This window comes from Haloferax sp. Atlit-4N, assembly GCF_003383025.1.
Taxonomy (GTDB): Archaea; Halobacteriota; Halobacteria; order Halobacteriales; family Haloferacaceae; genus Haloferax; species Haloferax gibbonsii.
Window position 1 is genome coordinate 490583 of record NZ_PSYY01000002.1, and the last position, 226386, is coordinate 716968.

225 protein-coding genes, 3 tRNA genes and 1 pseudogene (2 of these 229 only partly in view) are annotated in these 226386 nt (G+C 67.7%); 105 read left to right on the forward strand and 124 right to left on the reverse strand.

Annotated features, from left to right (window positions below):
- The 3 genes in view from gcvH to gcvPB are tightly spaced (at most 1 nt apart) and all read left to right on the forward strand, a layout consistent with a single transcriptional unit that may run on beyond the window.
- On the forward strand, positions 1-140 hold the 3' portion of the coding sequence (gcvH, locus tag C5C07_RS11720; protein ID WP_004975279.1) for a glycine cleavage system protein GcvH. It extends 241 nt beyond the left edge of the window; 140 of the gene's 381 nt are visible here — the last part of the coding sequence; its start codon lies off the left edge, out of view; its stop codon occupies positions 138-140.
- A gap of 1 nt (position 141) precedes the next feature.
- On the forward strand, positions 142-1485 hold the full coding sequence (gcvPA, locus tag C5C07_RS11725) for an aminomethyl-transferring glycine dehydrogenase subunit GcvPA (RefSeq protein WP_049905084.1): 1344 nt from the start codon (positions 142-144) through the stop codon (positions 1483-1485).
- The gene (gcvPB, locus tag C5C07_RS11730) at positions 1485-2906 is read left to right on the forward strand and encodes an aminomethyl-transferring glycine dehydrogenase subunit GcvPB (protein WP_050459604.1); all 1422 of its coding nucleotides are present in this window, start codon (positions 1485-1487) and stop codon (positions 2904-2906) included. The genes gcvPA and gcvPB overlap by 1 nt, the downstream gene beginning before the upstream one ends.
- 22 nt (positions 2907-2928) lie before the next feature.
- On the opposite strand, the gene C5C07_RS21695 is transcribed toward gcvPB, so the two are convergent.
- Positions 2929-3105 (reverse strand): hypothetical protein, encoded by a 177-nt coding sequence (locus C5C07_RS21695; RefSeq protein ID WP_004969725.1) that lies wholly within the window; start codon positions 3103-3105, stop codon positions 2929-2931.
- A 223-nt stretch (positions 3106-3328) separates the two neighbouring features.
- On the opposite strand from C5C07_RS21695, the gene C5C07_RS11740 reads away from it, so the two are divergent.
- From C5C07_RS11740 to C5C07_RS11760, 5 genes are all read left to right on the forward strand, one after another.
- On the forward strand, positions 3329-4228 hold the full coding sequence (locus C5C07_RS11740) for a GAF domain-containing protein (RefSeq protein ID WP_115805118.1): 900 nt from the start codon (positions 3329-3331) through the stop codon (positions 4226-4228).
- The gene (locus tag C5C07_RS11745; RefSeq protein ID WP_004975293.1) at positions 4225-4878 is read left to right on the forward strand and encodes a hypothetical protein; all 654 of its coding nucleotides are present in this window, start codon (positions 4225-4227) and stop codon (positions 4876-4878) included. Before C5C07_RS11740 ends, C5C07_RS11745 begins: the two co-directional genes overlap by 4 nt.
- A gap of 89 nt (positions 4879-4967) precedes the next feature.
- Positions 4968-5309 carry a hypothetical protein gene (locus tag C5C07_RS11750; protein ID WP_004975295.1) on the forward strand — a complete coding sequence of 114 codons (342 nt, stop codon included), beginning with the start codon at positions 4968-4970 and terminating at the stop codon, positions 5307-5309.
- Between the two features lie 49 nt (positions 5310-5358).
- Entirely contained in the window at positions 5359-6102 is a 744-nt protein-coding gene (locus tag C5C07_RS11755) for an ABC transporter ATP-binding protein (RefSeq protein WP_199522733.1), read from the forward strand.
- 12 nt (positions 6103-6114) lie between these two features.
- Positions 6115-7710 (forward strand): hypothetical protein, encoded by a 1596-nt coding sequence (locus C5C07_RS11760; protein WP_233510342.1) that lies wholly within the window; start codon positions 6115-6117, stop codon positions 7708-7710.
- A gap of 51 nt (positions 7711-7761) precedes the next feature.
- On the opposite strand, the gene C5C07_RS11765 is transcribed toward C5C07_RS11760, so the two are convergent.
- From C5C07_RS11765 to C5C07_RS11775, 3 genes are read right to left on the reverse strand one after another with little or no spacing between them, the layout of a single operon-like run.
- Positions 7762-8760 (reverse strand): metal ABC transporter permease, encoded by a 999-nt coding sequence (locus C5C07_RS11765; RefSeq protein ID WP_199522734.1) that lies wholly within the window; start codon positions 8758-8760, stop codon positions 7762-7764.
- Complete coding sequence (locus tag C5C07_RS11770) at positions 8757-9599, reverse strand: metal ABC transporter ATP-binding protein (protein WP_115805460.1); 843 nt, start codon at positions 9597-9599, stop codon at positions 8757-8759. Before C5C07_RS11770 ends, C5C07_RS11765 begins: the two co-directional genes overlap by 4 nt.
- Positions 9596-10702, reverse strand: a complete 1107-nt coding sequence (locus C5C07_RS11775; protein WP_115805121.1) for a metal ABC transporter substrate-binding protein — start codon at positions 10700-10702, stop codon at positions 9596-9598. The genes C5C07_RS11770 and C5C07_RS11775 overlap by 4 nt, the downstream gene beginning before the upstream one ends.
- Positions 10703-10890: 188 nt before the next feature.
- Between C5C07_RS11775 and C5C07_RS11780 the strand changes: the two genes are divergently transcribed.
- From C5C07_RS11780 to C5C07_RS11795, 4 genes are all read left to right on the forward strand, one after another.
- Positions 10891-11130: a glutathione S-transferase N-terminal domain-containing protein gene (locus C5C07_RS11780; RefSeq protein ID WP_008095587.1), complete on the forward strand. Its 240-nt coding sequence runs from the start codon at positions 10891-10893 to the stop codon at positions 11128-11130.
- Positions 11127-11660: a cob(I)yrinic acid a,c-diamide adenosyltransferase gene (locus C5C07_RS11785; protein ID WP_115805122.1), complete on the forward strand. Its 534-nt coding sequence runs from the start codon at positions 11127-11129 to the stop codon at positions 11658-11660. The genes C5C07_RS11780 and C5C07_RS11785 overlap by 4 nt, the downstream gene beginning before the upstream one ends.
- Positions 11661-11920: 260 nt before the next feature.
- Positions 11921-12172: a hypothetical protein gene (locus C5C07_RS11790; RefSeq protein ID WP_004975312.1), complete on the forward strand. Its 252-nt coding sequence runs from the start codon at positions 11921-11923 to the stop codon at positions 12170-12172.
- 72 nt (positions 12173-12244) lie between these two features.
- Positions 12245-12319: transfer RNA gene (locus C5C07_RS11795), tRNA-Val, on the forward strand.
- A 218-nt stretch (positions 12320-12537) separates the two neighbouring features.
- Here C5C07_RS11795 and C5C07_RS11800 read toward each other — a convergent pair.
- The gene (locus tag C5C07_RS11800; protein ID WP_004975315.1) at positions 12538-12726 is read right to left on the reverse strand and encodes a hypothetical protein; all 189 of its coding nucleotides are present in this window, start codon (positions 12724-12726) and stop codon (positions 12538-12540) included.
- Complete coding sequence (locus C5C07_RS21700) at positions 12726-12875, reverse strand: hypothetical protein (RefSeq protein ID WP_172795796.1); 150 nt, start codon at positions 12873-12875, stop codon at positions 12726-12728. Before C5C07_RS21700 ends, C5C07_RS11800 begins: the two co-directional genes overlap by 1 nt.
- 500 nt (positions 12876-13375) lie before the next feature.
- Between C5C07_RS21700 and C5C07_RS21865 the strand changes: the two genes are divergently transcribed.
- Entirely contained in the window at positions 13376-15244 is a 1869-nt protein-coding gene (locus C5C07_RS21865; protein WP_233510343.1) for a hypothetical protein, read from the forward strand.
- A gap of 84 nt (positions 15245-15328) precedes the next feature.
- Here C5C07_RS21865 and C5C07_RS11815 read toward each other — a convergent pair whose 3' ends face one another.
- From C5C07_RS11815 to C5C07_RS11840, 6 genes are all read right to left on the reverse strand, one after another.
- The gene (locus tag C5C07_RS11815) at positions 15329-15700 is read right to left on the reverse strand and encodes a hypothetical protein (protein ID WP_004975320.1); all 372 of its coding nucleotides are present in this window, start codon (positions 15698-15700) and stop codon (positions 15329-15331) included.
- 80 nt (positions 15701-15780) lie between these two features.
- The gene (locus C5C07_RS11820; RefSeq protein ID WP_004975322.1) at positions 15781-16485 is read right to left on the reverse strand and encodes a haloacid dehalogenase type II; all 705 of its coding nucleotides are present in this window, start codon (positions 16483-16485) and stop codon (positions 15781-15783) included.
- A gap of 120 nt (positions 16486-16605) precedes the next feature.
- Entirely contained in the window at positions 16606-18396 is a 1791-nt protein-coding gene (locus C5C07_RS11825) for an Ig-like domain-containing protein (protein ID WP_004975324.1), read from the reverse strand.
- 3 nt (positions 18397-18399) lie between these two features.
- Complete coding sequence (locus C5C07_RS11830) at positions 18400-20571, reverse strand: hypothetical protein (RefSeq protein WP_115805123.1); 2172 nt, start codon at positions 20569-20571, stop codon at positions 18400-18402.
- A 4-nt stretch (positions 20572-20575) separates the two neighbouring features.
- Positions 20576-22708, reverse strand: a complete 2133-nt coding sequence (locus C5C07_RS11835) for a type II secretion system F family protein (RefSeq protein WP_115805124.1) — start codon at positions 22706-22708, stop codon at positions 20576-20578.
- Positions 22698-24893 (reverse strand): type II/IV secretion system ATPase subunit, encoded by a 2196-nt coding sequence (locus C5C07_RS11840; protein WP_004975338.1) that lies wholly within the window; start codon positions 24891-24893, stop codon positions 22698-22700. The genes C5C07_RS11835 and C5C07_RS11840 overlap by 11 nt, the downstream gene beginning before the upstream one ends.
- A 388-nt stretch (positions 24894-25281) precedes the next feature.
- On the opposite strand from C5C07_RS11840, the gene C5C07_RS11845 reads away from it, so the two are divergent.
- Positions 25282-26424: a CBS domain-containing protein gene (locus C5C07_RS11845; protein WP_004975340.1), complete on the forward strand. Its 1143-nt coding sequence runs from the start codon at positions 25282-25284 to the stop codon at positions 26422-26424.
- Between the two features lie 102 nt (positions 26425-26526).
- Here the strand turns inward: C5C07_RS11845 and radB are convergent, their stop codons facing one another.
- Positions 26527-27216: a DNA repair and recombination protein RadB gene (gene radB / locus C5C07_RS11850; protein ID WP_050459594.1), complete on the reverse strand. Its 690-nt coding sequence runs from the start codon at positions 27214-27216 to the stop codon at positions 26527-26529.
- A gap of 139 nt (positions 27217-27355) precedes the next feature.
- On the opposite strand from radB, the gene C5C07_RS11855 reads away from it, so the two are divergent.
- Both C5C07_RS11855 and C5C07_RS11860 read left to right on the forward strand, forming a co-directional pair.
- On the forward strand, positions 27356-28102 hold the full coding sequence (locus C5C07_RS11855) for a hypothetical protein (protein ID WP_115805125.1): 747 nt from the start codon (positions 27356-27358) through the stop codon (positions 28100-28102).
- 181 nt (positions 28103-28283) lie between these two features.
- A complete protein-coding gene (locus tag C5C07_RS11860; RefSeq protein ID WP_004975347.1) occupies positions 28284-28823 on the forward strand; it encodes a hypothetical protein in 540 nt (179 codons plus the stop codon).
- 66 nt (positions 28824-28889) lie between these two features.
- Here C5C07_RS11860 and larC read toward each other — a convergent pair whose 3' ends face one another.
- The gene (gene larC / locus C5C07_RS11865; RefSeq protein ID WP_115805126.1) at positions 28890-30425 is read right to left on the reverse strand and encodes a nickel pincer cofactor biosynthesis protein LarC; all 1536 of its coding nucleotides are present in this window, start codon (positions 30423-30425) and stop codon (positions 28890-28892) included.
- A gap of 193 nt (positions 30426-30618) precedes the next feature.
- Here larC and C5C07_RS11870 point away from each other — a divergent pair, with 193 nt between their 5' ends.
- Positions 30619-32850 (forward strand): CDC48 family AAA ATPase, encoded by a 2232-nt coding sequence (locus C5C07_RS11870; RefSeq protein ID WP_004975353.1) that lies wholly within the window; start codon positions 30619-30621, stop codon positions 32848-32850.
- A gap of 81 nt (positions 32851-32931) precedes the next feature.
- Here the strand turns inward: C5C07_RS11870 and phoU are convergent, their stop codons facing one another.
- The 5 genes from phoU to C5C07_RS11895 all read right to left on the reverse strand — a co-directional run bounded on the left by phoU (position 32932) and on the right by C5C07_RS11895 (position 38404).
- The gene (gene phoU, locus C5C07_RS11875; RefSeq protein WP_004975354.1) at positions 32932-33612 is read right to left on the reverse strand and encodes a phosphate signaling complex protein PhoU; all 681 of its coding nucleotides are present in this window, start codon (positions 33610-33612) and stop codon (positions 32932-32934) included.
- A gap of 198 nt (positions 33613-33810) precedes the next feature.
- Positions 33811-34659: a phosphate ABC transporter ATP-binding protein PstB gene (gene pstB / locus C5C07_RS11880; RefSeq protein WP_004975356.1), complete on the reverse strand. Its 849-nt coding sequence runs from the start codon at positions 34657-34659 to the stop codon at positions 33811-33813.
- A gap of 51 nt (positions 34660-34710) precedes the next feature.
- Positions 34711-36339: a phosphate ABC transporter permease PstA gene (gene pstA, locus C5C07_RS11885; RefSeq protein ID WP_004975359.1), complete on the reverse strand. Its 1629-nt coding sequence runs from the start codon at positions 36337-36339 to the stop codon at positions 34711-34713.
- Position 36340: 1 nt separating this feature from the next.
- On the reverse strand, positions 36341-37300 hold the full coding sequence (gene pstC / locus C5C07_RS11890) for a phosphate ABC transporter permease subunit PstC (RefSeq protein ID WP_004975360.1): 960 nt from the start codon (positions 37298-37300) through the stop codon (positions 36341-36343).
- Positions 37301-37363: 63 nt separating this feature from the next.
- Positions 37364-38404: a PstS family phosphate ABC transporter substrate-binding protein gene (locus C5C07_RS11895; RefSeq protein WP_004975361.1), complete on the reverse strand. Its 1041-nt coding sequence runs from the start codon at positions 38402-38404 to the stop codon at positions 37364-37366.
- Between the two features lie 345 nt (positions 38405-38749).
- Between C5C07_RS11895 and C5C07_RS11900 the strand changes: the two genes are divergently transcribed.
- Complete coding sequence (locus tag C5C07_RS11900; protein ID WP_115805127.1) at positions 38750-39751, forward strand: phosphate uptake regulator PhoU; 1002 nt, start codon at positions 38750-38752, stop codon at positions 39749-39751.
- Positions 39752-39904: 153 nt separating this feature from the next.
- Here C5C07_RS11900 and C5C07_RS11905 read toward each other — a convergent pair whose 3' ends face one another.
- Complete coding sequence (locus C5C07_RS11905; RefSeq protein ID WP_004975364.1) at positions 39905-40282, reverse strand: 30S ribosomal protein S8e; 378 nt, start codon at positions 40280-40282, stop codon at positions 39905-39907.
- 129 nt (positions 40283-40411) lie between these two features.
- Here C5C07_RS11905 and C5C07_RS11910 point away from each other — a divergent pair, with 129 nt between their 5' ends.
- The gene (locus C5C07_RS11910) at positions 40412-40858 is read left to right on the forward strand and encodes a DUF2240 family protein (RefSeq protein ID WP_004975365.1); all 447 of its coding nucleotides are present in this window, start codon (positions 40412-40414) and stop codon (positions 40856-40858) included.
- A gap of 71 nt (positions 40859-40929) precedes the next feature.
- A complete protein-coding gene (locus C5C07_RS11915) occupies positions 40930-41325 on the forward strand; it encodes a hypothetical protein (RefSeq protein ID WP_004975366.1) in 396 nt (131 codons plus the stop codon).
- 23 nt (positions 41326-41348) lie between these two features.
- Here C5C07_RS11915 and C5C07_RS11920 read toward each other — a convergent pair whose 3' ends face one another.
- The gene (locus tag C5C07_RS11920; protein ID WP_004975368.1) at positions 41349-42008 is read right to left on the reverse strand and encodes an HAD family hydrolase; all 660 of its coding nucleotides are present in this window, start codon (positions 42006-42008) and stop codon (positions 41349-41351) included.
- A 150-nt stretch (positions 42009-42158) separates the two neighbouring features.
- Here C5C07_RS11920 and C5C07_RS11925 point away from each other — a divergent pair, with 150 nt between their 5' ends.
- Positions 42159-43433 (forward strand): DNA double-strand break repair nuclease NurA, encoded by a 1275-nt coding sequence (locus C5C07_RS11925; protein WP_050459590.1) that lies wholly within the window; start codon positions 42159-42161, stop codon positions 43431-43433.
- Positions 43434-43475: 42 nt separating this feature from the next.
- Here the strand turns inward: C5C07_RS11925 and C5C07_RS11930 are convergent, their stop codons facing one another.
- On the reverse strand, positions 43476-43889 hold the full coding sequence (locus tag C5C07_RS11930; RefSeq protein ID WP_049905088.1) for a hypothetical protein: 414 nt from the start codon (positions 43887-43889) through the stop codon (positions 43476-43478).
- A 135-nt stretch (positions 43890-44024) separates the two neighbouring features.
- On the opposite strand from C5C07_RS11930, the gene C5C07_RS11935 reads away from it, so the two are divergent.
- Both C5C07_RS11935 and C5C07_RS11940 read left to right on the forward strand, forming a co-directional pair.
- Positions 44025-45986, forward strand: a complete 1962-nt coding sequence (locus tag C5C07_RS11935) for an ATP-binding protein (protein WP_004975374.1) — start codon at positions 44025-44027, stop codon at positions 45984-45986.
- A gap of 105 nt (positions 45987-46091) precedes the next feature.
- Positions 46092-46535, forward strand: a complete 444-nt coding sequence (locus C5C07_RS11940) for a universal stress protein (RefSeq protein WP_004975376.1) — start codon at positions 46092-46094, stop codon at positions 46533-46535.
- A 41-nt stretch (positions 46536-46576) separates the two neighbouring features.
- On the opposite strand, the gene C5C07_RS11945 is transcribed toward C5C07_RS11940, so the two are convergent.
- Positions 46577-48115, reverse strand: coding sequence for an aspartate aminotransferase family protein (locus tag C5C07_RS11945; protein ID WP_115805128.1), 1539 nt, complete (start codon positions 48113-48115; stop codon positions 46577-46579).
- A gap of 175 nt (positions 48116-48290) precedes the next feature.
- On the opposite strand from C5C07_RS11945, the gene C5C07_RS11950 reads away from it, so the two are divergent.
- Positions 48291-48962 (forward strand): nitroreductase family protein, encoded by a 672-nt coding sequence (locus C5C07_RS11950; RefSeq protein WP_004975377.1) that lies wholly within the window; start codon positions 48291-48293, stop codon positions 48960-48962.
- Between the two features lie 153 nt (positions 48963-49115).
- On the forward strand, positions 49116-49967 hold the full coding sequence (locus tag C5C07_RS11955) for a hypothetical protein (RefSeq protein ID WP_115805461.1): 852 nt from the start codon (positions 49116-49118) through the stop codon (positions 49965-49967).
- A gap of 95 nt (positions 49968-50062) precedes the next feature.
- Here the strand turns inward: C5C07_RS11955 and C5C07_RS11960 are convergent, their stop codons facing one another.
- Positions 50063-51184: a KaiC domain-containing protein gene (locus tag C5C07_RS11960; RefSeq protein WP_004975380.1), complete on the reverse strand. Its 1122-nt coding sequence runs from the start codon at positions 51182-51184 to the stop codon at positions 50063-50065.
- 174 nt (positions 51185-51358) lie between these two features.
- Here C5C07_RS11960 and C5C07_RS11965 point away from each other — a divergent pair, with 174 nt between their 5' ends.
- Positions 51359-52180: an NAD(+)/NADH kinase gene (locus C5C07_RS11965; protein ID WP_115805129.1), complete on the forward strand. Its 822-nt coding sequence runs from the start codon at positions 51359-51361 to the stop codon at positions 52178-52180.
- A gap of 18 nt (positions 52181-52198) precedes the next feature.
- Here the strand turns inward: C5C07_RS11965 and C5C07_RS11970 are convergent, their stop codons facing one another.
- Positions 52199-52951, reverse strand: a complete 753-nt coding sequence (locus tag C5C07_RS11970) for an SDR family oxidoreductase (RefSeq protein WP_115805130.1) — start codon at positions 52949-52951, stop codon at positions 52199-52201.
- Between the two features lie 146 nt (positions 52952-53097).
- Positions 53098-56346, reverse strand: coding sequence for a carbamoyl-phosphate synthase large subunit (gene carB / locus C5C07_RS11975; protein WP_115805131.1), 3249 nt, complete (start codon positions 56344-56346; stop codon positions 53098-53100).
- A gap of 144 nt (positions 56347-56490) precedes the next feature.
- Here carB and C5C07_RS11980 point away from each other — a divergent pair, with 144 nt between their 5' ends.
- On the forward strand, positions 56491-57513 hold the full coding sequence (locus tag C5C07_RS11980; protein ID WP_115805132.1) for a S66 peptidase family protein: 1023 nt from the start codon (positions 56491-56493) through the stop codon (positions 57511-57513).
- 23 nt (positions 57514-57536) lie between these two features.
- Here C5C07_RS11980 and C5C07_RS11985 read toward each other — a convergent pair whose 3' ends face one another.
- From C5C07_RS11985 to C5C07_RS11995, 3 genes are all read right to left on the reverse strand, one after another.
- Entirely contained in the window at positions 57537-58067 is a 531-nt protein-coding gene (locus C5C07_RS11985; protein WP_008095664.1) for a DUF5815 family protein, read from the reverse strand.
- A gap of 156 nt (positions 58068-58223) precedes the next feature.
- A complete protein-coding gene (locus C5C07_RS11990; protein WP_004975390.1) occupies positions 58224-58475 on the reverse strand; it encodes a hypothetical protein in 252 nt (83 codons plus the stop codon).
- Between the two features lie 163 nt (positions 58476-58638).
- On the reverse strand, positions 58639-58860 hold the full coding sequence (locus tag C5C07_RS11995) for a hypothetical protein (RefSeq protein ID WP_004975392.1): 222 nt from the start codon (positions 58858-58860) through the stop codon (positions 58639-58641).
- Positions 58861-59030: 170 nt separating this feature from the next.
- Between C5C07_RS11995 and eis the strand changes: the two genes are divergently transcribed.
- Together eis and C5C07_RS12005 are read left to right on the forward strand one after the other, a co-directional pair.
- Positions 59031-60254, forward strand: coding sequence for an enhanced intracellular survival protein Eis (gene eis / locus C5C07_RS12000; RefSeq protein WP_115805133.1), 1224 nt, complete (start codon positions 59031-59033; stop codon positions 60252-60254).
- A gap of 76 nt (positions 60255-60330) precedes the next feature.
- Positions 60331-61353, forward strand: a complete 1023-nt coding sequence (locus C5C07_RS12005) for a sodium:calcium antiporter (protein ID WP_004975397.1) — start codon at positions 60331-60333, stop codon at positions 61351-61353.
- Between the two features lie 42 nt (positions 61354-61395).
- Here the strand turns inward: C5C07_RS12005 and C5C07_RS12010 are convergent, their stop codons facing one another.
- The 5 genes from C5C07_RS12010 to C5C07_RS12025 all read right to left on the reverse strand — a co-directional run bounded on the left by C5C07_RS12010 (position 61396) and on the right by C5C07_RS12025 (position 64941).
- Complete coding sequence (locus tag C5C07_RS12010) at positions 61396-63078, reverse strand: DUF3604 domain-containing protein (protein ID WP_115805134.1); 1683 nt, start codon at positions 63076-63078, stop codon at positions 61396-61398.
- 184 nt (positions 63079-63262) lie between these two features.
- Positions 63263-63391 carry a hypothetical protein gene (locus tag C5C07_RS22115; protein ID WP_004042243.1) on the reverse strand — a complete coding sequence of 43 codons (129 nt, stop codon included), beginning with the start codon at positions 63389-63391 and terminating at the stop codon, positions 63263-63265.
- A 182-nt stretch (positions 63392-63573) separates the two neighbouring features.
- The gene (locus tag C5C07_RS12015) at positions 63574-63762 is read right to left on the reverse strand and encodes a hypothetical protein (protein WP_004975400.1); all 189 of its coding nucleotides are present in this window, start codon (positions 63760-63762) and stop codon (positions 63574-63576) included.
- 326 nt (positions 63763-64088) lie between these two features.
- Positions 64089-64162, reverse strand: a tRNA-Ile gene (locus C5C07_RS12020).
- Positions 64163-64365: 203 nt separating this feature from the next.
- A complete protein-coding gene (locus tag C5C07_RS12025; protein ID WP_004975403.1) occupies positions 64366-64941 on the reverse strand; it encodes an FxsA family protein in 576 nt (191 codons plus the stop codon).
- A 170-nt stretch (positions 64942-65111) separates the two neighbouring features.
- On the opposite strand from C5C07_RS12025, the gene C5C07_RS12030 reads away from it, so the two are divergent.
- Both C5C07_RS12030 and C5C07_RS12035 read left to right on the forward strand, forming a co-directional pair.
- Positions 65112-66770 carry a DUF255 domain-containing protein gene (locus C5C07_RS12030; RefSeq protein ID WP_004975404.1) on the forward strand — a complete coding sequence of 553 codons (1659 nt, stop codon included), beginning with the start codon at positions 65112-65114 and terminating at the stop codon, positions 66768-66770.
- Positions 66771-66844: 74 nt separating this feature from the next.
- Positions 66845-67648, forward strand: coding sequence for a TrmB family transcriptional regulator (locus C5C07_RS12035; RefSeq protein WP_115805135.1), 804 nt, complete (start codon positions 66845-66847; stop codon positions 67646-67648).
- A 51-nt stretch (positions 67649-67699) separates the two neighbouring features.
- Here the strand turns inward: C5C07_RS12035 and mptA are convergent, their stop codons facing one another.
- The 6 genes from mptA to C5C07_RS12060 form a co-directional block, all read right to left on the reverse strand.
- A complete protein-coding gene (gene mptA, locus C5C07_RS12040; protein WP_004975407.1) occupies positions 67700-68626 on the reverse strand; it encodes a GTP cyclohydrolase MptA in 927 nt (308 codons plus the stop codon).
- 81 nt (positions 68627-68707) lie between these two features.
- The gene (locus C5C07_RS12045; protein ID WP_004975410.1) at positions 68708-69103 is read right to left on the reverse strand and encodes a hypothetical protein; all 396 of its coding nucleotides are present in this window, start codon (positions 69101-69103) and stop codon (positions 68708-68710) included.
- A gap of 153 nt (positions 69104-69256) precedes the next feature.
- Positions 69257-69496, reverse strand: a complete 240-nt coding sequence (locus C5C07_RS21025) for a hypothetical protein (RefSeq protein WP_147302007.1) — start codon at positions 69494-69496, stop codon at positions 69257-69259.
- A gap of 198 nt (positions 69497-69694) precedes the next feature.
- Positions 69695-70936 carry an NAD(P)/FAD-dependent oxidoreductase gene (locus tag C5C07_RS12050; protein WP_004975414.1) on the reverse strand — a complete coding sequence of 414 codons (1242 nt, stop codon included), beginning with the start codon at positions 70934-70936 and terminating at the stop codon, positions 69695-69697.
- 107 nt (positions 70937-71043) lie between these two features.
- Positions 71044-71430 carry a hypothetical protein gene (locus C5C07_RS12055; protein WP_115805136.1) on the reverse strand — a complete coding sequence of 129 codons (387 nt, stop codon included), beginning with the start codon at positions 71428-71430 and terminating at the stop codon, positions 71044-71046.
- Positions 71431-71518: 88 nt separating this feature from the next.
- Positions 71519-72427 (reverse strand): winged helix-turn-helix domain-containing protein, encoded by a 909-nt coding sequence (locus C5C07_RS12060; RefSeq protein ID WP_050459580.1) that lies wholly within the window; start codon positions 72425-72427, stop codon positions 71519-71521.
- A 137-nt stretch (positions 72428-72564) separates the two neighbouring features.
- Between C5C07_RS12060 and C5C07_RS12065 the strand changes: the two genes are divergently transcribed.
- Positions 72565-73206, forward strand: a complete 642-nt coding sequence (locus C5C07_RS12065; protein WP_004975419.1) for a DUF6149 family protein — start codon at positions 72565-72567, stop codon at positions 73204-73206.
- Positions 73207-73233: 27 nt separating this feature from the next.
- Here C5C07_RS12065 and C5C07_RS12070 read toward each other — a convergent pair whose 3' ends face one another.
- The 3 genes from C5C07_RS12070 to C5C07_RS12080 form a co-directional block, all read right to left on the reverse strand.
- Complete coding sequence (locus tag C5C07_RS12070) at positions 73234-74718, reverse strand: MATE family efflux transporter (protein WP_115805137.1); 1485 nt, start codon at positions 74716-74718, stop codon at positions 73234-73236.
- On the reverse strand, positions 74715-75374 hold the full coding sequence (locus tag C5C07_RS12075; RefSeq protein WP_004975423.1) for a TetR/AcrR family transcriptional regulator: 660 nt from the start codon (positions 75372-75374) through the stop codon (positions 74715-74717). Before C5C07_RS12075 ends, C5C07_RS12070 begins: the two co-directional genes overlap by 4 nt.
- A gap of 159 nt (positions 75375-75533) precedes the next feature.
- A complete protein-coding gene (locus tag C5C07_RS12080; RefSeq protein WP_115805138.1) occupies positions 75534-76847 on the reverse strand; it encodes an NAD(P)/FAD-dependent oxidoreductase in 1314 nt (437 codons plus the stop codon).
- Between the two features lie 96 nt (positions 76848-76943).
- On the opposite strand from C5C07_RS12080, the gene C5C07_RS12085 reads away from it, so the two are divergent.
- The 3 genes from C5C07_RS12085 to C5C07_RS12095 all read left to right on the forward strand — a co-directional run bounded on the left by C5C07_RS12085 (position 76944) and on the right by C5C07_RS12095 (position 80262).
- Entirely contained in the window at positions 76944-78677 is a 1734-nt protein-coding gene (locus tag C5C07_RS12085; protein ID WP_115805139.1) for a histidine kinase N-terminal 7TM domain-containing protein, read from the forward strand.
- Between the two features lie 66 nt (positions 78678-78743).
- Positions 78744-79625 (forward strand): homoserine kinase, encoded by an 882-nt coding sequence (locus tag C5C07_RS12090; RefSeq protein WP_004975427.1) that lies wholly within the window; start codon positions 78744-78746, stop codon positions 79623-79625.
- Between the two features lie 133 nt (positions 79626-79758).
- Positions 79759-80262: a universal stress protein gene (locus C5C07_RS12095; RefSeq protein ID WP_004975429.1), complete on the forward strand. Its 504-nt coding sequence runs from the start codon at positions 79759-79761 to the stop codon at positions 80260-80262.
- A gap of 76 nt (positions 80263-80338) precedes the next feature.
- Here C5C07_RS12095 and pdxS read toward each other — a convergent pair whose 3' ends face one another.
- Entirely contained in the window at positions 80339-81247 is a 909-nt protein-coding gene (pdxS, locus tag C5C07_RS12100) for a pyridoxal 5'-phosphate synthase lyase subunit PdxS (RefSeq protein WP_050459577.1), read from the reverse strand.
- A 220-nt stretch (positions 81248-81467) separates the two neighbouring features.
- On the opposite strand from pdxS, the gene C5C07_RS21030 reads away from it, so the two are divergent.
- The 3 genes from C5C07_RS21030 to C5C07_RS12110 all read left to right on the forward strand — a co-directional run bounded on the left by C5C07_RS21030 (position 81468) and on the right by C5C07_RS12110 (position 83875).
- Positions 81468-81869, forward strand: a complete 402-nt coding sequence (locus C5C07_RS21030) for a hypothetical protein (RefSeq protein ID WP_147302008.1) — start codon at positions 81468-81470, stop codon at positions 81867-81869.
- A gap of 161 nt (positions 81870-82030) precedes the next feature.
- On the forward strand, positions 82031-82750 hold the full coding sequence (locus C5C07_RS12105; protein WP_004975433.1) for a DUF1405 domain-containing protein: 720 nt from the start codon (positions 82031-82033) through the stop codon (positions 82748-82750).
- Between the two features lie 69 nt (positions 82751-82819).
- Positions 82820-83875 carry a hypothetical protein gene (locus tag C5C07_RS12110; RefSeq protein ID WP_115805140.1) on the forward strand — a complete coding sequence of 352 codons (1056 nt, stop codon included), beginning with the start codon at positions 82820-82822 and terminating at the stop codon, positions 83873-83875.
- A gap of 53 nt (positions 83876-83928) precedes the next feature.
- On the opposite strand, the gene C5C07_RS12115 is transcribed toward C5C07_RS12110, so the two are convergent.
- From C5C07_RS12115 to C5C07_RS12160, 11 genes are all read right to left on the reverse strand, one after another.
- A complete protein-coding gene (locus tag C5C07_RS12115; protein ID WP_147299488.1) occupies positions 83929-84177 on the reverse strand; it encodes a DUF4242 domain-containing protein in 249 nt (82 codons plus the stop codon).
- Positions 84178-84397: 220 nt separating this feature from the next.
- Complete coding sequence (locus C5C07_RS12120) at positions 84398-85324, reverse strand: DUF6293 family protein (protein ID WP_004975440.1); 927 nt, start codon at positions 85322-85324, stop codon at positions 84398-84400.
- A 117-nt stretch (positions 85325-85441) separates the two neighbouring features.
- Entirely contained in the window at positions 85442-85906 is a 465-nt protein-coding gene (locus tag C5C07_RS21035) for a hypothetical protein (RefSeq protein WP_147302009.1), read from the reverse strand.
- 194 nt (positions 85907-86100) lie between these two features.
- Positions 86101-87225 carry a putative sulfate/molybdate transporter gene (locus C5C07_RS12125; protein ID WP_115805141.1) on the reverse strand — a complete coding sequence of 375 codons (1125 nt, stop codon included), beginning with the start codon at positions 87223-87225 and terminating at the stop codon, positions 86101-86103.
- A 117-nt stretch (positions 87226-87342) separates the two neighbouring features.
- The gene (locus C5C07_RS12130; protein WP_004975446.1) at positions 87343-87726 is read right to left on the reverse strand and encodes a hypothetical protein; all 384 of its coding nucleotides are present in this window, start codon (positions 87724-87726) and stop codon (positions 87343-87345) included.
- 75 nt (positions 87727-87801) lie between these two features.
- A complete protein-coding gene (locus tag C5C07_RS12135; protein ID WP_115805142.1) occupies positions 87802-88368 on the reverse strand; it encodes a cysteine hydrolase family protein in 567 nt (188 codons plus the stop codon).
- Positions 88369-88396: 28 nt separating this feature from the next.
- The gene (locus C5C07_RS12140) at positions 88397-89194 is read right to left on the reverse strand and encodes a YqcI/YcgG family protein (RefSeq protein ID WP_115805143.1); all 798 of its coding nucleotides are present in this window, start codon (positions 89192-89194) and stop codon (positions 88397-88399) included.
- Between the two features lie 116 nt (positions 89195-89310).
- Positions 89311-89811, reverse strand: coding sequence for a GNAT family N-acetyltransferase (locus C5C07_RS12145; protein WP_115805144.1), 501 nt, complete (start codon positions 89809-89811; stop codon positions 89311-89313).
- 108 nt (positions 89812-89919) lie between these two features.
- Entirely contained in the window at positions 89920-90204 is a 285-nt protein-coding gene (locus tag C5C07_RS12150) for an amphi-Trp domain-containing protein (protein ID WP_004975456.1), read from the reverse strand.
- Between the two features lie 76 nt (positions 90205-90280).
- A complete protein-coding gene (locus tag C5C07_RS12155; RefSeq protein ID WP_115805145.1) occupies positions 90281-91780 on the reverse strand; it encodes a sodium:solute symporter in 1500 nt (499 codons plus the stop codon).
- The gene (locus C5C07_RS12160; RefSeq protein ID WP_004975459.1) at positions 91780-91995 is read right to left on the reverse strand and encodes a DUF3311 domain-containing protein; all 216 of its coding nucleotides are present in this window, start codon (positions 91993-91995) and stop codon (positions 91780-91782) included. The genes C5C07_RS12155 and C5C07_RS12160 overlap by 1 nt, the downstream gene beginning before the upstream one ends.
- Before the next feature lie 212 nt (positions 91996-92207).
- Between C5C07_RS12160 and C5C07_RS12165 the strand changes: the two genes are divergently transcribed.
- Both C5C07_RS12165 and dnaG read left to right on the forward strand, forming a co-directional pair.
- On the forward strand, positions 92208-92957 hold the full coding sequence (locus C5C07_RS12165) for a sugar phosphate isomerase/epimerase (RefSeq protein ID WP_115805146.1): 750 nt from the start codon (positions 92208-92210) through the stop codon (positions 92955-92957).
- A gap of 213 nt (positions 92958-93170) precedes the next feature.
- Complete coding sequence (dnaG, locus tag C5C07_RS12170) at positions 93171-94574, forward strand: DNA primase DnaG (protein ID WP_115805147.1); 1404 nt, start codon at positions 93171-93173, stop codon at positions 94572-94574.
- Between the two features lie 51 nt (positions 94575-94625).
- Here the strand turns inward: dnaG and C5C07_RS12175 are convergent, their stop codons facing one another.
- Together C5C07_RS12175 and C5C07_RS12180 are read right to left on the reverse strand one after the other, a co-directional pair.
- On the reverse strand, positions 94626-95030 hold the full coding sequence (locus C5C07_RS12175; protein WP_115805148.1) for a GNAT family N-acetyltransferase: 405 nt from the start codon (positions 95028-95030) through the stop codon (positions 94626-94628).
- A 16-nt stretch (positions 95031-95046) separates the two neighbouring features.
- Positions 95047-96360, reverse strand: coding sequence for a DUF92 domain-containing protein (locus tag C5C07_RS12180; RefSeq protein WP_115805149.1), 1314 nt, complete (start codon positions 96358-96360; stop codon positions 95047-95049).
- A 149-nt stretch (positions 96361-96509) separates the two neighbouring features.
- Between C5C07_RS12180 and C5C07_RS12185 the strand changes: the two genes are divergently transcribed.
- Positions 96510-97118 carry an undecaprenyl diphosphate synthase family protein gene (locus tag C5C07_RS12185; RefSeq protein ID WP_004975468.1) on the forward strand — a complete coding sequence of 203 codons (609 nt, stop codon included), beginning with the start codon at positions 96510-96512 and terminating at the stop codon, positions 97116-97118.
- Between the two features lie 149 nt (positions 97119-97267).
- Here the strand turns inward: C5C07_RS12185 and C5C07_RS12190 are convergent, their stop codons facing one another.
- Both C5C07_RS12190 and C5C07_RS12195 read right to left on the reverse strand, forming a co-directional pair.
- Entirely contained in the window at positions 97268-97999 is a 732-nt protein-coding gene (locus C5C07_RS12190; RefSeq protein WP_233510345.1) for a hypothetical protein, read from the reverse strand.
- Positions 97996-98337, reverse strand: coding sequence for a hypothetical protein (locus C5C07_RS12195; protein WP_004975472.1), 342 nt, complete (start codon positions 98335-98337; stop codon positions 97996-97998). Before C5C07_RS12195 ends, C5C07_RS12190 begins: the two co-directional genes overlap by 4 nt.
- Positions 98338-98481: 144 nt before the next feature.
- On the opposite strand from C5C07_RS12195, the gene C5C07_RS12200 reads away from it, so the two are divergent.
- Both C5C07_RS12200 and C5C07_RS12205 read left to right on the forward strand, forming a co-directional pair.
- Positions 98482-98850: an Rz1 protein precursor-related protein gene (locus C5C07_RS12200; protein ID WP_115805151.1), complete on the forward strand. Its 369-nt coding sequence runs from the start codon at positions 98482-98484 to the stop codon at positions 98848-98850.
- A gap of 71 nt (positions 98851-98921) precedes the next feature.
- The gene (locus C5C07_RS12205) at positions 98922-100295 is read left to right on the forward strand and encodes a serpin family protein (RefSeq protein ID WP_115805152.1); all 1374 of its coding nucleotides are present in this window, start codon (positions 98922-98924) and stop codon (positions 100293-100295) included.
- A gap of 27 nt (positions 100296-100322) precedes the next feature.
- Here C5C07_RS12205 and uppS read toward each other — a convergent pair whose 3' ends face one another.
- Positions 100323-101252: a polyprenyl diphosphate synthase gene (uppS, locus tag C5C07_RS12210; RefSeq protein ID WP_115805153.1), complete on the reverse strand. Its 930-nt coding sequence runs from the start codon at positions 101250-101252 to the stop codon at positions 100323-100325.
- A 148-nt stretch (positions 101253-101400) separates the two neighbouring features.
- Here uppS and C5C07_RS12215 point away from each other — a divergent pair, with 148 nt between their 5' ends.
- From C5C07_RS12215 to C5C07_RS12250, 8 genes are all read left to right on the forward strand, one after another.
- Entirely contained in the window at positions 101401-101799 is a 399-nt protein-coding gene (locus C5C07_RS12215; RefSeq protein WP_004975483.1) for a DUF5778 family protein, read from the forward strand.
- Positions 101800-101963: 164 nt separating this feature from the next.
- Positions 101964-103025 (forward strand): Lrp/AsnC family transcriptional regulator, encoded by a 1062-nt coding sequence (locus tag C5C07_RS12220; protein ID WP_004975485.1) that lies wholly within the window; start codon positions 101964-101966, stop codon positions 103023-103025.
- 1 nt (position 103026) lies between these two features.
- Positions 103027-103674 carry a bifunctional precorrin-2 dehydrogenase/sirohydrochlorin ferrochelatase gene (locus C5C07_RS12225; protein ID WP_004975488.1) on the forward strand — a complete coding sequence of 216 codons (648 nt, stop codon included), beginning with the start codon at positions 103027-103029 and terminating at the stop codon, positions 103672-103674.
- A complete protein-coding gene (hemA, locus tag C5C07_RS12230) occupies positions 103671-105056 on the forward strand; it encodes a glutamyl-tRNA reductase (RefSeq protein WP_004975490.1) in 1386 nt (461 codons plus the stop codon). The genes C5C07_RS12225 and hemA overlap by 4 nt, the downstream gene beginning before the upstream one ends.
- 62 nt (positions 105057-105118) lie before the next feature.
- Entirely contained in the window at positions 105119-105646 is a 528-nt protein-coding gene (locus C5C07_RS12235) for an OB-fold nucleic acid binding domain-containing protein (RefSeq protein WP_233510347.1), read from the forward strand.
- A gap of 45 nt (positions 105647-105691) precedes the next feature.
- A complete protein-coding gene (locus tag C5C07_RS12240) occupies positions 105692-105967 on the forward strand; it encodes a 4a-hydroxytetrahydrobiopterin dehydratase (RefSeq protein WP_004042202.1) in 276 nt (91 codons plus the stop codon).
- Positions 105964-106359 (forward strand): LWR-salt protein, encoded by a 396-nt coding sequence (lwrS, locus tag C5C07_RS12245; RefSeq protein ID WP_050459557.1) that lies wholly within the window; start codon positions 105964-105966, stop codon positions 106357-106359. Before C5C07_RS12240 ends, lwrS begins: the two co-directional genes overlap by 4 nt.
- A 46-nt stretch (positions 106360-106405) precedes the next feature.
- The gene (locus C5C07_RS12250) at positions 106406-107074 is read left to right on the forward strand and encodes an HAD family hydrolase (protein WP_050459556.1); all 669 of its coding nucleotides are present in this window, start codon (positions 106406-106408) and stop codon (positions 107072-107074) included.
- An 87-nt stretch (positions 107075-107161) separates the two neighbouring features.
- On the opposite strand, the gene C5C07_RS12255 is transcribed toward C5C07_RS12250, so the two are convergent.
- The 3 genes from C5C07_RS12255 to glp all read right to left on the reverse strand — a co-directional run bounded on the left by C5C07_RS12255 (position 107162) and on the right by glp (position 111129).
- On the reverse strand, positions 107162-107908 hold the full coding sequence (locus C5C07_RS12255) for a response regulator (RefSeq protein ID WP_115805154.1): 747 nt from the start codon (positions 107906-107908) through the stop codon (positions 107162-107164).
- A gap of 111 nt (positions 107909-108019) precedes the next feature.
- Positions 108020-109912 carry a molybdopterin biosynthesis protein gene (locus tag C5C07_RS12260; RefSeq protein ID WP_115805155.1) on the reverse strand — a complete coding sequence of 631 codons (1893 nt, stop codon included), beginning with the start codon at positions 109910-109912 and terminating at the stop codon, positions 108020-108022.
- Positions 109909-111129: a gephyrin-like molybdotransferase Glp gene (glp, locus tag C5C07_RS12265; RefSeq protein WP_115805156.1), complete on the reverse strand. Its 1221-nt coding sequence runs from the start codon at positions 111127-111129 to the stop codon at positions 109909-109911. Before glp ends, C5C07_RS12260 begins: the two co-directional genes overlap by 4 nt.
- A 143-nt stretch (positions 111130-111272) precedes the next feature.
- Between glp and C5C07_RS12270 the strand changes: the two genes are divergently transcribed.
- The 11 genes from C5C07_RS12270 to C5C07_RS12320 all read left to right on the forward strand — a co-directional run bounded on the left by C5C07_RS12270 (position 111273) and on the right by C5C07_RS12320 (position 121784).
- Positions 111273-111641, forward strand: coding sequence for an Hsp20/alpha crystallin family protein (locus tag C5C07_RS12270; protein WP_004975518.1), 369 nt, complete (start codon positions 111273-111275; stop codon positions 111639-111641).
- 7 nt (positions 111642-111648) lie between these two features.
- Entirely contained in the window at positions 111649-113325 is a 1677-nt protein-coding gene (locus tag C5C07_RS12275) for an AarF/ABC1/UbiB kinase family protein (RefSeq protein ID WP_050459554.1), read from the forward strand.
- A gap of 57 nt (positions 113326-113382) precedes the next feature.
- Positions 113383-113811, forward strand: coding sequence for a DUF5518 domain-containing protein (locus tag C5C07_RS12280; protein ID WP_004975521.1), 429 nt, complete (start codon positions 113383-113385; stop codon positions 113809-113811).
- 95 nt (positions 113812-113906) lie between these two features.
- Positions 113907-114281: a translation initiation factor IF-5A gene (locus C5C07_RS12285; RefSeq protein WP_004062652.1), complete on the forward strand. Its 375-nt coding sequence runs from the start codon at positions 113907-113909 to the stop codon at positions 114279-114281.
- Positions 114282-114296: 15 nt separating this feature from the next.
- A complete protein-coding gene (speB, locus tag C5C07_RS12290) occupies positions 114297-115118 on the forward strand; it encodes an agmatinase (RefSeq protein WP_115805157.1) in 822 nt (273 codons plus the stop codon).
- Between the two features lie 55 nt (positions 115119-115173).
- Positions 115174-115935 carry a Nif3-like dinuclear metal center hexameric protein gene (locus C5C07_RS12295; RefSeq protein WP_115805158.1) on the forward strand — a complete coding sequence of 254 codons (762 nt, stop codon included), beginning with the start codon at positions 115174-115176 and terminating at the stop codon, positions 115933-115935.
- Between the two features lie 81 nt (positions 115936-116016).
- Entirely contained in the window at positions 116017-117042 is a 1026-nt protein-coding gene (locus C5C07_RS12300) for a deoxyhypusine synthase (RefSeq protein ID WP_115805159.1), read from the forward strand.
- Between the two features lie 109 nt (positions 117043-117151).
- On the forward strand, positions 117152-117841 hold the full coding sequence (locus C5C07_RS12305; RefSeq protein ID WP_004975532.1) for a helix-turn-helix domain-containing protein: 690 nt from the start codon (positions 117152-117154) through the stop codon (positions 117839-117841).
- Between the two features lie 102 nt (positions 117842-117943).
- Positions 117944-119344 (forward strand): APC family permease, encoded by a 1401-nt coding sequence (locus C5C07_RS12310; protein WP_050459549.1) that lies wholly within the window; start codon positions 117944-117946, stop codon positions 119342-119344.
- On the forward strand, positions 119337-120590 hold the full coding sequence (locus C5C07_RS12315; RefSeq protein WP_004975534.1) for a M20 family metallopeptidase: 1254 nt from the start codon (positions 119337-119339) through the stop codon (positions 120588-120590). The genes C5C07_RS12310 and C5C07_RS12315 overlap by 8 nt, the downstream gene beginning before the upstream one ends.
- 93 nt (positions 120591-120683) lie before the next feature.
- Complete coding sequence (locus tag C5C07_RS12320; protein WP_115805160.1) at positions 120684-121784, forward strand: hypothetical protein; 1101 nt, start codon at positions 120684-120686, stop codon at positions 121782-121784.
- Between the two features lie 191 nt (positions 121785-121975).
- Here the strand turns inward: C5C07_RS12320 and C5C07_RS12325 are convergent, their stop codons facing one another.
- Positions 121976-122674 carry a glycosyltransferase family 2 protein gene (locus tag C5C07_RS12325; protein WP_049905111.1) on the reverse strand — a complete coding sequence of 233 codons (699 nt, stop codon included), beginning with the start codon at positions 122672-122674 and terminating at the stop codon, positions 121976-121978.
- 119 nt (positions 122675-122793) lie between these two features.
- Between C5C07_RS12325 and hpt the strand changes: the two genes are divergently transcribed.
- The 3 genes from hpt to C5C07_RS12340 all read left to right on the forward strand — a co-directional run bounded on the left by hpt (position 122794) and on the right by C5C07_RS12340 (position 125813).
- Positions 122794-123339: a hypoxanthine/guanine phosphoribosyltransferase gene (gene hpt, locus C5C07_RS12330; protein WP_004975562.1), complete on the forward strand. Its 546-nt coding sequence runs from the start codon at positions 122794-122796 to the stop codon at positions 123337-123339.
- Positions 123340-123496: 157 nt separating this feature from the next.
- Positions 123497-124867 (forward strand): uracil-xanthine permease family protein, encoded by a 1371-nt coding sequence (locus C5C07_RS12335; protein ID WP_115805161.1) that lies wholly within the window; start codon positions 123497-123499, stop codon positions 124865-124867.
- A 130-nt stretch (positions 124868-124997) separates the two neighbouring features.
- On the forward strand, positions 124998-125813 hold the full coding sequence (locus C5C07_RS12340; protein ID WP_115805162.1) for a hypothetical protein: 816 nt from the start codon (positions 124998-125000) through the stop codon (positions 125811-125813).
- Here C5C07_RS12340 and C5C07_RS12345 read toward each other — a convergent pair.
- On the reverse strand, positions 125784-128138 hold the full coding sequence (locus C5C07_RS12345; protein ID WP_115805163.1) for a methyl-accepting chemotaxis protein: 2355 nt from the start codon (positions 128136-128138) through the stop codon (positions 125784-125786). The two genes, C5C07_RS12340 and C5C07_RS12345, sit on opposite strands and share 30 nt — an antisense overlap.
- 317 nt (positions 128139-128455) lie before the next feature.
- On the opposite strand from C5C07_RS12345, the gene C5C07_RS12350 reads away from it, so the two are divergent.
- The 3 genes from C5C07_RS12350 (at position 128456) to C5C07_RS12360 (ending at position 130530) form a co-directional block, all read left to right on the forward strand.
- Complete coding sequence (locus tag C5C07_RS12350; protein ID WP_050459518.1) at positions 128456-129298, forward strand: ion transporter; 843 nt, start codon at positions 128456-128458, stop codon at positions 129296-129298.
- Between the two features lie 195 nt (positions 129299-129493).
- On the forward strand, positions 129494-129718 hold the full coding sequence (locus C5C07_RS12355; protein WP_004975568.1) for a hypothetical protein: 225 nt from the start codon (positions 129494-129496) through the stop codon (positions 129716-129718).
- Between the two features lie 92 nt (positions 129719-129810).
- Complete coding sequence (locus C5C07_RS12360) at positions 129811-130530, forward strand: fumarylacetoacetate hydrolase family protein (protein WP_115805164.1); 720 nt, start codon at positions 129811-129813, stop codon at positions 130528-130530.
- A gap of 62 nt (positions 130531-130592) precedes the next feature.
- Here the strand turns inward: C5C07_RS12360 and C5C07_RS12365 are convergent, their stop codons facing one another.
- The gene (locus tag C5C07_RS12365; protein WP_004975571.1) at positions 130593-130811 is read right to left on the reverse strand and encodes a hypothetical protein; all 219 of its coding nucleotides are present in this window, start codon (positions 130809-130811) and stop codon (positions 130593-130595) included.
- Positions 130812-130950: 139 nt separating this feature from the next.
- Between C5C07_RS12365 and C5C07_RS12370 the strand changes: the two genes are divergently transcribed.
- Positions 130951-131559, forward strand: coding sequence for a translation initiation factor IF-2 subunit beta (locus C5C07_RS12370; protein WP_004975572.1), 609 nt, complete (start codon positions 130951-130953; stop codon positions 131557-131559).
- A gap of 141 nt (positions 131560-131700) precedes the next feature.
- Here the strand turns inward: C5C07_RS12370 and C5C07_RS12375 are convergent, their stop codons facing one another.
- Both C5C07_RS12375 and C5C07_RS12380 read right to left on the reverse strand, forming a co-directional pair.
- Positions 131701-131937, reverse strand: a complete 237-nt coding sequence (locus C5C07_RS12375) for a hypothetical protein (RefSeq protein WP_115805165.1) — start codon at positions 131935-131937, stop codon at positions 131701-131703.
- Between the two features lie 105 nt (positions 131938-132042).
- Positions 132043-133062, reverse strand: coding sequence for an NAD-dependent epimerase/dehydratase family protein (locus C5C07_RS12380; protein WP_115805166.1), 1020 nt, complete (start codon positions 133060-133062; stop codon positions 132043-132045).
- A gap of 83 nt (positions 133063-133145) precedes the next feature.
- Between C5C07_RS12380 and C5C07_RS12385 the strand changes: the two genes are divergently transcribed.
- Complete coding sequence (locus tag C5C07_RS12385) at positions 133146-133964, forward strand: helix-hairpin-helix domain-containing protein (protein ID WP_004975576.1); 819 nt, start codon at positions 133146-133148, stop codon at positions 133962-133964.
- A gap of 125 nt (positions 133965-134089) precedes the next feature.
- The gene (locus C5C07_RS12390; RefSeq protein WP_004975577.1) at positions 134090-134518 is read left to right on the forward strand and encodes a universal stress protein; all 429 of its coding nucleotides are present in this window, start codon (positions 134090-134092) and stop codon (positions 134516-134518) included.
- A gap of 150 nt (positions 134519-134668) precedes the next feature.
- Here the strand turns inward: C5C07_RS12390 and C5C07_RS12395 are convergent, their stop codons facing one another.
- The 6 genes from C5C07_RS12395 to C5C07_RS12420 form a co-directional block, all read right to left on the reverse strand.
- The gene (locus C5C07_RS12395; RefSeq protein WP_004975578.1) at positions 134669-134941 is read right to left on the reverse strand and encodes a hypothetical protein; all 273 of its coding nucleotides are present in this window, start codon (positions 134939-134941) and stop codon (positions 134669-134671) included.
- A gap of 332 nt (positions 134942-135273) precedes the next feature.
- Positions 135274-135675 (reverse strand): peptide-methionine (R)-S-oxide reductase MsrB, encoded by a 402-nt coding sequence (msrB, locus tag C5C07_RS12400; RefSeq protein ID WP_004975579.1) that lies wholly within the window; start codon positions 135673-135675, stop codon positions 135274-135276.
- 62 nt (positions 135676-135737) lie between these two features.
- Positions 135738-136154, reverse strand: a complete 417-nt coding sequence (locus tag C5C07_RS12405) for a hypothetical protein (RefSeq protein WP_004975580.1) — start codon at positions 136152-136154, stop codon at positions 135738-135740.
- A gap of 13 nt (positions 136155-136167) precedes the next feature.
- A complete protein-coding gene (locus C5C07_RS12410) occupies positions 136168-136872 on the reverse strand; it encodes an ATPase domain-containing protein (protein ID WP_115805167.1) in 705 nt (234 codons plus the stop codon).
- An 85-nt stretch (positions 136873-136957) separates the two neighbouring features.
- On the reverse strand, positions 136958-137734 hold the full coding sequence (locus C5C07_RS12415) for an aldo/keto reductase (RefSeq protein ID WP_115805168.1): 777 nt from the start codon (positions 137732-137734) through the stop codon (positions 136958-136960).
- A complete protein-coding gene (locus C5C07_RS12420; protein ID WP_050459512.1) occupies positions 137731-138462 on the reverse strand; it encodes an HAD family hydrolase in 732 nt (243 codons plus the stop codon). The genes C5C07_RS12415 and C5C07_RS12420 overlap by 4 nt, the downstream gene beginning before the upstream one ends.
- Positions 138463-138618: 156 nt before the next feature.
- On the opposite strand from C5C07_RS12420, the gene C5C07_RS12425 reads away from it, so the two are divergent.
- Positions 138619-139653 (forward strand): NAD(P)/FAD-dependent oxidoreductase, encoded by a 1035-nt coding sequence (locus C5C07_RS12425; RefSeq protein WP_115805169.1) that lies wholly within the window; start codon positions 138619-138621, stop codon positions 139651-139653.
- Positions 139654-139722: 69 nt separating this feature from the next.
- Here C5C07_RS12425 and C5C07_RS12430 read toward each other — a convergent pair whose 3' ends face one another.
- Entirely contained in the window at positions 139723-141468 is a 1746-nt protein-coding gene (locus tag C5C07_RS12430; RefSeq protein WP_115805170.1) for a Rieske (2Fe-2S) protein, read from the reverse strand.
- A 207-nt stretch (positions 141469-141675) separates the two neighbouring features.
- On the opposite strand from C5C07_RS12430, the gene C5C07_RS12435 reads away from it, so the two are divergent.
- The gene (locus tag C5C07_RS12435; protein ID WP_004975586.1) at positions 141676-142545 is read left to right on the forward strand and encodes a PHP domain-containing protein; all 870 of its coding nucleotides are present in this window, start codon (positions 141676-141678) and stop codon (positions 142543-142545) included.
- A gap of 55 nt (positions 142546-142600) precedes the next feature.
- Here C5C07_RS12435 and C5C07_RS12440 read toward each other — a convergent pair whose 3' ends face one another.
- Entirely contained in the window at positions 142601-143644 is a 1044-nt protein-coding gene (locus C5C07_RS12440; RefSeq protein ID WP_115805171.1) for an Lrp/AsnC family transcriptional regulator, read from the reverse strand.
- A gap of 108 nt (positions 143645-143752) precedes the next feature.
- Between C5C07_RS12440 and C5C07_RS12445 the strand changes: the two genes are divergently transcribed.
- Entirely contained in the window at positions 143753-144835 is a 1083-nt protein-coding gene (locus C5C07_RS12445; RefSeq protein WP_115805172.1) for an anthranilate phosphoribosyltransferase, read from the forward strand.
- A 34-nt stretch (positions 144836-144869) separates the two neighbouring features.
- On the opposite strand, the gene C5C07_RS12450 is transcribed toward C5C07_RS12445, so the two are convergent.
- The 4 genes from C5C07_RS12450 to C5C07_RS12465 all read right to left on the reverse strand — a co-directional run bounded on the left by C5C07_RS12450 (position 144870) and on the right by C5C07_RS12465 (position 147673).
- Entirely contained in the window at positions 144870-145226 is a 357-nt protein-coding gene (locus tag C5C07_RS12450) for a hypothetical protein (protein ID WP_115805173.1), read from the reverse strand.
- Positions 145227-145265: 39 nt separating this feature from the next.
- Complete coding sequence (locus tag C5C07_RS12455; protein WP_115805174.1) at positions 145266-146291, reverse strand: succinylglutamate desuccinylase/aspartoacylase family protein; 1026 nt, start codon at positions 146289-146291, stop codon at positions 145266-145268.
- 75 nt (positions 146292-146366) lie between these two features.
- Entirely contained in the window at positions 146367-146606 is a 240-nt protein-coding gene (locus C5C07_RS12460; protein ID WP_004975593.1) for a DUF2892 domain-containing protein, read from the reverse strand.
- A gap of 89 nt (positions 146607-146695) precedes the next feature.
- On the reverse strand, positions 146696-147673 hold the full coding sequence (locus tag C5C07_RS12465; RefSeq protein ID WP_004975594.1) for a bile acid:sodium symporter family protein: 978 nt from the start codon (positions 147671-147673) through the stop codon (positions 146696-146698).
- Positions 147674-147856: 183 nt separating this feature from the next.
- Here C5C07_RS12465 and C5C07_RS12470 point away from each other — a divergent pair, with 183 nt between their 5' ends.
- On the forward strand, positions 147857-148375 hold the full coding sequence (locus C5C07_RS12470) for a peptidylprolyl isomerase (protein WP_004975597.1): 519 nt from the start codon (positions 147857-147859) through the stop codon (positions 148373-148375).
- Positions 148376-148430: 55 nt separating this feature from the next.
- Here the strand turns inward: C5C07_RS12470 and C5C07_RS12475 are convergent, their stop codons facing one another.
- The gene (locus C5C07_RS12475; protein ID WP_115805175.1) at positions 148431-149786 is read right to left on the reverse strand and encodes a hypothetical protein; all 1356 of its coding nucleotides are present in this window, start codon (positions 149784-149786) and stop codon (positions 148431-148433) included.
- A gap of 116 nt (positions 149787-149902) precedes the next feature.
- On the opposite strand from C5C07_RS12475, the gene C5C07_RS12480 reads away from it, so the two are divergent.
- Positions 149903-150247 (forward strand): ferredoxin, encoded by a 345-nt coding sequence (locus C5C07_RS12480; protein ID WP_004975600.1) that lies wholly within the window; start codon positions 149903-149905, stop codon positions 150245-150247.
- Between the two features lie 41 nt (positions 150248-150288).
- Positions 150289-150373, forward strand: a tRNA-Leu gene (locus tag C5C07_RS12485).
- Between the two features lie 433 nt (positions 150374-150806).
- Here C5C07_RS12485 and C5C07_RS12490 read toward each other — a convergent pair.
- Entirely contained in the window at positions 150807-151247 is a 441-nt protein-coding gene (locus C5C07_RS12490) for an ester cyclase (protein WP_004975601.1), read from the reverse strand.
- Positions 151248-151437: 190 nt separating this feature from the next.
- On the opposite strand from C5C07_RS12490, the gene C5C07_RS12495 reads away from it, so the two are divergent.
- The 4 genes from C5C07_RS12495 to C5C07_RS12505 all read left to right on the forward strand — a co-directional run bounded on the left by C5C07_RS12495 (position 151438) and on the right by C5C07_RS12505 (position 155802).
- On the forward strand, positions 151438-152238 hold the full coding sequence (locus tag C5C07_RS12495; protein ID WP_115805176.1) for a tetratricopeptide repeat protein: 801 nt from the start codon (positions 151438-151440) through the stop codon (positions 152236-152238).
- Between the two features lie 52 nt (positions 152239-152290).
- A complete protein-coding gene (locus tag C5C07_RS21705; protein ID WP_004975603.1) occupies positions 152291-152467 on the forward strand; it encodes a hypothetical protein in 177 nt (58 codons plus the stop codon).
- Positions 152468-152582: 115 nt separating this feature from the next.
- A complete protein-coding gene (locus tag C5C07_RS12500; protein ID WP_115805177.1) occupies positions 152583-154976 on the forward strand; it encodes a methyl-accepting chemotaxis protein in 2394 nt (797 codons plus the stop codon).
- A 328-nt stretch (positions 154977-155304) separates the two neighbouring features.
- Positions 155305-155802 carry a DUF5813 family protein gene (locus C5C07_RS12505; RefSeq protein WP_004975605.1) on the forward strand — a complete coding sequence of 166 codons (498 nt, stop codon included), beginning with the start codon at positions 155305-155307 and terminating at the stop codon, positions 155800-155802.
- A 39-nt stretch (positions 155803-155841) separates the two neighbouring features.
- On the opposite strand, the gene C5C07_RS12510 is transcribed toward C5C07_RS12505, so the two are convergent.
- Both C5C07_RS12510 and C5C07_RS12515 read right to left on the reverse strand, forming a co-directional pair.
- Complete coding sequence (locus C5C07_RS12510; RefSeq protein WP_004975606.1) at positions 155842-156078, reverse strand: Lrp/AsnC ligand binding domain-containing protein; 237 nt, start codon at positions 156076-156078, stop codon at positions 155842-155844.
- A gap of 2 nt (positions 156079-156080) precedes the next feature.
- Positions 156081-156764: a TrkA family potassium uptake protein gene (locus C5C07_RS12515; protein WP_004975608.1), complete on the reverse strand. Its 684-nt coding sequence runs from the start codon at positions 156762-156764 to the stop codon at positions 156081-156083.
- 108 nt (positions 156765-156872) lie between these two features.
- Here C5C07_RS12515 and C5C07_RS12520 point away from each other — a divergent pair, with 108 nt between their 5' ends.
- Positions 156873-157106 (forward strand): Lrp/AsnC ligand binding domain-containing protein, encoded by a 234-nt coding sequence (locus C5C07_RS12520; RefSeq protein ID WP_004975609.1) that lies wholly within the window; start codon positions 156873-156875, stop codon positions 157104-157106.
- Between the two features lie 12 nt (positions 157107-157118).
- Here the strand turns inward: C5C07_RS12520 and C5C07_RS12525 are convergent, their stop codons facing one another.
- Entirely contained in the window at positions 157119-158165 is a 1047-nt protein-coding gene (locus C5C07_RS12525) for a thiamine pyrophosphate-dependent dehydrogenase E1 component subunit alpha (RefSeq protein ID WP_050459501.1), read from the reverse strand.
- Positions 158166-158304: 139 nt separating this feature from the next.
- Here C5C07_RS12525 and C5C07_RS12530 point away from each other — a divergent pair, with 139 nt between their 5' ends.
- Entirely contained in the window at positions 158305-158625 is a 321-nt protein-coding gene (locus tag C5C07_RS12530) for a hypothetical protein (RefSeq protein ID WP_004975623.1), read from the forward strand.
- 19 nt (positions 158626-158644) lie between these two features.
- Here C5C07_RS12530 and tmk read toward each other — a convergent pair whose 3' ends face one another.
- Positions 158645-159238, reverse strand: coding sequence for a dTMP kinase (gene tmk, locus C5C07_RS12535; protein ID WP_004975625.1), 594 nt, complete (start codon positions 159236-159238; stop codon positions 158645-158647).
- 95 nt (positions 159239-159333) lie between these two features.
- Here tmk and C5C07_RS12540 point away from each other — a divergent pair, with 95 nt between their 5' ends.
- The 6 genes from C5C07_RS12540 to cofG all read left to right on the forward strand — a co-directional run bounded on the left by C5C07_RS12540 (position 159334) and on the right by cofG (position 164914).
- Positions 159334-159579, forward strand: coding sequence for a hypothetical protein (locus C5C07_RS12540; protein WP_008095863.1), 246 nt, complete (start codon positions 159334-159336; stop codon positions 159577-159579).
- A 143-nt stretch (positions 159580-159722) separates the two neighbouring features.
- A complete protein-coding gene (locus C5C07_RS12545; RefSeq protein WP_004975627.1) occupies positions 159723-160628 on the forward strand; it encodes a complex I NDUFA9 subunit family protein in 906 nt (301 codons plus the stop codon).
- A 211-nt stretch (positions 160629-160839) separates the two neighbouring features.
- Positions 160840-162027: a tubulin/FtsZ family protein gene (locus C5C07_RS12550; protein WP_004975628.1), complete on the forward strand. Its 1188-nt coding sequence runs from the start codon at positions 160840-160842 to the stop codon at positions 162025-162027.
- Positions 161996-162790, forward strand: coding sequence for a hypothetical protein (locus tag C5C07_RS12555; RefSeq protein ID WP_004975630.1), 795 nt, complete (start codon positions 161996-161998; stop codon positions 162788-162790). Before C5C07_RS12550 ends, C5C07_RS12555 begins: the two co-directional genes overlap by 32 nt.
- Before the next feature lie 6 nt (positions 162791-162796).
- Positions 162797-163411, forward strand: a complete 615-nt coding sequence (gene cofC / locus C5C07_RS12560) for a 2-phospho-L-lactate guanylyltransferase (RefSeq protein ID WP_004975631.1) — start codon at positions 162797-162799, stop codon at positions 163409-163411.
- Positions 163412-163741: 330 nt separating this feature from the next.
- Positions 163742-164914: a 7,8-didemethyl-8-hydroxy-5-deazariboflavin synthase subunit CofG gene (gene cofG, locus C5C07_RS12565; protein WP_050459500.1), complete on the forward strand. Its 1173-nt coding sequence runs from the start codon at positions 163742-163744 to the stop codon at positions 164912-164914.
- A gap of 35 nt (positions 164915-164949) precedes the next feature.
- Here cofG and C5C07_RS12570 read toward each other — a convergent pair whose 3' ends face one another.
- From C5C07_RS12570 to cofH, 3 genes are all read right to left on the reverse strand, one after another.
- Positions 164950-165552, reverse strand: a complete 603-nt coding sequence (locus C5C07_RS12570) for a hypothetical protein (RefSeq protein ID WP_115805178.1) — start codon at positions 165550-165552, stop codon at positions 164950-164952.
- A gap of 135 nt (positions 165553-165687) precedes the next feature.
- Entirely contained in the window at positions 165688-166236 is a 549-nt protein-coding gene (locus tag C5C07_RS12575) for a hypothetical protein (RefSeq protein WP_049905117.1), read from the reverse strand.
- Between the two features lies 1 nt (position 166237).
- Complete coding sequence (gene cofH, locus C5C07_RS12580) at positions 166238-167608, reverse strand: 7,8-didemethyl-8-hydroxy-5-deazariboflavin synthase subunit CofH (protein ID WP_004975635.1); 1371 nt, start codon at positions 167606-167608, stop codon at positions 166238-166240.
- Positions 167609-167717: 109 nt separating this feature from the next.
- Here cofH and C5C07_RS12585 point away from each other — a divergent pair, with 109 nt between their 5' ends.
- Entirely contained in the window at positions 167718-168140 is a 423-nt protein-coding gene (locus C5C07_RS12585; protein WP_004975637.1) for a DUF5518 domain-containing protein, read from the forward strand.
- 27 nt (positions 168141-168167) lie between these two features.
- Here the strand turns inward: C5C07_RS12585 and C5C07_RS12590 are convergent, their stop codons facing one another.
- Positions 168168-170288, reverse strand: a complete 2121-nt coding sequence (locus C5C07_RS12590) for an ATP-binding protein (protein WP_115805179.1) — start codon at positions 170286-170288, stop codon at positions 168168-168170.
- Between the two features lie 107 nt (positions 170289-170395).
- On the opposite strand from C5C07_RS12590, the gene C5C07_RS12595 reads away from it, so the two are divergent.
- Positions 170396-170644, forward strand: coding sequence for a hypothetical protein (locus C5C07_RS12595; protein ID WP_004975641.1), 249 nt, complete (start codon positions 170396-170398; stop codon positions 170642-170644).
- Between the two features lie 22 nt (positions 170645-170666).
- On the opposite strand, the gene C5C07_RS12600 is transcribed toward C5C07_RS12595, so the two are convergent.
- Positions 170667-171434 (reverse strand): Sir2 family NAD-dependent protein deacetylase, encoded by a 768-nt coding sequence (locus C5C07_RS12600; RefSeq protein ID WP_050459498.1) that lies wholly within the window; start codon positions 171432-171434, stop codon positions 170667-170669.
- A gap of 138 nt (positions 171435-171572) precedes the next feature.
- Here C5C07_RS12600 and C5C07_RS12605 point away from each other — a divergent pair, with 138 nt between their 5' ends.
- Positions 171573-172592 (forward strand): phosphoribosylaminoimidazolesuccinocarboxamide synthase, encoded by a 1020-nt coding sequence (locus C5C07_RS12605; protein WP_115805180.1) that lies wholly within the window; start codon positions 171573-171575, stop codon positions 172590-172592.
- Between the two features lie 52 nt (positions 172593-172644).
- On the opposite strand, the gene C5C07_RS12610 is transcribed toward C5C07_RS12605, so the two are convergent.
- The 3 genes from C5C07_RS12610 to C5C07_RS12620 form a co-directional block, all read right to left on the reverse strand.
- Positions 172645-172863, reverse strand: a complete 219-nt coding sequence (locus C5C07_RS12610) for a hypothetical protein (RefSeq protein WP_004975649.1) — start codon at positions 172861-172863, stop codon at positions 172645-172647.
- A 65-nt stretch (positions 172864-172928) separates the two neighbouring features.
- A complete protein-coding gene (locus C5C07_RS12615) occupies positions 172929-173912 on the reverse strand; it encodes a formyltetrahydrofolate deformylase (protein WP_004975650.1) in 984 nt (327 codons plus the stop codon).
- A 144-nt stretch (positions 173913-174056) separates the two neighbouring features.
- Positions 174057-175478 (reverse strand): GntP family permease, encoded by a 1422-nt coding sequence (locus tag C5C07_RS12620; protein ID WP_004975653.1) that lies wholly within the window; start codon positions 175476-175478, stop codon positions 174057-174059.
- A 181-nt stretch (positions 175479-175659) separates the two neighbouring features.
- Here C5C07_RS12620 and C5C07_RS12625 point away from each other — a divergent pair, with 181 nt between their 5' ends.
- The 3 genes from C5C07_RS12625 to purQ all read left to right on the forward strand — a co-directional run bounded on the left by C5C07_RS12625 (position 175660) and on the right by purQ (position 177571).
- Positions 175660-176556 carry a helix-turn-helix domain-containing protein gene (locus C5C07_RS12625; protein WP_115805181.1) on the forward strand — a complete coding sequence of 299 codons (897 nt, stop codon included), beginning with the start codon at positions 175660-175662 and terminating at the stop codon, positions 176554-176556.
- Between the two features lie 87 nt (positions 176557-176643).
- Positions 176644-176895, forward strand: a complete 252-nt coding sequence (gene purS, locus C5C07_RS12630; RefSeq protein WP_004975657.1) for a phosphoribosylformylglycinamidine synthase subunit PurS — start codon at positions 176644-176646, stop codon at positions 176893-176895.
- 1 nt (position 176896) lies between these two features.
- Positions 176897-177571 carry a phosphoribosylformylglycinamidine synthase I gene (gene purQ / locus C5C07_RS12635; RefSeq protein ID WP_004975659.1) on the forward strand — a complete coding sequence of 225 codons (675 nt, stop codon included), beginning with the start codon at positions 176897-176899 and terminating at the stop codon, positions 177569-177571.
- 510 nt (positions 177572-178081) lie between these two features.
- On the opposite strand, the gene C5C07_RS12640 is transcribed toward purQ, so the two are convergent.
- Entirely contained in the window at positions 178082-179164 is a 1083-nt protein-coding gene (locus C5C07_RS12640) for an archaeosine biosynthesis radical SAM protein RaSEA (RefSeq protein ID WP_115805182.1), read from the reverse strand.
- Between the two features lie 75 nt (positions 179165-179239).
- Positions 179240-180088, reverse strand: coding sequence for a DICT sensory domain-containing protein (locus tag C5C07_RS12645; protein WP_115805183.1), 849 nt, complete (start codon positions 180086-180088; stop codon positions 179240-179242).
- Positions 180089-180218: 130 nt separating this feature from the next.
- Here C5C07_RS12645 and C5C07_RS12650 point away from each other — a divergent pair, with 130 nt between their 5' ends.
- Together C5C07_RS12650 and C5C07_RS12655 are read left to right on the forward strand one after the other, a co-directional pair.
- Positions 180219-181298 (forward strand): hypothetical protein, encoded by a 1080-nt coding sequence (locus C5C07_RS12650; protein WP_115805184.1) that lies wholly within the window; start codon positions 180219-180221, stop codon positions 181296-181298.
- A gap of 126 nt (positions 181299-181424) precedes the next feature.
- Complete coding sequence (locus tag C5C07_RS12655; protein ID WP_115805185.1) at positions 181425-183356, forward strand: aldehyde ferredoxin oxidoreductase family protein; 1932 nt, start codon at positions 181425-181427, stop codon at positions 183354-183356.
- A gap of 57 nt (positions 183357-183413) precedes the next feature.
- On the opposite strand, the gene C5C07_RS12660 is transcribed toward C5C07_RS12655, so the two are convergent.
- The 12 genes from C5C07_RS12660 to C5C07_RS12715 form a co-directional block, all read right to left on the reverse strand.
- Positions 183414-184040, reverse strand: a complete 627-nt coding sequence (locus C5C07_RS12660) for a hypothetical protein (RefSeq protein ID WP_115805186.1) — start codon at positions 184038-184040, stop codon at positions 183414-183416.
- Between the two features lie 51 nt (positions 184041-184091).
- A complete protein-coding gene (locus tag C5C07_RS12665) occupies positions 184092-184775 on the reverse strand; it encodes a hypothetical protein (protein ID WP_115805187.1) in 684 nt (227 codons plus the stop codon).
- Between the two features lie 76 nt (positions 184776-184851).
- On the reverse strand, positions 184852-185190 hold the full coding sequence (locus C5C07_RS12670) for an AzlD domain-containing protein (protein ID WP_004975674.1): 339 nt from the start codon (positions 185188-185190) through the stop codon (positions 184852-184854).
- Entirely contained in the window at positions 185191-185886 is a 696-nt protein-coding gene (locus C5C07_RS12675; RefSeq protein ID WP_004975676.1) for an AzlC family ABC transporter permease, read from the reverse strand.
- Between the two features lie 67 nt (positions 185887-185953).
- The gene (locus tag C5C07_RS12680) at positions 185954-186394 is read right to left on the reverse strand and encodes a hypothetical protein (protein WP_115805188.1); all 441 of its coding nucleotides are present in this window, start codon (positions 186392-186394) and stop codon (positions 185954-185956) included.
- Complete coding sequence (locus C5C07_RS12685) at positions 186391-186648, reverse strand: hypothetical protein (protein ID WP_004975681.1); 258 nt, start codon at positions 186646-186648, stop codon at positions 186391-186393. Before C5C07_RS12685 ends, C5C07_RS12680 begins: the two co-directional genes overlap by 4 nt.
- A 1-nt stretch (position 186649) precedes the next feature.
- Positions 186650-186928: a ubiquitin-like modifier protein SAMP3 gene (gene samp3 / locus C5C07_RS12690; RefSeq protein ID WP_004975684.1), complete on the reverse strand. Its 279-nt coding sequence runs from the start codon at positions 186926-186928 to the stop codon at positions 186650-186652.
- A 274-nt stretch (positions 186929-187202) separates the two neighbouring features.
- Complete coding sequence (locus tag C5C07_RS12695; RefSeq protein ID WP_342764845.1) at positions 187203-187559, reverse strand: HalOD1 output domain-containing protein; 357 nt, start codon at positions 187557-187559, stop codon at positions 187203-187205.
- 294 nt (positions 187560-187853) lie between these two features.
- A complete protein-coding gene (locus C5C07_RS12700; protein ID WP_115805189.1) occupies positions 187854-189812 on the reverse strand; it encodes an archaea-specific SMC-related protein in 1959 nt (652 codons plus the stop codon).
- Between the two features lie 34 nt (positions 189813-189846).
- On the reverse strand, positions 189847-190491 hold the full coding sequence (gene rdfA, locus C5C07_RS12705) for a rod-determining factor RdfA (RefSeq protein WP_050459485.1): 645 nt from the start codon (positions 190489-190491) through the stop codon (positions 189847-189849).
- Positions 190492-190677: 186 nt separating this feature from the next.
- Positions 190678-191685, reverse strand: coding sequence for a DUF1616 domain-containing protein (locus C5C07_RS12710; protein ID WP_115805190.1), 1008 nt, complete (start codon positions 191683-191685; stop codon positions 190678-190680).
- Positions 191686-191748: 63 nt separating this feature from the next.
- On the reverse strand, positions 191749-193929 hold the full coding sequence (locus tag C5C07_RS12715) for a DUF4129 domain-containing protein (protein WP_115805463.1): 2181 nt from the start codon (positions 193927-193929) through the stop codon (positions 191749-191751).
- Positions 193930-194187: 258 nt separating this feature from the next.
- Between C5C07_RS12715 and C5C07_RS12720 the strand changes: the two genes are divergently transcribed.
- Genes C5C07_RS12720 through C5C07_RS12730 form a run of 3 tightly spaced genes read left to right on the forward strand, consistent with a single transcriptional unit; the run spans position 194188 to position 197150 of the window.
- Positions 194188-195612, forward strand: coding sequence for a DUF58 domain-containing protein (locus C5C07_RS12720; protein WP_115805191.1), 1425 nt, complete (start codon positions 194188-194190; stop codon positions 195610-195612).
- 18 nt (positions 195613-195630) lie between these two features.
- Positions 195631-196131 carry a hypothetical protein gene (locus tag C5C07_RS12725; protein WP_004975696.1) on the forward strand — a complete coding sequence of 167 codons (501 nt, stop codon included), beginning with the start codon at positions 195631-195633 and terminating at the stop codon, positions 196129-196131.
- Entirely contained in the window at positions 196128-197150 is a 1023-nt protein-coding gene (locus C5C07_RS12730; protein ID WP_115805192.1) for a hypothetical protein, read from the forward strand. Before C5C07_RS12725 ends, C5C07_RS12730 begins: the two co-directional genes overlap by 4 nt.
- A gap of 10 nt (positions 197151-197160) precedes the next feature.
- On the opposite strand, the gene C5C07_RS12735 is transcribed toward C5C07_RS12730, so the two are convergent.
- From C5C07_RS12735 to C5C07_RS12750, 4 genes are all read right to left on the reverse strand, one after another.
- The gene (locus C5C07_RS12735; protein WP_049905119.1) at positions 197161-198150 is read right to left on the reverse strand and encodes a MoxR family ATPase; all 990 of its coding nucleotides are present in this window, start codon (positions 198148-198150) and stop codon (positions 197161-197163) included.
- Between the two features lie 114 nt (positions 198151-198264).
- Positions 198265-199170, reverse strand: a complete 906-nt coding sequence (locus tag C5C07_RS12740) for a DUF4350 domain-containing protein (protein WP_004975699.1) — start codon at positions 199168-199170, stop codon at positions 198265-198267.
- The gene (locus C5C07_RS12745; protein ID WP_004042058.1) at positions 199171-199446 is read right to left on the reverse strand and encodes a hypothetical protein; all 276 of its coding nucleotides are present in this window, start codon (positions 199444-199446) and stop codon (positions 199171-199173) included.
- 119 nt (positions 199447-199565) lie between these two features.
- Positions 199566-200414, reverse strand: coding sequence for a hypothetical protein (locus C5C07_RS12750; protein ID WP_115805193.1), 849 nt, complete (start codon positions 200412-200414; stop codon positions 199566-199568).
- A 242-nt stretch (positions 200415-200656) separates the two neighbouring features.
- On the opposite strand from C5C07_RS12750, the gene C5C07_RS12755 reads away from it, so the two are divergent.
- The gene (locus tag C5C07_RS12755) at positions 200657-202861 is read left to right on the forward strand and encodes a S8 family serine peptidase (RefSeq protein ID WP_115805194.1); all 2205 of its coding nucleotides are present in this window, start codon (positions 200657-200659) and stop codon (positions 202859-202861) included.
- A gap of 9 nt (positions 202862-202870) precedes the next feature.
- Here the strand turns inward: C5C07_RS12755 and C5C07_RS12760 are convergent, their stop codons facing one another.
- Positions 202871-203896 carry a DUF1616 domain-containing protein gene (locus C5C07_RS12760; protein WP_115805195.1) on the reverse strand — a complete coding sequence of 342 codons (1026 nt, stop codon included), beginning with the start codon at positions 203894-203896 and terminating at the stop codon, positions 202871-202873.
- Positions 203897-204002: 106 nt separating this feature from the next.
- Entirely contained in the window at positions 204003-204488 is a 486-nt protein-coding gene (locus C5C07_RS12765; RefSeq protein WP_231608278.1) for a hypothetical protein, read from the reverse strand.
- Positions 204489-205025: 537 nt separating this feature from the next.
- Between C5C07_RS12765 and C5C07_RS12770 the strand changes: the two genes are divergently transcribed.
- The 4 genes and pseudogenes from C5C07_RS12770 to C5C07_RS21870 form a co-directional block, all read left to right on the forward strand.
- Positions 205026-210275 (forward strand): CARDB domain-containing protein, encoded by a 5250-nt coding sequence (locus C5C07_RS12770; protein ID WP_233510351.1) that lies wholly within the window; start codon positions 205026-205028, stop codon positions 210273-210275.
- 86 nt (positions 210276-210361) lie between these two features.
- Positions 210362-211483 carry a dockerin type I domain-containing protein gene (locus C5C07_RS12775; protein WP_233510354.1) on the forward strand — a complete coding sequence of 374 codons (1122 nt, stop codon included), beginning with the start codon at positions 210362-210364 and terminating at the stop codon, positions 211481-211483.
- Positions 211484-211486: 3 nt separating this feature from the next.
- Positions 211487-212728 (forward strand): PGF-pre-PGF domain-containing protein, encoded by a 1242-nt coding sequence (locus C5C07_RS12780; protein WP_233510355.1) that lies wholly within the window; start codon positions 211487-211489, stop codon positions 212726-212728.
- Positions 212729-212936: 208 nt separating this feature from the next.
- Positions 212937-213073 (forward strand): annotated as a pseudogene (locus C5C07_RS21870) (transposase); the annotation flags it as partial.
- Between the two features lie 50 nt (positions 213074-213123).
- Here the strand turns inward: C5C07_RS21870 and C5C07_RS12790 are convergent.
- The 10 genes from C5C07_RS12790 to C5C07_RS12835 all read right to left on the reverse strand — a co-directional run.
- Entirely contained in the window at positions 213124-214278 is a 1155-nt protein-coding gene (locus tag C5C07_RS12790) for a hypothetical protein (RefSeq protein WP_115805199.1), read from the reverse strand.
- A gap of 55 nt (positions 214279-214333) precedes the next feature.
- A complete protein-coding gene (locus C5C07_RS12795) occupies positions 214334-217327 on the reverse strand; it encodes an FtsX-like permease family protein (protein ID WP_115805200.1) in 2994 nt (997 codons plus the stop codon).
- 15 nt (positions 217328-217342) lie between these two features.
- The gene (locus tag C5C07_RS12800) at positions 217343-218023 is read right to left on the reverse strand and encodes an ABC transporter ATP-binding protein (protein WP_004975722.1); all 681 of its coding nucleotides are present in this window, start codon (positions 218021-218023) and stop codon (positions 217343-217345) included.
- Between the two features lie 49 nt (positions 218024-218072).
- The gene (locus C5C07_RS12805) at positions 218073-219737 is read right to left on the reverse strand and encodes a hypothetical protein (protein ID WP_233510358.1); all 1665 of its coding nucleotides are present in this window, start codon (positions 219735-219737) and stop codon (positions 218073-218075) included.
- A complete protein-coding gene (locus C5C07_RS12810; RefSeq protein WP_115805202.1) occupies positions 219730-222702 on the reverse strand; it encodes an FtsX-like permease family protein in 2973 nt (990 codons plus the stop codon). Before C5C07_RS12810 ends, C5C07_RS12805 begins: the two co-directional genes overlap by 8 nt.
- A 179-nt stretch (positions 222703-222881) precedes the next feature.
- Positions 222882-223862, reverse strand: a complete 981-nt coding sequence (locus C5C07_RS12815) for a CARDB domain-containing protein (RefSeq protein ID WP_115805203.1) — start codon at positions 223860-223862, stop codon at positions 222882-222884.
- 317 nt (positions 223863-224179) lie between these two features.
- Positions 224180-224356: a hypothetical protein gene (locus tag C5C07_RS21875; RefSeq protein WP_231608273.1), complete on the reverse strand. Its 177-nt coding sequence runs from the start codon at positions 224354-224356 to the stop codon at positions 224180-224182.
- A gap of 372 nt (positions 224357-224728) precedes the next feature.
- Positions 224729-225532, reverse strand: a complete 804-nt coding sequence (locus tag C5C07_RS12825) for a DUF502 domain-containing protein (RefSeq protein WP_004975733.1) — start codon at positions 225530-225532, stop codon at positions 224729-224731.
- A 258-nt stretch (positions 225533-225790) separates the two neighbouring features.
- Positions 225791-225991, reverse strand: a complete 201-nt coding sequence (locus tag C5C07_RS12830; RefSeq protein WP_004975735.1) for a hypothetical protein — start codon at positions 225989-225991, stop codon at positions 225791-225793.
- A gap of 277 nt (positions 225992-226268) precedes the next feature.
- Positions 226269-226386 carry the final stretch of an acetyltransferase gene (locus tag C5C07_RS12835; protein WP_115805204.1) on the reverse strand. 488 nt of this gene lie beyond the right edge of the window, so 118 of the gene's 606 nt are visible here — the last part of the coding sequence; its start codon lies beyond the right edge, outside the window; the stop codon is at positions 226269-226271.

Here is a 226386-nt window from a genome sequence, read left to right on the forward strand (position 1 = left end):
ACGAGGAGCTGTTCGACGCCCCGGAACTCCTCAACGACGACCCCTACGGCGACGGCTGGATGCTCGAAGTCGAACCGGCCGACGCGAGCGAGTTCGACGACCTCCTCTCTCCCGAGGAGTACCGCGAGCAGACGGAGTGAGATGACGGCTGGAAACGGACGGCGGGTCGGAAGCCCGTACGCCCCACACACCGACGCCGACGAGGAAGCGATGCTGAACGCCGTCGGCGTCGACAGCGCGGAAGCCCTCTTCGACATCCCCGATGAGGTCCGCTTCGACGGCGAGTTCGGCGTCCCCGGCACCGACGAACAGGAACTCAGGAACGCCATGGCCGACCTGTTCTCGCGCAACGAGGAGCTGACGGAGTTCCTCGGCCGCGGCCACCACGCTCACTACGTGCCGGCGCTGGTCGACGACCTCTCGCGGCGCTCCGAGTTCCTCACCTCGTACACGCAGTACCAGCCCGAAATCGCGCAGGGCTTCCTGCAGGTGCTGTTCGAGTACCAGTCGATGCTGGTCGAACTGACCGGGCTCCCGGTCGCCAACTGCTCGATGTACGACGCCGCGACGGCGCTCGCCGAGGCCGCGCTCCTCGCGAACCGCCTCCGCCGCGGCGCGAGCGGCCACCGCGTGCTCGTCCCCGAACACCTCCACGAGGGCCGTCTCGGCGTCTTGGAGAACTACCTCGACGGCGCGGAGATGGAAATCGGCGAGTACCCGATGGACGACGGCGCGGTCGACGTCGAGGCCCTCGCGGACCTCGTCGACGACGAGACCGTGATGGTCTACGCCGAGACCCCGACGGTCCGCGGCGTCATCGAGGAGCGACTCGCCGACATCGGCGACCTCGCCCACGACAACGACGCGCTGTTCTGTCTCGGCAGCGACCTCGTGGCGCTCGCCCTGCTCGAAGAGCCCGCGAGCGTCGGTGCCGACGTGGTCGTCGGCGAGGCCGGCGCGCTCGGCCTCGGAACGTCCTACGGCATGGGCCTCGGTATCTTCGCCACCCGCGAGGAGTACCTCCGGCAGGTCCCCGGCCGGCTCGTCGGCGTCTCCGAGGACAGCGCGGATATGCGGGCGTTCACGCTGACGCTCCAGACCCGCGAACAGCACATCCGCAAGGAGCGTGCGACCTCGAACATCTGTACGAATCAGGCGTGGGTCGCGCTCCGCACCGCCATGCACATGGCGTGGCTCGGCCCCGACCGCCTCGTCGACCTCGCCGAGCGGGCCGTCACCGACGCCCGCGACCTCGCGGCCCGGTTGGACGAGCTTTCGGGCGTCAAGGCCCCGCTCTACGACCGCCACCACTTCCGCGAGTTCGTCGTCCGGACGGACCAGCCCGCGCCCGCCATCACGAACGACCTCGCGGGCCGCGGCTTCGCGGTCCACGCCCTCGACGACCACCGCCTGCAGGTCTGTATCACCGACGCGAACGCCGACGCCGCGGACGGACTGGTCGCGGCCTTCGAGGAGGTCATCTGATGAACTTCGACCAAGCCCGATTCAGCCGCGACGACGAGTACGAACCGCTCCTGTCCGAGAAGGACAGCACGACCGTCGAGGTCGATTCCGAGGGCGTCCTCCCCGACGACCTGACCCGCGACGAACTGACGCTGCCGGCGCTGTCTGAGCCGCAACTGGCGCGCCACTACACGCGCCTGTCGCAGATGAACTACAGCGTCGAACTCGGACCGTACCCGCTGGGGTCGTGTACGATGAAGTACAACCCCTCGTTCACGGAGGACGTGGCCGCGGACCCCAACGCCGGGGTGCACCCCGACCGCTCCGACCGGACGATTCAGGGGACGCTCGGCCTCCTGCACGGCCTGCAGGAGTACCTCGCTGACATCGGCGGCATGGACGCCGTGACGCTCCAGCCCCCGGCGGGCGCAGCGGGCGAGTTCACGGGCATCCTCGTCGCCAAGGCGTACCACGAGTCGCGCGACGACGACCGCTCGGAGATTATCATCCCCTCGTCGGCCCACGGGACGAACTTCGCGTCGGCCGCGATGGCCGGCTACGACGTGGTCGAACTCCCGTCCGACGACGACGGCCGCGTCGACATGGAGGCGCTCGACGCCGCCATCTCCGAGGAGACGGCCGCGCTCATGCTCACGAACCCCAACACGCTCGGGCTGTTCGAGCGCGACATCGTCGACATCGCCGAGATGGTCCACGACGCGGGCGGCCTGCTGTACTACGACGGCGCGAACCTCAACGCGCTGCTCGGCCGCGCCCGCCCCGGCGACATGGGCTTCGACATCATGCACTACAACGTCCACAAGACGTTCGCCACGCCCCACGGCGGCGGCGGCCCCGGTGCGGGCCCGGTCGGCGTGGTCGAAGAGCTCGCGGAGTTCCTCCCGAGTCCGATGGTCCGCGAGACGGCCGCCGGCTACGAGCAGTACGAACCCGAGTCGTCTATCGGCAAGGTCCACGGCTTCGCCGGCAACTGGCTCGTCCTCGTGAAGGCGTACGCCTACATCGCCCGCCTCGGCGACGCCGGCCTCGCGGACGCCAGCGCCAAGGCCGTCCTCAACGCGAACTACCTCGCCTCGCAGATAGACCTCGAAGTCCCCTACGGGCCGTTCCACCACGAGTTCGCGGCGACCTCGGGCGACCGCGACGCCGCCGACGTGGCGAAGCGCATGCTCGACTACGGCGTCCACCCGCCGACGACGAAGTGGCCCGAACTCGTCTCGCAGGCGATGCTCACGGAGCCGACGGAAGTCGAGGACAAGGCGTCGCTCGACGACCTCGCACACGCCTTCAACGCGGCGTACGCCGACTCCGACGAGGCGCTCGAAACCGCGCCCACGAAGACCAGCGCCCGCCGCATCGACCAGGTGTCCGCCGCGCGGAACCCGCGACTCTCGTGGCAGGCGCTCGGCGACGGCGAATAACGAAAAACCTCTTTTTCGCGGCTTACGCTTCCGCTTTCGCGTACGTCTCGATGTCGTCCGTGATGTGGATGTAGCCGTAGTCGCACTCCGTGCAGTGCCACTTCGTCTTCGTGCCGAGGTGAATCTCCATGCTGGCGGCGAGGTAGAACGTGTCGTTGCCGCAGGCCGGGCATTCGCGCTGGATTTCGAGGTCGCTCATGGGGTCGAATCCGTGGTAGTCGTTGTTGAAGATATTGGTTCGCGGGCGGGAGCGAACCACGATAAACCAATTACGACGATATGAAATCCGTCTCGGCGGCCGAATGCCCGCAATGGCGAGCGCCGGCTCCAGCCTCCGCTGAAACCGTCCCGCCGACGGTAACTATCTGATATGATAATTTGGTACACAGAGCTTTACCCGGTCAGTCGCAGGTCGAGTACAGATGAGTCGGACAATTCTGTGCGTCGATAACGCCGACCGAGTCTCCTCGGTCGCCGCCGCAATCGATGCCGAAGAGACGTTCGAGGCAGTCGAAGCGACGACCGTCGAAGCCGCCCGCACGGCGCTCGACGAGCGCGCTGTCGTCTGCGTCGTGACCGGATACGAACTCGACGACGGGAGCGGGCTCGAAATCGCCCGCGCAATCCGTGAAACCGCGCCGCAAACGCCCTGCGTGTTGTTCACCGACGTGTCGCCCGGAGCGATAGACACCGCCTCCTTCGAGGAGGTGCTCTTGGAGTACATCAACCGCGACCTGCCGGACGCGCGCGACCGACTGACGTACGTCGTCGACGACGTTATCAATCACAGCGCGCAGGTGGGCTTCCTCAAGCCCGACGACGAAGAAGAGCGCCTCGACGCGCTCGCGTCCTACGACATCGACGAACTGCCCATCCAAGAGAGCTTCGACAGACTCACCGACCTGATAGCGAGCCACTTCGGGACGGCCATCGCGTTCATCGGCCTCGTCGAGGCGGAGGTGGAGGACATCGTCGCGTGCCACGGCGGCGACTGGGACCGACTGACCCGCGAAGACACCATCTGTACCCACAGCATGCTCCAGGAGGACGTGATGGTCGTCGAAGACATCCGCGAGGACAAGCGGTTCAGCGAGAACCCCCATCTCTCGAACCTCGGCATCCGCTCGTACGCCGGCGCGAACATGACCACGCCGGACGGGCACGTCATCGGCCAAGTGTGTCTCATCGACGACGTCGTCCGGACCTACGACGCCGAGGAGCGCCGCGAACTCCAGCAGTTCGCCGAGACCGCGATGGAAGTTCTCGAACTGCGGCAGTCCGTTCTCGAATCCCGCGCCGCGCCGGCGGAGGTCGGCCAGTGAGCCTCTCGACCGCGGAGCCGTTCAGCGCCGGCGACATCGCGCCGGACGGAATCGACAGCGGGACGAGCATCCTCCTCGTCGGGGACGACTCGGACGCGCTCGAATCGGTGTTCTATCGACTGGTCGCCGCGGAAGAAGACGAGCGAAGCGTCGTCTTGGCGACCGACGACGGCGGGCGTTCGGTTCGCCGCGCGCTCGACCGACAAGTGCGGGGTGCCCGTTCGCGCTCGTCTGTTCTCGCCGCCACCGGAGCGACCGGCGAGGGCGTCGAACCGATAAGTGACCTCGCCGACCTCACGAAACTCGGGATGAGCTACTCGATGCTCCTCTCGGAGTCCCAACAGGAGACCGCCCGGTTCCGGTCGGGCATCTTCCTCTGTTCGTCCATCTGCGAGGCCGTCGACGACGTGCGCTCGGTCTACCGGCTGTTGAACTCGAACTTCCTGTCCGAACTCCGCCGCGGCGAGGGCATCGGCGTCTGCGCGCTCGATACGAGCAGCGACATCGGCGCGAGCGTCCAGAGCGTCGTCGCCGGGATGAAGACCTCGTTCGGCGTCTGCATCGAGGTCGAAGCGACCGGCCGACGGGAGGCGACGCTCACCGTCTCGGGACTCGCCGGCGTCGACGAGACGCTCACCGTCTCGATATAGGCGGCCGACGAGCGAGTGCGACGGGGTCCCTGTCGGCCTCGCGCACCTATCCGTGAAGTGTTATTTCCCTCCGGACACAAGCGACCGACGTGTCCATCACCGCTATCGAGCGACCCCGCGTACTGCTGTTTTCCCTCCTCGCCGTCGTCTTAGGCGGCCTGACCGTTCGGGCCACCGTCGGCGGCCACGACCCCGTGCAAGCGCTGCTCCTCGCCTCGCTGACGGGGTACGCGGTGACGGGGCTGTTGTTCCACCGGGTTCCGAACGTCGAGCGCCTCGCCGCGGTCCCGCTCGGCGTCATCGGCGTCGCCGCCTACGCGGTCGGCGCGCCGACGGACCTCCCGGTGCTGTTGGTTCTTCTCGGCGTCGGGGGAGCGGTCGACCTCCTGTGGGACCCGACCGGGAACGTCCAGGGGAGCCAGTCGGACTGAGCGCGGGCGAGGAGACAGGTTGAATATCGTGACACTCGGTGAACATGATGTGCCGCTAGCAATCGAGACCGAGTCGCTCCGGAAGGAGTACGGCGACACCGTCGCAGTCACAGGGCTGTCTCTCCGAGTGGAGTCGGGGAGCGTCTACGGATTCCTCGGTCCGAACGGTGCGGGGAAGACGACGACGATGCGCATGCTCACGACGCTGACGGCGCCGACGAGCGGTCGCGCGCGCGTCGCCGGGGCGTCCATCGAGGACAGGGCGTCGGTGACGAGTCGAATCGGGTTTCTGCCGGACGTTCCGCCGCTGTACGACGAACTCACCGCGCGCGAGCAGTTGCGGTACGCGGGCGGCATCCGCGACCTGCCCGCCGAGACGATTCGCGAACGGGTTTCGGCGCTTCTCGACCGATTCGAACTGTCCGACGACGCCGACCGCCGCCTCGGAGAGTACTCCCGCGGGATGCGAAAGCGCGTCGGACTCATTCAGATACTCTTGCACGACCCCGACGTCGTGTTTCTCGACGAGCCGACGTCCGGACTTGACCCGCGGTCGGCGCGGACGATGCGCCGCGTCATCGAAGACCTGGCCGACGACGAGACCACCGTGTTCCTCTCGTCGCACCTGCTCACCGTCGTCGAGGCGCTCGCGGACCGAGTCGGCGTCATTCAGGACGGACGGCTCGTCACCGAGGGACCGCTGGACGCGGTGAAACGCGAAGCGCAGCGCGACGGGGAGTCGGAAGGGCTCGAAGCCGCCTTCTTGGAGATGACCGAGGGCCGGAGCGAGTGACCGATGGAGACGATGGTTCGGCAGGTCGGACACGTCGTTCGCGTCCGCGCCCTCCGCGGGGTCCGACGAGCGCGCGACCGCCCGATGGTGTCTGTGCTCTATCTCGCCGCCGTCTCGTTCGCACTCCTCGCGGTCGTCGGCCGACTCCCGGTCTCCGGCTACGAGGCGGTCTGGAGCGACCCGGGTGCGTACGCCGCCGGCGTCGCCGTTGCGGATGGGAGAGGGGCCGGCGCGCTCGGCACCGCGCGCGGGCTGTCGGGACTGTTGGCAGTCGCGACCTGCTACGGTGTGCTCGTGAGAACGGCCCAACGAGAGGACGACGAACGGACTGACCACCGGCGCCTCGCGCTCTCCCCGACGGCGTTTTTCACCGCGGAGATTCTCGACCAGCTCGCGTTCGCCGGCCGGCTCGTCGGCGTCGTGGGCGTCGCCGGTGGCGTCGCGTTCGCCGCCGGAGCGGCGTCACCGAGGACGGCTGTGACCGCGCTCGTCGCCGTCACGGCGCTGGTCGCGACGGCCGTTGCGGTGACGTTCCCGGTCGCGCTGGGTGTCAGATTGGCGTTCCGTCACTATCCGCGAGTGCGACGGCACCGGCTCCTTTTCGGCGCGCTCTTGGTCTCGGTCGTGGGCTTCGCGTTCGTTCGAACTCGGTCGTCCTTCGCGCTCCTGAGCGGACTCCCGGTCGGTTGGTACGCCGACCTCGCGCTTGTCGGCGCGGGCGTCGGTGCCTCGGACGGGCGCGCCGTCGCCGCCCTCCTCGGAACGCCTGTCGCGTGGTGGCTCGGTGTCGCCACGGCCCGCCGGATAACTGACTACCAACGGGCGGACGCTGGAAAGGCAGGGGAAACACGGGGAGACCCGGCAATCGTAACCCGGCTTCGGGTCGCCGGCGGCCGGCTCGTCGCCCGTGTCGCCTCGCGGCCGACGGCCGCCGTCGCCCGCGTCGTGTGGCTCCGCCTGTGGCGCGAACCGCGCGCACTACTGTTCAGCGGAATCGTCGTCGGAGCCACCGCGGGGGTGGGACTCGTGGTCGTCGAGACGTTCCCGACCGCGCTTCCGGCCGTCGTCGCGACCTACGTCGCGGTCGCGACGGGCGCGGGAGTGACGCTCGACCCGCTCGGCACCGAAGGCGCCGCGCTCCCGCTCACGCTCACGGCACCCCACGGGCGCGAACGAGTCGTGACGGGCTACGCGCTGTCGGCGGCCGTTCCGGGGACCGCGCTGTCGGCGGCGGCCGGGCTCGGAACCGCGCTCGCGATTGGCGCTTCCCCGGCGGCCTGCGTCGGCGCGGCGCTCGTCGGCTCGATACTGGGTGCGATGGCGCCCGTCGTGTCGCTCGCGGCCGGTCTTCGGCTTTCGCCGACGGACGCGGCGACCGGCTCGCGGGGCGTCGGGCTCCCCCCGCTCGGCGCGCTCTCGGCGTTCTCCGCGGTCGTCGCGCTCATCGGGATGCCGGCTATCGCCGCGACCGCCGCCATCGAGAGCGGTTCGATGTCTCTCTCGACGGCCATGACGGTCGCCGTCGCCGCGACGGCGCTTCTCGGACTCGGCGCGGGCTGGTACGCGTTCCGGGACGCGGTCGGGCGACTCGACCGGTACGAACCATGAGCCGGCGCGAAACCGCCGAGCCGACGGACAAGGCGAAAAACGCGAGCGACGTTACAGGTCGGAGGACTCGATACTCCCCAGTTCGGGCGTCGCGTCCTCTCCGGCGCGCGCCTGCAACTTACCGACGGCGACGGAGACGACGTAGATGCCGACCGCGAAGAGGACGATGACGCCCCCTGCGGTGGCCTCGCCGTAGTAGGACGCGCCGATGCCGAGGAGCACGGCGAGTTCGGCGAGAACGACGGAGACCAGAAGCGACTCGGAGAAGCTTCGGGAGGCCTGCGCCGCGCCCGCGACGGGGACGACGAGCATGGCGGCGACGAGGATGACGCCCATAATCTGCATCGCGCCGACGACGACCAGCGCGGTCAGCATGACCATCACGCGGTTGTACCACGTCACCGAGATGCCCGAGACGGCGGCGGCCGTCTCGTCGAACGTCACGTAGAGCAGTTGGTTGCGCGTGAGCGCGACGGTGCCGACGATGACGGCGAACAGCACGAGCAGGATGGCGGCGTTCTCCGCCGAGACGGTCGAGAGGTTGCCGAAGAGGTACTGGTTGATGCCGACCGCGAGGCCGCCCGCGTTGAGGCTGATGAGGACCGTGCCCAGCGCGAACCCGGTCGACAGCACGATCGCCATCGACACGTCGTTGTAGGCGTCGGTCGCCTCGGAGATGAGTTCGATGAGGAGCGCCGCGATGACGGCGACGACGACGGCGGTCAGGTACGGCGAGACGCCGAGGCTGAACACGCCGTTGAGAAAGAGCCCGATGGCGACCCCGGCGAAGGCGGTGTGGGCGAGCGCGTCGCCGATGAGCGCGAGTTGGCGGTGGACGAGGAACGTCCCGATGAGCGGAGCCATCACGCCGATACAGAGGCCGACGAGGATGGCGCGGTGCATGAACGCGTAGTCGAGGAAGCTGAGGCCGGTCGCGTCGCCGACGGCGAAAAGCAGGTCGGACCACAGCGCGAGGACCCAGTAGAGTGGCGCGAGGACGGCGTCCAACGGCCCCGCCTGCAACGCGGCGAACAGTTCGACGGGTATCACGCGCGACCACCGCCCGAACCGCCCGCGAACGAGGCCGCCGTCCCGAACGCCCGCGCGAGCGCATCGCTCTCGACGAACTCGTCGGTCGGACCGTCGAAGTAGACCTCGCGGTTGAGACAGACGACGCGCCGGGCGTGGTCGGTGACCGCGCCGAGGTCGTGTTCGATGAGGAGAATCGTGATGCCCTCCTCGTTGAGCGCTTCGAGCAGGTCGTAGAAGGCGTCGACCGACTCGGCGTCGACGCCGACGGTCGGCTCGTCCAAGACGAGCAGGTCCGCCTCGCCGGCGAGCGCACGGGCGATGAAGGCGCGCTGGCGCTGGCCGCCCGAGAGCTTCGTCACCCGGCGGTTGGCGAAGTCCGTCATGCCGACTGTGGCGAGCGCCTCGTCGACGATGCGGTGGTCCTCGGCCGAGAGCCGGCCGAAGCCGACGTGGGGGAACCGACCCATCTTCACGACCTCGCGGACCGTGATAGGCATCTCCTTGGAGGCGCTCGCGTGCTGGGCGACGTAGCCGATGCGCGCGCCGTCGTCGAAGGCGTGCGAGGGCTCGCCGAACAGCCGCGCGGTCCCCGCGTCGGGCCGGAGCAGGCCGAGGATGAGCTTCATGAGCGTCGATTTCCCGGAGCCGTTCGGCCCGACGATGGCGACGTACTCGCCGGGGTCGATGCGGAGCGAGATGTCCTCCACGACGGGCGTCGCGGTGTACCCGAACTCGACGTCCGCGAGTTCGACGAGCGGGCCGGACGAGCCGCGGCCGTCGTCGGTGGCGTCGTCGGCGACGCCGGTGTCGGCGGACTCAGCGGTTTCCGCGGACTCGCCGTTCCGGAGGGCGCTCATTCGAAGTTCCTCCACGCGTCGGCCCAGCCGTCGGGGCCGACCTCTTCGGGCGACTTGTTGCCGAGGACGACCTCGAACGTGGGCATGTTGATGTTGTACGCGATTTCCTCGTATCCCCAGTCGTTTTCGACCCAGTCCTCGCGGACGCCCGCGTAGGGGGTGACGGGGAAGTACGCCTCGACGGGCGTCTCGGCGATGAGCTGTTTCGCGGGGCGGCGCGTCTCGAAGACGCCCGCGCCGATGTACTTGATGTCGTTTTCCTCGATGACGCGCTTCGCCTCGGTGATGTCCGAGGGCTTCACGTCGCCGCTGGCGGCGAGGTTGACGACGAGCGGGCGCATCTCGACGCCGTAGCGGACGCCGATGTACTGGAAGGCGTTGTGGGCCGCCAACTGGACGACCTTGCGCGACGCCCGGTCGAAGATGTCCTGGTAGTCCCGGTCGATGCGGTCGAGCACGTCGGCCTTGTACGCGTCGGCGTTGTCGCGGAAGGTCTCCTCGTGCTCGGGGGCGAGTTCGACCAGCCCCTCGGTGATGTTGTCGACGGCGGTCTTGGCGCGCCGCGGGTCGAGCCAGAAGTGGGGGTCTCTCCCGCGGCCCTCGCCGACGCCCTCCTCGTCGCGGTCGAGGCTCGCGGCGAGTTCCACGAGTTCGACGCCCTCGCGGACGTTGATGAGTTGGGTGTCCACGTCGTCGTCTTTCAGCGTCTGGATGGCGCGGTCGGCCCACGGTTGGAAGTCCTCGCCGACGTGGACGAACGCGTCGGCCTCGATGATGTCGCGCGTGACGCTCGCGTCCGGCTCCCAGCCGTGGCCGTGGAGGCCGGTCGGAATGAGGTTCTTGAGCGTCACCGGCGTGTCGGCCGCGACCTTGCGCGCGAAGTCGTAGAAACTGAAGAACGACGCGACGACGACGAATTCGTCTTCCGACTCGGACCCGCCAGAGGCGTCGTTGGAGCCGGTGTTCGAGCCATCGCTTCCGCTTCCCGCTCCGCCGCCACCGCCGAGACAGCCGGCGAGGCCGGCCGTCAGCAGACCGGAACCGGCCGCGACGACCGACCGCCGAGAGAGTTTGGGGTCGACCGAATCTGCGTTAGTGTTCATCACTATGTGAAATAGATACAAGCCACCATATAGATTTGTTGCTCTAAGGTTGGATTTTGACGTGTCTAAAACATGCGGGTGGAGAGCCGTAACGGCTCACGGGGCACCGACGGCACGACGACCGAGGCGTGGCGGTCGGGCCCATCGGCGTGCAAATCTCTTTGAGTCGGCGCGCCCAACGGCGGGGCATGGGAATCGAACTCTACGCGCTCGACGGCTGTCCGTACTGCGAGAAGGTCCACGACGCGCTGTCCGAGGCGAGCGTCGACTACGAGACGCAGTGGGTCGACGCGCTCCACTCGGACCGAAACGAGGTCAAGCGCGTGAGCGGCCAGCGCGGTGTCCCCGTTCTCGTTGACGGCGACCGCGGCGTGACGATGTCCGAGAGCGAGAACATCCTCCGGTACGTCGACCAGACGCTGGCATGAAGATATACACCGGCCGCGGCGACGAGGGGATGACCGACCTGCGGGACATGACCCGCGTGTCGAAGACGAGCCACCGCATCGAGGCCTACGGGACGGTCGACGAGGTGAACGCCCTCGTCGGGACCGTCCGCCCGACCGGCCACGACGACGTGGACGACGTGTTAGAGGCCGTGCAGAACCACCTCCACATCGTGCAGGCCGACCTCGCGAACCCCGACCCCGACGAGGACGACCCGCAGATAGCCGCCGACCACGTCGACGAACTCGAAGCGTGGATAGACGAGGCCGACAAGGAACTCGACCCGCTCACGTCGTTTATCCTCCCCGGCGGGAGCGAGACGGGAGCCAAACTTCACCACGCCCGCGCGGTGTCGCGGCGGGCCGAGCGCCGCGTCGTCTCGCTCGCGGCCGAAGAACCGGTCAACGAGGAAGTCGTCGCGTACCTCAACCGCCTCTCCGACGCGCTGTTCGTCTTCGCGCGACTGGTCAACAAGCGCGACGGCGTGCCCGAGGAGTCGCCGACGTACTGAGTCCGAGCGCCCGCTTCACCCGCCGGAGTCGGCGCGGTCGCTCACGAGGATAATGGGACCAGGACGGACGAATCGTGCCCACGGTATCGCCGTCCCGGAAAGGGGCCAGACGCTAACTGGAACCGACCACGAAGCGTGGCCTGCGTTCCCAGTTTTAGGTATGCCTAAGAATCACTAAAGTGTATCGCTCTTTCCCAGACAAATGACTCTCGGTAACACGTGACATAATCGTTTTCTCGTCGCCGTGGCTATCCAGAGGTATGAACCGACACTTCACCGACGCGCGGTACTACTTCCGACGGGGATTCGAGCACCTGTACGCCGGTCTGGACGAGGAGACGGCACCGCTCCGTCGCCGCCTCATGGCGGCGCTCGGGCGCGAGGTTGAGGACGAGGAGGAGTCCGAGCCGCAGACGCGACGGGAGCGCGTCGAGTACGGCGCGCGCCGGGCGGCGACGCGGAGTCGACGGGCCGCCGGGCGGGTTCGCCGTCGCGTGCAGCGACCCGAGTAGGCTCGTTTGTGCCCTCGAATCGGGGCACAACGTAAGTCTTAATTGGCGGCGCGGAAAATCGAAATCGTAGTCGGGTTGGTGGTCTAGCCAGGTTATGACGGCTCCTTCACACGGAGCAGGCCGGCGGTTCGAATCCGCCCCAACCCATTTTCTGATTCCTCGCAACGACGAGCGACAGCGAGGAGTCCGTGGAATCGAAAATTGTCACGGCGGATTCGAAGCAGGGAGCGAACGAAGTGAGCGACCGAGGTTCGAATCCGCTCCAATCCATACCACACAACAACGAGCGACAGCGAGGGGTCCGCGGTGCTAAATCGGACACTAGCAGTCAAACACCGAAAACAGAAACGCCGCCCGCCGAGCGCCTACGCGATGTCGTCGAGCGAGACGGCGCTTCCGCGGTCGACCGTTATCCACGAGGTCGTCAGTTCATCCGACTTCGGGGAAAAAACCGTCAGTTCGGTCGGGTTCTCCGGGTCGTCGTAGATGCATTCGAGGTCGAACACCGGCGCGTCAGCCAACTCGTCGGAACTGTGTGGTGCGGCCGTGCTCATCAGATGGATACGTCCGTCTTGCAACTCGCACACAGCGCGTCGGCGACCGCCTCCTTCGGGACGGACGTCCCGCATCGAGGGCACCGCGAACGGGTGCGCGAGTACTCCGTGTACGGTGCAATCCGCGAATTCTCGTTGGATTCGCTCATACACGACCAAATAGGACACGAGTACAAGAAGTTTTGGATATTACGAGTGTAATTACCCAAATTCGAACTCGTATGTAACGACAATTCTGATTGTATTGCCCACTCCTCAACGTCGAGAGGGAAATCGGTACCCGGGTGGGAAGTCGGGTGTGGCTACTCGAACGACACGCGGAACAGCCAGCGATTCGACACCGTTCCGTTTTCGAAACGCTCAGCCGACCCCGTCTCTCAAACTGTCAAGAACTTCGAATAAACGAGAAGCTACCACGTTAGCTTCGGCGACCGACTCGCTTTTCTGACAGTTAAATCGTAGCGTCTCGCGTGAAACATCGTGTTTCGCGAACTGTTGCAGAAAAACTAGTCAACAAGCCCCCAGTATCGAAATCAGAGACAGACTAACCGCCTATACCATCAGGTAAGTTGACAGCCGTCACGCGAAACTATTGAAACTATCTCGTCAGCTTTTGCCCGCGGCGTCGGTAGATTGTCATCGCAGACACATGAGCACACGAACACGTATCGCCGGCGTTCTCGTCGTCGTCGCCCTCGTCGCGGCGGCGGCGACGGGGACCGGTTTGGCGGCGTCCGACGGCGTACAGTCGGTCGCCCAGCCGAACGCGCCGGCGGTCGACACACGGCAGGCACAGGTACAGCAACAGACACAGACGCAGATGCAGGCGGAGTACTGCACGTATCCGAACAACGCGACCTACGACTCGTTCGCGGTGAGCAACCTCTCCGCGCCGTCCGGCGTCGAAGCCGGTGAGCCGGTGACGGTGTCGGCGGACATCACCAACCCGAACGACGTGCCGATGATTCAGTGCGTCGAGTTCCGGCTCGAGGGCGACGTGGTCGTCCGAACCGGCTGGGCGCTGAACCCGAACGAGACGGAGACCATCGCGTTCGAGGTCAACACGACGGGCCTCGAAGACGGGACGTACATCCACGGCATCGAGACGCGCGACTTCGGCGAACTGACGACGCTCACCGTGGGCGAACAACCTGAGCCCGAACCCGAGGAGCCGACCGCGTCGCTCCAGTTCGACGACCAGGAGTCCGACGGGAGTAGCGTGACCGTCGCGAGCGCGAACCTCTCTGACGGCGGCTACATCGCTATCCTCGACGAGAACGGCTCGGTCGTCGGTGCGACCGACTACCTCGAACCCGGCGAGCAGGAGAACGTCTCCGTGCCGCTCCTCGAATCGCTCAACGAGAGTGCCACGCTGACTGCACAGGCGCACCTCGATACCAACGACAACCAGACGCTCGACTTCCTCACGTCCAACGGGACTGAGGACGGCCCGTACACGGTCAACGGGACGCCCGTCACCGACGACGCTGAAGTGACCGTCGGCGAGGAGCCGACGACCGAAGAGCCGACCGCGTCGCTCCAGTTCGACGACCAGGAGTCCGACGGAAATAGCGTGACCGTCGCGAGCGCGAACCTCTCGGACGGCGGCTACATCGCCGTCATCGATGAGAACGGTTCGGTCATCGGCGCGACCGACTACCTCGAACCCGGCGAGCAGGAGAACGTCTCCGTGCCGCTCCTCGAACCGCTCAACGAGAGCGCGACCCTGACCGCGCAGGCGCACCTCGACACCAACGATAACCAGACGCTCGACTTCCTCACGTCCAACGGAACCGAAGACGGCCCGTACACGGTCAACGGGACGCCCGTCACCGACGACGCTGACGTGACCGTCGGCGAGGAGCCGACCACCGAAGAACCGACGACCGAAGAGCCAACGACTGAGGAACCGACCACCGAAGAGCCAACTACGGAAGAGCCAACGACTGAGGAACCGACCACCGACGAACCGACCGAAGAACCGACAGCGACCGTCGAGTTCGAAGACCAGAACTCCGACGGGGCCACCGTGACCGTCGCGAGCGCGACCCTCTCTGAGGGCGGCTTCGTCGTGATTCACAACGAGAGCGGCGACGTCGTCGGGATATCGAACTACATCGAAGAGAGCGACAGTAACATCCGAATCTTCCTCACCGAGTCGCTGAGCGAGAGCGCCACCCTGACCGCCATGGCGCATCTGGATACGAACAACAACCAACAGCTCGATTTCCTCTCGTCCGACGGCGCTGAGGACGGCCCGTACACGATGGACGGGTCGCCCATCACCGACGACGCGGAGATAACCGTCGGTGGCGAGCCGACGACTGAGGAACCAACGACCGAGGAGCCAACTACGGAAGAACCGACGACTGAAGAACCGACGACCGAGGAACCAACGACTGAAGAACCGACGACTGAGGAACCGATGACAGAGGAGCCAACGACTGAAGAACCGACCAACGAGACGGAGACTCCGCCGCCGACCGAGACGCCCATCGACAACGGAACGGAGAACTGAGACGACGACCGCCGGCCGACCCGGTCCCACCGCCGAGTCGGCTCGAACTATTTTTCACGACGACCGCCGACCGACCGGCCGCAGTCACCGACCGAGCGCCGCGAGCAGACCGTCGGGAACGGTGAGGAAGCCGAACCAGACCAACAGGACCACGAGCGCAGTGTAACCGATAGAGATGGCGAAGTCCTTGGCGAATCGTCGGGTCGTGTACGGATGCGATTCGGCGGACACCGCGTCGACAGCGCCCTTGTGGAGCAGGACGAAGCCGACCACGTTCGTCAGCCAGTAGCCGGCGACGACGCCCGGGAGAAACCAGCTTCTGGAGACGAGGCTCACCGCGACGCCGAACGCGTAGGCCAGCGGGAGGTTGACCACGAGGTCGTTCCACCACGAAAGCGGGGACAGAACGAACCCGATAGCCGCCAAGATTCCGCCTTTCACGCGCCGGCGTTCCATCCAACTAGATGAACGGCCAGCGACAATAGTATTGTGAGCATCCGGCGCGCAGTTCCCGCGAGCGGGTGCGAGCCGCGGGGTCAGTCCGCCGTCCCGCTTTCGTCGCCGACGAGCGTGTCGACGAGCGCCGTGAGGTCGGAGACAGAGAGGTCGGGCTCCGGTCCGAACGGTTCCCACGGCGAGTCCTTCCGGTCGACCCAGACGCCCTGCATCCCGGCGTGTTGGGCCCCCATCACGTCGAACCAGCCGGCGGTCGCGTGGGCGATTTCGTCGATTGGCGTCCCGGTGCGGGCGGCCGCGTGGCGGTAGAGTTCCGCGTCGGGTTTGAACACCCCGACCTCGTCGGCGCTGACGACCCCGTCGAGGAGGTCGCGGATGTCGGCGTGGTCGACCATCGAGTCGAGCATCTCCGGGTTCCCGTTCGAGACGACGTAGCAGTCGTAGCCGGCGTCGCGGAGGCGGCCGACCGCGTCGCGCACGTCGTCGAACACGTCGAGTTCGTGGTAGACCGAGAGAATCTCGTCGCGCTCGGTCGCCGAGACCGACGCGCCGTGGGCCTCCAGCGCGTACTGGAGCGCCGCGCGGTTGACCTCGTAGAAGGGCTCGTACTCGTCGATGTGGTTGCCGACGAAGGTGTATTCGAGCGACCGCGACCGCCAGAGCTTCGAGACGGGTTCGGGGTCGTCGACGCGCTCGGCGAGCGCCTTCTCGGCGGCGTCGACGTCCACGAGGGTGCTGTACGAGTCGAACGTGACCGTCGAGACGCGGTCCGGGTCGAACGACATGCGCGACCCTACGTCGACGCGGGTGTTAACGATGCGGCGGTCGTGCGAACCCGGCGGGAAAAAAGACCGAAGAATGGGGTTGGCGCTCCTGACGAGCGCGGCGGGAGGGAAGCGGCCTACTCAGTCGTCCTCCCAGAGGGTCACGAGGACGACCACGTCCTGCATGTCGAAGGCGTTGCTCCGCGTGTTCGTCGTGCCGAGTTCGAACAGGAAGATGGCCTGGTTGCTGTCGAGCGCCATCGTCTCCCCGTCGTCGCTGATGTAGGGGGCGACGAACTCGGCGGCGTCGTCCTGTCCGTTGTAGCCCTTTATCTCCGGGACCGGGTCGCCGTCGCGGAGGACCGCGACCTGTCGGTGGTCGACAGACGAGTCGGCCGTGACGTAGCCGTCGGCGGCGGCGACGATGGAGAGGGCGTCGCCGGCGTCGCCCGCCACGCTGAACGAGTGCGACACGCCGTCGTTCACGTTGTCCCAGTCGGCCGGGTTGTGCGACGCGCCGTCGACGACGAAGGTGACGGAGACGGGCACGTCGTACCACCCGTTCTTGATGGCGCTGCCGAGCAGTTCGAACTCGCCAGTGAAGTCGTCGGAGGGGACGACCTCGCCGTCGTCGATGGTGAAGTCATCCTCGGGCTCCGGCGTCGGGGTCGGCGTGGGTGTTGGCGTTGGTGACGGCGTCGGCGTTGGAGTTGGCGTCGGGGTCGGGGTCGGCGTCGAGGTGACGACGTTTCTGACCTCGTAGGTCTCGCCCATCCCGCGGACTTCCAGCGGGAAGGTGACGGTCGCGCCGGGGCCGGACGCCCCGTCGAGGGTGACGGTGACCGTGTCGTGTTCGATTTCGGTCACGCCGTCGGGCGCGGTGTACGTGAAGCTCGCGCGGCCCGACTCGTCGGTGACGGCGGTCGCCCCGTCGGTGGGGGCGACGGTGCCGCCGAGCGAGGTCGGCGATGCGACGGTCAGCGTCGCGCCCGCGGCGGGCGCGCCGTACCGGTCGAACGCGCGGACGACGAGCGTCTCGCGGCCGCCGGAGGGGACCGCGGCGTCCTCGCCTTCGACCGCGATGGCGTAGGCGGCGGGGTCGGGTTCGACGGCCTCGCCGACGCCGAGGCGAGCGACGCGGAAGTCGTAGCGGACGCCCGCGTCGAGTTCGATAGTGACGACCGCGTGGTCGCCGCTGGAGACGTAGGAGACGACCCGCGCGTGGGGCTCCTCGGCCATGAGGTCGACCCACGCGTCCTCGGAGAGGTAGGTCGGCACCGAGATGTGAACCGGGTCGGTGGCGCTGTAGACCGGCAGCGACTCGGTTCGGACGGAGACGGGCGCGAGCGCCACGGTGTCGCCCGCGGTCGTGTGGCCGTCGAGGTCGCCTTCGAAGAAGACGAGCGTGACGGTCGTGCCGCGGACGAGCGACTGGCGGTGGACGACGGGGGTGCCGTCGGTTTCGAGGTACGAGACGCCGCTTTCGAGCACCATCCGGGCCTCGTCGCGCTCGGCGTAGTCGGGTTCGTAGACGATGGCCCCGGTCGCGTAGGTGTGCGTCGAGCCGTTCCAGAAGACCCGCTCGGGGCCGACCGCGGAGACGCCCGTGACGGTCACGGCGTCCGCGCCGGCGACCCGGAACGTCCCGACGCTGTCGGGCGGTGAGACCACGAGGTAGCGCTCGGGGTACGACACGTCGGAGTCGACCGCGACGCGGCTGCCGGCGTCGACGCCGGAGGCGCGGAACACCTGCGAGTCGAGCGACGCGAGGTCGGTCGAGACGCTGGCGCTGTGGTCGGCTTCGTCGCCGGCGGTCCAGACGGGCGTGCCCGCGAGTTGGACCATGGCGATGACCGACACGACGAGGCCGAACGCGAAGACGAGCCCGAGGATTTCGGACACGCCGCGGGAGTCGAGAGAGAGGCGAGACACGGCTCAGACCTCCACGTCGGGCGCGTTCAGTTCGGGCGAGTCCTCGTCCTCGATGGCGGAGTCGGGCAGGTAGATGCGGGTCGCCGCGGTGATGACCACGTCGTCTTCGGCGGAGATGGCGGCCTCGCGGCCGCTGACCATGCCGCTGTCGGAGGTTATCTCCACGTCCGTCTTCGCCGAGGCGATGTTCGCGCCGACGACGAAGATGTTGCCCTCGGCGTCGACGAGGATGTCGCCGTCGCCAAGCATGACCACGCCGTTGAGGTTGACGCCGCCGCGGGCGGAGTCGATTTCGAGGTCGGCGTTGTCCTTGACGCCCGAGAGGCCGGCCCCGGCGAGGTCGACGCCGTCCGCGCCGTCGATGCGGACGTCGCCCTTGCCGCTGATGTCGGCGCTCCGGGCGCTGACGAAGCCGTTCGTCGAGGTGACCGAGAGGAGGTTGCGGTCCTGCGTGAGCGTCACCCCGGCGTTGTCGAGGTCGATGTCGCCGCCGGCCTCGATGGTGAGGTCGGCGTTGCTGCCCTGCGTGACCGACGCGCCGGAGAGGTCGATTTCGTCTCCCGCGGTCACGTCGATGTTCTTGCCCGAGACCGAGGTGACGCTCACGCCGACCGCGGCCAGAGAGCCGCTTCCGGCGTCGATGTCGATTCGGCTGTTCGAGCCGGTCGCGACGACGTCGACGTGGAGCGAGACCCCGTCGCCCGCGAGGGTGATGTCCTCGTCGGAGACGATGGTTCGGACGCTCGGCGGGACAACGAGCCGGTCGGAGCCGGCGTCGTAGACGATGTCGCCGCCCGTGCCGGTGTTGTTGACGCGGTAGTCCGCGCCGTCGAACTCGCCGTTGCCGTCCACGTCAGCGTAGACGAAGCCGGGGTCGCCGATGGCGGCCACGAGCCCGCGGAGCGGGTCGGTGACGCCGCCCTCGCGGAGCTGCACGTCGAAGGTCACGCGGTCGACGTTCGCGCCCGCGGAGTCCTCGACGACCACGTCGAACTCGTCGGAGACGACGCCGTCGACGCTGCTCGTCGCGGTGTAGACGAACGTCGCGCGGCCGTCGCCGTCGGTGACGGTCGAGATGGTGCCGGTGTCGCGCGCGACGATGCGCCCGCTCTCGGCGGTCAGGCCGGGGCTGGCCTTGACGACCGCGTTGGGGACGGGGTTGTTCTGCGCGTCGCGGACCTCGACGACGGCCCGGTGGGTCGCACCGGGCGGGACGACGGCGTTGTCGCCCGCGACGTCGACGATGTAGGCGGGTTCTTGGAGCGCGCCGGGGGTGTCGATGCCGACCCGCGAGAGCCGCAGGTCGTACGTCTTGCCGGGCGCGAGTTCGACCGTCAGGGTGTTGTAGTCGGCTCCGGTCGCGTAGGCGATAGAGCGGACGTTGGGTTCGTCGGCCAGCAGGTCGCGCCACGCGTCTTCGGAGAGCCGAGTGGGGACCGAGATGGTGATGGGCGTGCCCGCGTCGGTGACCGTGATGTAGTCGGTGCCGGCGCTCAGGGGGACGACGCTGAAGGTCGCCACCTCGCCCGTCGCGGTGTCGATGTCGCCTTCGAGGAAGACGAGAGACACCTTGGTCCCGTCGACGAGCGACTGGGTCGCGCCGACCTCGCCGCCGCCGTAGGCGGTGTACTGCGCGGTCCCCTCGTGGACGAGCGAGGGTTCGCTCTGGAGGTACCGGTAGTCGGGTCGGTAGACGAACTGCTGGGTGTCGAACGCGTGTTCGGAGCCGTCCCAGTAGGTGCCGGTCTCGCCGGTCGCGACCGCGCCGGAGATGCGGGCCGTCGCGGGGTCGGTCGTCCGGAGGCTGCCGGAGCCGGCGGCGGGCGAGACGAACAGCGCGCGGGTCGGGTAGTCGACGCCGGCGTCGAGGGTCGCGCGGGTCTGCCGGCCGTCGACGGCCTTGGCGACGCTCTCGTCGAACGCGGCGAAGTCGGTCTCGGCCGCGGTGAGGTGTTCGAATTCGGTCTGTTGGTTCCACGCGGGGACCGCCGAAACCTGCACCATCGCGACGAGCGAGACGACGAGCGCGAACGCGAGCATCGTGCCGAGGATGGCCGAGGCTCCGCGGCGGTCACCGCGGAGGTGCGAGCCGCGGCGGGCCTCGCCCGCGACGAACCCGCGCAGTACGTGCCTGAGGGGCGATTGCGTGTGTTGGTTGGGAGTGTTGTGAGTCATGGCCTTACACCAGTGCGAAGGCGACGAGCGCCAGCGCGGACAGTCCGAGGGCGTACTTCAGCCCGCTGAGGGCGCTGTTGTCTGCCAGTTTTCCGGCGAGGAGTCCGCTTCCGACCGCCTGAATCAGCGCGGAGTGGAAGAACACCACGTGGAAGTTCGCCAGCGGCACCGACGAGATGCCGATGGGGAGCGACTGTCCGTCCATCGACGCGGACGCCGACGGCCCGGTCATCTCGGCGAGGGGGCCGAGGTAGCTCGCACCGAGCATCAGGATGACGAACAGGTAGACGAAGTACCCGATGACGACGATGGCGATGTAGGAACCCATCGCGCGACGGCGGGACTTTTCGAGCTTGTACCGGTTGCGGGTGTCCTCCGCGGCGACGCTGAGGACGCGCGAGAGGTCGCCGCTGGTGCGGCCGCCGCTGGCGATGAGCCGGATGACCCGCGAGAGCTGCGGGACGTTGAGCCGGCTGGCGAACGCCATGAGCGCCGAGTGGGCGTCGTGGTTCCAGCGGATGTCGTTGCGGAGCGCGCGGAGTTCGTCCGCGAGCGCGCCGTTCGACCACCGGGAGACGAGCGCGAGCGCCTCGACCAGCGAGATACCCATCTGGTTGGCGCTCGACAGCAGGTTCAGCGTGTCGGGGAAGCGCCGTTCGAGCGTGCGCTCGCGGCGGGTCCGAAGCTCGTGGAAGACCGTCAGGGGGACCGCGACGATGGCGAACGGGAGGACGACGAACCAGACCGTCGTGTTGTACGGGTTCGCGAGCATGGCGTCGAGCGTCGGCGTCGCGAGGCCGAGCACGAAGACGCCGACGACCGACAGGAGCGCGAGGGGCACCGTGACGACGGCCGAGAGGTACGGCTGGCGGCGCATGATGTCGAGCGGGTCGCCGACGAGCGTCCGAAGCTCGTACACAGCGTTTTCCCGGCGGTAGTCGTCGAGTCGTTCGTCGACGAAGCCGCCGTCGGAGGCGACCTTGCCGCCGCCCCAGCGGGCCTCGCGGGCGCGCTGGACTTCGCGGCGCATCGCGCCGAGGAAGTTGGCCACGACCGTCCGAATCTCTTCGAGGACGGTCACGTCGTGTTTCGTCCGGACCGTGTCCTGCGTGTACGGCGAGGAGAGCACGTCCACGAGGAGCAGGAACAACGCCATCCCCAGCGGGAAGATGAGGTAGTTCAGGGCGTACAGCTGGACGAGCGTGTCGCCGCCGAGGAAGCTGATGACCATCAGGGTGACGATGAGCAGCAGCGGCGCGGCGACGAACGCGGCGACGAACACCTCGGAGAGCATCGACAGCGTCTCGATGAAGTCCTCCTGCTCGTCGCGGGCCTCTTCGAGGTACGTCGCGGACTCGCGGTCGAGGAAGGCGGTCACGTCGCCGCCGGAGTCGAGGACCGAAAGGAGGTCGTCGAGGAACTGCTCGAAGTTAATCGAGGGCGTCAGGTTCCGGGAGTTGCGGAGCGCCGTGAACAGGTCGTTGCCGAACAGGTCCATGTCGCGGGCGATCATCTCGAACTCGCGGGACACCTCGCCGTAGTCGGGCGCGTCGGCGACGGAGCGGATGACTTCGAGGAAGCTCATCCCGCCGTGGCTGAGCGCGTACATGTAGACGATGGCGTGCGGGAGCAGGATGTCGATGCTCCGGCCGCGCATCTCGGCGCGGCTCTTGGGGAGGTAGTACCGGGCGTAGTAGGTCCCGGCGGCCGCCAATCCGCCGACGAGGCCGACGAGGGCCGCGCCGAGGATGGGCACCTTGTAGGGGAGCAGGGGAACGACGTACTGCGCCGCGATGCCGAAGCTCACGGGGCTCGACGCGTTCGCCAGCACGCCCGCGCGGGCGAGGACGAAGGTGAGCGCGAGCCCGACGAGCGAGCCGAACACCGCGGTGACGAACGCCAGTTTGAGCGACTGCGTGAGGTACAGGTCGTAGGTCGTACCCACGCGGGTCTGGTTCAGCCAGCGCTGGAGGTCGCGGTGGCCCGCCGGGTTACGCTTGAAGTACGTGCGGACGTACCCGTAGCGCTGGCGGAGCCGCTTGACCTCCTCGGGCGACTCGTCGAAGTGTTCGCGCGGGAAGTACTGCTCGACCTCGTAGTCGGGCAGGGGAACCGAGGACGACGAGTCAGCGGGCATCGTCGGCCTCCCGGTCGTCGTCGTCGCTCACGGCTTCGTCCGCGTCCGAGGCGTCATCGGCCGGCGCGGGGCCAGCCTCCGCGATATCGTCGAACTCGGTGGCGTCGTCGCTGTCGACGACTTCGGAGTCGTCAGCGTCCGAGGCGTCGTCAGCGACGGCATCGGCATCGTCATCGCCGACGACTTCCCAGCCATCGGCGGCAGCGTCAGCGTCAGCGTCAGCGTCGCCGTCGCCGTCCGCGCCGTCGTCCAACTCGATGTCGAACAGGTCAGCGAGCAGGCGCTCGGTCTCGGGCGAGACCTCGATTTCGTCGTCGTCGAGGTCGTCCCCCGCGGCGTCGTCCTCGTCACCCTCGTCGACGGAGACCAGCGAGGTCTCGGCGTAGACGTGCGCGAGGAGGCCTTCGCGGTCGCGCTCGAAGCGGCGAATCATCGCGGAGACCGTCAGGTAGTCGTCGACGCCCGAGGCGGCGATGTACCGGAGCACGTCGGCGCGAACGTCGAGTTCGTACTGCAGGTCTGCCTTGGTCCAGCCGCGCTCGGCGGCGATTTCGTCGAGGACGACCGAGTCGCCGACGCGCTCGTGGGCGTCGTTCTCGGGGTTGCGCTTGAACACGTCGCGGAGTTCGACCTCGCCGTCGTCGTCGACGCCGGCGATTTCGGTGACGGCGATGTTCCGGCGGGTCCGGTCGCCGTCGAGGTGAATCTGCTTTTGCACCGAGATGATGTCGAGGTCCGAGAGCATCTGGGCGGGCACGCCGAGGGGCTCGTTGCGCATGCGGTGGACCACGCCCTCCGAGGAGTCGGCGTGGAACGTCGTGTACGCGGTGTGGCCCGTGGCGATGGAGTGGAAGAACGTCAGTGCGACGCGTTCTTCCGTGCGAATCTCACCGACCAGCAGGTACTCGGGGCGCTGTCGGAGCGCGGCCTGCAGGAGCGCGTACATCGACACCTCGCCGCGGCCGTCGGCCGTGAACGTGTCGCGGGTGACGGACTGAATCCAGTTGTCGTGCGGGAGGGTGATTTCGCGCGTGTCCTCGATGGAGACGACCTTCGCGTGGCCGGGGACGAAGAAGGACACCGCGTTCATCGAGGTGGTCTTCCCGGAGCCCGTGCCGCCCGCGAAGATGAGCGAGCGGTTGTTCTCGATGGCGAGCCAGAAGTACGCCATCTGCTCGACGCTGAAGGTGTTCCAGCGCACGAGGTCGACCGGCGACAGCGGCACGTCCGAGAACTTCCGGATGGTGAAGTTCGACCCGCGGGTGGCGACGTCGGAGCCGAGAGTCAACTGGACGCGGGAGCCGTCCGGGAGGCTCGCGTCGACGAGCGGGTCGGAGACGGTCACCTGCTTGCCCGCGCGTTGCGCGAGGCGGATGGTGAACGACGAGAGGTCGCCGTCGTCGAAGACGACGTTCGTCGGCACGTCCCGGTAGACGCTGTGGAAGACGTAGACCGGCACGTCGTCGCCGTCACAGGAGATGTCTTCGATACCCGGGTCCCGCATCACGGGGTCGATGCGGCCGAAGTGGATGAAGTCGCGGAGCAGGAAGTAAAACAGCTTCCAGAGCGACCCCTCTTCGACCGTCGCCGCGTGTTCGGTGATTATCTCGCGGGCCTCGTCGTCGAACACGTCCTCGCGGTCGCCGTCGGCGTCGAGGTCGCGGTACAGGAGGCTGTTGCGCAGAATCTTCGTCAGGTCGTCGCGCACGAAGTCCTCGAAGTCGTCGAGGCGCGGTTCGCTCACGTGGTACCGGTGTTCGCGCTTCTCGTGGTCGTACAGGATGGAGACGAACGCGAAGGGCTTGTTCACCCAGTAGTGTTCGACGGCCTCGACGCCCTCGAGGAACGAGAAGTCGAAGAATTGGTCTTCGATGAACGCCTCCGAGGGCGTCGGCGCGAACGCCGTCTCGTCGTCGATTTCGGCGAAGAACGCCTTCACCTCGCGGAGGACGGCCTCCCGGAGCGTTTCCGGGCGGTCTTCGTCCGCCGCTTCGTCGTCGGTGGGGTCTTCGACGGGGCCGTATTCGATGCGGTCCGACGCGGGGACCGGTAGTTCACTCGCGCGGGCGGCCATCGCCTCCGGACCGGTCGTGGGGACCAGTTCGGCGGTGCCGGCACCGTCTGCTCGGAACGATTCTTCGCCATCGAGGCGGTCAGTCTGGGAGTTCTTGTCAGGAGACGCCATTCTCTGGAAATACTGAACGGTAGGAACGGCTGTAAGTATGGAGCGACTAGATGAGCGAATTCGGCCGGTTAGGCCCGAACTACCGGCGTATTCCGGAATTCATCTGGTCCGTTCTCGACGGGGAATTGAGGTGGGGTGGTCCCCAACCCCGCCCGCGAGAGAGTAACAACTGAATTACAGTATTCGGCCGCGCGCACCGTTCACGGCCGACGCGTCGGCGAGAAACGACGATATTCAGCGTAAGAACAGTGTTACCAATAGGCACAGGCCGTCTGTCGTCGGAATTCCATCCTTCAGCCCCGTCGTGGCCTTGCGATTTCGGTCCTTCCTAGCGGGTGGAAACGGGACGAACCTTCAAGAGAAGCGGCGTTGTATGTAAGGATGTATTATGGATATTGCTGATATCGCCACTCCTGATTTCATCGAGGTCGACGTTGACGAGCGATTAGGCAAAGTCCGCTCCATCTTCGAGCGGGAAAACCCTAAGGGCATCATCGTCCAGGACGACGGCGAGTACGCGGGCGTCATCGGTGAGAAGCAGCTCATCAACTCGCACGTCGAAGACAACACCAAAGCGGCCGCGCTGACGAAGGCCGTCCCCAAGATAGACCGTCACGAGAACGTGCGCGAGGTCGCGCGCATGCTCGTCGAGGGCAACACGAAGGTCGCGCCGGTCTACGAGGGCGAAAAACAGTACGGCATCATCACGCAGGACGCCATCCTCGAGGCCGTCCTCGACAACCTCGACGCGCTGACCGTCGAGCAGATTTACACCGACGACGTGGTCACCATCGGCGAGCGCGACCACCTCGGACAGGCCATCAACCGCCTCCGCGAACACGGCGTCTCGCGGCTGCCGGTCGTCGACCGGGACGGCCGCCTCGCGGGCATCCTGACCACGTACGACCTCGTCGAGTTCATGGTGCGCGACGAGGGTCGGCAGGGGAAACAGGACCGCCGCGGCGACACCGACCGGATGCTCGACCTCCCGGTCTACGACCTGATGAGCAGCCCGGCGCGCACGGCGACGCCCGAAGAGAGCGTCCGCGACGCGGTCGCGCGCATGCTGGAACACGACATCGCCGGGCTCGTCGTCACGCCCGCCGACGACGACGGCGAGGTCCTCGGCGTGGTGACCAAGACCGACGTGCTCCGCGCGCTCACCTACACCGAAGAAGAGCAGATGGACGTGCAGGTCACGAACATCGGCCTCCTCGAGACGCTGAGCCGCGCCGACATCAACTCGGCCATCACCGAGGTCGCGGACAAGTACCAGCGGATGAGCGTGCTCCACGCCCACGTCCGCTTCCACGAGCACAAGGAGAAGCTCCGCGGCACGCCGCTCATCCAGTGCCAGATTCGGCTCCGCACGAGCCACGGCCAACTGGCCGGCAGCGGCGAGGGCTACGGCGCGGAACACGCGTTCCACGTCGCGCTCGACAAGCTCGAACGCAACGTGCTCGAAGTCAAGGGCTTCGAGGCCGACGAGCGCTACCGCGGTCAGCTCCTCCGGAAGCTGAACGAGCTGTAACGCCGACGCACCGGTCACACCGGTACGCCCGAAATCGAAACGCGAACGGAACACAGGAGCAGGATCGGGCCGGGTCGTCCGCCCGGTCGCGTCGACCTTTTTCTACACGTCAGTCGCCGAGAGCCCGCGGTCCGTTATCTTGAACGTCGCCGTCTCCCCGGCGGGTTTCGCGCGGTGCTTTTCGAGCGTCGCCCGGCGGTTGCCGCCGCGGAAGCGGTCGAGGCGGACGACGGTGCCGGTCCAGTGTTCGAGGGTGTGGCCGCCGAGCGCCCGCGTCCGGTCGGTGTCGGGGTCGGAGTACACCTGATTCGTCAGGACGACCGCGAGGTCGTGTTTGCGCGCGAGCGACAGCAGGTGGGTGACCTGCCGGGCGACCCGACGGAGCGCCTCGCCGCCGTCGCCCTCGGCGGTCCGCTCCAGCCGGTAGAAGCCGGTCGCGGAGTCGAGGACGATGAGGTCGGCGCTGGCGGCGAACTCCTCGGCGTCGCGGACGGCCTGTTCCTGGTCCTCGAAGTCGTACGCCTCGCTTATCATCAGCCGCGAGGTCACAGACTCCACGTCCTCGGGGGCGACCGCCTCCGCGAGCTGTTGGAAACGGTCGACCGACAGTCCCTCGGTGTCGATGTAGACGACGGTGCCGCCCGCCGCGGCGACCCGGACCGCCGCCGAGAGCGCGACGTTGGTCTTGCCGGCCGCGGAGGGGCCGTACACCTGCGTGACGGTGCCGCGTTCGAACCCGCCGTCGAGGAGGTCGTCGAGCGCCGTGCACCCGGTGGAGACTGACTCTGTCACGTCAGGTGGTGGGTGCCACCGGCCGAAAAAGACCCCGGTCGCCCGCCGCGGTACGAGCCGCCGCTTCGGCGCCAGTCCGCGACCGTCGAGGGCGACCCGCGCACGACGGTTTATTCGTCGCCGTCGCCAAGGGAGGGACGTGATAGTCGTCGCCACCGCGGACTTCGACCTCTACCACGAGGCCGTGTCCGAACTCCGGAGCCGAGGAGTCGCCTTTACCACCGTCGAGCCGGGCGACCCGCTTCCCGAGCGGGCGCGGGTCCTCCTTACCGGCCCGGACGACGACCTCGACGGCGTCGATACCGACGGCGACGTGACCCGCGTGACCGCGACCGGCGACGACGCGCGCCGCGCCGTCGACGAGGCGCTCGCGAGCCTCCGCGGCGGCGACGGACGGACCGTCGTCGGGGTGGACCCCGGAACCAGACCCGGCGTCGCCGTCCTCTCGGGCGAGACGGTCGTCGCCGCGTTCCACGTCCCGCTTTCGGACGCCGTCGAGGTCATCCGCCGCGAGACCGAGGACGCGGTCGACCCCGTGGTCCGCATCGGCGACGGCGCGCGCCTGCAGGGCGCGAAGCTCATCAACGACCTCGACGACGTCGCGGTCGAACTCGTCGACGAGACCGGAACGACGCCGTACCTCGGGACCGGCGCGCGCGGCATGGGCGACGTGCTCGCCGCGGTGAACATCGCCCGCCGGGACGGCGAGCGCATCGAATCCCGCGAGATAGAACCGACCGAGGGCGAACTCACGCGCATCAAGGCGCGCTCGCGCGAGGCGTCCGAGGACAACCGCACCATCGACGACGCGCTCGCGCGCCGCGTCGCCGGCGGGGAACTGAGCATCGACGAAGCGCTGGACGAACACCGCTCGCGCGAGGAGTGAGCGTCGCGGCGGCGGTTTCGACGCCGTTAACGGCCGCCTAACGGTGCTCTACGCGACCGGTCGAGTGGGCCGTGATTCGAGCGGTCGACGGGGAAAGAACGCTATTAACGTGACTCTCGGTTTATGAGACGCACCCTCCCCGATTCATACCTACGTTCTCCCGACGCGTATCTCGTGTCGCATGAGCACATCACGCACCCCCGAAGTCGGGCGACGGACGTACCTGAAGGCACTCGGCGTCGGCGCGCTCTCGCTCGGCGCGTTCGCCTCGCCCGCGGCGGCGCACCGCGGGGCGCTCCAGCGCGAACTCGCGTCGGTTCGGGCGGCCACGTCGAAGTACGCCGACGTTCGGAAGGCCATCGCGGACGGCTACGTCCTCGGCAGTCCGTTCGTGCCGGGCATGGGCTACCACTACGTGAACCACCACTACATCATCGAGAACTACGACGACGAGGTCGATATCACGAAGCCCGCCGCGCTCGTCTACGGGAAAAACGAGGGCAACGGCAAGGAGGAACTCGTGCTCGGCGCGGCCGAGTACCTGTTCGACGAAGTGCAAGAATACGAGGGGCCGTTCCCGGACCCGTTCCACGGCGACAGCGACGACGGCATGTGGGGCTTCGCCGGTGGCCACTGGGGCCTCCACGCGTGGGTCCACGTGAACAACCCCGCGGGGACGTTCGCGCCGTTCAACTCCCGGCCGCAGTTCAACGAGAAGTGACCTGACGGGTCGGCCGCGGCCGCTTTTTTCGGCGAATCGTCCCGGACGGTGAGCCTCGCGAATCGCTTATTCGCCGTCGTTAGACGCCACCGCGTCCACGGCGCGGCGCATGACCTCGCGGACGGGAAGTCCCGTCTCGGTCGCCACGGCGAGCGCGTCGTCGTACTCTGCGCTTCGGTCGTAGACGACGCCGTCGGCGTCGCTTCCGACCTTGACGCTCACCTCGTACTCGTCGCCGTCGACAGCGAGCGTCGCCGTCTCGAACTCGCGGCGGGCGGTCCAGCGGTGCCCCGCCCCGTGTTCGCGGACTCCGAGCGTGCCGGTCTCGACCGCGAGGCGATAGGCGACGCGCTCGGCGTCCTCGGGCTTGACGACGACCTTGACGAGGTGGCCGGGGCGGGACTTCTTCATCGTCGTCGGAATGATGGTCACGTCGCGCGCGCCGGCGTCCTTCAGGGTCTCCTGTAGCCCGCCGAGGACTTCGGGCGTCGCGTCGTCGAGGTTCGTCTCGAGGACGGAAATCTCGTCGCGGACGAGCCGGGAGCCGCCGTCGCCGACGACCGCGCGGAGGACGTTCGGCCGGTCCGGGAAGTCCCAGCCGCCGGCCCCGTAGCCGGACGACTCGACCGACATCGACGGGAGCGTCTCGACGCCCTCGGCGAGGTGCGCGAGGATGGCCGCGCCCGTGGGGGTGAGCAGTTCGGCCTCGACGGGGCCGCCGCGGACCGACCAGTCGGCCGCCGCGGTGATGTTGAGCACGGCGGGCGCGGGGACCGGGTAGGACCCGTGGCTCATCTCGGCCTCGCCGCCGCCGACGGCGACCGGGCCGGTGACGACGCGGTCGACGCCGAGGTCGTCGAGGAGGAGACAGACCCCGACCACGTCGGCGATGGCGTCGTCCGCGCCGACCTCGTGGAAGTGGGTCTCGTCGAGGTCCGTGCCGTGGACCTCGGCTTCTGCCTCGCCGAGCACGCGGAAGATGGCCGTCGCGTCCTCGACCACGCCCGCCGGGAGGCCCATCGACTCGACGAGTTCGACGACCTCGGGGTAGGTCCGGTGCGGGCCGTGACCTTCGGCGTGGGTGTGGCCGTCGTGGGAGTGCGAGTGACCGTGGTCGTGCGAATGCTCGTGGCCGTCGTGAGAGTGCGAGTGACCGTGGTCGTGCGAATGCTCGTGGTCGTCGTGGGAGTGCGAGTGACCGTGGTCGTGCGAGTGCTCGTGGCCGTCGTCGTGGTGGTGAGTGTGCTCCTCGTCGTGAGCGTGGTCGTGGTGGCGGTACTGATGTTGGTGGCTGTGCTCGTCTTCGCCGTCGCCGTCAGCGTCGTTGTCGGAGTCGCCCCCGTTGTCGCCGTCGGCGCGCAGGCGTCGGTGGTCGTCGCCGTGGCCCTCGCCGCGGGGGTCGCCGCCGTCGGTCTCCGCGAGGAGCACGTCCACCTTGGTCGCGAGGATGCCGTTTTTGTCGACCTCGTGGACGCGGTAGGTCACGTCGAGGGCGTCTTCGACGGGCGAGAGGACGGACGGGTCGGCACCGGCGGCGACGAGCGCGCCGAGGAGCATGTCGCCGCTGGCACCCATCCGGCCGTCGAACGCGAGGAGTCGCATGCGTGAACCGTCGTGTTCGAGAGTAAAAACGCCAGCCATCGACGCGCCGAGGCCTGTCCAGTCGGTAGGGATTAGTAGCCGCCCGCCCTACGGTGTGCTAGGCTGTAACCACGGGAGGACGGTGCCTCGGGCCGACCGGGGAAGGACTTATCCGATGGCCTCTCACAGGTATCAGCATCCCCGCGAGGTAATCATGAACGAAGTCCAACTCGAAGTGGCGAAAGCGTACCCGAACGACTCGGGGCGCGGTATCGCCCGTCTTGATCCGGACACCTTGCTCCATCTCAAGCTCTCGCCGGGAGACATCATCGAGATAGAGGGAGGAAAAACGACCGCCGCGAAGGTGTGGCGGGCAGACCGGCAGGACTGGAACACGGATACGGTCCGCATCGACGGGTTCACTCGGCAGAACGCCGACGTGGGCATCGGAGAGCGGGTCACCATCCGCAAGGCAGAGGCCACGAAGGCCGACAAACTCGTGTTGGCGCCGCCCGAAGAGGCGAGCGTCCAGTTCGGGTCCGACGCGGCCGGCATGGTCAAACGGCAGATTCTCAAGCGGCCCGTGGTCGAACGCGACATCGTCCCGGTGATGTCGAGTACGAACCACCCGTTCATGCGGTCGCCCGGACAGGCGATTCCGCTCATCGCCGTCGAGACGAAGCCCGACGGCGTCGTCCTCGTCACCGAGGACACCGACGTCGAACTCCGCGAGGAGCCCATCTCGGGCTTCGAGAAGGCCGGCGGCGGCATCACCTACGAAGACATCGGCGGGCTGACCAACGAGATTCAGCGCGTTCGCGAGATGGTCGAACTGCCGATGAAGCACCCCCAGATATTCAAGAAGCTGGGCATCGAGCCCCCGCAGGGGGTGTTGCTCCACGGCCCGCCGGGCACCGGGAAGACGCTTCTCGCCCGCGCGGTCGCCAACGAGACTTCGGCGAGTTTCTTCTCTATCGCAGGGCCGGAGATCATCTCGAAGTACTACGGCGAGTCAGAACAGCAGCTCCGCGAGATATTCGAGGACGCCAAAGAGGAGTCGCCGAGCATCATCTTCATCGACGAGCTCGACTCCATCGCGCCCAAGCGCGAGGACGTGACCGGCGAGGTCGAACGCCGGGTCGTCGCCCAGTTGCTGACGATGATGGACGGGCTCGAAGCCCGCGGACAGGTCATCGTCATCGCGGCGACGAACCGCGTCGACTCGGTCGACCCCGCGCTCCGCCGCCCCGGTCGCTTCGACCGCGAAATCGAAATCGGCGTGCCGGACGAGGAGGGCCGCAAGGAAATCCTCCAGATTCACACCCGCGGCATGCCGCTTTCGGACGACGTCGACCTCGACGACCTCGCCGACGACACCCACGGCTTCGTCGGTGCCGACATCGAGGCGCTGACGAAGGAAGCCGCGATGAAGGCGCTTCGGCGCTACCTCCCCGAAATCGACCTCGACAGGGAGGACATCCCGCCGAGCCTCATCGACCGCATGGTCGTCAAGAACGACGACTTCGGCGGCGCGCTCGGCGAGGTCGAGCCCTCGGCGATGCGCGAGGTGCTCGTCGAGATTCCGAAGGTGACGTGGGAGGACGTCGGCGGTCTCGAAGGGCCCAAACAGAAGGTCCAAGAGAGCGTCGAGTGGCCGCTGACGACGCCCGAGAAGTTCGAGCGGATGGGCATCGAGGCCCCGAAGGGCGTGCTCCTCTACGGGCCGCCCGGCACGGGGAAGACCCTGATAGCGAAGGCCGTCGCCAACGAGACGAACGCGAACTTCATCTCGGTGCGCGGTCCGCAGCTGCTCTCGAAGTGGGTCGGCGAGTCGGAGAAGGCGATTCGGCAGACGTTCCGCAAGGCGCGACAGGTCTCGCCGACCATCATCTTCTTCGACGAGCTGGACGCGCTCGCCCCCGCCCGCGGCAACGACATGGGCAACAACGTCTCCGAGCGCGTCGTCAACCAGCTCCTGACGGAGTTAGACGGCCTCGAAGACGCGGGTAACGTCATGGTCATCGCGGCGACGAACCGCCCGGACATGATCGACCCCGCGCTCATCCGCTCGGGTCGGTTCGACCGCCTCGTGCTCATCGGCCAGCCCGCAGAGGAGGGCCGCGAGCAGATTCTCGACATCCACACGCAGCGGAGCCCGCTCGCGCCCGACGTGAGCCTCCGCGAAATCGCGGAGATAACCGACGGCTACGTCGGCTCCGACCTCGAATCCATCTGCCGCGAGGCGGCCATCGAGGCGCTCCGCGAGGACTCCGACGCCGAGGAAATCGAGATGCGCCACTTCCGCAAGGCGATGGAGTCGGTCCGGCCGACCATCACCGAGGAACTGATGCGCTACTACGAGGACATCCAAGACCAGTTCAAGGGCGGTTCCCGCGAGGGCCTGTCGCCCGACACCCGCGACGGCGGCCGCATCGGCTTCCAGTAAGCCGGACGGTCGGCGGTCGCTTGTCTGGTTTTTCTTCTTATCTCCCGAAAAAGAAGCGACGCGTCGGTGTGTGGCGCGCGCTCAGAACAGCAGCGAGTCGTCGTTGTCTATCATGTAGAGCGTCCGCGCCGCCACGTTGACGGCGTGGTCGCCGATGCGTTCGAGGTCGCGCACCGTAAGCAGGAGGCGGCGCACGTCGACGAGGGCGGTCTCGGGTTCGAGGTCGCCGTCGCCCTCGAAGTCGTCGCCGCTCATGAGGTCGCGGACGATGCTCTGCGACGCGTTGTCACACATCGTGTCGAGGCTGTCGTCGCGCTCCGCCACGGACCGACAGAGGTCGGTGTCTTCGGTCTCGTAGGCGTCCATCGCCTGGTCGACCATGTCGAGCGCGGCGTCGCCGATGCGGCGGATGTCGACTTCGGTGTAGACGTCGTTTTCGGCGTCGATGGCGTACTGCGCGAGGTTGGTCGCGAGGTCGCCGATACGTTCGAGGTCGGTGATGATCTTGAACGACGCCGCGATGAATCGCAGGTCGCCCGCGACGGGCTGTTGGAGCGCGAGCAGGTCGATGCAGTCCTGCTCCAAGTCGAGGTAGATGCGGTTGATTTCGTGGTCGCCCTCGATGACCTCCTGGGCCTTCCGCTCGTCTTTGTCTTCGAGCGCGTCGAGGGCGTACCGAACTCGCTCCGAGACGAGTTCGCTGAGATACAACACGTCCTCTTCGAGCTGATTGAGGCGAGATTGGTACGTGTTTCTGGCCATACGTGACGTTCCGGCAGGCGAAGTGAAATTCCTTGTGATGGTTTCGGTGACTGAGCCGCCGATACGTCCCGAACGACCGTGTCCGATACGCCCCGAACGACCGTGTCCGATACGCGACGCCGAAACGCGGGCGTCGGGTCGGCGATGCGGACCGAGCGTGGCACAAAACGAGCCGCGAACCGCGCGAGCGAGAGCGGGTTATCCGAACTTGCCGGTGATGTAGTCTTCGACGCGCTGGCTCTCGGGGTTCTCGAAGATTTTCTGGGTGTCGTTGAACTCGACGAGTTCGCCGCCGGTGAGGAAGACGGCGGTCTTGTCGGAGATACGCGCCGCCTGTTGCATGTTGTGGGTGACGATGACGACGGTGTAGTCCTCGGCGAGTTCCTCGACGAGGTCTTCGATTTGCGAGGTCGCCACGGGGTCGAGCGCCGATGCGGGCTCGTCCATGAGCAGCACCTCGGGGTCGGTGGCGATGGCGCGGGCGATACAGAGGCGCTGTTGTTGGCCGCCGGAGAGGTCGAGACCGGACTCGTGGAGGCGGTCTTTCACCTCGTCCCAGAGGGCGGCGCGCTTGAGCGACTCCTCGACGACCTCGTCGTAGTCGGCGTCGATACCCTGAATCTTCAGGCCGTAGACGACGTTCTCGTAGATGCTCTTCGGGAACGGGTTCGGCTTCTGGAACACCATGCCGACGCGGCGGCGGAGCGCGACGGGGTCGACGTCGTCGTCGTAGACGTTCTTGCCGCGGAGCGTGAGTCCCCCCTCGACGCGGGCGACGTCGATGAGGTCGTTCATGCGGTTGATACAGCGGAGGAACGTGGACTTCCCGCAGCCGGAGGGACCGATCATGGCGGTCACGCTGTTTTCGGGGATGTCCATCGAGATGTCGGTGAGCGCGTGGTCGTCGCCGTACCAGACGTTGATGTTATCCGAGCTGATGACGGTCTCGGCGTCCCGCCCCACCGAACTCTCCGACGCAGAGAGCCCGTCGCTCACGTCGGTTTCGACGAGCATCTCGTCGTTCGTCGGGTCCTCTGTTCCGTTCATGGCTTGCTGTTCTCCCTCGGGTGCTTTGTCTCTTTGGCTCATTGGTGGTGTTCAGTTTTCACTTTCGAACTTGTTGCGCAGGACGATGGCGATGGAGTTCATGGCGAGGAGGACCGCCAGGAGGACGACGACGCCCGCCGGGACGGCCTTCGTGTAGAAGTCCTCGCTGGCGAACAGGCTGGACCACGCGTACACCTGCAGGGGCATGGCGCTCACCTTCGAAGTGAGCTCCGTCGGCAGGCTGAAAAGCACGTTCGGCGCGCCGATCATGATGAGCGGCGCGGTCTCGCCGATAGCCCGGCCGAGCGCGAGGATGGTCCCGGTCAGGATGCCGGGGAACGCCTCCGGGAGGACGACGTTCTTCACCGTCTGCCAGCGCGTCGCGCCCATGCCGTAGGACGCCTGCCGCATGTCGCTGGGAACCGCCCGAATCGCCTCGCGCGAGGAGATGATGACGATGGGCAGGATGAGGAGCGCGAGCGTCGCGCCGCCGATGAGGACCGTCCCCGTCGGCTGGCCGAGGTAGGTGACGAACACGCCGAGTCCGAGCAGGCCGTAGACGACCGAGGGGACGCCGGCGAGGTTCGAGATGTTCACGTCGATGAATCGGGTGAAGGCGTTGTCCGGGGCGTACTCCTCGAGGTACACCGCCGCGCCGACGCCGAGCGGGAACGAGAGGGCGGCGACCGTCGCCATCAGCAGGATGGAGCCGCCGATGGCCGGGTAGAGGCCGGCGTTCTCCGCGGTCCCGCTGTGGGCGCTCGTGAGGAACTGCCAGTCGACCCACGACTGCGGGCCGGCGAAGCCGAGCGCGTCGACCGCGACCGCGCCGACGAGCGACCCGCCGATGACGACCGCGGCCAACAGGAGGCCGATTCGCTCCTGTTCGCGGGTGACCGCCGCGCCGCCGGCGTAGGCCAGCGTCGGGACGAACGCGACCGACGTGACGACGGCGGCGGCGTTGGCGTCGACGCCGAGCGTCGGACCGACGACGGCCGCGAGACCGGTCAGGACGAGCGCGGACGCGCCCGCGGCGAGGCCCGCGGTGGTGTCCTCACGGATGCGGGCGACGTACTGACCGACGACGACCGCGGCCACGCCGCCAAGGACGAGCGTCAGAATCATCCAGTCGGCGGGGACCACGGGGAGTTGACGGACGATTTCGGGGATGCTGTGGAAGTACCCCGGCACGCCGACGAGCGAGAGAATAAACGCGGCACCGGTCGCGGCGACGCGGAGGGTAAAGGGAATCTGCTGTTCGTACTTGGTCAGGACGACCGTGAGCGCCGCCGGAACGAGGAGGCCGACGACGTACGACAGGCCGGTCAGCGGCGGGACGATGTCGACGAAGACGATGGCGACGCCGCCACTGAACAGCAGGAACACCCCGAGCATCCCGATGACCATCCCGCCGAGCTTGAGCGCCGGGACGTTCCGGCGGGCGAGATAGCCGCCGACGACCGCCGTGGGGACGACGAGCGTCAGGAAGAAGGTGAGATGCCAGCCGAGGTCGGCGGTGAGCGGGCGAATCGCGTCGTTGGCGACGTAGACGAGGAGGACGGCGAGCGTGACGATGCCGAACATCGTCGCGCCCAAAAGCAGGTACCGGAAGACGGTTCCGGCGGTCCGACTGACCTGTCCGAACCCGTCTGCGTAACTCGATTCGGTGTCGGTCGACATCTCAGTACGCCTCCCGGTAGCGTCGCGAGACGTAGTCGCTGATGACGTTCATGATGAGTGTGATGACGAAGAGCACGAGGCCGATGGCGAACAGGCTGCGGTAGGCCAGGCCACCGCCGGTGATGTCACCGGTGAGAAGCTGGACCATCGCGGCGGTCATGGGCAGCGCGCCTTCGAGGTACGACGCGGGGTTGAGCGGGTTGAGGAACTTCGCCTGCGCGCCCGCGGCGACGGTGACGGCCATCGTCTCGCCGATGGCGCGCGAGAGCGCGAGGATGAACGAAGAGAAGATACCGGAGAGCGCGGCGGGGACGACGATGCCGGTCGAGACGTCGAACTTCGTCGCGCCCATGCCGTAGCCCGCCTGTCGGAGTTCGTCGGGGACGGCGGACATCGCGTCCTCGCTGATGGAGGCGACCATTGGGATGATCATGATGCCGACGACGATGCTCGCAGAGAGCATGTTGAACGTCCCGATGCCGGGGAAGACGACTTCCAGCGCCGGCGTGATGTAGATGAGCGCGAAGAAGCCGTAGACGACGGTCGGGACGCCGGCGAGGATCTCCAGCGCGGGTTTGAGAATCGAGCGCGCCTGTGCGCTCGCGTACTCGCTGAGGTAGATGGCGGTGGCGACGCCGAGCGGGAGCGCGATGACGGCCGACCCGATGGTGACCATCAGGGTCGCCGACACGAGCGCCAGCACGCCGAACTCTTGGCTGTGTATCTGCCAGGTGGTTCCGGTGAGGAAGTCGACGATAGACGCCGTCTCTCCCGCTACTCCCATCAGCGGGGCTGTCAGCGTGAAGAACTTGGACGCCTCCGTGATGAGGAGCCCGACGATACTGAGGGTCGTCACGACGGACAACGCCGCGCACAGGAAGAAGAACGACCGCGTCAGTAGCTCACGCGGGGAATTCTCCGTGTTCCGCGTGAGGTCGGTTTCGAGGTCATCTGTGCTCATTGGTTGGATTGAATCGTGGTATATGAAAAAGCGCTTCGTTAGCTGATTCTGTCGGGGAAGCGGCTAGTTGGCTTCCTCGATGGCCGCGTTGAGCGTGTCGAGCATCTCCTGTTGCTCGTCGTCGCCGAGCGGGACGTAGCCGACCTCGTCGGCGACGATTTCGCGGCTGGTGGAGTTCTCCATCCAGTAGCGGGCGAACTCCGCGACGTGTTCCTCCGCGAGCGACTCGCGGGCGGGGTAGGTGAACAGCGGGCGGGAAAGCGGGTTGTACTCGCCGGACAGCGCCGTGTCGAGCGACGGCTCGACGAACTCGCCGGCGTCGTTCTCGATGGGGACGGCCTGCACGGCGTCGGTGCTCTCGCTGTAGTACGCGAAGCCCATGTAGCCGATGGCGTACTCGGAGCCCTGGACGCCCTGGATGATGGTGCGGTCCTGTTCGGTTGCCGAGTAGTCCTGGCGGTGCCCCGGCCCTTCCTCGCCGATGATGGCCTCGATGAAGTAGTCGTACGTGCCGGAGGCGTCGGTGGGGCCGTAGATCTGAATCTCCTCGTCGGGCCACTCGGAGTTGACGTCCGACCACGTCGTCGGAGTCGACTCGGCCGAGAAGATGGTCTGGAGTTGCTCGACGGTGAGGCCCTCGCCGATGAAGTCGTTGTCGTTGTTGACGATGACCGTCAGCGCGTCGGTGGCGACTTTGAGTTCGACGGGGGTCACGTCGTTGTCCTCACACTGCGTCTCTTCTTCGCCCTTGATGGGGCGCGAGGCGTTGTTGAAGTCGGTCTGACCCGTACAGAAGTAGTTCGCGAAGCCGCCACCGGAGCCGGTGGACTGGAGGTTGATATTGACCTCGGAGTGCTCGGTCTGGAAGCGCTCGCCCATCGCGGTCGCGAGCGGGAACACCGTCGAGGAGCCGGCGATGTCGATGGTTCCCGAGAGCTCGTTGCTCCCGTCGCCCGACGAGTCCCCACCCTCGGAGTCGCCGCCGGAGCCGCCCTCACCGTCGGTGTTGTTCTCCGTACACCCGGCGAGTCCAGCGAGACCGGCCGCGCCCGAGGCAATCAGGAACTTACGCCGCGAAAGACCACTGTCCGAGTTACGCGTCATCGATTTTGACGAGCCGATTTTGGCGTAAATACCCTGCTATGACAACTATATAGAGATATGTTCCGGTATATCCACAACGGTTGATAACGTGTGACAAGAACGGGGCGAAATCGGCGAAAGCAGCCGATTGTTCCATTCGCGACCGTCTCGTGCGCGAACTTTCGCCGACGTGTCAGAAAACGCGGGGGCACGGGCCGACGGGCGCGGCGCAAAACAACTACTGAGTGGGCAGTGTTTCGAGCCCGAATCGGCACGAATCACGTTCGGTAGCGCTCCTCACATAAAATACGACTTCGATATATAGAGATAGACAGTTTTATTGTGTATTGAGAACCACCCACGGACATGGTCGAAACCCGAAAGGTGCAGGTGACGGGCGGTTCCACCTACACCGTCTCGATTCCCAAAGATTGGGCGACGGACAACGGCGTCTCGGCGGGGAGCGAAGTCGAGTTCTACCCGGAGGGGGACTCGCTGTTCTTGACCCCTCGCTCGGAGGAAGAACGCACCGAGGGCACCCTCGACATCGCGACCCTCGAAGGGGACGAACTCACCCGCGCCGTCATGACGATGTACGTGAGCGGGTTCGACATCATCGCGCTGGAGAGTTCGCGCATCACGACCGACCAGCGCCGGACCATCCGCGAGGCGACCCAGAGCCTCGTCGGCCTCGAAGTGCTCGAAGAGACGCGCGACCGGGTCGTCATCCGCGACCTGCTCGACTCCTCCGAGCTCTCCATCCACAACGCGGTCACCCGAATGCGACTCATCTCGCTTTCGATGCTCGAAGACGCCATCGCGGCCATCGCCGAGCAGGACGACGACATGGCCCGCGACGTCATCCAGCGCGACGACGACGTCGACCGCCTCTGGATGGTCGTCTCCCGCATCTTCCGGGCGACGCTCCGGACCCCGAAGGCCGCAGAAGAACTCGGTCTGCCCCGCGAAATCTGCTTCGACTACCAGTCCGCCGCCCGGCAACTGGAGCGCATCGGCGACCACGCGACCAAAATCGCCCACCTCTCGTTGAACTTCGAGGAGCCCGTCGACGGCGAAATCGTCGAGGCGATTCAGGAGCTGTTCGAGGAGGCGAAGGCCGTCGTCAACGGCGGGATGGACGCGCTGTTCGCCGAGGAGAGCGACGAGGCGAGCCGCCTCGCCAACGAGTCCCGCGAAGCCGTCCAGGCCATCGATACGAGCGCCCGCGGCATCGACGAACTCCTCCGCGGCCTCGACCCGGCGCGCGCGCAACTGCTCGGCCTCATCGTCGACTCCGTCTCCCGGAGCGCCGACTACGGCGGCAACATCGCCGAGACGGCGCTTCAGAAGGCCGCGCCGACTCCCTGACCGGTCACGAGCGACCAGCCGCGACGCCGCTTTTGTCGCTCACTTCTTGTTCCGGATTCGACTTCGACCGAACCACGCCCGCGAGCGACGGCCGCGGGGCTCACGGGGTAAAACAGTCGAGCCGCGCCGAAACGACGACGCGGGGAGAGAGACTTACTCTTCGTCGACGACGACGGCGTTGACCTGCCCGTCCTGACCGGGGCGGGAGGTGACGCGGGCGCGGCCGGCGCTCGTGTCGATGATGGAGCCCTTCGTGATGATGTTCCGGCGGGCGTAGTTGACGTTCGACGGGTTGTCGATGACGCCTTCGATGTCTGCCTGCGTCACGTCGGAGCCGTCGGCGACCTGCGCGACGTTCGTCGAGAGGGCGCGGACCTTCTCGTTGTTACCGCGGGAGTCGATGATCTGGAACCGGGGCTCGCCGACCGTCGTGGCGGCGGGTTCGCGGCCCAGCTGGTAGCGCTTCTTGTTTCGGGACGGCTTGCGCCGACCGCCGGTCCGCTTCCGCTTGGAGCGTCCTTGGTCCTTCATACGGGGTAAAAACCTCGGTGACTACTTGAATCGCTCGAATCGGTGCTCGGCGGAGACGGGTGACACCACGTCTCTCGGGCGCGATGGCAACGCAAACCGTTTAGTTCGCCCGCGCCCGCCGTCGAACCGATGAGTCTCGACGTCACCGTCGCCGTCCCCTTCCGGCAACACGGCTCGACCCGCCTCGGCGAGGGCGAGTTCGTCGTCGCCCTGTCGCTCGACCGCGACTGGTTCTCCCCGGACCAGGCGAAGCGCCTCATCGACCTCGCCGCGGGCCGCGGCCTCGTCGAGCGCGACGACGGCGAGGTCGTCGCGACGTTCGACCCCGCCGAGGTACGGATACCCGAGGAGTTCGAACCCGACGCCTCCGTCCTCCGCGAGCAGTCGGCGTTCGAGCAGATTCTCGACGCCTGCGTCGCCGCCGGCATCGAAAAACAGGCCGCCGTCGCCGGCATCAACGAGCGACAGTCCCGCCTCGGCGTCACCGCCGAGGCCGCCGCGGTCCTCTTCGCACGCGCGAACGAGGTGAACGTGGACGACGCGGCCGAGAAAGCCAAGCGGTCGCTGGCCGAGTAGGCCGTTCGCACGCCGGCTCGCGCCCGCCAGCGAAGCGACACCCCGAAACCGTCCGGGCGCGAACGCCCGGCATGGTCGTCGATTCGCTCTCCGACGGGACACGCATCGCTCAACTGCTCGCCTCGGAGGTAACGGGCCACGAAGACGCCTTTTCCGTTCTCTCCGTCGTCGACGCCGACCCCGACGTGGAACCGACCGACGACGGCGCGCTCGCCTACGCGGTCGCCGCCGGCGACGAGCGCGTCGCCGAGGTGTACGTCCAGCCCGACCGCGCCCGCGTCGAGTTCCTCGCCCACCCCGACGTGACCGCCGAGGCCGCCTCCGAGGAGGGGCTTCGCGTCCGCCCGAAGGCGGTCCGACCGCCGCGGACGCTCGTGTTCGTCGAGGACGGCGCGCAGGTGAAGTGGACGCTCCCGGCGTTCCGCGCGCTGGTCGCGGCGCTCGAAGCCGAGGACCGAGACGAGTAAAACCCGCCCGCCGCGCGACCGACTCAGAGGTCCGCGACGAGTTCCGGAAGCGCCGTCGGCAGGTCGTCGTGGTGGATGTGCGCGACCGCCCGCGGGTCGGGGTCGTCACAGCCTTCGCCGAGCACCTGCACCGGGAGCAGCCCTGCGTCGTGCGCGCCGGCGATGTCGTGGTGGACGCTGTCGCCGACGTAGACGGTCTCTTCGGGCTCGGTCCCGAGCTCGTCGAGCAGGGCATCGAACGCCCGCCGGTCCGGCTTTCCGGCGGGGAGCGCGCCCGTCACGAGCGCCGTGTCGAAGTGGTCGCGCCAGCCGAGTTTATCGATTTTCGCCTCTTGGGCCACGACCGGCCCGTTGGTGAGGAGGCCGACGCGGTAGGTCGTCCGCAGGCCGGCGAGCATCGCCTCGACGCCCTCGACGGGGACGACCGCGTCGGTGATTCGTTCTCTGTACGCCGTTGCGACGTGCTCCGGGTCGACGGTGGAGTCGTGCTCGTCGAGGAGGGTCTCGAAGATGGGCGCGCGGGTCTCGCGCGTGAGGTTCTCCTGATGTGCCCGGAGATACGCCTCTCGGGTCAGCGGGGGCGCGCCCGCCGCCGCCGCCGCCTCCGAGAGAATCGTCTCGCGGTCCCGCGTCGGGACCGCGAGTGTGTAGTCGAGGTCGAACCCGACCGCGCTGACAGACATTCTCGGCGAAGCGTTGGCAACGGAGCGATATGAGCGTGCCGGGACCTGTCGAGGGGGCGACCCGTCGCGCGGCGGCTCGCCGCCGGCCAGTCCGAACGACCCCTCACCGGCGACGACAACCACTATACCCGTCGGCGACGACGCCGAGATATGACCCTCGACCCCGTCCACGTGGACGACATCGCGTCCATGGCGAGTTCCATCGCCGACTCGGTCGACGACGCCGACTACGACGACCTCGCGCGGACGGTCTGGGAATCGTGGCTCGACCCCCTCGAATCGCCCGACGGGGGACTTCCCATCGTCGAACCGCTCGGGGAACAGCGCCTCCACGCCGCCGCCATCGACGACGTGGCGCTCACCGAGTCGCCGTTTCCGACCGTCCACGGCCTCGACTCGGGGACCATCAACCCGACGACGTTCAAAAACGGGCTCGTCCTCGACGTGGCCCACGCCGCGATGGCCGCCGAGCCGTCGGACCTCGACCTCCACCGACACCGCTCTATCGTCATGGCGGCCCACACCCACGACCCGGTCCAGTTTTTCGACACCGACGAGTGGCTCCGGTCCGACGAGGGCTACGGCCGCCGGCGCGTCCTGAGCGTCCCGCGGGTCAACCGCTACGCCGAGGGCGTCGTCCACGCGCTCGCGCTCTACCTCGCCGAGAGCGCCCACGCGCTCGAACACGCCGACGCCGTCTCCGACCTGCTCATCCTCGACGGGCCGGTGTACCCGAAGGAACTCCTGAACTGGCGCGACCGCGACGCCGAGCTGAAGGACCTCGCGCGCGACGCGAAGCCGAAGGCGGTCGTCGAGAACTACATCCGACTCGTCGAGCGGTTCGTCGAGCGGGACGTGCCGCTCGCCGGCTTCGTGAAGAACCCCGGCGCGAAACACGTCGTCCGCACGGTCAGAAAACAGCTCGACGGGAACGACGCCGGCAGGCGACCGTGGGTCGACGACGCCGCCTTCTTCGTCAACCTGCTCGAACGCCGGGAGGGCCCCGACGGCGACGAGCGCCGCACCGAGGAGCTCACGTTCACGAGCTGGTTCGTCTCGCGCGGCGGGTCGGACCGACAACTGAGCGCCGAGGGCGAGGCGTTCGGCATCGAGCGGAAGCTCGACCCCGAGGCGTACACGGTGACGTTCTTCGTGCTGTACGACCCCCGAACCGACGTCTGCTACCGGGTCGAAGCGCCCTACGCGTTCACGAAGGACCCGGACCGCCGCGCCGACCTGATGCACCACGTCGTCCGCGACGTGGCCGCCACGCGCGGGCCGCCGCTGGCGGTCGAGAAGGCCGACGAACTCGCGCGGGTGAGCGTCGGCGAGAAGGCCGCGCTCAGACGAAAGCTCTCGGAGAAACTCGACTCGGACCAGATGAAGAGCTACGACAACATCCGCTGGGTCGACGCCGACGAGTGAGAGTGGCGCGCCCGAAGCGCGCGCCCCGGCGACCGACCGCCCTCAGAGCGACGCGTCGCCCTCGGGAGAGCCTTCGTCGGCGGAGCGGTCCGCCGCGTCCGGCTGTTCGTCCTCCGGGGTTCCCTCCTCTTCGGGCCGGACGACCTCCACTCGCACGTCGGCGGCGGAGACGCCGACCCGCGCGAACTGCGTCCTGACGTGTTCTTTCGCCGCCGACAGCGCCTGCTCGCGGGTGTCGAAGCCGCGGGGAAGCGGCGTGTCGAAGGCGACCCGAATCGTCCGGCCGTCGATTTCGGTCTCCGACCCGCCGCTTTCGACCTCGTAGAACTCGTCGCAGACCCAGACGTAGGGCGCGTCCTCGTCCGGCGCGCCGCGGTAGGTCGGCGCTTGCTCCCCCCGTTCGAATATCGTACCGGTGAGTGCCGTGCCGCCGCCGTGACCGCGGACCAATAACATAGCCGGGCTAGGTGCGCGACACGGAAAAGTCGTACGCGACGCCCCGAGAGCGCGTCATACGGGACCGTTCGACAGAGGAACCGCGCGCCGTCGCCGACGCGTGGCTTTTTACTCGCCGCCCGCAAGCGTTGGAACATGACCGATTTGGGGGACTTCAGCGACTTCGCCGGCGACGACCCCGACGACTCGTCCGACGCGGACCGAGACGGGCCGGCCGCTGACGCCGCCGGAAACGGGCGCTCGGAGCGTTCCGAGGCCGCCGCGGGAGCCGAAACTGCGGCCGCCGCGAGCGCCGCCGACGGCGATGGCGTCGAAACCGACTCCGGCGAGCGCGACGACGCCGGCTCGACTGACACGGGCGGCGTGACCGACGAGGCGGACGACCTGCAGTTCGACGACTACGACGCCGACCCCGTCGGCGACGAGCGTGGCGTCGGCGCGATTGCGGTCTCGCAGGGCCTGCGCGTGTCGGAGGACCCCGAGCGGACGGCGCTCCGGGCGTTCGTGACCGCGGGCAACCGCGAGCGCGTTCGCCTCGGAAAGTACCTCGTCGTCCCCTATCCCGACGACGAACTGCTGTTCTGTCGCATCGTCGGCTTGGAGTACGCCCAGGAGTTCCAGGCCGACGACGCGACCGAGATTCACGCCCGCCGGGCGATGCGCCGCCCCGCCGACGAGTTCGAGGAGCGCGATTTCAAGTTCATGGCGGAACTCGAACCCATCGCCGTCCTCTTTTCCGACCGCGGCGACCTCAAACGGCGGATGGTCGACCGCGTGCCGAAACCGCAGGCGACGGTCGGTGAGGCCACCGACGCGACGCAGATCAAGACCGGCCTGAAGATTCCCGAGGAGGGCGTCTTCCTCGGCCACCTCTCGGTCGGCGGCGAGAAGGTCCGAACCGCGGCCCGACCGCCGACCATCGACTACCGCCTGAACGACGACTACACCGACGGCGACCCGCTCGTGTTCCGCCACACGCTCGTCGCCGGCGGCACCGGGTCGGGGAAGACCCACGCCTCGAAGAACATCCTGCGGCAGTACCTCTCGGCGGAACGGAGCTACGAGATGGACGACGGCCGCGAGGTCCAGACCGCGGTCGTCCAGTTCGACCCGCAGGACGAGTACGCCCAGATGCACGACGACAACCCCGACATGGACGACGAGACGGCCCGGCGCTACGAGCGCGAGGGCGTCGCCCACGGCGGCCACGACGACACCGTCGCGCTCGTCCCCAAGATGGCCGGGTCGTCGTACCCCGGCGCGAACCACCGCGCCGAGCAGTTGGAGTTCACCATCCCCTTCTCGATGGCGCGGGACCTCCCGTGGCTCGTCGCCGGCAGCAGCCTCAACGACAACCAGTACCCGGCGCTCACCGAACTCCTGAACCGCTTCTTCCGGAACTACGGCGATTCGGGGACGTATCAGGAGTTCCTGACGTTCCTCGACGACCCGGCGCTGAAAGAGGAACTCCACGAGTCGGGCCGGGTCCACGAGGCGACCTTCGACGCGGTGAAGCGCCGAGTTCGCGGCGTGCCGAGCGGCGTCTTCGACCAAGATGCCCGGCCGATAACCGAACTCGACCACCAGCTCGTCCGGCCCGGCGGGCTGACGGTCGTGCCGACCTACCACCTCTCGTCGAGTCGGGCGAAGGAGCTGTTCGTCCTCGCGGTCTCGGCGCTGCTCATCGACGACAAGCTCTCGAACGACCCGTCGAGCGACCGCATCAAGGAGACGCCGGTCGTCCTCGGGATGGACGAGGCGCACAACTTCCTCACCGACGCCGACACCGTACAGGCGCGGAAGGTCATCCAGAAGTTCACCGAGGCGGCCAAGCAGGGCCGAAAGGAGCGACTCGGCCTGTTCCTCATCACGCAGGACCCGCAGGACATCGCCGACCCGGTGTTCAAGCAGGTGAACACGAAGGTCGTGCTCAACCTCGGCGACGAAGACGCCATCAAGAGCGTCAACATCCCGCCGAACCTCGAAGACAAAGTGCCGTACATGGAGAAAGGGCAGATGGTCGTCTACTCGCCCGACAACTCCGAGCCCGTCGAGCTGACGGGGCTTTCGACCTGCGTGACGCGACACGGCGACTGAGCACCCGGAACGCGCCGCGCCGCCCGTCGCAGGCGACCGGGTCGCGGCTGTCCCGGCCCGCGCCCGCCGGGCGGATTTTTAGCCCGCGACCGAGTAGGCCGCGACATGGCCGAACACGTGCTCGTTCCGACCGACGGGTCGCCGCAGTCAGTCGCCGCGGTCCGCTTCGCCGCCACGGAGTGGCCCGACGCGGAACTCACGCTTTTGAACGTCATCAACCCCGCCGACGCCGACTATCGAGAGCGGGCGCTCAGCGGCTCCGAAGAGTGGTTTCAAGCGGAGAAACGAAAGTCGAGAGAGACGTTCGCCGAGGTGAAAGCCGAGGTGGGGCTCGTCGACACCGACAGGTCGGTCACCGACCGCATCGAGGTCGGCAGCCCGCAGAAAGTCATCGTCGAGGTGCTGGACGGCGACGGTGACGACGACGCCGGCTACGACCACGTCGTGATGGGGAGCCACGGCCGAACCGGCGTCTCGCGCATCCTGCTCGGAAGCGTCGCCGAGGAGGTCCTCCGGCGGTCGCCGGTGCCGGTGACGATCGTCAGATAGGTTCGGAGGGATTCGAGAACGGAAGGCTCGTCGGAGACGGACTACCTCGCAATCCCGAAGGTCTCTCGGAGTGTCGCGTCCTCTCGTTCGCCGATATCGCGAAGCGTCTCGAACGTGCGGTCGATATCGTCGGTCGTGGTTCGGTGGCTACAGATGGACAATCGAAGGACCGTTCTGTCGTGTATCGACGTCGTCATGACGAACGCGACGTCGCTGAGTTGGATTTCGTCTGCGATTCGCTGATTGAGCGCGTCGAGGTACTCGTCGACTGCCTCGCGGACGTTTGCATCCGCCGCGGCGGCCGTCTGGAGGTCCGGCGGAGCGTACTGGAACGAGTACAGGTACAGGTTCGGTTCGTGGAGTGCCACGAAGTCGTCGGCGTCGCGGACGCGGGCGTCGAGGTGCGCCGTACACTGAACAGTCTGTGAGAGAAGCGTTCGGTATCCTTCGACACCGAGGTGTTTCACACTCATCCACACCTTCAGCGCCCGGAAGCCCCGCGACATCTGCGGGCCGAGTTCGTAGTAATCCAGTCCCTCGTAGGGCGTTCGCTCTGTTCCCTCCAGGTAGGAGGCGTGCATCGCGAACGACTGTTCCATCGCCGACGGGTCACGCACGAGGATACAGCCGCATTCGTAGGGGATGGACAGCCACTTGTGTGGGTCCAGCGTGACGGAGTCCGCGCGGTCCAATCCGGCGTACTGCGGGCGCTTCTCCGGGAGAATCGCACCGACAGCCCCGCACGCACCGTCGGCGTGGAACCAGATATCGCGCGCCGCACAGACCGTCGCAATCGCCTCGAGTGGGTCGATTGCTCCGACGTTAATCGACCCGACCTGCGCGACGACGCAGAACGGCACGTCGCCGTCGGCTTCGTCACGGTCGAGTCGCTCGACGAGGGCGTCGACATCCATCGTGAAATCGTCGTGACTCGGAACGAGTCGAACCGCGTCCGCGCCGAGGCCGAGGATTTCTGCGACTCGGTAGATAGACGAATGTCCTTCGTGGTCGGACATGTATATCGTGAACCGGCCCGGCCGGTCGTCCGCTTGGAGGCCGCGAGATTTCGTATCGTATCCCGCCGTCGAACGGAGGCCGGTGAGAATCCCCGTCAGATTCGCCATCGTTCCTCCGCTCGTGAACATCCCACCGCAGTCGGTGGGGTAGCCGATCATCTCGGCGACCCACTCGATAGTCCGCCGTTCGATTTCGGTCGCCGCCGGTGCCGGTTTCCATCCGCCGGCGTTCACGTTGACCGAGGCGGCGAGCGCGTCCGCGAGGACGCCCATCGTCGTCCCGGAGCCCATGACGTACCCGAAGTACCGCGGCGAGCCCACGTGCGTCGAGTTCGGGAGAATCCGCTCCGGCCACGCGTCCAGAATCTCGTGTGGAGGTTGTCCTGTTTCTGGCAGCGGTTCGTCGAACATCGACTCGACCACGGATTGCGGTTTGCCCGGAAAGACCGGCAGTTCGTCTACGTGTTCGAAGTACTCCGCGATGATGTCGACCGTCCGATAACCGAGGTCGCGAAACTCGTCGGGGTCGAAGTCGGATGGGTGGGCGTCTGCTGCGGCAGCCATGCTAGACAAACGCAGTCATACACGATAGCCGTATCTCGTTGTGTCGGTTCGCCGGTACCAGTAACACGGGTGTAACCTGGTGAAACCAGTGAAACGAGTACTGCGAGCACACCGGAATCGGCCGGTTCGACCGGATTGCAACGCCCTATTTCGGTGCCGCCCTTCGCGGGCATCAATGGAATTCACAGAGGTCGTAACGACTCGCCGCTCGGTTCACGACTACGCCGACGAGTCGCTCGACGACGAGACCCTCCGAACGATATTCGAGAACGCGGTGCAGGCACCGTCGAGCTACAACCTCCAGCCGTGGGAGTTCGTCGTGCTGCGCGAAGACGAGACACAGCAGGCGCTCCGCGAGGCGGCGTACGACCAAGAACACGTCACCGGTGCCGCCGCGTCGGTCATCGTGCTCGGTAACAAGGACCCCGAGGCCCACGCCGAGACCGTCACCGACGACATGCTGGAGAAGGGCTACCTGCCGAGCGAGGAGGTCCGCGAGGGCATCCTCGAAAACATCGCCGGCATGGCGGACCTCCCCGAACAGGAGCGCCGCGTCTGGACCGTCCGCTCGACGTCGCTGGTCGCCATGTCGCTCATGTACGCCGCGTGGGACGAGGGCGTGGCCTCCTGCCCCATCGGCGGATTCGACGCCGACGCCGTCCTCGACGCGTTCGACATCGACGGCGAGCGGTACGAGCCCGTGATGCTCCTGACGATGGGCATCCCCGCCGACGACGCCGACGAGTTGCAGGCGGAGCGCAAGTACCGCCGCCCCGTCGACGAGGTCGTCCACTTCGAGGAGTTCGCGCCGGAGCGAGAGGTCGCCGCGACGCCCGCCGACGACTGACTCGAACGCTCCACCACACCCCCGAAATCCCCCGATTTTCCCGCCGTTCACGCCCCGACGAGGCGTCCCTCACGAGCGCCGATTCTCGGTCCGTGAGGAACGACAACCTCGGCTATTTCGGTTCCCCTCGTACCTGTCTCTGGTGACTTGGTGATGAGAACCCGCATTCGACGCTGGCAGGTCGTCGCGACGAGTGGCGTCGGCGTCCTGTCGGTCGTCGCGTCCCTCCTCGGACTGTTCCGGCCCGGACACTATCTCGACGCCCCGGCGTTCCGCCCACAGCTGTTCGCACAGGACGTGACGATGCTCGTGGTCGGTGTCCCCGCCTTGGCAATCGGCCTCTGGTTTACCGTTCAGGGGTCGCACCGCGGCCGGTTCGTCTGGCTCGGTGCGCTCGCCTACATGACCTACATGTGGGCGTCGATAGGCCTGCAAGTCGCGTTCAACCAGTTCTTCCTCGGGTACGTCGCCCTGTTTTGTCTCTCGGTTTTCACTTTCGTCGGCGGCGTCGTAACGACGGACGCCGACGAGGTGGCCGAAACGCTCGCCGGGAGCCTCCCGAAACGACTCTACGCCGGGTTCTTGCTGTTCGTCGCAGCGGGACTGGCGTTCCTGTGGCTCTCCGAACTCGTCCCGGCGACCCTCACGGGGACGACGCCGCGTCTCGTCGAGGAGGTCGGCCCACAGGCCATGGCGTCTCACTTCATCGACCTCAGCATCGTCGTTCCCGCCCTCGGACTGTCCAGCCTCTGGCTCTGGCAGGGTCGTCCGTGGGGGTACGTCCTCGCCGGCGTCGGCGTCGTGTTCGGTGCGGTCCTCGCACCGACGCTCACGCTCGGGACGTTCCTCCTCGCCACCGGCGGTGCTGTCACCGTTTCGTTCGTCTCTCTCGCGTTCACCGTGGTTCCCGCGCTCGCCGCCGCGGCGCTCGCTGTCACGTACGTGACCGCGCTCCCCAGTAACTCGGGGAGCGAGGGCGTCGGAGAGGTCGGAGGAAGAGCCTGAATGCGTTCCCCGCGAACAGGCTCGCGGAAAGCCAGTTGGTGAGCGGGGACACGGCTCGAAACGAGGCTCGCTGGGCGACCTCAACGAGGTGGGTTCTAGAAAATATTCGCCTGCTGGTAGACGCTGATACCCTCGTTCGTGAGTTCGTAGGGCTTGGTCTCGCGGGAGTGGTTGGCGTCGCGTATCTTCTGAATTTCGATTGCGAGCCGCGTCTCGCGGAAGTCGTCGTTTCGGACGTACTGGAGAACGAACACGGCGTCAGAGAGGTACTCGACGATACCGTGTCTGGAGACGTAGGGGTTGGACTGGTCCGCCTCGGAGGTGAGCATCGTCGTCACGCCCGCGTCCTTCAGCGACCGCGTGAAGTTGAACACCTCGCTGCGGCGCTTCGAGGGGTGGTCGTACATCATCTCCAAAAGCGAGACGGAGTCGAGGACGAGCCGGTCGGCACCGAACTCCTCGACCAGCCGCGGGAGGTCGTTTCGGATGCTCGACAGGCTGTTCGCCATCTCCACGGGGTCGAGGTCCACGACGGCCAGTCGACCCTCGGACTCGTGTTTCGAAAAGTCCCACCCCTTCTCGTCGGCGGTGTCGAGGATGCGCTCGCGGCTCTCTTCGAGCGTGATGTAGACGCCGCTGTCGCCGTCTTCGAGCGCCTTCCGGAGGAACTGTAGGCCGAACGTCGTCTTGCCGGTCCCGGCGCTCCCGATTGTGACCATGAGCGACCGCTCCGGGACGCCGCCGAGAATCATGTCGTCGAGGCCCTCGATGCCGATGTCGATGCGGTCGATGTCGGAATCGAGCTCCTCGTCGTCGAACGACGGCGGCTCCGACTCCCCCGGACCGGGGCCGAATCCGAACTCGTCGCCGGACTGCTCGCCGCCGAGGCCGCCGCCCGCGTCGGGCATCGGCGCGTTCTCGAACGCCGTGGCGAAGTCGGTCGAAAACGGGTCGTCGTCACCGTCGAAGGGGGCGTCATCGCCGTCAAGTGGGTCGCCGTCCTCGAACGACAGAGGCTCTCCGACGCCGCCGGTCCCGTTCTCGGGGGTGTCTTCCGACGGCTCGTCCGCGGGGTTCGCGACCGCATCGCTCCCGGGAGACCCGTCGGTCTCGCCGTCGTCGCGCTGCTCGCTTTCGTCCGGGTCCGCGTCGTCTGCGTCGGTCTCGCCGTCGTCGCGCTCGCGGAGTGCCCGCTCGAACCAGTCGTCGTCACTCACGGGAGCCACCACCGAACGACAGCGCGGCCGGCGTCCGTGCCTGCCATCACCTCAAGGTAGGCAGGCGTCGTGATGAACGTTTCCCGTGCGCGGAGCTACCGCGCGGCGTCGAGCGGAGACGGGGGCGGGCGACGTGACGGTGGGCTTTTGCCCGGGGACGCCAAACCGCGGGGCATGAAGGTCGGCATCGTCGCACAGAAGGGCAACAGCCGGGCCGCGTACCTCGCCGCGGACGCGAGCGAGGCGCTCGCCGAGGCCGACGCCGAGGCGGTCGTCGACGCGGCGACCGCCGAGGAGTTGGGCGTCGAGGGCGTCCCCGTCGAGTCGCTCGACGACTGCGACCTCGTGGTGAGCATCGGCGGCGACGGAACGTTTCTCTACGCCGCCCGCGGTGCCGACGGCGTCCCCATCCTCGGCGTCAACCTCGGCGAGGTCGGCTTCCTGAACGCGGTCTCGCCCGACGACGCCATCGACGAGGTGTTGGCCGAGGTCGCCGCGTTCCGCGAGGGGAGCCAGTCGATTCGGGAGGTCCCCCGCATCGTCGCCAGCGGCGACGGCTGGGAGATGGACCCGTCGATGAACGAGGTCGTCGTCCACGGGCCGCGCCGGGGTCACGGCGGCGGCGCGGACTTGGAAGTCTGCGTGAACGGCTCCGTGTACTCCGGCGGCCACGCCGACGGCGTGCTCGTCACGACGCCCGCGGGGAGCTCCGCCTACAACCTCAGCGAGGGCGGCCCGCTCGTCCACCCCGGCGTCGAGGGACTCGTCGTCACCGAGATGGCCGCCGCCGAGGGGATGCCGCCGCTCGTCGTCCCGCTCGATGCGGCCGTGACCGTCAGCGTCACCGACGCGGCGTCGGCGGTCGTCGTCGGCGACGGGCGGACCCGGCGGACGGTGTCGCCGCCGACGGAGATACGTATCGAGCGGTCCGACTCGCCGGTTCGACTCGCCGGTCCGACCTCAGACTTCTTCGAAGCGCTCGGAAAACTCGACTGAGCGCGACGCCGCGGTCGGCTACTCCGCGAGTTCTCGTTCGCCCTCGTCGCCCGACGCCTCGGCGCGGGGGAGCGGCGTCCAGTCGATGTCAACCACGTTGTCCGGCCGGCCGCGGAGTCCGGGTCGGGAGACGACCTCGAACGTCCGGTTTTCGGTCTCGCGGGTGAAAAGCGAGTGCGCGAGGACGTTCGCCACGTCAGCGCGCGGGACGCTCCCGCAGACCGAGTCGCCGCCCTCGCCGACGACCACGTCGGCGGTCGCGGGGGCGTCGGTGAGTGCGCCGGGCCTGATAATCGTGTGGTCGAGCGGCGCGTCTCGAAGCCGCGTCTCGCTTCGTTCCTTCGCCGAGAGGACGCCCGACGCGGTGAGAATCGCGCGGAGCGACAGCGGGAGTCCGCCCTTCGAGTCGCCGACGCCGATAGAAGACATGAGAACGAACCGCTGCGCGCCGGAGGCGGTCGCGGCGTCCACGAGGTTCTCGACGCCCGCGCCGTCGACGAGGTCGCCGCGAATTGCGTCGAGTCCCGCCGAGACGCCGACCGCGGAGACGACGGCGTCGGCGTCGAGGACCGCCCGCCGGGCGTCGTCGGGGTCGAGGAGGTCGCCGACGACGACCTCGTCCGCACCGCGCGCTCGGAGGTCGGATTCGGCGTCGGCGTCGCGGGTCAGCGCCCTGACGACGAGAGGCGTGTCCGCCAACGCGTCGAGGACGTGTCGGCCCGTCCGACCCGTCGCACCGGCGAGGAGGACGCGACCGCGATTGCGTGCCATACCCGCGCATGGGTGCGGGGCTCAATAACCTTCGGGAACGCGTCAAAAGTCCGGGGCGGCGGCGGTCGCCGGCCGGGAGAACAGACGAGGCGAGTCGGTGAGAAATCGAGGAATCGAGTCGGGGGTTCGCGTGCGTTATCGGCTCGTTACTGACCCCAGTTGGCGACGACGCGCGGGCGCTCGCCGACCGGGAGCACGTCGATGTCCTCGTCGGCCGCGCCGCGCGCTTCGAGGGCCGCCTTCGCGGAGGCGTACGTCGAGAAGTAGCTGACCTCCTCTTCGACGCAGTCGATGAGCGTCTCGCGGTCGCGGGAGACGACGAAGTCGAAGTTGTCCTCGCGGAGCATCGTGAGGAAGTCGTCGACGTCCTCGGGCGTGAGCACCTCGTAGTACTCGCCGAAGGCGTCGAGCAGTTCCTGTCCGGCCTCGCTGTCGGCGTCGGGGAACTCGGGGTCCGCGAGGTCGACGTAGACGGTTCCGTCGGCCGGAATCGGGTCGTTAGCGGCCGACTGGGCCTTCTCGTAGGCCTTCCCGAACGAGGTCGCGGTTCCCATGACCTCGCCCGTGGACTTCATCTCCGGGCCGAGACGCGGGTCCGAACCCGGCAGGCGGTCGAACGGGAGGACGACCTCCTTGACCGACACCTGCTCGGGAATCTGCTCGCTCACGTCGAGGTCGGCAAGCGAGTTGCCGGCCATGACCTTCGCCGCGAGCTTGGCGATCGGGACGCCCGTCGCCTTCGAGACGAACGGGACGGTGCGCGAGGAACGCGGGTTGGCTTCGAGGACGTACACGTCGTTCGCACCCTCCTCGTTCTGCTTGACCGCGAGCTGGACGTTCATCAGGCCGACCGTGTCGAGGGCGCTGGCGATGTCCTCCGTGACCTCGCGGACGCGGGCCATCGTCTCGTCGTCGAGCGAGCGCGGCGGAATCATACAGGCGGAGTCGCCGGAGTGGACGCCGGCGGCCTCGACGTGTTCCATCACGCCGCCGATGAGGACGTTCTCGCCGTCGGAGACGGCGTCGACGTCGAGTTCGACGCCGTCGGCGAGGAACTCGTCGATGAGGATGGGCTTGTCGGGGGAGACGCGAACTGCCTCCTCGATGTACTCCTTGAGCTCCGCGTCGGAGTGGACGATTTCCATCGCGCGGCCGCCGAGGACGTACGACGGGCGGACCAACACGGGGTAACCGAGGTCGTTGGCGAGGTCGAGCGCCTCTTTTTCGCTGGTCGCGGAGCCGCCTTCGGGCTGGAGGATACCGAGGTCGTCCATCAGCCGGTTGAAGCGGTCGCGGTCCTCGGCGAGGTCCATCGCGTCGATGGTCGTGCCGAGAATCTCGCAGTCGACGCCGCGGCGGTCGAGTTCGGATTCGAGCGGGTGGCCGATGTTGACCGAGGTCTGCCCGCCGAACTGGAGCATGACGCCGTCGGCGTCGATGGCCTCGATGACGTCGGCGACCTCTTCTGCCGTGATGGGCTCGAAGAAGAGGCCGTCGGAGGTGTCGTAGTCCGTCGACACCGTCTCGGGGTTGTTGTTGACGACGTGCGCGTCGATGCCCATGTCGCGGAGCGCCTGCACCGCGTGGACCGAGCAGTAGTCGAACTCGACTCCCTGCCCGATGCGGATGGGACCGCCGCCGACGACGACGACGCTCTCCATGTCGCGGTCGACGCGGAGTTCGTTACCGGCCGAGTCGCCCTCGAAGGGGCCGCGGAAGAACTCCGGTTTGCGCGCGGAGTAGTAGTACGGCGTCTGCGCGGCGAACTCGCCGGCGCAGGTGTCTACCTGCTTGTAGGTGCGGCCGGGGACGTTCTGTTCGACCTCGCCGACGCTCGTGCCGGTCGCCGCGGCGATGCTGGCGTTGGTGTGGCCGGCGGAGGCGGCGGCGGCGAAGTCGCCCTCGGAGGCGGCCTCGACCGCCTCGACGACGCGGCCGAAGCGCTCGACGTACCACTCGTGGATGTCGGTCAGTTCGACCACGTCCTCCGTGGTGTAGCCGCGCTCGAACGCCTCGAAGATGGCGTACGGGCGGTCGGGGGTCGGCGTTTCGAGGTACTCGGCTTCGAGTTCCTCGTCGGACACCTCGTCCCAGTCGGCGGCGGGGTCGTACTCGGACGAGCGGAGCGCCTTCAGAAGCGACTCCTCGAAGGTGCGCCCGATGGACATCGCCTCGCCGGTGGACTTCATGGCCGTCGAGAGCTCGAAGTCCACGTCGGTGAACTTGTCCTTGGGCCACCGCGGGACCTTCGTGACCACGTAGTCGATTGCGGGCTCGAAGGCGGCGGTGGTCTCGCCGGTGATTTCGTTGGTAATCTCGTGGAGGCGCTTGCCGAGGGCGACCTTCGCCGTGACGCGGGCGATGGGGTAGCCGGTCGCCTTCGAGGCGAGCGCGGAGGAGCGCGAGACGCGCGGGTTCACCTCGACGACGCGGTACTCGCCGCCGGGGGTGCCGTCGTCGTGCCACGCGAACTGGATGTTACAGCCGCCCTGGATACCGAGTTCGCGGATGACGCCGAGCGCGGCGTCGCGCATCTCCTGGTGACCCTCGTCGGGGATGACCTGCGAGGGCGTGACGACCGTGGACTCGCCGGTGTGAATCCCCATCGGGTCGATGTTCTCCATGTTGCAGATGATGATACACGAGTCGTCGGCGTCGCGCATCACCTCGTATTCGAGTTCGACCCACCCGGAGATGGACTCCGTGATGAGCACCTCGCTGTTGCGCGAGAGGCGGAGGCCCTTGCGGACGCGGGAGACGAGTTCGTCCATCTCGTGGACGACGCCGGAGCCGGAGCCGCCGAGCGTGTAGGTCGTCCGCGAGATGACCGGCAGGCCGCCGACGGCGTCGACGGAGGCTTCCACGCGCTCTTCGAGGGCCTCCTCGGTGATGTTCTCGACCGCCTCGTCTTCCTCCAGCGAGATGGTCGTCGACTTCGGGACGGGCTGACCGATTTTCTCCATGCGCTGGCGGAAGAGGTCGCGGTCCTCCGTCGCGTAGATGGTGTCGAGCGGCGTGCCCATGATGTCCACGTCGAACTCCTCTAAGACGCCTTCCTCTGCGAGTTCGGCCGTGACGTTGAGTCCGGTCTGACCGCCCAGTCCGGCGATGACGCCGTCGGGGCGCTCGCGTTCGATAATCTCGGAGATGGCCTCGGTCGTGATGGGCTCGATGTAGACCTTGTCGGCCATCTCGGGGTCGGTCATGATGGTCGCGGGGTTCGAGTTGACGAGGACAACTCGCGCGCCTTCCTCTCGGAGCGCGCGGCAGGCCTGCGCGCCGGAGTAGTCGAATTCCGCCGCCTGTCCAATCTGGATTGGGCCGCTTCCGATGAGCAAAATCGTCCGGTCCTCTGTACCTTGCTGAGGTCCGGTCGAGGTGTCCTCGTCAGTCATCGTCGGAATCCAATCCGCACATCGTAATAAGTCCGGCGAAAAATTACGAGGTCCGAAACTCGATTGCGAATTTCGAAAATGTTGCCGAACGCCGCTGTCGCGGCCGGGGAAGGCTTTTGACGGGTATCCGAGTACCGGCTACGCATGCCCGCGGTATTCACGACGCCGCCGCCGCTCGACTCCGGGAGCCGGGTCGCGGTCGTCGCGCCGTCGCGCCCCATCGACGAATCGCACTTGGACCGCGCGTGCGCGCGTCTCCGCGACGTGTTCTCGCTCGACCCCGTCGTCTTCGAGTCCGCCCGCCGCGACTGGGAGTGGCTCCGGGACAACCCGGCGGCGCGCGCGGAGGACGTGATGGAGGCCTTCGAGGACCCGTCGATACGCGGCGTCATCGCCGTCACCGGCGGCGACGACCAGCTTCGAATCCTCCCGCACCTCGACCCGGCGCGGCTGACCGCGTCGCCGACGCGCTTCTTCGGCTTCAGCGACAACGACAACCTCCGGCTGTTCCTCTGGACCCACGGCGTCGTGAGCTACGGCGCGACGCTCCACCCGACGCTCACCGTGGACCCCGAAATCCACCCGTACGTCGAGCGGTACCTCCGCCGGGCGTTCTTCGAGCGCTCCATCGGCGTCGTCGAACCCGCCCCGGAGTGGACCGACGACTGGTTCGACTTCGACACCGAAGAACCGAGAGAGTGGCACGACAATCCGGGTCGGACGTGGCGTGGCGACGAACGCGTGACCGGGCGACTCTGGGGCGGCAGCTTCAGCATCTTGAAGTGGCACCTCCAGACCGACCGCTACCTCCCAGACCCCGAGGAACTCGACGGGGCGGTGCTCGCGCTCGAAACCTCGGAGGACGTGCCGCTCCCCCGGGAGGTCCGGTACACCCTGCGGTCGATGGGCGAACGCGGGCTGTTAGCGCGGTTCGACGGGCTCGTGGTGGGTCGCCCGCGGACGTACTCGCCCGGACTGGAGTGGGAGCCGCCGGCGGACTACGGCGCGCAGCTCCGCGCGGAGGTGCTGTCGGTCCTCGACGCGTACAACCCCGACGCGACGGCGGTGTTCGACGTGGAGTTCGGCCACGCCGACCCGACGGTTCCGCTTCCGCTCGGCGCGAAGGCGACCCTCGACCCGACGGTGGAGCGGCTTCGAATCGATTGAAAAGCGGGCGCTCGGCCCGCGCGCTACATGTACGGTTCGGGGTCGAGGTCGCGCTGGGCGCGGTACTGGTCGACGAACTCGCTCACGTCGAACTGGAGCATCTTCGACTCGAACTCCGAGACGACCTCGTCGTCGTCGGCGTGGCTGACGGCGTGTTCCATCAGTTCCACGACGAGTTCGACGATTATCTCGTGGAGTCTTCGAGAGTCGAAGTCGGTCACCCAGACGATGCCCGCGCCGAGTTCGCCGTCCTCGGAGACGTCCTCGGAGACGACGGCCTCGGGGAACTCCTCGAGGACGATGCCCATGAGGTGGGCCGTCCCGAACTCGGGCATGTCGTCGCTCGTGGTCTCGATGGTCTCCTGGAGGATTTCGACGAGGAACTCCGGGAGAAATCGGTCGGGCGGGTGGACGTCCATGACGACGGCGTGGCTGTCCCCGCACGGACAGTCGAACTCCCGTTTGCCCAAGTCGAGTTCCCGGACGCGCTTCGTCTCGCCGCAGGGGAGGTCCAAGACGGCCCCGCGGCCGCCGGGAACGCTCGGTTCAGACATACCCGTGGGTTGCGGTTCTCTCCGTTTAAACGTCGCGTTCTTCGGAATCGTCGCGAGAGAAAAACGAGACGCCGACCGTCGGTTGCGGTCGGTCAGTCCGTCGTACTGTCGCAAAAAGCGGCGGTGACCCGGGCCGAAACGCCCGGCGGCGTCCCCTCAGCGGCGGCCCGAGACGTAGACGATGGGGCCGACAATGAGGAGCGCAATCCCGAGGAACAGGTAGTGAGCCTTGCCCAGCGACACCGGGGTCAGAAGGAAGATGAGCCCGAACACCGTGGTGTTGATACCGAGGACGTGCCGGGACTTCAGCGGCAGCGTTCCAACCGTCGACAGGATGAACACGAGCAACAGCGCCTGCCCGATGTTGTAGTCGAGCAGGAAGGTGTCTACGAGCTGAAGGGGAAGCATTCTTGTTTTCTCGGTCGGTTCGAATCGACTATCAAAGTTCCGTTATTCTCGTTGGAAACCGGCGGTCGGTCCCCCCGATATTGGGGCGACCGGGCTGTCGGGGCGGTTCCCCCTGGGTCTGCACCGCTGTCGGCGCGGAGCGGCGTCCGGTGGTCGGCGCGCGCTACTGGGACGGGCCGGTGATGTCGAGCGGCCGAATCCACCCGTACCAGACGACGAAGACCATGCCCGCGTAGCCGAGGACGAACACGACCATTCCGAGGTCGGTGTAGCCAGCCTCGCCGAGGAAGCGGCGCGCCACGCCCGGGATGACGATGCCGAGCGTCACGACGGCCGCGAGGAGGAGGTTCCCCCGCGATACCAACGACTGCTTCGTCTCGCTCATGTGCAGGGCTCGGGACCGAGACGACGTGAATCGCACGGTTCGAAGAGCGGCCCGCGAAGGGCGTTCTCGTCGCGCCGTCGGCCTCCGCCGTCGGTCTCGTCGCGTCGTAATCGCCTGCCTGCGAGCCCGCGGCACCGAAAACATATACCGTCCCCCGACGCACCGCGGGTATGCACCTGCGTTCCCTCCCCGAGGAGCACCGCGAGACCTACCGCGAGTTCCTCAACTACGCCTTCCGCCCCGAGAACGGCCCCGATTGGTCGGACGAGCGACTGCCGGACCCGGAGAGCTACCGTCCGCGAGGGTTCTACGACGCCCCGCCCGACGCGCCCGTCGAGGACCTCGACGCGGCCGACCTGCGGACGGTGTGTGCCTTCTACGACTTCACGGCTCGCGTCCGCGGCGAGTGGCACCCGCTGCCCGGTATCTCGGCGGTCGCGTCGCCGCCGGAGGCGCGCCGACGGGGCCACGTCGGCGCGATGCTCGACGACCTCCTCGCGGAGTTCCGCGACACCGGCCGGTATCTCTCGGCGCTCTGGCCGTTCGAGTACGACTTCTACCGCCGGTTCGGCTGGGCGACGGCGAACAACTACGCGAAGACGACGGTGCCGCCCGACGAACTCGGGGCGGTCGCCGCAGACCCGGCCGGGGAGTTCGTCCGCCTCGACGCCGACGACTGGGCCCGGGTCAAGGACGTGTACGCGACCGCGGCGACGGAAGACCTCGCGGTGGACCGAAGCGAGGGCTGGATTCGCCACCGGCTGTTCCGCGGCTGGGACGGCGACCCGTTCGTCTACGGCTGGGAACGGGACGGCGACCTCCGCGGCTACGTCGTCTACGACGTGAGCGGCGACTGGGAGTCGCGGACGCTGTCCGTGAACGAACTCGTCGCCGTCGACGCCGAGGCTCGCGCACAGCTGTTTCGGTTCCTGCGGGACCACGACTCGCAGGTCGACGAGGTCGTTCTCTCGTCGGAACGCGAATCGACCCGGCTCATCGACGGCCTGACCGACCCGCGGGCGGCGACGGTCGAAATCAAGCCCGGGCCGATGGTCCGCATCGTGGACGTGTCGGCCGCCCTCGAAGCCGTCTCGTTCCCCGTCGACGCCGCCTGCGACCTCGTCCTCGCGGTCGCCGACGACCGCTGTGACTGGAACGATGGGTCGTTCAGGGTCGTCGTCGGTGACGGCGAGGCGCGCGTCGAACCGGACGGTGACGACGCCGACCCGGACGCGACCGTCGAAATCGGGGCGCTCTCGCAACTCCTCGTCGGCGCGCGCTCCGTCGAGTCGCTCGCCCGCACCGACCGCCTCTCGGTCGCCCGGGAGGAGGCGGCCGACGCCCTCGCGTCGGTGTTCTCCGCGCGGGACCCGTACCTGCGCGAGGGGTTCTGAGCGGACGGGTCGGGCCGAAATCGGCCGACGCGGCCAGTCGGGTCGGTTTTTTCCCACCGGCCGCCGAAGTGCGGGCGTGGCATCAGTTCCGGTTCTCGTCGCGTTCACGGCCGCCGGCGCGATTCTCGCGTGGAAGGGCGGCGACATGCTCGTGCAGGCCTCCGACCGCTTGGGCGCGTACTACGGGCTCCCCGCCATCGTGCAGGGAGCCATCATCGCCGCCGTGGGGTCGAGTTTTCCCGAGCTATCGAGCATCGTCATCGCCACGGTCCGGTACCAGTCGTTCGACATTGGCGTCGGCGCGGTCGTCGGGTCGGCCGTCTACAACATTCTCATCATCCCGTCCGTGTCGGCGATGGTCGGCGAGGGCGGACGGCTCGCCTCGAACCGCGACCTCGTCTACAAGGAGGCGCAGTTCTACCTGCTTTCTATCGCCGTCCTCGTGCTCACCTTCTCGCTCGCGGTCATCTACCGACCCGCCACCGACACCGCGAGCCTCGACGGGTTCGTGAGCCCCGCGCTCGCGCTCATCCCGCTGGCGCTGTACGGCCTGTACCTGTTCATGCAGTACCACGACACGCTGGAGCACCGCGCCGGACTCACCGCCGTCGTCAACGACGTGGACCCGAGACGCGAATGGGTGGCGCTGGTGGCGTCGCTCGCGGTCATCCTCGTCGGAGCCGAACTGCTCGTCCGCGCGGCGGTCGGCCTCGGCGACGCCTTCGGCACGTCGCCGTTCCTCTGGGGGCTGACGGTCGTCGCCGCCGGCACGAGCCTCCCCGACACGTTCGTCAGCGTCGCGGCCGCCCGGCAGGGCAACGCGCCGATGAGCCTCGCCAACGTCTTCGGGAGCAACGTGTTCGCGCTCCTCGTCGCCCTCCCGGTCGGCATCCTCGTCGCCGGGGGCGCGGTCATCGCCTTCGAGGAAGTCGTCCCGATGATGAGCTTCCTCACGGGCGCGTCGGTCGTCTTCTTCGCCGTCCTCCGGACCGAGATGGCGCTGACGCGTGCCGAGTCGTACCTCCTCCTCGGGACCTACGCGCTGTTCATCGCGTGGCTGGTCGCAGAAAGCCTCGGCGTGACGAGGTTCCTCGCCTGAGAGGTCGCCCGGCCGCGAGCGGGGTCGCCGCGGCCGCCTCGCTCAGTCCGGCGGTTCGACCCAGACCGGGCCCACCCACGCGGTCCCGGGGAACTCGCAGTCCCGCGGGACCTGGGTGACCCGGAGGTAGTACGCGTCGGCCGCCGAGCGCCGGTCGTCGTCCCAGACCGTCCCCTCGACCGGGTCGCCGTCGGTCCACGAGACAGACGTCGTGTACGCCGAAAGCGGCGCGTCGGGGTCCGAGGTAATCGCCTGCGACCGCCACGTCTCGCCGTTTTTGACGATTTCGACGCGTTCGAGCGGGGCGGTCCCCGCGACCTCGACGTCGACCTCGCGGGGTTCGTCGCGGGCGTCGAGGCGGAGCGAACTGTCGTTCTCGCCGGGTTCGACGCCGCCGACTGAGAGGGACGCGAGGATGCGGTGCGGCTGGGTCGTCCCGTAGACGCGGCGGCTCCGGAGGCTCTCGAACACCGCCTCGCGGGTGAGTTCGGGCGCTCGGAACGCCGAGAGACCGCCGGGATAGCTCCGCTCGTTCCAGACGCGCCAGATGCTCGACCAGCCGACGCCGTCTTCGACCCACTCGCGAACGGAGGGGAGGTGCGGGTCGGCGTGGATGAGCGAGTGGCCGGGGTGCGGGCCGTGGTAGTCCGCGCCCGCGACGAGGCCGACCCGGTGGCCCATCGACAGCGCGTCGCGGACGAAGTGACCCGGTTCGTCGGTCTCGCCGCGACCCATCGCCAGTGGAAACGGGTTCCCCTCGTCGCCCGGCAGTTCGCCGGACCCCCACTGCGAGTACACCTCGACGAGCGGCGCGAGCTCGTCGTCGTACTCGACAGCCGAGAAGTCGAAGGGGTACATGCGCTCCGTCGGGTGGTGCGGAATCGTCACGACCCGCGAGTCGCGGGTCGACTCGAACTCGCGGAGGCGGCTCCAGAGCTTCTCGTAGGTGTCCGTCGTCCCGCCGCGGGAGTCGAGAAGGACGGCGTCGTCGGCGTCCTCGAAGTAGACGTTGACGTGGCCGCCGCAGTTGGGTTGTTTCGTCCACTCGTAGCCGACGAGCGTCACGAACTCGTCGGGGTCGTAGAACCGGTCGGCGACGCGGCGCGACCGCTCGAAGTACCACCCGTGCATGAGGGCGCGCTGGAGCGACGGCGGGATGAAAAACCCCATCGTGTCGTGGTCGGTGTAGGCGACGACGTCGAGGGCCATCGCGTCGCGGCCGAACCGATACCCCTTCTGCAGGCTCCCCGTCCCGTCCGAGAGCCGCGAGTGCAGGTGGATATCGCCCCAGTAGACGCGCTCGTCGGGGGCGTCGGCGGAGACGGAAACGGGGTTCGAGACGTACCGCTCGTCGAACCCGGGGCGCGAGAAGGTCAGGTAGTGGACGCCGGGCGTCTCGAAGGAGACGGCGTCGGCGAGCCTGACGTACCCCTCGTCGTCGCCGGCGAGGGAGACGCGGTCCGGATACGTCGCAGCATCGTCGGTCGCAGACACCCGCAGGTCGCCGTCGTACGCGCCGTGAAGCCGTTCGTACTCGTCCCACACCTGTACCGTGAGGTCGAGGGACTCGCCGACCGCGACGGTCGACGGCAGGACCGCGTGGACGCGGTCGAGCGACCCGGTTCGACTGCGCAACAGGTCGCGGACTGACGGCCGCCGCTCGGCGAAGACGCGCATCGTCTCCGCGAACTTCCCGAGGGTTCCGGTGGGTTCGGCGTCGAACACGCGAGGGGCTACGGACGCGTCGCTAAAGAAGGACGAGGCCGACCGGGCGCGACGGCGAACCCGCTCGCGGGTACTGTCGCTCAGAAAACGGAAAACGGACTCGCCGCAAACAGGGCAAGTTGCGGCGAGCGGGGTTGATGATGACCGCACGCGCGGTCAGGGGTCGAGGGTGGTCCGAATCCTGTCAGTCGCCGGGCGTGTTACCGCGCTGGTAGCGTCCGACCATCTTCCACATCGCCGCGTCGAGGTCCTCGCCGTCGGCGGCGGACTCAATCTGGCGGTACAGGTGTTCGGAGACGTCGATGGTTGGCATCACCAACACGTATGGCGTGTACGGGTTTAATACTACTGGGATACAGAACTGAGTAAATTTGTTCGGATGGGTCGGCCGTCGAACCGCGAAATCGAGAGACGGCGAAGCCCCTCGAACGAACGAGACGGTGATAGTCGAGAGAAACTCGGATTCGAAGACCTGACGGAAGTTCGAGTAGTTTGCTACTGCCGCGCCTGGCGGAGCGACGCGCCGTCGAAGCGCTTCAACGCGAGTTCGCCCGCCTCCAGCGGGTCGACGGGCGTGTCGTGTTCGTCGTCCATGTGTTCCATCACGAGAACGCCGACGCCCTCGCGGGAGTCGGCCGTGGAGGTGTGGCCGCACCCGTACAGACAGGTGAGTTCGTATTCCATGTTATTCGGTACCACAATCTATTGCGTGATATAGCTTTCTCCGAATTCGTCCGTTCGTCCGGCTATGTGGTGATAGATGCGGACAAATCTGTGTGAATTGGTGCAGTTTTGTGAGATATAATCGAGTATTTGGGTCAGACATTAGTAGTTCTCTGTGTCGGGACAGTCGTGTTCGGTCGGGGCGGTCGAGTGTTCGCCGCTGATTCGTCCCGACGACACGAACGATAGACCGAGCGTTCTCTCGGTCGGTAGTATCCGCAGAAGTTGGGTGGCCGGGGAGTTTGAGCCCCTAACTCGCATCGGCAACAAATCGTTGCCAACGGGAGTGGGCCAACGCGGATTTGAACCGCGGGCCTCCCGGTTATCAGCCGAGCGCTCAACCTGACTGAGCTATTGGCCCAGGTAAGCGCATTCACTCGTTGTGCGCTGTTGATTTTAAGACTTTCTTTTCGGAGGCGCGTTGGTGCGTGTTAGTGAATGTCGGCGTCGTCGGCCGATTACGCCGCTTCAGACGCCGGGCGTGAAGTCGGATATCGGGCGGATTCGCGCGGCTACGCGCCGGAAAACCGAACAAGAGAGACGACGCGGGACCGGAGAGACGCGCTACTTGGAGTCGTTGCCGTCGCCGTCGAACCGGTAGGAGTCGGGGTCGGCGTCGTAGACGCCGTCACCGCCGCTACTGTTGCCGCTTCCGCCGGAGTTGCTCCCACCGCTCGGACCGGGCGACCCGCCGGGACCGCCGGGTCCGAAGTCGCCCTGCGGGAAGCCGGTGGTCCAGACGTTGCCGGTGACGAAGCCATCGGCGCGCTTGTCGAGGTAGGGCTTGACGACGAAGCGCTTGAGCACCTCGCGGATGGGGTACCGGGTCACCGGGATGGCGAGCAGGAAGCCGATGGTGTCGGTGACGAGCCCCGGCGTGAGGAGGAACGCGCCCGCGGCGATGAGGAGGCCGCCGTCCATGACCTCGTTCGTCGGGAGGTCGCCCCCGGCGAACTTCGACTGGAGGCTTCTGAGGGTGTGTCTCCCCTCGGCGCGGACGATGAGCATCCCGACGAGTCCGGTCAGGACGACGAGCGCGACGGTCGGCACGAGGTCGATGTACTGCGCGACGACCACGAGTAGCAACGCGTCGGAGAGGGGGATGAGGAGCAAGAGCGCCATCAGCGTGCGCGTTCGCATGGGCGACACTACCGGGTCGCGGCCCATAGCCCTTTTGTCCCGCCCGCGGCGCGCCGGTCTCCCGAACCCGTCCGCAGCGACCGTCGAGGATGTGCGCGACCCGCCGGCTGCGACCGGCCGTGCCACGAGGGCTCGAAGCGCTTACCCGCGTCCACCGCGGATGGGTGGACATGACCGACGAGACGCGCGTCGAATGGCGAGAGTGGGGCCCCGACGCGTTCGCCGAGGCGCGAGCGGCGGACAAGCCCGTCCTGCTTTCGCTGTCGGCGACGTGGTGCGAGGACTGTCACGAGATGGACGCCGAGACGTACGCCGAGCCGCGCATCGCCGCGAACCTCAACGACGGCTTCGTCCCGATTCGGGTGAACGTGGACCGCCAGCCGCGCATCCGCGAGCGGTACAACATGGGCGGCTTCCCCTCGACCGTCTTCCTCGCGCCCGACGGCCACCCCATCACGGGCGCGACGTTCATCGGCCCAGACGGCATGCGGCAGGTCGTCGACCGCGTGCGCGAGGTGTGGGAGAAGAAGGGCGCGGACGCCGGACGGCTCCCACGGGCGCTCAGAGGCGACCTCCCGCCCGCGGGCGAGGTCTCACCCCGAATCGAGTCGCACCTCGCCGGCCAGTTGGAAGTCGCCTTCGACGAGGCCCACGGCGGGTGGGGCGACGCCGCGAAGTTCCCGCTCCCGCGGACCGTCGAGTTCGCGCTGAAGCGCGACCGAAGCCGGGCGCTCCGGTCGCTCGACGCGATTCGCGACGGCCTGTTCGACCCCGTCGAAGGCGGCTTCTTCCGCTACGCCGACGACGCCGCGTGGTCGAAGCCGAACCGCGAGAAGACGCTCGAATCGAACGCCGCGCTCCTGCGGGCGTTCGCCAACGGCTACCGCTACACCGGCGAGGACGCCTACCTCGACCCGGCCGCGGGGACCGCCGAGTTCCTCGTCGACTCGCTGTGGACGGGAACCGGCTTCGCGGGGAGCATGGGCCCCGCCGCGGGGACGGACTACTACCTCCTCGGAAAGGAGGGCCGCGACAACGCGCCCGGCCCGCGGACCGACCTCACCGTCTACGCCGGCGGCAACGCCCTCGCCGCGGACGCGCTGTTGGTGCTTGCGGGCCTCACCGACGACGAGCGGGCCCGCGAGTACGGCTCCCGCGCGCTCGACCGAATCGCCGAAGACCTCGTCGACGACGGCGTCGTGACCCACTTCCGGTCCGGCGGCGACGCGGGCGAGAAGCTCCTACTCGAAGACCAGGCGCGCGTGGTCGCCGCGGCCTGCCGCGCCCGACAGGTGCTCGGCGACGAGTCGGTCGCGGGCGACCCGCTCCTCGCGTTCGCCGCCGATGCCGCCGACGCCGCCATCGACGAACTGTTCGACGAGGGCTCGTTCCTCGACGGTCCCGCGAGCGGCGAGGCGCTCCTGTCGTCGCCGCTGCGCCCGCTCGACGGGAACGTGGAGATGGCGAACGCGCTGCTCGACCTCGCGGCGCTCACGGGCGACGAGCGCTACCGCGAGGTGGCACAGGAGACCATCGGCTCGTTCGCGGGCGCGTGGGACCGCATCGGCGTGCAAATCGCCGCCTACGGGACCGCGGCGGCGCGTCTGCTCCGCGACCCGCTCGTCGTGGAACTCAACGACGGCGTCGGCTCCGACCTCCACCGGGCGGCGCTCCGCGTCGCGGACCACGAGGCGCTCGTCGTTCCCGAGGCCGACGCCGACGACCTCGCGGACGGAACCGCGCGCGTCAGCGCCGGCGAGACGACGGTGGAGGCAACCACTCCCGAGGAGTTGATGCAGGCGGTGTCCTCAGTCACGCCCGACGCCTGACCGCGACCGGCGGCAACCGAACGCGGGTGTAAACATCCGGTTTGTTTATCAGGGAGAAACGAGACGGACGGTGCATGACCAGTCTGCGAGACCTCGGGTTGTCCGAGTACGAGGCCCGAGCCTACCGCGCGCTCCTGCGGACGGGCGCGACGACGGCCAAGGAGTTATCGCGCGCCAGCGACGTCCCCATGGGCCGCGTCTACGACGTGCTGAACAGCCTCGAACAGTACCACCTCATCCGGAGTCAGGCGGCCAGCCGGCCGAAGAAGTACGTCGCCGTCGAGCCCGACACGGCGCTCGACCGCCTGCTCGAATCGAAGCGCCAGGAGCTGGCCGAGAAGGCCGAGCAGTACGAGAACGTCGTCGCCGAGCTGACCGACGAACTCGACGCCGCGGAGCCCGTCCACGACCAGTTCTGGACGGCCGCGGTCGGCGCGGACGAGACCATCGACCTGCTCGTCGAGCGACTCGCGGCGGCCGACGACTCGCTCGTGATGGTCGCCGGGACGCCCTCGCCGCAGTTCGACCTCGACGCCGTCGGCGACCTCGTCGTCGACGAACTGGAGGCCGCGCTCGACCGCGGCGTGGAGGTCTCGATGCTCATGTCGCCGGACCTCGTCGACAGCCTGCCCGAGAGCGTCGGCCAGAGCTACATGAACCGGCTGTCGACTGCGGAGAACTTCCACGTGCGAACTGCCGAGAACGTCACGGGCGTGTTCAATCTCATCGACGACGTGGAGGTCTGCATCGAGGTCCCGAACCCCCTCGACCCCGGACAGGCGTTCGCCATGATTGACCTGAAAGACCCCGAGTTCGCCGCCGACCTCCGGGAGACGTTCGACCCGCGCTGGGAGGAAGCGGCACCGCTCCCGCTGTAGGGATTCGGAGAGAGAAAACGGTAAACGGTCGTCTCCGGGTGTGGAGACCGTTCAGGCGTCGAGTTCGTCGCGGAGCTGTCCCAGCGTCACCTCGCGCTCGGCGTGCGCGTTGTGCTGGTGAATCGACTCGTCGTTCGACTGTTTCATGTGGACCACCGCGTCGTCGCCGAGGTGGTCGAGTGCGTCGATGGACATCTCGGCCATCGAGCGGACGCAGTCCTCGACGAACTTCGCGTTCGCGTGGGCGTGGTAGGTCATGTGGTCCTCGTCGGGGCGCTTGGCGAGGTTGTAGATGCGCGCCGACATCGAGTCGCGGGCGATGTCGATGAGGTCCATGAGGTCGACCTCGGGCGAGCCCTGCGTCTCGACGGTGAGCGTGGCGTGGCCGCGCTGGGAGTGGCCCGGCTGGGGGACCTTGTCGAGGAACTCCTCGATGGTGTCGTCGTCGACCGAGAGGTCCTGCAACACGTCGCGGGCGCGGGAGGCGGACATGCCCTGCGAGCAGGGACAGACGGTCATGCCGACCACTTCCGCGCCGATTTCCTCGCGGGTTCCCTCGTCGGTCGCGGTGGCGCTGGCGATGATCTGTGCGGTGCTCTGGGTGGAGAGTCCGCTGGCGGGGGTGTCCTCGCGGACGACGAGTTCGGCGGTCATGCTGACCTCGGCGGTCGTCGTGTACTCGTGCTTCGCGAGGAGGCGCTCGGCGGCGTCGCCGCACATGTCCTCGACGCGGTAGGCCGGCTCGGAGACGGCGGCTTCGAGGACCTCGTCGATGACCTGCATATTTCGGCTCATGTCGATGCCCTTGCGGCCGCCGGGGAGGTCGACGAAGACCTCGAACTCAGCCATCAAGACGAGGGGTCGCTTCCCGTCGCGGGCGATCTTGACGAGCTTCTCGACGCCTGTGACGCCGACCTGGCTCAGCCCGACGGTCACGTCCGGCTGGGAGGCCTGTACGTCAGGCAACTGGTGACTCATCGAAGGATAAAAAGTGCCGTTGCTGATTAGTGCTTTCGATAGGGGAACAGAATCGCGGGCGAACGCCCCGCTGTGCTCCGACTACGGCCAGTCGTCGCGCCCCTCGTCCTCGAAGGGGTCCGCGGGGGCGTCGTCGTCGCCGGCGAGCACCCACTCGGCGGCCTCGGCGGCGTCCTCGACGGGGAGGTACTCCCAGCCGGTCTCCTCGGCCACCGCGCGGTCCTCGTCGGACGTGCCGACGAAGACGTGCCGGTCGGTGTCGAACTGGCGCATCACGTTTTCGAGGCTCTCTTTGACGCCGCGCGGTCCGGAGAAGAAGTCCTGCCGGATGCGCTCTTTCCGGGTGAAGTTCGTCACGACGTACGTCGGCTTCTCGCTCACCACGCCGATGTACTTCGTCCACGTCCGGGCGTCCGAAAACGCCGCGTTCGGGTCGCCGAGCTGCTTGAGCGCGGAGAGTTCGAACGCGAGCGTCATCGTTCCTTGGCCGCCACCTGTTGCCATACCCGGCGATAGGCGGCGACGCGTGGAAAACGACTTCGGTCCCGGTCGTCCGCGAGCGGGAGGCCGTCGGCTCGGGGGCGACCGGGTCGGGCGGAGAACGCGAGCGACGGGACGGGCGCAGCGAGATTACTGAACGCGGACGTAGTCGGTGAACACCACGATGTCGCCCCGCGAGAGCCGCGAGGTGGTCGTGTCGATGTCGAGCCGGCCGGCGGGACTGGCGGTCGCGAGCGCGTGCTGGGTCCGCTCGCTCAACTCGTCGAAGTGGTGGACCCGAGCGCCCGGCGGCACGTCGGTAACGGGTACGACGGTCGGCGGCGCGGTGACTGCTGGGGAAGACGGCGACTGTCCGTCTTTTGATGACATGTGGTAACACACACCATGAATGGAGATAAATGTTTGGCCGGCGGGACGACTGGCGGGCGCGTAACGACGGGCGAAAGAGAGCCAAGAACGAGGGGTCGAACCGCGAACGCGGGCGAGCGCTCGGCGAGCCGAGGCCGGGCCGGGCGGCCGCGCGCAGACGCGGCTGGCCGGGTGAAAACAGCGGGAGCGGGTCCCGAGTTACTGTTCGGCCGCCGCGCCTTCGAGGTCGTCGAGCTGGAAGTCCTGCTTCACGAGGATTTCCTTCTGCCCGCTGACGTCGACCTGCTCGCGCATGAGCTTCTTGTACTTCGTCTGCGGCGAGAGGTCGCCGATGAGGACGCCGCCGACGATTTTGCCGTCCTTGATGGCGAGACGCCGCCACTCGGTGTCGGAGTACTTGGCCTCGACGTGGTCGTCGCCGAGCGTCGGGTGGCCGAACGAGAGGAACGGGAAGTCGAAGTGGGTGATGGAGTACGACGAGACCCAGCGGAACTCCTCGGAGCCGTAGTCGACCATGTTCTTGGCCGCGATGGTGCCCTGCTCTTTGGCGGAGCCCCACGCGCCGTTCTGGGCGCGGTCGCCGAGGATGAGGTCGTGGAACTCGGTGATGTCACCGGCCGCGAAGATGTCGTCGTGGTTCGTCCGCATGAACTCGTCCGTGTAGATGCCGTTGTCGTACTCGATGTCGGTGCCACCGAGAATCTCCGTGTTGAAGTTCAGGCCGATGGCGATGCCGACGAAGTCGGCGTCGTAGCGGTCGCCGTTGGGGTCGACGGCGGTCGTGACGCGGTCGTCGTCGTCGACCTCGAAGTGGTCGACGCCGGAGTCGAAGACGGGTTCGACGTTGCGCTCGCGGAGCGCCTCGTGGATGATCTCCGCGCCTTCCTCGGAGAGCGCGTAGCGCCACCACGCCTTGCCGCGCATGAGGTACTTGCCCTCGACCTCCTGGGCGGCCGTGATGGCCGCGAGGTCGATGCCGAGCAGGCCCGCGCCGATGACGACGGAGTTGTCCGCGCCCTCGATGTGCTCTTTGATGTCGCGGGCGTCCTGGAACGTCCAGAAGTGGTGGATGCCCTCGGCGTCGGAGTTCTCGACGGGGAGCTGGGTCGGCGTGCCGCCGATGGCCAGAAGCAGTTTGTCGTAGTCGTACTCGGTGCCGTCGTGGGCGGTGATGGTGTGACCCTCGGGGTCGATGTCCGTGACGAGCGTGTTGAGTTCGAGGTCCACGTCGCGGTCGTCGTACCACGACTCGTCGTGGATTGAGATGGGTGCCTCGGGCAGTTTGCCCTTGGCGAATTCCTTGATGAGAATGCGGTTGTACAGCGGTTCGCCCTCGTCCGTGATGATGGTGATGTCGGCGTCGGGTTCCTCTTCGCGGAGTGTCTCAGCCGCTGAGGCCCCGGCGATACCGTCGCCGACGATCACGTACGATTGGCTCATGACCCGACGTTTGTATTCGGGGTTAATGTGGATTGCTATCTCCCTCATGATTGTTTTGCAGCCGGAAATCGGGGCGAGATAAGGAGACGGGAGCCGAATCGCGGCTGTTACTGCGTCTCACCGAACCGCTCGGCGAAGCCGCCGTCGGCGGCGGCCGGGCACTCCGAGGGCGCCGACTCCGCGTCGTCGTCGCCGCGAGCGAACGCGGCGCGGGCAAAGCCGCGGACGCGACCGGGAACGCTACTGGTGGCGGCGATGCGGACGGCTCCGCGAACGCCGGCCACGCCGGCGGCGAAACCGAGCGGCCAGCCCAAGAACAGCGCCACGAGACCGAGACCGGGCGCGAGCGGGGCGACGAGCGTCGCGACCGCGGTGGCCGCGACGACGCCGAGGACCGCCGCGACCGCGACGAGCGCCGTCTCTGAGAGCGTTCTGAACCGGCTCGGGACCGTCTCTCGTACGTCGCCGCGACCGAAGTGGATATCGTCGAACATGGTCGTTCTCCTCGTTTGGAGAGACGACCGCCGACACCAAAAGGGTAATCTGAATTACATTTCTGTAAGCGGGCTTACCGTAGCGCGCTTATGCAATCTTCTCGACAGCTTCGACCGCGGAGTCGACGACCGAGAGTTCGTCGTCGAGGTCGACGACGAGCGCCTCGTCTCCGTGTTCGATGCGGACGCGGACACGCCACGGGTCCTCCGAGACGACGGTGAGCGCGTCGTCGCCGACGACCCACGGGAAGCGCCAGAAGGGAGTTCCGCACACGTCCTGTCCCCGCGAGGAGAGGAAGCCGAGGACGGTCGACTCGTCGAGCAGGACCAGCCCCACGGGCGAGACGGCCTCGTAGCCGCACTGGGCGCAGCGGTGGGTCACGACCACGTCGAGGTCGAACGGGTCGGCGTCGCGGGACAGCGAGGTGCTCGTCGTCCCGCCGCACTCGGGGCAGACGCCGTCGGCGGCGAGGCAGTGGAGGTGTCGCACGCGCTGGTCGAACGCGGACAGGAGCGCCTCCGTGGTGCGGCCTTCGAGGCCGCCGGGCGGGAACTCCTCGTGGGCGTGGGTCCGCGCGCAGTCGGCGCAGGAGATTGTGAGTTTCTCGTCGCCGTAATCGGCTTCGAGGGAGCCGCCGCAGGCGACACAGGAGCCGGGTGCCGAAAAGGCGGGGAGGACGGGGTCCTCGTTGAACGTCCCCGCGAGCACGGCGCGGACGACCTTCTCGCCGGCGTGGCGGAAGTCGTAGCCGTCGTCGGTCTTGCGGACGAACTGGCCGCGGAGCTTTCCGAGGTGGTAGTTGAATCGCGCGCTGTCGTCGACGCCGACCCGTCGGCGGAGTTCGGAGAAGGGAACGGGTCGGTCGGGTGACTCCCAGAGCGCTTCGAGGATGGTGAGTCGGGTCTCGTCGGCGACGATGCCGAACGCTTCGGCCGGCGAGATGCAGTCGTCGCACTCGAGGACCGAGTCCTCGCGGACGGATGCGGAGTCGCTCATACCCCTCACATGCGGGCGAACCGCATTAAATCACCTCGTAAAATTTCGTTCGGGAACTCGCGGGTCGCGTCGCCCGCGTGAATCAGGCGGGGTTGCGTCCGTCTCGTGCGGGACGCCCGCGAAGCGCCCCCGGAGACGTGGTCTTTACGTGTATCCGACCCGAAGCGGACGACGGAATGAAGATTCGCCAGAACATCCGCCACTTCGCGACGAAGAAGGCCCTCACCATGCCGGTCATCGGCGACATCGCCACCGAGAAGATGGTCGACCTCCACGTCCGTATCTTCGGCGAGCGCGCGGACTCCGACCGCAGAGCGGAGCGAGAGGCCCACATGGCGGCGTTCTTCGAGTGCACCTTCGACACCTATCTCGCGGCGCTCGACGCCGGCTTCCCCGAGGCCGAGGCCCGCGAGATAACCCACGTCCAGGCCAACTTCGACTTCTACAACCACGGCTGGACGGAGATGATGGAGATTCCGGTCGACGAAATCGAGGCCCACTACGAGCGGTACGAGGGGTTCTTCGAGCGCCACGGCATCGACATCGCGAACCCCCTCGGCGACTTCCGCACCATCGACATCCCGGACGCGCCCGCGACGCTCGACAAGCTCGACGACCCGGACCACCCCCACGCGGAGGGCGGCTTCGCCGACGACGTGTACGTCGAGGACGACTCGGGCGAGGTCGAAGCCGGCGGAGCCGACGAGCCCGAGGACGTGGACGTGTCGGCCGCGCCGGGGATGCAGGACGTCGACGGCACCGACGAGAAGACCGCGTAAGAGAAGTCGCACGAAGTCGGGCCGGTTCTAATCGTCGGACGGCACGCGGGGGCCGACGTCGACGACGCTGTTTTTCCACGTCCCGCGGGTGAACCACGCGAACGCGAGCAGCGCCACCCCGACGTTCGAGAAGGCGATGCCGTACCAGATGCCGGTCGGACCCATGGAGAAGAACTCCACGAGCACGAACGACGCCGGGATGCGCAGCACCCACAGCGAGATGAGCGAGAACACCATCGCCGTCCGGGTGGACCCGCTCCCGCGGAACCCGCCGTTGACGACGTTGAACGCCCCGAGGAACAGGAACGTCGGACCGATGATGCGCAGGTAGTCCACGCCGATGGCGATGACTTCCTCCTCGCCGGGGATGAACACCGCGACGATGGGTTCGGCGAACAGGTAGGCGGCCGCGGAGACGAACACCAGCGCGGTGACGATGATGCCGACGCCCCAGAACACCGCGCGCTCGGCGCGCTCGGCCTGGTCAGCGCCGAGGTTCTGGCCGACGACCGTCGAGGTCCCCTGCGCGAGGCCGATGGCCGGCAGGAAGACGAGCGAGTTGAGGCGGTTGCCGATACCGAACGCGGCGACCGCGGTCTCGGTGCTGGCCCCGCCGGCGTTGACGGCGGCGTAGGCGACGAGCGCCGTGAGGGCGGTCACGCCGAGCGCGCGGGTCGACTGCTCGATGCTCGACGGCGCGCCGATGCGGACGATGCGCTCGACCATCTCGCGCTCCGGAATCAGGTCGCGCGGCGAGAGGCTGATGCCGACCCGGCCCGAAAGCAGGAGCCAGAAGCCGACGAGCGCGCCGACGCCGCGGGAGAACACCGTGGCGATGGCCGCGCCCTGCACGCCGAAGCCGGTGAAGCCGGTCGCGGCGAACAGCGACTGTCCGAGGCCTTCGAGACCGACGAGGCCGAATATCGGGTTCGCGTTGAACCCGAGGATGAGAAACGGGTCGAGGAAGACGTTGATGACGACGCCGAGACCCATCAGGTACATCGGCGTCTTGGTGTCGCCCCACCCGCGGAGCAGCGCCTGGAAGATGAAGAAGCCGAACATGAACGCGACGCCGAGGAAGATGGTGCGCGTGTAGTCGACCGCCAACTGGTGGACCTCGGTGCCGGGCGTCGTCCCGATGAGCGGGAGCAGTATCGGCGTCAACAGATAGCCGATGAGCGCGAACCCGGCCGAAAGCAGGATGACGAACCCGAGGGTCTGCCCGGCGGCGTGGTCGACCTCGTCGTGGTTACCCGCGCCCTTGTTCTGGGCGACGAGGACCGTCCCGGCGACGGTGAACCCGCCGCCGAACGAAATCATGAGGAAGACGAGCGGCCACGAAAAGGACAGCGCCGAGACGGCCTCGGAGCCGACGCGGCCGACCCAGAAGGTGTCGGCGAGGTTGTACGCCACCTGCATGATCTGCGAGAAGACGAGCGGCAGCGACAGCACCAACATCGGCTTGACGAGGTCGCCGTCGACGAGGTTGACGTCCTTCGCCTTCGCGCTCATTCGTCGCCCTCCTCGCGCACGAGGTTCTCGACGACGAACTCGTCGAGCGCGGCGCGGACCTCGGTGGGCGCGTCGAAGGCGGACTGGCTCGCCGTCTCGGTTCCCGAGGGGTCGGTCACGGCGACGCGTTGGAGGCGCGCGCCGTCGAGCGCCGCGAAGAGGAGCGACGCGGTTCGGTCCGCGTCGACCTCGCGGAAGTGGCCTTCCTCGACGCCCTCGCGGATGATGTCGGCGAGGCGGCGGCGGATAATCGCCTCGTTCCGGGCGACCTGCTCGCGGTAGGCCTCGACGTACGGGGCCTGCGTCCGCAGTTCGTTGAGGGCGAGCCCGAAGCGGTCGTAGTCGCCGTCGTCGTCGCCGTCGGGGACCATCTTGTCGAGGAGGACCCGGAGGCGGGTCTCGGGGGCGTCGCCCTCGGTCGCGGCGACCCGCTCCTCGAACCGGTCGAACAGGTAGCCGAGGAACGCGACGAGCAGCTCCTGTTTCGTCCCGTAGTGGTAGTGGAGGAGGGACTTGCTCTTTCCGGCCTCGTCGGCGATTCGTTGCATCGTCAGGTCCGCGTAGCCGTGGGCGCACAGCGCCCGGTAGGTCGCGGCCATCAGTTCTTCGTGGACCTCGTCGGGGACCGACTGGTCCGGCGTTTCGTCTGCACTCACTAACTGACTAGTCAGTCAGCTACTTAAAAAGAAGTTGCGAACGAGAAACAAGTTGCCGGTAAGTGTGCGACGGCGCGCCACGAGAGAAATCGGCACGCTGTGGGACGGTCTCCCGCGAGAAGGTCGGAACAGTCCGAGAGCGTCGGCGTTACGGTCGCGCTACAGGCTGCGGTCGATGCGGTCGGCGACCTCGTAGCCGGCGACGATGCCACCGTTGAGCGACCGTTCGGGGTACTGCGCTTCCGACGCCATCCCCGCGTAGTAGACCCCCTCGGCCACGTCGTCACCGAGGTCGTACGGCACCACGAGGTCGAGGTAGCCCCGCTCGTACACCGGCCCCGCCCGCGGGTTGCGAGCGATGCGGAACTCCTCGACCGCCGACCGGTCGAAGTTGGGGAACATGTCCGCTATCTCGTCGAACCACGCGTCTTCGACCTCCTCGTCGCTCATCTGCCAGAGGTCCTCGTGCGGCCCCTGCACGTAGCTCGCGACGTACAAGAGGTGGTCGCCGCCGTAGCGTTCCTTCGGCACGAAGTTCGTGTGCTCGATGAGCGACCCGAACGGCGCGTCGTGGGCGATGTTGAGCCAGTAGGTGTCCATCAGCGACTCCGACATGGTCGCCAGCCCGCAGACCGCCCCCTGGAAGTCGATGTCGCAGGGGAACCCCGTGAGGTCTTCGAGCACGTTCGGCATCGTCGCCACGACGACCGACTCCACCTCGTGGGTCTCGGTCCCGTCGTCGGTGTCGACGGTCAGCGTCGAGACCGCCTCGCCGTCGGTGTCGAGTTCCGTCACGCGCGCGCCGGTCTCGATGTGCTCGCGGCCGACCGCCTCGACGAGCGCGTCGATGAAGGGCGCGAAGCCGCCGTCGAAGTAGCCGAGTTTCTCCCCGCGCAGCAGGTCGCGCTCGCCGCGGAAGCGCACGCGCCCGAGGAACCACGACGCCGACACGTCGTGCTTGCGCTCGCCGAACTTCCCGTCGAGGAGCGGGTCGACGAAGTTGTCGTAGACGCCGCGGGTGGTGTGCTCGACGACGAACTCCTCGATGGGCGTGTGTTCGTACTCGGCGAGTTCCTCGTAGGCGTCGAAGTCGGGGACGCCACCGCGGACGTCGACGCCGAGGGTGAGCATGCCGAGGCGGAACTTGTCGTAGAGGCTCATGTGGGGGTAGGCGGCGATTTGCCAGGCGGTGTCCAGCGGGTGGACGACGCCGTCGACGTAGTAGGCGTTCTTGCCGATTCGCCACTCCAAATCGTCTTCGAGGCCGAGTTCGGCGGCGAGTTCGACGATAGTTTCTTCGGACTTCGAGAGGTGGTGGTAGAACTTCTCGATGTCGTCGCCTTTCGTGTCGTAGGTTGCGGCGAGGCCGCCGAGAGAGTCGGCCGCCTCGAAGACTCGAACGTCGTGACCCCGGTTCTGGAGTCGGTACGCCGCGGCGAGGCCCGCGATGCCGCCGCCGACGATGCCTATCATGCCCCGACGTTCGGCGTCGGGTGGAAAGTCCTTTCTGATTGGCCGGTTCCGCCGCCGACGGTGGGAGTTTTAACCCCTGTCGACAGAAAGCGGGGCATGCACGGCGCTCCGTACTGGCAGGCGACGCCGTACACGATTCCAATCGGAGTCGGTGCGGTCCTCTTCGTCGTTCTCGCCGTCTACCTCTTTCGCCACCGGACGGCGCGCCGCCTCGTTCCCGGTTCGACCCTCGGCGCGCTCCTGTTGTTCGCGTCCGGGTTCTGGATGGGGGCGTACGCGCTCGAACTGGCCGTGACGGACTTCTCGACGAAGGTGCTCTTGAACCAACTCGGCTACTTCGGCATCGCGCCGCTCCCGCTCCTGTGGTTCGCCTACGTGATTCGCCACGCGGGCGTGAAACTGGAGTCGCGAGTCGCGTGGGCGGCGCTCGGGTCCGTGCCGGTCGCCGTCGTCGCGCTCGTGCTGACGAACCCGTGGCACGGTCTCATCTGGACCGACCTCTGGCTCAACGCCGACCACGGCTTCGTCATCCTCGTGAACGAACACGGGGCCGCGTTCGCCGGCTTCATCGTCTACGCCTACGTGCTCATCCTGCTCGGCTGTGGTGCGCTCGTCCAGACGAGCGTTCGGTCCGACGGCGTATACCGGAAACAGACGCTCGGCCTCCTCGGCGGCGGCCTGATCCCCGCGGCCGGTGGCCTGGTGTACGTCACCGGGTTGAGTCCGACCCCGGGACTCAACATCCCCGTGCTGGCCTTCTCGGTCGCCTCGGGGGCGGTCGCCTGGAGCGTCTTCCGACACCGGCTGTTCACGCTCGTCCCCGTCGCGTGGGAGTCGGCCGTCGAGTCGATGCACGACGCCGCGCTCGTCCTCGACGGCGACGGGCGCGTCATCGACGTCAACCCCGCGGGCGAGCAGTTCCTCTCGCTTCCCCTCTCGGACGCCTACGGACAGTCCGTCGTGCGCGTTCTCCCCGCGGAACTCGTCGACGCGCTCGACGGCGTTCCGAAGTCCGACGCGGAGGTGGAGACGACGGTCCCGACGGACGACGGCGAGCGCGCCCTCCTCGTGGAGACGACGCCGCTGGGCGACGAGGCGAACATGACGGGGACGCTCGTCCTCGTCCGCGACGTGACCGAACGGGTCGAACGCGAGCGACGGCTCGAACGCCAAAACGAGCGGCTCGACGAGTTCGCGTCGGTCGTCTCCCACGACCTGCGGAATCCGCTCACCGTCGCCCGCGGCTACCTCGAACTCGCGGCCGAGACCGGCGACGAGGAGTACTTCGAGCGAATCGAGGACGCCCACGACCGGATGGAGAACATCATCGAGGACCTGCTCACGCTGGCCCGGGAGGGCGAGACGCTCACCGACGTGACGCCGGTCGCGCTGCGAACGGTCGCACAGGAGGCGTGGGACGGCACGGTCGTCGGCGACGCGACCCTCGACGTTCGGGCCGACCGGACTATCGCCGCCGACCGAGGTCGGCTCCGACAGCTGTTCGAGAACCTGTTTCGGAACGCTGTCGAGCACGGGAGCGAAGACGACGACGCGCTCACCGTCGCCGTCGGCGCGCTCGACGGCGGCTTCTACGTCGAAGACGACGGGCCGGGCATTCCGGAGTCCGAGCGAGCGGACGTGTTCGAGCGGGGGTACACGACCCACGAGAACGGGACCGGATTCGGCCTGCCCATCGTCAAGACGATTGCGGACGCCCACGGTTGGTCCGTCAGCCTCGGCGAGTCGGACGCTGGCGGGGCGCGGTTCGAGTTCACCGGCGTCGAGACCGACCCCGAGCCCGCGAACGCGGAGCAGTCGACGAGCGACTGAGCGCGCGACGAGGAGTCGGTTGCGACGTTCGCCACATTTTTATCTGCGATAAGGCAACAGCGGGGCATGGTTACGGTCCGCGCACCCGCCACGAGCGCCAACCTCGGAAGTGGGTTCGATGTCTTCGGCGTGGCTCTCGACCGCCCCGCCGACATCGTTCACGTCGAACGGGCGGACCGGACGACAATCGAAGTGACCGGCGTCGGCAGCCAGTACATCCCGACCGACCCCGACCGGAACGTCGTCGGGGCGGTCGCGGAGGCACTCGACGCCCCCGCGCACATCCGCATCGACAAGGGCGTCCGCCCGTCGTCCGGACTCGGCTCGTCGGCGGCGAGCTCGGCCGCCGCCGCGGTCGCGCTGAACGAGCTGTACGACCGCGGGCTCTCCCGCGAGGAACTCGTCCCCGTCGCCGCCGAGGGCGAGGCGGTCGTCTCCGGCGAGGCCCACGCCGACAACGTCGCGCCCGCGCTCCTCGGCGGTTTCACCGTCGCGACCGACGAGGGCGTCACGACCGTCGACGCCGACATCCCGCTCGTCGCCTGCCTCCCCGAAATCGCCGTCTCGACCCGCGACGCCCGACGAGTCGTCCCGAGCGACGCCAGCATCGAGGACATGGTCCACACGGTCGGCCGGGCGGCGACCCTCGCGGTCGGGATGTGCCGCCGCGACCCCGACCTCGTCGGCGCGGGGATGCACGACCGCGTCGTCACGCCCGCGCGGGCTGAACTCATCAACGGGTACCACGCGGTCCGCGAGGCCGCCCTCGACGCGGGCGCGTCCGGCGTCACCGTCTCCGGTGCCGGTCCCTCGGTCCTCGGCGTCTGCCAAGCGGCCGACCGCACCCGCGTCGCCGGGGCGATGCTCGAAGCCTTCGACGAAGCGGACGTGGCCGCCCGCGCCTACAAGACGCGAGTCGGCCGCGGCGCTGAAGTATTCGAACTCTGAGTGGTACAGAGAGAACCACTCGCACGCTCGATTCTCGTATTTTCTCGCGTCTGAGCTACTGTAACGCGTTGACGCGGTCGTTGGTAACACGATTCCGAGAAGACTTTTCTCACTATCACGATATATTCGAATCATGGAACGAGCACTCGTCGTCGTCTCCCCCGAAGAACGGTCGCACCGAATCCTCCGCGAGGCCGGCGAACTGGCCGCCGGCAGCGGCGCGGAGCTCATCGTCCTCACGGTTCTCCCGGACGAGGAGTTCGAACGGACCCGCTCGGCGCTCGCCAGCGTCGGCTCCTCGGACGTCGTCTACGGCATCGACCAGGCCATCGAGTCGGCCACCCGTCGCGCCAAGCGCGTCGCCCGCGAGGCGTTCGAGGGACTGGACCTCGATTACCGCATCGTCGCCGACATCGGCCCCGAGGCCGACACCATCCTCGAAACGGCCCGCTGGGAGGGCTGCGACCACCTCTTTATCTCCGGTCGCCGCCGCTCGCCCGCCGGCAAGCTCATCTCCCGGGACCTGACGCAGTCGGTCATGCTCAACTTCGACGGCCCGGTCACCGTCCTCCTCGGCGAGGAGTCGTCGGACGACGCGAAGGGGAAGGGGAAGGGGAAGTCGGGACTCCTCGCCTGAAGCGGGCGGCGCGCCGAGTCGGAAGAAAAACCGAATCGAAAACCGAGACGGCCGGTCGGCGGCGAGCGTCGCCGCGTTAGACGCCGCGGTCCTGCAGCTTGTCCTCGTCGGCCATGCCGACGTTCGCCTCGCCTTTCATGCCCTTGCCGATGCCGGCGGCGATGTCGGCGAGCGTGTCGGGGTCGTCCCAGTTGTTGACGGCCTCGACGATGGCCTCGCCCATCTGTTCCGGGTCCTCCGCGCCGAAGATGCCGGAGCCCACGAAGATGCCGTCGCACTCGTGGTACATCATGAGCGCGGCGTCCGCGGGCGTGGCGATGCCGCCGGCCGCGAAGTTGACGACGGGCAGGCGACCCATCTCGGCCGTCTCGTGGACGAGTTCGGCGGGCGCTTCGTGCTCGCGGGCCCATTTCTCGCGCTCGTCGAAGTTGAGGCCGGTCAGCGACCGAATCTGGTGTTTGATGGTGCGCTGGTGCGTGACCGCCTGGTTCACGTCGCCCGTGCCGGCCTCGCCCTTGGTTCGAATCATCGCCGCGCCCTCGTTGATGCGGCGGAGCGCCTCGGGGAGGTTGCGCGCGCCGCAGACGAACGGCGAGGTGAACTCGCGCTTGTCGATGTGGTAGTCGTTGTCCGCCGGGGTGAGCACCTCGCTCTCGTCTATCATGTCGACGCCGATGGACTCGAGAATCTGCGCCTCGGTGTAGTGGCCGATGCGGGCCTTGCCCATCACCGGGATGGAGACGGCGTCGATGATCTCCGTGACCGTCTCGGGGTCGGCCATCCGGGAGACCCCGCCGCGCTTGCGGATGTCCGCCGGGACGGCTTCGAGCGCCATGACGGCGACCGCGCCGGCCTCCTCCGCGATTTTCGCTTGCTCTGCGTTTACGACGTCCATGATGACGCCGCCCTTCTGCATCTGGGCGAACCCGCGCTTGACGAGTTCGGTCCCGCGCCGAAGCTCCTCCAGGTCGGTCTCCTCTGGCATATCCGTCGCTTGCGACTGGGTTTACTTAAGCGGTCGCTTCCATCCGTCAACCGTTCGCATTCCGCACAGGTCGTGTTTCGCGCTCGGGTCGAGTTGTGGTGATTCTGTTGAACGGCTCGGTTTTTTGACAGATGTCGCGTGCAACACTCAGAGGGTGAGTTCAGCACTTCTTCACATACCCAGAAGACATATATCTTACACGGGCGGTCGTTGATTTGTAATGCGTAAGACACTTTTTACCACTGCTTTGCTACTTCTGGTGATTAGCAGTGGGTGTCTCGGCTCTCCACAGAATCAAGGAAGAGATAACACCGAAACCGAAGGCACTGACCCCGAGATGAATCCCCCGGTGAATAAATTGATTATCGAAGATGACTACTCTGGGAACTTCTCTGTTGTAATTTTTGATCCATCAGAGGGGGAAGTATTCAATGAGAGATACTCCGCGAACAATACCGAAGACATTGATTTGAGTGGGCATTTCCCGGCGAGGGAAACGAGGACAGTAGAGATATATATCAATAACTCCCGTGCTTGGAGAAAGTCCATCGCGTGGTATGAGGGTTATATGTTGGAAATAAATGAAGACGGAACTATTCGTGAAGGAAAAGTCGAAGTTTGAGGGACGTTGACCGACTCGCGCGCTGTATTCAGCACGCCCTCAGTAAACTATCAGCGGCTGAGGACTTCAACAGCGCCGCCAGCGTGATCTCCCAACCGCCGACACCGGCCGCAGTCACCGAGACCGGCATCACTTTTGCATCCCCCCGCTTCGGCGTGGGTATGGACGCGGCGACCCGACTGCGCCGACTGCTCGACGACGACGACCTCCCGGCGGGGACCGACCTCCCGCGGTGGCTCGCACCCCTGCCGGAGTGGCTGGAGAACTTCGGTCTCAACATCGCGTGGCTCGTGGTCGTCATCAACCTCGTCGGGACCGCCTTCGGCTTCTGGTACTACGGCTACCAGTTCAGCATCGAACCGGTCGTGATGTGGCCGCTCGTCCCCGACAGCCCCGTCGCCACGCTGTTCATCGCGCTGTCGCTCGCGCTCTGGAAACTCGGACGGTCCAACGAGTACGTCAACGCCCTCGCCTTCTTCGGCTGTCTCAAACTCGGGCTGTGGACGCCGTACGTCCTCCTCGTGTTCAAAAGCGACTTCTCGTACCTCCACTGGGCGATGTACAACTTCCTCTTTTGGAGCCACCTCGCCATGGTCGTCGAGGCCTTCCTCATCCAGCGGTACGCCGAGTTCCCGTCGCTCGCCGTCCTCGTCGCGGTCGGCTGGTACGGCCTCAACGACCTCGTGGACTACTTCGTTCCCATCGTGGGCACGCCCCACCACACGCTCATCCCGGCCGAGCCAATCGTCGACGGCGTCGTTCAGCACGTTTCGCCCGCCCACGAGTACGCCGCGGCGGGCGCGGTCCTCCTGACGGTCGCGGCGACGTTCCTCGCGCTCGCGACGCGGGTCGCGAAGCTCGAACGGGGCGGCATCGACTGACCGAGAACCGACGACGCGTCGGCCGACTCGGACGTAGCCTTTTGTCCCGCCGACCCTAACCGACGGGCCATGCGCCTCTTCGACCGCGTGGCCGACCTGCCGCTGACCGTCGAGTCCGTCTCCCGCGACCGCTTCGAGAGCGACACGTCGAGCGGCTTCCTCCGCAAGACGACGGTGTTCTCGCTCGCCGGCGACGGCGCGGTCGGCCGCGGCGAGGACGTGACCTACGACACGGAGGACCACGACGCCCTCGCGGACGCCCCCGAGGACGCCTTCGACCTCGCCGGCAGCTACGACTCGTTCGCCGACTTCTCCGCGGCGCTCGACGGGGTCGACCTGTTTCCGACGAAGGTGCCCGAGCGCGAGACGGCCGAACACTACCGGCGCTGGGCGCTCGAATCCGCCGGGCTCGACCTCGCGCTCCGACAGGCCGGCACGGACCTCGCGTCCGCCGTCGACCGCGAGCGCGCCCCGCTTCGGTTCGTCGTGAGCACCCGCCTCGGCGACCCGCCGTCGGCCGACCGCGTCGAGATGCTCCTCGACCGCGACCCCGACTGCGAGTTCAAACTCGACCCGACAACTGACTGGCACGATGAGCTTGTGTCGTCGCTCGCCGCCCACGACCGCGTCCGCATCCTCGACCTCAAGGGTCAGTACGAGGGGACCGACGTGGACCAAGCACCCGACCCGGAACTCTACGAGCGCATCCTGTCGGGCTTCCCCGACGCCGTCGTCGAGGACCCGGCGTTCACCGACGAGACGCGCCCGCTGTTCGACGGCCACGAGGACCGCGTCTCGTGGGACGCCCCGATTACCGGCGTCGACTCCGTCGAGAGCCTGCCGTTCGAGCCGTCGTGGCTGAATATCAAGCCCTCGCGGTTCGGCACGGTCGAGTCGCTGTTCGACACCATCGAGTACGCCGACGAACGCGGGATGTCGCTGTACGGCGGCGGCCAGTTCGAACTCGACGTGGGCCGGGACCACATCCAACTGCTCGCGTCGGTGTTCTACCCCGACGGTCCGAACGACGTGGCTCCCGGCGAGTACAACCTTCCCGAGCCGCCGGCGGGACTGCCGACGAGCCCGCTCGAACCGGGCGACGACCCGTCGGGGCTGGAGTTCTAAGAACCGAAACCCGGCCGCTCCAAAGAGACGCGTCGAGGGGTGCGCTGGCCGCGTTACTCGCCTTGCTGTACTTCGAATATCTCGTCGGCGACGAGGCCGTGGGCCTCTTCGTGGACTTTCGCCCCGGCCTCCTTGTTCGGTGCCTCGAAGAGACAGAAGACCGCGCCGTCCTTCTCGTCGACCCAGTAGTGCTTGTAGTTCACTCCGTACTTGCCCTGCGTCTCGAGGTCGGCGCGGTGGGCCTCCGCGACGTCTTTCGCACTTCCCTCTACGTTCCGGTGTACGTCCATGTATAGCGGCATGGTTGCTAGTTTATAGCACGCCAGCGCGGATAATCGTTCTTTATTATTTACCAGAACATCCTGATACAAGTGTCAGACGCCAGCTTAGTCGAGCATTCCCCGGCTCGAACCACACGAGATATACTCAGATAGTCGTCAGATTCTCGACATTGTGACGAACGCCGCATCCGTGCGGTCCGGGGTAAATCGGTTCTCTCCCGTAGCCCGCTTCACCGACGGCTCACTCGTCGCTGTCGGCGTGGGCGCGGACCCACAGCTGGCCGATTCGGGAGAGGCGCGTCCGGTAGGACTTCCCGCGTTCTTCCTGTTCGATGTAGCCCTTGCCGCCGGGGCCGAGGCGGTCGACGTTGTAGATGACCTTCGACCGGAAGGAGTCGGTGTACTCCTCGTTCATCTCGCGGGCGAGCGCCTCCGCGAGTTCGGAGACCGAGCCGAACTCGCCGTGCTCGCCGAGTTTGAACAGGATGACCTCCTCGAACGGTTTGACGTTGGAGAAGGAGGCCACCGGGAGTTCGACGATGTGGCGGCCGTCAATCTGCTTCGCGCCGATGGTCGTCCCGCGCTCGTCGAACTCCGACAGCAGGTCGGAGGTGGCGTCGAGGCGCTCGCGGATGCGGTCGGCGTCGATTTCGCCCGATTCGAGGAGGTCCGAAAGGAGCGCGCGCTCGGTCCGCAACTCCTCGGCGAGTTCGGTTTCGAGGTACTTCTCGGGGGCCGTGTAGTAGGTGTGGATGCGCTCGCGGTCGGCCTGTCGCTCGACCATGATGGAGTGGGCGGCGGTCGCGAACGCGAAGGAGACCGGCCGGGGCATCGCGCTCACGTTGACCCACACCTCGCCGGGTTCGTCGTCGTCGCCGCGGAGTTCGTCGTCGGCGTCGAGTTCGGCGTTGATGAGGTCGTACGCCTGCTCGAACGCCGCGTCGTAGTCGTACACGTCGTCGACGATGACGCGTTCGGTCTCCGCGCCGAGGAGGTTCTCGAAGTCCTTGCCGAGCTTGCCCGAGAGGTTCCGCGAGTACTCGACGTTCGCCTCGCTCCCGACGGCCCCTTCGAGGAGGATGACGCGGTCCACGTCCAACTGATCGCGGATGAGCGGCGCGATGAGTCGGTCGTAGTCGAAGCCGACGGGAACGATGTGCGTCTGCATACGCTATACTCCGTGGGGACGTTTATTAATCTCTTCAAGTAGTGTATTGTTCAATTGCATGTTATGCATGTGCATTCCGATCACCATCACAGGCTTCGTAACGGAGAGATGGTTGACCTATTCCTGGTTTTTCAAATGCTCCGCAACAGCAGGTGGTAAATCAGTTCTAAGCTCCGTTTCCCCAGCAGATTCGTCATCATCGGGTTGTTCTTTCCATTCGTGATATGAGAACGTAGCAAGTGATCCTATGCCGACAGCCCCACCAATCACTTGTACTGAAATACTAAGTGGCACAATGAATCCCGAAACGAACACGACACCACCAATCACCGCTAAGAAGACCTGTATGTACTGGGCAAGTGAAGTGAATAGTTTTCCGGGGTCAGGGTTTTGATTGACAACTGACCCGGCACCCGGTCCGGAAGTCATTCTTGTAGTTGTGAACTCTCGTTGCATGTGCTGATACTGATTCTTAAGTTCCTGATACTGTTCTTCCTTAGACTCATACTTAGTTCGCCAATAGGCAGCCTCATCACCCACCCAGTCAGGAACAGTTTCGTTTTCTCCGCCATCAGTAGCCATAGTGACATATATTCCATCTCAGAAAGATAGAGTTTCGGGAGAGTCGCCATAATGTCATATGAGGTCTATTTCACTTCTGGGTCTAACTGGAGGGTTATACAACATCACGAAGACTATCGATGTCGTTAGCTACAAGACGAATCTACGACTGACACAGGCGAAGTTCTCAAGAACCCAACCAACTGGCCCGACTGTCACTCCCCGTCCCACACCGCGTGGCCCCAGCGCTCCCACGCCAGCCACGCCACCACGCCGCCGACGAACGCGACGCCGAGATTCACCGCGACGCCGACGAGGCCGATAGCGACCACGAGGGGGTAGCCGTCCGCGCGGGTCAGGCTGGTCAGGCTCGTCCGCGCCAGTTGCAGGCCGATAATCGCCAGGATGACGCCGAGCATGGCGACCGGGTAGGCGGCGACCACGTCCACGGCGAACAGGGCGACGAGGACGTAGCCGACGCCGAGAATCACGTTCGCGCCGGCGGTCCGCGCGCCGAAGGCGTACTTGCCGGCGACGCCGCCGCTGCCGTGGCACATCGGAAAGCCGCCGAGGGGGACCGCGAGGAGGTTCATCGCGCCCATGCTGGTGGCGAGTTCGTCGGCGGAGACGTCGCGGTCGAAGTAGTCCGCGAGCAGGACCGACGTGGCGAGCGCGGCGTTGCCGACGGTCATCGCCAACTGGGCGACTGCGGCCTCCGCGACGGAGAACGAGAGGTTGTCGAGCGAGAGCAGTCGGGCGTCGCCGACCGACGGGACCGCGAGCGACAGGTGTCCAACGTCGGCGACGGCGACCGCGCCGCCGACCGCGAGGACGGCGAGGGCGCTCAGGTTCGAGCGCTTGGTGAGCAGGGCGACGGCGGCGACGGCGACCGCGAGGCCGGCGAGCGGGAGGTCGCCCGCGCCGAGTTCGAGGCCGGTCGAGAGGAGGACGAGCGCGACGCCGAACTGGACGCCGCGGACGACCGGCGCGCCGATGTAGCGGCTCACGCGGTCGAGCGAGCGCGTTCGGCCGATAGCGAGGAGGACGACGCCGAGGCCGAACCCGGCGAGGAGCGCCTCGCCGGTCGTGACCGTCTCGGCGAGGACGAGCGCCGCCAGCGCCTTCATCGGTTCGACCGACAGCGGGACCGCGTAGTACAGCCCCCAGACGACCTGAAACACGCCGAACCAGACGAGCACGACGGCCAGCGAGAGGTCCGTCAGGCGGGCGACGGCGACGACGATGGGGAGGACCGTAACCGAATCTCCCACCGCGCCGGTGAACTCGTGCCACGAGAAGTCCACCGCGAGTTCGTCGCCGTACGGGAACGAGACACCCATCGGATGGTGGTTCCGCCCCGACGGGGAAATGTATTTGCGTAATCGAGAGACGTGACAGTCGGCGACGAGAGAAACCGAAATCAATTACGCAGTCGCCCGGGGGCGCCGAAGCCGCCGTCACTCGAACGTCGAGAGGTCGAAGTGGACGCCGCCGCGGAGGTAATCGATGCCCATGAACAGCATCAGGGGGGCGAGCAGGAGCGCGGACAGCCCGCCGAAGTAGGGGTCGCCGCGGGCGTCGAGGACGGACGAGAGGCCGTTGGCGAGCACGGCCAACCCGAAGCAGACGTAGCCCGCGCCCGCGACGACGTGCCACCGGAGCGTCGTCGACCCGAGAGCGACCGATTCGCGGATGCCGGCGACGACCAACAGCACGCCGGCGGCGGTGAACAGCGCGAACCGGGCGAACGAAAGCGGGTGAGCGGGCGCGCCGAGAAGCACGAGGCCGACGGCGATGAGCAGGTCGAACACCCCGACGACGGCGAGGAATCGGCGGTCCATGTGCGCCCGTCTCGGCGGGGATATGAAAATCTGACTACAGCTTCGTGGACGGCCGGCGGCGAACGCGACGACCGCTCACTGCGTCGCCGACAGGTCGGCCGAGTCGACGACGGTTGCGAACTCCCGGTTCAGGTGCGCCAGCGCGGTGCGGTGCATCTCGTCGGCCGAGAAGCGCTCGCCGTCGTAACCCTCGCGGTCGAACGTCGCGGCCGCGTCCGCGGGGAGATACACGTCGAAGCCGAGGTTCTCGGCCATCCGCGCCGTCGTCGAGACGCAGTGGTCGGTCGTGAGGCCGCAGACGACGAGCGTCGAGTAGTCGCGCTCGCGGAGCCACGCTTCGAGGTCGGTGCCGATGAAGCCGCTGTTGACGCGCTTCGTGAACACCGGTTCGCCGTCGACGGGTTCGGCCTCGGGTTTCCACGCGAAGCCCTCGCCGTCGCGCCGGAGCGGCGAGTCGGGTTCGGTGGAGTCGTGGCGGACGTGGACGACCGGGCGGTCGGCCGCGCGCCACGCCGCGAGCAGGTCGGCGACGCGCGCTTCCATCTCGGGGTTGTTTCGGTCGCCCCACGCCGGGTCGTCGAAGCCGACCTGCATGTCGACGCAGACGAGGACGGCGTCGGCCGGGAGGTCGGCGGCGGTCATCGGCCGGCCCTCGAATTGGCGGCCGTCATCAGTCGTCCGCCGGGGCCATCGGCACCTTCGGGTGCTCGCGCGTGATGCGAATCGGGCACTCGTCGGGCGCTTGCGACTCGTCCGACGAGAACATGTACTGCGGCCACTCGCGGTCGCCCTCGACGCCCCAGTCGCCGAGGTCGGCGTGGGGGCAGACCCCGTCGTACTCCTCGATGCGGTTCTGGATGACCTCGCGGGCCTTCTGGCCGGGCTCGGTGTCGGCGGTGATGCCGTCGAACAGCGCGCGCGGCTGGAACGTGATTTCGAGGCCCCACGGGCAGTAGCGGCTGACACGCTCGTCGTAGAACGGCGCGCGGGTCGTCGGGAACATCGGTTCGCCGCCGAAGGAGAACTCCCACGTCGGGTCGTCGGGGTCGGTCGGGATGTCCGCCGGCCACGGCTCGGGGTCGTTGACGTGGAGGAACTGGAGGACGTGCCAGAGGTGTTCGTGGTAGTCGGCCTCGGTGAGGTCTTCCGCCGGCGGCTTGAAGAACGCGACGAGCGAGCACGCCTCGGAGTAGTCCGGGTACACGTCGAGGTATTCGAGGAGGGTGTCGCGGAGCGCCAACAGCGCGTCTTTGTCGGTCATCGAATCCACGAAGGTGTAGAGGGCGTCGCCGTTGCGCTCGGACTCGATGCCGAAGTAACACGGGAACGGCGCGCCGTCGCGGTCGCCGAGCATCGTCTCGCGGAACGTCTCGTAGTGCTGTCTCGCCCAGTCGGGGAGGTCGCCGTCGTCGAGGCGGCGGCGGAGCACGTCCTGCTCCATGAGCACTTGGTGGCCCGACTCGTTCATGCGCGTCAATTGGATTCAGCGGCTTTGAGGGTTCGGGTTCGGGGGGCGAACACGACCCTCGAAACGACGGGTGACGGCCCTCGTCGCCATCCGCGAAGCCGCCGTCGTCCCCGGCCTCAGAGCGGGCGGTCGAGTTTCAGGTACCGCGTCTCGTACCCCATCGACTCGTAACACGACCGGGCGGCGTCGTTGTCGGCGTGGACGCTCAGCGCGGCCCGCTCGCACCCGCGGTCGCGGCCCCACTCGTGGGCCCGTTCGAGGAGTTCCGTGCCGACGCCCTCGCCCCGCGCTTCGGGTGCGACGTAGAGCTCTTTCACCTTGGCGACCGACCCGCGGGCGAACACCGGCGGGGAGTCGGCGTCGGCGACCGTGACGTAGCCCCGGAGCGACCGCTCGGCGGAGTCCGATTCCGCGCCCGCGGCCGCGACGGCGACGAACATTCGGGTGTTCTCGGCTTCCACCTGCTCGGTCCGGTAGTCGAGCGCCTCGGCCCGCACGTCCGCGTCCTCGGCCAGCGCGTCGTGGTCGTCGATGTCACCCATCTCCTCGGCGAACGGGAGCCACAGGTCGTCAACCAGCGCGTCCACCTCGTCGGCCCGGAGCGGTCGAATCTGCATGAGTCACCGACGACTCGTGGGAATGTCAAAAGAGTAACTGTGTTGGGCGTTCGGGGCGATTCGTCGCGCCGGCCACGCTCGAATCGGGGCACGACCGGCGCGTCCGTCTCACTCGATTTCGAGGCCGCCGGCGTCGGCTCCGTCGTCCGCGCCCTCGTCCCACTCCAGTTCGAACTCGATGCTCAGTTCGTAGGGGCCGCCCGCGGGGCCCTCGCGCTCGGCTTTCACCTCGAACGTCGGCGACGCGGGCGGCTCCATCGTGACGGTCTGGTCGCCGGACTTCAGCGTAATCGGCTCGCCCGCGTCGAGCTTGTCGGCGACGGTTCGGAGATACGACGCGATTTCCGCTCGCGCCTGTCGGTTCTCGGATTTGAAGAGCACTTCTTCGGGCATGGACCGTAGGTTACACCCGCAGGGGGTTAAGCTTCGTTGCGGTGACGAAACCGACGGGAGAGACAGCGCCGACGGGTCAGTCGGCCCGGGGGCCGTCGGTGAAGCGGGACTGGTTCTCCTCGGGCGCGGCGGCGGTCATCGCGGAGACGCCGACGGTCAGGACCGCGGACAGCGCCATCCCCCAGAGGGCGTAGTCCCACGTGAGGTAGGTCGCGCCGAACAGCGTCATCGACCCGACCTCTATCGCGGGGACGAACACGTGGGCGAGGTAGAACGCCTGCGAGCCGAGGACGCCGGCGAACATGCCCGTTCGGGTCGTCCTCGCCCAGTAGAGCGCGACGATGACCGGCAGGGCCATCTGGGCGAACCCGCCGAAGGCGGTGTCGCCGACCGAGACGAGCGTGCCGGGCCGGAACAGGCTGGCGACGAAGGTGAGCGTGGCGAACAGGGCGACGCCGATGCGGGCGAGCCACGCCTCGCGGGCCTCGCTCGCGTCGGGGTTGACGAAGGGGCGGTAGAGGTCGCGGGTGAAGTACGACGACCCGGAGAGGAGCATCGAGTCGGACGACGACATCATCGCGGCCATCGCGCCGGCGATGACGAGCGCGGCGAACCACACCGGCGTGTACTCGTTGAGGAGCACGGGGAGGACGTTCGCGCCCTCGGGCACGGAGATGCCGAGGCCGGCGGCCCACGTGCCGAGGATGAACGCGGGCACGAACAGCAGAACGACGAGGACGGGCCACAGGGCGAACGAGCGCTTGAGGACGGCGCTCGACTTGGCGACGAAGAAGCGCTGGTTTATCTGCGGGAACATCGCCACGCCGAAGGCGATGGTGACGGCCGACGAGATGATGAACTGCGGCGAGTAGACGCCGCCGCCGAGCGAGAGGAACTCGGGGTTGTTCGTCGCGAGGGCGTTCGAGAGCGCCGTGGGGCCGCCGGCCGCGGTGGCGACCCAGCCGACCGCGAGCCAGACGACGCCGAGCATGAACAGCCCCTGGAGGGTGTCGGTCCACGCGACGCCGCGGAGCCCCGCGATGACGACGTAGGCGATCATGAACACCGTGATACCGGCCGCGCCGGCCCAGTACGGGACCATCCCGTTCGTCAGGCCGACGATGGCCTCGCCCGCGCCCATCTGCTGGAGCATCACGTACGGGAACAGCCAAAACAGGCTGATACCGGCGACGACGGCGCGCAGGCGGGTCGAGCCGAAGCGGTCGCCGAGCATCTCGCCGAGGGTGACGTAGCCGTGGGCGCGGCCGACGAGCCACTGCTTGTAGCCGACGACGTACCAGAGGATGGCGAACAGCACGCCGTCCATGACGCCCATCACGAGAATCCACTCGGGGCCGGCGCGGTAGGCGAGGTCGGGGCCGCCGAAGAACGTAAACGCCGACAGGAGCGTCGCGAACGTCGTAAACAGGAGGACGACGGTCCCGATGGAGCGACCGGCGAGGTAGTAGTCCTCGGCGTCGCGGCTGGTCAGGCGGTAGGCGAGTAAGCCGACCGCGAGCGCGACCACGAGGTACGCGCCCACGACGCCGAGTTGGATACCGAGCGCCGAGACCATCAGCGACCCTCCCCGACGATGCCGCGGTCCCACGCCGTCCGGGCGAACAGGTGGAAGACGACTGCGGTCAGCCCCATCCAGCCGATGTGCCACCAGAGCCACAGCGGCAGGCCGGCGAAGACCCTGCTGTCGCCCCAGAGGAACCACGGAACGGCGAACGTCACGAGGATTGCGAAGACGGCAACCCAGCGGTAGTCGATGCGCACTCGCGTCATTCGTAGGAACGATAATCGACAACGAGGCGTAAATCTTACTCTATCGACCTACGTTGCCCCTCATTGAAGAACTATTTTCTTCAACAGAGGCGGTCGAACGACGGGAACCACCCACGGACGCGAACGCGACAGAGGCGACGCGGAGGGCGGGGTCGTCCGCGGGCGAATCGGCCGCCGGAACAGTTTCCAGCGGCGCGTGCGACCGGAGACACATGGACTTCGGTATTCAGCTGTACTCGCTTCGCGAGCTCGACGAACCGACGTCGGCGCTCGTCCGACGCGCCGCGGACGCCGGCTTCGACGGCGTGGAGTTCGCGGGCGTCGACGACGCGGCGGCGGTCCGCGCGGCCCTCGACGAGACCGGACTGGGCGTCCCCGCGGCCCACGTCCCCATCGAGGACCTCGAAGCCGACCTCGACGCGGTCTGCGAGCGGTACGGCGCGCTCGGCGTCGAGACGCTCGTGGTTCCGTATCTCCCGCCGGAGGCGTTCGCCGACGCCGACGCGGTGGACGAGACCGCACACCGGCTGGACGACCTGACCGCGAAGTGCGACGAGCGGGGCGTCAGACTGCTCTACCACAACCACGACCACGAACTCGCCGCGGTCGAGGGCGAACCCGCGCTCGACCGATTGGCCGAGGAGTCCGGCGTCGGTTTCGAACTCGACCTCGCGTGGGTTCTCGCCGCCGGCTACGACCCCGTCGCGTACCTCGACCGCTACGCCGACCGGACCCCGGTCGTCCACCTGAAGGACGTCGTCCGCGACGCCGACGCGGAGCGCGGCGGCCGACCCGTCTCGCTCGGCGAGGGAGAACTCGACATCGACCGCTGTCTCGCGGCCGCGCGCGAGGGGTTCGTCGAGTGGGCCGTCGCCGAACACGACTTCCCCGAGGACCCGGCGGCGTTCTGCCGGGACGCGGGCGAGTTCGTCGGCGCGCACCGAACCGACGAGGAAGCGTGACAAATTACGTGGTCGGTCGAAACGGCGGGAGAGCGACGATTCGCCGGCGTTTCGCGGGACACGGTGTCCGAGTCGAACGGCCCGCGAGCGTTCGAATCGTCGGCCACGATAGATATTTCCCTCGGGCGCAACTTATATAATGACGTTCGTGGGTCCGGCCCATGACATCATCACAATCATCACATCACCACCCCCAACGGGGTGACTTCACCAATGGACGACACTGCAAAATATCTCATTCACGCTTCCATCTCCGCCGACGGGGTCGTCGAACGGAGCGACGTCGTCGGGGCCGTCTTCGGCCAGACCGAGGGCCTCCTCGGCGACGAACTCGACCTCCGCGACCTCCAACAGTCCTCCAAGGTCGGTCGGATAGACGTACAGATAGACTCGGAAAACGGCCACTCGTTCGGCCAGATGACCATCGCCAGCAGCCTCGACAAGGTCGAGACGGCCATCCTCGCGGCCTCGCTGGAGACGCTGACCCGCGTCGGTCCCTGTCAGGCCGTCATCGAGGTCACGAACATCGAGGACGTGCGCGAGGCCAAGCGACGGATGGTCGTCGAGCGCGCCAAGGAGCTCCTCTCGGAGTCGTTCGACGACACCGTGATGAGCTCGACCGAAATCCTCGAAGCGGTCAAAGAGAGCGTCCGCGTCGAGGACATCACCGAGTACAAGGGCCTCCCGGCCGGCCCCCGCGTCGCCGACTCGGACGCCATCATCGTCGTCGAGGGTCGCGCCGACGTGCTCACGCTCCTCCGCTACGGCATCAAAAACGCCGTCGCCGTCGAGGGGACGAACGTCCCCGACGCGGTCGCGGGACTGACCCAAGAGCGGACCGTCACGGCGTTCCTCGACGGCGACCGCGGCGGCGAACTCATCCTGCGCGAACTCTCGCAGGTCGGCGACGTGGACTACGTCGCATTCGCGCCCGACGGCCGGTCGGTCGAGGACCTCGACCGCGCGTCGGTCGTCCGGGCCCTCAGGAACAAGGTCCCGCTCTCGTCGCTTCCGGAGGACGGCGACGGTGACTTCCGGGCCGCCGTCGCCGCCGCCAACGGGACGGGAGACGTTCGGACGGACCCTCGCACGGAGTCGCCGACGACTGACGCGTCGTCGACTCCACCCGCGGACGGCCACGCGAACGGACCCGCCGACGCGGTCAGCGAGGCACCCGCCGAGGCCGGCACCGGCGGTACCGTCACGGTCGGAAAGCCCACCGAAACCGCGAGCACCGACGCCGACGCCGACGCAAACGGCGGAGTGCTCACCGAGTCCGAGGTCGAAGCCGTCGCCGAGGCGGTCGAATCGACCGACCAGCGGCCCTCGCTCGCCGACCACGTGCGCGAGGTCATCGCCGACGAGAGCGGCATGGCCCGGCTCCTGGACGACGACCTCGGCATCGACGACGAGGTCGCGGTCGAGAAGGTGTACGACGCCGTCGAGTACGCCGACCCCGCCCCGGCGCTCGTCGTCGTCGACGGCGAGGCGAGCCAGAAACTCGTCGACATCGCGGCCCAGCGCGGCGTCGGACACGTCGTGGCGCGCTCGGCCGGCGAGTACGTCAAAAAGCCCGTCAGCGTCCGCGTCAGAACCGCGGACCAGCTCCTCGACTGAGGACGGAACGCGGCCCGATACCGGCCGAGACGCCGGCCGAGACGCCGACGGTCAATCGAGGACGAGCCGTAGCCCGTCGTCGCCGTCGAACGCGTCCGGAACGCGGGCGTCCCGGCGGAATCCGAGCGCCTCGTAACAGGCACGCGCGCCGACGTTCTCCGGATGGACCAGCAACGTGAGCGGTGCGTCTGACGCCGGACGGGAGTCTTGGTACGCTTCGACGAGCGCGGTGGCGCGGCCCTCCCGGCGGTGGTCGGGGGAAACCGCGAGTTCGGTCAGATGCGCGCCGACGGCGAGGAGGTAGCCGACCGGCCGGTCGTCGGCGTCGACGGCGACGAGAAGCGTCCCGACGGCGGGCCACGCGTCCAAGAGGTCGGGCGAGGGGTGCGAGACGAGTCGTTGGAGCGATTCGACGGCCGGCACGTCGGTGTCGCGGGCGGGGCGAACGCCCGTCACGGCCGCGTCACCCCCGTCACAGCGGAATCCAGACGAGGACCGCGCCCAGCGCGCCGGCGAACGTGGCGAGGAAGTTGACCGCCTGGTTGCCGAGGCCGGCTCCCTCGACCGTCGCACCGAGCAGACTGTCGACCGTCATTCCGACGAGCCCGCCGGCGAGAACGGCGATGGCGGCCGTCTGCGCCGGCAGGGGAAGCACCAGCACGCTCACGCCGGCCACGAAGGCCGCGCCCAGCGCGCCGGCGACTTCGCCTTGCCACGTGACCGCGCCGTCGGTCCCGGCGGGAACGGGCTTGAGCGAGGTGATGAGCCGCGGCTGGTCGAACAGCCCGCCGATTTCGCTGGAGAGCGTGTCGCTCATCGCGGCGGCGGCCGACCCGGCGAACGCGAGGACGAGCAGGTCGGTGACGAACGGGTAGCCGAGCGTTTGCGCCGCGGCGTAGCCGACGACGGCGACGAGCGAGACGCCCGAGTTGCCGAGGACGTTGCCGGTGCCGCGAGCGCCGTCGTTGTCCTCGGCGACACCGCGTTCGGCCTTGCTGTCGTACCGGAACTTAGTGGCGAGCGCACCGACGCCGAAGAAGGAGACGAGCACGAGCGCCCAGCCGAAACCGCCGAAGACGACCGCGAAGAGGAGCAGGAGGACGCCGGTAATCATGCCGGCGACGGAGGCCGTCCCGAGGGCGTAGGCCGCGTAGCCGAGCGCGACCGTGAGGGCGAGCGCCACGCCGGTCTGCGTCGGCGACACCGGCCCCGCGAGCACCTCGACGCCCCAGAGGACGAGGCCGATAGAGAGCATGACGAGCGGGTCGTCGCGCTCGTAGAGGGCCGTCCGGAGCACCGCGCCGACGAGGCCGCCGACGGCCGCGAGGAGGGTGAACCGGGCGAGAAGCATCGCGTCACCCGTCAGCGACGCGATTGCCGCCTGTCCCGCGGTGCCGGCGAGGACCGCGGCCGCGACGAAGCCCGCCGCGCGAAGCGACTCGTCGGACGTTCTCGAATCCACCAGTCGCGCGCCGAGGTTGCCGTAGGCGAGTGTCAACACCGCGGCGGCGAACACCGAAAGCGGCATCGTGACGCGCGGGACCGTCGCCAAGAGGGCGAGGCCGGTCGCGGCCAGTGCGAACCCGGCGAGCCCGTTGAGCCGGCCGTCCTGCCGGTCGCCGGGCCGCGCGAACAGCTCGAAGAGGGGGCCGTCGTCGACGACGAAGGCCGCCAGGAGCGCGACTGCGGCGAAGGGCGCGAACGCGGCCGCGCCGAGACTCGGGGCCGCGAGGGCCAACGTCCCGACGACCGCGAATCCGCCCGCTCGCCGTACCGTGGAAGTCACACCATTCGGTATCCCCGACGCGCACTTAACCCTCCCGACATCACCGACGACCGCACCACCGCGAGTCCGCGGTCGATGCCAACCTCCCGGGGCGAGCGGACCGACGCCGAACCCGAAGGGTTAGGAGAATCGCCGCGAGAACGACTCCCGTGGGACTGTACGACTCCTACCTCGCCCTCCGATTCCGCCTCGACGACGCCGACGCCCCCGAGCACGTGGCGCTCGTCATCACCGAGCGCGACCTGCTGGAACAGGGCGCGTACGAGACGCTCGAAGCGTTCGTCGGCTGGGCGTTCGAGTTCGGAAGCGACCGCGTCACCATCTCCGTGAGCGTCCTCGACGAGGCGGTCGTCCCGACGCTCGCCCGCGAGCTCCGCGATCTCGACGTCCCCCAGCGAGTGGAGGTCCGCGAACCCGGCGACACCGAGCGCGCCGACGCCCCCGTGCAGGTCAGCATCGGCCTCGGCGGGAAACGAGAGTTCGCATCGGTGGTCCAGTCGCTGGCCGAGGAGGTCGACGAGGGCGCGCTCGACCCCGACGACATCGACGCCGCGGACATCGAACAGCGCCTCGTGTTCCCCGACGAGCCGGACTTCGTGGTCAAGACGGGGGCTGAACGCCTGTCGGACTTCATGATTTGGCAGTCCGTGTACGCGGAACTCTACTTCACCGACGTGAACTGGCGGGACTTCAGGAAGCGCGATTACCTGCGGGCGTTGCGGGACTATCAGGACCGTCAGCGGAGATTCGGCCGGTAGGGCGAATCCCGTGGCGGCGTTGCCGACACGGTGGTTTGGCCGATGAGCGTCAACGAATCGGCCAAACGCTGTCGTGCTCGAAGAGTGCGACAGAAGTTCGGCCGGTAGGGCGAATCCCGCCGGTCCGCTTTCTCGGAGAGCGAACGCCGTCAGTCCCACGACCGGCGCCCGGTAGTTCGTTCCCGAGAGATTCGCTGTGCGCCTCGAATCAACAGCGCGACGCCGAACCAGAACCCGAGCGTGTAGGCGACGACCGTGCCGACGTACAGCGTGAGTTCGGTCGTGAACCGGAGGTTGACGATTTCCGCGCCAGTGATGAGGAAGACGCCCCCGAACAGTATCGGCGTCGGGGACCGCTCTTTCGTGCTCCAGAACTTGGTCGACATGCCGATGACGGTCACGATGACCGTGACGACCGTCCAGTAGAGGCGAACCGACTCGCCAACGCCGAGTTCGATGGGACCCCATACGACCGTCGCGACGAGGGCCCACCCGGAAAGTACGACCAGGAAGAACGCGAGGAGTCCACCGAAGAGCTTCCGTCTGAACGACCCGCCAGACGGGGCTGAACGCCGCAGAACCAGGTCGACGAGCTTCTTGTATATACTAATCGCCGCCAGCCCCTCAAGGAAGCCCGTCAGCAGGACGACGACGACGGCAATCGGAGCGAAGACAGAGATCGAACGCGTTCCCCAAACCGTGACGCCGACACCGATACCTAACAGTATCACACCGAGGACGTCCTGTCCGGTTTCGACGCTCAACTCGTCGTCGGCGTCGACGAACGGGAGACCCCACGTCACGAACGTCGAACCGACAGCAAGCAGCGCTATCGACAGCCACTCGGGGACGTACTCGAAGAGGAACGATATCTGCATCATGTCTTCCCCAGATACCGGTCGGCGAACGCGACCGTGAAGAGGTAGAACGCGAGGCCCATGAACAAAAGCGGGAACGCCACCGTCGACTCCCGCAACGAGTAGCCGAACGCGAAGTCGCTCGTCACGTCGATTCGGTCGACGTACCAGACGAGGACGCCAGGATAGACCAGCGTAGTGAACATCCACAGGCCGAGAAAGTCGTCCACGTCGTCGCTCAGAATGAGAAACATTCCCGTATAGCTGAAGAAGGTTCCGAGCAGGACGAGTGGCGGGTACACATCGAGCGTCTTCGCGACCCCGTCGGGGAGTGAGGGTGCGGCGACGAGGAGCAAATCCATCGCTTGCCACCAAGAAGACTACCGATAGTAAAGTTTGATACCTCAACATGTTTTGATACCCGTGAGAACTGCCGCTCTCGCGGCGTTACTACGGTCCACAAGCGCAGTCGAGGAGCACGTTCCCGACTCTCAGTTGCCGAACAGATGCCCTCCAACTCACCCAACAGAACAGACCTCCTCCCGCCGCCACCGCCGGCCAGCGAGTGGCTCGAAGACGGGCACGTCCTCCTCGCGCTCTCGCTGTTACTCGTTCTCTGGCTCAATCAGCCCGCCCCGCCGGACTGGCCGTGGGCGCTCATCGGCGTCGCCGTCGTCCCGCCGTGGCTGTTCCTCGAATCGCGCTACGAGGGCTGGCGCTCGTGGGTTCCGACCGTCGCCTACGGCGGGGCAGTGCTGCTGTTAGGGCCTCGGTACGAAGCCGAGTTCGTCGCCGTCGTGCTCGGACAGAGCGCCGCGTTTCTGGGATGGTTCTGCTGGCGGACGTACCGGCGGCGGGTTCGCCCGGCGAGGTGACGCACCCCAGTCTCTCAAGCCGCCGTTTGTGCTTACAGAAGACATATTGTTAGACCGCTGAACGTTCCGACATGAACCGCCGCGAGATGCTGGCGTTGTCGGGGGCGCTCGCCGCCGCGACGATTGCCGGCTGTACGGGCGACGGTCAGTCGTCCGCGGAGACCGAGACCGCAAGCGAGACGACGGACACCGCGACCGCGACCGCGACGACAGACACGCCGACGGAGGGGCCGAGCGACGAACCGCCGACCGGTGAACCGAGCGTGGACGACGAGCGGCTCGCCGCGCTCGCGGCCGGCAACGCCGAGTTCGCCCTCGACCTGCACAGACAGGTCGCGTCCGAACAGGGCGGCAACCAGTTCCTCTCGCCGTACAGCATCTCCGTCGCGTTGGCGATGACCTACGCGGGCGCTCGCGGGGCGACCCGCGAACAGATGGAAGCGACGCTCCACTACACGCTCGGGGAGGACGTTCACCCGGCGTTCGCGGACCTACGGGCGGCGCTCGAAGAGCGGGAGACGACTCGGAACCCGGTCGACGGCGGCGAAGCCGACGCCTTCCGACTGGCCGTGGCGAACGCGCTGTGGGGCCGCGAGGGGTACGCGTTCTCGGCGGACTACCTCGACCGACTCGACTCGAACTACGGGGCAGGACTCCGACGGGCCGACTTCGCCGGCGACCCGGACGGCGAGCGGGAGCGAATCAACGAGTGGGTCGCCGACCGGACGGAGGGCCGAATCGAGAACCTGCTTCCGGCTGGCTCCGTCACGCCCGACACGGCGCTCGTCCTCACCAACGCTATCTACTTCATGGCGCAGTGGGCGCGCACGTTCGACCCCGAGGACACCGAAGACGGGAGGTTCACCGCGCTGGACGGGGGCGAATCGACCGTGCCGCTCATGCGGCAGGAACTCAAGGCGAACTACGCCGACCTCCCGAGCGCGCAGGCCGTCGAACTCCCGTACCTCGGTCAGGAGGTGTCGATGGTGCTACTGCTCCCGGACGAAGGCGAATTCGAGTCGTACGAGCGGAATCTGAACGCGAGTCGACTGTTCGGCGTCTTCGAGGAGATGCGAGAGCGAATCGGCGACGTCGTGCTCCCGCGGTTCGAGTTCGAGACCGAGGTCCAACTCTCCGAGGCGCTGTCGAATCTCGGGATGCCCGCCGCGTTCGGCTCGGATGCCGACTTCGGTAGAATGGCCGAGGGTGACGGGGCGACCCTCGCCATCGACGAGGTGTTCCACAAATCGTTCGTCTCCGTGGACGAGGAGGGGACGGAGGCCGCGGCGGCGACGGGCGTGGTCGTCGAAAGTTCGCTGCCGCCGAGCTGGGGCGAACTCCGGTTCGACCGGCCGTTCCTGTTCTGCATCCGCGACCGGCCGACGGACGCGATTCTGTTCTACGGTCGCGTCGTCGACGCCGGGGCTGCACAGGGCGACGACTAACTGTAAAAACAGCCCGAGCCGCCCGGCTCAGTCGGCCGTCTCGTCGGTCCGCTTCGCCAACTCGGCGGACACCTCGTCGGCCCCCGACGAGGGGAGTTGCTCGCGGAGGCGACCGGCGACGGTGCGGGCGTCCTCTAACTCCACTTCCGCGACGGCCCGGACGAGCGTGACGGCGCGCTCGGTCCGGGTACGCTGCCACGACTGCTCTCTGGACTCGTAGGTGCGGATGCCGCGCAGGAAGTCGACTTTCGAGAACTCCGGCCAGTAGGGCGCACAGAAGTAGACCGCGGCCTCGTTGCCGTTGGCGTGCCACGGCAGGAAGTTCGAGGTGCGCTCGTCGCCGCCGGGACGGATGATGAGGTCCACGTCGCGGACGGGCTTTCTGGACAGGCGGCGGTCGACCGCCGGCACGTCCACCTCGTCGGGCGAGAGGTCGCCGCGGGCGACCGCACGACAGACGTCGCGGGCGGCCCCGAGGAGTTCGGCTCGGCCGCCGTACGCGAGGGCGATGTTGAGCGTGAACCCGTCGTAGTCGGCGGTCCGAGTCTCCGCGTACTCGACGGCGTCGCGGACGCGACCGGGGAGCATCTCGACCTCGCCGATGGCGCGCACGGCGACCTCGCGCTCGTGGACGCGGTCGGCGTCGGCGAACTCGTAGAGCTTGTCCTCGATGAGGTCGAAGAGCGGCTGGCGCTCGTGTTCCGGGCGGTCGAAGTTCTCGGTCGAGAACGTGTAGAGCGTCAGTTCCTCGATGCCGAGTTCCTCGCACCACGTCAGCACGTCCTCGGTCGTCTGCGCGCCCGCTCTGTGGCCGTCGGGGGCGTCGTCGCCGTTCTTCCGGGCGTACCGGCGGTTGCCGTCCTGGATGATGGCGACGTGGGTCGGCCCGTCGTCTATCTCCCGGTCGAGCACCCGCTCGTAGGCGCGCCGAAAGCCGCGTTGGACCCACCCGAACATGTACCGTCGGTTGCATTCCGAGGCTATGTGTCTTGTGGGTTACACCGTCGCACGGTGTCCCGAGGTCGGGAGGTCGCCACAGAATGACGGGTCGTCACGACGGGCGACGAATCGCCATCCGTTTGTACCTCCCCGAGAAGACTCGGATATGAGCGAGACCATCGACGAGGACCTCTACCAGCGGACCCTCGCGCTGCTCGAACCCGGCGATATCGAACTCGTCGGGGCCATCGTCCACACCGACCTCACCAGCCGCGAGGACCTGGAGATGCAGGAGCTGACCGTCGAAATCAACGAGATAATCGCCGAGCACGCGGGGAAGGGCGACGCGTGGATTTACGCCGGCAACGACGACACCGACTTCTCGTCCAACCAGTTCCAGGGGCTCTCCGTCGAGGACGACGAGTTCGTCTGGGAGTGCCAACAGCTCGTCCGCGACGGGACGTTCGACCTCGTGTTCTACTACGAGGCCATCGCCGACCACGACGCCATCGTCGAGGGCCTCGAAGCGCTCGACGACGTCGACCGCGTCACGCCGGTCCCCTGAGCGCGGCGGCGACCCGACGACGAGACGCCTCTTTTACTTCGTGAGCGAGGGCGCTCGCTCCGCCCGCGTCGGCCGTTCACCGGCGGCTCGCCGGGCGTTCGCTTCGGTTCATCGCAGTGAGAACAAGCGAGGCGTTTATCCGCCTCGCATCCCGAGTGACGCGCATGATACAGGCGGACGCGGACCTCTCTCGTCTCGACCGCGCCATCGTCAACGCCTTCCAAGGCGGCTTCCCCGTCGTCGAACGTCCCTTCGAGCCCGCGGCGGCCGCGCTGCGCGAGCGCGGCGTGGACGTGACGGCGACCGACCTCTGCGAGCGGGTGCGGACGCTCGACGAGGAAGGCGTCCTCTCGCGGTTCGGCGCGCTCGTCAACGCCGAGGAAATCGGCGGCACGGCGACGCTCGTCGCCATGCACGCGCCGCCGGAGCGGTTCGACGAGGTGGCCGAGCAGGTGAACGCCCACCGCGAGGTCGCGCACAACTACGAGCGCGAGCACCCCCACCTCAACATGTGGTTCGTCGTCTCGGTCGCCGAGGCGTCGCGGGTGGACGAGGTGCTCGGCGACATCGAGGACGAGACGGGCCAAGCGACGTACAACATGCCCAAGCGCCACGAGTTCCACGTGGGCGCGAAGTTCCTCCTCGACGGCCCCGTCTCAGACGGCGACCTCGACCTCTCGCACCTCGGTCCCGACGTGGAGCCGACGGACGCGCGCACCCTGACGCCCGACGAGCGCGACCTCGTCATGGAGATTCAGGGCGGCCTGCCGATTACCGAGACGCCCTACGCCGACGTGGCCGAGGCCGTCGGGCAGGAGCCGTCGTGGGTGGTCGAGACGATCAAGCGGTTCAATCTCGAGGGGAAGGTCCGCCGCGTCGGCGTCATCCCGAACCACTACGCGCTCGGCTACTCGGAAAACGGGATGACCGTCTGGAACGTCCCCGACGACCTCGTGGCGGAGGTCGGCCCCGAAATCGCCTCGCTGGACTTCGTCACCCACTGTTACCGCCGGCCGCGACACGAGGGCGTCTGGCCGTACAACTTCTTCGCGATGACCCACGGCCGCTCCGAGGCGGAGAGCGAGGCCCGCATCGAACAGGTGCGCGAGGTCATGAGCGACTACTGGGACGTGGGCGACGACGACTGGGACACCCTGTTCTCGACGCGCATCCTGAAGAAGACGGGAATCAGGCTGGACGAACGAGCCGAGGCGAACACGGAGTGAGATGATTCCGCTTGTCCACGACCTCTCCGACGAGACGGTCGTCGTCTTCGGCGGGGGACCCGTCGGCGCGCGGAAGGCCCGTCGGTTCGCCCGCGAGGCGCGGACCGTCGTCGTCAGTCCCGAGTTCGCCGACCGCGACTTCGGCGACGCGGAGCGCGTTCGGGCGGCCCCCGCGCCCGACGAGGTCCCCGACTGGGTCGAGCGGTTCGCCCCGGCGCTCGTCGTCGCGGCGACCAACGACGACGCGGTGAACGACGCCGTCGTCGCGGCGGCCCGAGACGCCGGCGCACTGGTCAATCGAGCCGACCGGAGCGGCGAGCGCGACGCGGGGAGCGTGGTCGTCCCGGCGACCGTCGAGGACGGCGACGTGTCGGTCGCCATCACGACCGGCGGCGCGAGCCCCGCCCTCTCGAAGCACCTCCGAGAGCGCGTCGAAGCCGAGTTGGAGGGAGCGGGCGAGATGGCCGCGCTGACCGCGGAACTCCGCGCGGAACTCAAGGCGTCCGACCGGTCGCCGGCCGAGCGCCGTGATGCGATTCGAGCGGTCGTGCGAGACCCGTCGGTTTGGAAGGCTTTACGTACCGGCGATGCAAACCCCCGCCAAGAGGCAGCGCGCGTGATACGAGACACACAGCGAGGTGATTCATGAGAGATTCGGGCGTCATCTCCGGTGTGAGCGTCGCCCACGACCGGGCCAGCGTTCGCGAGATAGAAGCCGCTTCGAGCGACGACGTTCAGACGGTCGTCGAGCGACTCCTCGCCCGCGACGGCGTCTCAGAGGCCTTTTCGCTTCAGACGTGTAACCGCGCCGAGGCGTACGTCGTCACGGACGACGCGACCGACGGCCGCCGCGCGCTCGACGACTTCGCTCCCGACGTCCGAGACGGGAGCGTCCGCTACATGGACCACGAAGAGACCCTGCGCCACCTCATGCGGGTGGCGTCGGGGCTCGAATCCCTCGTCCTCGGCGAGGACCAGATTCTCGGACAGGTCAAAGCCGGTATCGAGGCCGCCCGCGAGCAGGACGCCATCGGCCCGATGCTGGAAGACGCGCTCATGAAGGCCGTCCACGTCGGCGAACGCGCCCGCGAGGAGACGGCCATCAACGAGGGTGCCGTCTCGCTCGGGAGCGCCGCCGTCAGGCTCGCCCGGGCCGAACTCGACGCCCCCATCGGCGAGGTCGACGCCCTCGTCGTCGGGGCCGGAGAGATGGGGACGCTCGCGACGAAGGCGCTCGCGTCGGTCGACGTGGGCGACCTCGTCGTCGCGAACCGGACGGTCGCGAACGCCCGCCACCTCGCCCGCGAGGTCCCGGGCGTCTCGAAGGCCGCCGGACTGGGCGACCTCCGCGGTCGCCTCCGCGACGCCGACCTCGTCATCACGGCCACGAGCAGCCCCGAGTACGTCGTCACGCCGGCGGAGCTGGCGGACGGCTCCGAGACGATGCTCATCGACATCGCCCAGCCGCGGGACGTCGACCCCGCCGCCGCCGACCTCGACGGCGTTCGCGTCCGCGACATCGACGATTTGGAGACGGTGACCGACCGGACCGCGGAGCGCCGCGAGCGCGCCGCCCGCGAGGTCGAGGCGATGATAGACGACGAGTTCGACCGCCTGCTCGCCGCCTACAAGCGGAAACGCGCCGACGAGGCCATCAGTTCGATGTACGAGGCCGCAGAGCACGTCAAGCGCCGCGAGGTGTCGACGGCGCTGTCGAAGCTCGAAGCGCAGGGCGACCTCACCGACGAGCAGCGCGAGACGGTCGAGTCGCTCGCGGACGCGCTCATCGGCCAAATCCTCGCCGCGCCGACCAAGAGCCTCCGCGACGCCGCCGGCGACGACGACTGGACGACCATCCAGACGGCCATGCGGCTGTTCGACCCCGGCTTCGACGACCTCGGAGGGTCAGACCCCTCCGAGCCGTCCGGGCCGTCCATCGAGTTCTCCGGCGAGCCGCCGGAGGACCTCGACCGCGAGGCGCTCGAAGGCGAGGTGCCCCGGCGCGTCCTCGAACAGCTCTCGGACGACTGACGGGCCGCCGACGCGGCCGACCGGCGAACTTTCTTATCCGAACGCGGAGCCACTCCGCGACGATGTCACCGCCCAGACCGTCAGCGACGGGCTTCGTACGCCGTTCCCGTACCGACGCCGCCACCCGAGAAGCCGCCGGCCGCGCGCCCACGGCGCTCGGCCACCGCCTCGTGAACCGCCTCCGAGCGCGAGCGCGTCGCCGCCTCGTCGATGCGACCCCGAAACGGCGGATTCGCGACCTCGACGGTGTCGCTCGGGCGACCGTCGTCGGGACAGTCGCGGGAATCGCGGGCGACGGGCTGGCCGTGGAGCGGTGGGTTGACCGCGAGAACACAGACGGCGACCAGCGAGGCGGGGGCGGGCGCACGGTCGTCGGCCGCGCGACGCGCCCGTTCGTCCTCCGGGACGCCACCGGCGAGATTCGGGTCCGCGTCCCGCCGGACGGACACGTGGTGTTCGGCGGCGACGGCGAGTGCGGCGTCGTCGCCCGCGGCGACGAGGTCGCGGTCACGGGGCGCGTCGCTCGCGACCGCGGCGGGCGGCGGCTCCTGACCGGGCCGCGGTTCGTCGTCCGCGCGGACGCGACCTGACAATCCGGCAGAATCCTTATCGGGATGCCACCCGACGGGTTCGGCATGGCAGAGCTGCTCTCGGACGACGAAATCGACGCACAGCTCGGGTCGGACTGGGAACGCGACGGCGACGAAATCGTCCGCGTCTACGAGTTCGACGACTACCTCGACGGCGTGGCGTTCGCCGCCAGCGTGGGCGAGGTCGCAGAAGAGGAGTTCCACCACCCCGAGATAACGATTCGGTACCAAGAGGTCGAAGTCCGCCTCACGAGCCACGAGGAGGGCGGCATCACCGACAAGGACCTCCGGCTCGCCGACCTGTTCGACGACGAGCTGTGAGCGACGAGGGGACCGCGACGCTCACCTACGTCTTCAGGGTCCGCTTCCGCCTCGATTCGGCCGGGGGCGTCGAGACCGACCCGCGGGAGTTCGAGACCACGGTCCGCGTCACGCCCCCGCCGCCCGGCGAGGAGGGCTGGCTGCTGTTCCGCGACGCGCTCTGGCGGGGAGCGGTGAACGACGAGCGCCACGCCCGCGACCTCGCGTCGTCGTGGCTCGACGTGCCCGTCGTCTCCTGCGAGTTCGCGGAACTCCGGGCCGACGAGGCGTCGCTGGACGCCTTCCGCGAGGCCGTCGCCGCGGACCTCGGCGCGTTCAACGCCGAGTCGGTCCGCGAGGTGCTCCACAAGTACTTCGGGAGCGCGATTCGCGTCGAATCCGACGATTCGTGACGCGGGGCAAGACATTTATCCACGCCTGACGTACTCTGTTGTCCGAATGGTCGCCGATGACTACGATTTCTGGCTGTTCGACCTCGATGGGACCCTCGTCGACGCCGAGTGGTCGTACACGCGTGACGTGTTCGACCGGGTCGGCGACCGACTGGGTCGTCAGTTCACGGACCGCGAAGCCGAGACCATCTGGCACGGTCTCGGCGGCGCGCGCGACCCGATGCTCCGCGAGTGGGGCATCGATCCCGCCGAGTTCTGGCCCGCGTTCCACCGCGAGGAAGACCCCGCAAAGCGAGCAGAAGTGACGTACCTCCACGACGACGCCGAGCGCCTCATCGAAGAGATTCACGCCGCCGGCCGACCGGTCGGCATCGTCACGCACTGCCAGCAGTTCCTGACCGACCCCGTGTTGGACCACCTCGACGTGCGCGACTGGTTCGACGCCGTCGTCTGCTGTACCGAGGAGACGGGGTGGAAACCCGACGCCGCGCCGGTGCGACGCGCTATCGGCGAACTGGGACTCGACGACCGAGTCCTGACCGACGGCGGCACCGCGGGCGTCCTCGCCGGCGACGGCGAAAGCGACATCGGGGCCGCGTGGAACGCCGGCTTGGACGGCATCCACGTCGAGCGACACGGACCCGAACACCGCGGGCGCTGCGTGCTCGGCGAGTACCGCGTCGAGAGCTTCGACGACCTCGTTCGGTCCGGCTGAACGGGCGGGTTCCGTCCGAAGCGGTGATTCGACGGTCGCGACAGTCCAGAGAGAAGAAAAGAGAAATCGACGCTCGGAGGAGTGCGCTCAGGACAGCGTCTGCTCGGGCGTCGGCCGGGCGAAGATGTCGCCGGTGCTCGTGACGGCGACCTGAATGTCATCGTAGGGGAACCGGACTTCGATGCCGGGGCGCTCTTCGGCCTCGACGACGGGCCGGAGCAGTTCTTCGAGCGCGTCGGTGTCGATGTACTCGTACAGCGGGGTCTCGATGGCCGAGAGCCCGCCGTAGGACTCGACGGCCTCGACGACGACGATGCCGAGTTCCTCGTCGCCGAGCCACTGCCCGACGAGTTCCCAGTTGTCGTCGAGGCTGAACGTGGCCTCGGCGGCCGCGTCAGCGTGTTCTTCGAGCGCCTGCGTGACCGCGGAGGCACCGACCGCGAGCGCGGAGTCGACGCTGTCGTCGTCGACGAGGCTCCGGACCCGCTGGAGGACCGTCGCGAGGTCGCCGGGGCCTGCTTTCTGGACGTACTCGGTGACGCCGGCGGTCGAGGCGACGTCGGCGACCTCGGGCCACGACTTCGCCGTGAACAGGAGGATGGGGATATCGGCGTGTTCTTGTCGAACGGCTTTGACGAGTGGCACCCCGTTCGGGAGCACGAGGGAGTCGCTCACGACGCAGTCGACCGACTCGGCCGAGATGACGCCGAGCGCCTCGGTCGCCGACTCGGCGGTCAGAAGAGAGACGGCGTCGAGTTGGCGGAACGCGGCTTCCGAGAGGGCGAGCATCTCGGGGTCGTCGTCGACGTGAAGGACCTTCAGAGGGCTGTTCATATACCAGTTGTACACGCTACGCGGATAAAAACGTTCTACTTATTTTATACTTCAGCGGGAGACGAATATCTAAACGGGTCACGGCCGCTTTCTAAAGGGTTACGGCGGCGCTTAGGTCCTCTCGAACCCTGCGAGGTCGGCAAGTAAATCGCCGCTCGCCGCGAGCACGCCGCGAAGCGAGGCGACGCCGGGTTTCTCGGTCCGGGCGGGGTTCGCGAGGACGGCGACCCGCTGTTTTCCGAGTGAGACGAAATCAAGCCCGAGCGAGTCGGCGGTCGCCCGAAGGCCGAGACCGGCGTCGGCGCGGCCGGCGGCGACCGCCCGCGCCGGACTCTCGAACGCTTTCGTCCCGCGGTCGAACCCCTCGATGGCCTCGACGAGTTCGTGTCTGGTCGTCCCGCGCTCGTCGGCGAGGGCGGCGACGGCGTTCCCGAGGTCGGTCCGCAGTCCGGAGTTCGAATCGCGGTTGACGAACCGGAGGTCGTCGTCTACGAGGTCCGCGAGTCCGGACACCCCGTCGGGGTTGCCGTCGGGGACGACGAGGCCCCACTCGCGCGTCCACGAGCCGAGTTCGACCGCGTCGATTTCCTCGACTGCGTCGCCCCGGTCGCCCGCGACGACGGCCACGTCGGCGATGTCGTTCCTGAGCCGTCGCAGGCCCTCGCGGGAGCCGAACGGGAGATACCGCGGCGACGACACGCGGTCGAGCAGGCGCGAGAGCGCGGGGTCGTCCTCGCCGACGCCGAGCAGTTCCGGCGCGCGGACGTCGGGCGAGAACAGGTGGACCGTCACCGACTCGCCCTCGGCGAGGTACTCCACGTCGGCGGCGACTTCGACGACGCCGTCGGCCTCGACGAGGCTCGTCGTCGCGCCCGAGCCCTTGTCGACGGGGTAGACGAGCGTCTCGCCGTCGCCGTCGGCGACCAGTCCGACCGGCATGAGCCGCGTCCGCCCCTCGGCGTACCGCTCGCGGGTGGCCATCGTCCCCTCGACCGTCGCGGTCCGGGGCTCCGGGAGGCCGGCGGCGTCGCGGATTGCCGGCGCGACGAACGTCCGGAAGATGGTGAGCGCGGAGACCGGGTAGCCGGGCAGGCCGACGTAGGCGCTTCCCTCGCCGAGCGTGCCGACGAGCATGGGTTTCCCGGGCTTGACGGAGACGCCGTGCAGCAGGAGTTCGCCGCGCTCTTCGACGACGCGGTAGATGACGTCGACCGCGCTCGCTGACGTGGACCCGGACGAGAGCACGAGGTCGCACTCGTCGGCCGCCCGTCGGAGCAGGCGCTCCAACTCCCCGTAGTCGTCGCCCGCGTGGGGGTAGAGCTTCGGCACGCCGCCGGCCTCTTCGACCCCCGCGGCGATGGTGTAGGAGTTCACGTCGTAGATTTCGCCCGCCTCCGGGTGGAGTTCGTCGCCCGGTCGGACGAGTTCGTCGCCGGTCGAGACGATGCCAACGGTGGGCTTCCCGCGGACCGGCACCTCGTCGACGCCGAGCGCCGACAGCAGGCCGATTTCGCGGGGGGTCAGGCGCGTTCCGAGGCCGAGGGCGCGAGCGCCGGCGGCGATGTCGGTCCCGGCGGGCATCACGCTGTCACCGGGTGCGACCGCCGAGTAGACGACGAGCGAGCCGTCTCGCTCGTCGGTTCGCTCCACGATGACGACGGCGTCCGCGCCCGGCGGCATCACCGCGCCGGTGGAGATTTCGACGGCGGTTCCGGGGTCGACCGCCACGTCCGGTTCGCTGCCGGCGTGGACCGCCCCGGCGAGGTCGAGTTCGACCGGGTCGGCCTCGTCCGCGCCGAAGGTGTCGCGGGCGCGGACCGCGTAGCCGTCCATGCTCGCGCGGTCGAAGCCGGGCACGTCGAGTTCGGCGTCGATTCGCTCGGCGAGGACGCGGCCGCGGGCGTCTTCGAGCGCCACCGTCTCGGCGTCGGGCGTCAGGTGGAGCGACGCGATGGCCTCGCGCGCTTCCTCCGGGGAGGCGAGGTCGCGGAACTGCTTTCTCATGCGGACCACTCCCAGCCCTCGACGGCGACCGTGTCGCCCTCGTCGTAGCCCTCAATCTCCTCGGGGACGACGACCCAGCCGTCCGCGAGCGCGACGCTGGAGAGGATGCCCGACCCGCTCGTCCGGGTCGGCTCGGCGGTCGGTTCGTCGCCCGACGTGTCGAGTCGGACGCGGGCGAACGTCCGCGTCCCGGGCGAACTCGGGATTTTTCTGGTGAGCGTCGCCTCCTGCGTTGGCAGGGGACGCTCGGGGAGCGACCCGACGCGCTTCAGCACCGGCCGGAGGAACTGGAAGGCGTTGACGACGCAGGCGACCGGGTAGCCGGGCAGCATGACGACCGGCGTGTCCTCGACGACGCCGAGCGCGACCGGGTGGCCGGGTTTGAGCGCGACGCCGTGGACCAGCACCTCGCCGATGTCGTCGACGACCTCGGGGATGAGGTCGCGCTCGCCGACCGACGACCCGCCGGTGGTGACGACCACGTCGTGGTCGAGGTCCGATTCGACGGCCTCGCGGAGCAGGTCGGCGTCGTCGACGACGATGTCCCGGTAGCTCGCCTCGCCGCCCCAGCGCTCGACCAGTCGGGAGACGGTCAGGCCGTTGGTCTCGATGACCTCGCCGGGACCGGGGTCGGCCTCGACGAGTTCCTCGCCGGTCGGGACGACCGCGACGCGGGGGCGTTCGAACACCGTCACCTCCTCGACGCCGACGGAGCGAAGCAGGCCGATGTCCGACGGGCGAAGCTCGTGGCCGGCCTCGAACAGCGGCGTTCCCTCGCGCACGTCCTCGCCGCGCTCGCCGACGTTCTCGCCCTCGGCGAGCGCGTCGAACACTTCGAGTTCGTCGCCGAGTCGTTCGGTGTGTTCGACCATCACGACGGCGTCGGCCCCGTCGGGTACGTCGCTGCCGGTGTGGACGCGGGCGGCCGTCCCCGGCTCGACCGGGCCGTCGACGATTCGGAGGACGTTCGGCGAGCGGCCACTCGCGCCGAAGGTGTCCGACGCGCGGACGGCGTAGCCGTCCATGGCGGCGCGGTCGTAGCCGGGCACGTCGGTGGGGGCGACCGCGTCTTCCGCGAGCGCCCGGCCGTCGGCCTCGGCGAGCGGTCGGCGCACGGTTCGGTCGTGCGGCGTCGCCGCCGCGAGGAGCGACTCGCGGGCGTCCGACAGCCGCGTTCGTTGCTTGAACCCGGCCGTGCGTCGGTCGTCGTGGTTCATACCGGCCCTTCGGTTCGGGGGGCAAAAAGCGTCGGCCTCGAACGCGTCGGCGGGCGATTCCCGAGCCGCACCGTTGCGTCTTCGCGCTCGCGCGCTCGCGCGAGACCGCCGGGTTTTTCGACCCCGACTCCCTATGAACGTTCATGTCAGCACTGCGCGACGCGCTGTCCGACCTCCCGGACGCGGTGTTCGCCGACCTGTTGGAGTCCGAGACGTCCTACCTCTTGGTCCTCGACCTCCCGGGCGTGACCGCCGAGACGGCGGAGCTCCGAGTCGAGAAGGGCAGATTGGTCGTCGAAGCGCGACGCGACAAACGGCTTCCAGCCGAGTTCGACTACGTCCGCGAGGAACGCCCGCTGTTCCTCGACGCCGAAGTCCCCCTTCCGCCTGACGCCGTGGCCGACGAGGCCGAGGCGTCGATGGAACGCGGGACGCTGGAAATCCGGCTCCCCAAGCGCGAGGCCGCCTCCGAGCGGACCATCCCCATTACCACCGGCGACGAAGACGCCTGACGAGGCGGTGGTCACGCTGGTCAACCTCCGCGCCTATTGGCGGTTCCTCGTCGTCCTGTACCAGTTCTTCCCGCTCATCGTCGCGTACACCCGTGACAAGCGGAAATACCTCCTGTTCGGCGGCGGTCGACGCGTCACGACCGAGATGCGTATCAAGCGCGCCGACGTCCTCTTGGAGTCGCTACTGACGCTCGGGCCGACGTTCATCAAGCTCGGCCAACTGCTGTCGACGCGCCCCGACATCCTCCCCCCGGAGTACATCGAGGTGCTCGGGAGCCTCCAGGACGACGTGCCGGCCGCGCCGTGGGACGAGTCGAAGGCCGTCCTCGAAGCGGAACTCGGCCCCGTCGAGGAGGCGTTCGACGCGTTCGACACCGAGCCGATAAGCGGCGCGAGCCTCGGGCAGGTGTACGTCGCCGAGTACGAAGGCGAAAAGGTCGCCGTCAAGGTCCGCCGGCCCGGCATCGAGGACCTCGTCGAGGCCGACCTCCGGGTGATTCGGTGGTCGATGCCGCTTCTCATGCGCTTTATCGGCGAGGGGCGAGCGTTCTCGCTGGAGAACCTCGCCGACGAGTTCGCCAAGACCATCCGCGAGGAGATGGACTACGACGAGGAGGCCGAGACGCTCGTCGAGATTCAGGAGAACTTCGCGGACGACGACACGCTCGTCATCCCCGAACCGATACCCGAGCGCTCCGACGACCGGGTGCTCACGATGGAGTACCTCCCCGGGACCAAGATAAACAACATCGAGGCGCTGGACGACCTCGGCGTCGACCGGACCGAACTGGCGACGAACCTCCAGCGAATCTACCTCCAGATGATCGTCGAGGACGGCGTCTTCCACGCCGACCCCCACCCGGGGAACCTCTCCGTGACCGACGACGGCCGCATCATCTTCTACGACTTCGGGATGCACGGCGAGGTCGACCCGTTCATCCAGGACAAGATCGTGGAGTTCTACATCGCCGTCGCCAACCAGGACGTCGACGGCATCCTCGACACGCTCATCGAGATGGGGACGCTCAGCCCGAACGTCGACCGGCAGGTGATGGGCGACGTGATGGAACTCGCCATCGCCGACGCCCGCGGCGACGACATCGAGCAGTACCGGGTCAACCAGATCCTCGAACAGGTCGAATCGACCATCTACGAGTTCCCGCTTCGGCTCCCGCGGAACCTCGCGCTCGTACTCCGGGTCGCCGGCGTCGTCGAGGGGGTCTGCGTCACGCTCGACCCCGAGTTCGACTTCATCTCGGTGGCGACCGACTACCTGACGGAGGAAGGCTACCGGGAAGAGAGCGTCCAGAAAATCATCGAGGGCGTCGGCCAGCAGGGCCAGAAGACCGCCCAGTCGCTGTTCCGCGTGCCGCCCAAGCTCGAACGCGTCCTCGACCGGGCCGACCGCGACAACCTGACGCTCAACGTCCGGCTGGAGGACAACCGCGGCATCCTCGACAAGCTGGCCAAGCGGCTCATCTACGGCATCTTCCTGTCGTTCGGCTTCGTCTCGACGGTCATCATCTACGCGCTGAACCCGGAGAACCTCGTCGCGGTCGGCGCGGCGGGCGCGCCGACGGGCGTCGTCGCCCTGCTCCTGTGGAAGTCGTTCCGCTCGCGGAAAGGGCTCCGGGCGACGCCGCAGTTCACCCGGCAGAACCTCAAAGAGCGCCGCAGAGAGTAATCAAAACTGAGAACCGGGCGCGTAATTTTATCGGCTCCCGCCGATACACTCTCGCTCATGACGGAGTGGCGACCGGTGTTCGTGGGGGTGTGTCTCGCCGCGTGCACCGAATCGCTCGTCTACGCGATGACGGGCCAGTTCACCCTCGTCGGTGGGGTCACGGGGAGCGCGCTCGCCGGCTACGTCGTCGGCACCGACCCCGCCGACGGCGGTTGGCACGGCCTCATGGCCGGCGTCGTCTGGGGCTGTCTGCTCATGCCGGTCTCCGTGCTTCTCACCTTCCTCGAACGGACGCCGATTCTCTTTCCGTTCCAGTACCTCATCCCGATGTTCGAGACGGCGGGCGAGCTGACGACCGCCATCATGCTGGCGCTCTCGCTCCCGAACGTCGCCTCCGGGGCGCTCGGGAGCCTCGCCAGACGCGACGCCGCAGGGACGTGGTTCGACCCCGAGATGGCCGAGGTCGACCCGGTCGAAGATGCCTGACCGATCGGGGTCTCCGCCCGCGATTTCCACGGCAAGGAGTCGCGTGCGAGGACGGTTCCAAACCGTTTATACCCTCCATCCGATAACGGAGAGACATGGCGAAAGAGCAGAAGCAGGTGCGCGAGCTCCAAGAAGGGAGCTACGTCATGATGGAAGAAAAGCCGTGCAAAATCAACGCCTACAGTACCGCAAAGCCCGGTAAGCACGGCAGCGCGAAGGCGCGCGTCGAAGCCCGCGGCGTCTTCGACAGCAAGAAGCGCTCGCTCTCCCAGCCTGTCGACGCGAAGGTGTGGGTCCCCATCATCGAGCGGAAGCAGGGTCAGGTCGTCTCCGTCACCGGCGAGGACGCCCAGATCATGGACCTCGAGACCTACCAGACGTTCACGATGCGCATCCCCGAGGAAGAAGACCTCAACCCCGAAGACGAGATCGAGTACCTCGAGTACGAAGGCCAGCGAAAAATCGTCTAAACGGGGGTCACAGAGATGTTCCCCGGAGCAATCGCAGACCGCGAGGTCGCCGACTACGTCCTTCTCGGCGCTCCGCTCGACATCTCCACGTCCTTCCAACCCGGAACCCGTTTCGGACCGAATCGAATCCGTCGGTTCGCCGAGTCGTTCGACGACTACGACCGGCGCACCGACCAGTTTTTCACTGACTTACGCGTCCACGACGCGGGCGACGTCCGCGCGTGGGACGACGCACCTGAGTACGTCGAATGGCTCGCCGGGAGCGTCCGCGACGCCGTCTGGGACGACGCCGTCCCAATCGTCCTCGGCGGCGAGCACACCGTCACCGCCGCCGGCGTCACCGGCGTCGAACCCGACGTGTTCGTCTGTCTCGACGCCCATCTCGACCTCCGGCGCGAGTACGACGGCAACGAGTGGAGCCACGCCACCGTCACCCGTCGCGTCCTCGACGAACTCGGCGTCGACGAGGCCGTGATTCTCGGCGCGCGAACCGGCTCGCCCGGCGAGTGGAAGCGCGCCGAGGCCGGCGACGTGACCGTGGTCGAACCCGAGGCAGTCCCCGACTGGGAGCCCGACTTCGACGACGACCAGTCGGTCTACCTGAGCGTCGACATCGACGCCGCCGACCCGGCGTTCGCACCCGGCACGGGCACCAAAGAGCCGTTCGGGCTCACCTCCCGGGAGATGCGAGACGCGGTGCGGGCGGTCGCGCCCCGCGCCGACGGCTTCGACGTGGTCGAGGTCAACGACCGCGACGACGGACAGGCCGCGTCGCTGGCGGCGAAGCTCCTCCGGGAGTTCGTCTTCTCGCACGCCGCCGAGCGGGCAGACGAGTAACCGACCCCGCGGCGAACCCCGTTCCTTACAAGTCCCCGAGTCACGACTCCCCGGTATGCAGCTCTCCGACATCGTCGCCCGACTCGACGAGACGCTCGCGACCGACGACTTCGCCGACGTGGACGCCAGCGCCAACGGCCTGCAGGTCGGCCCCGAGGAGAAATCGGTCGAGAAGGTCGCCTTCGCGGTCGACGCCGCGGAAGCGACCATCGACGCCGCGCTCGACGCCGACGCGGACCTCCTCGTCGTCCACCACGGCCTCGTCTGGGGCGGTCTCGACCGGGTGACCGGCCGCGACTTCGACCGCATCGAGCCGCTGATTCGCGGCGACCTCGCGCTCTACGTCTCGCACCTCCCGCTGGACGGCCACCAGGAAGTCGGCAACGCCGCCGGCGTCGCCGGCCACCTCGGCCTAACAGACACCGAGCCGTTCGGGTCGCTCGGACCGATTCACATCGGGCAAGCCGGGGAGCTCGCGTCGCCGAAGACGACCGACGAGGTCCGGGCGGCGCTCGACGAACTGGACGGGAGCGCGGGCACGACCGCCCTCGACTTCGGCCCCGACGAGCTTTCGTCGGTCGCTATCGTCACCGGCTCCGGCGTCGACTGGCTGGACGAGGCCATCGACCGCGGCGTCGACGCGCTCGTCACCGGCGAGGGCAAACAGAAGGTGTACCACGAGGCGCGCGAGGCCGGCATCTCGGTGTTCCTCGCGGGGCACTACGCGACCGAGACGTTCGGGGTTCGGAGCCTGCGGGACCTCGCCGACGAGTGGGGGCTGGAGACCGAGTACGTCAGCCACCCGACCGGGCTGTAGGCGCGACCGAGCGCCCGACACCCCATCGCACGGTCCCGTCGGACCGGGGCGTTCAAACGCTCGGCCGACGCACTCCCTCGCATGAGCGACCACGACGATGACGGCTACGAGATGCCGGACCGCGAGGAGTTCCAACACGACCCGCTGGGCCACGCCGAGGTCCGCGGGGGGATGACCGTCGGCGAGCTGGTCGAGCAGTACGGCCACGCGGGCATCGGCGCGGCCGACGTGCACGAGGCCGCCGACATCTACGCCGAGATGCTGGCCGACGACGACTGCACGGTGTTCATGTCGCTGGCCGGCGCGATGGTCCCGACCGGGATGCGAAAGGTCGTCTCCGACCTCATCCGCGACGGCTACGTGGACGCCCTCGTGACGACGGGCGCGAACCTCACCCACGACGCCATCGAGGCCGTCGGCGGAAAACACCATCATGGGTCTCAGAACCACGGCGAGAAGACCGAACGCGAACACGACGAGACGCTCCGCGACGAGGAGGTCGACCGCATCTACAACGTCTACCTCCCGCAGGAACACTTCGCGCTGTTCGAGTCGCACCTCCGAAGCGAGGTGTTCCCGGCGCTGGAGGAAGAGGGGGCCGTCAGCATCGCGGACCTCTGCCGCGAACTCGGCCGCGCCAACAGCGAGGTCAACGACCGCGAGGGAATCGAGGAAGACGCCGGCGTCGCCGCCGCGGCCTACGAGGCCGACGTGCCCATCTACTGCCCCGCGGTACAGGACTCCGTCCTCGGCCTGCAGGCGTGGATGTACTCGCAGACCTCGTCGTTCTCGCTGGACGCGCTGGCCGACATGACGCCGCTGACTGACCTCGCGTACGACGCCGACACGGCAGGCTGTCTCCTCGTCGGCGGCGGCGTCCCGAAGAACTTCACGCTCCAGACGATGCTCGTCACCCCCGGCGCGTACGACTACGGCGTCCAAATCACGATGGACCCGTCCGCGACCGGCGGTCTCTCGGGCGCGACGCTCGACGAGGCGCGCTCGTGGGGCAAACTGGAGAAGGACGCCCGCAACACGACGGTCCTCGGCGACGCGACTATCATGCTCCCGCTGCTCGTCGCCGCGGCGCGCGAGCGAATCGAGTAACGCCGCGAAGCCCGCTGACGGCCGCGGCAGTCCGCACCACCGGCCGTCGCGTCACATCGCGTCAGGTGGGATACTTTTTTGCCCGGCGAGCACCCTTCCATGCCAACGAATGGCACGAGAGGGTGCACAGGGCGTTCGCGTCTGCCTCGACATCTGGCACCCGGACTGCTGGACGCTACAGGTGACGAGGGAGACGAGCGGCGGCCTGCTCGGCCACGGCGTCCACGAGATAGACGGCCTCGCCAACGGGCGTTTCACCGCCTACGCCGACACGGCCGAGGAGGTCGACGAACTGCTCGCGGCCGTCCGCGCGTCCCCCCTGACCGAGTCGGTGTGGGAGACCGACGAGCACGACGGCGACGTCGGGGTCCCGGGGAGCGCGGCCCGCGGCATCGTCGTTCGCTACGACCTCAGGAACTCCATCAACGACGCCCTCGTCTCCCGGGGGTTCATCCCCGACGAGCCGGTTCGGATGCAGGGCGGCCGCGAGCGCTGGACCGTGCTCGTCCACGAGACGCGACAGACCGTCCACGAGCGGCTAGCGGAGATACGAGCGGAGCGAAACGCCGACATCGACGTGGAACTCATCACCGCCCCCGAAGACGGCGGCGGCATGTTCCGGACCGACGCGCTCTCCGAGCGCCAGCGCGAGGTGTACGAACTGGCCCGCCGCCGCGACTACTACACGTGGCCCCGCGAGGTGAGCGCCGCGTCGCTGGCGGCCGAGTTGGACATCTCGAAGGCGACGCTCCTCGAACACCTCCGGAAAGCCGAATCGAAACTGCTCGGCGACTACTGACCCCGTTCTTCGGGTTCTCGGGGACGAAATCCGGCGGGTCGGCGCTCACCCCACTCATGAGAGGGAGGGGTACTTTACCCGATAATCGAACCATGTGACAGTATGTCATCGGTAGACGTGAACGACGGGCGGAGCCTCTCGCGGGACATCGGACTGTTCGGCGCGGTGAGTACCGTGGTGGCGGGCACCCTCGGCGCGGGGCTGTTCGTCACCCTCGGCACGGCGAGTTCCACGACGGGGCCGAGCGTCATCCTCGTCGTCGTCCTCTCGGGGCTGCTCGCGATGAGTATCGCGCTCAACTACGGCTGGATGGCGACCATCTTCCCCGGCGCGGCGGGGTCGTACGCCTACGTCTCCCGGACGTTCGACAGCCGCCTCCCCGGGTTCGTGGTGACGTGGTCGAAGTGGCTCGGCTACATGGCCGCCGACGCGGTCCTCGCCATCGGCTTCGGGAGCTACTTACAGGTGTTTTACCCCTCAGTCGACCCGACGCTGGCCGGGTTCGGCCTGTTGACGGCTCTGTTTCTGGTCAACCTCGTCGGGTCAAAGAGCTACAGCGTCTCGCAGAACGCCATCTTCGGCTTCCTCGTCCTGTCGATACTCGTGCTCGTCGGCCCCGGCCTGCTGAACGTCGACGCCGCGAACTATCAGCCGTTTTTCACCGGCGGCTTCGACGGCTTCGTCGCCGCCGCGGTCCCGCTGTTCTACGCCTACATCGGCATCGCCGTCGCCGGGCAGATGGGCGCGGAGGTGAAGAATCCCTCGCGGAACCTCCCGTTGGCGATGGCCGGCGGGACGGCCATCCTCATCTTCCTGTACGTGCTGACCGCCGCCGTCATCTACGGCGTCGTCGGCGACTACACGGTCCTCGCGAACTCGGCGCGACCGCTGTCGACGGCCGCCGAAGTGTTCCTCGGCGACATCGGCACGGCCATCGTCGGCGTCGGCGGCCTGCTCGCGACGGCGTCGTCGGTCCACGCGGTCATGGCCGCGGGCATCAAGATGCCCTACTCGTGGGCGTGGGACGAGGTGTTCCCCAAGAAGTTCTCGGCGGTCTCCGACCGCTTCGGGACGCCCCACTGGTCGCTGTTGACGCTCTACGTCGTCGCCGCCGGCCTCACCTTCTGGAGTACGGGCCTCAGTCAGGCCATCGCCATCGCGACGTTCAGCTACCTCATCGCCTACGCCGCGGTGTCGATAACGGTGCTGTACGTGCTCTACAGCCGCACCGACCTCCGCTCGGAGGCGGGCTTTTCGCGCCCGTCGCTGCTCACGGTGACGGGACTCGTCGGGTCGCTCGGCGCGGTCGGGCTCCTGACCGAGGCGTACAAGGGTTCGCTGTCGATTTACGTCCCGTGGGTCGCCGTCGGCCTCGTCGTCTTCGGCGTCTACTGGTACCGCGGCCAACAGAAGGACCACGACGTCGAGGCCATCCTTGGGACGCTCCCCGGCGTGCCCTCCGACGAGTACAACCCCTCGGTTCGCGGAGTGAGCGATGACTGACGACGCGACACCGCGCGGTGACCGCTCGGACGACTCCGACTTCGGCCTCGACTCCGCCCCTCGCGTCGACCCCGACGAGACCATCGACCTCTTGCAAGCGCTCGTGCGGATTCCGAGTCCGTACTTCGAGGAGGCCGAGATAAGCGAGTTCGTCTACGACTGGTTGGACGCCCGCGGGCACGACCCCGAGTACCACCACGTGAGCGAACCGGACATCACGGAGTACGAGGGCGACAACGTCGTCGCCCGGCTGGCGGGCTCTGACCCGGACGCGCCGACGCTCCTGTTGAACGCCCACGTGGACACCGTGAAACTGGTCGAAGACTGGGACGAAGACCCGTGTTCGGGCCGCATCGAGGACGGGAAACTGTACGGACAGGGCGCGTGCGACATGAAAGGTGGCCTCGCGGCCGTCATGGTCGCCTTCGACGCGCTCGCCGACGCCGACCTCGCGGGGGACGTGCTCCTCACGGCCGTCGTGGACGAGGAGGGCCCCTACGGACTCGGCACCGACCGACTCATCCGAGACGGCGTCGTCGACGACTGCGACGCAGCCATCGTCACCGAACCCGGCCCGATTCTCGCACAGGAGGACATCGAGAACCCGGCGCTCCTGCTCGGCGCGCGCGGCCGCTACTTCTACGACATCGAAGTGCGCGGGCAGGCCGCACACGGGTCGAAACCGGACACCGGCGTCAACGCGGTCGTCGAGGCCGGCAGACTCGCGGCCGCGCTCGACGACCTCGACGTGGGCGACCACCCGAAACTCGGCTCGGGGTCGACCTGCCCGCTGAAAATCGAGGGCGGAAGCCAGACGCTTTCCGTCCCCGAGCGCGCTCGCCTCATGGTCGACCGTCACGTCGTCGTCGGCGAGACCCTCGAAGACGCCCGCGACGACGCCGAGCGCGCCGTCGAGGAACTCGGCTTGGAGAGCGAGGTCGACGTGGGATTCCGCGAAGCCCCCGACGAAGGCATCCGATACGGCCCCTACGTGACCGACGAGGACCACCCGCTCGTGGGCGCGCTCGCGGACTCGACCCGCGCCGTCGCCGACACCGACCCCGCCTACGGCTACTTCTCCAGCGTCGGCGACTTCAACTACCTCGGCGACCGCGCCGACCTCCCGACGGTCATCATCGGTCCCGACGGCGAGAACATCCACGCCGCCGGCGAGTTCGTCTTCACCGACGACGTGGTCCAAGTGGCCGACATCGTCGCCGACGCCGCCGTTCGGTACCTCGGCTGACGCGGCGTTCGTTCCCGCCCCCGAGGCCGCGCGTTCTCAGCTCCGAGAACCGGGCGCAAACACCTAACAGCCCCGCCCGGAACCTCGGACACAATGACAGCGCCCCCGCTCACGTCGGTCGTTTCGGCCCGCACCGACGTCGAACTCGCCGCCGTCTTCGAGCGCGTCTGGGAGGCGCGGGGCTACGAGACGCGCGTCCGGTTCCGCGGTCCGGACGTGCACGTCGAAGCCGCCGGGGAGACACCCGAGGGCGCGACGCGCGAACTCCGAATCTGGATTACGACCACCGGAACCGTCACCGCGGACAAGACGAGCGCGTTCGTCCGGCGGTGCGAGCGCGCCGGCATCGAACCCTACGTGGCGGCGGTCGGAGGCGGCCGCGTCGCCCCCGACGCCCACCGCCGAGGGCTCGTCGTTCTCGACGCGCCGGCGCTCGCCGTCGAAATCCGCGAGACCGGCGTCGAATCGTTCGTCCGCGACCTCGCCGCCCGAGAGGAACGGCCGGCGACGAACTGGCTGGGCGAGCGAATCGAAGGCCGCGGAGGCGATGGCGACGACGGCACAGAAGCCGAGCGCGACGAGTCCGAGAACGACGACGCCGGGCGAATCACCCGTCGCGAGGCGCTCAAAAGGGCAGGAGCCTACGTCGCCGGTGGCCTCGTCACGTATCTCGCCGTCGAGCAAGTCTCGGATTTCGTCCAGCGCTCGCCGAAGCTCCGCGCCGCGGTCGCCCGCCGCGCGGCGTGGGTCGACGACCGCCTCCCCGACGTGGCGCTCCCGACCGTCGAGTGGTCGATTCCGACGCCCCAACCGCTCTCGGAGGAATCGACCCTCCCGAACCGAACGGCTACGGTATCGACGCCGGCGAACGCGACGGCGATTCCGTACGCCGACCTCCGGCGGAACCCGGAGTCGTACGCGGGGACTGCCGTCACGTACACCGGCCGCGTCGAGGAGACGTTGGAGCGCGACGGGGTCCGACTGGCGCTCGTCGCCGTCGAGGACGACCGAGGGCGACCGAGCGGCGACGTGGTCGCTCGATGGCCCGCGGGGCGCTTCTTCGAGGACGACATCGGCTTTCGACTGCTCGCCGACGAGCGCGTCCGGCTCTGGGGCGTCGTCGCCGGCGAGGGCTCGATTTCGGGTGGCGTGCAGTACCCCCGTATCGACGTGTCGGTGCTGGAGAAGGCGTGAGCGGGTCGGTGGTCGGGTGAGACCGATGGTGATTACTCGGTTGCGGGGCGAGAGCGAGGTGGCCGATGACGACGGCACCGTTCCGAACCGAACTAGGCACTCGGTGATGCGGAGCCCTATGAGTGCCGAGGCCACTTCTCAGAAGGTCCGACGGTGGAGGAGACCGTCGAGTCCGAGCGGCTTGACCGGGGTTATTGTGAGTCGAAGTAGCGACCGCGAACTCGCCGGTCGCGGACGTAGTGGCTGACGTACGCGCGGGCATACGTCAGGAACAGTGACAGGTACCCCTCGTCGCGCTCGCGGCGGGCGGAGGTCGCGACCTCGGTCTCCGGGTCGTAGACGACCTCACCGCGGTCCTTCAGCCGCAAGGAGAGTTCGGTGTCCTCCATGAACGGGAGCGTCTCGTCGAAGCCGCCGTGGGTCTCGAACACGTCGCGGCGGTAACTGCAGTTGAACGTCGGCTGTTGGACGAACCCCACGGGCCACGAGACGCGGTACCAGTAGTCCGAGAGGAGTTTGAACAGGACGCGGTGCCGGAGGGAGTCCTCGAGGGGGCGCGCGGGGCCGCCGACGCCGACGACGTTCGGGTCGTCGTAGTGTCGGCGGTGCGCGCGGACCCACGCGGCGGGAACGACCGTGTCGGCGTCGGTAAAGAGGACGACTTCGCCGGAGGCGGCGTCGACGCCGAGGTTGCGCGCGGCACCGGGGCCGCGCCCGTCGTCGCGGACGACCATATCGCAGGCGGGGTGGTCACGAGCCACCTCGTCGGTGTGGTCCGAACCGGCGGCGACGACGACCACCTCTGCGGGCTGACCGTCGAGCGCCGAGAGACATCGCTGGAGGTTCGCGGGCTCTTCGTACGCGGGGACGACAACCGATAGTGTTGTCATTACTACACGAATCATAACAACCAATTGAAACTTTTGTGGGTCGAATCGCTCGCGGGGGGCGGGCACGAGGCGCTCCCGGAGAGCGAACCACTTTTGGGTCGATTCGTGAAACGGACCCCATGCAGCGACTCGAGGAGTCCCTACACGAAGCGCCCATCATCGACAAGGACGGCTACTCCTACCTCGTCCACCCCATCAGCAACGGCGTGCCGATGCTCGACCCCCAGCTCCTGCGCGAGGTCGTCGTCGGCATCACCCGTGCCGCCGACCTCGACGTGGACAAAATCGTCGCGCCCGAGGCGATGGGCATCCACATCGCCACCGCGCTGTCCCTCCAGACGGACATCCCGCTCGTCGTCATCCGCAAGCGCGAGTACGGCCTCGACGGCGAGGTCGCGCTCCACCAGACGACCGGTTACTCCGAGTCGGAGATGTTCATCAACGACATCGAAGACGGGGACCGCGTGCTCGTCGTGGACGACCTGCTTTCGACCGGCGGGACGCTCGCGGCCATCTGCGGCGCGCTCGACGACATCGGCGCGGACATCTCCGACATCGTCGTCGCCATCCGGAAGGTCGGCGAAACCGCCCTCGACGACACCGACTACGAGGCGACGAGCCTCATCGACATCAGCGTCGACGAGCACGGCGTCGAGATTCACTGAACGGGCAACGCTCACGGTCGGGCGCGCGGACGATGCCCGCTCTCCGCTCCCGTTCGAAAAGTATGCACGAACATGGCTAATATGGTGTGTCAGAATCCGTGAAATACGCTCGAACGCGAAACTATTATTGAACGGGGGTCGCTCGTGGCGAGTACAGATGGCAGACGACAGCGGTGAACTCGGCCTCGAATACGAAATCGACGACCGGCCGCCGTTGCTGGAGTCGATTCTCCTCGGGATACAGCACGTCTCGGTGATGATCGTCCCGGCGACCGCCGTGGCGTTCATCGTCGCGGGCGCGGTCGGCCTCGGCGTCGCCGACACGGCCTACGTGGTCCAGATGGTGCTCCTGTTTTCGGGGCTCGCGACCGTGGTACAGGCGTACGCCGTCGGGCCGGTCGGCTCGCGGCTCCCCATCGTGATGGGGACGAGCTTCACCTTCGTCGGCGCGGCGACGACTATCGGCGTCGACTACGGCCTGAGCGCGGTGTTCGGCGCGATTCTCGTCACCGGCTTCCTCGTCGAGGGGCTCATCGGCTGGCAGTTCGACCGCATCAAACCGTTCTTCCCGCCGCTGGTGACGGGGCTCGTCGTCGTCATCATCGGGCTCTACCTCGTCCCGGTCGGCATGGACTACGCCGCCGGCGGGGTCGGCGCCGCCGACTACGGCGCGGCGCACAACATCGGTCTCGCGGCGCTCGTCCTCGGCGTCGCTATCGCGCTCAACCTCTTTACCGACGGCATCACGCGACTCCTGAGCACGCTCGTCGGTATCGCCGTCGGTTACGCCGTCGCCGTCCCGCTCGGCGTGGTCGACTTCTCTCCCATCGCCGACGCGGCGTGGTTCGCGATTCCCCGCCCCGGCGCGTTCGGCGTCAGCTTCGAACCGGTCCCCATCGTCACCTTCGCGTTCCTGTTTCTCGTCTCCGCGATGGAGACCGTCGGCGACATGTCCGGCATCACCGCCGCCGAGGGCCGCAACCCGACCGACGAGGAGTTCCGCGGCGGCCTGTTCACCGACGGCTTCATGAGCTCTATCGCGTCGGTGTTCGGCGCGTTCCCGGTCACCTCGTTCTCGCAGAACGTCGGCATCGTCAACTTCACCGGCGTGATGAGCCGGTACGTCGTCGGCATCGCGGGCGTCGCCCTCGCCATTCTCGGGCTCAGCCCGAAGGTCGGCGCGGCGGTCGCGACCATCCCGAGCGCCGTCTTCGGCGGCGCGGTCCTGCTCATGGCCGGGATGGTCGCCGCCAGCGGCGTCCGTCTCGTCTTCCTCCACACGAACCTCAACCGGCGGAACATGGTCGTCGTCGCCGCCTCGCTCGGCCTCGGTCTGGGCGTCGCCACGCGGCCCGACGCGCTTTCGGGGCTCCCGCAGGCCGCCGCGACGTTCTTCAGCCAGCCCGTCATCGTGACCGCGCTGACGGCGCTCGTGCTCAACACGCTCGCGCCGGGCGACCAGAGCCCGCTTTTCGACGTGAGCGACGAGTCGGTCGCCGCGGACGGTCGCACGTCAACCGACGACTGATACGCATCGAACAGATAGTAACTGGTTCCGGTTTCAATAGGCGGTTTATATTTCATGTCTCACGACTGTCGGGAAACCGTCCGGATTACCAACGAATTCATTTCTTCTCGCCGCATTACATCTTCACGAGATGAGCGAGCAGCGGGTCACATTCAACGGGGATACGCGGGTACTGTACCGGCAGGCGGTTAGAACGCCCCTGCCGGACGAGGACGCCGAGCGGCTGTTCCACGAGAACATGATGAACATCGCTGACGCCCAAGAGCGGAAGGCGGACATGCTCGCCGACCCCGACATCCCCCTGCTCGAAGCCTACGAGACGCAACTCGAAGGCATTGCGAAGAGTTACAAGCGGCGCTGTCGCCACATCGCCGGCGACGACTACGAGGAGATAGCGATGGCGTACAACCGCGGGGAGCGAGACGACCGCGTCGGTGCGCTCACGGCCTACTACTTCGAGGGACTCTGGCGGATGCAACAGCGAATCACCGTCACCGACATGCTGTTTTTCCCCATCATCCTGCGGTATCCCGACTGCTTTACGGTCAACATCCGCTTCGCCAGCGGCCACACGACCACGGAGTCCGTCCTCTACGAGTCGCCGGAGCACTCCACCGAGGAGCTCGACGACGAGTACGCCGAGCGCTACTACAACGAGAGCCTCTACTCGCAGAAGGAGGCCGCCGAGTACATCAGAGACACCGCACAGATAATTCGCGAGGAGTTCCCCAGTCCCGACGAGTCCACGTTCGAAGAGCGACAGTACGGCGGCATCACTTCGGCCGGCGGCCGCAAGGGACCGGTGTTCTCGTCGATGCTCAAACGGGTCGAACCGGACCCGAACCGGTTTTCCGAGCCGGTCGACGAGCCGACGCTCGTCGAGGAGGGTGAGGAGGCGCGGCGAACCGAGCGTGAGCTACTCCCCGAGGGCGCTATCGTCCTCTGAGGCGGTCGCCGCCGAGTCGCCGCCGTCGACCCGCGCTTCCGTCGCGCTCGGGAGCGCCTCCGCGGCTGGGGCCGCCCCGTCGTCCGCAACGTCGAAGCAGTCGAGCGCGACCTGGAGGTCACCGGCGCGCTCGGCGAGTCTGTCCACCCGCTCCGCGACCGATGCGAGCGCCGCCGTCTGTTCTTCGGTCGCCGCCGCGGCCTCGCGTGCGCCGGCGCTGGTCCGGTCGCTGATGGCGGACACGTCTTCGACCATGGCGGCGACCTCGGTCGTCGCCTCGGCCTGCCGGTCGGTCGCGCGGCGAATCTCCCGAACTCCCTCCGAGGTGTCGGTCGCGTCGTCAACGATGGTGTCGATGGCCTCGACGGCCTCCTCGATGGTCTCGGAGCCCTCACCGACCCGCATCCGCGTCTGTCTGATGTCCGCGGCTGTCGCCTCGGCCTGCTCGCGCACGCGGTCGATTGAGGCGCCGATTCGCCCGGTCGCCTCCTGCGTCTCCTCGGCGAGTCCCTTCACCTCGTCGGCGACGACGGCGAAGCCGTCACCCGCCTCGCCCGCGTGAGCCGCCTCGATGGAGGCGTTGAGCGCGAGGATGTGTGTCTGCGAGGCGAGTCCGTCGATGAACGCGACCACGTCCTCGATGTCGGTGACGGCGGACGCCAGTTCCTCGACCTGCTCGACCGTGCGGTCGGTCGCCGTCTCGATAGCACGGAGCTCCAAAATCGCCTCGTCGGCCGCGTCGCGGCCGCGTTCGCCGCGGGAGACGGCGGCCTCGGCGTTGTCGGCGACCGACGCGGCCGAGGCGCTCACCTGCTGAATCGTCGCCGAGAAGTCGTTGACGCGCTCGGCCACGTCGTCGAGGTGTTCGTCCTGTCGGACCGCGTCGTCGAGGATGTCGGTCATCGACTCGGCGACCGCCTCGCCGGCGTCGTTCACCTCGGCGACGCCCGTGCTCGTCGCCGCGCTCGACTCCGCCACCGCCCGGCTGAAGGTCTGCGCGTCGGCGATGACCGCCCCGAGTTCGTCCATCGTCCGGTTGTACGCCCGCGCGATGTCGCCCATCGCGGCGCTCTCGGAGTCGGGGTCCATCCGGCAGGCGACGTCGCCGTCGGCACAGCGCTCCATGACTGCGCGGTACTCCTCCGCCTTCGCTTCGAGGTGGTCGTTGAGGGTCTCTGCCTCGTTCAGACTCGTTCGCAGGGACGCACGCATCTCGTCGAAGGAGTCGTACAGCGTTCCGAACTCGTCGATGCGGTCGGTTTCGAGGTCCACGTCGAGGTCGCCGTCCGACATCTCCTCGGCGCGTGCGGTCAGTTCGTCGAGCGTCCGCGTGGTTCGCCGGCCGACGACGACCGCCACGGCACCCAGCGAGCCGAGCGCGACGAGTATCGTCGCGAGGAGGCCGCCGCCGACGCGGTCGCGGACGCCGTAGGCGCTGGCGGCAGGGACCGCCGTCGAGAGCGTCCAGTCCACGCCGTCGAGTTCGGTGTACGCGACGACGTCCCCGCCGGAGGTTCGGAAGGTGGCCGCATCCCCGTTCGCAAGCAGGCCGTCGTCGGGGGGTGCAACACTCCCGTTTTCGGCCGTCGTGACGATGGTCGTCCCGTCTGCGCCGTAGAGCGTGCTCTCGCTTCCGGCCATCGTCTGCTCGGTCGCCGCGAGCCGGGCCGGGAGGCTGACGGTGACGAGGACGACCGACTCGGCGTTCTCCGGTGGCTTGCTCGCGAGGACGAACGACACCTCGTCGTCGACCGGCGACCGGAAGGTCGACGAGGAGACGTACACCCGCTCGGGCTCGGGGTTGACATTCCGTTCGAGGTCGTCCCACGGGAGGCCGACCGCGGCGGCCGACTCGCCCTCCAGCGAACTGGCGGTGCTCTCTTTGATTTCGCCGGTTGCGTAGTTGACGTAGTGGATGGCCGTCACGTCGGACTGACCGAGTTCGCCGCTCCGCTGAAAGAGATAGCTACTGGCCGCCTGCGAGTTGCCGAGTTGGAACTGCCACGTCGAAGACGTGGTGCGGGTCTGGAGACGCTTGCTGGCGAGCCACGATTCGAGCCCGTCGGACTGCAGGTCCGCGGTCGCCGTGAGCTGTTGTTCGACCTGCGCGTCGAGCGTGTCGTGGACCTGCGTGTAGGTGACCGCGCCGGCGCCCGCCATCACCACCATGGCGACGAGGACGGCGGCGAAGAACTTCCGGGCGTAGGTGCGGCGAATCGCCCGCGGGACCGCCGCCGAGACGGACGGCCGCGGGAATCGGTCGCCGAGTCTGTCCGATAGGCCGTCGGGAAGCGCGTCCCGAAGGCGTGACCAGCGTTCTCCCATCGAGCGGGAGTTTCGTTTCATCTGTGATAAATTCGCCTACTATATAGATATAATTGAGCAAATATCCACATGGATAGAACACCCAAATCGCCGTCTGAAGTCGAGCATAACCGGAGACGAGATACGAGAATAAACGCCCTATATCTGCTTTTTCCCGTTGTTGCTTCGATAGCACTAGCCCGATTCGAGCGATGGGTGAGAGACTCGTCCGGATGTCCTCGACGATATCGATTTTCAGAGTATATAGTTTCAAAATCGAAAATGAGCGGAGTATCCCGCGAGCAACGGTATAAGTATCTCACCGCCGAAGACGAGCCATGGACGGTCACGCGCGGGGGTCGCGTCGCGAGACGCCGCGAGACGTGGTCAGATTCTATCTTCTCGACCACCGGACCGCGGTCGGCAAGGCCATCGACATCGCGCTCCTCGCACTCAACCTGCTTTTCGTCGGGGTGTTCGTCGTAGAGACCTACCCGCTTTCGGCGTCGGTCCAGTCGACGCTCTGGTCCGTCGAGGCCGCCGTCTCTCTCGTGTTCCTCGCGGAGTACCTCCTCCGACTCTACGGCGCGCGGGACCGGACCGCCGAACTGTTCAACGTCTACTCGTTCGTCGACCTGCTGGCTATCTTGCCGACGCTGGCGGTGCTCGCGCTTCCCATCTCGTCGGTCGCCGCCAACATCGGCTTCCTGCGGGCGATTCGCGTGGTCCGCGTCCTCCGGTTCTACCGCTTCACGCGCGACGAGGAGTTCTTCTTCGGCACCGTCTCGGTCGGCACGCTCCGCGTGATGAAACTGCTGTTGACGGTGCTCACCATCTTCTTCGTCGCCGCGGGGATGTTCTACTCGTTCGAACACCGAGTGAACCCCGAAATCGGGACGTTCGGCGACGCGTTTTACTTCATCGTCGTCGCGCTCTCGACGGTTGGCTTCGGCGACATCGTCCCGGTGACCGAGGCGGGGCGGTGGGTGACGGTCGCCGCCATCCTCGCGGGCGTCATCCTCATCCCGTGGCAGGCGAGCAAAATCGTCAAGGAGTGGGGCCACCGCGACAAGGTCAACGTCACCTGCCAGAACTGCGGGCTGGCCTACCACGACGCCGACGCCTCCCACTGCAAGTCCTGCGGCCACGTCATCTATCAGGAGTACGACTCGCGGGAGTGAGTACGACTCGCGGGTGAACGAACGCGGCCGCGACGCGGTCACAACCGCGGGTCGAACCGCCGCCGCTGTTCGAACATGAATATTTATTACAGATTGGTCTGTACTGCCGGGTACAACAATGTCGGTCGTACGCGTACTTCGCTAACTCTTCTCGTCGCCGCACAGCCGTCCGACCGACCCGAACCATCCAAAATCGTGAGCACAAACGCCACCCCGACCTACGAACCGACCCTGCGAACAGACCGCGACCCGACCACCGAGGGCGAGACTCGCCCCAACGCCGACCGCACCGACCCCGCGTCGGGCGTCGCCCGGTGTCAGCGCCAGTTCGAATCGACGCGCACCGAGCGCATCCACAACCTCGTCGACCGCGAGAACCGGTCGATGCCCCGGATGAACCGGGAGTCCGCGTCCGACTGAGGTGCGTCGGCGGCGCATCCGTGGCCGTTCCCGTCTCCATTCACTTGCGGAGACACGTCGCTTGAAGTGAGTGGCCGACCGACGGGAGAGCGATGCGATTGGCACGGATTCGAACCGACGACGGAGTGGTGTCGGGTCGGTACGACGACGGCGTCGTAACGGCCGACGGCGAGGAGTACGAAGTCGGCGTCGACGCCGAGTTGCTCGCGCCCTGCGAGCCGACCGCGCTCTACTGCGTGGGTCGGAACTACGCGGCGACGGTCGACCAGATGGACTACGATATTCCCGACCAGCCGGACTGGTTCATCAAGCCGCCGGTGTCGGTGCTCGACCCCGGCGCGGACATCGAGTACCCCGACTGGACCGACGAACTGACCTACGCCGGCGAACTGGCGGCCGTCATCGACCGCGAGTGCTCGGACGTGGCCGAGGAAGACGTGTCCGACGTGGTCCGCGGCTACACGATTCTCAACGACCTCGACGCGCTCGACCAGCCCGGCCGGACCGCCCGGAAGGCCTTCGACGGCTCCGGGCCGCTCGGCCCGTGGATAGAGACCGACGTGGAGCCCGCGAACATCGACATGACGACCCACGTCGGCGGCGAACTCCGGCAGGAAGCGAACACCGAGCGGATGCTCTTTTCGCCCGCCGAGGTCGTCTCGTTCCTCTCGGAGCGCTACACCTTCCAGCCGGGCGACGTGATCTCGTTCGGCAGCCCGGCGAACCCCGGACTGGTCGAGCCCGGCGACGACGTGGAAATCTGGTACGAGGGCGTCGGAACGCTCACGAACAGCGTCGTCGACGGCGAGTAAGGAGGCGCGCGGCGAGACGACGAGGTGTGAGCGGACGACCGACGGTCGTCAGGTCGCTCGGCTCAGTTCAGCGCCTCGACCTCGTCCGTGAGGTCGCCCGGCTCGTCCACGGGACCGTTGACGAACAGGCCGTGCGCCATCACGACGGCCGCGAGGGCGCTGAAGCCGACGAGCGTCGTCTGCGGCTCCATCGAGGTGAGTCGGCCGGCGACGACGCCGGCGACGAGGCTCCCGAGGATGCCGAGGAGTACGAGGTCGTAGTACTGCCACGTGTAGCCCATGGAGGTGCGTTGGAGAGCCAGCGGCGAAGGCGTGGCGCTCGGTTCCGCCGTCGAAGGAGGTGAAACGAACGCCGACGCGTCGGTGCCGCGGGGAGGACGGTCACGGAACGGCTATACGTCGCCAGACACTCGAACCCCTATGGAGTATCAGACTGCGCTCGACCGAGCGCTCAACGTCCTACCGGAACGAAACGTCGAACAGGAACGCCTCAAAGTGCCGGACCCGTCCGGCGAGACCGACGGCGCGTTCACCCGCCTCACCAACCTCGGGGAGATCGCGGACGCGCTCTCGCGGACGCCCGCACACCTCCACAGCGCCATCCAGCGCACGCTCGGGACGAGCGGTCAGCTGGAAGGCGACCGCGCCCGCTACAGCGGCTCGTTCTCCATCAACGACTTCGAGGAGGCCATCGACGGCTACGTCGAGGAGTACGTCATCTGCTCGGAGTGTGGCCTGCCGGACACCCGCCTCGTCACCGAGGACGGCGTCGACATGCTTCGCTGTGAGGCCTGTGGTGCGTTCCGCCCGGTCCAGAAGCGCTCCAGCGTGAGCAACAAGCGCCAGCGCGAGGCCGTCGAAGAGGGTCGCACCTACGAGGTCGAAATCACCGGGACCGGCCGCAAGGGCGACGGCGTCGCCCAGCGCGGGAAGTACACCATCTTCGTGCCCGGCGCGCAGGAAGGACAGACCGTCCGCGTCTACATCAAGAACACGAGCGGGTCGCTCGCGTTCGCGCGACTCGCCTGAGCCGGACGCACGCGTCGCACCGACACGGCGGAACACGAGTCGCTCGGCGACCGATTTCCGCGCACAGTCTCATATTCTCTCGCCGCGGTCGCTTCTTTCGCGGGCCGGTTCACCGACGTCGGCGACGCCCGCGAGACGCAGTTATTCGTCTTCGTCTGGCTCACCGGTCTCACCGGCCTCACCGCCGCACCGACCGCGAAGGCCGAACAGCGCGACGAGGAGGAACACCGCTCCCTCGACGCGCGCCGCCGTCACCACCCACGGCTTCGCCGTCATCTCGCCGCCGTCCTCGTAGGCGAGGCGCGTCAACACGGCGATTAGTTTGTCCGGAACGAGCAGTTCAACCAGACCGAACGCCGCCAGCAGAGCTCGGAGCATATCCACATATCGGGGCGGAATCGGTGAAAAGGCGACGCTCGTTCCTACGACGCGGGAGCGATGGCCTCCCCCGTTCTCGGCTTGCCACCGCGACGACCGACGGGCCTACTCGCCAGACTCGAACCCCGCGACGAACGCGTCGGTCGAATCCCGCCACGCGGCCGCGAGGTCGTCCGAGAGCGGGTCGGCGTCCCAGGGCTCGACCTCATCGTGGTCGTCCAGCCACGACACCACCTCGCGGACACCGTCCTCGAACGCGACCGTGTAGCGGAATCCGAGGTCGGCCTGCGCCCGGCTGTTGTCGAAGACGGTGCTGTACCGGAAGTGGTCCCGGAGCATCCGCGTCCGGTCGGGCGCGACCGCGCGGAGCACCTCGGTCGGGACGTGGACGAGGTCGGGTTCGGGCGCGTCGAGCGCGGCCGCGACGCGCTCGTGGTACTGGTTCCACGTCATCGTCTCCTCGCTCGTGACGTTGTAGGCGCGGCCGCCGACGCCCGGACGCTCGACCGCGCCGACGAACGCCCGCGCCACGTCGTCGCGGTGACACGGCCCCCACAGCGAGGTGCCGTCGCCGTGGACGATGACCGGCTTCCCCTCACGGATTCGGTCGATGTACGACGAGTCCGTGCCGAGCGTGTGGACGAGCGTCCCGCCCTCGCCGTAGGTGTTCCACGGGCGGAGGACGACCACCTCGAACCCGTCGGGGTCGTGCGCGTCGAAGAACGCGTCTTCGGCGGCGATTTTCCCGGCCGCGTAGTCGCTGACCGGCGGGTTCCGCGGGCTCGATTCGGTGACGGGGTTTCTCGGCGGCGGCCGGTGATACACGTCGATGGTGCCGCAGAAGACGTAGCGGTCGACGACGCTTCGGCAGATTTCGATTGCCTCGCGGGCGGTCTCGGCGTCGAAACACGCCATGTCGACGACGACTTCGGGGCTCGCGTCCCGAATCGCGCCGCGGAGCACCGACGGGTCGTCGCGGTCGCCGGCGACCCGTTCGACGCCCGACGGGAGGTCGTCGTCGGTCTCGCCCCGCTGGAGGCTGGTCACGTCGTGGCCGGCGGCGACGAGTCGCCGAACGATTCCCGTGCCGAGCAGTCCGGTTCCGCCGATGACGAACACGTCCATGCGTCGTGAGGCGCTGCGAACGGTGATAAACCCCCGACTGCGGGGCGACAACACTCATCTCGCCGCAAAGCGAATAATCGATTATGAAGGTATATCTCACTGACGGGACGAGCTTCGAGTGCGGCGGCTACAAGGCGCTCGACTCCGGCGGGGTCGTCCTCACGGCCGACAAGAAGCGAAAACAGGTCGTCGGCTACGTGCCGGCGGACGCGCTGGTGTACGTCCTCCCCGACGACGTGGAGCCGGGCGACTCGCTCGCCGAAGGTGGCGTCGGAGACCGAGACGACGACACCGACGACGCGGACGACGCGTCCGGAGACGACGAGGGTGAAGGGGAAGTCGATGCCGACGGCGACGGACACGACACCGGAGACAGCGAGACGGCCGACCGCGACGACGACGCCGACCCGACCATCGCCGAAGCCGGCGTCGACCCGGACGTCGCGGGCGTGAGCGCCGTCGCCGACGGGAAGAACGAACACACCCACGAAGACCTCGCGGCGCGCATCGACGAGGTCGAAGGCCGAGTGGACGGCCTCGACGGTCGCGTGGACGCGATGACCGAACAGTTGGCGACGGTCGTCTCGGCGGGCGGCGTGGGTGCCGAAGCCGCCGACGAGGAAGCGCGGGACCCCGAGGACCCGCGGAACATCCGCGGCATCGGCGAGGCGTACGCGACTCGGCTCCGGGCGGCGGGCATCGACACCGTGTCGGCGCTCCGCGAGGCGTCTGACGAGGAACTCGCCGCGGCCGCGGACGTGTCGGCCCGACGGGTTACCGACTGGAAACGGCGGGCCGAGCGGTACGCCGAGCGACTGGCGTCGGAAAGCGACCCCGAACCGGAGAGTGACGCGCGCACCGAAAACGAGACCGACGCCGACGACGCGACCGGTGACGAGTAGCCGCCCGCACCGCTTCCGTTTCCGGAGCCGCGTCTCCCCGCGAGGTCCGTCCCTCGTCCCGCGTAGTTCCCATCGCGCGGGAACTGGCGAAGAGGGTGATACTGTCCCCGCCTAACTCCCAGTTGATGTACGACACAATCCTCGTGCCGATAGACGGGAGCGACTCGATGCAGCCGGTCGTCGAAGACGCCGCGGAACTCGCCGCAGAGCGCGACGCCGCCGTCTCCCTGCTCTACGTCGTCGACGAACGCGCCTTCCTGACGCTCGCCGACGAGCGCGTCGACGAGGTGTACGAGGAACTCAGGTCGCAGGGCGAAGCCGCGCTCGCCGAGGCCGCCGAGACGATGGCCGAGTACGGCGTCGACGCCGCCACGGAACTCCGCCGCGGCGACCCGGCCGAGGAGATTCTCGCGTTCGCCGAGGAGATAGACGCGGCGCTCATCTCGATGGGCACCCACGCGCGCTTCGAGGACAACATCCTCGGAAGCGTCTCGCGGTCGGTCGTCGTCCAGTCGAAGATTCCCGTGCTCGCCACCCCCATCGAGCGGCGGTAATCCGCCCGCGCCGGGCGAGCGAGTGCGTCGCAACCGTAAAGCGGATTCCGTGGTCCCGTGTCTCGCGTCTGTCCCCGATTCTCGCCGGGGCCGGTCAGTTCCCGATTCTCGTCGCGTTTCCGGCCCGGGCCCGGACCCAGACCCCTCGATTCAGAGTCGCAGGAGCAACAGGAGGACGCCGAAGAACGTCGAGGCGGCGCTGATGAGAAGCAGGCCGCCGCTGAGGACGAGCGTGCCGCCGTCGAGCGTCGGGGTCGTCCCGCTGGCGGCGACGTTCATCACCGACATGCCCGCCGAGAGGTCGGCGACGGGGGCGAGGACGGCGATACAGAACGTTACGAGGCCGGCGACGACGAGGGCGTAGGGCGTGAACGGGGGACTCCGCCGAGTCGGGTGGCGGCGGACCGGGTAGCTGCGAGACATACCTCTCGTACGTCGCCATCCTAATTTGGTACGTGTCGGCTACTCGCAGGAGACGAGCGTTAGACCCGCCCTACCGCCGTGATACCGCGATTCTCGACGTGGCGCGGGCACCGTCGGCTCGCACCCGACGGTCGGGCGGTTTTCGGCCTAAGTCGAGCCTAACCTCGGGCGGATGCACCGCGAAGCCGTGGTCTGGTCCGGAACCGGCTCTTCTGTCCCCGGGCGACGAGGAAAACAGAGAACAGACCCCGACAGACGCACATCGGCGGTCGGCGTGAGGGCGGCGTGAGGGCGGCGGCGAGTGCGTCGGTCCGGTCTCCGAACGCCGAGTCTTACTCCTCGTCCGACTCGAAATCGAGCGCGACCGAGTTGATACAGAAGCGCTTGCCGGTCGGCTCCGGGCCGTCGTCGAAGACGTGGCCGAGGTGGCCGCCGCAGGTCGAACAGACGACCTCGGTGCGGTCCATCCCGTGGCTCAGGTCGCGTCGAAGCTCGATGTTCGAGTCCTCGGCGGCGTAAAAGCTCGGCCACCCGCAGTTCGAGTCGTACTTCGTCTCCGAGTCGAACAGCTCCGTTCCACAGCCGGCACAGCGGTAGACGCCGTCGTCGCTCCGGTCGACGTGCTCGCCGGAGAACCGCGGCTCGGTCCCCTGCTCGCGGAGGACGCGGTAGGCGTCCTCCGAGAGTCGCTCGCGCCACTCTGACTCCGAGAGGCTGAATTCGCTATCGCTCATACGTCGAAAGAGGGTTCGAACGCCCAAAGGCTCGTCGGCTACCCGGGTCGGAGGTCGGTCGACTACCCGCGTCGGAGGAACTCCGGCAGCCGAATCCGAGAGAAGTCGTCGCCGCCGCCGTCGAGGACGGACGCTCGGCCGACGGCTTTGGGAATGCCCTGTTTGTCCGTCGGCTTCTGCATCGTCACGTCGGCGCGCCCCGCCGTGGAAGGCGATGTCTCCTCGTCGACGAGCGCCTCCCAGACGTCCTGTTTCGAGTCGTACTCCGACTCGTTGCGGGCGACCCGCTGTTTCCCCTCCTCGAAGGCGAGTTGGAGGACGCTCCGGCCGTAGGCCGTGCCGGCCTGCCGGCGGATGCGCTCGAACTCGCCGCGGTTCGGGTGACCGAGCGCGCTGGAGACGCCGAGGGCGTACATCCGGCGGATGGCCTCCTCGTCCGAAATCGTCCGCCAGTCCGTTCCGAAGACCCGTTCGTACATTGTTGTGGTTACCTCAGAGGTCGACCTTCGAGCGAGGGTCGACGACCAGTCCGTTGTCGGTAAAGTCGAGCGACCGGATGTCGCAGTCGATGTTCGTCCCGCGCATCTTGATGACCTGAATGCCGCGCGTCATCCCCGTCGCCTCCAGATAGTTGTGGAAGAACACCACGCCGTGAGCGAGGAAGTGCTCGTCGGAGTACGACGAGGGGTCGGTCATCTCGGAGATGAGAAGCGTCGTGGCGTCGCCCTGCTTGAGCGCCGTCAGAAACCGCGTCATCTCCTCGGAGCCGTTGGCGAAAAACAGCCGGAGCAACATCGTCGAGTCGATGACGAGGCGGTCGACCTGCCGGGAGTTGACGAACGCGACGATTTTGTCGGTGAGGCTCTGGACGCTCGACGACCCCCCGGTCTGGGAGAACTGGTTGAGGATGTGTTTCCCCTTCGGGCTCACGAGGTTGATGAAGCGAAAGCCCTCGGAACTGGCGAGCGTCTCGAAGCCGAAGTCGAAACTCGACATGTCGTTTATCAGCTCGTCTTCGGTCTCGTGCATGGTGATGTACATGAACTTCTCGCCGTTACGAAGCCCCTCGGCCATGAACTGCGCCGTGAACGTCGTCTTCCCGCTCCCCGGCGGTCCGCTCAGTACGTACAGTCGGCGCGGGAGGAAGCCACCCTGGATGAGCTCGTCGAACCCGCTTACCCCACTCGGAATCCGCATGGTCGGACACTCGCCCGTCTTATTATAATCGTTCCGGGACTAGTATCGAAATTGAGACTTCGAGACGGCGCCGGCGGACGACTCGTCACTCGGGGAACAGTTCGACTTCAGATTCGATACTGTCGATGGCCGCCACGTCGGCCGCGTCGAGTTCCAGCGAGACGGCGTCGAGGTTCGCCCGGAGGTGGCGCTCGCTGGACGCTTTCGGGATGGGACACAGCCCCTTTTCGGCCAGCCACGCGAGGCTCACCGCCTCGGGCGTCGCGTCGTGTTTCTCCGCGACCGCGACGACTTCGTCCACGTCGCGGACGCGGCCCCCCGAAAGCGGCGAGTACGCGACCACGTCGTAACCGCGTTCCTCGGCGTGGTCGAGGAGTTCGGGGCGCTGAAACAGCGGGTGGTACTCCGTCTGGTGGGCGACGAGCGGCGCGTCGAGCAGGTCGAGCGCCTCGTCCACCTCGGCGACGGTGAAGTTGCTCACGCCGACGCCGCGGACGAGGCCGTCGTCGACGAGTTCGTCGAAGGCCGCAAGCGTCGCCTCGGGGTCGTAGGTGTCGATGGGGCGGTGGACGTACAGGAGGTCGACGTCGTCGACGCCGAGCCGGTCGAGGCTCTCGCGGGTCGTCCGGCGCACGTCGGCGGGCGCGAGGCTGTCCGCCCAGACCTTGGTGGCGAGCGTCACGTCCTCGCGGGGCACGTCGGCGGCCGCGAGCGCGTCGCCGACGACCGCCTCGTTGCCGTAAATCTGTGCGGTGTCGACGTGGCGATAACCAAGCTCCAGCGCCGTCGTCACGGCGGCGGCCTCGTCGGGCGTGTCGAGGCCCATCGTCCCGAGACCGATGCGGGGGAGCGACCGGGTCATCGAGACGACTCACCGCCCTCGCGGCCGCCGTCGGCCGCGGGACCAGACGCGGCGGACGCGTCGCCGACGACGGGCACGCCGTCGAGTTCGAGCAGGTCGTCGAGGCCGGCGATTTCGTGGGTCGGGTCGGGCGTCGGCGTGTGGTCGGCGCGGTGGCCCCGGCGGATGAACGCGGAGTCGACGCCCGCGGCCTCGGCGGCGGCGATGTCGCTGTCGCTGTCGCCGACGAACAGCGGCGAGTCGACGCCGAGGTCGGCCATGGCGCGTTCGAGGTAGTAGGGTTCGGGCTTCTTGCGGTGGAGGCTCGTCATCGAGGGCTCGCGGCCGTAGGCGGTGCCGAACAGGTCCGCGGCGTCGAGGTGGTCGACGACGAAGTCGATGGTGGCCTGCTGGTTGCTGGAGACGATGCCCATCGGCGCGTCGATGCGGCGGAGCGCGTCGAAGTCGTCGTAGGGGACTTTCCGGCCGTCGGCGATGGCCCGCCGTTGGGCGGCCGACTGGCGTTCGTCGCGGACGCGGAACAGCGTCTCGGGGTCGAGGTCGTAGGGCTCGGCGGCGGCGCGCACGTCCTCGGGAGAGACGTGGATGACCACCTGCTCGACGTGGTCCGGGTCGGGGTCGGAGACGCCGAGTTCGGCGAAGGCGTCCCACGTCGCGTCGCGGAGGGGCGAGAGTTCGACGAGCGTGGTCAACACGCCGTCGTGGTCGAAGATGACCGAGTCGTACATACCCGGACTCCGGCGGCGCGACGTGAATCGTTTTCGCCTCCGGCCGCGGCCGCGAGCGCGAACACGGTCCCCAATCCCGCCGCGTTGCGAGTCTTTTAGCGCCTCGAAGCCTCACGTCTGACCAATGCTGGCTGGACTCACACGCGGGGTGGCGAGATGACTCGCGACGTGTGCATCGTCGGAGCCGGGGCCGCTGGGGCTGGCGCGGCCTACGCGCTCCGCGACGCGAACGCGAACGTCACGATTCTCGAGAAGAGCCGCGGGGTGTGCGGTCGCGCCGCGACGCGCCGCCGACAGGGCTGTCGGTACGACCACGGCGCGAACTACGTGAAAGACTACGACCGCCGAACGGCGCAGCTCGTCCGCGGACTGGGCGCGGACGGGTTGGTCAACATCGACGAGCCGGTCTGGACGTTCGACGGCGACGGCGTCATCTCGGAGGGCGACCACCGGGACCAACACAAGTGGACGTGGACCGAGGGTATCACCCAACTGGCGAAGCGCCTGCTCGCGGAGACGGAGGCGACCGTCGAGCGCGAGACGCGCGTCGCCGCCATCGACCACAACCCCGACAGCGGCTACTGGTCCGTCGTCGACGAGTCGGGGACGCGCCACGGCCCGTTCGACTCGGTGCTGCTGACGCCGCCGGCCCCGCAGACGGCCGCGATTCTGACCGAGATGGGCTGGGGCGACCAGTGCATGGTCGCGCTCCGCGAGGCCATCGGGAGCGTCGAGTACCGGACGGTTCGAACCGTCGTCCTCCACTACCCCTTCGAGCGCGAGGAGCCGTGGTACGCCCTCGTCAACCCCGACAAGACCCATCCCGTCGGCTGGGTCGCCCGCGAGGAGTGCAAGGAGGGCCACGTCCCCGACGGCGAGAGCCTGCTCGTCGTCCAACCGAGCCCCGAGTGGTCCGAGGCGCACTACGACGACCCCCTCGACGACGCGGCCGACGAGGTCGCCGGGATGGTCGCCGAACTCCTCGACGACGAGCGCCTGCGCGACCCCGACTGGGTGGACGACCAGGGCTGGCGGTACGCCCTCCCCGACGGCGTCGCCGACCGCGAGATACTCCGCCGCGGGGAGCACCACGGTCTCTACTTCGCCGGCGACTGGACGGTCGGCGAGGGCCGGGTCCACGCCGCCCTCTGGAGCGGCGTCGACGCGGGCGAGCGAATCGCCGAGCAGTAGTCGAAAAGAGCCGGCTGCGACGACCTCGCCGACGACGTCAGAGGTCGACGCGACGACCCCGACGCGGCCTCAGATGTCGACGTCTTCGCCGTACACCGACTCGCCGCGCTGGAGCCGCGCGGCGATGCCGAACGTCTGTTCTCGCTCCCGGCGCGTCGGCGAGTGCGCCGCGAGGTAGCGCGCGACGCCGACGAGGAGCGTCCGCGCCTCCTCGGGCGGCCGCGTCGCCGCCTGCCTGAACCCGGCTTCGAGCGCCTGGTAGGTGTGGAAGCCAGCGTCCTCGCGGAGCAGCGCGCCCCCGAGTTCGCGGCGGAGCCTCGCCGGGTCGCCGCCGCCGTCGAGGAACCCCGCGGTCGCCCGTCCGGCGTCGTTCACCCGCCCCTCGGCGTCGAAGGCCGCGGACAGCGTTTCGAGTGCTTCCGCCGGGTCGGTGTCGGGCGTCGGGTCGGGAAGCGGGGCCGGGGGCGTGTTCAGGAACCGGTCGAGGTAGACGTTGACGGCGGCGTCGAACGCGCCGCGGTAGAGTTCTCTCGCGCCCGTCCGCTCGGCGAGCCGGTGGACCGCGTTGGCGTAGGTGAACGTGTGGTGGACCGTGTTCCAGTCGCCGAACTCGTTGGTGGTCGAGAAGCGCGCGACCCGCGTGCCGGCGGCGAAGACGACGACATCGGCGAGTTGGGCGGGCGTCGCGCCGCCTCGAATCGCCTCGGTCAGCGCGTCGACGACGGCGTGCGGGTCGTCGCCGAGGAGGGTGTCGAGCAGGCCGTCCGGTCGGGACCACGTCTCGCCCGCGCCGGCGTCGGCGTGGTCGTCGAGGTCGTCGAACACGTCGTCGAGCGTTCCCGCGAGGTCGATTGGGCGACGCCACTCGGCGGACTCCTCGGCCCGGTCGGCGCGGGCGAGTCCGCGAACGAGGCTCGGGAGGACCTCGTCGGCGCGGTCCCAGCCGACGTGGTCGAGCGCCTCGCAGGCCTTGTTGACGAAGTCGAGGACGTGCCCCGTGTCGAGGTATCGGTGGTCGGTGGCCGCGGCGGCGACCATGCCGGCGAGTTCGGCGTCGTCGCGGCCGGCCGCGATTGCGGTCCGGAGGACGCGCTCCGCCCCGTCGGGGTCGCGGACCTCGACGTTCTCGCGGAACCACGACCGCAGGCGGTCGAAGTCGGTGTCGGTCGCGCCGAGGGCGTCCTGTTCGAACTGCGGCGGTTCGCCGGAGGCGTCGCCCGCGACGTGGACGAGTCCCTGATAGAGCGCGCGCTTTCGGTCGTCGGGGTCGAGGTCGGGGAGGACGTTCGCCATCGCGGTCAGGATAGTGAGACCCGACCCCCAGCCGTCGCGCCGGTAGCGACAGCCGAACCGGACGCCGGTCGAAAGCGGCTCCGTCGGCTCGACGTCGGCGTCGAGGAGGCCGATGACGGACTTCGCGACGACCAGTCGGAGGTTCTGTTCGAGGCCGTCTTCCAGCCGGTTCGACCAGCGGACCGCCGGCGGTTCGTCCGGGTCGGGGTTCGGGTCGACGTAAACCGTCCCGTCGCGCACCTCCACGGGGTAGGTCCGCACGTCGTCGGCCCACGGGTCGAAGGTGTCGCCGCAGGAGAGTTCGAACCGGGCGTGGTGCCAGTGACAGGTCAGCACGCCCTCGTCCACGGAGCCGCGAGCGAGCGGGAAACCCATGTGCGGACAAGCATTGTCGACGGCTCTGACGGACCCCTCGTGGTCGAAGAGGGCGATAGAGCGTCCGTCCAGCGCGACCAGTTCGCGGCCGGACTCGCGGAGGTCCGCGAGGTCGACGGCGGGGTGAAAGCGGTTTTCGGATGCCATGTGCACACGTTCGACACGATAATTCCTAAAGATTCGCTGAAGCGAATTTACGTCGGCGACGTGATGTGTTCCCGAAAACTCCGCATCCGAGGCCCTCTCACTGCCGGTTTCGAGTGAATTCGGGATTCACCGACCGATGAACCGCCGTGCCGCGAGCTAGCACGATTCGGGCGTGTCTTTTTCCTCGCCGAGACCTAACGAGGAGTCGTGTCCGCGCTGACCGTCCGCATCGACCCCCACGTGCACTCGGAAGGCTCGTACGACGCGCACGACCCGGTGGAGCTCATCTTGGAGCAGGCCGCCGAAATCGGGTTGGACGCCGTCGTCGTCACCGACCACGACGTCATCGACGAGTCGCTCCGAGCGGCGCAACTCGCGCCGATGTACGGCCTCGTCGGCATCCCCGGCGTGGAAGTCTCGACGGCCGACGGCCACCTCCTCGCGCTCGGCGTGGAGGAGCTTCCGCCGCGGCGTCGCCCGTTGGACGAGACGGCCCGCTGGGTGCGCGAGCGCGGCGGCGTCGCCATCGTCCCGCACCCCTTCCAGCGGAGCCGACACGGCATCGGTCGCCGTCGGCTCGGCCGGTATCACGACGCCGCGGGCGGCGACGCCTTCGACGCCATCGAGACGTACAACTCGTGGCTCTTCACGGGGTACAAGAACCGCCGCGCCCGCCGGTTCGCCGCGAAGCGCCAGTACCCCGGCGTCGCCGGGAGCGACGCCCACAAGGTCGGGTACGTCGGCCGCGCCTACACGGAAATCGACATCCCCGACGTGTCGCGGGCTTCCCTCAGCGGCGACGACATCTTAGACGCCATCCGAAGCGGCTCGACCGAGGTGCAGGGCCGGCGGACGCCGATTCCGACGAGCACGCAACACTACGCCGGCGCGGCCGGACGGAAGTCCGCGTACTACGCCAAACGCGGGGCGCTCGGGAGCGCACTCCTCGCCAAGAAGGGCGCGTTCAAGTCCGGCTACTACGCGAAACTCGGCGCGCTCAAGAGCGGGTCGCTGGCGAAGACCGGCGTCGCGCAGGCCGCGCGGATGCTCTACCGGCTGTCGCCGCTCTCGCGGTAGCGGGCAGTACCGCGGACGCCGGCGCGGACGTCGAAAAGCGAGTTTTGTTCTGTCCTCAGTCGTCGGAGCCCACGAGCTCCTCGTACTGCGCGCCGGTCTGTTTCAGCTTCGCCGTCGAGTAGAGTCGCTCGTGGTCGAACGGCAGGTGGTCGTCGGCCAGTTCGTCTATCTTCTCGTCGACGGCGTCGGCGTCCCTGCCGTGAATCATGGTAAAGAGGTTGTACTCCCAGCCCTGTTCGGGGCGGCGCGGGCGGTGGTAACAGAGCGTGACGTACGGGAGGCTCCCGACGGCCTCGCCGCGGGCGTCGAGTTCGTCGTCGGGGACGTTCCAGACGACCATGCAGTTGTTCCGAAAGCCCGTGACGATGTGGTTGACGATGCAGCCGATGCGCTTGATACAGCCGTCGGCGAGCAGGCGCTCGACGGCGACGAGCACGTCGTCGACCTCGGCGTCGAGGGCGTCGGCGACGTCGCGGTAGGGCGTCTTCGACAGCGGGAAGCCGCCCTGAATCTCCACGAGCAGGCGGGCTTCGAGCGACGAGAGGTCGCCGGTCGCGTCCTCGGAGATGCGGGTGGCGCTCACGTCGGTCTCGCCGAGGCTCTCGCGGGCGAAGCGGTCGTCGTTGACGATGGGGAACTCGAGGTCGATGTAGTAGTCGGTGAGCATCGGGAGGTTCAGCACCTCGCAGCCGGTCCGCTCCTCGATTTCGGCGAGGATGCGGTCGCGCGTCTCGTGGGAACCGGCGGTGACGACGAACCACATGTTCCACTCGTGGGCGCGGCGGTAGTTGTGGTTGACTTGGCGGTAGCCGTTGATGAGTTCGGCGACCTCTTCGAAGCGTTCCTCGGGGGCCGAGACGGCCGCGAGCGTCGAACTGCCGATGACGGGCGGGTTGAGCACCGGGCCGAATCGCCGGAAGATGCCGTCTTCGCGGAGCCGACGGACGCGGTCGAGGGCGTCGTCCTCGTCGATGCCTAACTCCGCGGCGACGACGCGGAACGGCCGCTGTTCGACCGGGAAGCCGCTTTGGTATTCGTCGATAAGCGCCGCATCGACCTCGTCGATGCCGTCCCGCCAATCGTCCGACAACGCGCTCATTACCCGGCGTTAGGAGTCGGGAAGCCTATCGCTTTCGGACGGCGTCGTCGCTCCCGGCCGGCGGGACCGAACGGGACGTTTTTTGACCGCTCGCCCGAACACAGGCGCATGGCAGTAGTCGACAGCGAGTTCGGGGAATGGCCGCTGAAGCGTCTGATGACGGAAGTCGTCGGCACGGGCACGAAGTCCGCCGAGGACATGAGCCGCGAGCAGGCGTCCGAGGCGATGCGCCGCATCCTCGCCGGCGAACCGGACCACACGACGCTCGGCGCGTTCTGGCTCGCCAACCGCTGGAAGCACAACAACGCGGAGGAACTCGCCGCCTACACCGACGTGATGGCTGAACACGTTGAGTACGCCGAACCCGAAGTCGACCCCGTCGACTGCGGCGCGAACTACGACGGCAAGGGCAAGACCGCCATCCTCGGCGTCGCCGCCGGCGTCGTCGCCGCCGCGGCCGGCACGCCCGTCGTCGTCCACTCCGGCGACCGCGTCCCGACCCAGAAGCAGGACGCCTACAAGCACGTCCTCGACGAACTCGGCGTCCGCACGGAGCTCGACCCCGACGAGTCCGCCGACATGGTCGACGACACCGGCTTCGGCTTCTACTACCAGCCGCGATTTAACCCCGCCATCCACGCCCTCTGGGAGCGCCGCGACAACATGGGCGTCCGGACGTTCGTCAACACCATCGAGACCATCGCCAACCCCGCGAACGCCTCGGTTCACCTCGGCTCGTTCTACCACCTCGCGTTCGCCAAGAAGATGGTCAACACCTTCGAGGCGAGCGAGCACCACGACCTCGACCGCGTGCTCATGTTCCAGGGCATGGAGGGCTACGACGACATCCGCCCCGGCTACACGAAGGTCGCCGAGTGGACCGCCGGCGACGACGGCGAGGCCACCTTCGACGACTTCGACATCGAGACCGCCGAGTACGGCATGGACTTCGAGTACGACGACCTCGGCGTCGACGAGGACGACGTGGCCGGCGACTCCGCCGAAATCACCGAAGCCGTGCTCGCCGGCGACCGCGAGGACCGCTTCGCCGACGCCGTCGCCCTCAACGCGGCGCTCCGCATCTACGCCCGCGAGGACGCCGAAACCATCGACGAGGGGCTCGACATGGCCCGCGACGCCATCGCCTCCGGCGACGCGGAAGCCGTGCTCGAAGACCTGCGCGAGTTCTGAACTCGCAGTCGCAGCCGACTCGAAGGCGTTCGCTTCAACACGCCGGCCCGACCGGTTCGCCGCCCGCGTACCGAACCGAATCCGGCCCCACGACGTAGACCGATTCTGACGACGTGTCGCCGTGTGACCGGTTCGTGCTGTACCAGTACGGGTGCGAGACGCGAACCGTCCAGCCGTCGAGGCTCCGACCGACGACCGACGCCGATTCGTCGCTGACGGTCGCCGACGTGCCGTAGGTGTTGATGCACTCGCTGGCCGCCAGCTCGGTCCCGAGGCGCGTTTCTTCCGCCGCAATCGCCCGCCGCCGAGCCTCGCTATCGAGAACGAAGACGGTGCCCGCGGCGACGACGAGGAGAATCGAGAGGAGCGAGAGCGCGGCGCGGCGGTCCATACGAATCCGACCGTCGAGTGTAGATAAGTGTCTTCTGTCCTATATGTCGAGGTCGCCGTCGGCCTCGTCGAAGGGGTCGCCATCCTCGGCATCTCCCTCGTCGGCGTCCAGCGGGAGCGCGATGCCGACGAGCGTCTCGCCGGCCGTGACCGTCGCCTCGCGGGCGATGGAGTAGACGAGACCCGCGCGCTCGGCTTCGACCTCCTGGAGCACCTCGTAGGTGGTCGGGTCGTACACCCAGCCGAGGTGGTCGCCGGGGCGGACCTCGCGGGCGAGTTCGACGTCCTCGCGGGCGACGAACAGCCCCGAGGCGTCGGCTTGCACGCGGCCGAGGTGGTTGCGGTAGGTGCGGCCGTCCCACGGCTCGACCGCGCCCGAGAGGATGCCCATGTCGCGGCAGACGTTGAGGACGCCCTCGACGCCGGCGACGATGGCCGGCTCGACGAGCTGTTTGTTGTGGGCGAGTTCCGGCGTGATAGAGGGGATGCCCGCGTTCGTGGCCGCGACGCGGAGTTTGCCGTCGAAGCTCCGTTCGGTCCACTCGTCGTCGGCCTCGTCGCCCGCGGCCTCCGCGAGGAGGATGTCGACGCCGAACGCCCGCGCGAGGTCGCGAGAGGCCTCGTCGCCCCGGAGGTAGACGGTGTGGGTGAGCATGTCCGGGCTCCCGGTGTGGAGGTCGACGATGGCGTCGGCGTCGCCGATGTACTCCCAGAGCTTCGCGGCCATGCGCTGGTGGAGCGAGCCGTCGGGGTCGCCCGGCCAGACGCGGTTCATGTTGGAGTTGACGGAGTCGAGCACCTCTGGCGTGACGTAGGAGACGCGGTCGAACGTCAGCGGGTCGGCGACGGGGACGGCGACGACGCGGCCCGAAAGCTCCTCGCGTTCGAGGCGGCCGTGCAGTCGGCGGAGCACTTCGGTGCCGTTGATTTCGCGCCCGTGCTGGGCGGCCTGCACGTAGAGCGTCGGGCCGTCTGTCCCGTCGGCTGGCTCGTAGGTGTGAACCGTCGTCTGTACCGGGACGCCGGAGGGGAGGCGAGTGAGCGTCACGGTCTCCGCGGTGTGCATATCCGACGCATCGCGGTGGGGTGTCTTGTAGTTAGGGGAGCGAGAAAGGCGGGCGGTGCGGGGCGATGCCGGGCGTCAGTTCCGGTCGTCCGAGGTGTCGATGCCGAACGGCAGATACAGCGGACACGTCCGGCGAAACCCGGTCACGAGCAGGATGACGCCGACGGCCGCGACGAACACGGCCCCGAGCGCCGCGGGCACCGGTCCGAACCCGAGCGAGAACAGCCCCGCGTAGCTTCCGACGCCGCCGGCGACGAGGAGTGCGCCGAGCGCGAGGCGAACAGTTCGGTCGAGCGTGCCGACGTTTCGTACCATACAGTAGTGCTTGTTCTCCGCAATACATTAACCCAGCGCAGATTCCCGACTGGCGGGCAATAGCGAATGACGAGGATTTTTCGGGCGTTTCAGTCGTCTGCTGGCGTTCCACCCGACGGTTCGCTCGCGTTTCGGGAGAAGTAGCTCGCGAGTAGCGGGCCGGTGATGTTGTGCCAGACACTGAACAGCGCCGGCGGGAGGGCGGCGGCGGGTGAGAAGAACGACAGGGCGAGGGCCGCGGCGAGCCCGCTGTTCTGGAGGCCGACCTCGAACGTCGTCGTTCTGACGCGGTCCTCGGACATGCCGGCGAGGCGGCCGGTGCCGTAGCCGGTGCCGAGGCCGATGGCGTTGTGGAGGACGACGGCCCCGATGGCGGCCGCGCCCGCGCCGAGGATGGTGTCGACGTTGAGGCCGACGACGGCCGCGACGATGGCGACGATGCTCAGGACCGAGACGAGCGGGAACACGTCGAGGCCGACCTCGGCGACCTCGGGCGCGTTGCGGTCGAGCGCGACGCGGAGCGCGAAGCCGAGGACGACCGGGATGAAGACGATTTGCACGATGTTGAGAAACAGGTCCATGAAGCCGACCTGGAGCTGTTCGCCGGCGAGCGCGACGACCCACGCGGGCATGACGAGCGGCGCGGCCAGCGTGGTGACGGTCGTGATGGCGACCGAGAGCGCCACGTCGCCCTTGCCGAGGTAGGCCATGACGTTCGAGGCGGTGCCGCCGGGGGCCGCGCCGACGAGGATGACGCCGACCGCGAGCTCCGGCGGGAGCGAGAGAACCACCGTGAGCGCGTAGGCGGCGGTCGGCATGATGAGCCACTGGGCGAGCGCGCCGATGGCCACGTCTCGCGGGCGCTCCGCGAGTCGGCGGAAGTCGACGGGCTGCAGGGTCAGCCCCATCCCGAGCATGATGAGCCCGAGAAGCGGCGAAATGTAGGGCGCAATCCACGTGAACAGGTCCGGCTGGATCAACGCGGCGGCCGACGCGAGGAGCACGAGGCCGACGAAGTAGGTGTTGGCGAGTTCCGACAGCCGTTCGAGGGTCGAGCGAGCGTTCATTCGGAGCGTCCTCCGTCGAATTGTGATGTCATCTCACACCACTCGGTCGCGGGGGAGAGAAACGTCTGTCGGTGTGACAGTCCGCGGTACCGACCGGAAGACGCGGGCCGGACGGAGTCGTGTCAGCGCCGCGGCCGACACCGAGGCGGCACGGTTTTCACTCGCCCGCCCGACGGGTCGAGTATGAGCGACAACCCAACGGCCACGCTCCACACGAACAAGGGCGACATCACGGTCGAACTCTTCGAGGACAAGGTCCCGAACACGGTCGAGAACTTCGTCGGCCTCGCGACGGGCGAGAAGACGTGGGTCCACCCCGAGACGGACGAGACGATGGAGGGCGAACCCCTCTACGAGGACATCCTCTTTCACCGCATCATCTCGAACTTCATGATTCAGGGCGGCGACCCGACGGGGACCGGCCGCGGCGGCCCCGGCTACACCTTCGACGACGAGTTCCACTCGGACCTCAGCCACGACGGCCCCGGCGTGCTCTCGATGGCGAACCGCGGCCCCAACACGAACGGCTCGCAGTTCTTCATCACGCTCGACGCCCAGCCCCACCTCGACGGCAAGCACGCCGTCTTCGGAAAGGTCACCGACGGCATGGACGTCGTCGAGGACATCGGCTCGGTCCCGACCGACCGCAACGACAAGCCGGTGTCCGACGTGGTCCTCGAATCGGTCGACGTCGAGCAGTAAGCGCCGCGAACACCGAGACCGAGCGCGACGGACACGCGACCGAGCGCGACGGACGCTACCCGCTCGCGTTCGCTGGGACGACGGTCCGACCGCCGTTCGAACCGTCGGCGCGGTCGAGCCACGCCGGTCGCGTCACCGTCGTCTCGCCGACCGCGTCGTACGCGAACCAGACCTCGACGCCGAGGCCGTCGCGGGTCTCGTAGGTGACGCGCATCGAGCGGACGAACCCGCCTTCCTCCACGACCGCTTCGACCCGATAGTCACGCGACCGCGGGAAGTCGGTGTCACGGCCCTCGATTCGGTACAGCGGGGTCCCACTCTCGACGGTCGCGTTCGTCACGCTCGTCACGCGTGCCACACTCGTCTCGTCCGCCGAGAGGTACCACTCGAGGTAGCGGGCGGCGCGCGAGGCCTGCCGTCCCGGCCCGTCGCGCACGTCGGGGTCGAGGACGCGAGCGGCGACGCCGTCCGGCTCGGCGGGGCGGCGGGCGTAGCGCGTGGTCCCGTCGGCGTACGCGTCCTCCGAGGCGGTCGGGCGCGGGAACGCCCTGAGTTGTCCGGCGCGCTCGACCTCGGAGACGTAGACGTGCGGGGCCTCGACGTGGACGACCTCCACCTCGCGGCCCGTCTCGTCGCCGGCGATGGACTCGCGGTATCGGAGGGTCCACCGGTACGACCGGTTCGCCGCGGCCCCTCGGTGGGCCGCCGCGAGGAGCGTCGCGTTCTCGACGCCCGCGGTGGTCACGCCGGGGGCGACCGTCCGCGGTTCGGGCGTCGGCGTCGACTCGGGCGTCGTCGCGACCGGCGTCGGAACCGACGGCTGTTGCCCGCCCAGCGCGTCACCAAGCACCGGCACGCCGCCCGAACCGGCGGTCACGACGACCGCCGCGACGAGGAGCGCGGCGAAAAGAAGCGGCGCGACCGGAAGCGACGAAAACGAGGGCGGAAGCACGGACGCGAGCGGCCCGGTCCGCGCGCCGCCTGCGCCCTCGGTGTACCCTGCACCCCCGCCCCCACCGTCGGCCGGCAAGTCGGCGAGGCGGACGCCGAAGTGGTCGGCGACGAGGTCGTCGCCGCGGCCGCCGGGGAGGCCGTATCGGACGAGTTCGTAGAGGTCGTCGACCGAGAGGACGCGGGCTTCCTCGGGGGTTGCGCGTCGGGTTCGCGCGGGGTCACCGAGCGCGACGACCACCGTCGCGCCGTCCGGAACCGTCGGCGACAGGCGAAGCCAAGACCGAGAGACGACCGCGATTCGGTCGATTCGGTCGCCGCGGCGGGCGACGACGAGGTGGTCTTCGACGGCTGTCTCCCACCCGCGGGCGGTCCAGAGGTCGGCGAGAAATCGGCGGCGGTCGCTGGGACTGGCGGCGCGAATCAGGTCGCCGAAGCGCGAGCGACGGGACTGCCGCATCGTCCGATAGTAGGGCTCGATAGCGAAAGAATCACCGGGCGCACACCGAGGTTTGGGTTGGTTTCTACCGCCGCGCGACCGACAGCGCAAAGACCACCGCGCGGCAAAGGCCGACGATGAGCGAGGAGTCCGAGCGTCCGAAGCCGAGCGACTTCGGAACCGACGAGAACGCCCCGCCGGTCGACGAAAAGCCCTACAAGATAATCTTCGAGGCGAACAAGTGCTTCGGGGCCGGCCGGTGCGCGGAGGTCGCCGACAACTGGGAGATGGACCTCGAAACCGGTCTCGCCCGCGCTAAGTCGTACTTCGTCGGTGAGGACGACCTCGACGAGAACATCGAGGCGGCGGAGGTCTGCCCGGCGAAGAAGGGCCGCGGCGTCATCCACGTCATCGACCGCCGAACAGACGAGGAGCTATCGCCGAACCCCCACGGCGACGGAACCCTCTCGGTCGACTGGTAAAGCGAAAGCACTTTTCACCCCCTCGGAGAACGGGAGAGTGCGCGGGGGTGGCTGAGCTAGGCCAAAAGCGGCGGACTTAAGATCCGCTCCCGTAGGGGTTCGCGAGTTCAAATCTCGTCCCCCGCACTTGTACCGAGGAACTACGTGACGAGTGTCAAGTGCGGCCAGAGAGATTTGAACCCGACGAGTCGCAGCACCCGAGCGACAGCGAGGGAGACCGTCTCGGCACGGTTCACAATCTCGTCCCCCGCACTCGCTTCTGCGAACGATAGTGGGCGGAGCGATGCGTCCGGACGAATTCGAACCCGACGAGTCGCAGCGACCGAGCGGAGCGAGGACGACCGTCTCGGCTCGATTCAACTCTCGTCCAGTCGTCTCCCACACACGCCTCTCAGAACCTGCATCGCGTCCACCACTCTGGTTCCTCAGCTCCCGCCGTCTACTGCCCTCACTCCTCAGCTCCCGCCGTCTACTGCTCTCGCCGACCGTCGACGAGACGTCGCGGATTCGGTCGCACGAGTAGCAAAAATCTGCGTCGGTGACGGTCCCGACGGCGCTCTCACGCCGGTAGTTCGACGCCGAGTTGCGAGAACAGCGTCGCCATGCTCGCGGCGTCTTTCACTTCGACGATGGTTCCCTCGTCGATGCGGCGGTAGCTGAACCCGTCGACCTCGACCTGCGAGCCGGTCGGCTCGATGCCGCGGAACGCCCCGAGGTGCGTGCCCCGGAGCGTCCACCAGACCATCACCGCGTCGCCCTCGGCGACCATCGCGTTGATTTCGGTCGTCGCGTCCGGGAACGCGCCGTCCCACTCGCCGTGCAGTTCCTTGATGTCTTCGCGCGCGACGAGCGCCTCGTCGGACCCGCTTCGCGTCGTTGCGATGCGGACGGCGTCGGCGTACAACTCGTCGAGCGCGTCGAGTTCGTCGCGGTTCCACGCCCGGTCGAACTCGGTCCGAATCAGGGCGCGGTTCTCCTCTGTGATCGTTCGTGTCGACATGCGTACCCACCCGGCGTCGCCGCGGCGACCGGTCCGGCCTCGCGTCAACGCCGCCGTGACGTACGACCCGCGGAGCCATAGCGTAGTGCTACCAGATAGCATCCACTGCGTGGTGGATAGCGAGCGGTCGGGCAGGCGGACGGCAGCGACCGGCGACCACGTTATGTCGGTTCCCCGCCAACGTGTAGGAATGGCTTCGACGCGTAGACACCGCTACTCGGATGGACAGGGGTTCGGCGACCCCTACGAAGGGTTCGACCTCGACCCGCCGACGTATCGGGTGAACGGGAGGCTCGTCGACCCCGCGGACGACCACGCCCTCGCCGAGCTGGTGGACGAGGCGGAAATCGACCCCGAGGCGGTCGACGCGGCGGCGCTCGTCGAGGTCGGACTGGCCTACGCCGCCATCGAGGAGTACGAACAGGCAGTCGACAGTTTCAGTCGGGCGGTCGCCTACGCCGACGAGGACTCGCCGACGGCGTGCGAGGCGTGGGTGAACAAGGGCGTCGCCCACGCGCAACTCGGCGAGTACGACGAGGCAATCGGCGCGTACCGCGAGGCGCTCCGCATCGACGACGACGGCGAACACGCCGCGGCCGCGGAGACGAACCTCGCGTACGCGCTGTGGGAACTCGGCGATTCGTCGGGGCCGCTCGACCGCGCCGAGCGCGCCGTCGAACTCGACCCGCGACTCCCGCAGGCGTGGTACAACCGCGGCTTCTTCCTCGCCGAGCGCGGCCTCCACGAGGAAGCCGTCCGCTGTTTCGACACCGCCATCTCACTCGGACTGCGCGATAGCTCGGTCCGGGGCGAGCGCGACCGGTCCCTGGCGTTCCTCGAAGCGGACCTCGTCGAAGGCGAGACCGAGGCCGAACCCGAAGCGCGGGAGGAATCGGAACCGGACCGAGCCCGTGACGCGGAACCCGGTGCCCGCGAAGTCGCCGACGCGGACGGCTCCGACGACCCGGCCGTCAGTGAGCGAGGCGAGTAGGGCCGCACCCACAAACATTTTGACAGTTCGGCTAATGACATGTAATTAGACCGTGTTACCCGGACTCCTCGTCACGCGATTCGACGCCGCGCTCTTCGGGATGGCCGTCTTCATCCTCGTCGGGGCCGTCGTCGGCGTCGTGTCCGCCCTGCCGACGCCGCTCGCCGCGGGCGGTGGCGCAACCGGAGCCGCCGCCCTCGCGTTCGGCGTCACCGTGAGCGAACTGTAGCCGATTCTCGGAACTCGTAATTCCGTGAGAGTCGAGGACTCCGCTTTCCCCGCCAATATCATTCCTGATATCTAGCGGGACAACGCTTTACGTCGCTCTCTTGCTACCAAGTGGCATGAAGCTCGCCACGCTGGTTCCGGCGGTGCTCAGGCGGAGCTACCTCCGGAAGTTTCTGTTCGTTATTCTCCTCGTGGCCGCGGTGATGGGCGGCTTCGGCCTGTACGTCTCGGACGCGGTCGGAACCGAGGTCAGAGCCGACACCCACAGCGACCTCGAGATGGTCGCCACGTTGGAGGCCGAGGGGCTGTCGAGTTGGATGGACGGCTACGCCCGGACCACCCGGATGCTCTCGGAGTACGAGACCGTCCAGACGGGCGGCCCCGACACCATCGACGAGACGCTCGAACGCGAGAAGGACACGCTCCCCGACGAGGTGATGGCCATCCACTACGTGAAGCCGTCGAACCGCGACATCGTCCGCAGCACCAACGGCGTAATAGAGGCCAAGGAGGTGTCGGACCTCGGCCTGTCGTGGACGACCGGGTCGCTGACGATGTACGACCCCGACGCGGTCGCCGTCTCCGAGGTCTACCGCTACGCCGGGAGCGAGCGCCTCGCCTTCCTCAGTCCCGTGGAGGGTCGAGACGGAGCGGTGATGGTCGTCGTCGACGCGACGAAACACGCCGAACTGCTGAGCGAACCGGTCGAGGGGTCGCAGACTCGCGTGGTGACTGAAGGAGGTGTCATCGCCTTCGACAAGTACGGCAAGAACGTCCTCACGACGTACCGTGCGGGCGCGGCGACGCCGGCGCTCGACGCCGCACTCGGCGGCGAGACCGGCGTCATCGAGCGCGAGGGCGATGGCGACGCGGGCGACGAAGTCGTCGCCTACGCGCCCGTTTCGGGAACGAACTGGGCGGTTCTCGTGGAAGCGCCGCAGCGCAACGCCTACGCGGTCGCGCAGGTCGTCGAGCGCGACGTCGCCGTCCTCATCGGCGTGGGCCTCGCCGGCCTCGCGCTGGTCGGCGTCGTCATCGGTCGCAACACGGTGCTGTCGCTCCGGCGACTGCGAACCAAGGCGGCGGCGCTCGCCGGCGGCGACCTCGACGTTGACCTCGAAACCCGCAGAGTCGACGAGTTCGGGGCGCTGACGAACGCGTTCGCCGGGATGCGCGACGGTCTGCGCGAGCGCATCGAAGCCGCCGAAGACGCCCGACGCGACCTCGCCAGCGCCGCCGACGACTACCGCGAGACGATGGACGCCGCGGCGACGGGCGACCTGACGGTGCGCACGTCGGTCGAACCGGACGACGAGGCGATGGCGGCCGTCGGCGACGGCATCGACGCGATGCTCGCCGACCTCGAATCGACCATCGGACAGGTCGCGTCGTTCGCGGCGACGGTCGACGCGGCGGGCGAGCGCGTCACCGCCGGCACCGAGGAGGTCAGCGCCGCCTCCGAACGAGTCGAGCTGGCGACCGCCGACATCTCCGAGGGCGCGGCCGAGCAGGCGTCGCTCCTCACGGAGGTCTCCTCGGAGATGCAGGACCTCTCGGCGACGGTCGAGGAGGTCGCCGCCTCCGCCGACGAACTCGCGGACCTCGCGGGTGACGCCGCGGACCGCGGCGAGGCGGGCCGGGACGCGAGCGCCGCCGTCCACGACGAGATGGCGAACATCGACGCACGCGTCGCGGCCGCGGCCGAGGGCGTCGAAGCCCTCCGCGACGAGGTGGCCGACATCGGCGAGGTGGTCGACCTCATCGAGGACATCGCCGACCAGACGAACCTGCTCGCGCTCAACGCCTCCATCGAGGCCGCCCGCGCCGGCGAGGCGGGCGCGGGCTTCGCCGTCGTCGCGGACAGCGTGAAGGCACTCGCCGGCGAGACCGCCGACGCGACGACCGAAATCGCGTCGTCAATCGAGTCCGTCGAGGAGACCGCCGACGAGACGGTCGATGCGGTCACGGCCGCCCGAGAGCGCGTCTCGCGGGGCTCCGAGACGGTCGAAACCGGCGTCACCGCCATCGACGAGGCGGTCGACCGACTGGAGGAAGTCGACCACGGCGTCGCCGCCATCGACGAGGCGACCGCCTCGCAGGCGTCGGCCGCGCAGTCGGTCGCGCGCCTCGCGGACGAGGCGGCCGAAATCGCCGACGAGACGCGGACCGAGGCGGCCGACGTGGCCGGCGCGGCCCACGAACAGAACGACGCGATGGTCACCGTCGCCGGGAAGATGCAGGAGCTTTCGTCGACGACCGACGAACTGCGGGCGCTCGCGGACCGGTTCGAAGTACGCGAAAAAGCGGAGCGAGACGGTGACGTCGACGACGTAGAATCCGGAGTCGAGGCCGATGCGACCGCGGCGGCGGACGAGACGAAGTCCGAGCCGATTTCGGCACCGACGATGTCCGATCTCGCGACCGACGGCTCGGGCGGAGACGAGTCGAGCGGAGACGGAGCCGAGTCGAGAGAACTCGAATCTACCCGCGACGGACCGAACGAGAACTGACGCGGCCGCGTCGCTGGCGGGTTTTTACTGGGGAGGATATCACTCGATTCGGTTGTTCGATTCGAGCGCGCGAACGCGAGCCGTCGGCTCTTCGATGTGAGTTTCGTGAGAAAGGGATAGGCAGCCGCACGGGAGCGGCCCGCGCGGCAAATGCCGCCCTAGATTGGTCCCCGCTGACGCTTCGGCCCTCCAAAGCGAAGCGTCACCTGAATGGAGTGCGGCGAGATACTTAAACGTGCCGCCATTCGCCCAAATCCGGCGCTGGCGGGCGATTCGAGGGCGCTCGCGACGCAACGGGCTTTTCTCCCGTCGGGACCTTCGTCCGGGCATGAGCGAAGACGACATCCCCGGTCGGGTCCGCCGCGCGTTCGGCGACCACGGGTCGTTCGAGCGGGTCGACGACCGCACCTTCGAGTCCGTGACGACGCCGTTCGACGGCACCGTCAGCGTCGCGGCACAGGAGAGCGGCCACGTCGAGTTCGGCGTGGAGGTCCGCGTGCCGATGCTCTCGGCGGTCGCCGACGACGTGGCACCCGTCGTCGAAGACGGCTGGTACGACACCTTCGAACTCCGCCTCGAAGACGTGAACGGCGTCGTCGCCGGCGACCACGACCTCGACCCCGACGTGACGCGGGCGGGCGACGAGGCGGTCGTCCGGGCGAGTTTCGCCGACGTCAACGAGCGCCGCGGCGTCGACGACGCCGGCGCGGTCATCGACTACGTCGAGGGCACGTTCGTCGAGGGCATCATCCCCGGCTACGACTACGGGGAACCGGTGACGAGCCTCATCCAGAACGCGCGAGACGCCGCCGGCGCGGGCTTCTGAGGAACGAGTCGTTCGGGGGCACGCGGAGTACGCGTCGACTCAGTCCATCGCGATGTACGTCTGGGTGTCCTCGATGCCCGGAACCGACTGGATGCCGCCGGCGATGTCCTTCACGTCGGCGGGGGTGTCCACCTCGACTTTCACGATGAAGTCCACGTCGCCGGCGACGATGTGGGCGCTGACGATGCCGTCCGAGACGGCCAACAGCTCCTGTTTCAGCTGGTCGATACCGTCGGAGACCGGCGCGGCCTTGACCATGATGTACGCGTAGACCATCGTCACGCACCTCCCGCCGCGGTGACGACCTCGTCGCCGACGAGCAGTTGTCGCACGTCGTTGAGCACGTCGAAGTCCGCGAGGACGGCCACGCGGTCACCCGTCTCCAGCGAGTCGTCGGAAAGCGGGATGCCCATCGGGCCGTCTTTCTTCCCGAACGCGAGGACGCGGGCGTTCGCCGGAAGCGCAACCTCCTCGATACTGTAGCCGTTCATCGGCGACTCCTCCGTCACCGTCACGAGGATGACCTGCAGGTGTTGGGCGATGTCCGCGATGGCGCGGATGGACCCGCCGAGGAGCGCGTTCTTCGCGCCGATAGCGCCGAGGCGCTCGGGGTAGACGATTTCGTCCACTTCCTTCGCGTACTTCTGGTACACCTCCTCGCGGTAGTCCTCGTCGACCCGGAGCACCGTCCGACAGCCGAAGTGCTTGCCGATCATGCACGCCGCGAAGTTCACGTTGAGGTCGGCGGTGAGCGCGCCGAGGGCGTCGGCCGCCTCGATACCGGCGTCGACGAGCACCTCCTCGCGGGAGCCGTCGCCTTCGACCACCTCGAAGTCCGCTTCGCGGGCCCGCTTGACCCGGTCGCGGTCCAACTCCACCAGGACGATGTCGTGACCCTCCTCGCGGAGGACGCGAGCGGTGCGCAGCCCAACCCGTCCAGCACCAATGATAACGAACCGCATGATAAGACGGTATGTCGGCGGAGGCAAATAACCTTCCCCCGATTCGACCGAAGGGGCCGCGCTCGGTCGAAGCAAGGCTTTTGACGACCGTGGTAGAATATCTCACGCATGGTTCACGCGTTCATCATGGTGAAGACCGGAGCCGGCGAGTCGGAACAGCTTCTCGGTCCCATCCGCGACTTCGAGACGGTGACGGAGGCGCACATCGTCGCGGGCGCGTACGACATCATCGCCGAGGTCGACACCGACGCGGTCTACGAGGTGCTGAAGACGGCGTCGAGCCGCGTCCAGAGCTTAGAGGGCGTCGCCGACACGAAGACGTACATCTCGCTGGACGACTGAGGGACCGCGCGCTCAGCGCTCGATGTCGAACGGTCCGTTGCGCTCGACGAACGCGACGTGTTCCTCGCGCTGGCGGGCGAGCTCCGGCGGCAGTTCCTCGTAGACGTTGTCGAACAGCTCGTCGGTCCCCGGTTCGGGCGTCGCCTCGGCGCGCTCGACGGCCCCGCGCAGTTCCTCGTCGGCGTCGTCGCGCATGGCGTCGAGCGCCGCGTCGTCGACGAGGCCCTGCTCGCGGCAGAACGACTCGAAGCGGTCGAGGGGGTCGCGCGTCCGCCACTCGGGGAGTTCCGGGTCGTCGTCGCGGTAGCGCGAGGGGTCGTCGGCGGTCGTGTGCGGTCCCTGTCGGTAGGTGAGGCTCTCGATGAGCACCGGCTCGCCGGCGCGAGCCTTCTCGAAGCCGCGCTCGACGGCCTCCCTGACCGCGAGGGGGTCGTTGCCGTCGACCTGCATGCCGTCCATCCCGTAGGCGTCAGCCTTCGCCGCGATGGACTCGCTCGCTGTCTGGCGCTCGCGGGGGAGCGAAATCGCCCAGCCGTTGTTCTCGCAGAAGAAGACGACCGGCGCGTCGAAGACGCCGGCGAAGTTCAGCCCCTCGTGGAAGTCGCCCTCGGAGGTCGCGCCGTCGCCGAAGCAGACCAGCGCCCCGTAGTCGTCGCCGCGGTAGTTCGCGGCCATGCCGACGCCGGCGGCGTGGGGAATCTGGCTCCCGATGGGGACCGCCTGCGGGAACACCGGCACGTCGTGGTCCGAGTCGTACTCGGCGTGACCGCGCCGAAAGAGGAGGATGTCGCTCGGCGGCACGCCGCGGGCGAGTTGGAGGGCGTTCGACCGATAGGTGGGCAGCAACACGTCGTCGTCGCGCATGGCGTGGGCGGCCCCGATTTGGGAGGCTTCCTGTCCGCGGAACGGCGGGTAGCCGCTCATCCATCCGCGTCGCTGGAGGGCGAGTGCACGCTCGTCGAACCGTCGCGCTCGAATCATGTCGCGGAGGGCGGCGCGGGCGTCGTCTGCGGTGAAACCCGTGTCGTCCAGCCCGCGCTCTGCGATGAGTCGGTGCATGGCGGTGAGTCACGGTCCTTCGTGATAAACATCACCCGTCCGCGGGGCGGCCGAGGCGGGCGGTTCGACCGACGGCGGCGCGGGACGAGCGGGTCACCGAGAGCGACAGGCCAAAGACCACCGCCTCCGTAGGTCGGCTATGGTCTCGGTGGTCAACCTCGTGCTCATGGGCGCGGTCATCGCCCTCCACACGCTCATCGCGGCGGTCATGACCCGCTTTTTCCGCCTTCGACTGAAGACGCAGTGGGGCTACATCCTGTACGCCGTGTTTCTCATCCCGCTCGTGCTGTTCGTCTCGACGCTGGTGTTCTCCGGCGTGTTCGGCATCGGCGTTGATCTCGGCAGCCCCACGGCCGCGCTCGGCGTGATGATAGGGATGCCGCTCGCGCTCGGGTTCACCATCGACACGCTCTACGTCCCGCCGCCGGAGGAGTACGAGAACCTCCCGAACTCGCGGTGAGGCGTGAGTCGGTCGGTGACTAGTTCTCCGCGAGAATCTCTTCGAGCGCCGCCTCGACGGCGTCGAGCACGTCCTCGGGCGACCGCGTCGCGTCGACGCGGACGAACCGCTCCGGTTCGGCCTCGATGAGGCGCTCGTAGTTGGCGCGCACGTCCGCGAGGTACGCCGCCTGTTCGAACTTGTTCGTCGCGCCGCTGCGCGCGGCGGCCGTCTCGGGGTCCACGTCGAGGTAGATGGTCTTGTCCGGCGGCCGAGTGAACGCCGTGTGGATGCCCCTGATGTACTCCATCGGGCGTCTGAGGTCGCTGTCGCGGAGCGAGGCGGCCTGATAGGCGTACCGCGAGTCGGAGTAACGGTCGGAGATGACGAGGTCGCCGTCGGCGAGGGCCGGACGGACGACCCGCGAGAGGTGGTCCGCGTGGTCGGCGGTAAAGAGGAACAGCGTGGCGAGCGGGTCGGCGTCGTCGTCGGCGATAGCGCGGTTGACGGCGTCTCCGTACCACGAGTCCGACGTGGGCTCGCGCGTGAAGACGGCGTCGGGGTACGCGTCGTGGAGCGCCTCCCAGACGGTCGTCTTCCCGCTCCCGTCGAGCCCTTCGAGCGTGACGAGCATACCCTACCAACTCGGCGCTCCGGAAAAAGCGCGCCGAAGCGCGCCGAAGCGCGCCGCCGCAACGATAATGTCAACGCAAACCGATACGTGAGACAGTGACAGCCACCCGAGAGTGGTGGAACGACCTCCTACCGAGAGAGAAACCGTACAGCGTCGTCCGCTTCGACGAGAGCGTCCCCCCGACTGACACGTCGTTCGCGACGAAACAGTCCGAGGTCGACCACCCGAGCGACGCGCCCGACGAGTGTCCCGAGGCGACCGCGGAGATAGTGGTCTACGACCGAATCGGTCGGATGGTAAAGCGCACCGACGGCTCGGTCGCGCCCTCGGTTCTCTTCTGAGCGGGTCCGCGCGGAAACCGTCGCCGCGGGTCGGAGCGTCGAACACGCCCGTTCGGGGAGCGCCGTTCCCATCGGAGCGTTCCCCGGCGAAATCGACCTCTATCCCCCGTTAGCTTTACCCTCATTCCGCCGAATATTACGCCATGAAAGTCCTTGTCGTCGGCGGAAGCGGATTCATCGGGAGCCATCTCTGCCGCGAACTGCAGTCGCGGGGACACAGCGTGACCGCGATGTCGCGGAGTCCGAACAGCGAGGACCTCCCCGACGGCGTCGAGAAGGCGATGGGAGACGTGACGGACTACGACTCCATCGCGGGCGCGTTCGAGGGGAAAGACGCGGTCGTGAACCTCGTCGCGCTCTCGCCGCTGTTCGAGCCGAAGGGCGGCAACCGGATGCACGACATCGTCCACTGGCAGGGGACCGAAAACGTCGTGAAGGCCGCGGAGGCCAACGACGTGTCCCGGCTCGTCCAGATGAGCGCGCTCGGGGCCGACACCGACGGCGACACCGCCTACATCCGCTCGAAGGGGAAAGCCGAGCAGGCGGTCAAATCGTCGGGGCTCGACTGGGTCATCTTCCGCCCGTCGGTCGTCTTCGGCGACGGCGGCGAGTTCGTCTCCTTCACGAAGCGGCTCAAGGGGATGTTCGCCCCCGGCGTCCCGCTGTACCCGCTTCCGGGCAACGGGAAGACGCGCTTCCAGCCCATCTGGGTCGGCGACCTCGTCCCGATGCTCGCCGACGGTGTCGAGGACGACGACCGCGTCGGCGAGACCTACCGCATCGGCGGCCCCGAAAAGCTCACGCTCCGCGAAATCACGGAGATGGTGTACGACGCCGAGAACAAGTCCATCACTATCGTCCCGCTGCCGATGGGTCTCGCGGGCGTCGGCCTGACCGTCCTCGGAGCGGTCCCCGGCTTCCCGATGGGGAAAGACCAGTACCGCTCGCTCCAGTTCGACAACACGACCGACCAGAACGACGTGGGCGTCTTCGGCGTCGACACCTCGTCGATGAAGACGCTCGGCGCGTACCTCGCCGAGCGAAACTGACGGCCGTCCGACGTTTGGCGGGAGTTAATCGGTTGTGAACTCCGGCCCATTTCGCCGGTATTAGCCGTTCTCACGGGATAATGTCCGATTAACACCGGTTTCGTGTCGCCGTTTTTCGCCGATAATCTGACGATGGATATACACTTCCCCATCACAACGCTTATGTCTGCGTTCGTACTGCAATTCACGCAATGGCGAGGGGACCGAACCTATGAAGCTCGCAATGATCGGATTCGGGCAAGCCGGGGGAAAAGTAGTCGACAAGTTCGTCGAGTACGACCGGGAACGCAACGCCGGAATCGTCCGCGCTGCGGTCGCGGTGAACTCCGCGAAAGCTGACTTGCTCGGACTGAAGAACATACCGAAGGACCAGCGCGTCCTCATCGGCCAGTCCCGCGTGAAGGGACACGGCGTCGGTGCGGACAACGAACTCGGTGCCGAAATCGCCGAGGAGGACATCGACGAGGTGCAGGGTGCCATCGACAGCATCCCTGTCCACGAAGTCGACGCCTTCCTCGTCGTGTCCGGGCTCGGTGGCGGCACCGGCTCCGGCGGCGCGCCGGTCCTCGCGAAACACCTCAAGCGCATCTACACCGAACCCGTCTACGGTATCGGTATCCTGCCGGGGTCCGACGAGGGTGGCATCTACACGCTCAACGCCGCGCGCTCCTTCCAGACGTTCGTCCGCGAGGTCGACAACCTCCTCGTGTTCGACAACGACGCCTGGCGGAAGACCGGCGAGTCGGTACAGGGGGGGTACGACGAGATCAACGAGGAGATCGTCAACCGATTCGGCGTGCTCTTCGGGGCCGGCGAAGTCCAGGACGGACAGGAGGTCGCGGAGTCCGTCGTCGACTCGTCGGAGATTATCAACACGCTCGCCGGCGGCGGCGTCTCGACCGTCGGCTACGCCTCCGAGGGCGTCGAACCGCGGAAGAACAAGGGCGGCGGCCTCCTGTCCCGGTTGACGGGCGGCGACGAGCCCGACGACAACCTCGACACCGCACACACGACCAACCGAATCACGAGTCTCGTTCGCAAGGCCGCGCTCGGTCGACTCACGCTCCCGTGTGAGATCGAAGGCGCGGAGCGCGCGCTGCTCGTACTCGCTGGTCCGCCGGAGCATCTGAACCGGAAAGGCATAGAGCGCGGGCGGAAGTGGATCGAGGAGCAGACCGGTTCCATGGAAGTTCGCGGCGGCGACTACCCGATTCCGGGCGCGGGGAAGGTGGCGAGTGTCATCCTCCTGTCGGGCGTGACGAACGTCCCGCGCATCAAGGAACTGCAGCAGGTCGCCATCGAAGCGCAGGATAACATCGAAGAGATCCGCCAAGAGAGCGATTCGAATCTGGAGAACCTCATAAACGATGACGAAGACGAACTGGAGTCGCTTTTCTAAGCTGGCGCTCGCGCTCGTCGTGCTCCTGTCGGCCCTCGCGGGCCCGGTGGGGGCGGTGAGCGTCGCGTCCGAGAACGTTCCCAACGAGGCGCAGGTCGGTTCACAGGTGACCGCGACGGCCACCCTCGATGAACTGTACAGGAACCCGCAACTCGAATCGTGGACGCTCGCGGGCGAGACCGACCTGGAAGACGTGACGTGGACCGTCACGTACTACGACCAGACGGGTGCGAAAGTCGACCAGCAGTCCTTCGACGGGCAGAACTTCAGCGGCGCACAAGTCGCCGCTGGCGACGGAACGAGCGAAGTGGAAATCTCCGTGACGGGGACCGTCCCCGAGGTCGAGGCGTACTCCTACGACCCCGCGCAGACGTTCACGCTCATCTCGCTCGACCAGACCCGCGAAGGTGGCTCCAGTAACGATATCGACACGTGGACCGCCCACCACTACACCGAAGAAAGCGCCGCCGCGCGCACCGAACTCGATAGTGCGCAGGCCGCGATTCAGAGCGCGAGTGGGGCCAACACGCAACAAGCCCAGCAGACGTTCAACAACGCTGTCGAAGCGTTCAACGGCGAAGAGTTCAACCTCGCGACGAACCTCGCCAACGAAGCCGAGACCAGCGCGAACCAGGCACAGCAGTCGAGTCAGACGACCCAACTGCTCATCTACGCCGCGGGCGGCCTGCTCGTCGTCGCGCTCATCGCCGGTGGATTCCTCTACTGGCGGTCCCAGCAGACGACCTACGACAAACTGGGCTGATTCTCAGTGCGAGTCGTCGTTCCCTTCGGGGGACGAACGCCGAAGACCCGACTCGCCTCGTTTTTCGACGCCGACGAGCGACGCGAGTTCGCCGTCGCGATGCTTCGCGACGTGCTCGACGCCGTTCGCGCGGCCGACGGCGACCCGACAGTCGTCGCTGACGCGCCCGTTTCGGTCGACGCACCCGTCACTGTCGACGACCGGCCGCTCACCGAGGTCGTCGGCGACGAACTCGGCGGCGACGACCCGGTCGCGGTCGTCATGGCCGACCTCGCGCTCGCGACGCCCGCCGCGCTCGCGCGGCTGTTCGAGACCGACGCCGACGTGGTCGCCGCGCCCGGCCTCGGCGGCGGAACGAACGCGCTCGTCGTCCGCCATCCCGACTTCTCCGTCGACTACCACGGCGCGTCCATCCTCGACCACCGGCGAATCGCCCGCGACGCCGGCTGTTCGTTCGCGGAGGTGGATTCGATGCGACTCGCCGTCGACGTGGACGAGCCGACCGACCTCGTCGAGGTGCTCGTCCACGGCGAGGGGCGCGCCCGCGAGTGGCTGGTCGACGCCGGCGTCCGACTCGAAGGCGGGTCGGGCAGAGTCGAGGCCGTCCGCGAGCGCCGATAAGACCTTAACGGTCCACGATAAACATTGACTGGCGCGGTTGTCCGTCTGCCCGGCGGGAACTGAGGCAACGTGCGCCGCGCGCTTCCGCGTCGCGAAGACGACGTGGGAGTCGAAGTGGAGTCCGAACGTCGCGACGACGACGCGAGTCACACTCGCAACCAAATCGGGGCGAGCGCCTGACGGCGCCTCGGACGGGCCGGAGACGTGTCTGGCACCAACTATCCGGCCCCGAGCTCGACTTCCGTTTTACCGTCTCTCCGTGCGACTCCAATCGCCGCCGTATCGGCCGCGAGTGACACGCTTTTAGTGGCTCGTCACGCACCGGGAGATATGTTCGCGGGTGCCGACGAGTACGGAGTCGACCTGACTATCGACGACGCCGACGTGGAGCGACTGCTCGCCGTTACCCCCGACGACGCCGACGCGCCGGCGGCGCTTTCGTTCTCGCGGAACGTGTTCATCCCGCTGACGACCGCCTGCCGGTACACCTGCACCTACTGCACCTACTACGACGTGCCCGGCGAGGCGACGCTCATGTCCCTCGACGAGGTCCGCGAGACGGTTCGAACGGGCGCTGACGCGGGCTGTACGGAGGCGCTGTTTACCTTCGGCGACGCCCCCGACGAGCGCTACACGGAGATTCACCGCCAGCTCGACGAGTGGGGCTACGACGACATCCTCGACTACCTCGCGGCGGCCTGCGAGGTCGCCCTCGACGAGGGCCTGTTGCCGCACTCGAACCCCGGCGACCTGACCCGCGAGGAGTTCGCCGACCTCGCGCCCCTGAACGCCAGCATGGGCGTGATGCTGGAGACGACCGCCGACGTGGCCGCCCACTCGGGCAACCGGCGGAAGACGCCGGGTCAGCGGCTCAACACCATCCGCGCCGCGGGCGAAGTGGGCGTCCCCTTCACGACGGGCATCCTCGTCGGCATCGGCGAGACGTGGCGCGACCGCGCCGAGAGCCTGCTCGCCATCCGCGCGCTCCACGAGCGCTACGGCCACGTTCAGGAGGTCATCGTCCAGAACGTCGTCCCCAACGAGCGGTCGGACTACGAGCGCCCGTCGCTCGACACGATGCGCCGGGTCGTCGCGATGGCGCGGGTCGCGCTCCCCGAGGAGGTGTCGGTGCAGGTCCCGCCGAACCTCTCGGCGGCGGCCGACCTCGTCCCCTGCGGCGTCGACGACCTCGGCGGCGTCTCGCCGGTCACGGACGACTACGTCAACCCCGACTACGAGTGGCCGGCGCTGCGGGAACTCGTCGACATCGCCGACGAGGCGGGCGTCCCGCTCCGCGAGCGACTGCCCGTCTACGAGCGGTTCCTCCCCGACGGCGATAGCGTCCGCGACCGGGACGGAACGCCCGACGGCGCGCGCGGAACCGCGCCGGACCGCGAGTGGCTCCGCGACCCGATTACCGACCGGCTCAGCGCCGACGACGTCCACGGGCGACGGTTCCGGAACGTCGCTCGCGGCGACGGGCCGCTGTCGATTCCGCGGTGAGAGCGACGCGGCGTCGGCCGGTCTGGTGTAGTTTTCTACCGACGGCGAACGAGAACTGAGTAGAGCGCGACGAGCGCGGCGGTCACGGCGGGCGCGCGGCCCGAGAGCTGCGGCACGCGTTTTCTGACGAGCGTGTAACCGACGCCGACGGCGAGGCTGGCGAGGAGAATCCCCCGCGGGCCGTCGCCGAGCGTCAGGAGGCCCGGAACCGAGAGCGCCGCGGCGAGCGCGAGGTCGCCGGGCGAGCCGTCGTAAGCCGCGAGTCGGCGGGGTTCGACCCAGCCGCCGAGACTGCGGACGTAGACGCCGCGGTCGGTCCGCGCCTCCCACGGGCGAGCCTCGCTGCTGCCGCCGAGGTAGTCGGCCGCGCAGTGGAGCGCCGCCGCGACGAACCCCGTCGCCGCGGCCGCGGCCAGCGGGTCGCCCGTCAGGAGCGCGACCGCGCCGAACCCGACCGAGCCGACGACGAACGCCTCGACCTGGTGGAGCGTCCTGCGGTGGACGCCGACGACCATGTCGAGGTCGGGGAAGACGCCGCCGACGAGCGCCGCCGCGACGACGAGCGGCGCGGCCGCGGGAGCGACGAACACGACGGCGGCGGCGAGCGCGAGGCTCATCGCCACGTGCGTCGGGGCCATCACGGGGCGAACACCCCCCGCGCCGGTCGGCGTCGTCGAGTCGTCATCGCTTCGCCTACTCGGCGACCGAGACGTATGAGTTTCGTGGTCCGAACGAGCGCCCCCGAGCGCGGTCACCGCCTCGGAGCCTGCGCCTCAGATGCCGAACCACTCGGGCATCCGCTTTCTGAAGCCGGTGTAGAACAGCGCGACGGCGACACCGACCGCGACGGCGACCCGGACGCCGCCGGAGAAGGCGAGGAAGCCGGGGACCGAAAACAGGAGCGTCAACGCGAGGTCCTCCGGCGCGCCGTCGTAGCGGACGAGGTAGCGGGGCCGAAGCCACCGCCGCGCCGGGTGGACGTACACCGCGCGGTCGGAGGTGCGGTCCCACGGCCGGAGTTCGTCGCCCGCGCCGAGCCAGTCGGACGCGGAGTGGAGCCCCGCCGAGAGGAAGAACAAGGCGACCCCGACGGTGACCGTCGAGGGCGAGGCGACGGCAACAGCGCCGAAAACGGCGGCGGCGACGCTGTAGTAGACGGGGAAGTGCAGGGTCTTGCGGTGGACGCCGACGAAGAGGTCCACGTCGGGGAAGACGCCGCCGGCGAGCGCGCCGACGGCCGCCGCGGTCGCGAGTTCGGGAGCGACCAAGACGAGCGGGGCCGCGAGGGTCAGCCCCACGGCCGCGTGGGTGGTCGCCATCATCTCAGTCGTCGGCGGTCGCCGGGTCGCGGCGGCCGTCGAGCAGGGGCGTCCCGTCCGCGCGGGGGCCGAGCATCGGGCCGTGCGGGCCGTCGTCGGGGTCGATGGGCCGGCGAGTCCGGTAGTCGGTCGAGCGCTCGACCGGCCGGCGGCCGATGGCGGTTATCATGTCGACGTAGTCGTCGAACGAGCGGAACTCGCCGAAGCCGCCGCCGGCGCGCTTCGTTATCTCCTCGGAGAGAATCGTGCCCATGAGGTCGTCAGCGCCGCAGTTGAGGAGCTTCAGCGACTTCGCGTTCCCGAACTTCACCCACGACGACTGGATGTGGTCGACGTTGTCGAGGTAGAGCCGCGAGACGGCGACCAGCAGTTCGTCCTCGTCGTCGGACGCGCCGCCGGTCACGAGGCCGCGGTCGTACAGCGGCGTGTTCTGGTGGATGAACGACAGCGGGACGAACTCGGTGATGCCGCCGTAGCGGTCCTGGAGGTCCCGAATCACGTCGAGGTGGAGCACGCGGTGTTTCTCGGTCTCGACGTGGCCGTACATGATGGTCGCCGTCACGTCGAGGCCGGCTTCCATCGCGCCCTCCATCCCGGCGACCCACTCGTCGGTCCCGATTTTGCCGGGGCAGATGACCTCGCGCACCTCGGGGACGAGAATCTCCGCGGCGGTGCCGGGCGCGCTGTCGAGGCCGGCGTCGGCGAGGCGGCGGTAGACCTCCTCGTAGCTCCAGTCGGTGCCGCGCTTGGCGTGGTGGGCCTCCTCGGGCGTCATCGAGTGGACGTGCGCGCCGTCGACCGACATCGCCGAGAGCTGTTCGGCGTAGCTCGCGGGGTCGGTGTCGTACGCCTCGGGCGGCTTGTAGTTCACCTCGCTGGCGGGGTTGTCGTAGGATTCGAGAATCTCGCGGTGTTCCTCGTCTAAGACGAGCGCGGGGTGGAGCCCGGAGACGGACGTGACCTCGTAGATGCCCATCTCGACCGCGTCGGCGACGATGTCGCGGGACTCGGCGGGCGTCTTCGTGAAGCCGCCGTGGTCGGCGTCGGAGTCGGACTCGAACAGGTGGGCGGTGTTCTTGAAGTTACAGAACAGACAGCCGGTGTTGCAGGCCGTCGTCACGTTGTTGTTGAGGTTGGCGACGAACGTCACGTCGTCGCCGACCATCTCGGCGCGCCGCCGGTCGGCGGCTTCGAGCACGAGTTCCTTGCGCGCGGCGTCGATTCCCTCGCGGTCGGTGCCCGTCGTGATGAGTTCGACGCCGTCGTCGACCGTGAGGCGCTCGCCCGCTCTCGCCTTCGCCAAGGCGTTCTCGAACGACTGGTCTGTCTCCGGGACGTGGTCGAACCCGAAGTCGTCGTGGGCGGCACCGGTCATGCTCGTTTGAAACGCGCCACGGTCCTAAAAACGGGGCGGTACCGGAACCCCGACCGCGGGACGCCGCGGCAGAGAAAGCGTTAGGCCGCCCCGTCGTGTTGTGTCGGGCATGGAGCACTCCCCGTCTTCGACGACCGACTCGTCCCTCGGCGACGACCGCGAGAGCCTGCTGTTTTCGGCGCTCGTCGGCGCGGTCGCCAGCATCGTCCTCTCGCCGCTTCCGGGGTCGACCGTCCTCGGCGGCGCAATCTCCGGCTACCTGACCGGAAGCGACCGCGAACTCGGCGTGAAATCCGGCGCGGTCTCCGGGCTGTTCGTGAGTCTCGTCGGCGTGGTCCTCGGCGTCGTCGTCCTCGGCTTCTTCGGCATCTTCGCTATCGGCGTCACCCCGTTCGAGTTGGGATTCGGCCTCGGCATCCTCGGCATCGTCATCGTCGCGCTGTTCGGCCTCGCACTGCTCCTCGTCTACACCGTCGGCCTCGGCGCGCTCGGCGGCTACCTCGGCGCGTACCTCCACGAGGAGTTCGCCTGAACACGTCCACGCCCCTTCGACCCGGCTTCAGGGCTCGGATTCCACGCCGGTGAACTCGAAGCGAGCGCCGCCCGCGTCGCTCTCTCCGACCGAGACCGTCCAGCCGTGGGCGTCGGCGACGTTCGAGACGATTGTCAGTCCGAAGCCGATGCCGGCGGTGCCGGTCGAAAAGCCGCTGTCGAAGATGCGCGAGCGGAGTTCGGGCGGGACGCCGGCGCCGTCGTCCTCGACGTAGAAGCCGTCGTCGAGCGCGCCGACGGTGACGGTGAGGCGGTCCCCGTCGTCAACGGCGTCTTCGGCGTTGGCGGCGTCTTCGGCGTCGTCGCCGCCGTCGGTAGAGCCGGTCTCGCTCTGGGGGCCGTGCTCGACGGCGTCACCGGACACAGTCCGGTTGCCTGTAGAACCATGTTCTACAGCGTCGTCGGATGGAATCCGACTGCCCGTGGAACCGTGTTCTACAGAGTTCCGCATCAGGTTCTCGAACAGTTGGTGAAGCCGGCCCGCGTCGGCGACGACGGTCCGGTCGGACGCGACGACGAGCGTCGCATCCCCGGTTTCGACGTTCTCCCAGCACCGCTCTGCGGTCTCGGCGAGGGACACGGACGTCGTGGCGAACGCGTCGGTTCCCTGCCGCGCGAGGACGAGCAGTTCCTCGGTGAGCGCGTTCATCCGGTCGTGCGCCCGCGCCACCGCCGCGAGGTGGTCGTTATCGACTTCCTCGCGGGCGAGGTCAAGGTGGCCCGTGGCGACCGAAAGCGGGTTGCGGAGGTCGTGGGAGACGACGCTCGTGAACTCGTCGAGCCGATGGTTCTGGGCTTCGACCTCGCGTTCGACGTCCCGGCGCGCCGTGATGTCCGTGTAGACCGCGTAGATGGTGTTCTCGCCGACCGGAACCGACCGCAGGAGGAAGTCCTTCTCGCCGTCGGCGGTCCGCCTGCGCACCTCCGTCTGGACGAAGTCGCCGGCGCGGACCATCTCGGTGAGCTTCGCGGCCTCCTCGCGGCGGTCGTCCGGTGCGACCACGTCGTCGATGGCGCGGCCGACGACCTCGGATTCGTCGTAGCCGAACGTCGCCTCGAACGCCGGGTTCACCGCGCGGATGACGGACTCGCCGTCGACGAACTCCGAGTCGATGATGCAGTCGGCGCTGTTCTCGAACAGGGCGGCGTACTGGTCGCGTTCGACCCGAAGCCGGCGCTCGAAGTTGAGCCGCTGGAGCGCCGCGTTCGTGTGGGCGACGAGGAGCTCCGCGAGTTCGAGGTCGATTTCGTCGAACGCGCCGGTCTGCTCGGAGACCGCCTGAAACACGCCGAACGAACCGATGGCGACGCTGAGCCCCGAGCGGTAGTCACCGAACTCGGGGCGGCCGAACGCGTGGAGTTCCATGTCGACCGCGCGGTGGGACTCGCCGGTGCGGAACGTCTCGCCCATCGCGCCCGCGTCCTTCGGGACCGGCCGGAGTTCGCGGTCGGTCGGCGTCGACGACTGCGCCCTCGGGACGAACCGGTCCGCCTCGGCCTCGAAGGCGAAACAGATGTCGAGGTTCAGGATGCGCTCCGCCGCCTCGACGGTCTCCTCGTAGATGTCGTCGGCGTCGGAGGCCGACGCGAGCCGCATGGCGACGCCGTGCAGCGACGTTATCTTCCGCTCGGTGCGCTGAATGCGGCGTTCGAGCCGGGAGACGATGTCGCGTTCGGTGCGCTGGGCCTGCGAGCTTCGGTAGCGGGCGACCGCCGCCCGGACGCGGTCGGCGAGGCGGTCGTAGGAGATGGAGTCGACGTCGTCCGAAAACCGATACACTGCGGCGTCGGCCGCGAGCGGGTCGGCATCGCCACCGCCACCGTCACCGTCGTCGCCCGCCTTGTCGGGGCCGAGGAGGACGACCGGAACTTCGGGATGGCGGTCGCGGACGAGCGCGACGACGTCGGCGGCGGTGTGTTGACCGAACTGCCGCGGGACCAAGAGGCAGTCGACCGTCCGGTCGTCGATGCGGTCGAGCGCGGCACCGAGGTCGAACTCGACGGTGACGGACACGTCGTGGCGGTCGAGCGCGGCCGCGACGGCGTCCGCCCGAGTGTGGTCGGGGGCGACGAAGAGAACGGACGGTGCCGTCCCCGCCGGAGCCCCCGGCGAGGGAGACCGAGTCATGCATCGACATGACGGGGAGGGAGTATCAATTGATTGGTGGGTGTGGCCGGGCGCTCGTGCACTCGGCCACCACCTATTTGCCGCGGGCGACGTGAGCTAGCGGCCCGATGTCCGACGACACCGAAGCGGACGTGACCGACCGCGAACCGAGCGTCGAAGACGACGACGGCCACGGCGTCACGGTCGACGGCGGCGGCGACGCCGGCGCGTCGTCGCCAGAGGAGTCCGAGGAGGTCGACGCCGAGCGACCGGACGAGTCCGAGGAACCGGACGCCGAAGACGAGATGCGAGAACAGGAAGCGGCCGAGACGGAGAACGTCGACAACCACCGCGACGACGAGCCGTTCGACTCCTGACGGGTCGGCCGCGCGGTCGCGTTCAGACTCGTTCGACTCGTTTTTCGACTTCGGGGAGGAACGCCGCGAGGTCCCCGCGGACGACCCGGTCGGCGCGGTCGTCGTACTGCGTCGCGTCGAAGTTGACGACGACCAGCGAGCCGCCCTCGGCGGCCCGGCCGGCGAGGCCAGCCGCGGGGTGGACCGTCAGCGACGACCCGAGCGACAGGAACACGTCGGCGTCGCCGGCGAGACGGTTCGCCTCGCTGTAGGCGACGCGGGGGAGGCGCTCGCCGAACAGGACGACGCCGGGCTTGAGCAGGCCGCCGCAGTCGTCGCACGTCGGCGGCGCGTCGCCGGCGCGGACCGCCTCGAAGGCCGGGTCGGCGTCGGTTCGCGCGCCGCAGTCCTCGCAGACGACCTCCGCGGCGTTCCCGTGGAGTTCCACGACGCGGTCCGAGCCGGCATCGCGGTGGAGACCGTCGGTGTTCTGGGTCACGACCGCGTCGAGGACGCCCCGCGATTCGAGGGCCGAAAGCGCGTCGTGACCTGGGTTCGGCTCGACGCCGTCGGGAAACATGCGCTCTTGGAGGCGGACGCGGTCCCGCCAGAACCCCGCGGGGTCGTTGACGAAGCGGTCGCGGTGGAACGACGCCGGGTCGAACTCGGTCTCCCAGATGCCGTCGTCGCCGCGGAAGTCGGGAATCCCCGAGGCCGTGCTCATCCCCGCGCCGGTGAAGGCGACGGCGGTGTCGGCCTCGCGGAGTCGTCGGGCGACCCACGCGGCGTCTGATTCGAGGGCAGCGTCCATAGCCGAACGGACGGTACAGCCGCGAAAAAGCGATACGATTCGTTCGGTGGGCGCGTTCGTGCATATATTCGACTCGTCTCCGACCGAGATACGCACGGAAGTGGAAGCTTCTTAGTGGGATGAGTCCAGAGGACGACCATGACCAGCGTGAAGGACTTCCGCGTCGAGGAGGAGCCGACGGCGACCGACCTCGGGCGGGGCCGCTTCGTCTTCTCGGACCGCTACTCGGTGTTCGACTGGGGCGAGATGCCCGACCACGTCCCGAACAAGGGCGCGAGCCTCTGTCTCATGGGCGCGTACAACTTCGAACTGCTCGACGTGAACCACGTCCCGACCCACTACCTCGGCGTCGTCGAAGACGGCGAGGTCAAGGAGCTCGGCGAGTGCGAGTCGCCGCCGACGGAGATGGCCATCGAACTCACGCAGGTGCCTGACCTCCCCCACGAGGACGGCGCGTACGACTACGACGCCTACCACGAGGCCGCCGGCGACAACTACCTCATCCCGCTGGAAATCGTCTTCCGCAACACCGTCCCGGTGGGGTCGAGCCTCCGGCGGCGCGGCGAGCCAGCCGACTACGGTCTCGACGCCGACGAGTGGCCCGACGAGGCCGTCTCCCTCCCCGAGCCGGTCGTGGAGTTCTCCACGAAGTACGAAGAACAGGACCGCTATCTCTCCCGCGAGGAGGCCGACGACATCGCCGGGAAAGTCGACCTCGACCGCCTCGAAGAGCTCGCGCTCGCCGTGAACCACGTGCTGACAGAGCGCGCCGAGAAGGCCGGTTTCGACCACGAGGACGGCAAAATCGAGTGTCTGTACCACGACGGCACCGTCAAAGTCGGCGACGTGGTCGGCACCTTCGACGAAAACCGGTTTTCCTACGGCGGCCAGCAGGTCTCGAAGGAGGTCGTCCGGCAGTACTACAAGCGCGTCCAGCCCGAGTGGGTCGAGGCCGTCAAGGATGCGAAGGCCGAGGCCATCGAGACGGGCGAGCCGAACTGGCGCGGGAACTGCGCGGTCGAGCCCGAGCACCTCCCCGCCGACATCGTCGAGGCGCTGGCGGACCTCTACTGCGCCGGCACCAACGCCTACGTCGACCACGACTGGTTCGACGCGCCGGCCATCGAGGACGCCGTGGCGCGCGTTCGGGACCTGTAGTCGGTCGCCGAGCGAGCACGCCGTTTTTCGTCTGTTCTGTGCCGTTTCCTTCTCACTGTCCGCCGCTATCGCCGACGAGGAACCGCCAGCCGCGGCGGAGGAGTTGGACGACGCCGAGCGCGACGAACACCGTTGCGCCGGTCACGACGCCCGGTTCGACACCGGGAAGCAGCGGGATGAGTCCGAGTTGATGAGCGATGAGGAGGACGGTCGCCACGAGCCACAGCGCGTAGCAGCCGAGGGCGACGCGATAGCGGAGGGAGACGGGCACGGCTCCGAGTCGTGTCGCCGGAGAAATAGGTTTTAGGTTTGGTGGGCGGCCCGCTCAGCGGTGCCTCAGTCCTCGGACGGTTCGGGCGCGAGCGCCTCGCGCTCGCCGAGGGCGTCGATGATGCCGTCGACCGGGCGGTCGGGGTTCGACGCCTGCGCCTCGCGGGTGAGGCCGAGTTGGTAGCGCTCGGGGTCGGCGCTCTCGCGGAGGCTGGTGCGCCCGCGGTGGACCGAGATATCGTTGTTGAGGTGGAGCTTCACGGCTTCGAGGAGCGCGTCGGCCTCCAGCGGCTGGCCGCGCTCTTTTATCTTCTCGATGGTGGCGTCGTCGGGCACGTCGAAGGCGCGCTGGGCGATGATGGGACCCTGGTCGAGGTCGGTCGTCACGTAGTGGGCGGTGACACCCGCGATGCGGACGCCCTCCTCTTTCGCCTGCCGGTAGGCCGCCGCGCCGGGGAACGACGGGAGGAGCGACGGATGGATGTTGATGATGCGGTCCTCGTAGCGGAAGACGACGTTCGGGCCGAGGATGCGCATGTAGCGCGCGAGGACGATGAGGTCCACGTCGTACTGTTCGAGGAGGTCGAGCATGCGCTCTTCGTTGGCGGTGCCCTTCTGGTCGCCGATGTCGTGGAAGGGCACGTCGTAGTGGCTCGCCAGCGGTTCGAGCGTGTCGTGGTTGCCGATGACGACCGAAATCTCCGCGCCGAGGTCGTCGTTCGCCCACGCCTCGAACAGCGCCTCGAGGCAGTGGGACTCCTTCGTCACGAGGACGGCGATTTCGCGGGTCTCGCGGTCCGAGGGGAACCGGACCTGCACGTCGACGCCGAGGTCGTCGCCGAGGTCGGAAAGCGCCTCCCGGAGTTCGTCGCGGGAGCAGGTCATCTCCGCGGTGTCGGCGTGGAGGGTCATCCGGAAGATTCCCTCGCGGACCGCCTGGTCTAAGTCCTCGACGTTGATTCCGCGCTCGAACAGCAGGGTGGTCACGTTCGCGATGAGTCCGGTCTTGTCTCCTCCGATGACCGTGATTTCGGTGAGTTCGCGAGTCATACCGTCACCTCCAGCTGTTCGAAGCTGAACATATAGCGTCCTGCGTCGGCGAACGGTAAACCGCTGTCGTTCTCCGCAAGCGAATCCCTCCGGAACGACCGTGAATCACCCGCAAAAAGGAAAAGCCGGCGAGCGTGAGGTCGCCTACACCAGCGGGAGCACCGACGAGACGACGAGGACGACGACGAGCCCGGTCACGGAGATAATCGTCGTCAGCGCGGTCCACGTCTTCAGCGTCTCCATCTGCGTGAGGCCGCCGATTTCCTTGACGAGCCAGAAGCCGGAGTCGTTGTACCACGAGCAGATGTTGCCGCCCGCGCCGATGACCATCACCAGATACGCGGTGTGGACCGGAAGTTGACCGGTGAGCGGGGCCATGATGCCGGCGGCCGTGAGCATCGCCGCGGTCGCAGAGCCCTGCGCGATGCGGACGATGGCGGCGATGAGCCACGCGGTCACGAGAAGGGGGATGCCGAAGCCTTCGAGCCCGTTGGCGAGGTACGAGCCGATTCCGGAGGCCGCGAGGAGCGCGCCGAACGCGCCGCCCATCGAGGTGATAGCCGCGATGTTGCCGCCGCTTTTCAGCGCCTCGGTGAGTTCGTCTTCCCACTCGGACCGCGAGAGGTCGGACCAGCGGTAGTACGTGTACGCCGCGGCGAGCGCGGCGACCGTGAGCGCGACGTTCTTATCGCCGATGAACGCGACGAACGGGCGGTTGTCGACGACGAACCCGACGAACGGCCGGAGCGGTTCGGCCACCGTCACGCCTTCGAGGGCGTTGACGACGGTGAGCGAGCCGACGAGCGCGACGGCGATGACGATGGGAGCGGTGGCCTCGAGGAAGCTCGGAAGCGACGACACGTCGCGCTGGGCGCGCTCCTGCAGTTCGTCCGTGGTCGTCCCCATCGCGTCTCGGAGAGGGATGTCGAGATGACGGTTAATCCAGCGGCCGTAGACGAGGCCACCCATGGTGGCCGACGGGACGGCGACGGTGACGCCGATGAGCATCGTGGTGCCGATGTCGGCCCCGATTTCGCTGGCGACCGCGAGCGGGCCGGGCGTCGGCGGGATGAACACGTGGGCCGTCGCCGCGCCGGCCCCGACGACGACGAGATACAGCGCGTAGTTGTCGCCCATCCGCGCCCGCATCGACCGCGCGAGGGGGGCCATGAGGTAGAACACGCTGTCGAAGAACACGGGGATGGCGAGCACCGTACTGCTCCCCCACAGCGCGATGTCGCTGTTTTCTCTCCCGACGAGCGACTGGAAGGAGCGGACGATGCGCTGGGCGGAGCCGCTTTCGAGCATCGACTTCCCGATGATGGCGGCCATCAGGATGGGAATCCCGATGCCGGCCATCCCGTTGCCGAACGCCGTCGCCGTTCTCGTCGCCGCATCGGCGAGCGCGAAGTCGGGGACGAACGCCGCGTTGACGAGGCCGACCGCGAACGCGGCTATCGCCAAGCCGACGAACGCCGGGAGGTCCAAGACGACCAGTAGCAACACGACCAACGCGAGTCCGACGACGAACGTCAAGAGCGGACTCTGTGCGAACTCGATTGCCATGCGTGGGATAGCGTCTCATCGACGGCATAAAAATTATTATCATATATCATTTATGTAATTATTATTTACTTCGTTACAAGGTAATTATTTCTCGGGTACTGCCCGAATATACCGGAGTGCGAAACCTGACACGCCCGCCGCGGACGACTCAGTTATCTCGGCCGGCGCCGTACCGCCGGGCATGCCCGGTTCCGACTTCACCCTCGCCGCCGACCCCGACGGCGACGCCGAGGACGCCTTCTCGCTTCTCGCCGACGAGACGCGACTCGCAATCGTCCGGGCGCTCGCCGCCTCGCCGCGCGAGCCGCTCAGTTTCTCCGAGTTGCGCGACCGCGTCGGCGTCGCCGACAGCGGCCGGTTCAACTACCACCTCGGCAAACTCACCGGCCGGTTCGTCAAGAAGTCCGAGGAGGGGTACGAGATTCGCCTCGCCGGGTGGGCCGTCGTCGGTGCCATCCTCGCCGGCGCGTACACCCGCGGCGACGACATCGGCGCGATTCCGGTCGACCATCGCTGTTCGACGTGCGACGGACGGGTCGAGGCGACCTACGTCGACGAACGCGTCACCGTCAGGTGCACCGACTGCGACAGGACGTTTCTTGACGCCGGTATCCCGCCGGGAGTGCTGGAGGGCTACGACGACGCCGACCTCCCCGAAGTCGCAGACCGGTACGTCGGGTCGCTACTCGCGCAGGCGCGACGCGGCTTCTGCATGAGTTGTCAGGGCCGGATGGAACCGCACCTCTCGGTAGGAGCGGACGACCCCCGGACCGACGACGTCTTCGAGGAGCCCCAAGCGGTCTACGGCTGTGCGCGCTGTCGCGAGAAAATCGTCACCGGCATGGGCATGGCGTACCTCGACCACCCCGCAGTCGTCTCGTTCTACTACGACCACGGCGTGGACCTCTCTCAACCGTTCCTCTGGGGAACCGCGTGGCACGACAAACCCACGCTCTCCGTCGTCGCGGACGACCCGTTGCGCGCCGCCATCGACTTCGAGGTCGAAGACGAGACACTTACGCTCACCATCGACGAGGGACTCGAAGTACACGGCGTAGAACGCTCTCCGGCCCCGTAGCCGCCGGCCCTCGCGTTTGTAGTCACATTCGTGTATAACAAACACGACCCAAAACCGTTTTTGCACATCACCACGCATCGCCACCTGATGACCACCTACACCGCGACGGTGACGGTGCGCCTCAAGCGTGGCGTGCTCGACCCCGAGGCGGAGACCACGAAGCGCGCGCTGGAACGACTCGGGTTCGAACTCGACGCGCTGCGCTTTACCGAACGGTACGAAGTCGACCTCGACGCGGCCGACGCCGACGAGGCCGAGGCCCGCGCCGACGAGATGGCAGAACGCTTGCTGGCGAACCCGACCATCCACGACTACGAGGTCGCGGTCGTCGAGGCCTGAGATGATCGCAGTCGTGCAGTTCGGCGGTTCGAACTGCGACCGCGACGCCGTGCGCGCGCTTTCGGACCTCGGCTTCGAGGCCGAGCGCGTCTGGCACGAAGACCCCCTCCCCGAGGAGACGACGGGCATCGTCCTCCCCGGCGGCTTCTCGTACGGCGACTACCTGCGCGGCGGCGCGATGGCCGCCCGCTCGCCCATCATGAAATCGGTCCGCGAGGCGGCCGCGGAGGGCGTCCCCGTCCTCGGCGTCTGCAACGGCGCGCAGATCGGTTGCGAGTCCGGTCTCACCCCCGGTGCGTTCACGACGAACGCGAGCGCCCGCTTCCAGTGCGAACACGTCTACCTCCGCGTCGAGAACGCGGACACCCGCTGGACCGCGGCGTACGAGGAAGGCGAGGTCATCGAACTCCCCATCGCCCACGGCGAGGGACGCTTCGAACTCGACGCGGAGCGCTACGAGGAGCTCGAAGCCGACGACCGGATTCTCTTCCGCTACTGCGACGAGGACGGAAACGTCACCGACGAGGCGAACCCCAACGGCTCGCTCGGGAACGTCGCGGGCGTCCTCGGCGACAGCGAGTCCGTCGCGGTGCTGATGCCGCACCCCGAGCGGGCGTCGCTGCCGCAACTCGGCAACACCGACGGTCGGGGCGTGCTGGCGGGCTTCGAGGGATAGTATAAAAGGACCGTCCGCCGCGGTGGCGGGCGATACGGGGTCGGTTGGCGAACGTGGCGGCGTACACGATGAGCGATGTTGGAGTGTCGAGGTTTCCGACCCGCGTACCGCGTGCTATGGGGCGAGAGCGCAGGGAGCGTCCGTGGCGATCCACGCCTCGGCGTTCTCCTCTTCGCGAATCTCGAACCACCCATCCGCGTAGTAGACGGTCTTGTACGTGTGTTTCGTCATGATGGCGGGCGGTTCGGATGGACACGTCCGAACCACCGAATATGACAACGACTCACACCCTCTTTGATACGAATATCCTATCCGACGGTTAGGAGGCAGTTACTTTCGCATAGCGCCCCCTAACGCGGTCGAATGGGAGAAAACGAGCCGGGATACTGGACGAACGGTCGGAGGTGTCGGCGGGTGACGACCCGGTCCGGGACGGGGTCGTTCGCCCGCGCGAGCGGCGTGAGACCGGCGGTGCAGCGTGAGCCCAAGTGTGCGACGGAACGCGCCGACCTACTTGACCAGCGGCATGTTGTAGCTCGTCTCGTTGTCGAGGACGAACTCCCACGTCGCCTCGCAGTCGCAGGACACCTGGTCGAAGACGGTCGGGTCCTGCCGGAGGTTGAAGTCCTTGACCGCCTTGAACACGAGTTCGTCGCAGTCGCCGCAGTTGTGCGCACCGCGCTCTTGGCCGCCGCCGACGGGGTCGGAGACGACGATGGCGTCCACGTCGGCCGTCTCTCGGAGCGCGTCGGCGACCGACCAGAGCCACGGCGGGCGGTAGCCGCCGTTGAAGAACAGCTCGTCGACCATCGTGTAGCGCTGGACGTTCGTCGGGTTCATCGAGACGGTGTGGCAGTTGTCGACCGCCGCACACCGGCGGATGGACGACTTCATGTCGTCGAGCGCCTCGGGTTCCGAGAGGAACGGCGGCTTCATCAGGAGGTACGCCTTGACGCCGCCGCCGGCCGCGGCGGCCTCCTCGCAGGCGTCCTCGAAGTCGGCGAAGTCGAAGTACTTGTTCACGCAGTCGTGGCGGACGCGGTCGGTGGCGGTTTCGAGACCGACTGCCACGTCGGTTTCGAGGCCGCGGTCGGTGAAGTCCGCAAGCTTCTCGCGCGTGACGAAGTCTGGGAGCGACTCGACGACCATGCGGTCGCGGTCGGCGAACGTCTCGGCGATGGCGTCGCGGGTCTCGGCGGGCACCTCGCGCTCGTCGAGGAACGAGCCGGAGGTGTAAATCTTGATGAGGCCCGCTTTCTCGCCGTCGTCCATCTCTTCGGCCTCGTGGTCGAGACAGACCTGAATCTGGTCCATCAGCGCCTCGTGGGCGACGGTACCGCCCTCGACGGACTCGGCGACGTAGCCGCACATGGTACAGCCGCCGGCGCGCGCCCACCGGCAGCCGCCGGTGTTGAGGATAATCGTCAGCGAGTCGTAGACGCCGTCGGGCGTGTTGTCCTCGTCTATCCACACCCGGGTGGGCTCGTGGGGGTCGTAGGTCTTCTGCTTCCGCGAACGGATGTCGCGCATCACCTTGTTGTGCGCGTCCATCCCGCGTCCCCGCTCGTAGACCTCGGGGCTCGGCTTACTCATTGGATACCCGTATCGGACGGGCGCGTAAAGCGGCTTCGTCTGGCTTCGGCGGCGGGCGGCGGCGGCCGCCGACCCTCACATGTTCCGCGAGATGTACCGGTCGATGTCGGCGACGAGCGACGGTCGGAACGTCCAGTAGCCCTCCCAGCGCTTCGGTTCGGTCTCGAGCGCGAGGAGAGCGACGGGGTGGCCCGGGGTCACGCCGTCGATGCCCCGCTCGTCACCCGCCTTCTCCCCGTCGGCCGCACCGCCGGTTCCGGTCGCTCCGCCCGGCGCGCCGTCCGGCGGCGTGTAGACCACGAACCACGAGTCGCAGAAGTCCTCGGTGTAGCCCCCGTGGCTCATGAGTTCGGAGTTGAACGGTGGCGTCCAGTCCGGAATCCCGTAGACGTGGGTCTGCACGTCCGTCGCGGCGACCTTCTGGTAGACCGCCCGCGTCCCGCGCTCGTCTTCGATTCGGGAGAGCCGCTGGAACGACGACCGGAGTCTCCCGTCGCCGGCGCGCCACGCGTGGCGCTCGATGTACCGCGAAAGCGCCACGAGCAGCAGTTTCTCCTTGTCCGATTCGGGGTAGCCGCGGAGGGAGAAGGGCACGTCGTCGAGCCGCGTGAGCACCGACGGGAGTTCGAACTCGTCGAGCTTCGTCTGCCCCGTCTTGTAGAGGTCGGAGTTCACGAGGAGGACGGTGTTCATCACGTCCTCCAGCGGCGAGGTCGCGACGACCGTCCGCCCCTCGGACGTCTGCTCGGTGAGCACGACCACGTCGTCGCCGTGCGCGTCGTCGGATAGTTCGTCGACGCCGACCGGCTGGTCGGCGAACGTGGTTTCGAGCATCCGCTGGACGGGGTCGGGAGCCGAGCGATTGACCACCGAAAGCGACCGACTCGCGGCGTCAATCGCACCGAGAAAGCTGTCGAGTCCCATCTGGTTCGTGGAAACGACTGACCGCCGACGAAATAGCTGTTTTGGAGGTCGGGGGTGCGACCGTGCCGCCGCGGCCGAACGCGGTACCGCAGCGACAGACGTTCATATGCGTCGCGCCCGTAGGTGGCCCATGGAGCGCCGCACGCTCCTCTCGCTTCTCGCGGGCGGCCTCGCCGGACTCGCCGGGTGCGGGACGCCCGAGGGTGAGACGGAGACGCCGACCCCCGAGGAGGGGACGGACGCGCCGACCGAGACGCCGACGACCGAAGCGCGCGTGGAGCGGTCGCTGACGCTCTGGAACCCGACGCCGAACCCGGTGTTCACGACCGTCGTCGGCGTTCGCGGCGACCGCGACGTGTTCTTCGAGAACCGCGACCTGTTGCCCGGCGAGCGGGCTGGGCTGTCGGTCGCGGTCCCGTCCGGGGAGACGGCGGTGCTCGTCGAGACGGACACCGGCCTGCGGGCCCGCTCGACGTGGACCGTCGACGCGGCGTTCGAAGGGCTGGAGGTCGTCCTCGGACGGAGGGGTGCGGAGTTCTGGCGGACCGTCTCGTGCGACGCCCGAGGAGAGTGCTCGCTCGCGGCGGCGACCCCCGACGACGGGCCGAGAATCGACCTCCCGCTCGTCGGCGACGGCTCCTCGCGATGGTACGCACCCGCGGGCGTCGTCGTGGAGAACCCCGGCCCCGAGACGACCGCTCGGCTCCGCATCGACCTCGGGGACACGGCGCTCGTCGACCAGGCGTACCGCGTCCCGTCGGGGGCGCGGCTGTCGATTCCGGTGACGTACCGAAGCGGGGACTACCGCGTCGCCGTCGAGACCGACGAGCGACGCGTCGAGACGGAGTGGCCGGTGCCCGACGAGCCGACGAAGTACGTCGACGTGTCGAGCGGAGCGACGGGCTGTGGGCCGGCGAACACGACGCTCACAATCGCCAACCGCGACGACGAACCCCACCGACTCTCGCTCCGGGTCGACGCCGCGAGCGGCGACGAGTCGTTCGACCGCGTGCTCGCCCTCGACCCCGGCGAAGTCCGGGAACTCGTCCCCGTGACGACCTCCGGAGCGAACGCCGTGTCGGCGAGCCTCGAAACCGGGGCGGCGGTGTCGGGAACGTGGTGGTCGTGCCCGCCGCGCGGCCCCGCGAGCGTCGTCGTCGACGCCACCGGAACCGTCTCGTTGCGGGTCGCCGGCCCGCAACCGGGATAAGTCGCACGGATTGCCGCAATCCCCTGACGGTTCCGTGTCGGCTCGCGACGGGGTAACCCCGAACGGTTACATAGAGGTGGGAATCACTAACCCGACAGCGGCCGTATATAATCAACGAGGATTACAATGACTGAACTCGGTGGTTATCACGACAGGGTCGCTCGGGTGGACCTGTCATCCGGCGACATCGCGTACGAGGGAATCGACGACGAGGACGCGCGGAAGTACATCGGGGCCCGCGGCCTCGGCGTGAAGTACGTCTTCGACCAGGGACCGGACGTGGACCCGCTCGGACCGGACAACCTCCTCGCGTTCATGACCGGCCCGCTCACCGGCACGCAGACGGTGATGAGCGGTCGCATCGCGGTCGTGACGAAATCCCCGCTCACGGGGACCGTCACCGACTCGCACCACGGCGGCTGGAGCGGCGCGCGACTCAAGTGGTCCGGCTTCGACGGCCTGCTGTTCGAAGGGAAAGCCGAGCACCCGGTCTACGCCATCGTCGAAGACGGTGAAGTGACACTTCGCGACGCCCGTGAAATCTGGGGCTGGGGCGTCCACGACACTATCTCCGAACTCGAAGCCGAAGTCGATGGGAGCCTCGGCAAGAACCTCTCGATAATGGCCATCGGCCCCGGCGGCGAAAACGAGGTCAAGTACGGCTGCATCGTCAACGAGGACGACCGCGCGTCCGGCCGCGGCGGCACGGGCGCGGTCATGGGTTCGAAGAACCTCAAGGCAATCGTCGTGAAGTCCGGCACCCGGATGCCGAAGCCCGCCGACGCCGACACGTTCAAGCAGGGCTACCAGCAGGCGATGCAACTCATCCGCGAGTCCGAGGTCACCGCGCCCAACGAGGGCGGCCTGTCGCTGTACGGGACGAACGTCCTGATGAACGCGGGCGAGGAGCTCGACGGCCTCCCGACGAAAAACGGGAAGTACACCTCGACCGCGGCGATGCGAGACGCCGAGGGCGTCGACATCGACTCCGAGCGCGTCTCCGGCGAGAACGTCCGCGAGAACATCCTCGTCGACGAGCCGACCTGTCACTCCTGTCCCGTCGCCTGTAAGAAGGAAGTCGAGGTGTCGGTGATGCACAAAGGCGAGGAGATGAACGTCCGCGGCGAGTCCTACGAGTACGAGTCCGCCTACGCGCTGGGCCCGAACTCCGGACACACCGAGCGCGACGAAATCGCCGTCATGATCGACCGGTGTAACGACATGGGCGTCGACACCATCGAGATGGGCAACATGATGGCGATGGCGATGGAGATGTCCGAGCAGGGCAAGCTCGACGGACTGAGCGAACAGCTCGACTGGGGCGACACCGAGCGCATGATCGACCTCATCACCGAGGTCGCGAACCGCGAGGGCGACCTCGCCGACGCGCTCGCCGAGGGCGCGAACGGCCTCGCCGAGCGCTTCGACGCCCACGACAACTCGCTTGCCGTCAAGGGCCAGACCATCCCGGCGTACGACCCCCGCTGCATGAAAGGCATGGGCATCGGCTACGCCACCTCGAACCGCGGCGCGTGCCACCTCCGCGGCTACACGCCGTCCGCCGAGATTCTCGGCATCCCGGAGAAACACGACCCCCACGAGTGGCGCGGGAAGGGCGAACTCGTGGCGCTGTTCCAGGACATGCACGCCATCTCGGACTCGTTCGACATCTGCAAGTTCAACGCGTTCGCGGAGGGCATCGAGGAGTACGTCCTGCAGTACAACGGCATGACCGGCCGCGACGTGACCGAAGAGGAACTGCTCGAAACCGGCGACCGCATCTACACGTTAGAGCGGTACTACAACAACCTCGTCGGCTTCGACGGCGCCGACGACTCGCTGCCGGGACGCTTCGTCGAGGGCGACGAGGCGATGCCCGGACAGGGCGCGTCCGAGGGCCAACTGTGCGAGCTCGACGAGATGAAAGACGAGTACTACGCCCGCCGCCAGTGGGTCGACGGCGTCGTCCCCGACGAGCGTCTCGACGAACTCGGCATCGACATCGGCCCCGGCACGGGCGTCTCCCGCGGCGACTCGCCCGCGCCCGCCGACGACTGAGCCGCCGACTGGAACGACCACCCGGTCCGACCCGGTCGCGGCCGATACCCACCCGACTCACGCATTTTTCGACCGATTGCGAACCGCAGTAGCGACGAGTCCCCCGACGAGCGCCGCGGCGGCGACGACGCCGAGTCCGATGAATGCCGTCGGCGAGACGACCGGGAAGTCGAAGACTGGCCCGGCGAGGTGGAACGCGGCACCGACGACCGCCGCGCCGGCGGCGAGCCGAACCGAGCCCTCCCCGCGGTACGCTCGCGCCCCGACGCGTCCGAGCGCGAGGCCGTAGGCGACGAACGGGAGTTCGTACACCCAGTAAATCACCGGGAATCCGCCGGCGGCGAAGGTGTAGAGCCGGTAGTAGTCGCCCTCGTAGACGACGGCGTACAACCCCTGTCCCGGGGCCGCGTAGTCGCTGTAGAAAAAGCGGTCCGGCCAGTCCTCGTCGCCGTAGACGACGTGCGACCCGTCTGGTGACTCGATGGCCCGCCGAACCGCGTCTTTCGCGTCGGCGTCGAGTTCGTCGTACCGAAGTACGGGCGTCTCGTCTCGGACCTGCGGCGCGTCGATTTTCGACGCCGAGAGGGACACCTGCTCCGACCAGTCGGCCATCGTCACCGGCGCGCCGACGAGCGAGACGGCGACGAGGAGCGCGAAGGCCGAGACGACGAGCCGCCGGGACATGGGTGTTCCACGTCGTCAGGGCGGTGAATATCTTCTGGGAGCCAACACCGACTATCGGAACGGGGAGAGCGACGCCACCGCCCCGCCGAGGCCGCCGAAGACGACGCCGAACACAAGTCCAGAGAACGCCCCCCAAAGCGGGAGTCCGACCGAGTCGCCGTCGAGGTCGGTCGGGTGGAACCCGGTCGGACCGATGCGGACGAACCCGTCCGCGTTCGGGGGCACGTCACCGAGGCCGACACGAGCGACGACCGCGGCGACGGCGACGGTGGCGGCGAAGCCGAGCGCGACCGAGGACCCCGTGACGAACCCCTCTGCGGGGCGTCGGGACCACGCCGCGAGGCGCGCTGTGACGATGCCCGCGAGGAAGACGCAGGCGGGCGGCAGTGCGCCAAGCCAGTACCACGAGTCGGCCGCGCCGTCGAACCCGTCGACGAGGTTTCGGAGGACGACCGCGCGACCGGGGCCGGTCGTCTCGATGAGTCGAACGGGCAGGCCCATCGCGCCGCCGAACGTCCAGACGGGGACGAACGCGGACGGGACGGGCTTCCCGGCGGTCATCTCGGTCGCGGCGTCGAGCGTGGAAAACGAGCCGCCGGTGGTGAGGGCGAGCCAGCCGGCGACCGCGAGCGTGCCGACGACGAACGCGGCGACGCCGGCGGCGAACCCGGTCGGGAGAAGGGCGCGACCCTCGTCGCGGGGGAGCGAGTAGAGACGCGGAGGTGGGGAGGGCATGCGTGCGACCGTGGTCGCCCGCGAAACGAGTATCTTGGGGGAGACGCCAGGTCAGACGAGCGAGGCTGACGGCGGCTCAGACGACGAACCGGAGGACCCAGAGCGCGCCCATGCCGACGAGGATGGTGGCGAGCACGCGTTCGGTGTACCACGCGGCGAGCGCGGCCAGCGCGCCGGCGACGAGTTTGTCGTTGCCGACGGAGACCGCGAGGTCGCCGGACGGGGCGAGGAGCGCGGGGAAGACGAGCGCCGCGAACACCGCCGCGGGGACGTACTCCAGCGCCGATTCGACCGTCGGCGGCACGTCGTCGATGCGGCCGAACAGGTAGATGAAGGAGCCGCGGATGGCGAACGTGAGGACGCCCGCGAGGGCGATGACGAGCCAGACGGTCGCCGAGTCGTAGCCGGTCGGCATTCAGGCGTCGCCTCCGAGGGATTCGACGCCGAGGCCGGCGAGGACGCCGACGACGGCCGCGACGATGATGTCGAGGTGGAAGGGGACGCCCGCGACGACGACGCCGGTGGCGACGAGGCCGCCGACCAGACACGACGCGCCGGACGCGCGGTCCTTCAGCGTGGGGACGAGCAGGGCGAGAAAGACCAGCGGCGCGGCGAAGTCGAAGCCCCACTCCGGCGGGAGGCCGGAGCCGAGGAGCGCGCCGGCGACGGTCGTCACCTGCCAGACGAACCACAGCGACGCGCCCGCGCCGACGTAGTACGCGAAGCGGTCGGTCTCGCCGTCGCGGCCGTAGCGGGCGATAGAGACCGCGTAGGCCTGGTCGGTCAGGAGGTACGACGCGAGCGCCTTCGCCCGGGCGGTCAGGTCGCGGAAGTAGGGCGCGATAGAGGCCGAGTACATCATCGTCCGGAGGTTGATGACGACGGCCGTGCCGACGACGATGGCCAGCGGCGCGTCCGCGCCGAGGAGTTCTATCATCGCGAGCTGCGACGCGCCGGCGAAGACGAGACTGGAGAAGCCGAGGGCGTGCGCGACCGAAAGCCCCTGTTCGACGGCCGCGACGCCGGCGACGAGGCCGAACGGCGCGATACCGAGTTGGAGCGGCCCCGCGGCCCGGACGCCGTCGAGGAGGTCGGAGGAAACGGTTGGCATCTGTCGGTAGCAGGTCGCCGCCCCCGAAATAGCCGTCTATCGTCGGGCGGTTTGCCGGCTCTTCGGTCTACCGCCTGACGACGGCGACCTCGCGGATTTCGAGCGCCGTCTCGAACTCGTCGCGGCGGTCGGCGTCCGCGCCGACGCGCCGGAGGTGTTCGGCGTGCGCCCGGCGGACCGCGTCGACCTCGCGGTGCGAGAACTCGAGGTCGAGCCCCTTCGTGTCCCAGTGGCCCAGCGGGACGAGAAACACCGCCGTCTCGTCGTCCTCGTGGACGCATTCGAACCCCTGTGCGTACTCGCTCGCCCGACCGTCGAGGTACGCCTGCGCTCGGTCGAGCAACAGCGGGAGGCTGCTGGCGGGGACGCTCGCCTTCGCGGCCGCGAGCATGATGGCCGTGCCGTCGATGGCACCGCCGTGGGGCGAGCCGTCCTCGCCGTCGGGCGCGAGGCGCTCGCTGAGCCGTTCGCGCCCCGGCCGCCGGTCGCCGTCGGCTCCCACGGTCATCCCCCCGCGCGCATCGCCTTGCGGGCGAACCGCTCGACGAGGTCGTCGAGCGTCTCCTCGTCGCCCTCGAACGCGAGTTGCACCTCGGTGAGTTGGATACTGCTCGTTATCGTGACCTCCTCGGTCTCGATGTCGACGGTCCAGTCGGGACCGACCACGCGGCCGTCGCCGTCGGCCTCGCCGCCGAGCCCTTCGAGGTACTGAATCGCGAGTCGGGGCGAGATACCGCGGAACGCTCGCTGTCGGCGCGCCACGTCAGCCCCCCGCGACCGGTGGGAAGACGCTCACGGCGTCCCCGTCGTCGAGCGTCGTGGCCATCCCCTCGAGGTGGACCACCTCGCGCCCGTTTTTCAGCACGTTCACGTGCGGCTTGACCTCGCCGTCTTCGATGAGTCGGCCGGCGAGGCCGTCGTACTCCGCTTCCAGCGACTCGAGGACGTCCCCGACGGTCGCGTCGTCGTCGACCCGCCAGTAGATGGACTTCTGGCCCACCACCTCCCGAAACGTCGCGAAGAAGCGCAATTCGAGTTCCATACCCCTTGTCGGCGTCCACGAGACAAAAAGGTACGTCGCGGACGGGACCTGAAGGCCGGACCCCCGTTATCGGGGTCAGTGATGCAAATAAATTACAAGTATATCGTGTGAAAAATCTCAACCAATTAAATAGATGAAACGTCGAAACGCCTCCCTCGGAGTGACGTTCCAAACGGCTTCAATACCACATCAATCGCGTCGGGGCGGCGCGGGCGGCGCGGTCCGTTCGGCAACGGTCGAACCATCCCCAGTCGGTGCCGAACGGCCCGGCCGATTACCGTCCCGCGTCGCGGACTTCGATACGACCGACGGACTCGACGGTGACGACGAAGTCGGCGTAGTCGAACTCGAGCGACGCACCCGTCACGCGCGGGGCACCGGGCGTGTCGCGGCCGAACAGGGCGTCGAGGGCGTCGGTGTCTACGTGCTCTGTGAGCGGCGGTAGCTCCGTCGGGTCGCGGCGCGTGTGTTGGTTCACGGCCGCGGCCACCGCCTCAGAGACCGGCTCGGTACGCTCGCAGTCGTACCAAACCCGTGTCGGTTCGAACTCGTCTCGTAACTGCGTGTCAGATGTGATGATGGTTTCGTCCCCCCAGTATCGTCCGTCAGATACGTTGGTTTGACGTGTTATATTTCTTGCGTACTAACGGTATGTCGCATTGATAGTGTTGTTGTAGTGCAATACTCTGGGCAAGAATTGACCGCTAAACAGCAGTGGGAGAGGCGAGTTATCGGAACGTCGAGTCAATTCGAGAGGGGAAAAAGAGGTAGAGAACAGAACAGACGGGAGCGGAGCGGACGGAATCGGAGCAGACAGAAACGGAGCAGACAGAAACGGAGCAGACAGAAACGGAGCAGACGGGAACAGAACAGACGGAAACGTGACCACGCGACCGTCGTCCCGACACCGTGCGGACCGGTCCGGTCAGGCCGCGGGTGCCACGTCGGTTCCCCACGTGACGCGCCGGTACGACTCGTCGAGGGCCTGCGCGTCCTCGGGGAGGAGGGCCGCGACGAGGAACGTCGGATACTGCTCGAAGTGGTCGACCAGCGCGGCGATGCGCTCGGCGTCGATGGCCTCGACAGAGTCGAGCAGCATGAACGGGACCTCCTCGTACACCTCGTGGACGAGGTAGCCCGCGAGGGCGAACACGAGCCCGACGACCTCGCGCTCGCTCTCGCTGAGGTGGTCGATGGAGTCCTCGTACACCGCCCCGGAGTCGGACGCGCGGACGATGTGGAGTTCGAACTGGGTCTTTTCGACCTTGCGGCGGCCCTCTCGGACCCGGCGTTCGACCTGCTCCAGCCAGACGCGCTCGATGTTGTCGTAGCCGAGGAGGTCGAGGACCGTCTCCATCTCCTCGTTGAACGCCTCGACGGCCGCGGTCGTCAGCGACCGAATTCGGGTTCGCGCATCCTCGAGTTCCTCGGTCACCTGCTCGCGTTCGAGTTCGAGTTCCTCGCGCTCGTCGAACCGGTCGTCGAGCGCGTCGAGGTCGTCGTGGACCGACGCGAGGTCGTCGCGCGTCCGGTCGAGCGTGAACTCGACCTCGTTGAGCTCCTTGTGGAGTTCGATGAGGTCCCCTTCGGCCTGGCCGCGGAGGTCCGACGCGTCGGCTTCGAGCGCTTCGACCCGTTCGGCGAGTTCCTCGCGCTGGTCGGTCAGCGAGTCGATCTGTCCGGTCCGGCGGTCGAGTTCGTCTTCGAGGCGCTGGAGTTTATCCCGGAGCTTCCGGCGGTCGCGCTGGGCCTGTTCCGCCGCCCGCATCGAGCGTTCGAGTTCGTCGAGTTCGCGGCGGAGTTCGGCGCGTTCCTCGCGCTGTTCGTCTCTGACCTCGCGGAGGCGGTCGGTCGTCCCCCGAATCTGGTCGCGGTCGACCTCGGTGCCGCAGGTCCAGCACGTGATCGTCTCCGAGGAGACGAGTTGGTCCGTCACCGAGCCGCCGCCGACCGCGCCCAGCGAGTCCTCGACGAGGTCGGCCTTGCCTTCGAGCACGTCCTCCGTGTACTGGACGACGGTCTGAAGCTCCGAAATCGTCGAGTTGAGCGACTCGATGCGCGACCGAATGGACTCGATACGCTCGTTCGCCTCGCCGCGGTCGACCTCGTCGGCCTCGAACGAATCGAGTTCCGACTGGAGTTCGGAGCGCTCCTCGCGGAGCGATTCGACGCTCTCGCGCTCGCTCTGGAGGCGGAAGCGGACCGTTTCGAGGTCCGACCGCGCCGACTGCAGGTCGGAAAGCACCTCGTCTAACGCGGCCTGGTTCTCGCGTTGCGCCTCGACCGTCCGGTCTTCGGCCTCGATTTCGGCTTCGAGGTCGTCGCGCTCGGCTTCGAGGTTCTCGATTTCGGCTTCGAGGTCGTCGCGCTTCGCTTCGAGCGACCGGCGGTCGGCCTCGAGCGAGTCGAGCGACTCGAGTTGCGTTTCCACCTGCGTTCGTCGGGTCTGGAGGCGCTCGATTTCGGCCTCGATGGCGTCGGTGTCGACCGGAGCCATGATGACGTCGCGGAGGTCGCGCTCCGCGACGACGGCCCGGCGCGCCTCGTTCGACCCGAGGAGGAACGCAAAGCGGTCCGCGGTCGTCGTATCTCGGAGGTACGGCGTGCCGTCGGTCGTGACACCGCCGTTCTCGCGGGAGAAGACGCGGGTGTAGGTCCGGCCGTCGAGTTCGAGTTCGACCGACCCCTCGTCGGCGTCGCCCTTGAGACTGGCCGCGTCGCTCCCGAACGCGCCCATAAGCGCGCGCAGGAATGACGTTCGGTTCGTCGCGTTGCGCCCGGTCAGAACGGTGACGCCGGGTTCGAGCCCGACGGTTCGTTCGTCGATACCACCGATGTTTCGTATACGGACAGTCGCCGTCTGAAGTGCCTCTGAATCGTTCATGTTTCGGATGTGGTGTGTTGGTGAGCCCGAACCGCTACTCGTCTCTCTCGTGTCCGCAGTCGCAGTGCCCGGAGTTGAGGAGCGTCGTCGGGGTCATTCGAGTGTCACAGTCTGTGCAGGTGACGCGGATGTCTACTTCGACCTCGTAGGTGCCGATGAAGACCGCTTCGGCCTTCACTAAACGGTCGATAACATCGATAGTCACCGTCCGAAGTCGGGACCGGAGCTTCCGAATCGTCGCGAGTCCCGACTCGGTCGCGCTCTGCCCGTCTTCGTCGTCTTCACGTTCGACGTTTCGGTGTCGCTTAAGGTAGTTATACACCGACTGGTAGGAGATGATGTCCGACTCCAACTGGTCGATGTCGACGCCGCGCTCGCGGAGCGTGTTCCGCGCGTCGGTGCGGCTCCCCGCGGTCACGTCGTCGCTGGTCAGGAGTCGGTAGAAGTTCTCCGCCTCCCCGTCGAGGACGTGCGCGCCGGCCTGGTCCAGCGCGGCCCGGATGAGTCGCTTGTTCACGTCGCCTTCGAGTTCACGGAGGCTCCGTCGCTCGCGACCCTCGCCGAGCCACGCGTCGACGAGGTCGTCACCGAGGCCATCGAGACCGTACCGGTCCGCGATACGCTCTATCTTCGGACCTCGGCCGCCGCGGCGGGAAACCGTACTTCCAGAATCTGGCATTGTGACCTCGCTACCCGGACCTTAGCGTGCAGTACCCTAAACATTACTTATGAATTATCAGAGGTGATAAAACTAGAACACAAACGATTTACACGATAGACGCCGGATTTCTCACAGGATTCGGGCGATAACTGAGAGATATCGACGAATCATACTGCGTCGCCCGACGGCGGTCGGGGCCCGACGTCACGCCTCGCGAACTGTCACCCAGAGGTGGACCTCGCGGTAGGCGTTGTCCACGGTCGGCGACGCCGGCGGCGCGCCCTCGTAGAGGAGGTACGTCAGCCGTAAGCGCTCGCCCGTCATCGTCGGGCGAACCTCGTGTGACTCGTGCCACGTCTCGTTGTGTTCGAGCCGGGGCGTGAACGTCCGGAGCCGCTCCGATTCCAGTACGGTCGTCGAGTTGTTCGACACCTCGACGCGCTGGAGCACCGCGACGACGGTGTAGTTCACCGTTCGGTGTTCCTGGTTGCCGACGCCGAGGACGAGCGACGCCGGCTCGCCGCGGACGAGTTCTTCCGGGTAGTTGTCGGCGGTGAGTTCGTCGTTTCCGTCTTCGGTCAGGAGGTACAGTTCGGTGAACGACTCGCCGTCTTTCGGCACCGCCACCGCGTAGCCGACGCTGGCGGTCGCGAGGACCACGCTCACCACGAGGACGACGTTCAGCATCGCGTCGGTCTGCGACGCCGGGTTGAATAGCTCGTCGCGCGCGGCGGCGAACCAGCGCTTGTACGGGACCACCAGCCGTTCTTCTTCGGGAAGCGCCGACCGCCGGGCCGCCGCGAACGTCGTCGCGACGAGCGTGAAGCCGCTCACGGCGACGAGGATGGGCACGAGGCGAATTCCCCACGGGGTGAAGTTGAGGACGAGCCCGAGCAGGGGAACGACCGCGATGCTCGTCCCGAACGAGAGCGCGACCCGCTCGATACCGTCGATACCCGCCATCCGGTCGTGGTCCTCGGGGGCGTCTATCGGCGGGCCGCGCTCGGGAAACAGCGCCGCAATGAGGGCGTAGCCGGGGATGAAAAGCACGAACGGCAGGCCGACGACGACTCGCAGCGGTGTTCCCTCCAACCCGGGCGTGAGCGTCGCGACGAGCGTGAGCGCGACCCCCGCGACGACGACCGCGAGGTCGGCCGGGAGGGTGCGGAGGGGCTCGGGGAGGAACAACCGCCAGTCTTGGCGCTGCGACATCTACCCGAAGTGGGAAACACGAGCACAAAAATCATTTGTCAGCCGTCGGGGGCCGCGGCCGCACTACTCGACCGGGCCGACCGGCTCCGACGCGTCCGCAGCGTCGCCCGAATCGGACGACTCGGGCAGGCCGGTCTCGTCCGGGGCGACGACAGAGCGGGCCGTCTGGACCAGCTCGGCGGCGTCCGCGTCGCTCACCGAGAGTCCGCTGTAGGCCGCACGCTCGTAGCCCGCGGTGAGCGACTCGAGCGCCTCCGCGGGCGCGACGCCGGCGTCGACACACCGGTCGCAGAACTCCCAGTGGGTCGCGGCGTCGTCGATGCCGGCGGCGGCCCCGAGCGCCCGGCGGACGCCCGCGTAAGCCACGACGACCGCGTCGTTGGGTCGGCCCTCGTCGAGCGCGTCGGCCGCCGAATCCAGCGCCGAAGCCTCGGTCGCCGCCGGCTCCGGCTCGGCCGGTTCGTCGCTCTCCGTCGCGGCCGACTCGGCGACCGTCGCCGCCGCGGCGTCGTCGGCGTCGTTCCGGCGAAGGAGCACGGCGGCGACGAGGCCGACGACCGCGGTCCCGGCGACGACCCACGCGAGGTCGAGCGGGTCGAACGGGAGCCCGCCGGACGCGCCGTTTCCGGCCCCGTCCCCGTCGGGGGCGTTCGAGAGCCGGATGCTCGCCGTCGCGTCGGACGGTTCGAGGTTCGTCCCCTCGCCGTCGAAGGCGACCGAGACGGTCGCGTTCTCGACGCTCGCATCGCTCGGGAGGTCGACCGCGGCCCGGTACGCGCCCGACGCGCCGGTCGTCGCCGCGGCGACCTCGCGCCCGTCGACGCTGACCGCGACCGACTGGCCGCTCACGGCCTCGCCCTCGTCGGTTTCGAGTCGGCCGTCGACGACGACCGACTCGTTCGCGGTCTCGCGGGCGGTCACGCTGAGCGCCGTTCCCTCGGTTTCGAGCGGGACCGCGGCCGTCGCCGGGGCGAACGTGACCGCCCTCCCGTCGCCGTCGGGCGCGACACGAATCGATGCCGTGCCCGTCGCGGTCGCGGGGACGGTCGCCGAGACGGCCGACGCGCCGCTCGCGTTCGTCGCCGGCGCGGTCGCCGACGACCCGGCGAAGCTCGCGGCGACCGGGTAGTTCGACACCGGTGTCCCGTTCACCCGGACCGTCGCGCGAACCGAGACGGCGTCGGCGTAGCCGTAGGCCGACGCGGACGGCTCCGACAGGCCCGCGGTCGCGTTCACCTGCGAGACGGCGACGGGAACGACCCGCTCTGTCGCCTGATACATCGACGTGTCGTCCGGCAGGTAGCGGACCGTCAGCGACTCGGTGCTGACCGGAATCCGCGTCGGCCGGTAGGTCAGTTCGAAGGAACCGTCGGGGTCGACCGCCGACTGGACCGTCTGCCCGCCGACCGCGAAGCGGGCGCTCCCCGTCTCGACCGGCGTGCCGTTGTCGGTGACGAGCGACCCGGAGAGCACGAGCGGGTCGGTAAAGGAGATGTTCCGGTCGTAGTCGCCGACGGCGAGGCGAGTGGCGACGAACTCGCGGGAGACGATTTCGTCGCGCTGTTCGGAGATGTTCGCCTGCACCGCCGCGAGTTGGGCGCTGCTCTCGGCTAAGTCGCCGTCGGTCCGGTTCGAGATGACGTCGAACGCCGTCAACAGCCGGTCAGACTGCGCCTCGCCGTTCTCGGCGAGGCGCGTCAGGTTGCGGGCGAGCTCGCGGGCTCGTTCGTCGTTTCCGGCCCGCCTCGCCGCCTCGTACTCGCGGCGCGTCTCGCGGAACTCGCTGACGGTGTCGACGTACCCCCGCTGGGTCTCGCTGACGGTCCGGTACTCCTCGCCCGCGCCGTCGCCGCCGACCTCGCCCTCGACGTCGACGTACTTGCCGAGCGAGTCGTCGTAGTCGTCGCCGAGCGCCGCCTTCGCGGCGGCGTACTCGCCCTGACTGAGCCGCAGGGTGCTCGCGCCGATGTCGCCGTTGAGTTCGCCCGAGAGGTACGACAGCAATCGGTCGAGTTCGTTCTCGTCGTCGACCTCGTCGGGGTTCTCGTGGATGACGCCGGTGCTGTTGTTCGTCGCGTTCGCGGTCTGCTGCAGCGGACCCGGGGCCGGCCCGAGCGCCGAGACTCGGTCGGCTCCCCCGAGAGACCCCGGCGCGTCCGCGCTCGGGGCGGACGCGTCGGCGACCGCTCCCGCAGAGACCGCCGCTACCGGCGCTGTCGCGACGAGACAGCCGACGACCAACATCGTCCAGAGCAACCGCACCGGGCGGCCCGATTCACCACGCACTATCCGTAGCCAGACGGGGGGACATAATGGGTTTTGGCATTCGGCTGACTCCCGGCGGGAGCAGGAGCCCCGGGAGTCGCAGACTGCGCCGTGTTAACGGAGGGTTTAACGCCTGACCGACGCACCGAGCACGCCGCGGGTCGCCGGGGTCCGCGCGGCCGACCGTCGCGCGCGCCAACACAACATTCAACTTGGGCGGCACGAATCGAACCCACGATGCTTCCGACCCGTCGGTGGGCCGCGCTCGCAGGCGTCGCCTGCTTCCTCGCCGTCTACGCGGTCGTCCTCGACGAGCCGACGCCGCTTTTCGCAGCCTGCGGTCTCGCCGCGTGGCTCGTCGTCGCGCAGGTCGACGCCGTCGGGACGATGTGCTCGGTCGACCGCGACCTCTCGGCGAGCGTCTCGGTCGAGCCGACGTCGGTGTACGTCGACGACCGCGCCGCGGTGACGCTGACGGCGTCGCTGTCCGAGGCCGTCGACGCGCCAGTCGAGGTCGAACTCGTCGCGCCGCCGAGCGTGAACGCGCCGGAGCGCGCGCGCCGGACGGTCGCGTTCGACCCCGGCGAGACCGCCGGGTCGGTCACGTGCAGTATCGAGTTCCCCGTCGCCGGGCGAATCGCGTTCGACGAGGTCGAAGTCGACATCGAGGACCGCGCCGGCTTCTTCACCGAGACGCTGACGCTCGACGCCGACGCCCGCTGTCTGGTCGAATCGCCGGCCCCCGACGGCATCCACGTCGGTCGCGGCGGCGAACTGGTCGGCGCGTCCTTCGGCGACCACTCCAGCGACCAGACCGGGCCGGGGCTCGTCCCCCACGAGACGCGGCAGTACCTCCCCGGCGACACGCTGTCGCAGATCGACTGGAAGACCACCGCGCGCATGGACCACCCGTACATCCGCGAGTTCGAGTCCGAGTCCGACTACCTGCTGTCGCTCGTGGTCGACTGCGGTTCGAACATGAACCGCGGTCCGACCGGGCGAACGATGCTCTCGTACGCTCGCGAGGTCGCGCTCGGCCTCATCGACGCCGCCGACTCCCACGGCGACCCCGTCTCGGCGCAGTTCGTCGGCGACGCCGGGACGACGTGGGAGTTCGGCCCCTCGTCGTCCTCGAACGCCTACCAGACGATTCGGCGGCGGCTGCTCTCGATAGAGCCGACTCGGCGTTCGCGTCGTCCGGTCGGCACGTCTCGGCCGGTCGCCCCCGAAGACGCCCGCAAGCGGAGTCGCCTCCTCGACGGCGACGACTCGGCGTTCGCGTCGACGCTCCGCCCGTACCTCAGCGACGGCGAGAGCTACGTCTCACGGGTCAGCGACCGACCGATTTTCGACGCGGTGAAGTCCGCGTGCTCGCGGTCCGACCGGCAGGACCACCTCGTGCTCATCACCGACGACTCGGCGAGAGTCGAGACCTACGAGGCGGTCGTCGTCGCGTCCAAGCGGAGCAGCCAGACGAGCGTCTTCCTCACGCCGACGACGTTCTTCGACGACGCCGCCGGGGGCGCGGGCGACACTGCCGGGGTCATCGCCTTCGAGGAGTTCCGAAAGCGCCTCGAACGGCTCCCGAACGTCACCGCCTACGAAGTCGCCCCGAAGAGCGCGATGAACCTGGCTGCGGACCGCGCCACCACAGCGGAGTGAACACCGATGGAGACACCTGTGAACCAGAGCGAACGGACGATTCGAACCGTGTTGGACGCGAACGAACTCACCCCGATGGACGTGGTCGGCGTCCTCTGTGTCACGCTCGTGGCGGGGCTGACGAGCGGGCTGTGGGGCGTCGCCGCCGGCGTCCTCGTCCTCGCCGTCGCGGCGGCGACGACGGGACCGCTCGCGTTCGTCGTCGCCCAACTGACCGCCGTCTCGCTCTTCGGAGACGCGAGCCTCGTCGCGCTCGGTGGCGCGCAGCTCGCGGCGTTCCCGCTCCTCGCGAGCGCGGCGTGCGCGTGGCCGCCGAACCGGTCGCGACTCGCTCGGCTGGCGGCGGGGTACGTCCTCGCGCTCGGGGTGGCGTGGGCGCTCTGGACGTCGTTCCGGTGGGCGTGGCAGGCCGCGCTGGTCGCCGTCGTCCTCGCGGCGGCGGTCGCCTACGGGCTTCACCGCTACGAGCGCGTCGCGCTCGGCCTCGTGAGCGCGCCGGACGCGGGGGCGGAGCGATGAGCGCGGACAGTCCCTCGGACCGACCCGACCGTGAGTTGGCGAACGGCGAGACCCGCGCCGTCGTTTCGGCCGCGAGCCGAGGCGACGGCGACGCCGGCCGGGGCGACACCGACGAGGCGACCCCAGACCGCGCCGAAGTCGCCGACCTCCGGCGCGAGAACGCCCGACTCAGACAGCGCTACGAGGCGCTTCGAAGGGGTCGGTACCGACAGACCGCGACCGCGCTGGCCGCGCTGGGCGTCGCCGGCCTCCTCGGCGGTGCGGTCTTTCCGCCCGTCCGGGAGACGCTCGTCGTCCTCGGCGCTATCGGGCTGTTCGCCGCCGCGGTGACGCGGTATCTCAGCCCCGAGCGGTTCATCCCCGTCGGCGTCGGCTCGTCCGTGTTCGGCGCGCACGCGAGCAACCACGCCGCCGTCGTCGACGAACTCGGCCTGCAGGACACGATGGTCTACGTCCCCGACGCCGACCGCGACGCCGTTCGGCTGTTCGTCCCGGAGCACCGCGGCTACGCGCTTCCCGACGCCGAGGCGCTCCGCGACACCTTCGTCGTCAGCGACGACGAACTGGCGCGCGGCGTCGCGTTCAACCCCAGCGGCGGCGGCCTGTTCGACGAGTTCGAGCGGAGCCTCGACGGCCCGCTCGGCGGCGACCCCGAGACGCTCGCCCGACAGGCGACCGACGCCCTCGTGGAACTGTTCGAACTCGCCGAGACCGCGACCGCCGAGGCTGACGCTGACGACGGTCGCCTGACGGTCCGCGTGGAGGACTGCCGGTTCGGGTCGGCCGAGACGTTCGACACGCCCGTCGCGTCGTTCGTCGCCGTCGCCGTCGCCCGCGGTCTCGGCGCGCCGGTCGTCGCCGAGGTCGCCGCCGGCGAGGAGATGGACTTCGCCGTCACCTGCCGGTGGGACGTCGAAGACGACGAGGAAATCGAGTCGTCCGCGGGTGCGGCGTCGGAGGTCGAGGGTGAGAGCGAAGAAACAGAAGCGGAAACAGAAACAGAAGCCGACGAGCGGTAGCCGACCGTCCTCAGTCGTCGTCGCCGGCGACGGAGGGCGTCGCCGACTCGTTGAGGTCGACTTCGGGCGTCGGAACGGTGTCGACGACCTCCTCGACGACCTCCCGCGGGTCGCGTCCGCTGATGTCCGCCTCGGTCCCGAGGACGAGGCGGTGCGACATGATGATGGGCGCGAGCCGCTTCACGTCGTCCGGAATCACGTAGTCGCGGCCGCGAATCGCCGCGGCGGCCTTGCCGGCCCGGAGGAACGCAAGCGACGCGCGGGGCGACGCGCCGAAGTCGACCGCGGCGTGCGTCCGCGTCGCGCCGACGAGGTCGAGGATGTAGTCGAACACCTTGTCGTCGACGTGCACGTCCGTGACAACCTGTCGAGCCTCCCCGATGTCGGCGTCGTCGATGACGTTCGAGATGTCCGAGGGCTTGAGCGACGGCGAGCGGTCGAAGCGTTCGAGAATCTCCCGCTCGTCGGCCCGCTCGGGGATTTCGACGACGACCTTGAACTGGAAGCGGTCGCGCTGGGCCTCCGGGAGGTTGAACGTCCCCTCGTACTCGATGGGGTTCTGCGTGGCGACGACCATGAACGGATAGGGGAGTTTGAGCGTCTCGCCCTCGATGGTCACCTGTCCCTCTTCCATCGCTTCGAGGAGCGCGGACTGCGTCTTCGGCGTCGCCCGGTTTATCTCGTCGGCGAGGACGACGTTCGAGAAGACCGGCCCCCGCTGGAGTTCGAACTCGCCGAGGTTCTCGCGGTAGATGTGGGTGCCCGTGATGTCCGCCGGTAGCACGTCGGGCGTCATCTGAATCCGCTGGTAGTCGAGGTTCGCGGCGTGGGCGAACAGGTTGGCGATGGTCGTCTTGGCCACGCCAGGAACCCCTTCGAGGAGGACGTGCCCGTTCGTCAGCAACGCGATGGTGAGCGCCTCTATCGCGTCTTCGTTCCCGACGAGGAGTTGCGACGTCTCGTCCAGGATGGCCTCGTAGACCTCTTCGGGAGCACTCATATACGAGACACTCAGGACGGCGACCACATATAACTGCGGTCTCGGTGCCCCGGCGAGCGAGCGGGCCAGACGAGTAGGCCGACAGCGCCGGACGACCGCGGTCGCGGCGACAGACTACGAGCGCCGGCCGCGGCGGGCGACGAGCGCGACCGCGCCGACGACGAAGCCGCCGAACAGGAGTTGGAGTCCGCCGGAGCCCCGGAGCGCCCGGAGCGCGACCTGCAGCGGCGGGCGCTCCTCGGCGTGCGAGAAGTCCAACACGACGGTCGGCCGGTCGGCGACGAGCGCCTCGGCGAACGCCCGGTTGTCCGGCCGTTCGAGCATCGCGTTGATGAAGACGCTCGGGTCGCTCACGACGACCACGTCGCCCGCGCCGAGGCGCTCCGTGGTCACGACGGGGTGCGAACGGAGCGTCTCGCTCTCGTCGAGTTCGCCGTCGTCGTCGCGGTCGAGATACGAGAAGTTCGACGAGCGGACGAGGACGGTGCTTTCGTTTTCGGTCACCGTCGCCGGGTGGTTCAGCGTGAGTTGCGTCACGTCGCGGGTCAGCGGGTCCGCGGCGACGCGCGTCGCCACCGGGAGCGCGCCGGATTTGTACTGGTGGCGGTCGTCGCGGAGCGGCGTCTGATTGATGCGTGCCGACGCGCCCAGTCGGCCGAGCAGGTCGTTGCCGTGGGGCCTGAAGTCGTCGGCGACGACGACGGTCCCGCCGGCCCGGACGAACGCCTCGATGCGGTCGGCCTCGGCGTCGGTGTAGCCCCGCTCCGGCGAGATGACGAACGCGACGGTGCCCGCGGGGTCGACCTCGCCGTACTCGGTGGTGTTGTAGACGACTTCGGTCTCGGCACCCGCGTCCGATGCGACCCCGCGGATGCCGGAGCCGCCGTCCCACGCGGCGTTGAACGCGCCGTAGGTGGACGAGGAGGTGCTCGCGCCGACACCGACGCCGAGGAGCATCGTGACGAGGAGCGCCGCGGCCAAGAGATGCGGGTAGCCGACCTCGCGGGAGCCGACGCGCACTCAGAACACCCCCGGCGGGAGGATGTCGAGGATGCGTCTGACCACGATGTAGCCGAAGGCGACGAGGCCGCCGCCGATGAGCCACAGGAGCCGTCGCCGCCACGCGGGCGTCACTGCGACCGGCGCGGTGAGTTCGACGACGACGAGGAAACCGATGAGAGACACGACGAAGACCAGCTCGTACGAAAGCGAGTCGAGGAGGACCAAGACGAGGGTCGCGCCGAGCATCCAGGCGAGCTGGGCGCGGATGAACCGCTCGCGTCGTGCCGTTGCCATGTACGGTCGTGGACGGGGCGGGATAACTAAACTATCGCTTGTGGGGCCCGGTCAGGACGCGGGCGGTGTGAGGTGCGACCGTCGGTGACGCGCGTCGCGAGCGACACCGCGCTCGCCAGTCAATCGGAGCGGGTTCTCACCCAGAAACACAGCACGGCGGCGAGGAGCGAGCAGGCGGTGAGGAGTATCGACGGGCCGGGAACGGCCGTCTCAGTCGAGTCCGTCGAGCGCTCGGTGGTGGCTCGTGCGGTCTCGGCCTGTCCGTCCGTCGTTGCGCTCGCCGTCGATGACGACGACGTCGCGGGCGAACTCGTGTTGTTCGCGTCCGTCCCGGAACCACCCATCGCCGAGACGGTCAACTCGCCACCTGTAGCGTCCGAGTCGGCATCGAAACCGCCGCCGCCGTCTTGCGACGACGAACTGTCATCGGCCGTATCTGCGTCCGCGGTCGTCGTGGCGTTCGAACTCACCTCGCCGACGGCGAGACTCCCGTTCTCGACGGCGTCGATTCGGTAGCTGACACCCGCTTCGCTCCCGACGTCGGTCACGTTCACGCCGATTGGGGACGTCCCGTTCGCGCTGCCTTCGACGGTGACGGTCGCGATAGTGACGGACCCCGACTGCGACGTGTCGATGAGCGCGCCGTAGAGGCGAACTCGCGAACGCCCGTCGTCGTACGTGACCTCGTTCAGGCCGGGGTCGGGAACGAACGACGCGTTAGCGACGGACGCAATCGAACCGTTGACGCGGACGGTCACGTCGACCGCGCCAACCCCGCCGCCGTCGAGGCCGCGGACCACGAGGTCGTAGGTCGTCGTCGACCCCACGTCCGTCTCTTGGGACGCCGGCGTCACGACGACCGAAACGTCGTCCTGCGCTGCCGCCACCCCCACGGGGGCGACGGCGAGGCTGGAGCTGACGAGCACAAGCAGTCCGAGCGGGACGACGAGAGCCTGTCGAGTCGACATTCGAATTCGGTATCGGCGTGTTGAGAGTCGGACTACTTTTCTGTTCCGGGACCGGCGGTGAGCGGGACGCTGGGGTGCAGCCGTCGGCACATAGTGTAATGTGAATATGCCTGTTACACTAGTCGGTCGACGAGTCGGTACGACCGATGGATGTTTTAGGCTTGTAGCCGGGATGGACACTACCTATCGAGTAAGATGCTCGCCGTCACAGCCGTGTTCCCACCCAGACGACTCTCGAAGAGATGATTCGAACGCAACGAGGGACACGGACCGTCGTCGTCGGCATCGTGTTCTGTCTCCTCCTGAGCGCGGCGCTCGCGCCGGTTTCGGAAGCGACGCTCCCCACAACTGACGTCGACTCAGGAGGACCCGAACGCAGTACGACCGCGGCGACCGTCACCGACCCCGCGAATAACACGACCGCATCCGACAACGGAACGACCGGGAGCGACGTTCTCTCGGGCGTCGCGGCGTACCGACTATCGCGCGCGGAGTCGGACGAACTCGTCCCGGTAATCCTCGTCTTCGACGACCAGTCGCGCGAGTCACGCGACGGGGGCGGTCGCAACGACACGACGGCGCGCGCACAAATCAGAGCGACGACCAACCGGACGCAGTCCGACGTGCGCGAATTCCTCGACGCGCGGCGGGCGAACGGGACCGTTGCGGACGTGAAACCGTTCTGGACTCGAAACGCGCTCGCCGTCGAGGCGACGCCCGCTGTCGTGCGGACGCTCGGCGGGATGCCGAACGTGTCCGCGATTCACTACGACAGACCGATTTACGCGACGGGGTCGGTCGCGCCGAGCGTCGCCGCGTATCTGGACTCGCTGTCCGCGTACGGCGAGACGGTCCGACCGGACAGCGTTCAGCGCGCGACGAGCGGAACCGAGTCGTGGAGCGTCAAATCGGTCGGTGCCGACGACGTACAGGCGCGCGGAATCACCGGTTCGGGCGCGAACGTCAGCGTCATCGACAGCGGCATCGACGACAGCCACCCGGCGCTCCGCGGGCAGGTCGTTCGGTGGCAGGACTTCGTCGGCGACTCGTCGGAGCCGTTCGACCCGTGGGGCCACGGCACGCACGTCGCGGGGACGGTCGCCGGTCGGGCGGACGCCAAGAAAGCAGTCGGTGTCGCACCCGGAGCGCAACTGTTCGGCGCGCGCGCCCTCAACGCCGACGGACAGGGCAGTATGTCGGACGTGATGGCGGCGATGGAGTGGAGCGCCGAGAACCACGCGGACGTGGTCTCCGCGAGTCTCGGTGCTAGTCCGTTCCCGCTCGAGTACCGCGGGGAGCGGGGGGTCCGGCCGAACGAGACCGGAACCGCGGACATCGAACTCTACGCGAACGGCTCCGGCGTGTACCAGACCAACGCGAAGTACGACGGGTTCAAACCGGCGTACGTCTATGTGCTCGTCGAACCGACGCGGGTCGGCGGCGAGCAGATACAGAGCGACGAGCGACGCGCCGAGGTCATGCGGAACCTCTCGGTGACGCTTCGAGACCCCGCGGGCGAAACCCCGCTCAGAGGCGTCGACGCGGGGTGGTGGTTCGCCGACGGGCGCGTGCCGGCACAAATCGCGTACCAGAGATTCACACCCCGGAACGGGACCGCAATCGAAACCCCCGGGAACTGGTCGCTCGACGTCGAGAACGACCACCCCGAGTCGGTGTCGTATCGGTACCGAACGACGGCGTACTACCCGTCGAACGGGAGCGACCAGTTCTCTCGGTACGTCGACTCGCTCGTGACGACGACGGACACGGTCGCGGTTATCTCGGCCGGCAACGCCGGGTTGCTCGGGAATCGCTCCGTGGCGAGCCCCGGCGCTTCGGCGGGGGCGATTACCGTCGGTGCGTCACGGCAGACAGCGTCCGACGTGACCTCGTTTTCGAGCCGCGGCCCGGTCGGGTTCGGGGCTGACCGGCGACCCGGCATCGACCTCATCGCCCCCGGTGAGAACGTCACGTCCGCGTACTCGACGTCACAGACCGACGAGGCCGAACCGTACGTCACGCGCGACGGGACGTCGATGGCGGCCCCGCACGTGAGCGGCACGGTCGCGCTCCTTCTCGACGCGAACCCGAACGCGACTCGCGCCGACGTGACGCGGGTACTCCAGTCGACGGCGCGACCGCTCCCGCAGACAGCGCCGACCGTCGGCGCGGGAATGCTCGACACGCGGAGCGCGGTCAACGAAACGGCCGAGCTACCCCCCTCCGTGACGACCGAAACAGCGCCACCGACCGACCCCGACGGTGACGGCCGCTACGAGGACGTCAACGGAGACGGCAACGTAACGCTCGCCGACGTGCAGACGCTGTTCGCCCACCGCGACGCCGGGACGGTCGAAGGCAGTCGGGAGGCGTTCGATTTCTCCGGGAACGGCCGCGTCAACGTCGTGGATGTACAGGCGCTGTTCGCGGCCGTCCGAGAAAACTAGCGGGGTCGGTCAGGACGATTCGGAACTCGGGTCGGTGACGTTCACCCAGAGGTGGACCGCTTGGGCGGCGTTTTCAGCCGTCGGCTCCGCGGGTGCCGTTCCCTCGTACAGGAGGTAGGTGAGTCGGAGCCGGTCGCCGGTCATCGTCGGCGTGACCGCGTGTTCGGTCCGCCACGTCGAGTCGGCTTCGACCGACGGTCGATACCGCGTGAGTGACTCGCGTTCGAGGACCGTCGTGGTGTTGTTGGCGACCCGAACGCGCTGGAGTTGCGAGACGACGACGTAGTCGGTTTGCGCCCCCTCGTGGTTACCCACGGCAATCGTGAACGGCGTCGGCTCCCCCGCAGTGAGTTCCGTCGGGTAGTCCTCCGCGGTGAGTTGCCCGGACTGGTTCTCCGTCAGCACGTACACCTCGGAGAACGACTCCCCGGAACCGGGGGCGGCGACCACGTATCCGCCCACTCCGACGGCGACCGCGAGGCAGAGTATCAATACGACGGCGAACGCCGCGTCAGTCCGCGAATCGGACGAGAAGAGGGCCTGGCCGTCGGGAAGACTGGACCGGACCGTGACGCCGAACCGTTCGCTCTCGGGGAGGGCCGCCCGACGACGCGACGCGACGACCACGGCCGCGACCGTGAGGAGTCCGATGGAGACGACAATCGGAACGAGTCGAAGTCCCCACGGCGTGAAGTTGAGGAGCAGTCCGAGCGCCGAGACGAGGGCGATGCTCGTCCCGAACGAGAGCGCGACCCGCTCGATACCGTCGATTCCCGTCCAGTCACCCGTGTCGGCGTCTCCGTTCGCGGCGACCGACGGTCCCGACTCCGGGAACAGCGCGGCGATAACCGCGTAGCCGGGGACGAAAAGCACGAACGGGAGGCCGAGCACGACCCGAAGCGGGGTGTCGCGGACGCCGGGGACGGTGACCGCACCGCAGGTGAGGACGACCGCCACCACGACCGCGAGCAGATCCGCGGGAGCGGTGCGAACCGAGCGCGGGATGAGAGATCGCCAGTCCGTATCGGAGGGCATCGGCTATGGGTGCGACAAGGATTCACTAAAAGCGGTCGGTCTCACCGACTGCCGTGTCCGCGACCTCGGCGGTCCAGGCGTGAGACGAACCCGCCAGAACCAGTTACTACGCGTCTTCCGCGCGCGAGAGTGTGTCCAGCACTTTGAGCGAGAGTTCGTTCGCAGAGATCTCACCGTCTTGGTAGTCGGCGAACCACGACGACTTCGCGTGCCACGTTCCGAAGCGAGACTCGGGGCTGTCCATGACGATTGCGTTCAGGCGCTCGGCCTCCCAGCCGTTTGCGACCCGATTGAAGAAGCCGCCGGCGATCGTGCCGATTTCCCCGCCGACTTCCTCGTACTGGTCTTCGTTCGAGACGTACGTGAGTTCCACCGCGTTCGCCGGCGGTTGCGGGAGGAGTTCGACGATGGAAATCTCCTCTTGTTGGAGGAACGACCGAAACTCGTCCGCCTGCTCGACGAACGGGGAGGGCGTCTTCGTCGGGAGCGTCGTCGTCGACTGGGTCGACGCCTCCGTCTCGGACTCCTGTGCACAGCCGGCAGTTCCGACGACCATCGCAGAGAACGCAGTAAGGAACCGGCGCCTTCGCATATGCTACTCACAAGACTACCCGCCTTCTTTAATCTGACCACGGCTCCGAAACGGTCTGACTGTTGTCGGTTTGAATGAGTGTCAATACAGCCGGACGGTATTATTCAGGACTATGATTCTGAATAAATCCATGGGTGATACAGAAGTATTTTATCGCTCCTATCAGATGAACATACCATGAGGCCTACGACCAGCAACAGGACTAAACTCTTGAGTTTGGTTCTGACGGGGGTTGTGGTTCTATCGATGGTGGTAGGGCCCGTTAGCGCGAGCACCCTCGCCTCAGCAGACGCATCGGCCTCACTCAGCGGAGGGGGTTCCGCTCCGATCGACGGAGCAACGACACCCGCGGTGAGTGACGAGTTGAAAATAGACGCCGGAGAGAACGTCTCCGTGTGGCAGTATTCGCTGCTGACACTTCGGCCAAATAATCCAGCAGCGTCGAGTGAGTTTGTCACACTCGACGACGTCCCGTACATCAGCCACGAGATACGGAACACGAATATCTTCGTCGGGACGAGCGACCTGGAAACCAGTTTGGACAAAAATCGAATCTACGTCTTCAACAAGACGGAGATCACCGCGACCTTCAATCCGGGGAAAGCCGGAAAGAGCAGCGTGGTCGACGGGGAGAAAGTCCAACTGGTCGCTGTCCGCCTGAAGGAGGGCGCGAAGCAACCGGGTGGTATCAGCGATATCGGCAAACTGCTCACCACGAGTAAGGACACGAACGCCGAAATCGTTCGCGAGTTCACGGGGGAGAGCGGAGAGCAGAACTTCAAATTCACCCCCGACGAATCCGGGCAGTACATCTTCGCGACGGTTCTCGTCGAGAACAGCACCGACCCGGGACTGGTGCAGGGCTCCTCGGCCGGTAACCTCACCGCCGAAGGGAACGTGACGGTCGTCGGCTTCGACCACTTCCTCGTCCAGGACGGTCGGTCGACGGTGACGCCGCCGGAGGTTGCCGCGGTCGGCAACGACGTTGACGTCGACGTCGACGCGTCGAATCTGGAATCGGACGAGGTTTCGCACACGACGATTCTGCTGAACGAGACGGTCCTCGGCGACCAACAGCAGACGATTCAGCTCAACGGGAGCGAAATCGAGGAGATTCAGTCGTCCATCGACCGAATCGAAGGGGCGACCGACGTGAAGCCCGGAACGAACTTCGCCGGGAGCACGCTTCCCGCGAGCCGATACAACGGGAACACGAACATCGTCTCGCTGCTCTCGCGGTTAGCCGGTGAAGACAGCGTGACCCAGACCGACGACACGGTCATCTACACGAGTATCAACGGGACCGTCGGCGGACCGCAGGAGACGGTCACGCTCCGCACGACGGAGAACTTCACGCCCGGCGAGTACTCGGTGGTTCACTTCGCGACCGCACAGAACGGGACGGCGACGCTGAGCAACAAAGCGAGCGTCGAACTCGTCGACGGCGTCCAGCTCAACATCGAGCCGAGCGCGGTCGAAATCCAGCAGGGCGACAGCGTCACGCTCAACGTGACTCGGGCAGACACCGGCGACCGCGTCGCTGGTGCGAACGTGACCTACAACGGCAAGACGTTCACGACCGATTCGAACGGTCAGGTGACGTTCACGCCCGTCGAGTCGGGAACCGCGACGGCCACGAAAGACCCGTCTAACGGAACCGCGTACATCTCGTCGAGCGTTGACCTGTACGTCATCACGCCGAACATCGAACTCACCGACTACAACGTCTCGTCGACGTCGGTGACGACGGACGAGACGGTGACGGTCAACGCGACCGTCGAGAACACCGACTACTTCGGTGGGAACTTCACGGTCGACCTCAAGCGTGACGGCCAGACCGTCGAGTCGAAGACGGTGTTCGTCAACGAAGGCGAGACCGTCGTCGAGCAGTTCGAACTGAGCTTCGACACGCCGGGCACGTACGACGTGACGGTCAACGACGCGACGCCGACGGCCATCGAGGTCAGCGGCGTCCCGGACATCGTCTACTCGAACTTCACGGCCCCGAGCCAGGTTTCACCGGGTGAGACGACGGTCGTGAGTGCCGATGTCAGCAACAACGGAACCGGCGCTGGCGAGTACAACGCGTCGCTCGTCATCGACGGACAGACCGTCGAGTGGATGAACGGGACGCTCGCGCCCGACGAGTCCACGACGGTCACCTTCGAGAGGGACCTCGGTCCCGGCACGTACCAGATCGCGATCGACGGGCTTCCCGCTCAGACCGTGACTGTCGACAAGCCGGCGAACCTCGACTACTCGAACCTGCAGGTCAACGCGACCGAAATCGGACTCGAGGACGCGGTCAACGTGAGCGCGACGGTCACGAACACCGGCGACGTGTCGGACACGTTCACCGCGACGCTCTCGGTCGACGACGAAATCACGCAGACGAAGGCCGTGACCCTCGACGGCGGCGAATCGAAGACGGTCTCGTTCACCGTCACCGACCTCGCCCTCGGCGAGCACACGGTCCGCATCGGCGACCTCTCGCCCGAGACGGTCACCGTGAAAGCGCCGGACATCACGCCGACGCTCTCGGTCGAAACGAACGTGACGAAAGGTATCGTGCCCGTCAACGCGACGGTCGAAAACCGCGGTAACGTCGAGGCGACGGGCGTCGACGTACTCGTCGAAGCGAAAGCCGACGGCGGTGGGGACTGGGAAGAACTCACCAGTCAGTCGGTCGACCTCGCTGCGGGCGAGTCGGTCGCTATCAACACGACGCTCGCACGCGTTGACGCGCGGAACTACTCCGTTCGCGTCGTCGCGGACCCGGCTGACGAAATCGCCGAGGCGAGCGAGACGAACAACGAGGTCAACGCGCGCGTCACCGGCGGTCCGCTCGCGAAGGGCTACGTCAAGATGCCCGACGGGAGCGCCGCCGTGGACGACCTCGTCTACACGAGCCGCACGAACCCCGGCGACGAGTCGTGGTCCGTCGGACAGGCGTTCACCGACGAGAACGGTCGGTTCCTCGTGCCGGTCGTCAACGGAACCTCACAGACGATCGCGTACGTGCAGGACGAAGCGAGCGGTTGGAGCGGCGACCACCCGCGCGACGGGTCGCCCGACATCTACTCGCTCTACACGACGAAAGGAACCGAGCGGATTCTGAACGTCGGGAACACGACGCTCCCCGACGCGGGTCTACTGAACGTCACCGTCGTCGACCAAGACGGTGACCCCGTGGAGAACGCGACGATTGCGGTCACCCACAACAACGACGGCACCCGCTCGGGTGTCGCGTACAAGTCCAACGCCGAGGGGCTCTTCCCGGCCGGTGAAGGCGACAAGACCGGCATCGAGGTCCGCGGCGACATGGAAGTCCGCGTCACGCCGCCCGAGAACGATCGGTTCGTCAACCGGACGTACTGGCAGAACCTCACGGTCGACACGAGCGGTGCGAACCTCACCTTCCGCCTCGCGGAGGGTGCTGACCTCTCGCCCGAACTCGACGTCGAACAGCGACAGCGGTTCAACGACGGCGTGAACGCCTCCGTGACCGTCTCGAACGACGGACTCGTCAACGTCTCGAACGCGACGGTCGACCTGACTGTCGAGGCCGCCAACGGTGCCACGGAGACGTACACGAAGTACACCGGCAACCTCTCCGACAGCACCGACGCGCCGAACAACGAGACGACGCTCACCTACGACCTGACGGAGTTCGCCAGCGAAGAACTCCTCGGAACCCTCGCACAGGGTAACGCGAAGGTGACCGCGACGGTCGATCCGGCGAACGAGATTCCCGAGACGGACGAGACGAACAACCAGGTCGTCAACTCCACGCGCGTGGTCTACGCCGACCCGGCAGTCCGCATCCAGGGACAGAGCACGGTGCTCCAGAGCCAGAAGGCGACGCTCGTCGTGTTCACGAAGAACAACGGTACCGCACCGACCGGTGAGTTCAACGTGACCGTCGACTACGACGACGGGACGACCGAGAACATCACCATCGCGAACCTCGGCGTCCAACAGCCGAACACGACGCGCGTCACCCACAGCTTCGCGACGGGTGGCGACAAAGTCGTGACCGCGAGCGTCTCCGACGGCGTCCCGTTCGACAACAACGAGTCGACGAAGGACGTCAGAGTGAAGCCGTACACGCTGAGCATCGACGACGAGGACGTCTCGGTGCCCTCGACGGTCGTGAACAACTCGACTGTCACCGTCATCGCCGAGTTCAACGCGAACTACCCGTCGGACGTCAACGCGACGGTTTCGCTCCCCGCGGGGCTCGAACTCGTCGACGGACAGCGCGCTGAGAAACAGGTCCGGTCGTCGGCGAAGGGCGGTTCGGTTGCGTGGAAGGTCCGCGGCAACACGACCGCCGACATCGACGACGCGCAGCTCGACGTCACCGTCGAAGCGTTCGGCCAGAGCGACACGGCGTCCGCGACGACCAACGTCACGGTGCCGAAGGTCCGCTACACGACGACGAACGCGACGACGCTCGAGTCCGCGGGCGAGACGCAGTCGCTCGCGCTCAACATCTCGGACGCGACGACCTACGAGCACACCCTCAACGTGACCGTGCAGGCCGGGACGGACGGACGGACGCTACAGGGTCTCGAATACCTGTTCTCCTACCCCTACTGGTGTGTCGAACAGACGACGACCCAGATGATGTCCGCGCTCCGGACCGACCAGTACTACCGCGACGGCGACATCCCGAGCAACTACGACCGCGACCGCTCGAACAGCACGATCAGCGCGGGTATCAGCAAGCTTGCCGACGAGCCCACGCCTGGGGCGTACGTCAACATCTCCCAGCACGACAACGGCGCGTGGAGCATGTACGGCAACAACCCGCGCGGTGACCTGTTCTACACCATCTACGCCCTGCAGGGCGTGAGCGCCGTCTCCGACGACGCGGTGCAGAGCAGTCGTACGGACGTGAACAAGAGTCTGCAGAACATCAACCAGAGCGGTGCAGTCCTCTGGCTGGCAGACAAACAGCGCAACAACGGACGTGTCCGCCCGAGCGGGTACTTCCTCCGCGACGACACCTCCGCGACCGCCTACACGACGGTCGCAATCGACCGCGCTGGCGACGACCTCAACGCGACCGCACAGACGGCCGCCAACGAGTTCAGCGTCGACGCAGCGGTCTACCTCATCGAACAGCAGAACGGCGACGGTAGCTGGGAAGCCGGTTCGAAACAGGCGCAGGCAACCGCCTACGCGGTGCAGGCGCTCGCAGCGGTCAACGACAGCGACACCCTCCGGAACCAGGTCAACAGCGAGCTGAGTTCGGGTAACGTGTCGATGGCCCTCGACAGCGGTGTCCAGTGGCTCGCGGCGAACCAGCGGGAAGACGGTTCCTGGGCTGGTTACACGAACTCGCCGTACTGGAGTAACACCGGTGAGAAGGCCCGCGCGACGGGCAACGCGATCATCGCGTTGAACGCCGCGGAGGGCTACACGGCGGCGAGCAACGATACCGTCTCCGACGGTGTCGGCTACCTCGTCAGCATCTACCAGCAGGGTGGCTCCTTCGGTAACACGCGTGCGACCGGCGTCGCAATCGACGCTCTCACCACGGCGGACCAGCGGAACGCTGGTGCGCAGACGGTGACGGTCGAAATCAACTCGACCTTCACGGAGGACGTCACCGTCGACGGCAACACGCCGACGGCCACGGTGTCCTTCACGACTGACGAACTCGAGACGCTTCGTGAGACCGGTGATATCACCCTCACCATCGAGAACTCGACTCGAGTCGTTGTCGGTGCCGAGTCCGAACAGCTCGTCAACGAACAAGAGTACGAGGACACCAACTGAGGAGAACGATGACACGAAAACTCTCAATGACACTGGCTGCCCTCCTGGTCGTGGCATCGATATCGTTCGGTGTCGGTCCGGGCGTTGTGTCTGCTTCGGATCCGTTCAGCGTCGACATCGACGCACCGGACGACCTCAGCACGAACGGCAACCAGACGATTGCAGTAACGGTTACGAACAACGACGACACCGCGCTACTCAACCCGCTCGTTGAGGTCCCGATCAGCAGTCCGGTCGGCCTCCCGAACGGGGCCGAAGACGCGGTCTACGTGAACGACACGTCGGACCTGCGGGACGCGGCCGTCCAGCAGAGTACGATTTCGACCGGCAACTCCCTGACCATCACGGGCGAAGTGGTGCCGGCCGGGGAATCCCGGACGTACCACTTCAACGTGACCGTCTCGTCGGCGGGGACGACATCGCTGACCGCCGACGCGCGCCCGCTGTACAACGAGCCGAACAACGTTCGGACGACCGAACAGCTCGACGTGAGCGGCGTCGGGACGGTCAACGCGAGCGTCGTTGACAACGACGGAAACGCCGTCAGTGGCGCGTCCGTCGTCCTCGACGGTCAGAACCAAGCCGACTCGGTCAGCGAGACGGTGCTCGAAGGCGACCACACGGTCGGCGCGAGCCTGACGAACGCGCCCGAGTTCACCGTCGGCGTCGGCATCTCCGAGACGGCGTCTGTCACCTTCGTCGACGGCGACGACAGCATCCAGCCGGTCGCCTACGTCGGCGACGCGCCGTCGCTCGTCGGTGACTCGACCTCGGAATCGGACGGGAACGCGAAGACACCCGTCAACACGACGGTGTCGGTGACCGTCTCGAAGACCGACGGCACGGTCGTCTACGACATCGCACCGCCGAGCGACACGCCGCTCCGCGGGAACGGCGTCGCGACGACGGACGCGAACCTCGTCGACCAGACGACGGTCGACGGTGAGACGCGAGTTCAGCTCAACCAGACTGGCGTCGCGACGCAGGTCTCCGTGGAGTTCGAAGGCTACGAACTCGGGAACGCAGACCTCGACGGCGACGTTGACGCGGACGACGCGTCCGCAATCGCACAGGCCGCTTCGAGCGGCTCCGACGCCGCCTACGGCGACGTCAACGGCGACGGGCAGGTCAACGCGGTCGACGCGATGCTCGTCCAGCAGTACAGCGAGAACAACCGCGATGCCGACTACACCATCGGAGGTGCATAACTCATGAACACGAAACAGCTACTCGCAGTAGCGATGTGCGCCGCCATGCTCGTCAGTGCAGTCGGCGTCGGTGGTGCCGGTGCCGCGACGGCCAAGACCGTCTCGGTCGACGCCGTCGGCTCGCTCGACGAGCGCTCCGCGGACTCGACGGCGACGCTCACTGCGTACAACGTCGAGGACGCGGACGGCATCGGGTCGTACGAACTGAACATCAGCTACGACGACAGCCTGGTCGACGTCTCGGTCGCCGGGAACTCCCGGTTCAACGTGGAGACGACCGACCACGGCAACGGAAAGCTCACCGTCGTCGGGTACACGGGTGAGACCTCCGGCTCGACCGGAAACGTCTCGCTCGCGGACCTGACGGTGAGCGCGCAGTCCGTCGGGAGCGACACCGCCGCTTCCATCGACGTCACCGTCGAATCGATCACGGACACGAGAGGAAACCTCCTGTCGCACAGCGGCGACACGACGACCGTCGATGTGAACAACGTCGACGGTAGTACGCCGACCCCATCGACGCCGACGCCGTCGACGCCGACCACCGAAGCACCGTCGAGCGGCGGTGGCGGCGGTGGCGGTGGCGGCGGATCCGTTCCGAACAGCGGAACCTACGAGAGCGTCCGGCTCTTCTACGGTTCGCAGGTCAGCGCGTCGCTCCCGGACGGTGCCACTGTGACGAACGTCGACGTGGAGTTCGGCAGCCAGGGAACCGGCGAGGTCATCGTCCGCGAGCGGACGAGCCTCCCCGGAACGGTCGGTCGACCGTCGAACGCCGCGATCGGCTACGTCCAAATCGACGTCCCGAGTTCCCTCCGCGATTCGCCGTCGACCATCACGCTGAGCGTGAGACAAGACCGCCTTGACGAACTCGGAATCACGGCGCAGGACCTCGCAGTCGAACGCTACAACGACGAGAGCGGTGAGTGGGAGACCCTCGACACGCGCGTCGTGAGCGAGGGCGACGGACGGGTCGTACTGGAAGTCGATACGCCCGGCTTCTCGTACTTCGCCGTGACCTCGAAGCAGGCCGTGACGACGACGGCAGACGACGGTGGTGACGACACCACCACGTCTGACGACGATGGTGACGACACCACAACGGACGACGGAACGCCCGGCTTCGACGACGAGACGACGACCGGAGAGCCGACGACGACCGACTCGGTCATTCCCGGCTTCGGCGTCACCGCCGCGCTGATTGCGCTCGTCGCAATCGCGCTCATCGCGGTGCGACGCGACTAACGTCGCGTCACCGTTCTCGGTCCTTTTCTTTTATTCGACGACACAGATCCGAATCGGACAGCCACGCACAGCGCCAACCGCGGGTGTTCGCCACCGTGCGCCACGCGCTTCTGCCGCCACACTGTGGCACGCTCCGTGTAGACGCTACCGGGGTCGTTGACCGCCGAGGGACTGTCGTAGAGAGTCGGGGTGCACTCTCACTTGGAGTAGATCTTCGGGTGGAGGCGAACCCTGTCAGTGTGCGCTCTCGCCAGCACGAACCTGAACGGTGGTTTCCACGCCTCCGTCAATCCGACGGCAGAAGGTGCGTCCACTGACAAGCCCATGACTTCAGTCGTGGGTCACTGGCGTCCGAAAGAAATGCGCGGTTCAAGAAGAGGTGTCCGCCTCGTCGATTACGAGCGGCGACGCAGAAGACTGACGCCGACGAGACCGACGACACAGACGAGTGCAATCCCGACCGGCCCCCAGAGTGGAGCGGTGGTTTCGGTCGTGGTTTCAGTCGTCGAGGGCGCTGCGGTTTGCGTCGAGGTCTCCGTGCCGGACGTATCCGTGGATTCCCCCGTCGAAGCCGACTGGTCGTCTTCGTCCGCGTCGTCCGAATCAGCCCCGTCGTCCGCGTCGTCCACATCGTCCGTGTCATCTGCGTCGTCCGCATCGTCCGTGGGCGTCGGCGAGTCAGTCGTCTCCGCCGAACTCCCTCCGGAGTTCCCCGCAGTCGTATTGGCTGTGGTGGACTCGTTGGTTGGGGTCGACGTTGCGGTCTCGGTCGTCTCCGTGGTCGTCGTGTCGTCGGACCCGTCCGTCGAGTCCGAGTCTTCGAGCGACCCTTCCTCGACGACGCTCACGGACTGGGTTCCGCTCACCGCGACGAGTTCGGGTTCACCGAACACTTCGTCGCCGGTCTGGGCGGCCGAATAGAGCCGATAGTCGCCCGTCGAGAGCGACGCGACGTCGACCGTCGCCGTGTAGTTCAACCCCGTCTGTCGGGTCGCGGTCGTGCGGACAGACGCCGACTCGTTCCCGAGAACGACCTCGACGCCGGCCGGCGGCGATTCGACGTCGTTGCTGACCTTGGAGAGGTTCACTTCCACGAGGAGTTCGTCGTCCGATTCGACGCGGTCCGCCGCGGTCTGTTCGACGTCGAACCCGTTGATGATGAACGGTTCGACCGCGTAGACGGTTTCAGTTCCGTTCGTGAGCGCGATTGCGTACGTACCGGGGTCGTAGCGATCGAGCGAGAACGACGCCGAGGCGGAGCCGCCGTCGACGTACTGGCTGTCACGGAGTCGCTGTTGACTGTCGACGACACGGATGGAGTACGAGTCACCGGACGGGCCGTCGGTCGAAACGGAAAGGTAGCCGTCTTCCGACGCGCTGCCGATGGCTTCGATGGTCTGGTCTCCCCACTGAGTCGAAATCGTTCGGTCCGGGATGTCGAGGTCGCCGTCGATGTCGACGTCGTAGTCGGCGCTCTGTGCCGCCGTCAACGGGGCGACCGCCGAACACACCAACACGAGCGCCAAGAGGAGGGCACGGGACGAGTGCATGTGCCAGCCTCTACAGTCGTCTGGGGTAAGTGCATTGTCATGGCGAGTCGAACAGTCAGCGGTGGAGCAACCGCCCGACGTCGAACCGAACGAAGGGCGTCGCCGCGATGACGGCGCTACAGACCGCGAGACAGACCGCGCCGAGGGCGGACGCGGCGACCATCAGGGGAGTGAACGGGACGGCGAGTCGAATCCCGAAGACGACGAGCACGTCGACCCGCGCGAGCACCCACAGGAGCGCCGCCGCGAGGCCGAACGAGAGGACCGCCGCGGGAATCGCGAGACGGACGGCGTCGGCCGCGAGCAAGGCGAGAATCCGTCGTCTGCTCGCGCCGGTCGCGCGGTAGATGCCGATGACGCGGCGGTTCGCGTGCACCGCCTGCGCGAACGTCGCGGTCGTGCCGCCGATGGTGCTCAACCCGGCGAGCGAGACGAGCACGACGAACAGCAACTGCACGTTTCCGAAGACGTTCTCGATGGCCCGGCCGATACCGGTTCCCTCGGTGTACTCGCCGCGACTGCTGAGCGTCGCCGCGACGCGCTCGTCGCCGGTGACGCGATAGGTCGCCGTCGAGATGACCGTCCCGTCGACGACCAATCGGAGGTCGTACGTGCCCGGCGGCGGGTCGTCACCGAGTCCGACCTCGGACGCCGACAGTTCGATCTCCGAGACGTTTCCGGCGGTCAGTTCGACGGTCCGCGTCTGGGTCCCACCCGGCGAGACGAGGGTGAGGTTGCGGACGAGGAACCGACCCCACGGGTTGGCGACGCGTGCGGTCACCGTCGGGTTCGTGAGTCGCGACCCGGTGGACGGCGAGACCGTCAACCGCCCGCCGAGTCGCTGCGGCGCGCCGCGTTCCACGGTGAGCGTGTGTTCTTCCGGGACGTAGCCGTCTTTCGAGAGCCGGAGCGTGTACGTGCCCGGCTCTTCGGGAACCCGGATGGGCACGCCGCCGCGGGCGTCCGTCGTCGCGCTCCGGCCGTCGAGCGTGACGGTCACACCGGAGACCACGGACTCGTTCGGCGTCGTCGCCGGTACGACGAGCGTGGACCCCGGCGGCGCGCGCGTCGGGTACTCGGACGGGAGCTGAAGCGTGTTCGGCCGGTACACCGTCACGGAGCGGGTGACGCCGTCGGTCGCGAGTTCGTACGTCCCCGCGGTCTCGAAGCTCGTCTCGAACGACAGTTGGGTCGATTCGTCGCTCCCGAGCGTCACGTCTCGTTCGAGCGTTCGGTTCCCCACGCGGACCGTAACTGTTTCACTCGCGGTGGTGGACCCGAGGTTTCGGACCGTCGCGCCGAAGCGATACGTCGCGTTCGTCCGGACCTCGGACGGTCCCGAGAGGCTCGTCACGAGCAGTCCCGACGAGCGGTTCTGCAGGGACGTGAGCCTCGAAGACGCGTTCTTCGTCCGAATCAGGTGAACCGTTCCGGGACCCGTCGCCAGCGGCTGTGTCGTCTCGAGCGGGACGACGAGCTGGTCGTTCGTCACGCCGCTTCCGGCGAACGTCCCGACGATTGTGACACGTCTGACGCCGGGCGTAACGCTCCCCCCAAGCGTCACCGTCTCTCCGACTTCGAGCCCGAGCGTCCGCGCGAGGTCGGTCCCGACGACGGCCTCGTCGGCGCGCTGTGGGGCCGTCCCCGCGACTAACGACGCGTCGGTGACCGAGCTAAACGCGGTGTAGTTCGCCCCGCGAACGAGGTACGGCGTCCGGCCTCGGGTCTGCGCGTAGATGACCTCCGGGCTCGCCGTGATACCGTACGAGCGGAGGACCGTCGCGTAGTTCTCGTCGATGCGGCTGTTGAGGGGGTGTGCGGCACCGCTCTCGACGACCGTCCCGCTCGACGTTGTGGCGAGCGGCGCGAGCGCGCCGCCAATCGACCCCGTCAGTAGGATGATGAGCATGAAGACGGCGAGCGTCGCCGCCGTCGGGGTGAACGCCCGCCAATCGACGAGCGTCGGCGAGGCGACCGCTTGGAATCGGCGAATCGGCTGCGGCCATCGACTGGTGGCCCGGTGTGTTTGGTCGAACTTCGGGTCGCCGCGGACGACCGGAAGCGCCGCGAGGACCCCGGCGACGAGGCCCATCACGAGGAGGAACCCGGCGATGCCGAGGAGCGAAAACGCGATATCCGCGGTCACGTTCGTCTGAATCGACACCGGGAGGCCCACGTACGTCGCGGCGTTGACGACGCCGTTGGTCACGATTACGCCGAGCGCGTATCCCAACGCGACCCCGACGAACGTGAGCGACAGCACGCGCCCGAGGATAATCGAGAGGATGCGCTGCGGCGACGCTCCGGTCGCGCGGGCGACGCCGATGAGACGGGTCCGGTCCCGAATCGACATCTTCGTGACGTTGTACACGACGACGAGAATCAAGAGCCCGCCGGCGAACGCGGCGACCGAGAGCGTCCGGACGACCTGCGTGATACCGCCCGCCAGAAACGGGAGCGCCGCGATGAGCGGGACGGTCGTCGGTGACGACGGCGCACCCGAACTCCCGGTGTCGAACACCAAGGCACCGCTCGTCCCCAACTGCTGGACGGTATCGGTGTCCGCGACGTACCACGAGTCGGGAAACAGCGTTTCGTCGACGCGGTGCGGCGAGACGGACGTCGACACGGTATTTTCAGGGCCGGACAGCTCTATCTGCTGGACCGTCGATACCGGGGCCGAGACACCGTCTTTCGGCGGTCTCGGGAGCGTCGCGGCTTGCCACGAGACCGACGCACCGGAAATCGTTCGCGGCGCGTCCGGCGGTACCCCGACGACTCGGCGCGTCTCGCCGTCCGGCAGTGAAACTGTCGTGACCGCGATGACGACCTCGTCGGCGGACGCGGCCGCAACGGCGTCGTCGTACGACTGTTCGTAGGTGACCGTCGCCGAACTCGAGAGGTCGGAACTGAGGGTGCCGGTGTAGGTGGCCGCCGTGAGCAACAACAGCGCGGAACCGAGGAGAAACGCTGTCGTGACGGCGACGACCGCGATGCTCAGCCACTCGCGGCGCGACCACCTCGAGAGGAGCGCTGTCGCATAGCGCATGTTATCCGAGGCGGTTCATTGACGGATGAACTCGTCCGGTTTCCGGCGGAGCGAGCCGTCTATCAGCACGTGCGTCTCTTCGAACTGGTCGGACAGCGTGGGGTCGTGGCTGATCACGACGAGCGCGGTGTCCGTCTGGTCCTTGACGCGGAACAGGAGGTCGAGGACGCGCGCTGCGGTTTCGGGGTCGAGTTGCCCCGTCGGCTCGTCGGCGAAGACGACGTCCGGCCGGTTCGCGAGGGAGCGGGCGATGGCGACGCGCTGTTTCTCCCCGCCGCTGAGCGTCGCCGGATACTGGTCTTTGAGGTCCAAGATGTCGAGGGCGTCGAACAGCGTGTCGAGCCACGCCTCGTCTCGGCTCCGGGTGTGGTCCTGCGGCAGCGCGGCGTTGTCCCACGCGGTCAGGTCCGGGATGAGCTGGAAGTCCTGGAACACGAATCCGATCGCGTCCCGCCGTAACACGGCGCGTTTCCGCTCGGGGAGCGCGCTCGTGTCGTCGCCGTGGACGTAGAGCGAGCCGCTGGTCGGGGTACTGAGCAGTCCGAGGACGTTGAACAGCGTCGTCTTCCCGGCACCGCTCGGGCCTTGAATGAGGAGGGAGGTGTCAGGCTCGACGGTGATGGAGACGTCCGCGAGAATGGTGGAGTCACCACGTTCGACGGTGAGCGAATCGCCACGCAGTACGGGGCCCGTCATCGATATGCTCCCTTCATGCTTCACGTATGTATAGTGTATGGGTGCTCGGTCAGACCGTCCGGTTCGTCGCGGCCGCGCACGTCGCGTTCCCGACCGGCCGGGACACCACCACGGGGTCGTTCCCGGTGTTGGCGTAGACGACGTTCCGTGTCGCGGTCCACTCGGCGTACGCGGTCGCCGAGACGGTCTCCGGGGCGTTCGGGAAGAGGTGCGCACCGGTCGTCGTCCACGAGCGCTGTGAGATGACGAGACAGTCCGGGCTCGGTCCGCCCGAGAGCCAGTTCGCGACGGCGCTGTAGCCGACCTGCGCCTTGAAGTAATGCGTCCCGACCCGCGTCAGCGAGTGGTCGCTCAACCACGGCGAGTCGGTGTGCGTGGAGGCAAACCGGACGCCGTCGAACTCGGACTCGTAGGTCGTCGACGGGACGGTCGCCGTGTCCATCGTGAGGTACGCGAGCGGTGCGGTCGCGACTGTCGACACGAGCACGAGCGCGACGAGCCCGAGGCGGAGCGTGCGCCCGGCGGTCGACCCCGATGCGGCCTGAAGGAGGCGAACGAGGACAACTCCGACGAGCATCGCCGCCGGGATGTGAAGGAACGTCTGCGCGCGCATGACCGTGTCGTAGTACTCGGGCGTGAGCGACGCGGTGAGGCCGAACCCGATGATGGTGACCGGCGCGAGGAACATCGCCGTCGGTATCGCGCCGCCGCGGTACGACTCGAACAGTTCGAGTCCGAAGGCGGCGGTCACCGCGAACACGCCGAGAATCGCGACGAGCCCCAGGATGAGCGGCGGCGTCTGGGTCGTCCCCGGGAATATCGGCGAGACGGCGTTGAGCCCGACGATGCCGAAAAACGACCCGACGACGGCGAGATACGAGACCTGTTTGACCCGGCGGCCCGTCTGTTGGACCCACACGATACCGATGGCGAGGAGGATGAGCCACGCGAGGAAGAGCCCGGGATAGGCCATGACTCGGTTCACGTACGGAACGCTGAGCGTCGTCGACGACTCGGCGAAGCGGTAGTACGAGAACATGTACGCCCAGAAAGCGACCGCGAGCACGCCCGGACCGAGCACCGAGCGGAGCGACAGCCGCACGGAGACGTGGCGCACGACGAGCGCGGTCACGACGAGCGCGGCGATGAACGTCGAAAACGTGTGCGTCATCGGGAACACGACGAGCAAGAGCCCGACGACGAGCCACCAGCGGCGGAGCCGACTCCGCAACGCGAGGTGCAGACAGAACGCGAGCGTAATCACGAGGAGGATGCCGAGAATCTCCTCGTCGGGAACCGTGGTCCGACGGAGGAACAGCCCCTGAATGGCGAGGAGCGTCGCCGTCACCGCGCCGACCGCGGTGGCGGTCCCGTCGCTCGACCCGCTGTCGCGGAGCACGCGGCGAGCGACGACGCCGCCGACGAAACAGATAACCCCGCCGACGACGGTCGCGAGCGGCTGAATCGCACGGACGGGAACGGCGTCGGTGACCAGCGACACGACGCTCAGGTACGTGCTGAACACGAGGTTGTCCGCCCGCTGCGTGAGCGGGAGCGAACCCGTCTCCGTGGCCGTCTTCGCTAACCACGCGTAGTCGAATCCGTCGAGCGTCGATGGAAGGCCGCTCCAATAAAGCGGGAGAGCACGGAGGGCGAACGCGAGGGCGACACCCGCGATGAGAATCACGAATCCGCGGCGGCGTCCGTTACTCATTGGTGATACTACCCTCTCCCTCGGGCGTCGGTATATGTCTATCCACTAAGAGTGCCGCGGGGTCCTGCAGCAACAGATATCCCGTCGCGAGACACGCGCTCGCGACCGCGAGGCCGAGGCCCGCGAGCACCATCCCGGCGATGACGCCGGGCGAGAACGCCGGCGTGAGCGCCACGCCGAACACGCGGAGTTCGCCGACCGACAGAAGCGCCGTCACGGCCGCGGTGGCGATGACGAAGGCGGCGGCCGAAGCGACGAGTCCGACTTTGAGCGTGTCGAAGAGGACGAGCCGGAGGATGTCGGTCCGGCGCGCCCCGGTCGCGCGGTACACGCCGATGGTCTTCCGAACGCCGTAGGTGCTCCGCGTGAACGCGGCGGTCGTGCTCCCGACGGTCATGAGGCTCACCAGCGCGACGACCGCGGCGAGGAGCACTTCGAGGTTCCCGAAGACGAGCTGAATCGCCTGCGCGATGCCGCCGCCGCTCGTGTAGCGACCGCTCCCCGCGAGCGCGGTCGCCAACCGCTCGTCGCCGCGGACGCGATACGTGAGCGTGGCCGGTTCGCTCGCGCCGACCTGCGACGAGACGGTGTACTCTCCGGCCGGGCGCTGTGGGAGAGTCGCCGAGACGCGACGACTCCCGCCCGGTGCGAGCGAGACGGCCCGTTCGACGTCAGTCCCCGGACCCCGAATAGTCACGGTCGTGTTCAGTCGCTGTGTCCACGGGTTGGTGAGCCGCGCCGTCACCGTCGGCGACGTGAACAGCGTCGGCGTCTGCGGCGAGAGAGAAAGCGTCTGGACCGGCCGCCGAGTCGCGTCCTCGGAGACGGTCACCGTGGTGTTACGCTGTTGGGAACCTGCACGCGCGGACACGACGTACGTCCCCGTCTCGTTGAACCGGACGCGGGCCGTCCCGCTCGCGTCCGTCGTTCGGCGCTGGCCATCGACCGAAACCGTCGCGTTCGCGACCGGATCGCCGCCCCGCGAGACGCTGATTCGCGGCGCGCCCCCGACCGGTATCGACGCGGGAACGCTCACGCCGAGCGACTCGACGACGCGGCCTCGCTCGTCGACCGTCACCGACTTGGTCACGTCGGCCACGGAGAGAGAAACGGTCCCCGCAGGCGGCGTCTCGAACGCGACGAACGTCGTCTTCGACCGGCGACTGGGCACCGAGAGTGCGGTCTTCGCAGTCGCGTCCCCGAGCGTGACGGAGACGGACCGGGAGGCGTCGCTCAGCCCGAGATTCGTGGCCTCGACGGCGACGCCGAAGCTCCCGTCTCGGCGCGTGACCGTCGCGTCCGTGACCACGATTGTCGACGTGTTCGCGTCTCCGCTGGCGAGGCCGCTGGTTCTGATGAACTGAACCCCGTCTCGCCCAGTCGTCGTGAGGTGGCGCGCCGTGTCCAGCGACACGAGGAGTTGGTCGTCTTGGACGCCGGTGCCCGCAAACCGGCCCACGATTTCGATTCGCGTGATGCCGGGCGTCGTGCTGCCCCCGAGAACGAGCGTGTCGCCGACACCGAGGCCGGTCGCCTCGGCGAGACTCGCCCCGATGAGCGCCTCGTCGTCTCCGGTCGGTTCCCGTCCCGTCGTCAGCGCCGTGTGCGCCAGCGACTCGTACGCGGAGTAGTTCACCCCCCGCGCGACGAACGGCGTGTTTCGGTACACCTCGAAGAGGAGAATCTCCGGACTGACCGCGACACCCTGACTGCGGAGCGCAGACGCGTACGATTCCGGGACGTTACTCGCGATGGGATGGGGTGCGTCCGGCTCCGTAATCGTCTGTTGGCCGACGCCCGAAAGCGGGCCGACCGCGCCGATAACGGCCGACAGCAACAGCACCACGCCCATGAACACGCTCAGCGTTGCGACGGTGGGGACGGTCGCCTCCCACCCGAGCAATCGCGTCTCGAAGAGTCCTGCGAGCGGCGACCGCGACTGGCCGTCGGCGGACTGACCCGACGACGACAGTCGGTCCAGCGGTTTCGTCGCCTCTGGGTACGACGCTGTCAGGCCGGCGACGACGCCGGCGACGAGCAGCACGGCGGTCGCCAGTCCGAGCAGTTGGATGACCGGCGGCGTAAGTGCGAGCGCAAGGGAGGTCGGGAGGCCGGCGTAAACCGCCGCGTTCAGGACCGCACGGACGAGGATGACGCCGATGCTGTATCCGAGCGCCAGTCCGACGGCCGCGAGCGTGATGGCGCGGAGCGTGTACACGCCGACGATTTGCCGCGGCGTTGCGCCCGTCGAACGGAGCACGGCGATGTCCGGGCGTCGCTCCTTGACTGTGAGTCGGATGACGCTGTACGTCGTCACCCCGACGAGAATGCCGCTCGCGAGCGTCGCGAGTTGGAGCAGGCGGACCAGTTGGTCGGTCCCGCGGACGAAAAACTGGAGCGCCGACAACAGCGGCGTCGCCGGTGCGCCGTCCGTCCGTTCGATGGTGACTACCTCGGTCGCCTCGAACGCTGAAACCGTCTCGGCGCGGGTGAGATACCAGCCGTCTCGGAGGACCTGATGGCCGGAGCGGTCCGTAACCGTGACCGACGTCGCCGTCTCGTCCGTTGCGAGCGAGACGGTCTCGCCGGCGGGCGGTCCGCCGACGACGGCGAGCGTTCCGGGGTCCGGACGGGGGAAGTCGATTGTTTGCCCCCGGACGGTGAGTTCCGAGACGCCCGGCGGGACGCCGACAACCGTCGCGGGCGTCCCGTCGACGGTCGCCCCAACGAGGACGAGTCGGACGTCGGAGTCGGACCCGCTCGCGTCCGCGACGCTCGACGGGGAGTCAACGCGCTCGACGTGATAGCTCGTCCCGAACTCGTCGGAGATGGTCGTCGTCTGCTGGCCGAGCGAGACGCCGAGAATGGCGGCACCGACGAGAAAAGAGACGGTGAGGGCGATGACGAGCACGGCGAGTGTGTCGCGCGTCTCCCAACTGAACGAAAGCGCTCGACGGTAGCCCATTAGTGTTCTCTATCGCGAGACTCGCGAGCGCTCACATTAAGTGTGTGTGGTTCCGCTGACTCATCGGTCAGACGACACTCACACGGCAGTTCGAAGCTGCCGATGACCGCCGGCGCAGTCAAAATCGGTTGCGCCGCAGGGCCTCGACCCGTCACGCAGAGCGCGACTGAATCGAGGTGTTAGTTAGCCCGCAGACGCGCCGCACCGATGAGCGCAACCAGCGAGAGGAGCGCCGACAACACGCCGAACCCTGGCGCTTGGCTCTCCGTCTCCGTCGGCGTCTCGGTCGTCACCGGGTCGGAGGTCGTGGTCGGCTCGGCGACCGTGATCGTCGCCGATTCGCCCCCGACAGAGAGGTTGTACGTCCCCGCCTGCTGGAACGCCGGGAGGAACACGACCGTCGATTCGTTGCCGGGTTCGAGGTCGGTGACGGTCTTGGTCGACTCAATCGACCCATCGACCGTGAGATTGACCGTCGCGTTCGTCGTCACGTCCCCGTCGTTCAGGACGGTCGCCGTGGCTTCGACGCTCTCGCCGGTTTCGACGTCGGTCGTCGCGACTGAGAGGTTGGTGACGGTCGTCGACGCCGTGTCGCCGTCGCCGCCGCCGGAGTCACCGCCACCATCGCTATCGTCTCCATCGTCACCGGAGCCACCGCCGCCGCCAGACGAGGAGGTCGTTATCTCGAGTTGTGCGGACCGCTCATCGCCGATGCTGTAGTCGTTACCGTCCTCGTCGCCCAGCGCGTTGACCTCGGGCGTGACCATGGTTTCGGCCGTGCTCGTCGCGTTCCCTTCGACCGTGACGGTGGCGACGACCACGTGGCCGGTCTGGTTTGTATCGAGCCCGTAGCCGGTGAGCATCGCGGAGCTGTTGTCACTCGCGTACGTCGTGTTGACCTCCGCCGCCTCGTGGCTGAACGCGACCTGCGTGATAGCCGCAGTATCGTTCGCGACCGAGAACGAGATATTGGCCGCGCCGACGCCGCCCGAGGCGTTCGTCACGACCACGTCGAACGTCGCCGCCTCGCCGTTCGTAACCGTCTGACCCGTCGGTTCGAGTGCGACGTCCGTCGACCCGGCCGCGGCGCTCACTCCTGGCGCGACAGCGAGCGCGAAAACCAGAAGCAGAAGGTAGCCGTGGCGCGCGTTCAGTTTCATGTCGCATCCCCCAAACGGTTGGGCGCTGTCCAGACGACTCGCGTTGAACCGGGCGTGTTCGAAGAACTCATAGTTGGTTTCGGGTTGTCCGTCGAACTATCACGGATCACGCACGGCGTGGATTGCGCGAAGCCGTCGGTAACGGCGGTCGGCAGCAGCCCCTCACGCGTCGTACTGCCGTGAATCGCCGTGCGAGCACGTGATTACTCGACGTTCACGATATGACAAGAAGAATCAACCATGCTAATTGTTACGGTCAGTCGGAGGGTTGCCACTTCCGCCGCTTGGCAGTCGCCGAGGGGGTGAATGAGCCCGCGTCACGCGTGGGCGTCGAGGCCGGCACCGACTTTGTCGACGACGTCGAACAGCGCTTCCGGGAGCGGCTCGTCGTCGGGGAGTCCGACCGTTTTCACGAGGTCCGAATCGACCGTTTCGAGCGCGGGCGAACGAGACGTCTCCCAGCCGGTGACGACGAGCGGTTGGGAATCGTCCACGTTCCGAGTGACGCGCGCGGCGACTCCCCCTCGATAGGACGGCGGCGCGTGGAGACAGACGACGACCGTCGGATCTTTCGATGAGACGAGTCGGCGAAGGGGCGCGGTCTCGGTCACGTATCGGATTTCGACGTCGCCCCGCGGATGCCAAGCTCGCTCTGGCGGTGGTCCGTAGACGAGAACCCGTGGTGGCGGTGCCATAAGCTATCACACCACACTTCGCAGAGCAGACATATAAACATTAGATACGCTGACAGATTCGGGGTGGGAGGCGAGCGGTCTATCGTCGGAACGGAAGGTGGCGTCGGGGACAACACACGCGGTCGCCGTGGTGGACAGCCGCCCGCCAACGGTCCCGCGAGAGACGCCCGGTCAGTCCCGCTTTTCCTTTCGCTCCCTCGTAATCATCGACTCGCGGATGTCCTGTAACCGCTCCGTGCCGCGGAGTTCGGACATGTTCACGCCGAGCGCGCCCGAATCCTCGTCGGTCGCGACGCCGCTCGTGAGGATGCTCCGGACGCCCTCCTCGACGGTCATGTCGATGTCGTACACGTCGTCGGCGGGGATGTAGGTGAGCAGGCCGCCGGTGACCGGGTTGGGCGCGAGCGGGAGGAACATCGAGACCATCTCCGTGTGGCCGGTCGACTGTTCGATGGTCGCGGGGGAGCCGCCCGTCTGGAAGCCGAGCACGTACACGTCGTCGTCGAAACACTGGACGAGTTTCACGTCCTGGAACTCGTCGGCCCCCTCGTCGAGCACTACGTCGCCCATGCGGCGGAAGCTCTTGTACACCGTGCCGATACCCGGAATCGAGGAGATGACGAGGTCGAACACGCCGATGATTTTCTCGCCGTACTGGTTGCGGCCGACGGTCCCCACGACCGCGACGATGGCGAAGAGGACGAGCAGGGCGACCAGTTCGGTGAAGAAGTCGACGACGAACGAGTAGATACCGAGGTCGATGAGGAGCGTGATGAACTCGACGCTCTCGAAGCGGCTGATGATGCCCGCCCAGCGGAGCAGGTCGATGAACGGTTCGAGGGCGTTTCTGACGAAGTCGATGCCGACTCGGAGGACGTAGAGCGTGATGACGATGGGGATCATGATCGCCACGCCCGTCAGCAGCGTGTTGTACGCCCGTTCGTACAGGGATTGGCCGGTCTCTTTGGCGCTCACGGCGAGCGTTCCCGGCGAGCGCGGAGGGTCTGCGGAGGACACGGCGGGAGATTCATGTGGGCCGTGAAAATAGTGTCGGCAGTCGAACCGTCTGGATTTTCGAGACGCGCTGCGGCGGAGTCGCTCGCGAGGCGGGAGGCGACGGGCGAGTCGCGTAGAACGACGAAAACGGGGACCGAAGCGGGCCGGATGGATTCGCGGGAGCCGTGAGCGACGACGGAAGCCGAGACGGTGGCCCGTGCCGTCCCGAAGGCGGGGTCAGGAGACGACTTCGAACCGACCGACCGAGAGGTCGACCGCGAGCTGCTCGCGCGGGTAGACGAACTCCTCGTCGTCGTACATCGTCCGGACGGTCTCGTCTTCGATTTCCACCACCGTCTGTTCCGTACACAGCGTCGAATGCCGGATGGTCGACCCCTCCGTGATCACGTGCGGGGCGACCTCGAGTGTTTGTGCCATCGTTTCACTAACGCACGGTTTGAGATATAATTCTTTCGACGTTTCGGAGATACGCTATTGAAATGTAGCTATATAGTGGTATTGTCGGGTTGATTGTTCACTTTCTATTCCACTCTCCTTCGAACTGGTCGGAGCGGTACCGACGAGACAGGAGCCGAGGCAGTCCGAGTCGAGGCCCGACGGAGCGTTTGACTCGCGTCCGAGTCGTCGGCGTCGCCACTCGTCGAGCCTCGCGTCGGTCAGCACGTCCCGGTCGTCGAGCCTCCCGCTCGGCGCGTCAGTCGCGCTCGAACGGGTCGTGCTCGGGGAGTTCGTCGTCGAGGACGGCCGCCACGGCGTCGACGAACGCGTCGTGCGCCGACAGCGTCTCGCGGAGCGCCTCGTAGTAGGCGACG

Coding starts and splice junctions, on each gene's coding strand:
- gcvPA (WP_049905084.1), top strand. CDS start 142: ATGACGGCTGGAAACGGACGGCGGGTCGGAAGCCCGTACGCCCCACAC.
- gcvPB (WP_050459604.1), top strand. CDS start 1,485: ATGAACTTCGACCAAGCCCGATTCAGCCGCGACGACGAGTACGAACCG.
- C5C07_RS21695 (WP_004969725.1), bottom strand. CDS start 3,105: ATGAGCGACCTCGAAATCCAGCGCGAATGCCCGGCCTGCGGCAACGAC.
- C5C07_RS11740 (WP_115805118.1), top strand. CDS start 3,329: ATGAGTCGGACAATTCTGTGCGTCGATAACGCCGACCGAGTCTCCTCG.
- C5C07_RS11760 (WP_233510342.1), top strand. CDS start 6,115: ATGGTTCGGCAGGTCGGACACGTCGTTCGCGTCCGCGCCCTCCGCGGG.
- C5C07_RS11770 (WP_115805460.1), bottom strand. CDS start 9,599: ATGAGCGCCCTCCGGAACGGCGAGTCCGCGGAAACCGCTGAGTCCGCC.
- C5C07_RS11775 (WP_115805121.1), bottom strand. CDS start 10,702: ATGAACACTAACGCAGATTCGGTCGACCCCAAACTCTCTCGGCGGTCG.
- C5C07_RS11780 (WP_008095587.1), top strand. CDS start 10,891: ATGGGAATCGAACTCTACGCGCTCGACGGCTGTCCGTACTGCGAGAAG.
- C5C07_RS11785 (WP_115805122.1), top strand. CDS start 11,127: ATGAAGATATACACCGGCCGCGGCGACGAGGGGATGACCGACCTGCGG.
- C5C07_RS11790 (WP_004975312.1), top strand. CDS start 11,921: ATGAACCGACACTTCACCGACGCGCGGTACTACTTCCGACGGGGATTC.
- C5C07_RS11800 (WP_004975315.1), bottom strand. CDS start 12,726: ATGAGCACGGCCGCACCACACAGTTCCGACGAGTTGGCTGACGCGCCG.
- C5C07_RS21700 (WP_172795796.1), bottom strand. CDS start 12,875: ATGAGCGAATCCAACGAGAATTCGCGGATTGCACCGTACACGGAGTAC.
- C5C07_RS21865 (WP_233510343.1), top strand. CDS start 13,376: ATGAGCACACGAACACGTATCGCCGGCGTTCTCGTCGTCGTCGCCCTC.
- C5C07_RS11815 (WP_004975320.1), bottom strand. CDS start 15,700: ATGGAACGCCGGCGCGTGAAAGGCGGAATCTTGGCGGCTATCGGGTTC.
- C5C07_RS11820 (WP_004975322.1), bottom strand. CDS start 16,485: ATGTCGTTCGACCCGGACCGCGTCTCGACGGTCACGTTCGACTCGTAC.
- C5C07_RS11830 (WP_115805123.1), bottom strand. CDS start 20,571: ATGACTCACAACACTCCCAACCAACACACGCAATCGCCCCTCAGGCAC.
- C5C07_RS11835 (WP_115805124.1), bottom strand. CDS start 22,708: ATGCCCGCTGACTCGTCGTCCTCGGTTCCCCTGCCCGACTACGAGGTC.
- C5C07_RS11840 (WP_004975338.1), bottom strand. CDS start 24,893: ATGGCGTCTCCTGACAAGAACTCCCAGACTGACCGCCTCGATGGCGAA.
- C5C07_RS11845 (WP_004975340.1), top strand. CDS start 25,282: ATGGATATTGCTGATATCGCCACTCCTGATTTCATCGAGGTCGACGTT.
- C5C07_RS11860 (WP_004975347.1), top strand. CDS start 28,284: ATGAGCACATCACGCACCCCCGAAGTCGGGCGACGGACGTACCTGAAG.
- larC (WP_115805126.1), bottom strand. CDS start 30,425: ATGCGACTCCTCGCGTTCGACGGCCGGATGGGTGCCAGCGGCGACATG.
- C5C07_RS11870 (WP_004975353.1), top strand. CDS start 30,619: ATGAACGAAGTCCAACTCGAAGTGGCGAAAGCGTACCCGAACGACTCG.
- phoU (WP_004975354.1), bottom strand. CDS start 33,612: ATGGCCAGAAACACGTACCAATCTCGCCTCAATCAGCTCGAAGAGGAC.
- pstB (WP_004975356.1), bottom strand. CDS start 34,659: ATGAACGGAACAGAGGACCCGACGAACGACGAGATGCTCGTCGAAACC.
- pstA (WP_004975359.1), bottom strand. CDS start 36,339: ATGTCGACCGACACCGAATCGAGTTACGCAGACGGGTTCGGACAGGTC.
- pstC (WP_004975360.1), bottom strand. CDS start 37,300: ATGAGCACAGATGACCTCGAAACCGACCTCACGCGGAACACGGAGAAT.
- C5C07_RS11895 (WP_004975361.1), bottom strand. CDS start 38,404: ATGACGCGTAACTCGGACAGTGGTCTTTCGCGGCGTAAGTTCCTGATT.
- C5C07_RS11900 (WP_115805127.1), top strand. CDS start 38,750: ATGGTCGAAACCCGAAAGGTGCAGGTGACGGGCGGTTCCACCTACACC.
- C5C07_RS11905 (WP_004975364.1), bottom strand. CDS start 40,282: ATGAAGGACCAAGGACGCTCCAAGCGGAAGCGGACCGGCGGTCGGCGC.
- C5C07_RS11910 (WP_004975365.1), top strand. CDS start 40,412: ATGAGTCTCGACGTCACCGTCGCCGTCCCCTTCCGGCAACACGGCTCG.
- C5C07_RS11915 (WP_004975366.1), top strand. CDS start 40,930: ATGGTCGTCGATTCGCTCTCCGACGGGACACGCATCGCTCAACTGCTC.
- C5C07_RS11920 (WP_004975368.1), bottom strand. CDS start 42,008: ATGTCTGTCAGCGCGGTCGGGTTCGACCTCGACTACACACTCGCGGTC.
- C5C07_RS11925 (WP_050459590.1), top strand. CDS start 42,159: ATGACCCTCGACCCCGTCCACGTGGACGACATCGCGTCCATGGCGAGT.
- C5C07_RS11930 (WP_049905088.1), bottom strand. CDS start 43,889: ATGTTATTGGTCCGCGGTCACGGCGGCGGCACGGCACTCACCGGTACG.
- C5C07_RS11935 (WP_004975374.1), top strand. CDS start 44,025: ATGACCGATTTGGGGGACTTCAGCGACTTCGCCGGCGACGACCCCGAC.
- C5C07_RS11940 (WP_004975376.1), top strand. CDS start 46,092: ATGGCCGAACACGTGCTCGTTCCGACCGACGGGTCGCCGCAGTCAGTC.
- C5C07_RS11945 (WP_115805128.1), bottom strand. CDS start 48,115: ATGGCTGCCGCAGCAGACGCCCACCCATCCGACTTCGACCCCGACGAG.
- C5C07_RS11950 (WP_004975377.1), top strand. CDS start 48,291: ATGGAATTCACAGAGGTCGTAACGACTCGCCGCTCGGTTCACGACTAC.
- C5C07_RS11955 (WP_115805461.1), top strand. CDS start 49,116: ATGAGAACCCGCATTCGACGCTGGCAGGTCGTCGCGACGAGTGGCGTC.
- C5C07_RS11965 (WP_115805129.1), top strand. CDS start 51,359: ATGAAGGTCGGCATCGTCGCACAGAAGGGCAACAGCCGGGCCGCGTAC.
- C5C07_RS11970 (WP_115805130.1), bottom strand. CDS start 52,951: ATGGCACGCAATCGCGGTCGCGTCCTCCTCGCCGGTGCGACGGGTCGG.
- carB (WP_115805131.1), bottom strand. CDS start 56,346: ATGACTGACGAGGACACCTCGACCGGACCTCAGCAAGGTACAGAGGAC.
- C5C07_RS11980 (WP_115805132.1), top strand. CDS start 56,491: ATGCCCGCGGTATTCACGACGCCGCCGCCGCTCGACTCCGGGAGCCGG.
- C5C07_RS11985 (WP_008095664.1), bottom strand. CDS start 58,067: ATGTCTGAACCGAGCGTTCCCGGCGGCCGCGGGGCCGTCTTGGACCTC.
- C5C07_RS11990 (WP_004975390.1), bottom strand. CDS start 58,475: ATGCTTCCCCTTCAGCTCGTAGACACCTTCCTGCTCGACTACAACATC.
- C5C07_RS11995 (WP_004975392.1), bottom strand. CDS start 58,860: ATGAGCGAGACGAAGCAGTCGTTGGTATCGCGGGGGAACCTCCTCCTC.
- eis (WP_115805133.1), top strand. CDS start 59,031: ATGCACCTGCGTTCCCTCCCCGAGGAGCACCGCGAGACCTACCGCGAG.
- C5C07_RS22115 (WP_004042243.1), bottom strand. CDS start 63,391: ATGCCAACCATCGACGTCTCCGAACACCTGTACCGCCAGATTGAGTCC.
- C5C07_RS12015 (WP_004975400.1), bottom strand. CDS start 63,762: ATGGAATACGAACTCACCTGTCTGTACGGGTGCGGCCACACCTCCACG.
- C5C07_RS12025 (WP_004975403.1), bottom strand. CDS start 64,941: ATGCGAACGCGCACGCTGATGGCGCTCTTGCTCCTCATCCCCCTCTCC.
- C5C07_RS12030 (WP_004975404.1), top strand. CDS start 65,112: ATGACCGACGAGACGCGCGTCGAATGGCGAGAGTGGGGCCCCGACGCG.
- C5C07_RS12035 (WP_115805135.1), top strand. CDS start 66,845: ATGACCAGTCTGCGAGACCTCGGGTTGTCCGAGTACGAGGCCCGAGCC.
- mptA (WP_004975407.1), bottom strand. CDS start 68,626: ATGAGTCACCAGTTGCCTGACGTACAGGCCTCCCAGCCGGACGTGACC.
- C5C07_RS12045 (WP_004975410.1), bottom strand. CDS start 69,103: ATGACGCTCGCGTTCGAACTCTCCGCGCTCAAGCAGCTCGGCGACCCG.
- C5C07_RS21025 (WP_147302007.1), bottom strand. CDS start 69,496: ATGTCATCAAAAGACGGACAGTCGCCGTCTTCCCCAGCAGTCACCGCG.
- C5C07_RS12050 (WP_004975414.1), bottom strand. CDS start 70,936: ATGAGCCAATCGTACGTGATCGTCGGCGACGGTATCGCCGGGGCCTCA.
- C5C07_RS12055 (WP_115805136.1), bottom strand. CDS start 71,430: ATGTTCGACGATATCCACTTCGGTCGCGGCGACGTACGAGAGACGGTC.
- C5C07_RS12060 (WP_050459580.1), bottom strand. CDS start 72,427: ATGAGCGACTCCGCATCCGTCCGCGAGGACTCGGTCCTCGAGTGCGAC.
- C5C07_RS12070 (WP_115805137.1), bottom strand. CDS start 74,718: ATGAGCGCGAAGGCGAAGGACGTCAACCTCGTCGACGGCGACCTCGTC.
- C5C07_RS12080 (WP_115805138.1), bottom strand. CDS start 76,847: ATGATAGGCATCGTCGGCGGCGGCATCGCGGGCCTCGCCGCGGCGTAC.
- C5C07_RS12085 (WP_115805139.1), top strand. CDS start 76,944: ATGCACGGCGCTCCGTACTGGCAGGCGACGCCGTACACGATTCCAATC.
- C5C07_RS12090 (WP_004975427.1), top strand. CDS start 78,744: ATGGTTACGGTCCGCGCACCCGCCACGAGCGCCAACCTCGGAAGTGGG.
- C5C07_RS12095 (WP_004975429.1), top strand. CDS start 79,759: ATGGAACGAGCACTCGTCGTCGTCTCCCCCGAAGAACGGTCGCACCGA.
- pdxS (WP_050459577.1), bottom strand. CDS start 81,247: ATGCCAGAGGAGACCGACCTGGAGGAGCTTCGGCGCGGGACCGAACTC.
- C5C07_RS21030 (WP_147302008.1), top strand. CDS start 81,468: ATGCGTAAGACACTTTTTACCACTGCTTTGCTACTTCTGGTGATTAGC.
- C5C07_RS12105 (WP_004975433.1), top strand. CDS start 82,031: ATGGACGCGGCGACCCGACTGCGCCGACTGCTCGACGACGACGACCTC.
- C5C07_RS12110 (WP_115805140.1), top strand. CDS start 82,820: ATGCGCCTCTTCGACCGCGTGGCCGACCTGCCGCTGACCGTCGAGTCC.
- C5C07_RS12115 (WP_147299488.1), bottom strand. CDS start 84,177: ATGCCGCTATACATGGACGTACACCGGAACGTAGAGGGAAGTGCGAAA.
- C5C07_RS12120 (WP_004975440.1), bottom strand. CDS start 85,324: ATGCAGACGCACATCGTTCCCGTCGGCTTCGACTACGACCGACTCATC.
- C5C07_RS21035 (WP_147302009.1), bottom strand. CDS start 85,906: ATGGCTACTGATGGCGGAGAAAACGAAACTGTTCCTGACTGGGTGGGT.
- C5C07_RS12125 (WP_115805141.1), bottom strand. CDS start 87,225: ATGGGTGTCTCGTTCCCGTACGGCGACGAACTCGCGGTGGACTTCTCG.
- C5C07_RS12130 (WP_004975446.1), bottom strand. CDS start 87,726: ATGGACCGCCGATTCCTCGCCGTCGTCGGGGTGTTCGACCTGCTCATC.
- C5C07_RS12135 (WP_115805142.1), bottom strand. CDS start 88,368: ATGACCGCCGCCGACCTCCCGGCCGACGCCGTCCTCGTCTGCGTCGAC.
- C5C07_RS12140 (WP_115805143.1), bottom strand. CDS start 89,194: ATGAACGAGTCGGGCCACCAAGTGCTCATGGAGCAGGACGTGCTCCGC.
- C5C07_RS12145 (WP_115805144.1), bottom strand. CDS start 89,811: ATGCAGATTCGACCGCTCCGGGCCGACGAGGTGGACGCGCTGGTTGAC.
- C5C07_RS12150 (WP_004975456.1), bottom strand. CDS start 90,204: ATGCCCGAAGAAGTGCTCTTCAAATCCGAGAACCGACAGGCGCGAGCG.
- C5C07_RS12155 (WP_115805145.1), bottom strand. CDS start 91,780: ATGGTCTCGGCGCTCGGTATCCAACTCGGCGTCGTGGGCGCGTACCTC.
- C5C07_RS12160 (WP_004975459.1), bottom strand. CDS start 91,995: ATGACGCGAGTGCGCATCGACTACCGCTGGGTTGCCGTCTTCGCAATC.
- C5C07_RS12165 (WP_115805146.1), top strand. CDS start 92,208: ATGGACTTCGGTATTCAGCTGTACTCGCTTCGCGAGCTCGACGAACCG.
- dnaG (WP_115805147.1), top strand. CDS start 93,171: ATGGACGACACTGCAAAATATCTCATTCACGCTTCCATCTCCGCCGAC.
- C5C07_RS12190 (WP_233510345.1), bottom strand. CDS start 97,999: ATGATGCAGATATCGTTCCTCTTCGAGTACGTCCCCGAGTGGCTGTCG.
- C5C07_RS12195 (WP_004975472.1), bottom strand. CDS start 98,337: ATGGATTTGCTCCTCGTCGCCGCACCCTCACTCCCCGACGGGGTCGCG.
- C5C07_RS12200 (WP_115805151.1), top strand. CDS start 98,482: ATGCCCTCCAACTCACCCAACAGAACAGACCTCCTCCCGCCGCCACCG.
- C5C07_RS12205 (WP_115805152.1), top strand. CDS start 98,922: ATGAACCGCCGCGAGATGCTGGCGTTGTCGGGGGCGCTCGCCGCCGCG.
- uppS (WP_115805153.1), bottom strand. CDS start 101,252: ATGTTCGGGTGGGTCCAACGCGGCTTTCGGCGCGCCTACGAGCGGGTG.
- C5C07_RS12215 (WP_004975483.1), top strand. CDS start 101,401: ATGAGCGAGACCATCGACGAGGACCTCTACCAGCGGACCCTCGCGCTG.
- C5C07_RS12220 (WP_004975485.1), top strand. CDS start 101,964: ATGATACAGGCGGACGCGGACCTCTCTCGTCTCGACCGCGCCATCGTC.
- C5C07_RS12225 (WP_004975488.1), top strand. CDS start 103,027: ATGATTCCGCTTGTCCACGACCTCTCCGACGAGACGGTCGTCGTCTTC.
- hemA (WP_004975490.1), top strand. CDS start 103,671: ATGAGAGATTCGGGCGTCATCTCCGGTGTGAGCGTCGCCCACGACCGG.
- C5C07_RS12235 (WP_233510347.1), top strand. CDS start 105,119: ATGTCACCGCCCAGACCGTCAGCGACGGGCTTCGTACGCCGTTCCCGT.
- C5C07_RS12240 (WP_004042202.1), top strand. CDS start 105,692: ATGGCAGAGCTGCTCTCGGACGACGAAATCGACGCACAGCTCGGGTCG.
- C5C07_RS12250 (WP_050459556.1), top strand. CDS start 106,406: ATGGTCGCCGATGACTACGATTTCTGGCTGTTCGACCTCGATGGGACC.
- C5C07_RS12255 (WP_115805154.1), bottom strand. CDS start 107,908: ATGAACAGCCCTCTGAAGGTCCTTCACGTCGACGACGACCCCGAGATG.
- C5C07_RS12260 (WP_115805155.1), bottom strand. CDS start 109,912: ATGAGAAAGCAGTTCCGCGACCTCGCCTCCCCGGAGGAAGCGCGCGAG.
- glp (WP_115805156.1), bottom strand. CDS start 111,129: ATGAACCACGACGACCGACGCACGGCCGGGTTCAAGCAACGAACGCGG.
- C5C07_RS12270 (WP_004975518.1), top strand. CDS start 111,273: ATGTCAGCACTGCGCGACGCGCTGTCCGACCTCCCGGACGCGGTGTTC.
- C5C07_RS12280 (WP_004975521.1), top strand. CDS start 113,383: ATGACGGAGTGGCGACCGGTGTTCGTGGGGGTGTGTCTCGCCGCGTGC.
- C5C07_RS12285 (WP_004062652.1), top strand. CDS start 113,907: ATGGCGAAAGAGCAGAAGCAGGTGCGCGAGCTCCAAGAAGGGAGCTAC.
- speB (WP_115805157.1), top strand. CDS start 114,297: ATGTTCCCCGGAGCAATCGCAGACCGCGAGGTCGCCGACTACGTCCTT.
- C5C07_RS12295 (WP_115805158.1), top strand. CDS start 115,174: ATGCAGCTCTCCGACATCGTCGCCCGACTCGACGAGACGCTCGCGACC.
- C5C07_RS12300 (WP_115805159.1), top strand. CDS start 116,017: ATGAGCGACCACGACGATGACGGCTACGAGATGCCGGACCGCGAGGAG.
- C5C07_RS12305 (WP_004975532.1), top strand. CDS start 117,152: ATGGCACGAGAGGGTGCACAGGGCGTTCGCGTCTGCCTCGACATCTGG.
- C5C07_RS12310 (WP_050459549.1), top strand. CDS start 117,944: ATGTCATCGGTAGACGTGAACGACGGGCGGAGCCTCTCGCGGGACATC.
- C5C07_RS12315 (WP_004975534.1), top strand. CDS start 119,337: ATGACTGACGACGCGACACCGCGCGGTGACCGCTCGGACGACTCCGAC.
- C5C07_RS12320 (WP_115805160.1), top strand. CDS start 120,684: ATGACAGCGCCCCCGCTCACGTCGGTCGTTTCGGCCCGCACCGACGTC.
- C5C07_RS12325 (WP_049905111.1), bottom strand. CDS start 122,674: ATGACAACACTATCGGTTGTCGTCCCCGCGTACGAAGAGCCCGCGAAC.
- hpt (WP_004975562.1), top strand. CDS start 122,794: ATGCAGCGACTCGAGGAGTCCCTACACGAAGCGCCCATCATCGACAAG.
- C5C07_RS12335 (WP_115805161.1), top strand. CDS start 123,497: ATGGCAGACGACAGCGGTGAACTCGGCCTCGAATACGAAATCGACGAC.
- C5C07_RS12340 (WP_115805162.1), top strand. CDS start 124,998: ATGAGCGAGCAGCGGGTCACATTCAACGGGGATACGCGGGTACTGTAC.
- C5C07_RS12345 (WP_115805163.1), bottom strand. CDS start 128,138: ATGGGAGAACGCTGGTCACGCCTTCGGGACGCGCTTCCCGACGGCCTA.
- C5C07_RS12350 (WP_050459518.1), top strand. CDS start 128,456: ATGGACGGTCACGCGCGGGGGTCGCGTCGCGAGACGCCGCGAGACGTG.
- C5C07_RS12360 (WP_115805164.1), top strand. CDS start 129,811: ATGCGATTGGCACGGATTCGAACCGACGACGGAGTGGTGTCGGGTCGG.
- C5C07_RS12365 (WP_004975571.1), bottom strand. CDS start 130,811: ATGGGCTACACGTGGCAGTACTACGACCTCGTACTCCTCGGCATCCTC.
- C5C07_RS12370 (WP_004975572.1), top strand. CDS start 130,951: ATGGAGTATCAGACTGCGCTCGACCGAGCGCTCAACGTCCTACCGGAA.
- C5C07_RS12375 (WP_115805165.1), bottom strand. CDS start 131,937: ATGCTCCGAGCTCTGCTGGCGGCGTTCGGTCTGGTTGAACTGCTCGTT.
- C5C07_RS12380 (WP_115805166.1), bottom strand. CDS start 133,062: ATGGACGTGTTCGTCATCGGCGGAACCGGACTGCTCGGCACGGGAATC.
- C5C07_RS12385 (WP_004975576.1), top strand. CDS start 133,146: ATGAAGGTATATCTCACTGACGGGACGAGCTTCGAGTGCGGCGGCTAC.
- C5C07_RS12390 (WP_004975577.1), top strand. CDS start 134,090: ATGTACGACACAATCCTCGTGCCGATAGACGGGAGCGACTCGATGCAG.
- C5C07_RS12395 (WP_004975578.1), bottom strand. CDS start 134,941: ATGTCTCGCAGCTACCCGGTCCGCCGCCACCCGACTCGGCGGAGTCCC.
- msrB (WP_004975579.1), bottom strand. CDS start 135,675: ATGAGCGATAGCGAATTCAGCCTCTCGGAGTCAGAGTGGCGCGAGCGA.
- C5C07_RS12405 (WP_004975580.1), bottom strand. CDS start 136,154: ATGTACGAACGGGTCTTCGGAACGGACTGGCGGACGATTTCGGACGAG.
- C5C07_RS12410 (WP_115805167.1), bottom strand. CDS start 136,872: ATGCGGATTCCGAGTGGGGTAAGCGGGTTCGACGAGCTCATCCAGGGT.
- C5C07_RS12415 (WP_115805168.1), bottom strand. CDS start 137,734: ATGACCCGGTCGCTCCCCCGCATCGGTCTCGGGACGATGGGCCTCGAC.
- C5C07_RS12420 (WP_050459512.1), bottom strand. CDS start 138,462: ATGTACGACTCGGTCATCTTCGACCACGACGGCGTGTTGACCACGCTC.
- C5C07_RS12425 (WP_115805169.1), top strand. CDS start 138,619: ATGACTCGCGACGTGTGCATCGTCGGAGCCGGGGCCGCTGGGGCTGGC.
- C5C07_RS12430 (WP_115805170.1), bottom strand. CDS start 141,468: ATGGCATCCGAAAACCGCTTTCACCCCGCCGTCGACCTCGCGGACCTC.
- C5C07_RS12440 (WP_115805171.1), bottom strand. CDS start 143,644: ATGAGCGCGTTGTCGGACGATTGGCGGGACGGCATCGACGAGGTCGAT.
- C5C07_RS12445 (WP_115805172.1), top strand. CDS start 143,753: ATGGCAGTAGTCGACAGCGAGTTCGGGGAATGGCCGCTGAAGCGTCTG.
- C5C07_RS12450 (WP_115805173.1), bottom strand. CDS start 145,226: ATGGACCGCCGCGCCGCGCTCTCGCTCCTCTCGATTCTCCTCGTCGTC.
- C5C07_RS12455 (WP_115805174.1), bottom strand. CDS start 146,291: ATGCACACCGCGGAGACCGTGACGCTCACTCGCCTCCCCTCCGGCGTC.
- C5C07_RS12460 (WP_004975593.1), bottom strand. CDS start 146,606: ATGGTACGAAACGTCGGCACGCTCGACCGAACTGTTCGCCTCGCGCTC.
- C5C07_RS12465 (WP_004975594.1), bottom strand. CDS start 147,673: ATGAACGCTCGCTCGACCCTCGAACGGCTGTCGGAACTCGCCAACACC.
- C5C07_RS12470 (WP_004975597.1), top strand. CDS start 147,857: ATGAGCGACAACCCAACGGCCACGCTCCACACGAACAAGGGCGACATC.
- C5C07_RS12475 (WP_115805175.1), bottom strand. CDS start 149,786: ATGCGGCAGTCCCGTCGCTCGCGCTTCGGCGACCTGATTCGCGCCGCC.
- C5C07_RS12480 (WP_004975600.1), top strand. CDS start 149,903: ATGAGCGAGGAGTCCGAGCGTCCGAAGCCGAGCGACTTCGGAACCGAC.
- C5C07_RS12490 (WP_004975601.1), bottom strand. CDS start 151,247: ATGTCGACACGAACGATCACAGAGGAGAACCGCGCCCTGATTCGGACC.
- C5C07_RS12495 (WP_115805176.1), top strand. CDS start 151,438: ATGGCTTCGACGCGTAGACACCGCTACTCGGATGGACAGGGGTTCGGC.
- C5C07_RS12500 (WP_115805177.1), top strand. CDS start 152,583: ATGAAGCTCGCCACGCTGGTTCCGGCGGTGCTCAGGCGGAGCTACCTC.
- C5C07_RS12505 (WP_004975605.1), top strand. CDS start 155,305: ATGAGCGAAGACGACATCCCCGGTCGGGTCCGCCGCGCGTTCGGCGAC.
- C5C07_RS12510 (WP_004975606.1), bottom strand. CDS start 156,078: ATGGTCTACGCGTACATCATGGTCAAGGCCGCGCCGGTCTCCGACGGT.
- C5C07_RS12515 (WP_004975608.1), bottom strand. CDS start 156,764: ATGCGGTTCGTTATCATTGGTGCTGGACGGGTTGGGCTGCGCACCGCT.
- C5C07_RS12520 (WP_004975609.1), top strand. CDS start 156,873: ATGGTTCACGCGTTCATCATGGTGAAGACCGGAGCCGGCGAGTCGGAA.
- C5C07_RS12525 (WP_050459501.1), bottom strand. CDS start 158,165: ATGCACCGACTCATCGCAGAGCGCGGGCTGGACGACACGGGTTTCACC.
- C5C07_RS12530 (WP_004975623.1), top strand. CDS start 158,305: ATGGTCTCGGTGGTCAACCTCGTGCTCATGGGCGCGGTCATCGCCCTC.
- tmk (WP_004975625.1), bottom strand. CDS start 159,238: ATGCTCGTCACGCTCGAAGGGCTCGACGGGAGCGGGAAGACGACCGTC.
- C5C07_RS12545 (WP_004975627.1), top strand. CDS start 159,723: ATGAAAGTCCTTGTCGTCGGCGGAAGCGGATTCATCGGGAGCCATCTC.
- C5C07_RS12550 (WP_004975628.1), top strand. CDS start 160,840: ATGAAGCTCGCAATGATCGGATTCGGGCAAGCCGGGGGAAAAGTAGTC.
- C5C07_RS12555 (WP_004975630.1), top strand. CDS start 161,996: ATGACGAAGACGAACTGGAGTCGCTTTTCTAAGCTGGCGCTCGCGCTC.
- cofG (WP_050459500.1), top strand. CDS start 163,742: ATGTTCGCGGGTGCCGACGAGTACGGAGTCGACCTGACTATCGACGAC.
- C5C07_RS12570 (WP_115805178.1), bottom strand. CDS start 165,552: ATGGCCCCGACGCACGTGGCGATGAGCCTCGCGCTCGCCGCCGCCGTC.
- C5C07_RS12575 (WP_049905117.1), bottom strand. CDS start 166,236: ATGATGGCGACCACCCACGCGGCCGTGGGGCTGACCCTCGCGGCCCCG.
- cofH (WP_004975635.1), bottom strand. CDS start 167,608: ATGACCGGTGCCGCCCACGACGACTTCGGGTTCGACCACGTCCCGGAG.
- C5C07_RS12585 (WP_004975637.1), top strand. CDS start 167,718: ATGGAGCACTCCCCGTCTTCGACGACCGACTCGTCCCTCGGCGACGAC.
- C5C07_RS12590 (WP_115805179.1), bottom strand. CDS start 170,288: ATGACTCGGTCTCCCTCGCCGGGGGCTCCGGCGGGGACGGCACCGTCC.
- C5C07_RS12595 (WP_004975641.1), top strand. CDS start 170,396: ATGTCCGACGACACCGAAGCGGACGTGACCGACCGCGAACCGAGCGTC.
- C5C07_RS12600 (WP_050459498.1), bottom strand. CDS start 171,434: ATGGACGCTGCCCTCGAATCAGACGCCGCGTGGGTCGCCCGACGACTC.
- C5C07_RS12605 (WP_115805180.1), top strand. CDS start 171,573: ATGACCAGCGTGAAGGACTTCCGCGTCGAGGAGGAGCCGACGGCGACC.
- C5C07_RS12615 (WP_004975650.1), bottom strand. CDS start 173,912: ATGACTCGCGAACTCACCGAAATCACGGTCATCGGAGGAGACAAGACC.
- C5C07_RS12620 (WP_004975653.1), bottom strand. CDS start 175,478: ATGGCAATCGAGTTCGCACAGAGTCCGCTCTTGACGTTCGTCGTCGGA.
- C5C07_RS12625 (WP_115805181.1), top strand. CDS start 175,660: ATGCCCGGTTCCGACTTCACCCTCGCCGCCGACCCCGACGGCGACGCC.
- purS (WP_004975657.1), top strand. CDS start 176,644: ATGACCACCTACACCGCGACGGTGACGGTGCGCCTCAAGCGTGGCGTG.
- purQ (WP_004975659.1), top strand. CDS start 176,897: ATGATCGCAGTCGTGCAGTTCGGCGGTTCGAACTGCGACCGCGACGCC.
- C5C07_RS12640 (WP_115805182.1), bottom strand. CDS start 179,164: ATGAGTAAGCCGAGCCCCGAGGTCTACGAGCGGGGACGCGGGATGGAC.
- C5C07_RS12645 (WP_115805183.1), bottom strand. CDS start 180,088: ATGGGACTCGACAGCTTTCTCGGTGCGATTGACGCCGCGAGTCGGTCG.
- C5C07_RS12650 (WP_115805184.1), top strand. CDS start 180,219: ATGGAGCGCCGCACGCTCCTCTCGCTTCTCGCGGGCGGCCTCGCCGGA.
- C5C07_RS12655 (WP_115805185.1), top strand. CDS start 181,425: ATGACTGAACTCGGTGGTTATCACGACAGGGTCGCTCGGGTGGACCTG.
- C5C07_RS12660 (WP_115805186.1), bottom strand. CDS start 184,040: ATGTCCCGGCGGCTCGTCGTCTCGGCCTTCGCGCTCCTCGTCGCCGTC.
- C5C07_RS12665 (WP_115805187.1), bottom strand. CDS start 184,775: ATGCCCTCCCCACCTCCGCGTCTCTACTCGCTCCCCCGCGACGAGGGT.
- C5C07_RS12670 (WP_004975674.1), bottom strand. CDS start 185,190: ATGCCGACCGGCTACGACTCGGCGACCGTCTGGCTCGTCATCGCCCTC.
- C5C07_RS12675 (WP_004975676.1), bottom strand. CDS start 185,886: ATGCCAACCGTTTCCTCCGACCTCCTCGACGGCGTCCGGGCCGCGGGG.
- C5C07_RS12680 (WP_115805188.1), bottom strand. CDS start 186,394: ATGACCGTGGGAGCCGACGGCGACCGGCGGCCGGGGCGCGAACGGCTC.
- samp3 (WP_004975684.1), bottom strand. CDS start 186,928: ATGGAACTCGAATTGCGCTTCTTCGCGACGTTTCGGGAGGTGGTGGGC.
- C5C07_RS12700 (WP_115805189.1), bottom strand. CDS start 189,812: ATGAACGATTCAGAGGCACTTCAGACGGCGACTGTCCGTATACGAAAC.
- rdfA (WP_050459485.1), bottom strand. CDS start 190,491: ATGCCAGATTCTGGAAGTACGGTTTCCCGCCGCGGCGGCCGAGGTCCG.
- C5C07_RS12710 (WP_115805190.1), bottom strand. CDS start 191,685: ATGTCGCAGCGCCAAGACTGGCGGTTGTTCCTCCCCGAGCCCCTCCGC.
- C5C07_RS12715 (WP_115805463.1), bottom strand. CDS start 193,929: ATGTTGGTCGTCGGCTGTCTCGTCGCGACAGCGCCGGTAGCGGCGGTC.
- C5C07_RS12720 (WP_115805191.1), top strand. CDS start 194,188: ATGCTTCCGACCCGTCGGTGGGCCGCGCTCGCAGGCGTCGCCTGCTTC.
- C5C07_RS12730 (WP_115805192.1), top strand. CDS start 196,128: ATGAGCGCGGACAGTCCCTCGGACCGACCCGACCGTGAGTTGGCGAAC.
- C5C07_RS12735 (WP_049905119.1), bottom strand. CDS start 198,150: ATGAGTGCTCCCGAAGAGGTCTACGAGGCCATCCTGGACGAGACGTCG.
- C5C07_RS12745 (WP_004042058.1), bottom strand. CDS start 199,446: ATGGCAACGGCACGACGCGAGCGGTTCATCCGCGCCCAGCTCGCCTGG.
- C5C07_RS12750 (WP_115805193.1), bottom strand. CDS start 200,414: ATGTCGACTCGACAGGCTCTCGTCGTCCCGCTCGGACTGCTTGTGCTC.
- C5C07_RS12755 (WP_115805194.1), top strand. CDS start 200,657: ATGATTCGAACGCAACGAGGGACACGGACCGTCGTCGTCGGCATCGTG.
- C5C07_RS12760 (WP_115805195.1), bottom strand. CDS start 203,896: ATGCCCTCCGATACGGACTGGCGATCTCTCATCCCGCGCTCGGTTCGC.
- C5C07_RS12765 (WP_231608278.1), bottom strand. CDS start 204,488: ATGCGAAGGCGCCGGTTCCTTACTGCGTTCTCTGCGATGGTCGTCGGA.
- C5C07_RS12780 (WP_233510355.1), top strand. CDS start 211,487: ATGAACACGAAACAGCTACTCGCAGTAGCGATGTGCGCCGCCATGCTC.
- C5C07_RS12790 (WP_115805199.1), bottom strand. CDS start 214,278: ATGCACTCGTCCCGTGCCCTCCTCTTGGCGCTCGTGTTGGTGTGTTCG.
- C5C07_RS12795 (WP_115805200.1), bottom strand. CDS start 217,327: ATGCGCTATGCGACAGCGCTCCTCTCGAGGTGGTCGCGCCGCGAGTGG.
- C5C07_RS12800 (WP_004975722.1), bottom strand. CDS start 218,023: ATGACGGGCCCCGTACTGCGTGGCGATTCGCTCACCGTCGAACGTGGT.
- C5C07_RS12805 (WP_233510358.1), bottom strand. CDS start 219,737: ATGAGTAACGGACGCCGCCGCGGATTCGTGATTCTCATCGCGGGTGTC.
- C5C07_RS12810 (WP_115805202.1), bottom strand. CDS start 222,702: ATGGGCTACCGTCGAGCGCTTTCGTTCAGTTGGGAGACGCGCGACACA.
- C5C07_RS12815 (WP_115805203.1), bottom strand. CDS start 223,862: ATGAAACTGAACGCGCGCCACGGCTACCTTCTGCTTCTGGTTTTCGCG.
- C5C07_RS12830 (WP_004975735.1), bottom strand. CDS start 225,991: ATGGCACAAACACTCGAGGTCGCCCCGCACGTGATCACGGAGGGGTCG.